At 46.4% G+C, this 230,686-nt stretch carries 212 protein-coding genes, 2 pseudogenes, 1 CRISPR repeat array, 1 riboswitch and 2 other annotated features (1 of these 218 only partly in view); of the genes and pseudogenes, 174 read left to right on the plus strand and 40 right to left on the minus strand.

Annotated features, from left to right (window positions below):
• Positions 1 to 250: 250 nt before the first annotated feature.
• Together PH235_RS05125 and PH235_RS05130 are read left to right on the plus strand one after the other, a co-directional pair.
• Positions 251 to 1,174 carry an ABC transporter ATP-binding protein gene (locus PH235_RS05125; RefSeq protein ID WP_272161332.1) on the plus strand — a complete coding sequence of 308 codons (924 nt, stop codon included), beginning with the start codon at positions 251 to 253 and terminating at the stop codon, positions 1,172 to 1,174.
• Complete coding sequence (locus PH235_RS05130) at positions 1,171 to 2,025, plus strand: ABC transporter permease (RefSeq protein ID WP_272161333.1); 855 nt, start codon at positions 1,171 to 1,173, stop codon at positions 2,023 to 2,025. Before PH235_RS05125 ends, PH235_RS05130 begins: the two co-directional genes overlap by 4 nt.
• Positions 2,026 to 2,070: 45 nt before the next feature.
• Here PH235_RS05130 and PH235_RS05135 read toward each other — a convergent pair whose 3' ends face one another.
• Positions 2,071 to 3,072 carry a nucleoid-associated protein gene (locus PH235_RS05135; protein WP_272161334.1) on the minus strand — a complete coding sequence of 334 codons (1,002 nt, stop codon included), beginning with the start codon at positions 3,070 to 3,072 and terminating at the stop codon, positions 2,071 to 2,073.
• A 144-nt stretch (positions 3,073 to 3,216) separates the two neighbouring features.
• Here PH235_RS05135 and PH235_RS05140 point away from each other — a divergent pair, with 144 nt between their 5' ends.
• Together PH235_RS05140 and pyk are read left to right on the plus strand one after the other, a co-directional pair.
• On the plus strand, positions 3,217 to 4,146 hold the full coding sequence (locus PH235_RS05140) for an EamA family transporter (protein ID WP_272161335.1): 930 nt from the start codon (positions 3,217 to 3,219) through the stop codon (positions 4,144 to 4,146).
• Between the two features lie 144 nt (positions 4,147 to 4,290).
• A pseudogene (gene pyk, locus PH235_RS05145) lies at positions 4,291 to 5,712 on the plus strand (pyruvate kinase); the annotation flags it as partial.
• A gap of 100 nt (positions 5,713 to 5,812) precedes the next feature.
• Here pyk and argH read toward each other — a convergent pair.
• Positions 5,813 to 7,204 (minus strand): argininosuccinate lyase, encoded by a 1,392-nt coding sequence (argH, locus tag PH235_RS05150; RefSeq protein WP_272161336.1) that lies wholly within the window; start codon positions 7,202 to 7,204, stop codon positions 5,813 to 5,815.
• 760 nt (positions 7,205 to 7,964) lie between these two features.
• On the opposite strand from argH, the gene PH235_RS05155 reads away from it, so the two are divergent.
• Positions 7,965 to 8,714: a gamma-glutamyl-gamma-aminobutyrate hydrolase family protein gene (locus PH235_RS05155; RefSeq protein WP_272161337.1), complete on the plus strand. Its 750-nt coding sequence runs from the start codon at positions 7,965 to 7,967 to the stop codon at positions 8,712 to 8,714.
• A 146-nt stretch (positions 8,715 to 8,860) separates the two neighbouring features.
• A complete protein-coding gene (locus tag PH235_RS05160) occupies positions 8,861 to 9,406 on the plus strand; it encodes a CDP-alcohol phosphatidyltransferase family protein (protein ID WP_272161338.1) in 546 nt (181 codons plus the stop codon).
• A 281-nt stretch (positions 9,407 to 9,687) separates the two neighbouring features.
• Here PH235_RS05160 and PH235_RS05165 read toward each other — a convergent pair whose 3' ends face one another.
• Positions 9,688 to 10,857, minus strand: coding sequence for a pyridoxal phosphate-dependent aminotransferase (locus tag PH235_RS05165; protein ID WP_272161339.1), 1,170 nt, complete (start codon positions 10,855 to 10,857; stop codon positions 9,688 to 9,690).
• Positions 10,858 to 11,145: 288 nt separating this feature from the next.
• Here PH235_RS05165 and PH235_RS05170 point away from each other — a divergent pair, with 288 nt between their 5' ends.
• Positions 11,146 to 11,790 (plus strand): hypothetical protein, encoded by a 645-nt coding sequence (locus tag PH235_RS05170; RefSeq protein ID WP_272161340.1) that lies wholly within the window; start codon positions 11,146 to 11,148, stop codon positions 11,788 to 11,790.
• Between the two features lie 312 nt (positions 11,791 to 12,102).
• Complete coding sequence (gene ilvD / locus PH235_RS05175; RefSeq protein ID WP_272161341.1) at positions 12,103 to 13,800, plus strand: dihydroxy-acid dehydratase; 1,698 nt, start codon at positions 12,103 to 12,105, stop codon at positions 13,798 to 13,800.
• An 82-nt stretch (positions 13,801 to 13,882) separates the two neighbouring features.
• On the opposite strand, the gene PH235_RS05180 is transcribed toward ilvD, so the two are convergent.
• Complete coding sequence (locus tag PH235_RS05180) at positions 13,883 to 15,304, minus strand: MFS transporter (protein ID WP_272161342.1); 1,422 nt, start codon at positions 15,302 to 15,304, stop codon at positions 13,883 to 13,885.
• A 529-nt stretch (positions 15,305 to 15,833) separates the two neighbouring features.
• Between PH235_RS05180 and PH235_RS05185 the strand changes: the two genes are divergently transcribed.
• The 14 genes from PH235_RS05185 (at position 15,834) to PH235_RS05250 (ending at position 30,246) form a co-directional block, all read left to right on the plus strand.
• The gene (locus PH235_RS05185) at positions 15,834 to 16,607 is read left to right on the plus strand and encodes an IclR family transcriptional regulator (RefSeq protein ID WP_272161343.1); all 774 of its coding nucleotides are present in this window, start codon (positions 15,834 to 15,836) and stop codon (positions 16,605 to 16,607) included.
• A 253-nt stretch (positions 16,608 to 16,860) separates the two neighbouring features.
• On the plus strand, positions 16,861 to 17,508 hold the full coding sequence (locus tag PH235_RS05190; RefSeq protein ID WP_272161344.1) for a bifunctional 2-keto-4-hydroxyglutarate aldolase/2-keto-3-deoxy-6-phosphogluconate aldolase: 648 nt from the start codon (positions 16,861 to 16,863) through the stop codon (positions 17,506 to 17,508).
• Between the two features lie 42 nt (positions 17,509 to 17,550).
• Complete coding sequence (gene uxaC / locus PH235_RS05195) at positions 17,551 to 18,966, plus strand: glucuronate isomerase (protein WP_272161345.1); 1,416 nt, start codon at positions 17,551 to 17,553, stop codon at positions 18,964 to 18,966.
• 34 nt (positions 18,967 to 19,000) lie between these two features.
• Entirely contained in the window at positions 19,001 to 20,056 is a 1,056-nt protein-coding gene (gene uxuA / locus PH235_RS05200; protein WP_272161346.1) for a mannonate dehydratase, read from the plus strand.
• Positions 20,057 to 20,074: 18 nt separating this feature from the next.
• Positions 20,075 to 20,920 (plus strand): SDR family oxidoreductase, encoded by an 846-nt coding sequence (locus PH235_RS05205; protein ID WP_086987278.1) that lies wholly within the window; start codon positions 20,075 to 20,077, stop codon positions 20,918 to 20,920.
• A gap of 99 nt (positions 20,921 to 21,019) precedes the next feature.
• Positions 21,020 to 21,868, plus strand: a complete 849-nt coding sequence (locus tag PH235_RS05210) for an HAD family hydrolase (protein ID WP_272161347.1) — start codon at positions 21,020 to 21,022, stop codon at positions 21,866 to 21,868.
• Positions 21,869 to 21,922: 54 nt separating this feature from the next.
• Entirely contained in the window at positions 21,923 to 23,665 is a 1,743-nt protein-coding gene (locus PH235_RS05215) for a glycoside hydrolase family 3 protein (protein WP_272161348.1), read from the plus strand.
• Between the two features lie 433 nt (positions 23,666 to 24,098).
• A complete protein-coding gene (locus tag PH235_RS05220; RefSeq protein ID WP_272161349.1) occupies positions 24,099 to 24,962 on the plus strand; it encodes an AraC family transcriptional regulator in 864 nt (287 codons plus the stop codon).
• Positions 24,963 to 24,967: 5 nt separating this feature from the next.
• Positions 24,968 to 26,143, plus strand: coding sequence for a Gfo/Idh/MocA family protein (locus PH235_RS05225; RefSeq protein WP_272161350.1), 1,176 nt, complete (start codon positions 24,968 to 24,970; stop codon positions 26,141 to 26,143).
• Between the two features lie 19 nt (positions 26,144 to 26,162).
• Complete coding sequence (locus PH235_RS05230; RefSeq protein WP_272161351.1) at positions 26,163 to 27,176, plus strand: Gfo/Idh/MocA family protein; 1,014 nt, start codon at positions 26,163 to 26,165, stop codon at positions 27,174 to 27,176.
• On the plus strand, positions 27,169 to 28,032 hold the full coding sequence (locus tag PH235_RS05235) for a sugar phosphate isomerase/epimerase family protein (protein WP_272161352.1): 864 nt from the start codon (positions 27,169 to 27,171) through the stop codon (positions 28,030 to 28,032). Before PH235_RS05230 ends, PH235_RS05235 begins: the two co-directional genes overlap by 8 nt.
• A 69-nt stretch (positions 28,033 to 28,101) precedes the next feature.
• Positions 28,102 to 29,184 (plus strand): Gfo/Idh/MocA family protein, encoded by a 1,083-nt coding sequence (locus PH235_RS05240; RefSeq protein WP_272161354.1) that lies wholly within the window; start codon positions 28,102 to 28,104, stop codon positions 29,182 to 29,184.
• 154 nt (positions 29,185 to 29,338) lie between these two features.
• Complete coding sequence (locus tag PH235_RS05245; RefSeq protein ID WP_272161355.1) at positions 29,339 to 30,043, plus strand: NAD(P)H-dependent oxidoreductase; 705 nt, start codon at positions 29,339 to 29,341, stop codon at positions 30,041 to 30,043.
• Between the two features lie 20 nt (positions 30,044 to 30,063).
• Positions 30,064 to 30,246 carry a hypothetical protein gene (locus PH235_RS05250; protein ID WP_106448970.1) on the plus strand — a complete coding sequence of 61 codons (183 nt, stop codon included), beginning with the start codon at positions 30,064 to 30,066 and terminating at the stop codon, positions 30,244 to 30,246.
• Between the two features lie 60 nt (positions 30,247 to 30,306).
• On the opposite strand, the gene PH235_RS05255 is transcribed toward PH235_RS05250, so the two are convergent.
• Positions 30,307 to 30,846, minus strand: coding sequence for a GNAT family N-acetyltransferase (locus PH235_RS05255; RefSeq protein ID WP_272161356.1), 540 nt, complete (start codon positions 30,844 to 30,846; stop codon positions 30,307 to 30,309).
• Between the two features lies 1 nt (position 30,847).
• Entirely contained in the window at positions 30,848 to 32,110 is a 1,263-nt protein-coding gene (gene tyrS / locus PH235_RS05260; RefSeq protein ID WP_272161357.1) for a tyrosine--tRNA ligase, read from the minus strand.
• Positions 32,111 to 32,179: 69 nt separating this feature from the next.
• Positions 32,180 to 32,394: a binding site (T-box leader), on the minus strand.
• Between the two features lie 319 nt (positions 32,395 to 32,713).
• Between tyrS and PH235_RS05265 the strand changes: the two genes are divergently transcribed.
• From PH235_RS05265 to purR, 12 genes are all read left to right on the plus strand, one after another.
• Positions 32,714 to 34,036, plus strand: a complete 1,323-nt coding sequence (locus PH235_RS05265) for a C40 family peptidase (RefSeq protein WP_272161358.1) — start codon at positions 32,714 to 32,716, stop codon at positions 34,034 to 34,036.
• Between the two features lie 113 nt (positions 34,037 to 34,149).
• Complete coding sequence (locus PH235_RS05270) at positions 34,150 to 34,917, plus strand: MerR family transcriptional regulator (protein ID WP_272161359.1); 768 nt, start codon at positions 34,150 to 34,152, stop codon at positions 34,915 to 34,917.
• A 189-nt stretch (positions 34,918 to 35,106) separates the two neighbouring features.
• Complete coding sequence (gene metG / locus PH235_RS05275) at positions 35,107 to 37,125, plus strand: methionine--tRNA ligase (RefSeq protein WP_272161360.1); 2,019 nt, start codon at positions 35,107 to 35,109, stop codon at positions 37,123 to 37,125.
• A gap of 114 nt (positions 37,126 to 37,239) precedes the next feature.
• Positions 37,240 to 38,022, plus strand: a complete 783-nt coding sequence (locus PH235_RS05280; protein ID WP_272161361.1) for a TatD family hydrolase — start codon at positions 37,240 to 37,242, stop codon at positions 38,020 to 38,022.
• Positions 38,019 to 38,618 carry a ribonuclease M5 gene (rnmV, locus tag PH235_RS05285; protein WP_272161362.1) on the plus strand — a complete coding sequence of 200 codons (600 nt, stop codon included), beginning with the start codon at positions 38,019 to 38,021 and terminating at the stop codon, positions 38,616 to 38,618. The genes PH235_RS05280 and rnmV overlap by 4 nt, the downstream gene beginning before the upstream one ends.
• On the plus strand, positions 38,615 to 39,514 hold the full coding sequence (gene rsmA, locus PH235_RS05290) for a 16S rRNA (adenine(1518)-N(6)/adenine(1519)-N(6))-dimethyltransferase RsmA (protein WP_272161363.1): 900 nt from the start codon (positions 38,615 to 38,617) through the stop codon (positions 39,512 to 39,514). The genes rnmV and rsmA overlap by 4 nt, the downstream gene beginning before the upstream one ends.
• Positions 39,515 to 39,778: 264 nt before the next feature.
• Complete coding sequence (locus tag PH235_RS05295) at positions 39,779 to 40,036, plus strand: Veg family protein (RefSeq protein WP_086987295.1); 258 nt, start codon at positions 39,779 to 39,781, stop codon at positions 40,034 to 40,036.
• Between the two features lie 238 nt (positions 40,037 to 40,274).
• On the plus strand, positions 40,275 to 41,135 hold the full coding sequence (ispE, locus tag PH235_RS05300) for a 4-(cytidine 5'-diphospho)-2-C-methyl-D-erythritol kinase (RefSeq protein WP_272161364.1): 861 nt from the start codon (positions 40,275 to 40,277) through the stop codon (positions 41,133 to 41,135).
• 149 nt (positions 41,136 to 41,284) lie between these two features.
• The gene (locus PH235_RS05305) at positions 41,285 to 42,232 is read left to right on the plus strand and encodes a metal ABC transporter solute-binding protein, Zn/Mn family (RefSeq protein ID WP_272161365.1); all 948 of its coding nucleotides are present in this window, start codon (positions 41,285 to 41,287) and stop codon (positions 42,230 to 42,232) included.
• 18 nt (positions 42,233 to 42,250) lie between these two features.
• Complete coding sequence (locus PH235_RS05310) at positions 42,251 to 42,958, plus strand: metal ABC transporter ATP-binding protein (RefSeq protein WP_272161366.1); 708 nt, start codon at positions 42,251 to 42,253, stop codon at positions 42,956 to 42,958.
• Complete coding sequence (locus PH235_RS05315) at positions 42,904 to 43,713, plus strand: metal ABC transporter permease (RefSeq protein ID WP_272161367.1); 810 nt, start codon at positions 42,904 to 42,906, stop codon at positions 43,711 to 43,713. Before PH235_RS05310 ends, PH235_RS05315 begins: the two co-directional genes overlap by 55 nt.
• Before the next feature lie 158 nt (positions 43,714 to 43,871).
• Entirely contained in the window at positions 43,872 to 44,699 is an 828-nt protein-coding gene (purR, locus tag PH235_RS05320) for a pur operon repressor (RefSeq protein WP_140185369.1), read from the plus strand.
• Positions 44,700 to 44,804: 105 nt separating this feature from the next.
• Here the strand turns inward: purR and PH235_RS05325 are convergent, their stop codons facing one another.
• Positions 44,805 to 45,338 carry a cupin domain-containing protein gene (locus tag PH235_RS05325; protein WP_272161368.1) on the minus strand — a complete coding sequence of 178 codons (534 nt, stop codon included), beginning with the start codon at positions 45,336 to 45,338 and terminating at the stop codon, positions 44,805 to 44,807.
• Positions 45,339 to 45,544: 206 nt separating this feature from the next.
• On the opposite strand from PH235_RS05325, the gene glmU reads away from it, so the two are divergent.
• Positions 45,545 to 46,921: a bifunctional UDP-N-acetylglucosamine diphosphorylase/glucosamine-1-phosphate N-acetyltransferase GlmU gene (gene glmU / locus PH235_RS05330; protein WP_272161369.1), complete on the plus strand. Its 1,377-nt coding sequence runs from the start codon at positions 45,545 to 45,547 to the stop codon at positions 46,919 to 46,921.
• A 97-nt stretch (positions 46,922 to 47,018) separates the two neighbouring features.
• Positions 47,019 to 47,999, plus strand: a complete 981-nt coding sequence (locus tag PH235_RS05335) for a ribose-phosphate diphosphokinase (RefSeq protein ID WP_086626890.1) — start codon at positions 47,019 to 47,021, stop codon at positions 47,997 to 47,999.
• A gap of 251 nt (positions 48,000 to 48,250) precedes the next feature.
• Here the strand turns inward: PH235_RS05335 and PH235_RS05340 are convergent, their stop codons facing one another.
• Positions 48,251 to 49,228, minus strand: coding sequence for an L-lactate dehydrogenase (locus PH235_RS05340; RefSeq protein ID WP_272161370.1), 978 nt, complete (start codon positions 49,226 to 49,228; stop codon positions 48,251 to 48,253).
• Between the two features lie 388 nt (positions 49,229 to 49,616).
• Here PH235_RS05340 and pth point away from each other — a divergent pair, with 388 nt between their 5' ends.
• The 20 genes from pth to PH235_RS05440 all read left to right on the plus strand — a co-directional run bounded on the left by pth (position 49,617) and on the right by PH235_RS05440 (position 73,945).
• A complete protein-coding gene (gene pth / locus PH235_RS05345; RefSeq protein WP_119092389.1) occupies positions 49,617 to 50,186 on the plus strand; it encodes an aminoacyl-tRNA hydrolase in 570 nt (189 codons plus the stop codon).
• Between the two features lie 113 nt (positions 50,187 to 50,299).
• Complete coding sequence (gene mfd, locus PH235_RS05350; RefSeq protein WP_272161371.1) at positions 50,300 to 53,836, plus strand: transcription-repair coupling factor; 3,537 nt, start codon at positions 50,300 to 50,302, stop codon at positions 53,834 to 53,836.
• Entirely contained in the window at positions 53,826 to 55,448 is a 1,623-nt protein-coding gene (locus PH235_RS05355) for a putative polysaccharide biosynthesis protein (protein WP_272161372.1), read from the plus strand. Before mfd ends, PH235_RS05355 begins: the two co-directional genes overlap by 11 nt.
• A gap of 25 nt (positions 55,449 to 55,473) precedes the next feature.
• On the plus strand, positions 55,474 to 56,532 hold the full coding sequence (locus tag PH235_RS05360) for a MazG nucleotide pyrophosphohydrolase domain-containing protein (RefSeq protein ID WP_272161373.1): 1,059 nt from the start codon (positions 55,474 to 55,476) through the stop codon (positions 56,530 to 56,532).
• The gene (locus tag PH235_RS05365; RefSeq protein ID WP_272161374.1) at positions 56,519 to 56,797 is read left to right on the plus strand and encodes an RNA-binding S4 domain-containing protein; all 279 of its coding nucleotides are present in this window, start codon (positions 56,519 to 56,521) and stop codon (positions 56,795 to 56,797) included. Before PH235_RS05360 ends, PH235_RS05365 begins: the two co-directional genes overlap by 14 nt.
• Before the next feature lie 106 nt (positions 56,798 to 56,903).
• Complete coding sequence (locus PH235_RS05370) at positions 56,904 to 57,338, plus strand: FtsB family cell division protein (protein ID WP_272161375.1); 435 nt, start codon at positions 56,904 to 56,906, stop codon at positions 57,336 to 57,338.
• Between the two features lie 87 nt (positions 57,339 to 57,425).
• A complete protein-coding gene (locus tag PH235_RS05375; RefSeq protein WP_068559014.1) occupies positions 57,426 to 57,905 on the plus strand; it encodes a S1 domain-containing RNA-binding protein in 480 nt (159 codons plus the stop codon).
• Positions 57,906 to 57,993: 88 nt separating this feature from the next.
• On the plus strand, positions 57,994 to 59,391 hold the full coding sequence (gene tilS / locus PH235_RS05380) for a tRNA lysidine(34) synthetase TilS (protein ID WP_272161376.1): 1,398 nt from the start codon (positions 57,994 to 57,996) through the stop codon (positions 59,389 to 59,391).
• Between the two features lie 18 nt (positions 59,392 to 59,409).
• Positions 59,410 to 59,949 (plus strand): hypoxanthine phosphoribosyltransferase, encoded by a 540-nt coding sequence (hpt, locus tag PH235_RS05385; protein ID WP_086626898.1) that lies wholly within the window; start codon positions 59,410 to 59,412, stop codon positions 59,947 to 59,949.
• 122 nt (positions 59,950 to 60,071) lie between these two features.
• On the plus strand, positions 60,072 to 62,183 hold the full coding sequence (gene ftsH / locus PH235_RS05390; protein ID WP_272161377.1) for an ATP-dependent zinc metalloprotease FtsH: 2,112 nt from the start codon (positions 60,072 to 60,074) through the stop codon (positions 62,181 to 62,183).
• Positions 62,184 to 62,343: 160 nt separating this feature from the next.
• Positions 62,344 to 63,246, plus strand: a complete 903-nt coding sequence (hslO, locus tag PH235_RS05395) for an Hsp33 family molecular chaperone HslO (RefSeq protein WP_272161378.1) — start codon at positions 62,344 to 62,346, stop codon at positions 63,244 to 63,246.
• A 109-nt stretch (positions 63,247 to 63,355) separates the two neighbouring features.
• Complete coding sequence (gene cysK, locus PH235_RS05400) at positions 63,356 to 64,282, plus strand: cysteine synthase A (RefSeq protein WP_272161379.1); 927 nt, start codon at positions 63,356 to 63,358, stop codon at positions 64,280 to 64,282.
• A 187-nt stretch (positions 64,283 to 64,469) separates the two neighbouring features.
• Positions 64,470 to 65,498, plus strand: a complete 1,029-nt coding sequence (gene dusB, locus PH235_RS05405; protein ID WP_086626902.1) for a tRNA dihydrouridine synthase DusB — start codon at positions 64,470 to 64,472, stop codon at positions 65,496 to 65,498.
• 107 nt (positions 65,499 to 65,605) lie between these two features.
• On the plus strand, positions 65,606 to 67,084 hold the full coding sequence (gene lysS / locus PH235_RS05410) for a lysine--tRNA ligase (RefSeq protein WP_272161547.1): 1,479 nt from the start codon (positions 65,606 to 65,608) through the stop codon (positions 67,082 to 67,084).
• A 292-nt stretch (positions 67,085 to 67,376) separates the two neighbouring features.
• Positions 67,377 to 67,793, plus strand: a complete 417-nt coding sequence (gene rpsL, locus PH235_RS05415) for a 30S ribosomal protein S12 (RefSeq protein WP_086987317.1) — start codon at positions 67,377 to 67,379, stop codon at positions 67,791 to 67,793.
• A gap of 45 nt (positions 67,794 to 67,838) precedes the next feature.
• Positions 67,839 to 68,309, plus strand: a complete 471-nt coding sequence (gene rpsG, locus PH235_RS05420) for a 30S ribosomal protein S7 (RefSeq protein ID WP_068559002.1) — start codon at positions 67,839 to 67,841, stop codon at positions 68,307 to 68,309.
• Between the two features lie 117 nt (positions 68,310 to 68,426).
• The gene (gene fusA, locus PH235_RS05425) at positions 68,427 to 70,517 is read left to right on the plus strand and encodes an elongation factor G (protein WP_272161380.1); all 2,091 of its coding nucleotides are present in this window, start codon (positions 68,427 to 68,429) and stop codon (positions 70,515 to 70,517) included.
• A 120-nt stretch (positions 70,518 to 70,637) separates the two neighbouring features.
• Entirely contained in the window at positions 70,638 to 71,825 is a 1,188-nt protein-coding gene (tuf, locus tag PH235_RS05430; RefSeq protein ID WP_272161381.1) for an elongation factor Tu, read from the plus strand.
• Between the two features lie 378 nt (positions 71,826 to 72,203).
• On the plus strand, positions 72,204 to 72,974 hold the full coding sequence (locus tag PH235_RS05435; RefSeq protein WP_272161382.1) for an enoyl-CoA hydratase/isomerase family protein: 771 nt from the start codon (positions 72,204 to 72,206) through the stop codon (positions 72,972 to 72,974).
• A gap of 38 nt (positions 72,975 to 73,012) precedes the next feature.
• Positions 73,013 to 73,945, plus strand: coding sequence for a nitronate monooxygenase (locus PH235_RS05440; protein ID WP_272161383.1), 933 nt, complete (start codon positions 73,013 to 73,015; stop codon positions 73,943 to 73,945).
• 88 nt (positions 73,946 to 74,033) lie between these two features.
• Here the strand turns inward: PH235_RS05440 and PH235_RS05445 are convergent, their stop codons facing one another.
• Entirely contained in the window at positions 74,034 to 74,951 is a 918-nt protein-coding gene (locus tag PH235_RS05445; protein WP_272161384.1) for a LysR family transcriptional regulator, read from the minus strand.
• A gap of 319 nt (positions 74,952 to 75,270) precedes the next feature.
• Here PH235_RS05445 and fabG point away from each other — a divergent pair, with 319 nt between their 5' ends.
• The 5 genes from fabG (at position 75,271) to PH235_RS05470 (ending at position 81,725) form a co-directional block, all read left to right on the plus strand.
• Positions 75,271 to 76,008, plus strand: coding sequence for a 3-oxoacyl-ACP reductase FabG (fabG, locus tag PH235_RS05450; protein ID WP_272161385.1), 738 nt, complete (start codon positions 75,271 to 75,273; stop codon positions 76,006 to 76,008).
• 29 nt (positions 76,009 to 76,037) lie between these two features.
• Positions 76,038 to 77,372 (plus strand): GntP family permease, encoded by a 1,335-nt coding sequence (locus PH235_RS05455; RefSeq protein ID WP_272161386.1) that lies wholly within the window; start codon positions 76,038 to 76,040, stop codon positions 77,370 to 77,372.
• A gap of 25 nt (positions 77,373 to 77,397) precedes the next feature.
• A complete protein-coding gene (locus PH235_RS05460; RefSeq protein WP_272161387.1) occupies positions 77,398 to 78,960 on the plus strand; it encodes an acyl CoA:acetate/3-ketoacid CoA transferase in 1,563 nt (520 codons plus the stop codon).
• Positions 78,961 to 78,992: 32 nt separating this feature from the next.
• Positions 78,993 to 80,237: a thiolase family protein gene (locus tag PH235_RS05465; protein ID WP_272161388.1), complete on the plus strand. Its 1,245-nt coding sequence runs from the start codon at positions 78,993 to 78,995 to the stop codon at positions 80,235 to 80,237.
• Positions 80,238 to 80,387: 150 nt separating this feature from the next.
• Positions 80,388 to 81,725, plus strand: coding sequence for a GntP family permease (locus PH235_RS05470; protein ID WP_272161389.1), 1,338 nt, complete (start codon positions 80,388 to 80,390; stop codon positions 81,723 to 81,725).
• A 108-nt stretch (positions 81,726 to 81,833) separates the two neighbouring features.
• Here the strand turns inward: PH235_RS05470 and PH235_RS05475 are convergent, their stop codons facing one another.
• A complete protein-coding gene (locus PH235_RS05475; RefSeq protein ID WP_272161548.1) occupies positions 81,834 to 82,358 on the minus strand; it encodes a P-II family nitrogen regulator in 525 nt (174 codons plus the stop codon).
• A gap of 57 nt (positions 82,359 to 82,415) precedes the next feature.
• Positions 82,416 to 83,618: pseudogene (locus PH235_RS05480) on the minus strand (ammonium transporter); the annotation flags it as partial.
• 777 nt (positions 83,619 to 84,395) lie between these two features.
• Here PH235_RS05480 and rpsJ point away from each other — a divergent pair.
• From rpsJ to PH235_RS05650, 34 genes are all read left to right on the plus strand, one after another.
• Positions 84,396 to 84,704 carry a 30S ribosomal protein S10 gene (gene rpsJ / locus PH235_RS05485; RefSeq protein ID WP_068558995.1) on the plus strand — a complete coding sequence of 103 codons (309 nt, stop codon included), beginning with the start codon at positions 84,396 to 84,398 and terminating at the stop codon, positions 84,702 to 84,704.
• Between the two features lie 38 nt (positions 84,705 to 84,742).
• Positions 84,743 to 85,381, plus strand: coding sequence for a 50S ribosomal protein L3 (gene rplC, locus PH235_RS05490; RefSeq protein WP_068558993.1), 639 nt, complete (start codon positions 84,743 to 84,745; stop codon positions 85,379 to 85,381).
• A 26-nt stretch (positions 85,382 to 85,407) separates the two neighbouring features.
• Positions 85,408 to 86,031: a 50S ribosomal protein L4 gene (gene rplD / locus PH235_RS05495; protein ID WP_068558991.1), complete on the plus strand. Its 624-nt coding sequence runs from the start codon at positions 85,408 to 85,410 to the stop codon at positions 86,029 to 86,031.
• Positions 86,031 to 86,315, plus strand: a complete 285-nt coding sequence (gene rplW, locus PH235_RS05500) for a 50S ribosomal protein L23 (RefSeq protein WP_068558989.1) — start codon at positions 86,031 to 86,033, stop codon at positions 86,313 to 86,315. The genes rplD and rplW overlap by 1 nt, the downstream gene beginning before the upstream one ends.
• A gap of 34 nt (positions 86,316 to 86,349) precedes the next feature.
• Positions 86,350 to 87,180: a 50S ribosomal protein L2 gene (rplB, locus tag PH235_RS05505; RefSeq protein ID WP_106448940.1), complete on the plus strand. Its 831-nt coding sequence runs from the start codon at positions 86,350 to 86,352 to the stop codon at positions 87,178 to 87,180.
• A gap of 53 nt (positions 87,181 to 87,233) precedes the next feature.
• On the plus strand, positions 87,234 to 87,515 hold the full coding sequence (gene rpsS, locus PH235_RS05510; RefSeq protein WP_068558985.1) for a 30S ribosomal protein S19: 282 nt from the start codon (positions 87,234 to 87,236) through the stop codon (positions 87,513 to 87,515).
• Positions 87,516 to 87,535: 20 nt separating this feature from the next.
• Positions 87,536 to 87,892 (plus strand): 50S ribosomal protein L22, encoded by a 357-nt coding sequence (gene rplV / locus PH235_RS05515; protein WP_106448939.1) that lies wholly within the window; start codon positions 87,536 to 87,538, stop codon positions 87,890 to 87,892.
• A gap of 3 nt (positions 87,893 to 87,895) precedes the next feature.
• Positions 87,896 to 88,552, plus strand: a complete 657-nt coding sequence (rpsC, locus tag PH235_RS05520) for a 30S ribosomal protein S3 (RefSeq protein ID WP_086987320.1) — start codon at positions 87,896 to 87,898, stop codon at positions 88,550 to 88,552.
• Between the two features lie 3 nt (positions 88,553 to 88,555).
• Entirely contained in the window at positions 88,556 to 88,990 is a 435-nt protein-coding gene (rplP, locus tag PH235_RS05525) for a 50S ribosomal protein L16 (protein ID WP_068558979.1), read from the plus strand.
• Positions 88,980 to 89,174, plus strand: a complete 195-nt coding sequence (gene rpmC / locus PH235_RS05530) for a 50S ribosomal protein L29 (RefSeq protein WP_068558977.1) — start codon at positions 88,980 to 88,982, stop codon at positions 89,172 to 89,174. Before rplP ends, rpmC begins: the two co-directional genes overlap by 11 nt.
• Before the next feature lie 27 nt (positions 89,175 to 89,201).
• On the plus strand, positions 89,202 to 89,468 hold the full coding sequence (gene rpsQ, locus PH235_RS05535) for a 30S ribosomal protein S17 (RefSeq protein WP_086987321.1): 267 nt from the start codon (positions 89,202 to 89,204) through the stop codon (positions 89,466 to 89,468).
• Between the two features lie 43 nt (positions 89,469 to 89,511).
• On the plus strand, positions 89,512 to 89,880 hold the full coding sequence (rplN, locus tag PH235_RS05540) for a 50S ribosomal protein L14 (protein ID WP_068558973.1): 369 nt from the start codon (positions 89,512 to 89,514) through the stop codon (positions 89,878 to 89,880).
• A 34-nt stretch (positions 89,881 to 89,914) separates the two neighbouring features.
• Positions 89,915 to 90,223 carry a 50S ribosomal protein L24 gene (gene rplX / locus PH235_RS05545; protein WP_068558971.1) on the plus strand — a complete coding sequence of 103 codons (309 nt, stop codon included), beginning with the start codon at positions 89,915 to 89,917 and terminating at the stop codon, positions 90,221 to 90,223.
• Positions 90,224 to 90,249: 26 nt separating this feature from the next.
• Positions 90,250 to 90,789: a 50S ribosomal protein L5 gene (gene rplE / locus PH235_RS05550; RefSeq protein WP_106448938.1), complete on the plus strand. Its 540-nt coding sequence runs from the start codon at positions 90,250 to 90,252 to the stop codon at positions 90,787 to 90,789.
• A 20-nt stretch (positions 90,790 to 90,809) separates the two neighbouring features.
• Positions 90,810 to 90,995, plus strand: coding sequence for a type Z 30S ribosomal protein S14 (locus PH235_RS05555; protein ID WP_087033208.1), 186 nt, complete (start codon positions 90,810 to 90,812; stop codon positions 90,993 to 90,995).
• A gap of 34 nt (positions 90,996 to 91,029) precedes the next feature.
• Positions 91,030 to 91,428: a 30S ribosomal protein S8 gene (gene rpsH, locus PH235_RS05560; RefSeq protein ID WP_086626913.1), complete on the plus strand. Its 399-nt coding sequence runs from the start codon at positions 91,030 to 91,032 to the stop codon at positions 91,426 to 91,428.
• Positions 91,429 to 91,468: 40 nt separating this feature from the next.
• A complete protein-coding gene (gene rplF, locus PH235_RS05565; RefSeq protein ID WP_086987323.1) occupies positions 91,469 to 92,005 on the plus strand; it encodes a 50S ribosomal protein L6 in 537 nt (178 codons plus the stop codon).
• Between the two features lie 64 nt (positions 92,006 to 92,069).
• Positions 92,070 to 92,426 carry a 50S ribosomal protein L18 gene (gene rplR, locus PH235_RS05570; RefSeq protein WP_086626915.1) on the plus strand — a complete coding sequence of 119 codons (357 nt, stop codon included), beginning with the start codon at positions 92,070 to 92,072 and terminating at the stop codon, positions 92,424 to 92,426.
• 20 nt (positions 92,427 to 92,446) lie between these two features.
• A complete protein-coding gene (gene rpsE / locus PH235_RS05575) occupies positions 92,447 to 92,947 on the plus strand; it encodes a 30S ribosomal protein S5 (RefSeq protein WP_106448937.1) in 501 nt (166 codons plus the stop codon).
• Positions 92,948 to 92,960: 13 nt separating this feature from the next.
• Positions 92,961 to 93,143: a 50S ribosomal protein L30 gene (gene rpmD / locus PH235_RS05580; protein ID WP_086626917.1), complete on the plus strand. Its 183-nt coding sequence runs from the start codon at positions 92,961 to 92,963 to the stop codon at positions 93,141 to 93,143.
• A gap of 33 nt (positions 93,144 to 93,176) precedes the next feature.
• On the plus strand, positions 93,177 to 93,617 hold the full coding sequence (gene rplO, locus PH235_RS05585) for a 50S ribosomal protein L15 (protein ID WP_068558958.1): 441 nt from the start codon (positions 93,177 to 93,179) through the stop codon (positions 93,615 to 93,617).
• Positions 93,617 to 94,909: a preprotein translocase subunit SecY gene (secY, locus tag PH235_RS05590; protein WP_272161395.1), complete on the plus strand. Its 1,293-nt coding sequence runs from the start codon at positions 93,617 to 93,619 to the stop codon at positions 94,907 to 94,909. The genes rplO and secY overlap by 1 nt, the downstream gene beginning before the upstream one ends.
• A 67-nt stretch (positions 94,910 to 94,976) precedes the next feature.
• Positions 94,977 to 95,621, plus strand: coding sequence for an adenylate kinase (locus PH235_RS05595; RefSeq protein ID WP_272161549.1), 645 nt, complete (start codon positions 94,977 to 94,979; stop codon positions 95,619 to 95,621).
• Between the two features lie 135 nt (positions 95,622 to 95,756).
• Positions 95,757 to 95,975, plus strand: coding sequence for a translation initiation factor IF-1 (gene infA, locus PH235_RS05600; protein WP_068558953.1), 219 nt, complete (start codon positions 95,757 to 95,759; stop codon positions 95,973 to 95,975).
• 33 nt (positions 95,976 to 96,008) lie between these two features.
• Positions 96,009 to 96,122, plus strand: coding sequence for a 50S ribosomal protein L36 (rpmJ, locus tag PH235_RS05605; RefSeq protein WP_062470716.1), 114 nt, complete (start codon positions 96,009 to 96,011; stop codon positions 96,120 to 96,122).
• Positions 96,123 to 96,142: 20 nt separating this feature from the next.
• Positions 96,143 to 96,508 (plus strand): 30S ribosomal protein S13, encoded by a 366-nt coding sequence (rpsM, locus tag PH235_RS05610; RefSeq protein WP_106448936.1) that lies wholly within the window; start codon positions 96,143 to 96,145, stop codon positions 96,506 to 96,508.
• Positions 96,509 to 96,535: 27 nt separating this feature from the next.
• Positions 96,536 to 96,922 carry a 30S ribosomal protein S11 gene (gene rpsK, locus PH235_RS05615; protein ID WP_272161396.1) on the plus strand — a complete coding sequence of 129 codons (387 nt, stop codon included), beginning with the start codon at positions 96,536 to 96,538 and terminating at the stop codon, positions 96,920 to 96,922.
• 81 nt (positions 96,923 to 97,003) lie between these two features.
• Complete coding sequence (locus PH235_RS05620; protein ID WP_068558946.1) at positions 97,004 to 97,948, plus strand: DNA-directed RNA polymerase subunit alpha; 945 nt, start codon at positions 97,004 to 97,006, stop codon at positions 97,946 to 97,948.
• Positions 97,949 to 97,974: 26 nt separating this feature from the next.
• Entirely contained in the window at positions 97,975 to 98,355 is a 381-nt protein-coding gene (gene rplQ, locus PH235_RS05625) for a 50S ribosomal protein L17 (RefSeq protein ID WP_086626921.1), read from the plus strand.
• Between the two features lie 394 nt (positions 98,356 to 98,749).
• Positions 98,750 to 99,589 (plus strand): energy-coupling factor ABC transporter ATP-binding protein, encoded by an 840-nt coding sequence (locus PH235_RS05630; RefSeq protein ID WP_272161397.1) that lies wholly within the window; start codon positions 98,750 to 98,752, stop codon positions 99,587 to 99,589.
• The gene (locus tag PH235_RS05635) at positions 99,565 to 100,476 is read left to right on the plus strand and encodes an energy-coupling factor ABC transporter ATP-binding protein (protein ID WP_272161398.1); all 912 of its coding nucleotides are present in this window, start codon (positions 99,565 to 99,567) and stop codon (positions 100,474 to 100,476) included. Before PH235_RS05630 ends, PH235_RS05635 begins: the two co-directional genes overlap by 25 nt.
• Positions 100,466 to 101,263 carry an energy-coupling factor transporter transmembrane component T family protein gene (locus PH235_RS05640; protein WP_272161399.1) on the plus strand — a complete coding sequence of 266 codons (798 nt, stop codon included), beginning with the start codon at positions 100,466 to 100,468 and terminating at the stop codon, positions 101,261 to 101,263. Before PH235_RS05635 ends, PH235_RS05640 begins: the two co-directional genes overlap by 11 nt.
• 127 nt (positions 101,264 to 101,390) lie before the next feature.
• On the plus strand, positions 101,391 to 102,164 hold the full coding sequence (gene truA, locus PH235_RS05645) for a tRNA pseudouridine(38-40) synthase TruA (RefSeq protein ID WP_272161400.1): 774 nt from the start codon (positions 101,391 to 101,393) through the stop codon (positions 102,162 to 102,164).
• 11 nt (positions 102,165 to 102,175) lie between these two features.
• On the plus strand, positions 102,176 to 102,442 hold the full coding sequence (locus PH235_RS05650) for a chorismate mutase (RefSeq protein WP_272161401.1): 267 nt from the start codon (positions 102,176 to 102,178) through the stop codon (positions 102,440 to 102,442).
• Between the two features lie 309 nt (positions 102,443 to 102,751).
• Here the strand turns inward: PH235_RS05650 and PH235_RS05655 are convergent, their stop codons facing one another.
• Positions 102,752 to 103,864, minus strand: coding sequence for a PLP-dependent transferase (locus PH235_RS05655; protein WP_443080842.1), 1,113 nt, complete (start codon positions 103,862 to 103,864; stop codon positions 102,752 to 102,754).
• A gap of 245 nt (positions 103,865 to 104,109) precedes the next feature.
• On the opposite strand from PH235_RS05655, the gene PH235_RS05660 reads away from it, so the two are divergent.
• The 9 genes from PH235_RS05660 to PH235_RS05700 all read left to right on the plus strand — a co-directional run bounded on the left by PH235_RS05660 (position 104,110) and on the right by PH235_RS05700 (position 110,486).
• Positions 104,110 to 104,463 carry a hypothetical protein gene (locus PH235_RS05660; RefSeq protein ID WP_272161404.1) on the plus strand — a complete coding sequence of 118 codons (354 nt, stop codon included), beginning with the start codon at positions 104,110 to 104,112 and terminating at the stop codon, positions 104,461 to 104,463.
• A 198-nt stretch (positions 104,464 to 104,661) separates the two neighbouring features.
• A complete protein-coding gene (gene rplM / locus PH235_RS05665; protein ID WP_086627527.1) occupies positions 104,662 to 105,105 on the plus strand; it encodes a 50S ribosomal protein L13 in 444 nt (147 codons plus the stop codon).
• Between the two features lie 13 nt (positions 105,106 to 105,118).
• The gene (gene rpsI, locus PH235_RS05670) at positions 105,119 to 105,511 is read left to right on the plus strand and encodes a 30S ribosomal protein S9 (RefSeq protein WP_086626929.1); all 393 of its coding nucleotides are present in this window, start codon (positions 105,119 to 105,121) and stop codon (positions 105,509 to 105,511) included.
• Positions 105,512 to 105,687: 176 nt separating this feature from the next.
• A complete protein-coding gene (locus PH235_RS05675) occupies positions 105,688 to 105,816 on the plus strand; it encodes a hypothetical protein (protein WP_272161405.1) in 129 nt (42 codons plus the stop codon).
• 254 nt (positions 105,817 to 106,070) lie between these two features.
• The gene (locus PH235_RS05680; RefSeq protein ID WP_272161406.1) at positions 106,071 to 106,484 is read left to right on the plus strand and encodes a MarR family winged helix-turn-helix transcriptional regulator; all 414 of its coding nucleotides are present in this window, start codon (positions 106,071 to 106,073) and stop codon (positions 106,482 to 106,484) included.
• Between the two features lie 19 nt (positions 106,485 to 106,503).
• A complete protein-coding gene (locus PH235_RS05685; RefSeq protein WP_272161407.1) occupies positions 106,504 to 107,142 on the plus strand; it encodes a nitroreductase family protein in 639 nt (212 codons plus the stop codon).
• A 480-nt stretch (positions 107,143 to 107,622) separates the two neighbouring features.
• Positions 107,623 to 108,675: a TRAP transporter substrate-binding protein gene (locus PH235_RS05690; protein WP_272161408.1), complete on the plus strand. Its 1,053-nt coding sequence runs from the start codon at positions 107,623 to 107,625 to the stop codon at positions 108,673 to 108,675.
• Between the two features lie 2 nt (positions 108,676 to 108,677).
• Positions 108,678 to 109,160 carry a TRAP transporter small permease gene (locus PH235_RS05695; RefSeq protein ID WP_272161409.1) on the plus strand — a complete coding sequence of 161 codons (483 nt, stop codon included), beginning with the start codon at positions 108,678 to 108,680 and terminating at the stop codon, positions 109,158 to 109,160.
• Between the two features lie 18 nt (positions 109,161 to 109,178).
• On the plus strand, positions 109,179 to 110,486 hold the full coding sequence (locus tag PH235_RS05700; protein ID WP_272161410.1) for a TRAP transporter large permease: 1,308 nt from the start codon (positions 109,179 to 109,181) through the stop codon (positions 110,484 to 110,486).
• Between the two features lie 233 nt (positions 110,487 to 110,719).
• Here the strand turns inward: PH235_RS05700 and PH235_RS05705 are convergent, their stop codons facing one another.
• From PH235_RS05705 to PH235_RS05720, 4 genes are read right to left on the minus strand one after another with little or no spacing between them, the layout of a single operon-like run.
• A complete protein-coding gene (locus PH235_RS05705; RefSeq protein WP_272161411.1) occupies positions 110,720 to 111,916 on the minus strand; it encodes an NAD(P)H-dependent oxidoreductase in 1,197 nt (398 codons plus the stop codon).
• 18 nt (positions 111,917 to 111,934) lie between these two features.
• Positions 111,935 to 112,543, minus strand: a complete 609-nt coding sequence (locus PH235_RS05710; protein ID WP_272161412.1) for an NADPH-dependent FMN reductase — start codon at positions 112,541 to 112,543, stop codon at positions 111,935 to 111,937.
• Between the two features lie 53 nt (positions 112,544 to 112,596).
• Positions 112,597 to 113,541 carry an FAD:protein FMN transferase gene (locus PH235_RS05715; RefSeq protein ID WP_272161413.1) on the minus strand — a complete coding sequence of 315 codons (945 nt, stop codon included), beginning with the start codon at positions 113,539 to 113,541 and terminating at the stop codon, positions 112,597 to 112,599.
• Between the two features lie 28 nt (positions 113,542 to 113,569).
• A complete protein-coding gene (locus PH235_RS05720; RefSeq protein WP_272161414.1) occupies positions 113,570 to 114,448 on the minus strand; it encodes a helix-turn-helix domain-containing protein in 879 nt (292 codons plus the stop codon).
• A gap of 248 nt (positions 114,449 to 114,696) precedes the next feature.
• On the opposite strand from PH235_RS05720, the gene PH235_RS05725 reads away from it, so the two are divergent.
• From PH235_RS05725 to PH235_RS05760, 8 genes are all read left to right on the plus strand, one after another.
• Positions 114,697 to 115,590 (plus strand): SDR family oxidoreductase, encoded by an 894-nt coding sequence (locus PH235_RS05725; protein WP_272161415.1) that lies wholly within the window; start codon positions 114,697 to 114,699, stop codon positions 115,588 to 115,590.
• 172 nt (positions 115,591 to 115,762) lie between these two features.
• On the plus strand, positions 115,763 to 116,761 hold the full coding sequence (locus PH235_RS05730; RefSeq protein WP_272161416.1) for a LacI family DNA-binding transcriptional regulator: 999 nt from the start codon (positions 115,763 to 115,765) through the stop codon (positions 116,759 to 116,761).
• Between the two features lie 55 nt (positions 116,762 to 116,816).
• The gene (locus tag PH235_RS05735) at positions 116,817 to 118,541 is read left to right on the plus strand and encodes an alpha-glucosidase (RefSeq protein ID WP_272161417.1); all 1,725 of its coding nucleotides are present in this window, start codon (positions 116,817 to 116,819) and stop codon (positions 118,539 to 118,541) included.
• On the plus strand, positions 118,534 to 119,955 hold the full coding sequence (locus PH235_RS05740) for a PTS transporter subunit EIIC (protein WP_272161418.1): 1,422 nt from the start codon (positions 118,534 to 118,536) through the stop codon (positions 119,953 to 119,955). Before PH235_RS05735 ends, PH235_RS05740 begins: the two co-directional genes overlap by 8 nt.
• Positions 119,956 to 120,254: 299 nt before the next feature.
• Entirely contained in the window at positions 120,255 to 121,706 is a 1,452-nt protein-coding gene (locus PH235_RS05745; RefSeq protein ID WP_272161419.1) for an MFS transporter, read from the plus strand.
• A 364-nt stretch (positions 121,707 to 122,070) separates the two neighbouring features.
• On the plus strand, positions 122,071 to 122,739 hold the full coding sequence (locus tag PH235_RS05750; RefSeq protein WP_272161420.1) for a glycerophosphodiester phosphodiesterase: 669 nt from the start codon (positions 122,071 to 122,073) through the stop codon (positions 122,737 to 122,739).
• A 139-nt stretch (positions 122,740 to 122,878) separates the two neighbouring features.
• Positions 122,879 to 123,202: a hypothetical protein gene (locus tag PH235_RS05755; RefSeq protein ID WP_272161421.1), complete on the plus strand. Its 324-nt coding sequence runs from the start codon at positions 122,879 to 122,881 to the stop codon at positions 123,200 to 123,202.
• 1 nt (position 123,203) lies between these two features.
• Complete coding sequence (locus PH235_RS05760; protein ID WP_272161422.1) at positions 123,204 to 124,172, plus strand: CehA/McbA family metallohydrolase; 969 nt, start codon at positions 123,204 to 123,206, stop codon at positions 124,170 to 124,172.
• Positions 124,173 to 124,254: 82 nt separating this feature from the next.
• Here the strand turns inward: PH235_RS05760 and PH235_RS05765 are convergent, their stop codons facing one another.
• On the minus strand, positions 124,255 to 124,749 hold the full coding sequence (locus PH235_RS05765) for a hypothetical protein (RefSeq protein WP_272161423.1): 495 nt from the start codon (positions 124,747 to 124,749) through the stop codon (positions 124,255 to 124,257).
• 295 nt (positions 124,750 to 125,044) lie between these two features.
• On the opposite strand from PH235_RS05765, the gene PH235_RS05770 reads away from it, so the two are divergent.
• The gene (locus PH235_RS05770; protein WP_272161424.1) at positions 125,045 to 125,455 is read left to right on the plus strand and encodes an LSD1-type zinc finger protein; all 411 of its coding nucleotides are present in this window, start codon (positions 125,045 to 125,047) and stop codon (positions 125,453 to 125,455) included.
• A 50-nt stretch (positions 125,456 to 125,505) separates the two neighbouring features.
• Here the strand turns inward: PH235_RS05770 and PH235_RS05775 are convergent, their stop codons facing one another.
• The gene (locus PH235_RS05775; protein WP_272161425.1) at positions 125,506 to 126,723 is read right to left on the minus strand and encodes an HAD family hydrolase; all 1,218 of its coding nucleotides are present in this window, start codon (positions 126,721 to 126,723) and stop codon (positions 125,506 to 125,508) included.
• A gap of 470 nt (positions 126,724 to 127,193) precedes the next feature.
• Between PH235_RS05775 and PH235_RS05780 the strand changes: the two genes are divergently transcribed.
• From PH235_RS05780 to PH235_RS05795, 4 genes are read left to right on the plus strand one after another with little or no spacing between them, the layout of a single operon-like run.
• Positions 127,194 to 127,916 (plus strand): amino acid ABC transporter ATP-binding protein, encoded by a 723-nt coding sequence (locus PH235_RS05780; RefSeq protein ID WP_086627535.1) that lies wholly within the window; start codon positions 127,194 to 127,196, stop codon positions 127,914 to 127,916.
• A gap of 40 nt (positions 127,917 to 127,956) precedes the next feature.
• Positions 127,957 to 128,790, plus strand: a complete 834-nt coding sequence (locus tag PH235_RS05785) for a transporter substrate-binding domain-containing protein (RefSeq protein WP_272161426.1) — start codon at positions 127,957 to 127,959, stop codon at positions 128,788 to 128,790.
• Positions 128,790 to 129,512, plus strand: a complete 723-nt coding sequence (locus PH235_RS05790; protein WP_272161427.1) for an amino acid ABC transporter permease — start codon at positions 128,790 to 128,792, stop codon at positions 129,510 to 129,512. Before PH235_RS05785 ends, PH235_RS05790 begins: the two co-directional genes overlap by 1 nt.
• Positions 129,509 to 130,168 (plus strand): amino acid ABC transporter permease, encoded by a 660-nt coding sequence (locus tag PH235_RS05795; protein WP_272161428.1) that lies wholly within the window; start codon positions 129,509 to 129,511, stop codon positions 130,166 to 130,168. The genes PH235_RS05790 and PH235_RS05795 overlap by 4 nt, the downstream gene beginning before the upstream one ends.
• A 262-nt stretch (positions 130,169 to 130,430) precedes the next feature.
• Here PH235_RS05795 and PH235_RS05800 read toward each other — a convergent pair whose 3' ends face one another.
• Together PH235_RS05800 and PH235_RS05805 are read right to left on the minus strand one after the other, a co-directional pair.
• Positions 130,431 to 131,327, minus strand: coding sequence for a nuclease-related domain-containing protein (locus PH235_RS05800; RefSeq protein WP_272161429.1), 897 nt, complete (start codon positions 131,325 to 131,327; stop codon positions 130,431 to 130,433).
• A gap of 378 nt (positions 131,328 to 131,705) precedes the next feature.
• The gene (locus PH235_RS05805) at positions 131,706 to 132,593 is read right to left on the minus strand and encodes a fructose bisphosphate aldolase (protein WP_272161430.1); all 888 of its coding nucleotides are present in this window, start codon (positions 132,591 to 132,593) and stop codon (positions 131,706 to 131,708) included.
• 184 nt (positions 132,594 to 132,777) lie between these two features.
• Between PH235_RS05805 and PH235_RS05810 the strand changes: the two genes are divergently transcribed.
• From PH235_RS05810 to PH235_RS05840, 7 genes are all read left to right on the plus strand, one after another.
• The gene (locus PH235_RS05810; protein WP_272161431.1) at positions 132,778 to 134,331 is read left to right on the plus strand and encodes a TIGR02677 family protein; all 1,554 of its coding nucleotides are present in this window, start codon (positions 132,778 to 132,780) and stop codon (positions 134,329 to 134,331) included.
• Positions 134,315 to 135,517, plus strand: coding sequence for a TIGR02678 family protein (locus PH235_RS05815; RefSeq protein ID WP_272161432.1), 1,203 nt, complete (start codon positions 134,315 to 134,317; stop codon positions 135,515 to 135,517). Before PH235_RS05810 ends, PH235_RS05815 begins: the two co-directional genes overlap by 17 nt.
• Positions 135,501 to 139,658, plus strand: coding sequence for a TIGR02680 family protein (locus PH235_RS05820; RefSeq protein WP_272161433.1), 4,158 nt, complete (start codon positions 135,501 to 135,503; stop codon positions 139,656 to 139,658). The genes PH235_RS05815 and PH235_RS05820 overlap by 17 nt, the downstream gene beginning before the upstream one ends.
• Positions 139,597 to 140,940: a DUF2399 domain-containing protein gene (locus PH235_RS05825; protein WP_272161434.1), complete on the plus strand. Its 1,344-nt coding sequence runs from the start codon at positions 139,597 to 139,599 to the stop codon at positions 140,938 to 140,940. Before PH235_RS05820 ends, PH235_RS05825 begins: the two co-directional genes overlap by 62 nt.
• A gap of 162 nt (positions 140,941 to 141,102) precedes the next feature.
• Positions 141,103 to 141,555, plus strand: a complete 453-nt coding sequence (tnpA, locus tag PH235_RS05830) for an IS200/IS605 family transposase (protein WP_272161435.1) — start codon at positions 141,103 to 141,105, stop codon at positions 141,553 to 141,555.
• Positions 141,536 to 142,687: a transposase gene (locus PH235_RS05835; RefSeq protein WP_272161436.1), complete on the plus strand. Its 1,152-nt coding sequence runs from the start codon at positions 141,536 to 141,538 to the stop codon at positions 142,685 to 142,687. The genes tnpA and PH235_RS05835 overlap by 20 nt, the downstream gene beginning before the upstream one ends.
• Positions 142,688 to 142,911: 224 nt before the next feature.
• On the plus strand, positions 142,912 to 143,124 hold the full coding sequence (locus tag PH235_RS05840) for a hypothetical protein (RefSeq protein WP_272161437.1): 213 nt from the start codon (positions 142,912 to 142,914) through the stop codon (positions 143,122 to 143,124).
• A gap of 300 nt (positions 143,125 to 143,424) precedes the next feature.
• Here PH235_RS05840 and PH235_RS05845 read toward each other — a convergent pair whose 3' ends face one another.
• A complete protein-coding gene (locus PH235_RS05845) occupies positions 143,425 to 144,444 on the minus strand; it encodes an NAD(P)/FAD-dependent oxidoreductase (RefSeq protein ID WP_272161438.1) in 1,020 nt (339 codons plus the stop codon).
• 167 nt (positions 144,445 to 144,611) lie between these two features.
• Here PH235_RS05845 and PH235_RS05850 point away from each other — a divergent pair, with 167 nt between their 5' ends.
• The 4 genes from PH235_RS05850 to PH235_RS05865 are packed head-to-tail and all read left to right on the plus strand — an operon-like array spanning position 144,612 to position 148,355.
• On the plus strand, positions 144,612 to 145,406 hold the full coding sequence (locus PH235_RS05850; protein ID WP_272161439.1) for an ABC transporter ATP-binding protein: 795 nt from the start codon (positions 144,612 to 144,614) through the stop codon (positions 145,404 to 145,406).
• Positions 145,407 to 145,408: 2 nt separating this feature from the next.
• Positions 145,409 to 146,338, plus strand: a complete 930-nt coding sequence (locus PH235_RS05855) for an ABC transporter substrate-binding protein (protein ID WP_272161440.1) — start codon at positions 145,409 to 145,411, stop codon at positions 146,336 to 146,338.
• Positions 146,339 to 146,353: 15 nt separating this feature from the next.
• Positions 146,354 to 147,355 (plus strand): FecCD family ABC transporter permease, encoded by a 1,002-nt coding sequence (locus tag PH235_RS05860; RefSeq protein WP_272161441.1) that lies wholly within the window; start codon positions 146,354 to 146,356, stop codon positions 147,353 to 147,355.
• Between the two features lie 52 nt (positions 147,356 to 147,407).
• Complete coding sequence (locus PH235_RS05865) at positions 147,408 to 148,355, plus strand: FecCD family ABC transporter permease (RefSeq protein WP_272161550.1); 948 nt, start codon at positions 147,408 to 147,410, stop codon at positions 148,353 to 148,355.
• A gap of 275 nt (positions 148,356 to 148,630) precedes the next feature.
• On the opposite strand, the gene PH235_RS05870 is transcribed toward PH235_RS05865, so the two are convergent.
• From PH235_RS05870 to PH235_RS05880, 3 genes are read right to left on the minus strand one after another with little or no spacing between them, the layout of a single operon-like run.
• A complete protein-coding gene (locus PH235_RS05870) occupies positions 148,631 to 149,395 on the minus strand; it encodes an ABC transporter permease (RefSeq protein WP_272161442.1) in 765 nt (254 codons plus the stop codon).
• On the minus strand, positions 149,392 to 150,309 hold the full coding sequence (locus PH235_RS05875) for an ABC transporter ATP-binding protein (protein ID WP_272161551.1): 918 nt from the start codon (positions 150,307 to 150,309) through the stop codon (positions 149,392 to 149,394). Before PH235_RS05875 ends, PH235_RS05870 begins: the two co-directional genes overlap by 4 nt.
• Positions 150,309 to 150,512: a PLDc N-terminal domain-containing protein gene (locus tag PH235_RS05880; protein ID WP_272161443.1), complete on the minus strand. Its 204-nt coding sequence runs from the start codon at positions 150,510 to 150,512 to the stop codon at positions 150,309 to 150,311. Before PH235_RS05880 ends, PH235_RS05875 begins: the two co-directional genes overlap by 1 nt.
• Positions 150,513 to 150,777: 265 nt before the next feature.
• Between PH235_RS05880 and PH235_RS05885 the strand changes: the two genes are divergently transcribed.
• Genes PH235_RS05885 through PH235_RS05895 form a run of 3 tightly spaced genes read left to right on the plus strand, consistent with a single transcriptional unit; the run spans position 150,778 to position 153,791 of the window.
• Positions 150,778 to 151,698: an alpha/beta hydrolase gene (locus PH235_RS05885; RefSeq protein ID WP_272161444.1), complete on the plus strand. Its 921-nt coding sequence runs from the start codon at positions 150,778 to 150,780 to the stop codon at positions 151,696 to 151,698.
• Positions 151,699 to 151,743: 45 nt separating this feature from the next.
• Positions 151,744 to 153,129 (plus strand): alcohol acetyltransferase, encoded by a 1,386-nt coding sequence (locus PH235_RS05890; protein WP_272161445.1) that lies wholly within the window; start codon positions 151,744 to 151,746, stop codon positions 153,127 to 153,129.
• Positions 153,126 to 153,791: a DUF6320 domain-containing protein gene (locus PH235_RS05895; RefSeq protein ID WP_272161446.1), complete on the plus strand. Its 666-nt coding sequence runs from the start codon at positions 153,126 to 153,128 to the stop codon at positions 153,789 to 153,791. The genes PH235_RS05890 and PH235_RS05895 overlap by 4 nt, the downstream gene beginning before the upstream one ends.
• A 124-nt stretch (positions 153,792 to 153,915) precedes the next feature.
• Here the strand turns inward: PH235_RS05895 and PH235_RS05900 are convergent, their stop codons facing one another.
• Positions 153,916 to 154,557, minus strand: coding sequence for a fasciclin domain-containing protein (locus PH235_RS05900; RefSeq protein ID WP_272161447.1), 642 nt, complete (start codon positions 154,555 to 154,557; stop codon positions 153,916 to 153,918).
• A gap of 128 nt (positions 154,558 to 154,685) precedes the next feature.
• Between PH235_RS05900 and srtB the strand changes: the two genes are divergently transcribed.
• Positions 154,686 to 155,456 (plus strand): class B sortase, encoded by a 771-nt coding sequence (gene srtB / locus PH235_RS05905; protein ID WP_272161448.1) that lies wholly within the window; start codon positions 154,686 to 154,688, stop codon positions 155,454 to 155,456.
• A gap of 112 nt (positions 155,457 to 155,568) precedes the next feature.
• On the opposite strand, the gene PH235_RS05910 is transcribed toward srtB, so the two are convergent.
• The gene (locus PH235_RS05910; RefSeq protein ID WP_272161449.1) at positions 155,569 to 155,910 is read right to left on the minus strand and encodes a hypothetical protein; all 342 of its coding nucleotides are present in this window, start codon (positions 155,908 to 155,910) and stop codon (positions 155,569 to 155,571) included.
• A gap of 166 nt (positions 155,911 to 156,076) precedes the next feature.
• On the opposite strand from PH235_RS05910, the gene PH235_RS05915 reads away from it, so the two are divergent.
• Together PH235_RS05915 and PH235_RS05920 are read left to right on the plus strand one after the other, a co-directional pair.
• On the plus strand, positions 156,077 to 156,841 hold the full coding sequence (locus PH235_RS05915) for an SDR family NAD(P)-dependent oxidoreductase (RefSeq protein ID WP_272161450.1): 765 nt from the start codon (positions 156,077 to 156,079) through the stop codon (positions 156,839 to 156,841).
• Positions 156,842 to 157,306: 465 nt separating this feature from the next.
• The gene (locus PH235_RS05920) at positions 157,307 to 158,416 is read left to right on the plus strand and encodes a dipeptide epimerase (RefSeq protein WP_272161451.1); all 1,110 of its coding nucleotides are present in this window, start codon (positions 157,307 to 157,309) and stop codon (positions 158,414 to 158,416) included.
• Between the two features lie 204 nt (positions 158,417 to 158,620).
• Here PH235_RS05920 and dapA read toward each other — a convergent pair whose 3' ends face one another.
• On the minus strand, positions 158,621 to 159,508 hold the full coding sequence (dapA, locus tag PH235_RS05925) for a 4-hydroxy-tetrahydrodipicolinate synthase (protein ID WP_140185339.1): 888 nt from the start codon (positions 159,506 to 159,508) through the stop codon (positions 158,621 to 158,623).
• A 139-nt stretch (positions 159,509 to 159,647) separates the two neighbouring features.
• A riboswitch (Lysine riboswitch) is annotated at positions 159,648 to 159,794 on the minus strand.
• 292 nt (positions 159,795 to 160,086) lie between these two features.
• Here dapA and PH235_RS05930 point away from each other — a divergent pair.
• The 7 genes from PH235_RS05930 to PH235_RS05960 all read left to right on the plus strand — a co-directional run bounded on the left by PH235_RS05930 (position 160,087) and on the right by PH235_RS05960 (position 167,210).
• The gene (locus PH235_RS05930; protein ID WP_272161452.1) at positions 160,087 to 160,470 is read left to right on the plus strand and encodes a VOC family protein; all 384 of its coding nucleotides are present in this window, start codon (positions 160,087 to 160,089) and stop codon (positions 160,468 to 160,470) included.
• Between the two features lie 38 nt (positions 160,471 to 160,508).
• Entirely contained in the window at positions 160,509 to 161,171 is a 663-nt protein-coding gene (locus PH235_RS05935) for a DUF1345 domain-containing protein (protein WP_272161453.1), read from the plus strand.
• A gap of 41 nt (positions 161,172 to 161,212) precedes the next feature.
• Positions 161,213 to 162,577: an MBL fold metallo-hydrolase gene (locus tag PH235_RS05940; protein ID WP_272161454.1), complete on the plus strand. Its 1,365-nt coding sequence runs from the start codon at positions 161,213 to 161,215 to the stop codon at positions 162,575 to 162,577.
• 225 nt (positions 162,578 to 162,802) lie between these two features.
• The gene (gene helD, locus PH235_RS05945) at positions 162,803 to 165,046 is read left to right on the plus strand and encodes an RNA polymerase recycling motor HelD (RefSeq protein WP_272161455.1); all 2,244 of its coding nucleotides are present in this window, start codon (positions 162,803 to 162,805) and stop codon (positions 165,044 to 165,046) included.
• 143 nt (positions 165,047 to 165,189) lie between these two features.
• Positions 165,190 to 165,912, plus strand: coding sequence for a hypothetical protein (locus PH235_RS05950; protein WP_272161456.1), 723 nt, complete (start codon positions 165,190 to 165,192; stop codon positions 165,910 to 165,912).
• Positions 165,909 to 166,634 carry a cytochrome c biogenesis CcdA family protein gene (locus PH235_RS05955; RefSeq protein WP_272161457.1) on the plus strand — a complete coding sequence of 242 codons (726 nt, stop codon included), beginning with the start codon at positions 165,909 to 165,911 and terminating at the stop codon, positions 166,632 to 166,634. Before PH235_RS05950 ends, PH235_RS05955 begins: the two co-directional genes overlap by 4 nt.
• A gap of 12 nt (positions 166,635 to 166,646) precedes the next feature.
• Complete coding sequence (locus PH235_RS05960; RefSeq protein ID WP_272161458.1) at positions 166,647 to 167,210, plus strand: TlpA family protein disulfide reductase; 564 nt, start codon at positions 166,647 to 166,649, stop codon at positions 167,208 to 167,210.
• A gap of 69 nt (positions 167,211 to 167,279) precedes the next feature.
• Here PH235_RS05960 and PH235_RS05965 read toward each other — a convergent pair whose 3' ends face one another.
• Positions 167,280 to 168,713, minus strand: coding sequence for a bifunctional metallophosphatase/5'-nucleotidase (locus tag PH235_RS05965; protein WP_272161459.1), 1,434 nt, complete (start codon positions 168,711 to 168,713; stop codon positions 167,280 to 167,282).
• A gap of 206 nt (positions 168,714 to 168,919) precedes the next feature.
• Here PH235_RS05965 and PH235_RS05970 point away from each other — a divergent pair, with 206 nt between their 5' ends.
• Positions 168,920 to 169,843 carry an AEC family transporter gene (locus tag PH235_RS05970; protein ID WP_272161460.1) on the plus strand — a complete coding sequence of 308 codons (924 nt, stop codon included), beginning with the start codon at positions 168,920 to 168,922 and terminating at the stop codon, positions 169,841 to 169,843.
• A 92-nt stretch (positions 169,844 to 169,935) separates the two neighbouring features.
• On the opposite strand, the gene PH235_RS05975 is transcribed toward PH235_RS05970, so the two are convergent.
• On the minus strand, positions 169,936 to 170,433 hold the full coding sequence (locus PH235_RS05975; protein ID WP_272161461.1) for an ECF transporter S component: 498 nt from the start codon (positions 170,431 to 170,433) through the stop codon (positions 169,936 to 169,938).
• Positions 170,434 to 170,603: 170 nt separating this feature from the next.
• On the opposite strand from PH235_RS05975, the gene PH235_RS05980 reads away from it, so the two are divergent.
• From PH235_RS05980 to PH235_RS06015, 8 genes are all read left to right on the plus strand, one after another.
• Complete coding sequence (locus PH235_RS05980) at positions 170,604 to 171,467, plus strand: pyridoxamine kinase (RefSeq protein ID WP_272161462.1); 864 nt, start codon at positions 170,604 to 170,606, stop codon at positions 171,465 to 171,467.
• Positions 171,468 to 171,509: 42 nt separating this feature from the next.
• Complete coding sequence (locus tag PH235_RS05985; RefSeq protein WP_272161463.1) at positions 171,510 to 172,427, plus strand: ketopantoate reductase family protein; 918 nt, start codon at positions 171,510 to 171,512, stop codon at positions 172,425 to 172,427.
• Positions 172,428 to 172,810: 383 nt separating this feature from the next.
• A complete protein-coding gene (gene pepF / locus PH235_RS05990; protein WP_272161464.1) occupies positions 172,811 to 174,619 on the plus strand; it encodes an oligoendopeptidase F in 1,809 nt (602 codons plus the stop codon).
• Positions 174,620 to 174,632: 13 nt separating this feature from the next.
• Positions 174,633 to 174,836, plus strand: coding sequence for a YwbE family protein (locus PH235_RS05995; protein WP_086626980.1), 204 nt, complete (start codon positions 174,633 to 174,635; stop codon positions 174,834 to 174,836).
• A gap of 141 nt (positions 174,837 to 174,977) precedes the next feature.
• Positions 174,978 to 175,208 (plus strand) — a binding site (T-box leader).
• 73 nt (positions 175,209 to 175,281) lie between these two features.
• The gene (locus tag PH235_RS06000) at positions 175,282 to 175,932 is read left to right on the plus strand and encodes an amino acid ABC transporter permease (protein WP_086987378.1); all 651 of its coding nucleotides are present in this window, start codon (positions 175,282 to 175,284) and stop codon (positions 175,930 to 175,932) included.
• Positions 175,925 to 176,647, plus strand: coding sequence for an amino acid ABC transporter ATP-binding protein (locus PH235_RS06005; RefSeq protein WP_272161465.1), 723 nt, complete (start codon positions 175,925 to 175,927; stop codon positions 176,645 to 176,647). Before PH235_RS06000 ends, PH235_RS06005 begins: the two co-directional genes overlap by 8 nt.
• A gap of 28 nt (positions 176,648 to 176,675) precedes the next feature.
• Entirely contained in the window at positions 176,676 to 177,524 is an 849-nt protein-coding gene (locus tag PH235_RS06010; protein ID WP_272161466.1) for a transporter substrate-binding domain-containing protein, read from the plus strand.
• An 87-nt stretch (positions 177,525 to 177,611) separates the two neighbouring features.
• On the plus strand, positions 177,612 to 178,448 hold the full coding sequence (locus PH235_RS06015) for a transporter substrate-binding domain-containing protein (protein WP_272161467.1): 837 nt from the start codon (positions 177,612 to 177,614) through the stop codon (positions 178,446 to 178,448).
• A 64-nt stretch (positions 178,449 to 178,512) separates the two neighbouring features.
• Here PH235_RS06015 and PH235_RS06020 read toward each other — a convergent pair whose 3' ends face one another.
• Positions 178,513 to 179,493 (minus strand): hypothetical protein, encoded by a 981-nt coding sequence (locus PH235_RS06020; protein ID WP_272161468.1) that lies wholly within the window; start codon positions 179,491 to 179,493, stop codon positions 178,513 to 178,515.
• Positions 179,494 to 179,770: 277 nt separating this feature from the next.
• Between PH235_RS06020 and PH235_RS06025 the strand changes: the two genes are divergently transcribed.
• The 9 genes from PH235_RS06025 to cas2 all read left to right on the plus strand — a co-directional run bounded on the left by PH235_RS06025 (position 179,771) and on the right by cas2 (position 196,862).
• Positions 179,771 to 180,370, plus strand: a complete 600-nt coding sequence (locus PH235_RS06025; protein ID WP_272161469.1) for a DUF1819 family protein — start codon at positions 179,771 to 179,773, stop codon at positions 180,368 to 180,370.
• Positions 180,367 to 180,948, plus strand: coding sequence for a DUF1788 domain-containing protein (locus PH235_RS06030; protein ID WP_272161470.1), 582 nt, complete (start codon positions 180,367 to 180,369; stop codon positions 180,946 to 180,948). Before PH235_RS06025 ends, PH235_RS06030 begins: the two co-directional genes overlap by 4 nt.
• Positions 180,949 to 180,960: 12 nt before the next feature.
• Positions 180,961 to 184,554, plus strand: a complete 3,594-nt coding sequence (gene brxC / locus PH235_RS06035; protein WP_272161471.1) for a BREX system P-loop protein BrxC — start codon at positions 180,961 to 180,963, stop codon at positions 184,552 to 184,554.
• A 33-nt stretch (positions 184,555 to 184,587) separates the two neighbouring features.
• Positions 184,588 to 188,082 (plus strand): BREX-1 system adenine-specific DNA-methyltransferase PglX, encoded by a 3,495-nt coding sequence (pglX, locus tag PH235_RS06040; RefSeq protein WP_272161472.1) that lies wholly within the window; start codon positions 184,588 to 184,590, stop codon positions 188,080 to 188,082.
• 156 nt (positions 188,083 to 188,238) lie between these two features.
• Positions 188,239 to 190,782: a BREX-1 system phosphatase PglZ type A gene (gene pglZ / locus PH235_RS06045; RefSeq protein WP_272161473.1), complete on the plus strand. Its 2,544-nt coding sequence runs from the start codon at positions 188,239 to 188,241 to the stop codon at positions 190,780 to 190,782.
• 281 nt (positions 190,783 to 191,063) lie between these two features.
• Positions 191,064 to 192,185, plus strand: a complete 1,122-nt coding sequence (locus PH235_RS06050; protein WP_272161474.1) for a Fic family protein — start codon at positions 191,064 to 191,066, stop codon at positions 192,183 to 192,185.
• Positions 192,186 to 192,308: 123 nt separating this feature from the next.
• On the plus strand, positions 192,309 to 195,638 hold the full coding sequence (gene cas9, locus PH235_RS06055) for a type II CRISPR RNA-guided endonuclease Cas9 (protein WP_272161475.1): 3,330 nt from the start codon (positions 192,309 to 192,311) through the stop codon (positions 195,636 to 195,638).
• 5 nt (positions 195,639 to 195,643) lie between these two features.
• Positions 195,644 to 196,546, plus strand: a complete 903-nt coding sequence (gene cas1, locus PH235_RS06060; protein WP_272161476.1) for a type II CRISPR-associated endonuclease Cas1 — start codon at positions 195,644 to 195,646, stop codon at positions 196,544 to 196,546.
• Positions 196,547 to 196,553: 7 nt separating this feature from the next.
• Entirely contained in the window at positions 196,554 to 196,862 is a 309-nt protein-coding gene (gene cas2, locus PH235_RS06065) for a CRISPR-associated endonuclease Cas2 (protein ID WP_272161477.1), read from the plus strand.
• Positions 196,863 to 196,914: 52 nt separating this feature from the next.
• Positions 196,915 to 201,109: a CRISPR direct-repeat array (repeat unit 36 nt; unit sequence GTTTTATTTTAGCCGATTTTGTAAGGAAACTATAGC).
• A 97-nt stretch (positions 201,110 to 201,206) separates the two neighbouring features.
• Here cas2 and PH235_RS06070 read toward each other — a convergent pair.
• The 3 genes from PH235_RS06070 to PH235_RS06080 all read right to left on the minus strand — a co-directional run bounded on the left by PH235_RS06070 (position 201,207) and on the right by PH235_RS06080 (position 202,401).
• The gene (locus tag PH235_RS06070; RefSeq protein WP_272161478.1) at positions 201,207 to 201,515 is read right to left on the minus strand and encodes a hypothetical protein; all 309 of its coding nucleotides are present in this window, start codon (positions 201,513 to 201,515) and stop codon (positions 201,207 to 201,209) included.
• 265 nt (positions 201,516 to 201,780) lie between these two features.
• Positions 201,781 to 202,209, minus strand: coding sequence for a type II toxin-antitoxin system HicB family antitoxin (locus PH235_RS06075; RefSeq protein WP_272161479.1), 429 nt, complete (start codon positions 202,207 to 202,209; stop codon positions 201,781 to 201,783).
• Complete coding sequence (locus PH235_RS06080; RefSeq protein WP_119093775.1) at positions 202,210 to 202,401, minus strand: type II toxin-antitoxin system HicA family toxin; 192 nt, start codon at positions 202,399 to 202,401, stop codon at positions 202,210 to 202,212.
• A gap of 318 nt (positions 202,402 to 202,719) precedes the next feature.
• Between PH235_RS06080 and PH235_RS06085 the strand changes: the two genes are divergently transcribed.
• The 3 genes from PH235_RS06085 to PH235_RS06095 are packed head-to-tail and all read left to right on the plus strand — an operon-like array spanning position 202,720 to position 207,987.
• Complete coding sequence (locus PH235_RS06085; RefSeq protein ID WP_272161480.1) at positions 202,720 to 204,591, plus strand: tellurite resistance TerB C-terminal domain-containing protein; 1,872 nt, start codon at positions 202,720 to 202,722, stop codon at positions 204,589 to 204,591.
• Positions 204,584 to 205,912, plus strand: a complete 1,329-nt coding sequence (locus PH235_RS06090; protein WP_272161482.1) for a BREX system ATP-binding domain-containing protein — start codon at positions 204,584 to 204,586, stop codon at positions 205,910 to 205,912. The genes PH235_RS06085 and PH235_RS06090 overlap by 8 nt, the downstream gene beginning before the upstream one ends.
• Positions 205,912 to 207,987: a DEAD/DEAH box helicase gene (locus PH235_RS06095; protein WP_272161483.1), complete on the plus strand. Its 2,076-nt coding sequence runs from the start codon at positions 205,912 to 205,914 to the stop codon at positions 207,985 to 207,987. The genes PH235_RS06090 and PH235_RS06095 overlap by 1 nt, the downstream gene beginning before the upstream one ends.
• Before the next feature lie 374 nt (positions 207,988 to 208,361).
• Here PH235_RS06095 and PH235_RS06100 read toward each other — a convergent pair whose 3' ends face one another.
• Positions 208,362 to 209,612, minus strand: coding sequence for an IS110 family transposase (locus tag PH235_RS06100; protein ID WP_334223631.1), 1,251 nt, complete (start codon positions 209,610 to 209,612; stop codon positions 208,362 to 208,364).
• A gap of 300 nt (positions 209,613 to 209,912) precedes the next feature.
• Between PH235_RS06100 and PH235_RS06105 the strand changes: the two genes are divergently transcribed.
• Positions 209,913 to 210,626 (plus strand): GntR family transcriptional regulator, encoded by a 714-nt coding sequence (locus PH235_RS06105; RefSeq protein WP_272161484.1) that lies wholly within the window; start codon positions 209,913 to 209,915, stop codon positions 210,624 to 210,626.
• Between the two features lie 255 nt (positions 210,627 to 210,881).
• On the opposite strand, the gene PH235_RS06110 is transcribed toward PH235_RS06105, so the two are convergent.
• Entirely contained in the window at positions 210,882 to 211,298 is a 417-nt protein-coding gene (locus PH235_RS06110) for a bis(5'-nucleosyl)-tetraphosphatase (RefSeq protein ID WP_272161485.1), read from the minus strand.
• A 28-nt stretch (positions 211,299 to 211,326) separates the two neighbouring features.
• Positions 211,327 to 212,217 (minus strand): DegV family protein, encoded by an 891-nt coding sequence (locus PH235_RS06115; protein WP_272161486.1) that lies wholly within the window; start codon positions 212,215 to 212,217, stop codon positions 211,327 to 211,329.
• Positions 212,218 to 212,704: 487 nt separating this feature from the next.
• Here PH235_RS06115 and PH235_RS06120 point away from each other — a divergent pair, with 487 nt between their 5' ends.
• Positions 212,705 to 214,018, plus strand: a complete 1,314-nt coding sequence (locus PH235_RS06120) for a uracil-xanthine permease family protein (protein WP_272161487.1) — start codon at positions 212,705 to 212,707, stop codon at positions 214,016 to 214,018.
• A 133-nt stretch (positions 214,019 to 214,151) separates the two neighbouring features.
• On the opposite strand, the gene gloA is transcribed toward PH235_RS06120, so the two are convergent.
• On the minus strand, positions 214,152 to 214,532 hold the full coding sequence (gloA, locus tag PH235_RS06125; RefSeq protein ID WP_272161488.1) for a lactoylglutathione lyase: 381 nt from the start codon (positions 214,530 to 214,532) through the stop codon (positions 214,152 to 214,154).
• Positions 214,533 to 214,689: 157 nt separating this feature from the next.
• Positions 214,690 to 216,051, minus strand: coding sequence for a guanine deaminase (guaD, locus tag PH235_RS06130; protein WP_272161552.1), 1,362 nt, complete (start codon positions 216,049 to 216,051; stop codon positions 214,690 to 214,692).
• 140 nt (positions 216,052 to 216,191) lie between these two features.
• Here guaD and PH235_RS06135 point away from each other — a divergent pair, with 140 nt between their 5' ends.
• From PH235_RS06135 to PH235_RS06165, 7 genes are all read left to right on the plus strand, one after another.
• Positions 216,192 to 216,842: a pentapeptide repeat-containing protein gene (locus PH235_RS06135; RefSeq protein WP_272161553.1), complete on the plus strand. Its 651-nt coding sequence runs from the start codon at positions 216,192 to 216,194 to the stop codon at positions 216,840 to 216,842.
• A gap of 31 nt (positions 216,843 to 216,873) precedes the next feature.
• Positions 216,874 to 217,530 (plus strand): YczE/YyaS/YitT family protein, encoded by a 657-nt coding sequence (locus PH235_RS06140; RefSeq protein WP_272161489.1) that lies wholly within the window; start codon positions 216,874 to 216,876, stop codon positions 217,528 to 217,530.
• Between the two features lie 358 nt (positions 217,531 to 217,888).
• Positions 217,889 to 218,728 (plus strand): BglG family transcription antiterminator LicT, encoded by an 840-nt coding sequence (gene licT / locus PH235_RS06145; RefSeq protein ID WP_272161490.1) that lies wholly within the window; start codon positions 217,889 to 217,891, stop codon positions 218,726 to 218,728.
• Between the two features lie 133 nt (positions 218,729 to 218,861).
• Positions 218,862 to 220,802, plus strand: a complete 1,941-nt coding sequence (locus PH235_RS06150) for a beta-glucoside-specific PTS transporter subunit IIABC (protein ID WP_272161491.1) — start codon at positions 218,862 to 218,864, stop codon at positions 220,800 to 220,802.
• Positions 220,803 to 221,096: 294 nt separating this feature from the next.
• Entirely contained in the window at positions 221,097 to 222,518 is a 1,422-nt protein-coding gene (locus PH235_RS06155) for a glycoside hydrolase family 1 protein (protein WP_272161492.1), read from the plus strand.
• An 11-nt stretch (positions 222,519 to 222,529) separates the two neighbouring features.
• Complete coding sequence (locus PH235_RS06160) at positions 222,530 to 223,939, plus strand: 6-phospho-beta-glucosidase (protein WP_272161493.1); 1,410 nt, start codon at positions 222,530 to 222,532, stop codon at positions 223,937 to 223,939.
• Positions 223,940 to 224,127: 188 nt separating this feature from the next.
• The gene (locus PH235_RS06165) at positions 224,128 to 225,735 is read left to right on the plus strand and encodes a DUF1593 domain-containing protein (RefSeq protein ID WP_272161494.1); all 1,608 of its coding nucleotides are present in this window, start codon (positions 224,128 to 224,130) and stop codon (positions 225,733 to 225,735) included.
• A 105-nt stretch (positions 225,736 to 225,840) separates the two neighbouring features.
• Here PH235_RS06165 and pdxT read toward each other — a convergent pair whose 3' ends face one another.
• Positions 225,841 to 226,413: a pyridoxal 5'-phosphate synthase glutaminase subunit PdxT gene (gene pdxT / locus PH235_RS06170; RefSeq protein WP_272161495.1), complete on the minus strand. Its 573-nt coding sequence runs from the start codon at positions 226,411 to 226,413 to the stop codon at positions 225,841 to 225,843.
• Between the two features lie 2 nt (positions 226,414 to 226,415).
• Complete coding sequence (pdxS, locus tag PH235_RS06175; protein ID WP_272161496.1) at positions 226,416 to 227,306, minus strand: pyridoxal 5'-phosphate synthase lyase subunit PdxS; 891 nt, start codon at positions 227,304 to 227,306, stop codon at positions 226,416 to 226,418.
• A 147-nt stretch (positions 227,307 to 227,453) separates the two neighbouring features.
• Between pdxS and PH235_RS06180 the strand changes: the two genes are divergently transcribed.
• The 3 genes from PH235_RS06180 to PH235_RS06190 all read left to right on the plus strand — a co-directional run.
• Positions 227,454 to 228,869, plus strand: a complete 1,416-nt coding sequence (locus PH235_RS06180) for an aminotransferase-like domain-containing protein (RefSeq protein ID WP_272161497.1) — start codon at positions 227,454 to 227,456, stop codon at positions 228,867 to 228,869.
• Positions 228,870 to 229,208: 339 nt separating this feature from the next.
• Positions 229,209 to 230,603: an aspartate aminotransferase family protein gene (locus tag PH235_RS06185; RefSeq protein WP_272161498.1), complete on the plus strand. Its 1,395-nt coding sequence runs from the start codon at positions 229,209 to 229,211 to the stop codon at positions 230,601 to 230,603.
• Positions 230,604 to 230,629: 26 nt separating this feature from the next.
• On the plus strand, positions 230,630 to 230,686 hold the start of the coding sequence (locus PH235_RS06190; protein WP_272161499.1) for an iron-containing alcohol dehydrogenase. Its footprint extends 1,131 nt past the window's final position; 57 of the gene's 1,188 nt are visible here — the first part of the coding sequence; it begins with the start codon at positions 230,630 to 230,632; its stop codon lies beyond the right edge, outside the window.

Raw genomic sequence — 230,686 nt, forward strand, 5'->3', positions numbered from 1 at the left:
TAACTTTCAGCTTCACCTCCTGCCAAGCTTCTCTCATCGGAGGACGGAAGCAGAATGTTGGCTGACCTCCGGCGAAGCCTCCGCTCGCCGGAGCAGAGAGGAGAACTGCAGTTAACCGGAGCACACATGCAAAAAAAATGAATACCGTACTCCAGCACACAATTATTTTGTGTCCCTTCCCCATTCTGATACACTGAACATGAAGAAGTTTTTTATATTCTGGATGGGCAATGCTTCGCTATCAGAGAGGGTGTTTCAGTTGGAAAAAATCATAGAAGTAAAAGGCTTATCAAAGCGTTTCGGAGATGTGCAGGCGGTCAAGGACATCGATTTCCATGTGAATGCCGGCCAGCTTTTTGCATTTTTGGGGCCGAACGGAGCAGGCAAGTCCACAACGATCGATATCATCTGCACACTGCTGCAAGCGGACAGTGGCGAAGTCACGATAAATGGATTCACTATAGGGAAGGATGACTTTGCGATCCGTTCCAATATAGGAGTCGTCTTCCAAACAAACTTGTTGGACAAACTGCTGACCGTCAAGGAAAATCTTGAGGTGAGAGGGAGTTTTTACGGATTGTCCAAAGCTGATTGGGAACCGGCTTTCCTTCGAGCAACTCAGGCTGCCGGGGTAACGGAGTTTTTGGACAGGCCGTACGGAAAGTTGTCCGGGGGGCAGAAGCGGCGAGCAGATATCGCGAGGGCGTTGATCAACACGCCAAAGATACTCTTTTTGGATGAGCCGACGACTGGATTGGATCCCCAAACCCGCAAGAATGTTTGGGACACAATCCGGAAACTGCAGGCGGAGCACGGGATGACGATTTTTCTGACGACGCATTACATGGAAGAGGCGGCCAGCACAGATTATGTCGTCATCATTGATGAAGGCGAAATCATCTCCGAAGGAACGCCCGACGCACTGCGGGAAAGGTACAGTTCTGACGTATTGAAGATGCGGACCGAAACAGTTTCCGAAGTAATCCGTATTTTGGATTCTCATCAAATGCAATATGAGTTGCAGCAAGACCTCTTCCGTGTGAAATTAGCCAAAACAATGGATGCACTGCCCATTCTGGAGCAATGCAAACCATATCTGACATACTTTGAGGTGGTGGCGGGTTCCATGGACGATGCCTTTATTGCGATCACAGGAAAGCAGGTGCAGGAATGATACCGATCATTGGCCGCAACATAAAAATATTTTTCAGGGATAAGGCGAATGTTTTCTTCTCCTTGTTGGCAGTGCTGATAATCATCGGACTCTACGTCTTTTTCTTGGGTAAAAATTTGACGAGCTCTCTGGGGGACTCGATCGGCGCGCAGTATGTCATGGACAGCTGGATCATGTCCGGTGTCATCTCTGTTTCCGGAGTGACGACGACGATGGGGGCATTCGCTGTCATGATCGATGACCGGGCCAATAAAATATTGAAGGACTTTACAGTCTCGCCGATCCGCTCGAGTAGATTGGCGGCAGCCTACATCCTGAGTTCGGTGGTTGTGGGTTTCATCATGAGCATCGTAACGTTTGTGTTGGCCGAAGCGTACATCTTCCTAAATGGAGGAGAGCTATTGGCTCCGCTTGCCATGCTGAAGATGCTCGGCCTGATCCTGCTCACCGTGTTGACGAGCAGTGCGATGGTCTATTTCCTGACTTCCTTCTTCAATAGCCAAAACGCTTTCGCAACAGCCAGCACGATCCTCGGAACCATCATCGGATTCCTTGCCGGGGTCTATGTGCCGATCGGACAGTTTTCGGACAGTGTGCAGACAGTCATCAAACTGTTCCCGATGACCTATTCGGCTTCCCTGATGCGGCAAGTGATGATGGAAGAACCTTTGAAAATCTCGTTCGAAGGAGTTCCGGTTGAAGGGTTGAATGCTTTTAAACTCATGATGGGCCATACCATCCGCTTCGGGGAAACCACAGTGACTCCCTTCATCAGCATCCTGATCCTGATCGGCACCGCGCTGTTGCTCTACGGCATGTCCATCCTGAACATCTCCAGAAAAGCGAAATAAGCAAAGAACCGATGGCACTCAATGCGAGGCCATCGGTTCTTTAAATTAGAATAGATTTTTGATCTTCTCGATGTTTTTGATAATGACGGATGTTGTGCCGTCGGGGTTATTGATGAATTCCACAACGTCAGGGTCTTTGTAAAGCTCCAGCGGAATGCTGATTTCGATGCCGTTATCGAGCCTGAATTTTTGTTTGGAATATTTCGGTCCGGCGATTGCCGCTTCCGCAGGGGCGCGATCCACATAGCCCAATTCCTCGACCTGCTCAAAATATTTCTGCTTCTTGGCGAAGTTATCGCCGAACAGGGCTTCAGCGATTTTTTCGTTATCGATGAGGTTGTCTTCCTGCATGCTCGTGACGATGGCTTCCTTCGTTTCGGCCAATACCTGGAATTCTTCATCGTTGAAGGCTTTGCTTGTCTTTTGGACAGCCTTTTTGATGATCGAGATGTTCTCCTTCAGGCTCGGTTTCGGCGTGTCTTCAAGGAACATTTCCGTGAAGTAATTCACCTTTTCGCCCAGCTCAGCGATCATGTGTTTTTTCTCGATGACATGGTAGACCATCTGTTCCAGATTCACAACAAGGCCTTCCTGGATGGCTTGTCTTTGCGAAGGCAGGATGGCACGGTTCAGGATGATCTGGTTGGTCAGAACGTCCCCTTCGTAGGAGACAAAGTGCGTATAGCTGTCTGAGTAATTCAGCTTGAACACCCCAAGGCATGGCACCTCATCCAATTCAAAATGAGCGATCAGCAGATCCGCGGGCGGGATTTCGGGATTCAATTTGGTCACATTGAAGAATTTTTCCGACAAGGCTTTTGTGCCTTCGACAAAATCGTTTTGGCAATTCTTGAACAGGGCAGTCATCTGATTGTCCTCTTCCAAAATACCGTCCTTCATGCTGTCGGAATCTTCGACCTTTGCGACCATCGCTTCGATATATTCGATCATCATGCGTTCAGACGTATCCAGTCCGGCATAGGAAAAAATCGGTTCATTCGTGTTGATGTCCAAAATGTGTAAAATGGCTTCTTTAATGCGTATCAATTTGTCCAACCTCCGTTTTTGTTCACGCTTATCAGTATCCCACAAAATCGCTCTTCGGACAAAGCAAAAATATCAGCTTTCTATTTGTCCGGCCATCGCATATAATGATGTTATTTGAAAAATGTAAAGGAATGGAGGGGTGGAATGTCTCAATATAAATCCGGCGTGCTGTTTACCGTTGTAGGGGCTCTGCTGTGGGGGATTTCAGGAACCAGCGGGCAGTTTCTGCTGCAGCAGCGCGGGTTGACCTCCGGCTGGCTGGTCGCCGTCAGGATGCTGATGGCTGGCTTGATTTTGTTGGCTTTATGCTACAAAAAAGAAAAGGGCGCCATCTTTCGGGTCTGGAAAGAGAAGCGGGACCGCAGGGATTTGTTCCTGTTCGCGGCTTTAGGCCTGTCCTTTTGCCAATACACGTATTTTGCGACCATCAGTCATTCAAACGCAGGAACAGCTACAGTTCTGCAATTTTTGGCCCCGGTCCTGATTATGGTTTACCTTTCCGTCAAGAACAGAAAATTACCGCGGCCAGCTGAAATGGCAGCCATTGTCTTTGCGGTCGCCGGCATTTTCCTGCTGGCCACACATGGCCGATTTGATAGTCTGGCTATATCGCAAGCAGCTTTGATGTACGGTCTCTTGTCGGCTGTTTCTGTCGTCATCTACAATCTGCAGCCAGCCCGTCTGATCAAAACTTATGGGACGCTGCTCTCGTTGGGGTGGGGGATGCTGATAGGCGGCGTTCTGCTTTCAATCGTGTACCAGCCTTGGCGGATCATCGGAACTTGGGACCTTGCAGCATTTGCTTCCTTGTTGGTCATCATCCTGTTGGGGACGGTCATTTCCTTCAGCCTCTATCTGGAAGGCGTGCATCGCATCGGCGCAACGGTCGGAAGCCTGCTTTCATCGGCCGAACCGCTTTCTGCAACGTTCCTTTCCGTGTTTTGGCTTGGGACCAGTCTTCACTGGACGGATCTGCTCGGTATCGCCTTGATCCTTTCGACGGTGTTCCTGTTGACGCTGAAATCAAAACCAATGAAATCAAGCGAGGTTATCCAAACCGAACCGAATATCTGAACAGCGCAAAAACGTGATGCCGAAAAGCATCACGTTTTTGTTTTCCACAGCGTCATAATTTCTAAATAGGGGCATTTGTTCTATAATGAAGATAGGTAAATGTCAGGTTATGAGGATGGTCAATTCAGAAATGAGGGGCTAATAGTGAAAAAAACGAAGATAGTCTGCACAATCGGACCAGCCAGCGATTCCGTCGATGTGCTGGTAAGGATGATGAACAGCGGCATGAATGTGGCGCGGCTGAATTTTTCGCACGGCGCACATGAAACGCATATGGTCAGTCTGAACAATGTCAGGGAAGCTGCACGGTTGGCGAACAAAAACATAGGTATCATGATGGATATCCAAGGCCAAAAAATCCGGACAAACAAAATGACCGATGACGCAGTTACGTTGGTTTCCGGGGAGTCGGTAATCATCAGCATGGAACCCGTACTAGGAACAAAAGAAAAATTCTCTGTCACCTATCCAGAGCTGATTAATGATGTGACGATCGGCATGCATATTTTGATTGATGACGGATTATTGGTTCTGGAAGTTACGGATATCAATTATGAAGCCAAGGAAATCATAGCCATAGTCCAAGTGGATGGTATCCTGAAGAATTCAAAAGGCATCAATGTGCCTGAAGCCAAGTTCAGTATGCCCGGTCTGACGGAAAAAGATGCTGCGGATATCCGCTTCGGTGTCCAGCAGGGAGTGGATTTCATCGCCGCCAGCTTTGTCCGCAGGGCCAGTGATATCCTGGAAATTATCGAAATCCTTGAGGAAATGGATGCGACGGATACGCAGATCATCGCCAAAATCGAAAACCAGGAAGGCGTTCAGAATGCCGAAGAGATACTCAAGGTGTGCAGCGGATTGATGGTGGCGCGCGGCGATTTGGGTGTGGAAATCAACGGTGGCGATGTGCCGATCGTCCAGAAAGATCTGATCCGAAAATGCAATCTGGTCGGAAAACAAGTCATCACAGCCACTCAGATGTTGGACTCCATGCAATGGAATCCGCGGCCGACAAGGGCAGAAGCGAGCGACGTCGCGAATGCTATATTTGACGGAACAGACGCAGTCATGCTTTCCGGCGAGTCCGCTGTCGGCCAGTACCCTGTCGAAACCGTCGCAATGATGGCTCGGATCGCGGAACGGACGGAAGAAGCTTTGGAGGCAAATGGCGGTAACCTGTCGACACTGGCCTTGTTCGATAAGGCATCCGTTACCGAAGCAATCAGCCAAGCCGCTGCACGCACGGTCATGAACTTGGGCATCAAAACGATTGTAGCGGCAACCAGTTCTGGGCATACGGCCCGCATGATATCCAAATACCGGCCGAAAGCGAATATTTTGGCGGCAACCTACAGCGAGAGGGTCCAGAGGGGGTTGACGCTTGTCTGGGGTGTCCAGTCTTTCGTCATTGAAGAGCCTGAAAATGTTGATGATATGCTGCTTAAGGTAACCGCATTGGCGAAAGAAAAGGGCTTTGCGCAACCTGGAGATGCCATCGTCATCACAGCTGGTACGCCGATAAAAGAAAGCGGCACAACCAATCTGATGAAAATCGAACGGATACCCGATTGATTGCAACGCATTGAGTGTAACGGTTTTTCTGAGGGCACTAAAAAATGCGGGACCGCCAATTTTGGCGGCCCCGCATTTTTATTTTTTTTGATCAGGAAATAATCTGGTAGTCTTCTAATTTTGTTTTGACTGCTTCGATGTGCTCTTTCACGCGTTCCGGTGCCGGTCCGCCGGCTACATTTCTGCGGATGACGCATTCCTTCAGGTCGACCTTCTTGTAGATGGTTTCATCAAAAGCGTCCGAGTGTTTTTTGTACATCTCCAACGGGAAGTTTTCCAGTGTCAGGTTCTGTTCCTCGCACTCTTTCAGGATATTTCCGGTGATTTGGTAAGCGTCACGGAAAGGGATGCCTTTTTCGACAAGGTAATCAGCGCAGTCGGTGGCATTCAGATAGCCTTTTTGCGAAGCCGTCAGCATGGCTTCTTCCATCACGTCCATATCGTTCAGCATTGCAGGCAGGATTTCCAGACAGAATGTCACTGTGTCGATCGCTTCGAACAGCAATTCTTTTTCTTCCTGCATGTCTTTGTTGTATGCGAGCGGCAAACCTTTCATCAACGTCAATACGCCCATCAAATCGCCGAAGACACGGCCGGATTTGCCGCGCAGCAATTCCGCGATGTCCGGATTTTTCTTCTGCGGCATGATGCTTGAGCCGGAAGAGAACGTATCCCGGATTTTCACAAAGCCGAATTCCTGCGATGACCAGATGATGACTTCTTCAGCCAGACGGGAAATGTGGACCATGATGATCGACATATCCGCCAGCATTTCCAAGGAATGGTCGCGATCGGATACGCCATCGAGACTGTTCCGGGAAAAATCCTTGAAGCCGAGTGCTTCAGCAGTGAAGGCGCGGTCCAATGGCAAGGTAGTTGTCGCAAGCGCGGCACTGCCCAGCGGCATATAATGCAGAACCCGTTCTTTGGCATCATCCAAACGGGACTTGTCCCGCAGGAACATCTCCGTATAAGCCATCAGGTGATGGGCAAAAGTGATGGGCTGTGCACGCTGCAGATGGGTATAACCTGGCATGATCGTTTCCAGATGTTGTTCGGCTTTTTCGCTCAATGCGAGGGCAACGTTGGCAGTAAGACTGGACAGATGCTCCAACGCAGAAACAGAATACAACTTCAAAGCAGTCGCTACTTGGTCGTTGCGGCTTCTGCCTGTGTGGACCTTTTTGCCGATAGCGCCAAGACGTCGCGTCAGTTCCGCTTCCAAGAAGCTGTGGATATCTTCTTCCGAGAAATCGATGGTGAGATCGCCATCCTGCAGTTCATCATTCATTTTGCCCAGTTCATTGACGAGAGCATCCGCTTCTTCGCGGGGAATGATTTCGGTTTTGCCCAACATTTTTGCGTGAGCGATACTTCCGGCGATATCAGCATAGACCAGACGGGCATCCGCATCGATGGATGAATTGAATTCAAATGCCTTTTCATTCATGGAACCGTGATAATTATTTGACCAAATTGCCATAATTTCCTCCTCGGCAGGGTGTTTGTCTTGATGTGGATGACCACACCGCAATCCCTGGCTCTTTTCGATAGTATTTTATTTCGTTTAAGTGCTGCTGCTTTTTTCCTTTGCTTCCGTCAATTGTACAATTGTTTCGAATGCGAGTTCAATCCCTTTTTTCAATTGCGCATAATCTGTCCATTTTTAATGCTACTCATTCCTAAAACTTTATGCCAGAGCAAGTATTCTCATTCTTTTTTAATTTTATTTTCTATATTGAATCCTAGAGCAAAAGCATCCAAAAAGCAAGGGAAATCAAGGATATTCATGAAAAATGGAGAATTAAAATGAGATACTGCAATGAAAAGCGCCACAACTGGTCATTGACAGAGGGATGACAGCACGTTACAATAGCATTAATTTATTTTTAAATGTGAATTTGGTGAAAAAATTTATCGAATAGCAATAATAGGGGCGGAGGAATGAGAATGATGGACGGCAATATGGACATGCATATATGTTGCGTAAAAGTTAAGCATGTACGTCGTGCGCTCATTTGAACAGCCTTTTTGGGAAGTGTCTGCAGGTTCGTCTGATCGGCTGTAAGGGAACGATCACTGATTGCTGTGTAGCCTTCTGAAACAACAATAAGGGTTACAATGCGCATGAGTGTATCGTCATACATATGTGCTTTTTTTGTACGCTAACGAGAAATTGAGGGAAGTGCGTGCAGCTGTTGTGCACACTTTATTAGAAAACAATGTGACGGGAGGAATAATGGATGAAACCGATTATAGGAATTGGAGGCAACCATCTGAGTGCTGAACTCGGCAATCAGATGGAAAAAACATACACACCGCAAGGGTTTATCGATGGTGTACAAGTAGCAGGAGGGATTCCGCTCGTGATTCCCATCAGCGATCCAATGGATGCAGAGCATTACATCAACGCTGTGGACGGATTGATTTTGGCAGGCGGGCAAGACGTATCCCCGATTCTTTATGATGAGGAGCCGACGCACCGGTTGGGTGTCACCCATCCGGCGAGGGACGCTTTCGAGATTGCTTTGGCCAGAGAAGCGTACAATCAATGCAAACCGATTTTTGCGGTATGCCGCGGGATGCAACTGATCAACGTCGCTTTTGGTGGCAGCTTGCATCAGGATATCAGCCAGCTGGAAGAGTATGATGTCCAACATGACCAAAAAACGAACATCCAGTATGCTTCCCATTCGATTTCGATTGCCCCGAATAATTTCTTGCGTTCCTTTTTAGGGGAGAAGCATCTTGTCAACTCTTTCCATCATCAGGGCGTCAAGGAATTGGCGGATCCTTTTGAGGCCATCGCTTGGAGTTCCGACGGGTTGATTGAAGCCTTCCAAGCAAAAGAAAGAAGCCAAAACATCTTCGCGGTGCAGTGGCATCCGGAATTTATGCTGGCCTCCTCCCAGAAAATGCAATATTTCTTTGATGAGATTGTCTTCCTGGCGGGGACGGGCATCCATTACCAAGACAACGTGATGCATTATTGAAAATCGTTCAGAAACCTGCTGCCATCCGGTTGTGGGGTTTCTGAACTTTTTTTGTGCGTTCGGCTCTGCTTAAAATAGCTAAAGAACGCGCTATAGATTAAAATATAGGTAAGAGGAACGCCAATGGTAGCTGGGAGGCCAAATTTATGAAACGTGTACCGAACATCCTGACGCTGATACGCCTTTTTTTGATCCCTTTTTATTGGATGGTCTTCTATTCCGATGCGGCGCATCCGGTCCGTTGGGCGATGATCATATTTCTGTTCGCCAGCCTTACCGACATCATCGATGGCTACATCGCCAGAAAATATGATGCCATCACGAAATTCGGGCAGGTGGCTGATCCGTTTGCGGATAAAGTGATGCAGATTTCGGTTCTGTACACCTTGATGGATATCGGGTATATCGAAAACTGGTTTTTCCTGATCGTATTGATAAAAGATGGCCTGCAGATATTCCTGGGCGTGGCTTTACTGAATGTCGAGCCGAAAATCATCGTGCCGGCGAATATATTCGGGAAGGCCACGACCGTCCTGATTTTTGTCACGATCCTCCTTTCCATGTTCCGTCTGCCGGGACTGGTCTATCTGCAGCTGTTCGTTGGGGGATTGGCTGTCATAACCTTCTCGCAGTATGCCTACCATGTCTGGCAAGCATGGAAAAAAAACAAGTCAGCCAAAATCGATATTTAGTGATATAAAGAGGCTGTATCAGAACCAGAAAAGGATTTTCTGGCTTTGATGCAGCCTGTTTTATATGGGAATTGAATTTATGCTCAGAGATACCCCGCCAAAACGTATTTGGCGGGGTAAAATGTCCAAGGGGAACACGAGATACCCCGCCAAAACCCATTTGGCGGGGTAAAATGTTCAAGTGAAACGCGAGATACCCCGCCAAAGCCACTTTGGCGGGGTATTCCACCACCAATTCGCAAATAAGAGGATGCCTCATTTTTTTGAGACACCCCCTTTTTCTATAGATTCGGATAAGCCTTGATGATATAGGCTTTGATGCGGTCAACGGCTTCCTGCAGGACTTCTTCCGATTCGGCGAACGGGATCCTCAAGTAGCCTTCGCCCATTTTCCCGAAAGCGGAGCCCGGCGTGAGCGCTACGTGGGTTTCGGTCAAGATTTCCATCGCAAAATCATAGGAGGATTTGCCGAATGCCTTGATGTTCGGGAAGGCATAGAAGGCGCCTTCCGTATTCAGACAATGGAAGCCCGGGATCTGGTTCAAGCCATCGACGATGATGTGGCGGCGACGGTCATATTGTTCCAGGAAATAACGGACATCATCCTGCGGTCCGGTGATCGCAGCGATTGCGGCTTCCTGGATGAAGGGGGGAACGCAGAATCCGATGCCTTCCCGGAACTCGGCCATGCGATCGATGGCATCCTTATTGCCGACGACATAGCCGATCCGCCAACCTGTCATCGCATAGGTTTTGGATAGGCTATTCACCACGAAATGATTTTCTTTTGCTCCTGGTATCTGGAACAGGCTGAAATGTTTCTTTCCATCATAAATGAGGCTTTCATAGACTTCATCAGACAGAATCGCGATCTGATGGCGATCGGCCAATGCCACGATGGCTTCCATATCGCTTTGGTCAAGGATCGACCCCAACGGATTGTTCGGCGTATTCAGAATGATCAAACGCGTTTTTTCGGTCAGTACTTGCTCAATGTCGGATGCCTGCATCTTGAATGAATTTTCTTCGTAGACGGGCACAGGAACGACTGTGGCTCCCAAAAGCATAATCTGGCCGAGGTAATTCGGATAGCTTGGGTCGGCGATGATCACCTCATCGCCTGGATTCAGGATCGCCATCATCACGTGCAGAATGGCTTCCGTTCCGCCGAAAGTCGCCATGACTTCACTCGGATCGAAGGGGATACCGGTCTGGTCCGTATATTTTTTCGCCACGGCTTGCTGAAAAGCGAGCTCGCCGACATTGGGGCCGTAGTGCGTATGATTGGCGGCGATGGCATCCTGCCCGGCTTTTTTGATGTATTCGGCCGTCTCAAAATTTGGTTCGCCCATCGTCAGCATCAGCGTGTCATCAAATTGGGCGGCCAACTTCGCCATCTTTCGGATGCTGGATGCCGGATAGTTTTTGGATAGTTCAGACCAATGGTACATGTATGTGTGCTCCTTATAATCAACTTTTCTTCTATTGTTCTTCCATTTTATCAGATATTCTTCGACTATCCTAGTATCGGGAGCGGGGAGACGAATGAAACAAAAAAGGAAGATATAGATAATTTTCTGAAAAGTTGCATTCAGCCGGACTGTTTTTGGTATAATGAAAGGATGGATACAAAAACAGAACGACTTTTTCTTTTCTGCAACGGGATGGCCTATCTTATCGTTAATTTTATTGAAATGGGTGGAAGTCAGGTTTTGTAATAACAATTTAGGAGCACAAGGATGTCAGACCAGAAGATTTATTTATTATTGACGGATACAGGGTCGATGTTGACTCGGACCATCAAACTGTTTACGAGAAACAAATACAACCATGTATCCTTGGCATTTGATGCAGAACTGGCGAATACCTTCAGTTTCGGCCGAAAGAAAGCCAATAACCCTTTTATAGGAGGGTTCATACACGAAGATGTGACATCTGATTTCTACAGCCAGGCAAAATGCGCGGTGTATTCGTTGACTGTGTCAGAGGAACAGGCAGCAGTGATGAGGGGCTATGTATCGTCATTCGAAAAGGACAAAGAAAAGTACCATTACAATCTGCTGGGGCTATTGCCCGCCCTGTTTAATAAGGTATGGGACAGGGAAAATTATTTTTTTTGTTCACATTTTGTTTCGACTGTATTAGTGGAGGGGGACGTGCTGCAAGCCAATAAGCCAGTGGCCCTGATGAGGCCGGCAGACGTTTTGGAAGCACTGCCGTTTGTGCCTTTGTATGAAGGGGTTCTTTGTCATTTCAATGAGCTGTCGATGAATGCGGTCGAGCAAGGTTTGGTATTTGAAGCTGAAATGATGATCGAATCCATTGATTCGGATGGTGCTGACCTCCGCTTTCCGGACAACTTCTCGCCTGTCCCTGTCCTTTAGGAGGCACGATGGATTGAGTCAGTTGAATGGATTATGAAAGAAAAATAAAAGCATTGACTTATTTCTAATTTAGATTTAATATTTAAAGAAAGATAATGAAAGGAGTTGCAGTATGATGAGAAGAATGAACGCACACCGTACAACAGATTGCCATGCTGTAAACACTTTATTAGTCATTATTATGCCCTAGGATTCAAACTATTCAATTAGTTGAGTCCTATTCTTAGTGAATCAGGGCTCGACGCAAGCTGGAGCCCTATATTACATGAGGGCTTCTTTTTTATAAATATACGGAAAAAAGGGGAGACAGCAATGCGTAGTGATAAAATCAAAAAGGGAATAGATAAAGCGCCACATCGTTCCTTGTTGCGAGCGACCGGACAAATCAGGGAAGAAGGGGACATGGACAAACCGTTCATAGCTGTCTGCAATTCCTATACAGATATCGTGCCTGGTCACGTGCATTTGAGAGAATTAGGCGATATCGCCAAAGAAGCGATCCGTGAAGCTGGCGGGATTCCTTTTGAATTCAACACGATTGGTGTCGACGACGGGATCGCGATGGGACACATCGGGATGCGCTACTCATTGCCATCACGCGAAATCATTGCTGATGCCGCTGAAACGGTCATCAACGCACATTGGTTCGACGGTGTTTTCTACATCCCGAACTGCGATAAGATTACTCCAGGTATGCTTTTGGCGGCTGTCCGCACCAATGTTCCGGCGATTTTCTGCTCAGGCGGCCCGATGAAGGCTGGACTTTCCGCTACCGGACAGGCTTTGACATTGTCATCCATGTTTGAAGCGGTCGGCACTTTCAAAGAAGGCAACATGACCGAGGAAGAATTCTTCGATATGGAAGCCAACGCTTGCCCAACATGCGGTTCTTGTGCGGGGATGTTCACCGCCAACTCGATGAACTGTTTGATGGAAGTATTGGGATTGGCATTGCCATACAACGGGACTGCTTTGGCAGTCAGTGATGAGAGAAGAGAACTGATCCGCGAGGCGGCCTTCAAGTTGATGGACTTGGTCGAAAAAGACATCAAGCCGCGCGACATCATCACTGCTGATGCAATCGACGATGCTTTCGCCTTGGATATGGCGATGGGCGGCTCCACAAATACGGTGCTGCATACATTGGCTTTGGCGAAAGAAGCCGGAATCGACTATGACATGAACCGCATCAACGAGATCGCGGAAACAACTCCGTATCTATCAAAAATAGCACCATCATCTGTCTACTCCATGCATGATGTGCATGAAGCCGGCGGTGTGCCGGCGATCATGAATGAATTGATCAAACACGGCAACCTGCATCCGGACCGTATCACTGTCACCAGCAAAACGATCCGCGAAAATGTTGCGGGCCATGAAATCAAGAACGAAGAAGTCATCCATAAATACGAGAATGCCTATTCTCCGGTCGGTGGCTTGTCCATCCTGAACGGAAATATCGCTCCTTTCGGCGGCGTCATCAAAGTAGGCGGGGTGGATGCCGACATCAAAAAATTCGTCGGAAAAGCAATCTGCTTCAGCAGCCATGATGAAGCGGTGGAGGCGATCGATAACCGCACCGTCAAAAAAGGGCATGTTGTCGTCATCCGTTATGAGGGCCCTAAAGGCGGACCTGGAATGCCGGAAATGCTGGCGCCAACGTCTTCCATCGTGGGCCGCGGCTTAGGCCGCGAAGTCGCACTGATCACTGATGGCCGTTTCTCCGGTGCCACACGCGGTATCGCAATCGGACACATCTCTCCGGAAGCAGCTTCGGGAGGCCCAATCGGCTTGATCGAAGACGGCGATGAAATCGTCATCGATCTGGAGCACCGCACAATCAACGTATCTGTTGCAGATGAAGTGCTGGAAGAAAGAAAGAAAAAACAAACACGCTTCATGCCTAAAGTGAAGACAGGTTGGTTGGCACGTTACGCTGCTTTGGTTACCTCAGCCAATACCGGCGGCGTTTTGAAGACACCAGAAGAACTTTTTGCAGAATTCGAATAATACAAAAAAATCCACGCCGGTAACTCCGACGTGGATTTTTTTGTTGTTCTGGAATTCAGTCCATTCGTTTGCTGCGGAGGGATTATTCTTCGTCGCGGCCTAGGGCAACTTGCATCTCTCGAACGGTCTTTCTGTCCAAGTTGAAGATGAACTTGAAGCAGATGAACATGATGATATAACCGATCAATGGGAACAGCGCAGCCATATCGCGGATGGCCAGTGAATTTCCGGTGGTCCAGGTCATAGCGTCCTTAACATCCAGCGTTGGAATCAAGATGGCGATGGCTGCAGGGATGAATGATTGGCCGAAACCTTGTGCGATTTTACGCAACATGGAATAGGTTGCGTAAACGGAACCTTCATTGCGGATGCCGGTCTGCCATTCTTGATAGTCGATCGCATCAGCAACCATACCCCAAGTGTAGATTGTTGATCCGAAGGCGAAGCTGTTTGCGATGATCTGCATCGCGATCCAAAGAATCGGATTTGTGATTTCGACCAAGTAAAGGAAAGCATAGACTGCGATAGAGCCGATCAATGGCCAAGTCGACAATTCTTTTTTACCCAGTTTGCCGACCAAGGCACCACCGAGGGCAGTACCAACAAATAGTGGGATGATTTGAGTCAGGATGGAGTAAGAACTTAAGGTTCCGTCTCCGAAGTACATCTGGTAAGTCAATTGATGCAATTGGTTCCCGCCCATGATGAACAGGATTTGTGCGATGGAGGCAAGAGCGATACCCAAAATCGCACGGTTGTGGAAGAAGTCTCTTAATGTCTTGAAGTAATTGAATTTTACTTCTTCACCCTCAGGCTCAACATGCTGGATGCGTTCTTCCGTATTCAGATACAGAAGCGCAAAAGCAATGATGGAAACGATACCCAAAATGACTGCAATCGGGAACATTCTTTCGCCGCGGAAAATACTTGCTGTTTGGCCGTTTTTTGTGACTTGTTCATAAGCGAACAACGGAATCAGGATTCCCAGAGGAACACCGGCGATGATGTATCCCCAAGAACGTGCGTTGGATAAAGCAGCGCGTTGTGAGGGTTTGGAAGTCATAACGGAGCTTAGGGCGCCGTAAGGAACATTCACGACTGTATAGGTGACATCCCATAAGATGTACCCACCGATACACAAAGCAAGTTTAGCAGGATAGGACCAGTCAGCTGCATCGATGAACATGACGGTTGCTGCCAATGCCAAGAAAGGAGCGCCGCGCAGAATCCATTGTTTGAATTTTTCGCCTTTTTTGTTTGCGCCCATGCGGTCGACGATCGCGCCGATGATCGGATCGTTAATGCCATCAAGGATTTTAGTGATGAGGATGACGATGGAATAGTGGGCCAAAGAAATCCCGATGTACTGGGTGTAGAAAATGAACATGTAGCTGGAAATCAACGTGAAACTCATATTGCAGCCGAAGTCGCCCATGAAATATCCAAGTAGGTCACGGAATCCAAATGGACGCTTTGTTGCGCCGGTTACTTGATTTTGAGCCATTTTTAAAACTTCCTCCCATAAAAGATTATTTTTGATAAGAAGGGCGAAAATAATTACGGAAATCGTGTATCATAATATGAAACTGCCGTTCTTAATCTGATATGAGTATAGTAAGAAAACGCATTCAAGTCAAAGGTGAGCGGTGCAAATAATCCGAAATACAGCCGGGCCTGTCAAATTTCTGACATAATCCTACAGCACCGATACCCGCTTTGGGCCAGTCCTTCGGAAGAAATGTTTCGAAAAAATGACGCTCGAACTTCCTATTCAACGCATTTGCTTCCTTAAGAGGACATAGAGGCTGTGCGTGCGGATTTGTGGATCTTTGTATGCGTTTAAATTTTTTTTGAAATTACACGCGGGGGGCTTATCATGCTTCATTTTATTTGCTATAATATCACAATATGAAACGGTTTCCCGTTTAATGAATCCAAACGCTGATTTTTTGATTAGATAAGCATGGAAAATGGAATGATATACAAATATTTTATAAGGTTTGAGACTATATTAAGAAAAGGATGATCAGAAAATGATACAAAAAGCAGAATCTAACACAAGCACAAAAGTTCAATCGATAGATCGGGCCTTATCGATCCTGGAAACATTGGCGGACTATCCTAGTCTCAGCCTGATGGAGTTGAGCGAAAAAGTCCATCTGCATAAAGCGACGACCCATCGTTTGGTGAACTCCTTGATGGAAAACGGCTATATCGACCGCAATCCTGACACCAAGCAATATCGCATTTCCTTGAAGATGTTCCATCTCGGGAACAAACGCGTCCACAACATCGACTTCTTGAATGTGGCCAAAAGCATGATCCGTCAGTTGTCGGATGATACGAAACAGACCGTGCACTTGGTTGTGGAAGACAATGATGAAGTGCTCTACATCGATAAGTATGGTGAATCCCGCGGCGTGCGGATGCAATCGAAGATTGGTACGAAAGCGCCGCTTTACTGCACTGCGGTCGGGAAAGCGCTTCTGAGCACCCGCCAAAACGCCGCCGTCCGTGAATACTGGGACAGTATCGTTCCGGAACAGAAGACCGGACGCACAATCACCACTTATGAAGAACTCGTCAACGAACTGGATGAAATCAGAAGAAATGGATACGCCCTCGACGATGAGGAGTTTGAAGAAGGCATCGTCTGCATCGCTGCAGCGTTTTCGAGCGCAAGGGAAGTTGCCGCAGGTGCGATCAGCATCTCCTTGCCATTGTCTGACATGGTCGATAAAGACTTCTATACAGGAAAAATTTTGGAGTATTCCACAAAAATATCTCATTTTCTCGGTCACTTTTGATCCTTTCCGATCTTAGGCCGATATAGCTGCAACTCCCCACAAACGCATGATAGATGCGTTTGTGGGGAATTTTTTTTGCAGGTTTCCTTTTTTTGGGGGCCATTCAGGGGTATGCCACAAAATTTTCACAATTGACCATTCATTTTTATATTTCTGATGGAATTTCGTTGACATAAAAGATGGTAAATTCTATAATGAACTCGAGTTATGATACTGAGTTCCACAATGCGAAACCATGAATGGAGGATGACAAATGAGCGTCAAGAGAGATACCCTGGCTCAATTACAAGAGAATTACCTGTTTGCAGTAGTGCGCGGAGCTTCCGAAGAGGCAGGTTATGAGATTTCCAAAGCAGCTTATCAAGGAGGCATCAAGAACATCGAGGTGACATTTTCGACACCGGGTGCTGAAAATGTTATGCGTAAACTGTCTGATGAATTCGCAGGTACGGATATGGTCGTAGGTGCAGGTACGGTATTGGATGAAGTCGCTGCGAGAATTTCGATCATGAACGGAGCGAAATTTATCGTAAGCCCTTCCTTTAATGAAAAGATTTCAAGAATGTGCAACCTATACACTGTTCCATACTTGCCTGGATGCGGTTCTGTTACAGAAATTCAAATGGCTTTGGAAACTGGCTGCGAAGTAGTCAAGCTTTTCCCGGGTGGTTTGTTGGGTCCTGGATTCATCAAAGACGTTCATGGTCCTATTCCTTGGGTAGACGTAATGCCATCAGGTGGCGTAAGCATTGAGAACATGGATAAATGGATCGCAAACGGAGCTTGGTCGGTCGGTGTCGGCAGTGCCTTGACACGTAACCTTAAAGAAGGCGGCTACGCCAGTGTAGCGGCTGCAGCTAAAGAATTTGCCGATCGATTGGCAGAAATCAAAGTGCAATAATCAATAATATTCAAAATAAAGCTCGGAAGGGGATTTCTTCACATGTCATTTATTCATGACGACTTTATGTTACAGTCCGAAACGGCCAAAAAACTTTACCACGAATATGCGGAAAATATGCCCATCTTCGATTACCACTGCCATTTGGTACCACAACAGATTGCTGAAGACTATGAGTTCGAAAACATCACGGAATTATGGTTGGGCGGAGATCATTACAAATGGCGCGCGATGCGTGCGATGGGAGTTCCGGAAGAAAAAATCACCGGCAATGCTTCTCCTGAAGAAAAATTTGAAGCTTGGGCCTACACTGCTGAAAATGCAGTAGGGAATCCGTTGTTCCACTGGACAGCCTTGGAATTGAAAAAGTATTTCCATATAGAAGAAACACTTACCAGTGCCAACTGGAAGGAAATCTATGCGGAATGCAACCGCGTGTTGAAAGAAGAAAAACTGACAGCGCGTACGTTGATCAAAAATTCCAACGTCACCTTCATTTGCACGACAGACAACCCAACGGATACGTTGGAATGGCACAAAGCAATCGCTGAAGACGAGACATTTGATGTGGCAGTCGTTCCTGGTTTCCGTCCGGATGAAGCTTTCGCTATCCAAGACGCAGCCAAGTTTGCTGGGTTCATCGGAAAAATGCAAGAGGCGACCGGCAAAGAAATGGCGACATTCGCTGAGTTGTTGGACGGCATGGAAGAGCGGATCCAATATTTTGCGGATCATGGTTCGAACGTTTCCGACCACGGTTTATCCCAAATCTACTATGCTGAAGCTACGGATGAAGAGATTGAAGCCATCTATGCCAAAGCGATTGCAGGGGACAGCATTTCGGAAGCGGAATACGCAAAATACCAAACACGATTGTTGGTGGAACTGGGCAAAATCTATGCTGCCAAAGACTTTGTGATGCAATTGCACTTCGGCGCCATCCGCAACAACAATAAGCGCATGTTTGCTGCATTAGGAGCGGATGCCGGTTTCGATTCCATCCAGGATCAACCGAACGTATCCTATGCTTTGAACAATCTCCTTGGTGCAATGGACCTGACGAATGAACTGCCTAAATTCATCGCCTATAACCTTGATCCTACTTATTTCGATCTGGTGGGAACGGCAATCACGAACTTCCAAGTGAACGATAAAGGCATCAAGAGCAAAGTCCAGATGGGATCCGGTTGGTGGTTCAACGATACGAAGTACGGCATGCTGAAACAATTGAAATCATTATCCGAAGCAGGCTTACTGATGAATTTTGTAGGTATGCTGACAGATTCAAGAAGTTTCATCTCCTATACGCGTCATGAGTATTTCCGCCGCATCCTTTGCGATTTCATCGGCGATCTTGTGGAACGTGGAGAAATCCCGAATGATGCCAAGTTATTGGAAAAGCTGATCACGAACATCAGCTACAACAACGCTGTAGAATACTTTGATTTTAAAAAATAAAAAATATAAAAAAAGAAGAGGAAGTGTTTTTGAAATGGAAATGTCATTCAGATGGTACGGTCACGAGGACCCTGTTACTTTGAAAAATATCCGTCAAATTCCTGGTATGAAAGGAATCGTTACTGCAGTTTACGATATCCCGGTTGGTCAATCTTGGCCATTGGAAAGAATCGAAAAATTAAAAGCAGACGTAGAAGCAGAAGGTATGTACATCTCAGTTATTGAATCTGTTCCGGTTCACGAATCCATCAAATTGGGTCGTCCAGACCGTGATCAATACATCAGTGCATACAAAGAAACCTTACGTAACCTAGGCAAAGCAGGAATTCCTGTTGTATGTTACAACTTTATGCCAATCTTTGACTGGACTCGTTCCAACTTGGCATACGAATTACCGGATGGTTCAAATGCGTTGATCTTCGATGAAGAAGAAGTAAATAAAATGGACCCACGTACGCTTTCTCTTCCAGGTTGGGACGAAAGCTACACTTCTGAAGAATTGAACGCTTTAATGGATGAATACAAAGAAGTTGATGAAGAAAAATTATGGGAAAACCTTGAATACTTCATCAAAGCGATCATGCCTACAGCTGAGGCAGCCGGCGTGAAAATGGCTATTCACCCTGATGATCCTCCATACAGCATCTTCGGATTGCCGCGTATCATCACTGGCGGAGAAGCATTGAACCGTTTCATCAAATTGTACGACAGCGAATATAACGGCGTTACCCTATGCGTAGGTTCATTCGCTTCAGATCCTAAAAACGATGCAGTGGCTATCTTGAAAGATATGCTTGCTAAAAAACGTGTGAACTTCGTACATGCACGTAACGTGAAATTGGTCGGCGGACGTTCATTCCAAGAATCTGCTCACTTGTCAGAAATGGGATCCATTGATATGTATGAAGTAGTAAAAGCATGTGTTGAAGGCGGCTTTGAAGGTGCAATCCGTCCAGACCATGGCCGTATGATCTGGGGAGAAACTGGTAAACCAGGTTATGGTTTGTATGACCGTGCGCTAGGTGCAACTTACCTGAATGGTCTGGAAGAAGCAGTGAAGAAAAACTTGAAAGCTCAAAAACAACAATAAGAAAGAAGGAAAATCACCATGACAAGCCCATTCGTACATGATTTTACCGATAAAGTAGTAGTAGTAACAGGTGCAGGCGGCGTTTTATGCTCTTATTTCGCGAAAGAATTCGCTAGAGCAGGCGCAAAAGTAGCCCTTTTGGACTTAAACTTGGACAACGCACAAGCATACGCTGACGAAATCGTAGCTGAAGGCGGCATCGCGAAAGCATTCAAAGCCAACGTATTGGAATTGCCAAGTCTGCAAGCAGCTAAAGAAGCTGTCGTAGCCGAATTAGGCGAAGTGGATATCTTAGTCAACGGAGCAGGCGGCAACAACCCGCGCGCAACGACTGACAACGAGTACCATGAAACTGATCTGCCTGAAGGAACAAAAACGTTCTTCGACTTGGAACAAAGCGGCATCGAATTCGTCTTCAACTTGAACTTCTTGGGTACAGTATTGCCTACACAAGTTTTTGCTAAAGATATGGTTGGCCGTCCAGGCGCTAACATCATCAACATCTCAAGCATGAACGGTTTCACACCATTGACTAAAATCGTTGCTTACTCAGGCGCAAAAGCTGCTATCTCCAACTTGACTGAATGGTTGGCTGTACACTTCTCGCACGTAGGTATCCGTGTCAATGCAATCGCTCCTGGTTTCTTGGTTTCAAAACAAAACCAAGCGCTATTGTTCAATGAAGATGGCACACCGACTCCTCGTACAGGCAAAATCCTGAACGGCACACCAATGGGCCGTTTCGGCGAACCGCATGAATTGATCGGCGGCTTGCTGTTCTTGGCAGACGAAAAAGCTGCAAGCTTTGTGAACGGCGTCGTATTGCCGATCGATGGCGGCTTCAACGCGTATTCAGGCGTATAATTTTAGGTAATTGAATAGGGCAGATAGAACGAAATGTGTTGCACAGTTCTTCTCTATCTGTCTTTTTTTCACGTTGATATCAAGTTAGGAGAGAAAAATATGTTTACACACCCAACACAATTTACGAAACAAAAAAAATTCTTAGTATGCGTCGACTCCGACGGTTGCGCGATGGATACGATGAACGTGAAGCATGAACGTTTCTTCGGTCCTTTGGCAGCTGACGAGTATGGCATCAAAGATCGCGAAACTTTCTTGGCTGACTGGAACCGCATCAACCTGTTCTCAAGCACCCGCGGCATCAATCGCTTTAAAGCATTGGTCTTGACATTGATCGAAGCGCAGGAAAAAGGCGAAGACATCGGTGATATTTCGGCACTGACCGATTGGGCAAACAATGCCCCATCGTTATCGAATGCTTCTCTGGAAGCGGAGATCGCAAAAGCATCTTCCGAAGATCTGGAAAAAGCTTTGGTATGGAGCAAGAAAGTCAATGAAGGAATCGAAACGGAATTGGCTGGCGAAGACAAACCATTCCCAGGCGTTCTGGAAGGACTGACAAAAATCCATGGCCTGACGGATGTCGCAATCGTGAGCTCAGCCAACAGCGAGGCTTTGAACAGCGAATGGAACAGACACAATCTGATGCCGCAAGTTGACGTAGTCTATGGACAAGAAGTCGGCAGCAAAGCGGATGCGATCGCTGATCTGTTGACGAAAGGTTATGCAGCGGACGAAATTTTAATGGTCGGCGACGCACCTGGCGATGAACAAGCGGCAACGGTAAATGGCGTATTCTATTATCCGATTCTTTTCGGAAAAGAAGAATTCTCATGGGAACGCCTAAGCAACGAAGCGATCGAGAAATTCCTGAACAAAGAGTATGCAGGAGCTTATCAAGAAAAAGTGCTTGGGGAATTCCATGCTTTATTGGCTCAATTCGATTAATCTACATTCCAAGATTTGCAAGTTAGAAACATTACATTATCAGGAGGAAAAAAAGTGCCAAAATTAGTTGATTTGAAAGCAAAACCATATAATCTGAACGACAAACAGGTCGAATGGGTAAATGACATGATCGCTGGTATGACAGATGAGGAAAAAGTAGGACAATTGTTCACCAACCTTTTCTTCTTCGGAGATGATGCCTTCTCAGGGAACGATTTCACCAACAAAGAAATCATCGAAAAATTCCACATCGGTGGCGCACGTTACCACGGCAATTCGAAAGAAGATATCCAAGATCTATTGAACGACCTGCAATCAATGTCCAAAATTCCTTTGTTGGTTGCAGCGAACTGCGACTCCGGCGGAAATGGTGCATGCAGCGAGGGTACTTACATCGCTTCCGGTGCCCAGGCTGAGGCTGCAGGCGACCCGCTGGTTTCTTACCATGCCGGATTGGTTTCCGCGCGTGAAGAAAAAGCTTTAGGCGTCAACGTCAACTTCGATCCATGTGTGGACATCCTTTACAATTGGAGAAACACAATCGTCAACACGCGTGCTTACGGTACCGATGCAGAAACAGTCATCAAATACACAAATGCTTATTTGGATGGGTTGACTGCTGAAAACGGCGAAAACATGGAAGATGGCGTAATCCAATGCATCAAGCACTTCCCTGGAGATGGAACCGAAGAACGCGACCAACACTTGGTTTTGGGAGTGAATGAATTAAGTCCCGAAGAGTGGCGCGCTTCCTTTGGTAAAGTTTACCAAAATCATATCGACCGTGGTGTTGAAATGATCATGGCCGGCCATATTGCAGTTCCTGCTTTGCAAAAAGAATTGAATCCTGCTTTGGAAGACAAAGATATCATGCCTGCAACATTGGCTGAAGAATTGATCCAAGATGAATTGAAGACTGAATTAGGCTTCAACGGCTTGGTCATCACGGATGCAACGCACATGTTGGGTATGACGTCCGCTATGCGTCGCGAAGATTACGTTCCAAAATCGATTGCTGCTGGCTGCGATATGTTTTTATTCTTCAATAACATCGCAGAAGACTTTGGTTTCATGCTGAAAGGCTACCAAAACGGCGTCATCACGGAAGAGCGTTTGACTGATGCTTTGCGTCGTATCTTGGGCTTGAAAGCTAAATTGCACTTGCCTGAAAAACAAGCAAACGGGACATTGTTGCGCACGCGCGAAGACTTGAACATCATCGGCTGTGAAGAACATCTGCAATGGAGAGCGGAAGCGGCTGATAAAGGGATTTCTTTGATCAAAGATACCCAAAACAACTTACCGATCAATCCAGTAGACCACAAACGTATTCGTTTATACATGTTGGAAGGCGAAAAAGGTGGCATCACGGACAACGGTTCAAAAGCACAACAATTTTTCGTGGATGAATTGACGAATCGCGGCTACGAAGTGACTGTAAATGAACGCGGCTCCCGCGTTAAGGGCGCAACTTTGAAATACCGTGATGAAGTAGACTTCGCTTTGGAAGTTGCTGATGTCGCTGGATATGGCGCTCAAAACAACTACCGTATCCAATGGAGCACTGCCATGGCAAATGAAGTTCCTTGGTTTGTATGGGAAGTTCCGCATGCGTTCGTATCATTGAATTTCACGACACATCTGCATGATGCGACAATGGTGAAAACATTCATCAATGCTTACCACAACAACAAAGAAACAATCAAACAAGTCATCGACAAACTGGAAGGCAAATCCGAATTCAAAGGCGGTCACAACGACCTAGTTTGGACCGACAAATGGCAAGCCAAATTATAAAAGGATACGATGAATCCCGGGTAGAAACCGAGCACTAAGAGGACAAACACAAAGCGGACGCTTTTTGTCTGTGTGTGGTTGTCAGCTTAGGCACAGGTTTCTGGGATTCAGAGTTCAACTAAAAAGTGTGTGATGAATCCTGAGCTCAGCGTTAGGCGGAGAACTCTAGGATTCAGAACCGTTCTACAGGATACGATTAGTTGCATTCAGCGCTTGAGTTCCTGGAGGGTGTACATCCAACTAATGTACCATTTTGTTCACAAATCACCCAAAACACTGTTGTACCAAGTAAAGTCGAGAAGTATTTTTCTCGACTTTGTTTTTTTGAACAACAAAAAGCACTCTTGGTCAATTATTTGAAAAATGTAAGCATTTCAGGACATTGAATTGTAACCGCTGTTATTCTATACTTTGAAGTGTCAAAGAGAGGGAGGTGACACGTATCATTGAAAAATTGTTGATCGGATATCACGTCAAAGGGCAAGCATATGCCCTAGATTTCCATACACATCCGCAATATGAAATATTCCTGTTCCACGGCGGAAATTGTCGGTTCCTGGTCGGTAATAAAATCTATTATCTTCAGCCTGGCGACTTGCTGATGATGGATGGGATGACGGTTCACCGTGCCTACGTAATTGGAGACAAGGATGCCTATGAACGCAGCATCGTCCATTTCGATGCCGACTGGATTGCCCCTTTACTGAATGATCTGAACATTGACTATATCCTGCGATTCTTTACTGAAAATCGTGATGGCCTCATTCGGACTTTCCGAAAGAAGGATGAACTCCTATTGGAAAATGCTATCCGGGAAATGAATCATTTGCAGCAGTTGGACAAATCCTATGCAAATGAAGCGAAACGCAAACTGGCTTTAGTCCAGTTGCTTCTGATGATTGATTCTTCAACGGATAAAATCGTAGAAAAAGGACAGGCTTATGTCGATGAAAAGACACAGATAGCGGAAAAGGTTTCGGAATACATTTTCAGGCATTACCGTGACTCGTTCAATATTGATGATATCGCCCAAGCCCTTAATTTGAGCAAATCCTATTTATCCCATGCTTTTAAAGAAATCACAGGAAAGACCATCATGGCTTATGCGATGGGATATCGGTTGTCACAAGCATGCACGGCATTATTGATGGAACCATCCAAATCCATCAAAATGATTTCCGGCGAATGCGGTTTTGAAAGCGATGCCCATTTCAGCAGATATTTCAAACGGAACATCGGCAGTACACCCAGTAATTACAGAAAAAACAATAGAATCAACATACAAAAAGGAGAATGATGAGAATGACAGAAAAAGTGAAATTAGGAATTATTGGTTATGGTGCAGAAGGCGGCATGTACGCAGGGTTCTTCAAGAACAACGATGAGCGTTTGAACGACAACATCGAGTTGGTTGCAATCTGCGACAATGATCCTGCTAAAAAAGAAAAAGTGGCTGCTGATTTCCCAGAACTACCATTCTTCGATAACTATATGGATATGTTGGAATCAGGTGTAGTCAACGCAATCGTTACAACTGTTCCCCACTATGACCACTGTGTGATCGGTATTGACGCATTGAAACGCGGCATCCATTTGTTGGGTGAAAAACCAGCCGGTGTTTATACAAAAGAAGTTGAACGTTTGATCGCTGCGGCCGATGAAAATCCGGAATCTACTTTCGCTATTTTCTTCAACCAACGTACGAATCCACTTTACCAAAAAGTTAAACAATTGATGGACGATAAAGCAATCGGTGATCTGCAACGCGCTACTTGGATCATCACTACTTGGTGGAGACCACAAGGTTACTACAACCAAAGCGCATGGCGCGCAACGTGGGGTGGCGAAGGCGGCGGCGTCTTAGTAAACCAAGCTCCTCACCAATTGGACTTATTGCAATGGATCTGCGGCAAACCTGAAAAAGTTTTCGCGAAATTGCAATACGGCGTTGGCCGTGAGATCGTAGTTGAAAATGAAGTGAACGCATTGTTGGACTTCGGCAACGGAGCAACAGGTTCATTCATCACGTGCACGAATGATTTGGTCGGTACAGACCGTTTTGAAATCTTTGGCACAAAAGGGAAAATCGTCGTTGAGGATTCCAAAAAATTGATCGTGAAACAATTAACTGCACCGGAAGCGGAACTTTCTGAGAAGATGGATATGTCAGATGTTATGAAAATTTTCATGGGACAAGTGGATATGGCTCAATACGTTACCGAAACAGAAGAAGAATTCACGACTGTTTTTGGACAACAACATATCGATGTCTTGAATAACTTCGCTGACCATGTCGTAAATGGCGCGCCATTATTGGCCAACGGCAGAGAAGGCATCAACGGCGTTACGTTAGCGAACGCAATGCATTTATCTTCATGGTTGGACAAAGAGGTAGATTACAACGTGGATGGCGATCAATATTTGGCTGAATTGAACAAACGCATCGCTGAAGAAGGAAAATTCGAAACAAGAAAATAAGAAAGAGACGTGATCAGAGATGTTAAGAGCGGCAATAATCGGATTAGGCGATGTATCGCCTGTCCACAAATATGCTATCGACGCCAGCGACAACGGTGAATTGGTTGCAGTCTGCGACGTAAATGAAGCCTTGAAGACCAAATATCCTGATGTGCCTTTTTACACAGACGTAGAGACGATGTTGGAAAAAGAGGATTTGGATGTTGTACATATCTGCTTGCCGCACTATTTGCATTATCCGATCACGAAACGCTGCATCGAAAAAGGCGTGCATGTTTTCCAGGAAAAGCCCTTAGCCTTGGATTATGAAGAAGGCTTGAAGACGCTCGCCTTGGCAGAGGGAAGCAACAAGAAAATCGGCGTGTGTTTCCAAAATCGCTACAACGAAACGTTTTTGGAACTCAAAAAATTGCTCGCGAACGAAAATGTCGGGGCAGTGACGGCGGTCAAAGGCTTGGTGGCTTGGCATCGTCCTGAAACCTATTACACAACCAAACCATGGCGCGGCCAGATGGAATTTGCTGGCGGAGGATCGATCATCAACCAAGCCATCCATACGCTGGATCTGATGCAGGTTTTGGGCGGGGAAATAGACCGCTGCAAAGCCAGCCTGTCGAACATCACAGATTATGACATCGAGGTCGAGGACACTGCCGTCGCGAACTTCACGTTCAAGAACGGCGCGCGCGGATTTTACATGTCTACCAATGCCTATGCCGAGAATTCCAGCGTAGAATTGCAGGTCATCACTGAAAGGGCAAAATTCACAATCAAGGATAACTGTTTGTATCGTTCGAACAGTTCCGGTGAAAAAGAACTGCACCTGCAGGACACACCGATGCAAGGGACGAAATTTTACTACGGTCCGAGTCATTCTGCCCTGATCCAGCGTTTTTACAACGCGATCGAAGCAGACACGGATGATTATGTGACGGTCCGGGAGGCCTTGCCAGCGATGCTGATGATCGATGCGATGAAAACATCGTCGAAAGAAAAACGTACAATCGAAATGGAGGAAATCATACATGGCTAAAGTTAAGATAGGTGTACAAGCATCAACTGTAAAAAAAAGTTTTGAAGAAGTCGGGCCTTATGAAACATTGAAAAAATTACATGACATCGGCTATAACTCCATTGAGGTCTCTCAAGTAGCGACAACGCCTGAGAACATCGCTGAAATCCAAAAAGCGACAGCTGATTTCGGCATGGAATTAGCTTCCATGAGCGCTTCCTTGAAACCGCAAGTTAAGGACGGCGAATCTTTGACAACGCACTATGACAAAATCGTAGCGGATTGCAAAGCCGTGGGAACGGATCTGTTGCGCATCGGCATGTTGCCGATCGATGCGATGGCCAGCTTGGATAAAGTTTTGGAATTCTGTCATGATGTCAATGAAGTGACGCAAAAACTGAAAGAAGACGGCATCACTTTGTATTATCATAACCACCACATCGAATTCCGCAAATATGACGGTAAATTCCTGCTGGACATCATACGCGAAAAAGCTCCATTACTAGGGTTTGAATTGGATGTTCACTGGGTGCAGCGCGGAGGCGCAAATCCACTTGAAGTCATCAAAGACTACAAAGGTAAAGTGGAATTGATCCATTTGAAAGACTACCGAATCTCTGAAATCCCACAGGACGGCTTCGATGCTTTGTACACGGGGGATGTTGCCAAATTCATGGACTACTTCACAAATACAATTCAATTTGCTGAATTGGGGACAGGTAGCCTGCCGTTGAAAGCAATCATCGAAGAAAGCATCGCATCGGGCGCGCGCTACCTATTGGTGGAGCAAGACGACACTTATGGCGTGGATCCGTTCGAAAGCTTGAAAATTTCTCGTGAATATCTATTGGAATTGGGCTACGGAGAATTGTTCTAAACATAACAACACGAGGTTCGGAGATTATTCTCTTCGAACCTTTTCTTATCAGACAAGGAGGATTTACAAATGGGCAGTAAAGATGGAATGAATTATGCGCCGAAAGGGAAAATCAATAAGGTCGTGGAACCGGGAGCGTTCAATGTCGGCATAACGGCACTGGATCACGGGCACATCAACGGCATGACGAACGGCTTGATCGAAGCCGGTGCCACAATCAAATATGTGTACGATCCCGATGCGGAAAAGCTAGCGAATTACTTGGAATCTTTTCCGGATGTGGCGGTCGCTGACTCGCTGGAGCAGATCCTGGAAGATCCGGAGATCCAATTGGTCGCAGCGGCGGCAGTGCCTAATTTGCGCAGCGCTCTGGGAAACCGTGTCATGCAGGCCGGGAAAGACTACTTCACCGACAAGACCGGCTTCACAACACTTGAACAACTGGAAGAGACTAAAAAAGTCGTTGCTGAAACCGGCAAGAAATATTGGGTCTACTTCAGCGAACGGCTGCATGTGGAAGGCGCCGTATTTGCCGGCCAATTAATAGAAGAGGGCAGGATCGGCCGCGTCATCCAAGTGACAGGCTTTGGGCCGCACCGCCTCGACAAGGAAAAACGTCCGGATTGGTTCTTCAAAAAAGAACAATACGGCGGCATTTTAGCCGACATCGGCAGCCACCAAATTGAGCAATTCCTCCATTATACAGGGAATGTGGATGCAAAAGTTCTCCACAGCAAGGTCGGAAACTACAACAACCCGGATACGCCTGAATTGGAGGACTACGGCGATGCCACGCTGGTCGGCGATAATGGCGCAACCTTCATCTTCAAAGTCGATTGGTTCACGCCGGATGGACTCGGAACATGGGGTGACGGCCGTACATTCATCACCGGAACGGAAGGAACCATCGAAATCCGCAAATACATCAACGTGGCGACTGAGCAGACCGGCGATCACCTCTTCCTGGTGACGAAGGACGGCGAGGAGCACTACTCCTTGACTGGTGAAGTCGGCTTCCCATTCTTCGGAGAAATGATTTTGGACTGCATCAACCGCACCGAAAATGCGATGACGCAAGAACACATCTTCAAGGCGCAGGAATTATGCCTGAAGGCGCAGGAACAAGCGCTGAGCATTACAGCAAACCTATAAGAAAAAGTTATCCCTTTCTTTGCATCCGGTTTACCTGGATGGCGATGGAAGGGATTTTTTGTTGGTTTCGCGATGAGTGAGCATGCAACTTGAACTCTGGCCGGCAGCTTGTTATGATTCGGATGAAGAACTATTGAGTGAATGAGGTGAAAGGATGCAAACATTAATCATAGTCAGCCACCCGACGCTGGCTGATTCGAATGCGCAAAGGTTTCTGTGGGAAAGTCTTCCGGCTGAAGGGGTGACGTGGCACCATCTCGAATCGGTTTATCCGGATGGGCAGATTGATCGGGAGGCCGAGCAACAGCAATTGCTCCAGTATGACCGCATCATTTTCCAATTCCCGTTCTATTGGTACAGTTCGCCTGCTTTATTGAAGCAATGGCAGGATGTCGTGCTGACTGAAGGTTTCGCTTATGGAGCTGAAGGCAGCAGGCTGTCGGGGAAAGAATTCGGTCTCGTTCTGGCCCTGGGTGTGAATGAACGCGAATACCAAGCGGGGGGCAGGGAAGGATTCACGATTTCGGAACTGACCCGGCCGTTTCAGGCGATGGCAAGGAAATGCGGCATGGTGTACTTGCCGACGAACGTCATTTCGAAATTCGATTATCTGAGCGACAGCAAGAAGAAAGAATTGCTGATCAGCTATCAGCAATATTTGTCCAAAGAAAACGATGCCAGTCTGACGGCAACGGAAAATTGGTTCAAACTCCAGCTACAGTCGCTCGGGAAAGCGGGACTTTCCGAAGCGGATCAGCAACTGGTGGAGCATCTGCTTGCCGTTTTGAAGGACAACCGCGAGCACTTGGATGATCTGGCGTGGACGTTGGCACAGATGGAAGGCAATCAGCTTGGGTAAAGGTAAAGCGGGGGACGACAATGGAAACTGAAAATTGGGTGCAGGAACAGCTGGATCATTTAGTGGAAGCGAGCAAGGATTACCGGCAAAAAGCACTCTTCCAGGAAACGAAAAAACTCTTCCAAGAACAGCATCAACGGATGGAACAGATGGAAGGCGAACTGGATGGGCGGATGTGGAGCCCGAAAGAGTGGTCGAATTAGGAAGCGCAAAAAAATAGAGGGCAGCTGAGCGGAAGTTCAGCTGTCCTCTATTTGCGTTGTTTATTGTGTTGGTGTGAGCGGATATTGGTAGACGTAGTCGTCCATCACGAAGCCGCCTCCGATGGGGGAGACGATGGATTCTGTGCGCACAAAACCGTATTTTTCATAGAATGCGATCGAACCTTCATTGTATTTGTTGACGGTAAGCTCCAGGGCTTTTTTCTGTTCCCTGATGGCCAGGTCGACCATTTTTTGCATGATCTGATAGGCATAGCCTTGTCCGCGCGCTTCCTGAAGCAGGTAGAGCTTACTGATGAACAGTTTGTCGTCCTGTAATTGGATAGCCAAGTAACCGGCGGATTGCCCCTCGCTTTTGATGAGGAAATAATCCAATTTACCTGTTTCGATATCCTCTTCCAGATTCGCTCTGGATTGGATATTTTCCAACATATAGGTTACCTGTGCGGGTCCCAGGATCGGCAGATAGTACTCATGCCAGATGATGTCAGCCAAGCGGGATAGTTCGTTGATCTGCTCCAAACTTTCGACCGGTTCTAACCGGAGTGCGGCTTCGCGCGAAAAGAGTTGTGGGGTTGTCATGTCAAGACACCAACTTTACCAGGAAATATTTCTTTTTGCCGCGGCGTACTAAGATGAAGCGGCCTTCGAAAGAATTTTCGGCAGTGATGACGAATTCCAGATCCGTGACTTTGTCGCCATTGATGGAGATGGCGCCGTTTTGGATGTCTTCGCGTGATTGACGGCGTGACGGTTCGATGCCGATATCGACCAGCCAAGTGACCAATTCCTGTTCCTTCAGGTCGGATTCGAAAGTCGGCATATTTTTGAAACCTTCAGCGATTTCGTTGGCAGTCAATTCCTTCACTTCGCCGGTAAATAGTGCTTCGGTGATCTTGAGAGCGTCCGTCAAGGCTTGTTCGCTGTGGACGAAGCGCGTCATTTCAGATGCCAATACTTTTTGGGCTTCGCGTTTGTGAGGTTCTGTTTCAACTTTTTCAGTCAGCGCATCAATTTCTTCCTTCGAAAGGAAAGTGAAGTATTTTAAGTATTTGATGACGTCACGGTCGTCTTGGTTCACCCAGAATTGGTAGAACTCGTAAGGGGTTGTTTTCTTAGGGTCCAACCAGACGGCACCTCCGGCAGTCTTACCGAATTTCGTGCCGTCCGCCTTCAACATCAAAGGAATTGTCAAACCGAAAGCTTTTGCTTCCGCGCCTTCTTTTTTGCGGATCAGATCCAAACCGGCAGTGATGTTGCCCCATTGATCTTGGCCGCCAATCTGAAGGTTGACGCCCTCATTCTGGAATAGGTGCAGGAAGTCCATGGACTGGAGAATTTGGTAAGTGAATTCCGTGAAGGAAATGCCGGTGTCCAGACGGCTGGCTACGATATCTTTCGCCAACATCGTATTGATGTTGAAGTTCTTGCCGAAGTCGCGCAGGAAATCCAACAGTGTCAAATCTTTGGTCCAGTCGTAATTGTTGACGAGGCGGATGTCAGCCGAACTGTCCGACAAGAACAATTTCTTCATTTGAGAGGTCAAAGCATTTGCATTCTCGACGACTTGATCCATCGATTGCAGAACTCTTTCTTCGCTCTTTCCGCTTGGATCGCCTATCGATCCGGTCGCGCCGCCGATCAGGATAACGGGCTTGTGTCCTGCCAATTGGAATCTCTTCAATACTATGAAGGGAATCAGATGTCCGATATGCAGGCTGTCGCCGGTAGGGTCAACGCCGCAATACAGGCCAATCTGCTCATCCTCCGTTAATTTGCGCAAACCTGCCGCGTCCGTTTGTTGATTGATGGCGCCGCGCCATTCTAATTCGTCGATGATATTCATGTGCTTCATTCCTTTTCTAATAAATTTATATGCAAAAAATCCCTGTCCAGACAAGAAAATTCTTGTTTGAACAGGGACGATAGTTACCGTGTTACCACCCAGCTTGCAGAATCATCCTGAATCGGAAAGACTTTGCCACTCTGACATGTATCGTATGCCGGCCGCTTAATCGCATAAGAAAGCTCCAAAGTGTAATTCGAATCCAGGCTTGCATCAGCTTCCACCAAACGCTGACTCTCTATAGGACAAAATCCCGATTCTACTGTCTTTTTCATCGCTTTTTATTGTATTGGTTAATTGCCGTAAGTATAGCGCAGTAAAACTTTAAATGTCAACCATGACAACAAAAAAAGTAATGCTACAGAAATATTACAAAAGCGGCAAGTGCATGAAATATTACTGATGGCGCGGATTTGGACACATTAAGCAAATCGTTTTACAGAAATGTTACAGTTAGGCTACAACTTGTCGAAACCGGGTTAAACGAAAAAAAACTATGTTATGATTCATTATGTTGATGAATCTTAAGAAAAACTATAAAAAGTTAAAAGATATATAAGAATTATAACTAACGAAAATCGAATGTAAGTGGAGGAATTAGACTTGAAGAAGAAATTAGTGGCTATCGCATTAGCAGGTACGATCCTTGCAACAAGTATAGTAACGCCTTTTACAGCACAAGCAGATGAAATCTTAACAAAAATCCAACAGCAGGAAACAAAAATCACTGAATTGGACAGCAAACAAAGCTCTGCAGAAGAAAACTTGTCTGCAATCACTGCGGAAGTTGATGCAGCCGAAAAAAGAGCAGAAACTTTATTGGCAAACCGCGTAAAGACACAAGATGAGATTGTTGCTTTACAAGAAGATATTGCCGAACTGCAAGTTGTCATCGCACAACGCGAAGAGCAATTGGATGAGCAAGCAAGATCTGTTCAAGTGAACGGTTCAAACGAAAACTATTTGAACTTTATCGTGGCATCCGAATCTTTCACAGATTTAGTATCCCGCATTGATGTTGTATCAAAAATGGTTTCAGCCAATAAAGAATTGGTAGAACAGCAAGTTGCGGATCAAAAAGCTGTTGAGGACAAGAAAAATAAAACTGAAGATAACTTAAACGAAATCAATGCAATGGCCATGGAGTTGGAACAACTTAAAGGCGATCTGCAAGTGAAGAGAATCGAACAAGAGAGCGCAGTTGCCGCTTTGGCTGCTGAAAAAGCAACAGCTGAATCCGACCGCGAAATGTTCTTGGCTCAAAAAGAAGAAGCTGACCAACGCGCTGCCGCAGAGGCTGCTTCCATTGCTGCCGCTGAAGCTGCTGCAGCAACTGTAGCTGCGACAGTCGCACAAGCAAGTTCAGAAGAATCTTCTACTGCTGCATCATCAGTTGACATTGCATCAAGCACTGTAGCAAGCTCCGAGTCAGCAGCGCCTGCTCAAACAGTTGCCGCTGCACCAGTTGTTGAGAGTGCACCCGTTGTGTCCGCTCCTGCAGCCGCTGCACCAGTCGTCAGCGCACCCGTTGTGGCAGCGCCAGTCGTAACTGCACCAACATTATCAGCACCAACAGGCGATGTTGTTTCCATTGCTGCGAAATACATCGGCGTTCCTTATGTATGGGGCGGAAAAACACCATCAGGCTTTGACTGCTCAGGCTTCACGTCTTATGTCTTCAGAGAAGCATACGGCATCGAAATCGGTGGCTACACAGTTCCTCAAGAAAACTCAGGTACACAGATTGCCGTATCAGCCGCACAAGCGGGAGATTTGATTTTCTGGGGTTCAAGCGGTGCGACTTATCACGTAGCTATCTACGTAGGCGGCGGACAATACATCCACGCTCCAGCGCCAGGCCAAACAGTCACTTATTCTTCTTACAACCTTTCCGGCGCATCATTTGCCGTACGTGTTGCAAGATAATCCAAAATTCACGACAGTCCTCCGGGGCTGTTTTTTTTTTTGTATTTACGGAGGGAATTTGTTGACCTTGACGCAGCGTCAAGGTGTAAGATGAAATCATCGGAGGTGACACAATGGAGTACACGATTCAAAAATTAAGCAGACTGGCTGGCGTCAGCACGAGGACGCTGCGCTTCTATGACGAAATCGGTCTGCTGAAGCCCAAACGCACCAGTTCCTCCGGCTACCGCATCTATGGTGAGGCAGAGGTGGACAGGCTGCAGCAGATTCTGTTCTTCAAACAGCTGTCCTTTTCGCTTGATGAAATCAAATCAGCGATGGATGATCCGGCCTATGACGCGGAACGTTCGTTGGTCGCGCATAAACAGGCGCTGTTGGAGAAAAAGAAAGAAATCGAATTGCTGATCAAAACGGTGGATGCTACGCTTAATGAGAAAAGAGGAGGGGAAAAAATGAGCGACAAAGAAAAGTTTGAAGGCTTGAAGAAGGAGCTGCTCGACGAGAACGAATCCCGCTACGGGCAGGAAATCCGCGAAAAATACGGAGAAAAGACCGTTGCGGCATCAAACAAGCACTTCGCAGGAATGAGTGAAGCGGATTTTGAAGCAATGCAGGAGATGGCCGCACGCTTGCAGGAGCTGCTGACGGAAGCGATGGCTACGGGGGATGCCGGCGGAGAGGCTGCCTTGGCTGTTGCTGCGTTGCATAAACAGTGGCTGAGCTATACTTGGCCGAGCTACTCTCCGGAAGCGCATCGCGGGCTGGCCCAGATGTATGTCGACGACGAAAGGTTCACCGATTATTATGACAAAGCATCAGGCAAAGGAGCCGCCGCCTTTTTGCGTGATGCCATCCACAACTATACTGAAAAAGCTGAATGACGCTGGAACGGCCGGGAGCTGAACGTTGCTTTCGGTTTTTTTGTGCGTGGATCCGGAGGTGCAGGCGTTGGCGTTAGGTTACCGCTTGTTTCGAATTTCGCCCCCAAATCCTTGACTTTTGTGGTAGAATGGTACGGTAAGTTGCGTACATTCGCAAACAACTTAGAATTCAGGGAGGCGCACTCATTCGTGGCTAAAGAAAAAAATACATTTTATATCACTACTCCAATCTATTATCCGAGCGGTAAGCTCCACATCGGAAATGCGTATTCGACAATCGCATGCGATGTAATGGCGCGCTATAAAAAACTGATGGGATTCGATGTGTTCTACCTGACCGGTTCAGATGAGCACGGACAAAAAATCGAGAACAAAGCAGCAGAATTGGGCATCACACCGAAAGAATATGTTGATGGCATGGCCCAGGATATGCAGGATCTGTGGAAACGTCTCGACATTTCCAACAATAAGTTCATCCGCACCACTGATGATGACCACGTCCAGGCCGTTCAGCAGATCTTCGAACAATTATTGGCACAAGGCGACATCTATCTTGGCGAATACGAAGGCTGGTATTCCGTTTCCGACGAAGAGTTCTTCACGGAAACCCAATTGGCTGAAGTATACCGCGATGCCGACGGAAAAATCATCGGCGGGGTTGCGCCAAGTGGCCATGAAGTCGAGTTGGTGAAAGAGGAGTCCTACTTCTTCCGTATGAGCAAATACGCAGACCGCTTGTTGGCTTATTACGATGAGCATCCCGATTTCATCCAACCGGAGTCGCGCAAAAACGAGATGGTCAACAACTTCATCAAACCAGGCCTTGAGGATCTGGCTGTTTCACGGACGACCTTTACCTGGGGGATTCCCGTGAAGAGCAACCCGAAGCACGTGGTCTACGTCTGGATCGATGCATTGGCGAACTACATCACTGCCTTGGGCTACGGTTCGGCTGATGATTCGCTTTACCAAAAATATTGGCCGGCTGATGTGCACATGGTCGGAAAAGAAATCGTGCGTTTCCACACCATCTATTGGCCGATCATGCTGATGGCATTGGATCTGCCGCTTCCGAAGAAAATTTTCGGGCACGGTTGGTTGTTGATGAAGGAAGGCAAAATGTCCAAATCCAAAGGCAACGTTGTCTATCCGGATATGCTGGTGGACCGCTTCGGGTTGGATGCTTTGCGCTACTACCTGATGCGCGAAGTGACGTTCGGCAGCGACGGCATCTTCACGCCTGAGGACTACGTGAACCGGATCAACTATGATTTGGCGAACGATCTGGGCAACTTGCTGAACAGAACAATCGCCATGATCAATAAATATTTCGGAGGGAACATCCCAGCGGCGCTTGCGGCGGAAACGGCTTTCGATGCGGAACTCAAAGCGATGGCAGCGGAAGTGACCGATAATTACCAGAAGGAAATGGACAACATGCAGTTCAGTTCGGCCTTGTCCGAAACATGGCGCCTTATTTCCCGCGCAAACAAATACATCGACGAGACAGCTCCATGGGTCTTGGCGAAGGACGAGTCCAAGCAAGCGGAGTTGGGAAGCGTCATGGCGCATTTGGCGGAAACTTTGCGCGTCGTCGGCATTCTCTTGTCTCCGTTCATGACGCAGGCACCGTTCAAAATGTATGAACAACTTGGTTTGGACTTCGAAAAACAAGGCGCTTGGGAAAATGTAGCCTTCGGAACGTTCCCGGCGGACGTGAAGGTAGTCGAAAAAGGCACACCAATCTTCCCTCGTTTGGTTACGGAAGATGAAGTCGCCTACATCAAGGAGCAAATGGGCGGAACGGCCCCAGTGGAAGAGGAAACAGTCGCGGCCGAGTGGGATCCGACGACTACTGTACTGACTTCCGAAAAAGAAAAACAGATCAAATATGAAGACTTCGATAAAGTCGAGCTGAAGGTAGCTGAAGTCATCGATTGCCAGAAAGTCGAAGGCGCGGACAAATTGCTGAAATTCCGTCTGGATGCTGGTGATGAAGGTCATCGCCAAATCCTGTCAGGCATTGCGCAATGGTATCCGGATCCTGCGTATTTCATCGGCAAGAAAGTCATCATCGTCGCTAACCTGAAAGCGCGCAAAATGAAGGGTGAAATCAGCCAAGGGATGATCCTTTCTGCTGAAAAGGATGGCGTGCTGCAAGTGATACTTGCACCTGAATCGGCAGCGAATGGTTCGACAGTGGCATAAGGGTTTTTGTGATTCAAGGAGCCTGGGACAGTTGTCCCGGACTCCTTTGTCCATTTTAGATGCAGAAGAATCAGGGCAGGCAACGGTCTTCCCACAGGAACCGGAAAGGAATCTATGGATAAACTATTATTTGATACACACACGCATCTGAACGTGGACGCTTTTGCGGATGATGCGGATGCGGCCATCGCAAGGGCACACGATGCCGGTGTCGGAAGATTTGCGGTCGTGGGCTTTGATGCGGACACCATAAAAAAATCGCTCGAATTGAGCGCGAAATATCCTGATATCTACAGTATCATCGGCTGGCACCCTACAGAAGCAGCGACCTATACTGCTGCAGTGGAGGACAGCCTGATGGCATTGCTTGAAGAAAAAAAGGTTGTTGCCATGGGTGAGATGGGGCTGGATTACCACTGGGACACAGCGCCGCATGACGTCCAAGCGAAAGTGTTCAGGAGGCAAATCGCGATCGCAAAAGAAATGGAATTGCCGATCAGCATCCATATGCGTGATGCCATCGAAGACACGTACCGCATTCTGAAGGAAGAGGATGTGCGCGACATAGGTGGCATCATGCACAGCTTCAGCGGTGATGTGAACTACATGAAAAAGTTTTTGGATTTGGGCATGCACATTTCGATCAGCGGCGTCGTCACCTTCAAAAAGGCGACAGAAGTCCATGAAGTGGCCAAAGCTGTTCCGATCGAGAGACTCTTGGTCGAAACCGATGCACCTTATCTGGCTCCCGTTCCTTTCCGCGGAAAGCGAAACGAGCCGGCATATGTACGCTATGTAGCCGAAAAGATTGCTGAATTACGCGGCCAGACCTTCGAACAGATCGCGCTGCAGACAACCAAAAACGCAAATACATTATTTGGGTTGGATGATCGATGAAAATAGAAGAGATTATAGTGGTTGAGGGAAAAGATGATACAAGACGGATTAAGCTGGCGGTGGAGGCTGATACGATCGAAACGAACGGATCGGCAATCAACGAAGAAACGCTGCAGCTGATTGCCCATGCGCAAGCGACACGTGGCGTCATCGTCTTCACAGATCCTGATTATCCAGGCGGGAAGATCCGGGCAACAATCGTGGAACGGATCCCCGGCGTCAAGCATGCGTTCTTGCGCAAGGATGACGCGCAATCCCCAAAAGGTGGAAGCCTCGGAATTGAGCATGCTTCTCCGGAAATCATAAGGGAAGCTCTGAAGAATATCTACACGCAAAGGCAAGCAGAAACGAGCGACATCGACAGGAAATTCCTGGATGAATGGCACTTGGTCGGACATGCTGATTCAAGCCGTTACCGGGAGTTGCTGGGGGATGCGCTTGGGATTGGCCATACGAATGGGAAACAGTTGTTGAAACGTCTGCGAATGTTCCAATTGGAAAAAGAAGCTGTTACTGCAGCGATGACGGCAATTTTGAAAGAACTGGATGAAAAGGATAGCCTGACCGCTCTGCGGCAGGAGGAGGAAAATAAATGAGTGGATTAGAATACCATAAGGATATAGCAACACCGAGCAGAACGAACGCCATCTTAAAAAAATATCATTTGACCATGAAGAAGAGCCTAGGCCAAAACTTTTTGGTTGACCCGAATATATTGACGAAGATGGTTGCTGCAGCCGGAATAGACGAAAACACCAATGTGATCGAGATTGGCCCCGGTATCGGAGCCTTGACGGAACGCCTTGCCAGAGAAGCTAAAAAAGTAGTGGCGTTTGAAGTGGACAGACGTCTGGCGCCGATTCTGAAGACGGAACTTGCGGAATACGATAATATCGAAATCATTTTTCAGGATATTCTGGAGGCAAATGTTCCGCAAGTCATCGAAGAGCATTTTGAACCAGCCGAACGATTAGTGGTGGCAGCGAATCTGCCTTACTATATCACGACGCCGATCATCATGAATTTCATAGAGACTGATTTGCCGATCGACACGTTTGTGATGATGATGCAAAAGGAAGTCGCGCAGCGCATGACAGCCAAACCTGGAACGAAAGCATTCGGTTCATTGACGATTGCGATCGACTACTATACGGAAGCCGAGATTGCCTTCATCGTTCCGAAAACCGTTTTTGTGCCGCAACCGAATGTTGATTCGGCAATCCTGAAGCTGCAGCGGAGAGCGGAACCTAAAGTCAAAGTTACCGATGAGAAGTTCTTCTTTGATTTGGTGCGCGCCGGGTTCAATCAGCGCAGAAAAACGCTCTGGAACAATCTGCAATCCCGCTACGGCAAAACGGAAGAGATCAAGGCAGCTTTGACAACCGGACTTGAAGAAGCCGGCATTGACCCTTCAAAACGGGGAGAAGCCCTGAGCATCGAACAATTTGCGGACCTGGCGAATGCCTTAGTCAAATATTTGGACGTTCAATAAATTATCAAAAAACAACCTGATATTTTTGCGTCCAGAAGCACTAGCGGTATGAACGCATCACCTTCCGGAGCTCATTGCTAAGGGAAGGTGATGCATCCGCGGTGCAATTTTACGATCAGCAGTTTTACTAAAAAAAAGTAAAAAAAGTTGATAAGATTTCTTTAAAAATTTCTTCGTTTCATAGTTGCGTGCATTCGTCCTCTGTGATATACTTGTTAATTTAATTTATCTGTGTTATAATGTGACTCAGTGAGGTGAAACAGAATGCCGGATAATTTGAGTCAGATTAAGGAACAACTGGAATGTCACTTAGGGCAGAAAGTTATGCTGACTGCGCAAGCAGGACGCAAACGCAAGACGGAACGAAAAGGTATTTTACGGGAAACGTATCATGCTGTATTTGTAGTTGATCTAGACCAAAACGAAAATGCATTTGAACGTGTATCATACAGTTATGCAGATGTTTTAACCGAAGCTGTAGAGATCTTATTTTACGATGAAGAAAAATGCCTGTACGCTTAAATTATGTAAGAACTTATTCCAAATAAATCAAACAGACATCGAAATGTCTGTTTTTTTTTATGGAAAAATCGCATGCTGCAGGCGGAATCGTTTGCGGAACAAACCGGTTCCGGGCACTGAGCCATGAGATATTGATCATTCAGAAAGTAATTCTTGGTTATTGGCATATAATTCTTTTAAAAACGGCACGCTTACGCTAGTATTGTAGTATAAGGACAGTGGAGAGGAGCGTGGAGCGATGGAATGGATTGAACGTGCACCGGCAAAAATAAATTTGGCGTTAGATGTATTGTATAAGCGGGATGACCTTTACCATGAACTCGAAATGGTGATGGCTTCAGTCGACCTCGCGGACCATCTTACGTTTACTCCTCTCGAAAAAGATGAAATCAGAATCTACACGAACAAAGTATTTTTGCCCGTGGATACGCGTAATCATGTCTATCAAGCAGTGAAGCTTCTCAAAGACCGTTGCGGAATAAAAAAGGGGATCAAAATCGAAATCGACAAGAAAATCCCTGTAGCTGCCGGATTGGGCGGAGGCAGCACGGATGCGGCTGCGGCTTTGCGCGCGCTGAACAAGATTTGGGATCTGCAGCTTTCTGTTGAGGAGCTGATTGTGATAGGCAACCAAGTAGGCTCGGATGTTCCCTACAGCATAGTGGGCGGCACAGCCTTCGTATCAGGCCGAGGGGAAATCGTCCGCAAACTGCGGCCGATGCCATCCTGTTGGGTGATCTTGGCGAAACCGCGCCTAAGCGTCTCGACGAAGACGATTTTCCGGCTGTTGGCTGTCGAGCAACTGCAGCACAAACCGACTTCCCGCATCGTAGCGCAAGCCATCGAGGAGGGCGATTACGAGCGGATGTGTCAGAACGTAGGGAATGCTTTGGAACAAGTGACCTTCAATAAGCATCCGGAACTGCGCCAATTGAAGGACCGGATGGAGAAGTACGGACTTGATGGCGTGACGATGAGCGGCAGCGGCCCGACCATCATCGGATTCAGCAGAAATACGTCGCGCATCAAAAGAGTCTACAACAGTCTGCGAGGATTCTGCGAAGAAGTATACATGGTCCGACTGTTGAATGAAGAATGATTAATCAAAACCGCGAATCCCCCTGAAGGGTGTTTGCGGTTTTTGCTTGTGAAACGGAAGCGGAATGGTTGACGCGTTGCATCCAATTGTGATAAAGTGTCTATCGGGACTTAAACAGTAATCATTACGTTTTGGAGGAATAATAAATTATGCTAAATAGATTGAAACTGACAGGCATTCTGTCTGCAGCAGCCCTTGTTCTGGTTGGTTGCGGAACGAGCGGAAGCGATGAGTCAGCCGTTTCTGAAGATGGGATAAAGGTTGTCACAACCTTCTATCCGATGTATGACTTTGCGAAAAACGTGGTAGGCGATAATGGCGAAGTTTCCGTTTTGTTGGATGCCGGACAAGAATCGCATGGCTATGAGCCGACGCCACAGGATATCGCGGCCATTGCTGACGCTGATGTGTTCGTCTACAACAGCGATGAAATGGAAACGTGGGTACCCAGTGTTCTGGAATCGATTGAATCGAGCGATGTGATCGTCGTTGAGGCTGCTAAGGATATCGCGCTTTTTGAGTTGGAAGAGGCTGCCGAAGAAGAGCACAGTGATGAAGAAGGCGAAGATGCCCACAACGTCGATCCGCATGTCTGGTTGGATCCGGTGTATGCACAAGAGGAAGTCACCGCCATATTGGCCGGAGTCCTTGAGGCGGATGAAGCCAACAAAGAGAGTTACGAAGCGAATGCAGCTGCCTTTAACGAAAAATTGGCGGAACTGGACTTGGCATATCAGACTGCCTTTGAAGATGCCGAGAACCGCACATTCGTCGTCCAGCATGCAGCTTTCGGCTATATCGCCCGCCGCTACGAACTGACTGAAGTGGCGGTATCCGATGTATCATCCGATGCGGAACCGAATCCTGCCAAGCTGGCTGAACTGCAGCAATTTATGATCGATAATCAGATCACTACCGTTTATTACTCGGACAGCGCCTCTTCGAAAACCGCAGAAACGCTTGCCGAAGAAGCAGGGGCCACACTTGAAGTGCTGAGTCCGCTTGAAGGGATAACCGATGAAGACCAAGAAGCGGGCAAAGATTACCTGAGTGTGATGGAAGAAAATTTGACAGCTTTGAAAAAAGTGATCCAGTAAGAGAAAAGGGGAATTCAAGTGGAATATATCGATGTACAGCATCTGTCGTTCTATTACGATGATGAACCTGTCCTGCAGGATATCACATTCCAAGTGCACGAAGGGGAATTCGTCATCCTTACAGGCGAAAACGGCGCGGCGAAATCCACTTTATTGAAGAGCATCCTGGGCCTGTTGAATCCCCGGGAGGGCAGCGCGACTATTTCGAAGGTGAACCATCGTGGGGAAAAGCTTACGATCGGTTATGCACCGCAGCAAATTTCGTCGTTCAATATCGGGTTTCCGAGCAGGGTACTTGAGTTTGTGGAGTCGGGCAGATACCAAAAAGGCAAATGGTTCAAAAAATTGGATGAAGAAGATAATACCCATGTAAAAAAAGCTTTGGAATCAGTGGGAATGTGGGAGATGCGCAACAAAAAAATCGGTGAACTATCCGGTGGGCAAAAACAACGCATCGCTTTGGCCCGCATTTTCGCAACCGATCCGGACTTGTTTGTGCTCGATGAGCCGACAACCGGAATGGACAAGGAATCGCGCGAGCGTTTCTATCGCTTGCTGAAACACAATTCACAAGTCCACAACAAAGCAATCATCATGGTTACGCATGAGCACGAAGATATCAAAGAATTTATGGATACCCATATTCAGTTGGTCAGAAAGGAGGATTCGCCGTGGAGATGTTTCTCTATGGATTTATGCAAAGAGCCTTCCAAGCATCAACATTGATCGCAATCATGGCACCCATTTTGGGCCTGCTGCTGATTTTGCGCCGGCAATCCTTGATGGCGGATACGCTGTCACATGTTTCCTTGGCCGGAGTTGCTTTAGGGATGCTCCTTAATATCAATCCTACGCTTACAACATTAGCCATCGTCATTTTGGCGGCGATCGGGATCGAATATTTACGCGTCATCTTCAAAGGCTATTCGGAAATATCCATCGCAATCCTGATGGCTACGGGAATGGCGGTAGCATTGGTTTTGATGAGCTTCGTATCCGGGAAACAGAACGCAAGTGTCGAGCAGTTTTTATTCGGCTCGATCATCACCATCAATGATGAGCAGATCCTCATCTTATTGGCATTGGCAATCATAGTCGTTTTATTGTATCTGATTTTTCGCAAACCGTTGTATGTGTTGACGTTTGATGAAGACACGGCCCATACAGCGGGCTTGCCGGTCCGCATGATGTCGCTGTTGGTTTCGGTGATTACAGGGGTCGCAATCAGCGTGGTGATGCCGATTACCGGGTCATTGCTGGTTTCTTCAATCATGATTCTGCCGGCAGCCATCTCGATGAGATTGGTGCATACCTTCAACGGCGTCATCCTGCTTGGGATAGGCATCGGTTTGACGGGAATGTACGGGGGATTGTTCGCATCCTATCAGTACGGGACGCCTCCCGGTGCCACAATTACCTTGGTTTTCGTGGCCATGTTCATTTTGACCAGCATCTATAAGTTCATCGCCGAAAAGAAGTAGAATCTTAACAATAAGATATATGGACAAGAGCAGAACATTGCTCTTGTTTTTTTTGCTAAAATTCGATTAAAAACGAACAATCAACAATTAAATGCTTCCATTTTTCAGGAATCAACTATATAATAGGGAAAACAACGCAATATGAGGAGAGATTTGGATTGAAAATAAAGCGCAGTGAACGGTTAGTCGATATGACCCGTTACTTATTAGAGAGACCGCATCGGTTGATTTCATTGACCTATTTCGCTAAACGTTATGAATCAGCGAAATCATCCATAAGTGAAGACTTATCCATTATCAAGAAAACATTTGAAGATCGGGGAACAGGGATTGTCGAAACGCTTCCGGGTGCAGCAGGCGGCGTTAAATATATTCCGACAATCACCAAAGAAAATGCCCGCGAAATTATAGAAGAAATGTGCGAAATCATGAACAGCAAAGATCGTCTGTTGCCAGGGGGATACGTTTACCTTTCTGACATGTTGGGTAATCCGGAAATCCTGCAGAAAATCGGGCGTGTCATTGCAGCACAATACGTCGACAAAAAAGTGGATGCAGTCATGACCGTCGCCACTAAAGGGGTTCCGATCGCGCAAGCAGTCGCCACTTATCTGAATGTGCCGTTCGTCATCGTGCGCCGTGATTCGAAAATTACCGAAGGCTCCACAGTGAGCATCAATTACGTTTCAGGTTCATCCGATCGTGTTGAAAAAATGGAACTATCCAAGCGCAGTTTGCCGCGCGGTTCAAAAGTTCTCATCGTCGATGATTTCCTGAAAGGCGGCGGCACCATCAACGGTATGCGCAGCATGATTTCCGAATTCGAATCGGAGACAGTCGGCGTAACCGTCTTCGCTGAAGCCGGCTACAATTCCAAGCGTGAAGTATTCGATTATACTTCGCTTATCCGCGTAAACAACATTGATTTGAAAGATCATTCCATCAGCGTGGGCTTGGGCAATTATTTCGATTCAAGCACCGATTGATGATAACCATGAAAAAGAGCTGGCCCCTAAACGCAAGTTTAAGGTCCGGCTCTTTGGTGTGTGTTGGGGAAAAGTGGGCTTCACCAAGTGGGATTTCTGAGGGATTCACACGTGATCTTTCCTGAAAGAAGCCTCTGGCAATTTTTTGTAGGCCAATTTTTCCAAAATGCTCCCGCAGTCAGGATAGACTTTGATTAGCGCATCATAAGGCAACAATTCAAAATCACGGTAATCGAATCCCGGGGAAACCATGCAACTCACGAGAGCATAGTCTCCGGATGTTCCTTCGATGCTGCTCCCGAAGATGACCCCTTTCGGAACCGTAAATTGGAAAAGCTCTCCTTTTTCGGGCTGGCGACCCATCTTGATCGCCTCATAACGGCCGTCAGGATGCAATAAATGGATCGTCAAGGTGCTGCCTTCATGGAAATACCAGACCTCATCGGATTTCAAACGGTGAAAATGGGAAGGGTTGTCTGCAGTCAACAAGAAGAGGATGTTGCTGTAGAGATAGCGTTCCCTCCGATCTTCGGTAACGATCAGTTCGGGGGAATGGCCGGTTTCGCGAAAATAGCCGCCTTCCGCATGCGGCTGAAGCAACAGTTCGTGTATCCAAAATGATGCAGTCGGTTTTGTCATTGGGATCAATCCTTTCGATGTGTCTTACTGTCTACAAGTATATCCAAAAAACCGGTCAATAAGAAACAATGTATCCGCATTCTTCGTATTTCCATTAGAAAATGAAAAGAAGTCGGTATTTATGTACGACATCATATTGAAAAAAGCAAGTTTTTACGCTAAGATAATTTAGTTGAAGGAATAAAATGAAAAGATAGGAGTTGCTTATGGCTAATCGTTTTGCAATCATACTTGCTGCTGGTCAAGGAACGCGCATGAAAAGCAAGCTTTATAAAGTGCTTCATGCAGTTTGCGGAAAACCAATGGTAGAGCACGTCGTGGATCAAGTTGAGGCTGCTGGCATTGAGAAGGTAGTTACAATTGTAGGGCATGGTGCGGATACTGTTAAAGGATGCTTGGGGGATCGTTCGGAATATGTATTGCAGGCGCAACAATTGGGAACAGGGCATGCTGTCCTGCAAGCGCAAGCTGTGCTGGAGAACGAAGAAGGCACTACGTTGGTCATCTGCGGAGATACGCCGCTCCTGACTGCAGAGACGTTGGAATCCTTGTTGCAATACCATGAAGAGAAAAAAGCGAAAGCAACTATCCTGACTGCGCATGCTGCTGATCCGAACGGCTATGGCCGCATCATCAGAAATGCTTCAGATAACGTAGAAAAAATTGTGGAACAAAAAGACGCTTCTCCGGAAGAAGTGCTTGTGCAGGAAATCAATACCGGTACGTATGCGTTCGATAACAAGTTTTTGTTTGCTGCGCTGCAATCAGTGGGCAACAACAATGCGCAAGGCGAGTACTACTTGCCGGATGTCATCGAAATCCTGAAAAACCAAGGCGAAATCGTGACGGCTTACCAGATGAGCGACATGGGAGAAGCTTTGGGTGTGAACGATCGTGTCGCTTTGGCTGAGGCTTCCGTCTACATGAATAGACGCATCAATGAAAAACACATGCGCAACGGCGTTACCTTGATCGATCCGGATAATACCTACATCGAGTCGGATGTGATCATCGGAAGCGACACAGTCATCGAGCCGAACGTATTCCTGAAAGGGAAAACGATCATCGGTGAAGATTGTTTCATCGGATCAGGCTCAGAACTGAGCAATACAACGATCGGTGACCGCGTCCAGATCAGAAGTTCAAATCTGGAGGACTCCGTGATGGAATCGGACAGCAACATCGGCCCGTTCAGCCACTTGAGACCGAACAGCCACATCGGAAAACGCGTCCATATCGGAAATTTTGTGGAAGTGAAGAACGCGGTCTTGAACGAAGACACAAAAGTCGGACATTTGACTTATGTGGGAGACGCGGATCTCGGTAAAAACATCAACGTCGGTTGCGGCACTGTTTTCGTGAATTATGACGGCAAGCACAAACACCGTTCCAGCATCGGTGACAATACGTTCATCGGCTGCAACGTGAACATTGTGGCGCCTGTCAACGTCGAGGCCAACACATTCCTAGCTGCAGGTTCGACCATCACAAAAGATGTGCCTGAAGGCGCGATGGGCATCGCCCGCAGCCGCCAAGAGAACAAACCCGGCTATTGGGAAAAATTGCCGCCAGCCAAAAAATAAAAGCAAAACCTTATACATGTATGGTAGAATGATTTTGAAAATACAATATCAGTATGTGTTTAATTTGGTAAAAACAAAAGATTAACGGAGGATTATCATGACAGAACATTACAAAGATCCAAAACTTAAGATTTTTTCCTTAAGTTCAAATCGCCCTTTGGCTGAGAAAATTGCGGCTGACGTTGGTGTCGAGTTAGGGACCCTTTCTTCATCCCAATTCAGCGACGGTGAAATCAAGATCAACATCGACGAAAGTATCCGCGGTTGCCACGTTTACGTCATCCAATCGACAAGTTCTCCGGTAAACGACCACTTGATGGAACTTTTGATCATGATCGATGCTTTGAAGCGCGCGAGTGCCAAAACGATCAACATCGTGTTACCTTATTATGGCTATGCACGCCAAGACCGCAAAGCGCAATCACGTGAGCCGATCACAGCGAAATTGGTGGCGAACATGATCACCAATGCTGGTGCTGACAGATTGTTGACACTTGATATGCATGCTCCTCAAATCCAAGGTTTCTTCGATATCCCGGTTGATCATTTGTTGGGAGCTCCGTTATTGGCAAGCTACTTCTTGGATCATGAAGTCTTGCATGATGACGTAGTCGTTGTTTCGCCTGATCACGGTGGCGTGACAAGAGCCCGCAAACTGGCTGAATTCATCAAAGCTCCGATTGCCATCATCGACAAGAGAAGACCGAAAGCGAACGTTGCTGAAGTAATGAACATCATCGGTAATGTCGAAGGCAAAAAATGTATCCTGATCGACGACATGATCGATACTGCCGGCACAATCACATTGGCTGCCCAAGCACTGCAGGATGCAGGCGCGTTGGATGTCTATGCTTGCTGCACACATGCTGTATTGTCAGGTCCAGCCATGGACCGCATCAACAACTCCGTAATCAAAGAGTTGATCGTTACTGATTCGATCAATATCCCTGCTGACAAAGTCAGCGATAAAATCGTAATGGTTTCCGTGTCACAATTGATTGCTGAAGCAATCAAACGTATCCACGAAAACCGCTCAGTAAGCCCGTTGTTCCAAGAAAAATTCGTAATCATCGACTAAAAATCCGTTAGGCAAAAAAAGTCCTCCCTTGGAGGGCTTTTTTGTTTGGAGGTGCGGTTGTAGCTTCGTAATGCGGCTGGAAAACATGAATAACTCGAAAGAATCCATGTTTTCGAGCCCCCAACAACCCCCAACCCAAAAAAACAAAAAACCAAACCCCAGATCACCGAAACCCGCAACAAAACAAACCAAAACCAAAAAAACACCCGCCGTCCCAAAAGGGACTGGCGGGTGTTTGAAATCGGATACGATTATTTTGCGTCTGCTTCCAGGCTGGCGAATCCTTCTTCCAACACTTTTTTCAATGTGTTAGCGGATAGATCCATTTTTTCCTGTTCTGCATCAGATAAAGGAATTTCGATGATGTTGCGGATACCAGAACGGTTGATGACCGCCGGCACGCCGATGAAGATGTCTTTGTGTTCATATTCCCCACCCAAGTAGACGGATAAAGGCATGATCGCATTTTCGTCGTTCAGGATTGCTTTTGTGATACGGGCTAAGGCTACAGCGATACCGTAGAAGGTCGCTCCTTTTTTCTCGATGATTTCGTATGCGGCATCGCGCACTTTGAAGAAGACATCGACTAAAGCTTTTTCATCGACAGCAGAAGTTTGTTTCACCCATTCGTAAATCTGCAGGCCGCCAACGTTAGCGTGGGACCATACAGGGAATTCAGTGTCGCCGTGTTCCCCTAAGATATAGGCGTGAACATTACGGGTATCTACGCCTACTAGCGCAGCGATGCTTTGGCGGAATCGAGCGCTGTCCAGGGAAGTTCCGGAACCGATGACGCGGTTAGCAGGGAGTCCTGAGAATTTCCAAGTCGCATAAGTGAGCACATCCACTGGGTTGGATGCTACCAAGAAAATGCCGTCGAAACCGCTAGCCATGATTTCTCCGATGATTGACTTGAAGATGCGCAAATTCTTGCTGACTAGATCGAGACGTGTTTCACCAGGTTTTTGAGCAGCTCCTGCAGTCAACACAACGATATCAGCGTCGTGGCAATCTGCGTATGATGCTGCATAGATTTTCTTAGGTGAGGTATAAGCTAGAGCATGGGAAAGATCGATGGCGTCTCCCTCTGTTTTCGCTTTGTTGATATCAATGATACCCAACTCATGACCAATATTTTGTGTAACCAATGCAAACGCATAACTTGACCCTACAGCGCCGTCACCGACTAAAATAATTTTTTGTCCTGTATTTCCACTCAATTCTGCCATTATAATGCTCCTCTCGCTATTTGCTGATTCTATTATAACACTAAACAAAGGTGATTACTCTTTGGGCCTATCCCACTCGGCAAAGATTTTCAGAACCAGCGATGATTGCGCGAAAGCGATAGACAGTGAACAACCTGTGAAATATTATATAAAGATATTATAAAATAAAACACTGCCGTTTTCAATGGGGAATTGCGATTTTTTTCACAATATTTTTTTCCGGGTCCCAATCCGATTTCTTACGATTGTCCGAGGATTGTGGTATACTGTTCGAAAGCAAACTGTGCGGATGATATCCGTGCGGCCTTTTTTGGCGTAAAAGGGCAGGAACGCACACGCTTGCGCTCTTGCTAACATAACTATGACTGGAAACAATAGGGGAATTTAAATGAAAATGATTGTTGGATTGGGGAACCCAGGTCCTAAGTATACCGACACGAAGCACAATGTCGGCTTTATTGCTTTGGATGAATGGGCTTTTCAGAATAAAGAGAAATACAATAAAAATAAATTTGAAGCGGTATACATAGAAACGACCGTAAACGGCGAAAAAGTTTTATTCGTCAAACCGCTGACTTTCATGAATGATTCGGGAAGAGCTGTAAGGCCGCTGATGGATTACTACAGCATTCCGATCGAAGATCTGGTTGTCGTGTACGATGACATGGATATGCCGGTAGGCAAAATAAGGCTTCGCCAAAAAGGTGGAGCTGGCGGACATAATGGCATCAAAAGTTTGATCCAGCACTTAGGGACACAGGATTTCAATCGGATCCGTATCGGAGTCGGAAGGCCCCAACATAATATGACGGTCATTCAGCATGTGCTGAGTCCTTTTTCGAAGGATGACCACGCCGAAATGTTGCATTCCGTAAAAGAAAGCGTGGATGCGATCGATCATTTCATCAAAGGGAACAATTTTTTGGAGACAATGAATCAATTCAATAAAAAAGGTTAGGTTCAGCTTCAGCTGGACCTCTTTTGTGTCTGCCGCACAGTCTGCATAGGTGAATCAAGATGAAAGCGATAACCTTTTTTCTGCAGAACATACCATGAACGAGGAGAATATTCATGAAAGAAATAGAGAAATATTTGAGAAATACAAAAAATATACAGACAGTGTTGTCTGAAATCAATTCAGAACTGCCGCAATTGGTAGCTGGGCTTTCCGGATCAGGCCGCAATCTGTTGACGAATATCCTGTTCGAAGAATTGCAGAAGCCGATCATCGTCTTGACCCCCAATCTGCTCCAAGCGACCCAAGTGTATGAGGACATCAGTCAAATGGCACCCGATGTTCCTATCTATATCTTCCCTGTGGAGGAGTCCGTCGCGGCGGAACTGGCTTTTTCATCACCGGAATACCGCAGCCAGCGGGTCGAAACGTTGGATTTCCTCAAGAGCGGCAAAAAAGGGATCGTCGTGATCCCGGCTGCCGGATTCAAAAAAATCCTCTCTCCAGCTTCGATCTGGGAAACACATTGCCTTGATTTTTCCATCGGCATGGAGTTGGATCTGGACAGCCTGCCTGAAAAATTGGTCGCAATGGGCTATACCCGTGAACGGATGGTTGCCAGCCCGGGCGAGTTCAGCATACGCGGGGGCATCATCGACATCTATGCCCTGAATGAAGAGAACCCCTTGCGAATGGAACTGTTCGATACCGAAATCGACACATTGCGCTATTTTGATGCCTACACCCAAAAGTCCAGCGAATCTATCGACACCGTGCGGATTTTGCCGGCGCATGACACGATCTTCACGAAAGCGGAGATAGCGAAACAGGCCAGTGCGGTAGAGAAAAAGGCTGAGAAGGCCATCAAAGGCATAAAGAATCAAGAAGTCAAAGAAAGTATGACACGTGTATTCTCCGAACTGACGGACAATATGAAGCGCGGCGAATTATCGAGGGATCCGCAACTTTACACAAGCTTGGTCTATCCGGAACAGCCTACGGTTTTGGACTACATCTCCGAAGATGCACTGCTGATCGTGGACGATTACAGCCGCATCCTTGAGGTTGAAAGGACAATCGAAAGCGAATCAGCGGAATGGAAAATGGCCAAAGTGTCGGAAGGCGTGTGCCTGCCTTCGCAGGATTTCAGCGCCGATATCCGCGAAGTAATCAAAAAATCCAAACAGCATCGCATCTATTACGCGCTGTTCCACAGAGGCTTCGGAAATATGCGGTTCCACGGAGTCTATCCTTTCCAATATCGCACGCTGAACAACTTCTTCAGTCAGATGCCGCAAGTCAAGTTGGAAATGGAACGTTGGCTCAAGCAGCATATGACGGTTTTCATGATGGTCCCTTCTGCCGAACGTGCCGAAAAGGTGCAGCGGATATTCGCGGATTTCGGCATCCATAGCTACATCAAAGGCAACAATCCGTTTATCGAGAATAAAGTGAATATCCTGGTCGGCGGAATGGCGAACGGATTTGAATTGCCGCAGGAAAAAGTCGTGTTCGTCACCGAAAAGGAACTTTTCAACAAAGTTACGAAAAAGCAACCGCGCCGCCAAAAAATGACGAATGCGGAGAGATTGAAGAGCTACACGGAACTGAATCCTGGTGATTACGTCGTTCATGTGAATCACGGGATAGGTCTCTATACAGGCATGGAAACAATCGAAGTCGGCGGCGTCCACCAGGATTACATGTCGATCGCTTACCAGGAAGGCGCCAAATTATTCATTCCTGTGACGCAAATCCATTTGATTCAAAAGTATGTGTCATCCGATGCCAAAACGCCTAAAATGCACAAGTTGGGCGGAACCGAATGGGCGAAAACGAAAAAGAAAGTCGCCTCCAAAATCGAAGATATCGCTGATGAATTGATCGAACTGTACGCCAACCGGGAATCCGAAAAAGGCTACGCCTATCAACCCGATACACCGGAGCAGCTCGACTTCGAAAATGCCTTCCCTTATACCGAAACCGATGATCAACTGCGCAGTGCCGCTGAAATCAAGGCGGACATGGAGAACGTCAAACCGATGGATCGCTTGCTGGTCGGTGATGTCGGATACGGCAAAACGGAAGTGGCGATGCGCGCCATCTTCAAGGCGGTGCAGGAAGGAAAGCAAGCCGCGTTCCTTGTCCCTACGACCATCTTGGCGCAACAGCACTATGAATCGTTGACGCAAAGGTTTGAAGAATATCCATTCGAAATCGGTTTGCTGAGCCGCTTCCGCACGAAAAAACAGCAGGAGGAAACGTTGGCTGGCATCCGCAAAGGCACGGTCGACATCGTCATCGGAACGCATCGGATCTTATCGAAGGACGTCGTGTTCGCTGATTTGGGATTGTTGGTGGTCGACGAGGAGCAACGTTTCGGTGTGAAGCACAAAGAGCGCTTGAAACAGATGAAAGCCTCTGTGGATGTCTTGACGTTGACGGCAACGCCGATCCCGCGTACCCTGCACATGTCGATGCTGGGGGTCAGGGATCTCTCTGTCATCGAAACACCGCCGGCCAACCGTTATCCGGTCCAGACATATGTCATGGAACAGAATAACGGAGCCGTTAGGGATGCGATCGAAAGGGAAATGGCCCGCGGAGGTCAAGCCTTCTATCTCTACAATCGGGTGGAAACGATCGAGAAGAAAGCCGAAGAGATCCGCGAGCTCGTCCCTGATGTCCGTGTTGCAGTGGCGCATGGCCAGATGACCGAAGTCCAGCTAGAGAATGTCATCATGGACTTTATCGAAGGCCGCTACGATGTGCTTGTCACCACAACCATCATCGAAACGGGTGTGGATATCCCGAATGTCAACACACTCTTCATAGAAAATGCCGACCGGATGGGATTGTCGCAGCTCTACCAGCTGCGCGGACGTGTCGGCAGAACGAATCGGATTGCCTACGCTTATTTGATGTATCAGCCGAATAAAATGTTGACTGAAGTCAGCGAGAAAAGACTGCAGTCCATCAAGGAATTCACGGAACTGGGTGCAGGATTCAAAATTGCCATGCGTGATTTGTCGATCCGTGGAGCAGGAAACCTTTTGGGTGCGCAACAACACGGTTTCATCGACTCGGTCGGATTCGATCTGTACTCCGAGATGTTGGGAGAGGCAGTTGCGGCCAAACGAGGCCTGAAAGCGAAAACGAAGCGTTCCGTCGTTGAAATCGACTTGAGCATCGACGCTTACATACCTGCCGATTATATAGAGGATGAGCGCCAAAAAATCGACTTCTACAAACGGATCCAACGCATCGACGGCGTTGAAGATCATGATGAAATCGATGTGGATCTGATCGACCGTTTCGGCGATTATCCGCAAGAAGTTTCCGATCTGTTGGAGGTCGGGTTGATCAAAAATTATGCCGAGAAGAGCCAAATCGAAACAATCAAACGCCAAGGCGAGACGGTTGTCATCACCTTCTCGCAGGTAGCGACAGTCCGCTTGCAGGGGCCGGCAGTGTTTGAAGCCCTTAGCAAAATACCGTTGAAGGCGCAGGTCAATTTGAATAATGCCAAATTGGTCGTCAGCCTGGTCATCGGGAAATTACCGAACCGCCAATGGCTGAACCATCTCAATGCATTCGTCAAAGCGTGCGTCGCCGAACCGGACGAAACAGCGGGAGCAACAGATGGAAAATAATCGCTTGAAGCAGATGATGAAGGGTGCGTTGTTGCTGTCTTTGGCAGCTTTCATCAGCAAGGTGCTCAGCGCGGTGTACCGAGTGCCGTTCCAGAATATGGTTGGAAATACAGGTTTCTATGTCTATCAGCAAGTTTATCCTATCTATGGCATCGGTATGACGTTCGCGTTGTCAGGCTTTCCGGTATTTCTTTCCAAGATGATTGCGGAAACGCCGGAAAGCGGGACCCGCAGGATGATGGTGAGGCGCAGCCTGGTCATACTGGGCGTCTTCGGCTTCCTCCTGTTCATGGGTATCTATGGCTTTTCCGGTCAACTGGCGCTGCTGATGGGGGACCCTGACTTGAAACCCATTTTACAGTCGGTATCCTGGATGTTTTTGTGGATGCCGATACTGGCAACGTTGCGGGGGTACTTCCAAGGCAACTACCGCATGGAACCGACAGCGATTTCGCAGGTGTCGGAACAACTGGTGCGCGTCGGTGCGATCCTTTTTGCGGCTTATCTGTACACGAAAACAAAAGGCGACCTATATGCGATGGGCGCAAATGCCATGAGCGGCGCTACTGTCGGTGCGGTCCTGGGCAGCCTGATCCTGTTGGTTGCCTATTACAAAGAAAGGCGGAATCATGATTCACCAGCGCTTGATGGGCGACACCTGAAACAGGAGGAGCCCGCCGCACAATGGGGACGCCTGATCCGCCGCTATGCGACTGAAGGGGCGACGATTTGCCTGCTCAGCGCGATTCTGGTCCTGTTCCAGCTCATCGATTCGTTTACGCTCTACAACGGCTTGTTGGATGGCGATACAGCCAGCGAATTGGCAAAAAATGTCAAGGGCATCTATGACCGGGGCCAACCGCTTGTGCAGCTTGGCATGGTTGTGGGGACCGGGTTTTCGGCCAGCTTCATTCCGATGATGAGCCAAGCGCATGCACAAGATCGCCTAGGCGAATTCACCCGATCCGCCGTGTCTTTGCTGCGGATGACAAGTGTCTTTTCGGCAGCCGCGGTGACGGGACTGTTGGCTATTTTGCCGAACGTCAACAACATGCTCTTCGGGGACCGGGAAGGCATCGCGGTTTTGTCTGTATATATTTTGGCCATTTTTGCGGCTTCGGTGATGACCGCCTATCATTCCATCCTGCAAAGTTTGGGTCAGTACAAGATTTCCTTGGTTGCCCTGGCAGCGGGTCTTGCGGTCAAGTTCTTCGGCAATCTGCTGTTGGTGGAACCGTTGGGGACGATGGGGGCAAGCATCGCTTTGATAGCCGGTTTGGCTGCCATGTTGCTGGTGCTTTGGCTGAACAGTGAGCGCGCCTTGCGGGAAGTCTGGTTCAGGGATCGCTTTTTCCTCAAACTGATGGCTGGCTGCGTTGTCCTTTTTGTTACGGTTGGGGCGATGCGGGTCGGTCTGGAAAGATATCTCTTCACGGATGGAAGCCGGCTGACGGATTCCGTGATAGCTGCAGTGACGGTTTGTGCTGGTGTGGGCGTATTCTTATGGTATATTCTAAAAGTGAAGCTGTTTACTTTGCGGGAGTGGATAAGCATTCCGTTCGGGAAAAAACTGCTGCGCAAATTGCCGGTTAAAACGAACGACTTAAAATAGGAAAGATTTCCAGAAGGAGAAATATATGGGTAAAATTGAAATAATGGGGCTTGGAGCCGGTGATTTGGAACAACTACCGTACGGCGTATACCGTCGATTGCTGGCAGCTGAATTTGTCCATCTGCGGACCAAGGAGCACCCGGTCGTTGAGAACCTGAAGGCTGCAGGCGTGCAGTTTGAAAGTTTTGATGACATATATGAATCGAAGGATAATTTTGATGACGTATATCGTCAGATTGCAGATTATTTATTGCAAAAAGCAAAAACGCAGGATCTGATTTATGCAGTGCCGGGACACCCGTTGGTTGCGGAGGATTCCGTCAAGCATCTGCTGGAGAACGAGTCGGGGATCGAAGTGGAAATCGTCGGAGGGAAGAGTTTCATCGACGATTTCTTTCAGGCAGTAGCCATAGATCCAATCGAGGGCTTCCAATTGTTGGATGGGTTGACCTTCCACCAGGACCAGCTGAGCTTAGGCAATCACCTGATCATCATGCAAGTCTTTAATGAATTTGTGGCCAGTGATGTTAAATTGAAGCTGATGGAGAAATATCCGGATGAGCACCAAGTAGCTTTGGTCGATGCGGCAGGGACAAAGATGCAGAAAGTGACTTGGTGCCCGTTGTACGAGATGGACAGGCTTGAGGGAGTGCATAACCTGCTTTCCTTGTATGTTCCGCCGCTTGAGAAAGATGAGCGCACCAAAAGCTTTGAGTTGACCCAAGCCTACATGGATGCCATCGTGGAAAAAGATGTTTGGGTGCAATCGCAGACGCATGAAAGCCTGTTGCCCTATCTGAAGGAAGAATGCGAAGAAGTGGCTGAAGCGATCCAGAACGATGATATCGATAACCTGATCGAAGAGTTGGGCGATATTCTGCTCCAAGTGTTCTATCATGCCTCGTTCGGTGAGCGGGAAGGCTTTTTCACGATGGAGGATATCCTGGAAACATTGAACAAAAAATTGCGCAGACGCCATCCGCATGTTTTTGACGGGGTGAAGGCTGATACAATTGAGGAAATCGATAAGATGTGGCAAGCGATAAAAGCAAAAGAAAAGGGGAATTCCGATGAGACTAGATAAATTTTTGAAAGTATCCCGCTTGATCAAACGCAGATCAGTAGCCAAAGAAGTGGCGGACAAAGGGCGTATCCTGATCAACGGCAAGCAAGCAAAATCGAGTTCGACTGTCAAAGCCGGAGATGAAATGACGCTGCAATTCGGGAACAAAACCGTCGTCGTGCGCATCGACAAAATTGTGGAAACGACCAAAAAGGATGAGGCGCAGGAAATGTATACCCTCATCAGCGAAACGGTCGTACCCAGAACGGAAGAAAATCGCTTCTGATGATGCGAAAGGCCATGGACAATCCGCGCCGTTTCTTCTATACTTTTACATGAGTAAAACTATTCGGAGATAATGCGGGTGTGGAAGTTTCAAGGAGGCGATCAGGGTGAAGGAAAAGACGAAGAAAAGGACAGCTGACAACGTAACCGTGATGCAAAATGATTTTACGAAGGCGCAGCACAGTCAGAAACGTATATTTCAGAGGGAAAAGAAAGCCCATATGAGAAGATTGTCCCTGATTTTTTTCTTCGGCGCTGCCTTGATTGTGCCTTGTCTGTGGAAAACAGTCGGAAACTGGCTGGAAATCCGCAATCTGGATGCTGCCATCGCTTTGGCCAAAACAGAGAAAAAGCAGGCTGAGGACGAAAATACGCAATTGACCTATGAAGTCAAATTGTTGCAGGATGATGAATACATCGCCAAATTGGCGCGCGGTAAATATTATTTGAGCAAAGATGGCGAGATCATCTTCAGTTTGCCTGAGGATAATCAGACAAAAATGGCCGAGAAACAAGAGAATGCGGCAGATTTGGATTCATGAATACAGCGATGAATAAAGATTCTATTTTTTTCTGCATAATCCGTGTTATAATTAGCTGAGCAAAAATGAAGGAGGAACTTTTTTTTTATGTCAATAGAAGTTGGGAATAAAGTATCGGGAAAAGTTACAGGGATTACAAATTTTGGTGCATTCATTGATTTAGGTGGCGGTAAGACAGGATTAGTTCATATTAGTGAAATTTCTGATACTTTTGTAAAGGAAATAAAGGATGTTTTGAAGGTTGGCGATGAAGTGACCGTTAAGGTTATGTCCATTGCGGATGATGGGAAGATCGGTTTATCCATCCGTAAAGCTGTGGATAAGCCAGCAGGGGAAGTTTCCAGACCTCAACGAGAAAGCAGACCTTATCAAAAAAGTACAACTCCTCGTCCAGAAGGTTCTTTTTCCAAAGGCAGAAAAGATTTCTCAGCCCATCAGGACAAAGGTCTTAAAAACGACTTTGACTCATTGATGAGCAGCTTCTTGAAGGACAGCGAAGATCGTCTGACTTCCATCAAGCGCAATACGGAAGGCAAACGCGGCGGCCGTGGCGGCAGACGTGGATAGAAAACAGTAATTTCTAGAGGATGGGCAAAAGGGAAACCGATTGTCGCACCCTCTTTTTTGCTTTACGAGTAAAGAGAGCAGGGATGTTATGCAGGAATATATTCTGCGTCTATGCAAAGAGCTGGAGCGCCAGCAACTTTGGGATAAAGAGAGCCGCTTGCTTTTGGCGGTATCCGGCGGTGCGGATTCCATGGCGTTGCTGGGGCTTGTCCAACAATTGCCGCTGGAATGGCGACCGCAGTTCGCGGTGGTGCATGTCCACCATCATCTCAGAGAAGAATCAGATGAGGAATTTCGGATGGTCCAAGACTACTGTCAGAGCCAAGGGCTACCATTTTTTGCCGAACACTGGGAAGAAGAAAACCACCCGAAGTCGAACCTGGAAATGGCAGCAAGGGAATTCCGCTATGCCTTCTTTGCCGATATCATGGAAAAATGGTCAGCAACCCACTTGGCGACAGCGCATCATGCGGACGATCAGCTGGAGACGATTCTGATGCGTCTGGTCAGGGGCAGCACGCTGAAGGGCATCTCCGGAATCGCTGCGACGCGAACTTTTGGACGTGGACACCTCGTTCGTCCGTTGCTGTCGTTCCAAAAAGACGAGCTCTATCGGATTTGCGAAATGGCCGGGATCCCTTATCGGGAAGACAGCACCAATTTGGAGCTGAATTTCACGCGGAACAGATACCGGAACAGCATCATTCCGCTGCTGAAGGCTGAAAACAACCAAGCGTCCAGGCATTTCGGTGATTTCTCGGAAGATCTGCAGGATGTATTGACTGTCGTTCAACCTATTGTAGCCCAGTCATTTCGCTCGTTGTTCAACAAGGTTGAAGCGGACTGGGTATTGGATCTGACCGGATGGCAAGCGTGTGACATTTCCTTGCAACGGCTCGTGCTCAGTCATTTTGTGACGGAGCAGATGATACCTGCAGGGCAAGACTTTCGCAGGAGCCAACTGACTGCCATCATGGAGCTTATCGAAAACCAATCTCCCCAAAAGCAAATATCTTTGGCGGGAGGGTGGCAGGCCAGAAAAAGGTATGATAAACTTACTTTCTTATCCCCCGATTCAGTCAGGATCGATTTTTCCGATTTTTCTGAAATATTGGAGCTAAATAAATGGGTAACCTTGCCTTCTCATGGTAGAATAGGATTATTTCATGGCGATAATGCGTTTTCAAAAGAACTGCCGATGGGTGCTCAGGTCGTTGGAATCAACGATGAATTGGCACTGATGCCTTTTACGGTGCGTTCCCGGCGTACGGGCGACAAGATAGTTTTGAACAAAGATCAGCCATTCACAAAAAAAGTGAGCCGGCTTTTTGTGGATAAGAAAATTCCGGATGAAGAAAGACGAAAAGCCTGTATCGTCACTGATGGCGAGGGACGTATTTTATGGGTGCCGGGTTATGCCCAGTCCGTCTGGTTGTCCGAGAATGACAAAGAACAAACGCGTTACAGATTGATTTACATTAAATAAATTTTTGAGGTGAAAGAAATGTTGCATCCTGATATCAAGGAAGTATTATACAGTGAAGAAGAAATCAGCGCAGTAGTCAAAGACTTGGGCGCGCAATTGACGAAAGAATATGAAGGGAAAAATCCATTGGTGATTGGCGTGCTGAAAGGTGCCGTCATGTTCATGACCGACTTATCGCGCGCGATGGCATGCGATCTGGAATTGGATTTCATGGACGTATCCAGCTACGGAGCGGGAATGGAATCAAGCGGAGACGTGAAGATCCTGAAAGATTTGGATACGACAGTGGACGGACGCGACCTGTTGATCGTGGAGGACATCATCGACACTGGACGGACGTTGAGCTACCTGATCGAAATCTTCAAATACCGGAAAGCAAAATCCATAAAAGTGGTCACTTTGATGGACAAAAAAGAACGCCGCGTTGTGGATTTGGAAGCGGATTACATTGGCATCAACGTTCCGAACGAGTTCGTCGTCGGATACGGATTGGACTTCAACGAAAAGTACCGGAACCTCCCTTATATCGGGGTTTTAAAAACCGAAGTTTATGAGTAAAATCATTCGTTAAAATTGGTCAGATATGATATGATTAGTGAGATACCAGTATATTGTACTAACAAAAAAGATGAGACGTAAGATAAAGTCTGCGAAGAACGATATCTGACGAGGAGGTTCTAATGAAAAAAAATAATTTTCTTAAAAGCAGCGGCTTTTATGTGCTGATCTTCCTTGCGATCATTGCAGTGGTTTCGATGATTACAGGCGGTATGGAGACAGAGACGAGCCAAGAAATTTCCGCAAGCGAATTTATGGATGCCTTGAACTCGGAAGAGGTGGATAGTTTTACGATCCAACCGGGTGCAGGCGTTTATGAAATCAGCGGTGAATACCGCACCGAACAAGAACTGGAAGTGGCTGACTCATCCAGCGATCTGCTGTTGTTTGATGATACGACCAGTACAACAACGAAGAATTTCACAACCAGAGTCTTACCGAATGATGAAACTCTGAAACAGATCACGGAGATCGCCAAAACGACGGATACACAGATGGTGCCGTTGGAAGAAGATCAGTCCGGCGCATGGATCGGCATCCTGTTCAGCGTATTACCGATCGTCATCTTCATCTTCTTCATGTACATGATGATGGGACAAGCTGGAGGCGGGCAAGGCGGTAACCGCAATGTCATGAACTTCGGCAAAACGAAGTCAGAGGATGCCACCAAGAAACCGATGAAAGTACGTTTTTCTGACGTCGCGGGTGCAGAAGAAGAAAAACAAGAGCTTGTTGAAGTAGTGGAATTCCTGAAGGATCCGCGTCGTTTTACGGCACTTGGCGCAAGAATTCCAGCGGGTGTTTTGCTGGAAGGACCTCCAGGAACAGGTAAGACCTTATTGGCAAAAGCTGTCGCTGGTGAGGCCGGTGTACCTTTCTTCTCGATTTCCGGTTCGGAATTCGTGGAAATGTTCGTCGGTGTCGGTGCCAGCCGTGTGCGTGATTTGTTCGAGCAAGCCAAAAAAGCAGCTCCTGCAATCATCTTCATCGATGAAATCGATGCTGTCGGACGTCAACGTGGCGCCGGTATGGGTGGCGGACATGATGAACGCGAACAGACACTGAACCAATTATTGGTTGAGATGGACGGTTTTTCCGGCAATGAAGGCATCATCGTAATTGCCGCTACCAACCGTTCGGACGTACTCGATCCGGCGTTGCTTCGTCCAGGTCGTTTTGACCGCCAGATTTTGGTCGGCAGACCGGATGTAAAAGGCCGTGAAGCGATACTTAAAGTACATTCCCGCAATAAACCGTTGGCAAGCAATGTCGACTTGAAAGTTGTTGCGCAACAGACACCAGGCTTCTCTGGAGCAGATCTGGAAAACCTGTTGAATGAAGCTGCCTTAGTCGCGGCCAGACGGAACAAAACAAAAATCGATGCACTTGATGTTGACGAAGCGCATGACCGTGTCATTGCCGGTCCTGCCAAGAGAGATCGTGTCATCAGCAAGCGCGAACGTGAAATGGTTGCTTACCATGAAGCCGGTCATACAATAGTCGGTATGGTCCTGAGCGATGCACGCATTGTCCACAAGGTTACGATCGTTCCGCGCGGTCGCGCTGGAGGATACGCAATCATGCTTCCGAAAGAGGATCGATTCCTTATGACGAAGGATGAATTGTTGGAACAAGTTGTCGGCTTGCTTGGTGGACGTGTTGCGGAGGAAGTTGTTTTCAACGTCCAAACGACAGGCGCCAGCAACGACTTCGAACAAGCTACTGGCTTGATCAGAAGCATGGTTACCGAGTACGGTATGAGTGAGAAGTTGGGCACTGTACAGTATGAAGGAAATCATCAAGTATTCGTCGGACGTGACTATGGCCAAACCAAAGCTTACTCCGAAGATATTGCTTACCAAATCGACTCGGAAGTCCGTCGCATGATGAGTGAGGCGCATATCAGAGCGCGTCAAATCATCGAAGAGCACCGTGAACAACTGAATCTGATCGCTGAAAAATTGTTGGAATTGGAAACATTGGACGAGAAAACAATCCGCAGCTTGTTCGAAACCGGCCAAATGCCTTCGGACTCGAATTCAGAAGAATACCCAAGCGAAAAAGCACAGTCTTTTGAAGAAGCCAAACGGGCCCTTGAAAAGAAAGAGGCTGAAAAGGTTCGCCAAGAAGAGCAGATGCTTGCCGATGACGAATCCGAAGATTCATCTAACGTTTCATTGCCTGCTGCTGATGAAAAAGCAGAAAATGAAGCCACCGATACGGAAGAAAAATAAAAAAAATAGCGTTTTGCAAAAAGTCTGGGATGACAATCCCGGACTTTTTGTCATCAAAGAGCAACTCTGCAAAAGTAAGTGAGCAAAGTATAGTTGCTTTCGTTCCGACCTATAGTAGAATGATAGAGAAACAATTTAAGAATGCGATGGAGGATTATATATGAGTGACTATTTGATTAAAGCTTTAGCCTATGAAGGACAGTTCCGTGCCTATGCGATCGACGCTACAGCAGCGGTTGCGGAGGCTCAAAGAAGACATGATACATGGAGTGCCTCTTCTGCAGCTTTAGGCCGCACGATGGTAGGGACTTTGTTGTTGGCTGCTGCCGGTTTAAAGAATGAGGAAAAAATGACTGTCATCGTGAATGGAGATGGCCTGGGAGGCCGCATACTCGCAGATGCAAATGGCAAAGGCGACATCAAAGCCTATATTGCAAACCCTAACGTCAACCTTTCCTTGAACGGCGATGGCAAACTGGATGTGCGTGCAGTTGTGGGGACGGAAGGCACCTTGACCGTCATCAAAGATTTAGGGATGAAAGAACCGTTTACGGGGCAAGTTTCTCTAGTCAGCGGCGAATTGGGCGAGGATTTCACCTACTACATGGCAAATTCGGAGCAGATCCCTTCAGCCATCGGTTTGAGTGTATTGGTGGACACCGATGATTCAATCAAAGCTGCTGGCGGTTTCATGATCCAAGTGATGCCTGACGCTAGCGATGAAGCCATCACGAAAGTGGAAAAGAATATTGCGGCCATTCCGTTAGTCTCCAGATTGATGGAAAATGGGGAAACGCCTGAACAGATTTTGACGCGCATATTGGGCGAAGAAAATGTGGAAGTGCTGGAGAAGATGCCTGTGCGTTTTCACTGCGATTGTTCCAGAGAACGTTTCAGTGAAGGGTTGAGTTCGATCGGCAAGACTGAGTTGCATGAAATGATCGAAGAGGATCATGGCGCTGAGGTTGTCTGCCATTTCTGTGGCGAAAAGTACCACTATTCGGAAGCAGATCTGCAGGAACTGGTGACGGCCATTGACGAAAAACGCGCTGCCAACATCTGATGGCGCTGGCTTCTCGCTTGTAATGCGGTTTCACGTAACCTACAATGAAAGTAATCTATCCGTTTGACGGAACTGATCAGTAAAATCTATCTGAGCTGGAGGAATCGACATGGTAAAAATAGTCTCTTCAATTGCGAGTTTGATCGGGGAAACGCCGATGATCAAACTGAATAAAGTGGTACCCGATGGTGTGGCTGATGTTTACGTCAAACTTGAATCGTTCAATGCAGGCGGGAGCGTAAAAGATCGCATCGCTCTGAATATGATCGAAGTGGCGGAGGAAGAAGGCGTTCTGAAACCCGGCTATACAATCGTGGAACCGACCAGCGGCAATACCGGTGTCGGTCTGGCCATGCTTGCTGCGGCAAAAGGCTATAAATCCATTTTTGTGATGCCTGATACGATGAGCATGGAAAGACGCTTATTGTTGGCAGCTTATGGAGCAGAGTTGGTTTTGACACCTGGCGCTGAAGGGATGAACGGTTCGATTGCGAAGGCAAGGGAAATCGCAGCGCAACCGGAACACTTTATGCCGATGCAATTCGATAACCCTGCCAACCCTGCTGTGCATGAAGCCATCACCGGCCCGGAAATCATCGAGGCTTTTGAAGGCAAGACGCCTGATGCCTTCATTGCCGGAGTCGGAACGGGCGGAACCGTGACTGGAGTCGGCAAGGCATTGCGCAAAGTCAATCCGAATGTGGAGATATATGCACTGGAGCCGACCGACTCGGCTGTACTAAGCGGAAAGCCGAAAGGCCCGCACAAAATCCAGGGTATCGGGGCGGGCTTTGTCCCGTCTGTATTGGACACGACACTTTACAACGGTATCGTCCAAGTCTCCAATGAACAAGCCTTCGAAATGGCTCGCCGTGTTGCGCAGGAAGAAGGCATACTGGTGGGTATTTCAGGTGGGGCTGCCATCGCTGGTGCGATCGAAGTGGCCATCCGTTTAGGCAAAGGCAAGTCTGTTGTGACTGTGGCGCCGGATAATGGAGAACGTTACCTGTCCACGCCTCTGTTCAGCGTACAATAATAAATGGATAAGAAGGACAGGCCGATCGGATGGCTTGTCCTTTTCTTATTGTTGAAGCGTCATCTGCAATCAGGCAAGATATTTTTCTTTTCTTACTGATTGTAAGATGATAGAATGGTCCAAGAGTTTTTCGAGCATCCAGAAAACGGATGAGATCACCATAAATAAATAACAAAGGAAGTAAAAAATGTATAAAATTGGCAATATTGAAATCAATAATCCAGTCGCAGTCGCACCGATGGCCGGAATAAGCAACGCCGCCTTCCGTGTCACCGTCAAAGAGATGGGCGCAGGTTTGGTCGTCTGCGAGATGATCAGCGACAAGGGCATCCAATTCCGCAATGAGAAGACTTTGCGGATGCTGCACATCGAACCGAACGAGTATCCGTTGAGCGTACAGATCATGGGCGGCAACAAGGATACGCTGGTTGAAGCCGCAAAATATGTAGCAGAAAACACAGAAGCAGCCATCATCGACATCAACATGGGCTGCCCCGTCAGCAAAGTCATCAAGGCGGAAGCCGGAGCCAAGTGGTTGTTGGATCCGGGCAAAGTCTATGAAATGGTTTCCGCTGTCGTTGATGCCGTTGATAAGCCTGTAACCGTGAAAATGCGGACCGGTTGGGATTCCGATCATCTGTTTGCAGTGGAGAATGCCTTGGCTGCAGAACGCGCTGGTGCAGCCGCCGTTGCCATGCACGGCCGCACACGCGTACAGATGTATGATGGCAAAGCCGACTGGAACATCTTCAAGGAAGTCAAGCAAGCTTTGACGCGTATCCCATTATTGGGGAACGGGGATGTCAAGACGCCTGAAGATGCGAAGCGGATGATGGACGAAACAGGCGTGGATGGTGTCATGATCGGCCGGGCTGCCTTGAGCAACCCTTGGATGATCAAACAGACAGTCCACTATCTGGAAACCGGAGAGATGTTGCCGCAATCGACCCCGCGTGAGAAGTTGGAAATCGCAAAACTGCACTTGGACCGATTGACCGATCTTAAGGGCGAAACAGTCGCTGTCAAAGAATTCCGCAGCATCGCAGGTTATTACCTGAAAGGCATTCCGCGTGCTTCAAAAACAAAAGCTGCAGTCACTTCTGCATCCAGACAACAAGAAGTTGTCGACTTGCTGGATCGGTTCATTTTTGAAATAGAAGAACGCGAAGCCTCAAAAGAAGCGCCTACATCCGAAAAAATCGAAATAAATAGCTAAGACGGCTTGATTTTTCACTCTTTTATTGGCAATATTAAGAAGATTATGAAACAAGTAGATTTAAGAACGGAGTGACCTCATTGAGTCAAGAAAAACATTCAGAAGAAATGAATGACCAATTACTGATTCGCCGTGAAAAAATGCAGACTTTACGCGAAGAAGGAATTGAACCCTTTCAAAATGGTTTTGTAAGAACACATTTATCCGCAACTATCCATCAAGATTTCGATGCTTTTACGAAAGAGGAAATCGAAGCAAAAGATGAGATCATCGTTTCAGTAGCCGGCAGAATCATGACAAAACGCGGCAAAGGCAAGGTTGGCTTTGCGCATTTGCAGGACAGCAAAGGCCAAATCCAGATTTACGTGCGCAAAGATGCTGTCGGGGAAGAGAATTATGCAATCTTTAAACAGGCCGATCTCGGCGACATCATTGGCGTAACCGGACCGATCATGAAAACCGATGCCGGTGAAGTTACCATCAAACCGACGCAGCTTGTGCATTTGACGAAAGCTTTGCGTCCATTGCCTGACAAATATCATGGGTTGACGAATGTTGAACAGAAATACCGTCAACGCTACCTTGACTTGATCAGCAACAAAGAGAGCTTCAATAAGTTCGTGCAACGCAGCCAAATCATCAGTGAAATCAGAACGTACCTGAACGGCCTCGGCTACCTGGAAGTAGAAACGCCGACTTTGCATAACATGGCCGGTGGGGCTACCGCAAGACCGTTCATCACGCACCACAACGCTTTGGACATGGAATTGTACATGCGCATCGCATTGGAGTTGCACCTGAAACGCCTAGTGATCGGCGGCATGGAAAAGGTTTATGAAATCGGTCGCGTATTCCGTAACGAAGGAATCGATACAACCCACAATCCGGAATTCACGATGTTGGAAATGTATACAGCCTATACGGACTTCCACGATGTGATGGAAGTGGTCGAAGGCATCTTCGAGACGGTTACAACAAAAGTCAAAGGCTCTTCAACAGTAGTCTATGACGGTACCGAAATCAACTTGGCCGGCCCATATCCGCGCATCCACATGGTTGACGCAGTCAAAGCCGTTACAGGCGTCGATTTCTGGGCACCGATGACGGACGCAGAGGCGCAAGCTTTGGCGGAAAAACACAATGTGCCGTTCACTAAGAACATGACGGTAGGACACATCATCAATGAATTTTTCGAGGCATTTGTGGAAGACACGTTGGTTCAGCCGACATTCATCTACGGTCATCCGCTTGCGATTTCGCCATTGGCACGCAAAAATGAAGAAGATCCGCGCTTTACGGACCGTTTTGAAATCTTCATCATGGGCAAGGAATACGGAAACGCCTTTACCGAGCTTACGGATCCGATCGATCAAAGAGAACGATTCGAAGCGCAAGCTACGGAAAAAGAGCAAGGCAATGACGAAGCGCATGGCGTTGACGAAGACTTCATCGAAGCTTTGGAATACGGTATGCCTCCGACAGGCGGATTGGGCATCGGCATCGACAGATTCGTTATGATGTTGACCGACAGTCAATCAATCAGGGACGTCCTGCTGTTCCCGACGATGAGAAATCTAGAGATTTAACTTGAATGTGAGGGCTGCCGCAATTTGCGGTAGCCCTTTTAAATGAAAAAAACGAAAAAATTTGCAAATAATACAAGACAAATGGTTGACGGTCAGAAATATACATGTTATGATTCATAAGGTGATTTTATACACAGATTCCTGAACAATATCTTTCAGTCGTGCTGACTGGTGTATGATTGTCACAGAAAGAATAGTAGGTCGAAATATTCGATTTATTTATTTTTTTAACTAAAAAGGAACCACCTGGATGTGTGGACCTAGCTATCCCATCGAGGAAGGAGGAAAATCAATGCCTACAATCAATCAATTAGTGCGTAAACCTCGCAAATCTGCTATTGTAAAATCAACTGCTCCTGCTTTAGGAAAAGGTTACAATAGCTTCAAGAAATCTCAAACAAATACAAACTCACCTCAAAAGCGTGGTGTTTGTACTCGTGTGGGTACAATGACTCCGAAAAAACCTAACTCAGCGTTACGTAAGTACGCTCGTGTACGTTTGTCTAACTTGTTAGAAGTTACAGCTTACATTCCTGGTATCGGACATAACCTACAAGAACATAGCGTGGTGCTAATCCGTGGCGGACGAGTAAAAGACTTGCCAGGGGTACGTTATCATGTCGTTCGTGGCGCTCTTGATACAGCTGGTGTAGCCAACCGTATGCAAAGCCGTTCTAAATACGGAGCTAAGAGACCTAAGAAAAAATAATTAAACAATAAACGAAAAACAAAAGTTAAGGAAGGAGGAATTTGAATGCCTCGTAAAGGTCCAGTTACAAAACGTGAAGTAATGCCAGATCCAATTTACAATTCAAAATTGGTGACTCGTTTAATCAACCGTATCATGGTTGATGGGAAACGTGGTAAAGCTGCTACAATCTTATATAACGCATTTGAAATGATCAAAGAATCTACAGGAAACGACCCGTTGGAAGTTTTCGAACAAGCTATGAAAAACATCATGCCTGTTTTAGAAGTAAAAGCACGTCGTGTAGGGGGTTCTAACTACCAAGTTCCTATCGAAGTACGTCCAGATCGTCGTATGGCTTTAGGATTACGTTGGTTGGTAAACTACTCTCGTCTACGCGGTGAAGATACTATGGAAGAGCGTCTAGCTAAAGAAATTATGGATGCTGCTAACAACTCTGGTGCTTCAGTTAAGAAACGTGAAGATACACATAAAATGGCAGAAGCTAACAAAGCTTTCGCTCATTACCGTTGGTAAAATTTTCTTGCAAGAATTTTTTCTTGCAAGAAATTTGCTTTATGGTTGCGTAAGTCATCATTTTTCCAATAAAATGGACTTGCAATTACTTTTAAAAGAGAGAGGTGTTTGAAGAAGATGGCACAAAGAGAATTTTCTCTACATAATACGAGAAATATCGGTATCATGGCTCATATTGACGCTGGTAAAACAACGGCAACTGAACGTATTTTGTACTATACCGGTAAAATCCATAAGATCGGTGAAACCCACGAGGGTGCTTCACAAATGGACTGGATGGAACAAGAACAAGAACGTGGTATTACCATCACTTCAGCTGCTACTACTGCACAATGGAAAGGGTATCGCGTAAACATCATCGATACTCCTGGACACGTGGACTTCACTATTGAAGTTGAACGTTCCCTACGTGTATTGGATGGCGCTGTCGCATTACTTGATGCACAATCAGGTGTAGAGCCTCAAACTGAAACAGTTTGGCGTCAAGCTACAACTTATGGTGTTCCTCGTATTATATTCGCTAACAAAATGGACAAAATGGGTGCAGATTTCTTATACTCTTTAGACACTCTCCATGACCGTCTGAATGCTAATGCGCATCCGATTCAATTGCCGATTGGTTCTGAAGATACATTCAAAGGTATCATCGATTTAGTCGAAATGAAGGCTGAAATCTATGATAACGACGAAGGTACTGAATACCATGAAGAAGATATCCCTGCGGAATATCTTGAAGCAGCTGAAGAATGGCACACTAAATTAGTTGAAGCTGTTGCTGAAACTGATGAAGCTATGATGGAAAAATATCTTGATGGTGAAGAAATTACGAAAGAAGAATTGAAACAAGGTATCCGTACTGCTACATGTAATGTAGAATTTTTCCCGATGCTTTGCGGTTCTGCTTTCAAAAATAAAGGCGTTCAATTATTGCTTGATGCAGTTATTGACTACCTTCCATCACCATTGGATGTTGCTGCCATTACAGGTACTGACGTAGATACTGAAGAACAAATCGCTGTTCCTGCAAGCGACGAAGCGCCATTTGCAGCCTTAGCATTTAAAGTTATGACTGACCCGTTTGTAGGCCGTCTGACATTCTTCCGCGTATACGCTGGTACTCTACAAAGTGGTTCTTACGTTCAGAATGCCACTAAAGGCAAACGCGAACGTGTAGGCCGTATCCTACAGATGCATGCTAACCACCGTAACGAAATCCCAGAAGTATTTGCTGGAGATATCGCTGCTGCAGTTGGTTTGAAAGATACGACTACAGGAGACACTTTGTGTGATGAAAAGAAACAAGTAATCCTTGAATCCATGAATTTCCCAGAACCAGTTATCGAAGTTGCTATTGAGCCTAAATCAAAAGCTGACCAAGATAAAATGGGTATCGCGTTACAGAAACTTTCTGAAGAAGATCCTACTTTCCGTGCTTCCACTAACCCAGAGACTGGTCAAACGATCATCGCTGGTATGGGTGAGTTGCACTTGGACATCATCGTTGACCGTATGAGACGTGAGTTCAAAGTTGAAGCTACAGTAGGTGCTCCTCAAGTATCTTATCGTGAAACATTCCGTCAATCAGTTCAATCTGAAGGTAAATTCGTTCGTCAATCAGGTGGTAAAGGTCAATTCGGTCACGTATGGGTTGAATTTACTCCTAATGAAGAAGGAAAAGGCTTTGAGTTCGAAAATGCTATCGTCGGTGGGGTTGTTCCTCGTGAATACATCCCTGCAGTTGAAGCTGGTTTGAAAGACGCAATGGAAAACGGTGTGTTGGCTGGTTATCCTTTAGTTGACGTTAAAGCTAAATTGTATGATGGTTCTTACCATGATGTCGATTCATCTGAAACAGCATTTAAAGTTGCTGCTTCACTTGCTTTGCGTAACGCAGCTAAAAAAGCTGACCCTGCAATCCTTGAACCAATGATGGCTGTAGAAATTACAGTTCCTGATGACTATTTGGGAGATGTAATGGGTCATGTAAGTTCTCGTCGTGGACGTATCGAAGGTACTGAAGCACGCGGTAACGCACAAATCGTTAAGAGCAGCATTCCATTATCAGAAATGTTTGGATATGCTACGACTTTACGTTCTTCTACACAAGGCCGTGGAACGTTCTCAATGACATTCGATCATTACGAAGCTGTTCCTAAATCTGTTCAAGAAGAAATCATCAAGAAGAGCGGAAAAAATAGCGAAGAGTAATCTCGCTGTTGCTTAGCTTGTATATTGCTTTTTCGAGCACAAATCGGTATACTTTATACGATAGACGATTAAAGTCTAGACAAATTATAAGCACTCAATATGAGGAGGAAATGATTTAAAATGGCAAAAGTAAAATTCGACCGTTCAAAGCCCCATGTTAACGTTGGTACAATCGGACACGTTGACCATGGTAAAACAACATTAACTGCAGCTATCACAACAGTTTTAGCTAAAAAAGGGTTCGCTGAAGCATCTAACTATGCTGCAATCGACAACGCTCCAGAAGAAAGAGAACGTGGTATCACGATCAACACTTCTCACGTTGAATACTCAACTGAAACTCGTCACTACGCTCACGTAGACTGCCCAGGCCATGCTGACTATGTTAAAAACATGATCACTGGTGCTGCACAAATGGATGGCGCTATCTTAGTAGTTTCTGCTGCTGATGGTCCAATGCCACAAACTCGCGAGCACATCTTGTTGTCTCGTCAAGTTGGTGTTCCTTACATCGTAGTATTCTTGAACAAAGTCGACATGGTTGACGATGAAGAATTATTAGAATTAGTTGAAATGGAAGTTCGTGACCTGTTAACAGACTACGATTTCCCTGGCGACGATGTTCCTGTAATCGCTGGTTCAGCTTTGAAAGCTCTTGAAGGCGACCCAGCTTACGAAGAAAAAATCTTGGAATTGATGGCTGCTGTTGACGAATATATCCCAACTCCAGTTCGTCAAACTGACAAGCCATTCATGATGCCTATCGAGGACGTATTCTCAATCACTGGACGTGGTACTGTTGCTACAGGCCGTGTTGAACGTGGACAAGTCCGCGTTGGTGACGAAGTTGAAATCGTCGGTATTGCTGAAGAAACTAAGAAAACAGTTGTTACCGGTGTTGAAATGTTCCGTAAATTATTGGATTACGCTGAAGCTGGCGATAACGTAGGAGCTTTGTTACGTGGTGTTACACGTGAGCAAATCCAACGTGGTCAAGTATTGGCTAAACCAGGTTCAATCACTCCACATACAACTTTCACTGCTGAAGTTTATGTACTTTCAAAAGAAGAAGGCGGACGTCACACTCCATTCTTCACAAACTACCGTCCACAATTCTATTTCCGTACAACTGACGTTACAGGCGTATGTAACTTACCAGAAGGCGTTGAAATGGTAATGCCTGGCGACAACGTTACTATGACTATCGAATTGATCCACCCAATCGCTATCGAAGACGGAACTAAGTTCTCTATTCGTGAAGGTGGACGTACAGTAGGCGCTGGCGTTGTAGCTTCAATCTCTAAATAATTTTATTTCAAAATAAAATTTAATGCGATTAAAAAAATCCCGAGAGCTTCTGCTCTTGGGATTTTTTTGCGTTCATGCTGATGATATACTTGGATTTGTTCATTTACGCACTAGCGAAATGAACAAATCCAAGTATATCATAACTTTATGGGAATTGTTTTTTTCCACTTGTGGTTATACGATTCCCCTCGCGTACCATGCTGTTGTGAAAATAATCCCATAGAGAACCACTACATAATGGGTTTTATTGAAAAAAAAAGCGAACATCATAACCAAATAATCATCATAGAATGCTTTATAATGAATTTTACTCTTTAGTTTTTTCGGGTGATAATAAGGACATGATAAATGTGAATAAAAACACAAAGGGGTAAACTTATGCATACTGTTACTTATGAAGTAAAGAACCATGTAGGTGTTATCATTTATTCTAACCCGCCGCTCAATATCTTAACGATGGCCGGGTTGGCCGAAATACAAGAAGTTTTCAGACGAGCGGATAGGGATCCGGAGGCACATGTCATCCTATACTCGATGCCTATGCAGAAAAAAGTATTTTGTGCAGGGATGGACTTGGACGAAATGCTTGCCTACGAAAATACCCGGAAATATTGCGATGTATCAAAAGAAATATTCGCTACGCTCCAGGAAGTGAAGAAACCGACAATCTATGTCTATGATGGGATTATTCGTGGCGGCGCATTTGAAATGTCGCTATTTGCTGATTTCCGTTTCTGTGGGGAAGCAACAAATATCGCGCTTCCTGAAATAACTATCGGAATCATCCCTGGTGGTGGCGGAACCCAAACTTTGACCCGTTTGGTAGGCGAGGCCAAAGCAAAAGAAATTATCTTGACCGGTCGAGCATTGAAATCGGATGAATTGAAAGAGTTGAACATCGTCAATGCAGTATACCCTTCAGAGACTTTGTTGGAGGATGCTCTATTTTTTGCCCAAAAAATGGCAATGACTTCTCCGCTTGCTCTGCAGGCTGCAAAACGCGCGATCCAAGAAGGCCGGGATGCCACTATCGAAGCGGCACTTCGGATCGAAACAAGCCATTTTGTTGAAAATTTCCATACCCATGATGCACATGAAGGCATTGCTGCTTTCCGCGAGAAAAGACAACCATGTTATCAAAACAAGTAAACCACAAAAATATATTTGAAAAGAAAGAGGAATGAAAAATGTCACTAAAAGATTTATTAGGAATCGAATATCCAATTTTCCAAGGAGCCATGGCTCGTATCGCAACCGCCGCATTAGCAGGACCTGTGTCAGAAGCGGGCGGATTGGGAATCATCGGATCAGGCGGTTTGACCGGAGACCAACTGCGTGCAGAAATTAAAAAAGTAAAAGAAATGACGGATAAACCATTCGGCGTCAACTTGATGCTGATGATGCACAATATCCCTGAGTTGGTCGACATCATCATCGAAGAAGGCGTCAAGGTAGTCACGACTGGAGCCGGGAATCCAGCACCTTATATCGATAAACTGAAGGCGGCAGGCGTAAAAGTTATTCCGGTTGTCCCATCCGTCAAGCTTGCGAAAAAAATGGAAGCGATCGGCGCCGATGCAATAATCGCTGAAGGCATGGAATCAGGCGGGCACGTCGGTGAAACATCGACAATGTCTTTGGTGCCGCAAGTTGTCAGTGCCGTAAATATCCCTGTTTTGGGAGCCGGCGGAGTCGGTGACGGACGCGGTGTTGTGGCTATGTATGCATTCGGAGCTGTCGGTATCCAAGCAGGGACGATTTTCCTGACAGCGGAAGAATGTCCTGTTCCGCCTAGTTTCAAACAGGCGGTACTGGATGCGGACGATACGGCGACAGTTGTCACTGGCCGTAAGCTTGGCGCACCTGTTCGTTCCATCAAAAACCCAATGCTGGCTAAATACATCGAGATGGAAAACCGTAACGCGACCAGGGATGAATTGGAAGAACTGACATTGGGTTCTTTAAGCAAAGCCGTCTACGAAGGCGATATGGAAAACGGTTCAGTGATGGCTGGGCAGATCGCCGGTATGCTCCATGAAATCAAGCCTGTCAAACAAATCATCACGGACCTGTTCGACGAAGCGGAAGAAGTATTGAAGAATCTGACAATCGTATACTGACGATGGCTTCCCCTGTATTCCGGCGGGAAGAACAAAGAAGCAGGAGCGGCCTCGAAATAATGAGGCCGCTCCTGCTTTTTTTTTATTGTTATTTTTTTGTGCTCCCCAAGTTCCGCTTGATGATATCGAAGAAAGAAAGGACAGCAGGGGTGAGACTGCGATCTTTTTTGTAAAGCAGAACAAATTTGCTCTTCAGTACTGTTCTGTCGAACTCATAGACATTGCAATTGGAGAAATTGGAAAAATCCATCCCTGTGATAGGGACAAAAGTACTGCCCATCCCTGTTTTTGTCAATGCGATGGCTGTATAGATGGTCGAGGTGGTGAGGACAATTTTTTGGGTCAGATGATTGATGGTATAAAATTCATCCAACAGTCTGCGCAGTCCCAACGCTGGTGACAACATAATCATCGGTTCATCATTCAGAATCTGCAAATCATAAGGGAACTTTTGGATTCCCGTGGCAGTCGGGTTATAAAGTCGGCTTTTTTCGGACACCAGCAGATACACCGAATCTTCGTAAAGATATTCATAGGATAGGTTCTGGTTCGTTACGGGTGTCATGCCGATACTCAGGTCGACACGATTGTCTTCCAACATTTTCTCAAGGTCTTGTGCACTCTTTTCTTCCAATTCGATCTGTATGCCGGGGAACTGCATAGAAAATTCAGGAAGTATTTTGGGTAATAGGGTGGTCCCGAGAGCTTGGTTGATTCCGAATACAATTTTTCCCTTCTTGTTGTTGGAGATCATTTCCAATTCTTTTTTCATGTCTGTCTCAAGATTCTCAAATTTTCGTAGGTAGGACAGATAACGTTCGCCGGCGAATGTTAGGCTGAGAAACTTCTGGGTCCTTTCAAAGATTGTGACACCAGTTTCTTTTTCGATTGCCTGAATGATTTTACTTAAGTAAGGTTGTGAAATAAAGAGTTCGTTTGCGGCTTTGGTAATATTTCCGTGTTTCGCTATGGTTTCTATATAGGTAATTTTGGTAGTGTTTTCCATGCCTGTTTATCTCCTTTAATGTATTGGCCTCTTCGTCTATTGTAGGCTTATCGGGACGTTTCCGCAAACTGAAAAATGAGTTTAATTCCTAAAAAGGAATGGTAATTAAATGTAAGGGTTATCTTATTTTGTTTTGGAAAATGGATAAATTGTTATAAAAATCATAATTCCGGTTATTGGTGAGCTATTTTTGAAAATTAAATTTGGAAGTATAACTAAAAAGGAATTGAAAGTGTTTTCAACTAGTATTTTACGGGAATACATATTAGATAGATAATAAACTCATAACAAAAACAGAATATCAAGGAGGAAATAAAACATGTTTGAAGAACAAGTAGTCGTTATCACAGGTGCAGGTCAAGGAATCGGTGCTGAAATCGCAAAAGAATTCGGCCAAGAGGGCGCAACAGTTATTATTGTTGACTTCAATGGCGAGAATGCAGAAAAAGTCAGCCAAGAAATTATCGAAAAAAATGGTAAGGCGGGGTCTTATCAAGGGGATGTTGCAAACTATGATCAAACACAAGAAACAATCGCAAAAATTTACGCTGAGTACGGAAAAATTGATGTATTGGTAAACTGTGCCGGCATCACAAGAGATGCTTCATTGAAGAAGATGACAAAAGAAAACTGGGATGCTGTTATCGCCACTAACTTGACTGGTACTTTCAATTTCATCAAAGCGGTATTCGATAAAATGACAGCTGCCGGTTACGGAAGAATCGTTAACTTCTCCTCACTTGCAGGCATCACAGGTAACTTCGGACAAACAAACTACTCTGCATCTAAAGCTGGGGTAATCGGAATGACTAAAACAGTCGCTATCGAAGGTGCGGCTAAAGGTGTTACAGCGAATGTGGTTGCTCCTGGATTCATCCAAACACCAATGACAGATGCGATTCCTGAAGAAGTGAAAAATAAAATGATCCAAGGAATCCCGGTTAAACGTATTGGCCTTCCGGCAGACGTAGCATATGCGGTTAAGTTCTTGGCTTCAAAAGAATCCGGCTACATCACTGGTCAAGTTATCGAAGTGAACGGCGGCATGCACATCTAATTGCGTCCCAGTAGGAGGAATCTAAAAGCATGGAAATTTTAGGATTAGTAGGTATATTGGTAGCCATTATTGCCATCATCACGATGGCGGTAAAAGGCTTGAACATCGTCATTGCTGCACCTCTCGCAACGATGATCATCATCCTGACCAACCAAATGGATATCTTTGGTTCGTTGGTAGGGAAAGAACAATCCTACATGGTTGGACTATCCAACTTCCTGATCAGCAATTTCGCCATTTTCCTGTTGGGATCCATTTTGGCCCAATACATGGAAAAAAGTAATGCGACCATTTCGATAGCCAACTTCATCTTGTCAAAAGTCGGTGTGGAGAATCCTTACGTGGTGTTAGTTGCAATCGCAGCGATCGGAGCGCTATTGACTTATGGCGGCATCAGCTTGTTCGTAGTTATGTTCGCGCTGATTCCGTTGGCAAAACCAATCTTCAAAAAGTTGAACATCAACTGGGAATTGTTTCCGATTCCTTTATTTCTTGGGATGGCAACATTCACTATGTCGATGTTACCGGGGACACCATCCATTCAGAATGCTGTTCCGACAACTGCATTAGGTACGACACTTACAGCTGCTCCAGTCCTGAGTATCATTGGTACTGTCGTAATTGCTGCCTTTGGTTTGATTTACATGAAAATTCAATTGAATAAATCAATCAAAAATGGGGAAGGATTCGACAGTTATCTGGAAGGCAAAGGGACAGAAGTAGCAGTCAAAGAAGAAACCATCGATGAATCAAGCATTCCAAAAATTGGGACAAGTTTGACACCGATTCTATCACTTGTCGCGGTCATTCTGGTCTTCAGCAAAGTTCCGAACATCATCTTGATAGCGTTGACTGTAGCGATTTTGTTGTGCGCGCTCTTATTCAACAGGTACATTCCAGGACAAAAAAACATCTTAAGTAATGGTGCGATCGGATCAGTCATCCCAGCTTTCTCTACTTCAAGTTCGGTAGCTTTTGGATCCGTTCTGACGAGTGCTTCAGGTTTTGCCATCATCAAGGATATGATTTTGAATATCCCTGGCAGTCCAGTATTCGGCCTTGCGGTCGCTTCCACATTATTAGGTGGAATCACTGGTTCATCGTCAGGGGCGATCGGCATCGTGATGGCGACATTCGCACCAACTTATCTGGAGATGGGAATCAATCCGGAATTGATCCACAGGGTCGCTGTGGTTGCTTCAGCAGTCTTGACGGTAATGCCGCAATCAGGGGTTGTCATCACCTTCAACAATTTATCCGGCTTGTCCATCAAACACGGATTCATACATCAATTTGTGATCGTGAATATCGGCCACTTATTGGCTATTACGGCAATTCTGATTACTTCAGCATTCTTATACTAGGGTAAACGAAAGGAAGAAACTATTCATGTCCAACAAAGTAATTTCTTATAAAGACGCAGCAAAACTTATCAAAGATGGTGCAACCGTTGCAACGACAACATTCGGTCTGGGTGGCCTGTCTGAACAAATGTTGGTCGGTATCGAAGAAAGATATGCAGAAGAGCAGCATCCAAAAGGAATCACCTTCGTGAACTCAAGCGGTATCGGCAATAACCAACCTGGGAACGGCTTGGACCACTTGGTTGCAGAGGGTCTGGTCAAACGACTGATCAGCGGACATATTGGTTCATCTCCATTGATGGGACAGGCTGTCATCAACAATCAAGTGGAATCGTATCTGTTCCCTCAAGGTGTCATCACGCAATTGTACCGTTCGATTGCCGGTAAAAAACCAGGCTTGATCACAAAAGTAGGCTTGAAGACTTATGCGGATCCTCGTGTTGAAGGAGCGAAAGGCAATACCAAAGCAACAGAAGACTTAGTTGAATTGGTGAAACTGAACGGTGAAGAATGGCTGAACTACAAAAATTTTCCGATTGATGTGGCTTTGGTTCGTGGCACTTACGCAGATGGCAAAGGAAACATTTCAATCGAACGTGAGACAGGCAAATTGGAATCCTTGCCTTTAGCGACAGCTGCTCGCAATTCAGGTGGTATCGTCATCGCTCAAGTAACAAAAATCGTCGAGAATGGTTCCATCAAACCGAAGGATGTATCTGTACCGGGCATCTTAGTTGATTATGTGATTGTTTCCGAGCCGGAAAACCACTACCAAACAATGGGCACACAATACAACCCGGCGTTGTCTGGTGAGGTGCGAGTCCCGGTGAATGGTTTCAAATCGATGAAGTTTGACGTTCGGAAAATCGTTGCGCGCCGTGCAGCGATGGAATTGAAACCTGCTTCCGTCGTTAACTTGGGTATCGGAATGCCGGATGGCGTGGCTGCAGTAGCAGCAGAAGAAGGATTAGGCGATGAATTGACATTGACGCTCGAATTAGGAGCCGTTGGTGGAACACCTGCTACTGGTTTAGATTTTGGTGCAGCCTTCAATCCAGAAGCGATCATTGATCACCAAGCGATGTTCGATTTCTATGATGGTGGTGGCTTGGATCTGACTGTTTTAGGCTTAGCTCAGACAGATGAGAAGGGGAACATCAATGTTTCTAAATTTGGGCCAAGAGTGACAGGACCAGGTGGATTCATCAATATCTCTCAGAACACAAGAAATATCGTCTTTGTAGGTACGTTCACAGTGGGTGGCAAAGCGACGATCGAAGATGGGAAATTAGTCATCACGGAGCAAGGGAAAGCTAAGAAGTTCCTGAAACAGGTAGAACAAATCACTTTCTCAGGCGAATATGCATCCGAAAATGAGCAGAATGTACTGTATGTCACGGAACGTGCTGTATTCGACCTGAACGAAGGTAAAATGCGCTTGATCGAAATCGCTCCAGGCGTCGACCTGCAAAAGGATATTCTAGACTGGATGGATTTCGAACCGGTCATTGCTGAAGACCTGAAGGAAATGAACCCTGATATCTTCAAGGAAACTTGGGGGAAATTGAAGGACATCGTTTTAAAATAAGCTAACGCACTCGAAAGGAAGTTATGTAAATAATGAAAGCTTTAGAAGAAGTCGTCATCGTGGGTGGCGCCCGCACGCCAGTAGGCAGCTATTTAGGTGGATTAAAAACAGTAGATGAACCGATGTTAGGTGAAATTGCTCTGAATGAAGCGATCAAGCGTTCCGGCATCAACAAAGAAGATATCGAAGAAGTTATCGTAGGAAACGTTACTGGTTCTCAAACATCCAATAATGTAGGTAACCTGATTGGTATTAACGTAGGTTTACCTGCTACAACAACAGGTATGACGATCAACCGTATCTGCGGATCTGGTTTCCAATCAATCATTTCTGCTTCACAAGAAATCAAATTAGGTGATGCGGAAGTGGTTGCTGCCGGTGGGGTCGAATCCTTATCCCGCGCACCTTTCTACCTGCCGATTGAAGCGCGTTATGATGGCTTGAAAATGGGCAACAAACCTTTGATCGATGCGAATGTAGCCGGTCACTCGAGCGCTTCAGGTCGTGATTCAGGTATTGATCATATGGGTAACACAGCCGAAGCCGTTGCGCGCAAATGGAACATTACGCGTGAACGTCAAGACCAATTTGCCTTTGACAGCCAAATGAAATGTAAAGCTGCGATGGAAAGCGGACGATTGGCGGAAGAAATCGTGCCTGTAGAAATCAAAGGCCGCAAAGGGCAAGTGACGGTTGTCGATACGGACGAATTCCCTAAACCAGGTACAACGGTAGAAAATTTGGCTAAATTAAAACCCGTTTTCGAAAAGGATGGCACCGTTACTGCGGGTAACGCATCCGGCTTGAATGACGGCGGCGCCTTTAGCATAGTGACCTCTGCTTCCTATGCGGAAAAACATGGCTTGACCGTTTGGGCTAAAGTCGTCGACTATAAAGTTGCCGGGGTAGAAGCGGAATATATGGGCATGGGACCCGTTCCTGCCATCAAAGCCTTATTGGAACGCAACGGCTTGGATCTGCAAAAAGATGTCGGCATTCTGGAAATCAATGAGGCATTCGCAGCGCAACAAGTGGCTTGCCTGGACGAACTGGGTGTAGACATGAACAGTGAATGGTACAAAAACAGCTACAATCCGAATGGCGGTGGAATCTCAATGGGTCACCCGCTGGGCGCATCAGGTGCGCGCATCATGGTGTCGATCCTACAGGAATTCAAAAACCATCCAGAATATAAATATGGTATCGGTTCTGCCTGCATCGGCGGAGGTATGGGCGTAGCCATTCTGGTGGAAAATGGTTTCCATTCTGCTGAGTGATTTTAACTAAGTAATCTTATTGACTGAATTGAATGTTTCGCATAAAGACTTCATCGGAGAAATTGTTAATACCTTTCTGCGATGAAGTTTTTTTGTGGAAAACTGAAAAATAAAACAAAAAATATTTTTAAATTTTAGGAGGATTTTCTTGTGATTTTGCCAATTTGGATGGGTCCATTAGGTATATTAATAGCTATTGTACTTATCATATTTCTCGCGATGAGAGGCTACAGCATCTTGTTGATTGGACCATTAGCTGCGGTCTTGGTCATCGTATTGAACAACATGGAAATTTATCCGGCCCTGATTTCCGGTCCGACAGCCTATATGATGGGATTATCGAAGTACATCATCAATTACTTCGCCATATTCTTGCTTGGATCAATAATGGCGAAATACATAGAAGTCAGCGGCGCAGCGAAATCCATTGCAAAGTCGGTAATGAAGGTGACTGGAACGGATAAACCATTCTCGTTACTCATCGCCATTTTTTTCATCAGTGCAATCATGACGTACGGTGGAATCAGTTTGTTCGTAGTTATTTTTGCAGTAATCCCTTTAGCCAGACCCATATTCAAGCAAATGGATATGGCGTGGAACCTTATCGTTATACCTGTCATGCTTGGGGTCGGAACTTTCACAATGACCATGTTCCCGGGGACACCTTCCATACAGAATGTTATTCCTACAACGACTTTGAATACGACTTTGACGGCTGCTCCAGTACTAGGAATCATCGGTTCTGTCGCAGCGATCGCTTTCGGTATTTGGTACATGAAATTTGAATTCGATAAGAGTGTGAAAAACGGAGTGACGTATGCTTCATTTGATGATTCAGCAAATCTGGCCGCTGAGAATGATGAGCATTTACCTAGTGTGTTCACAAGTATCTTTCCGATGCTGCTTCTCGTGGTCATCATCCTTGCCGGAAGCATCATGAAGGTGCCAAATGTTATCTTGATCGGTCTTTTAGCAGCATGTTTAGCATCAGTCGCGGTATTCCACAAGTATGTTTTGAGCCACAAAGATGTGCTAAATCTGGCAGCTCAGGGTTCGATTAATCCGATTTTCCTTACTGCGGCTGCAGTAGGTTTTGGTACGGTCGTCACTGCAGCACCCGGATTCGCGATCATTTCCCAGTACATACTGTCCATCCCGGGAAACCCGCTCATCAGCCTATCTGTTGCGACGGCCTTGATGTCCATCGTTACAGGTTCATCCTCTGGTGCATTGGCTATCATCGTGCCTGCTTTTGGGCAGAATTATATCGATTTGGGAATCCAGCCAGAAGTCATTCACCGTGTAGTGGCTATTGCTTCAGCGGCTTTTACGGCAATGCCCCATAGCGGAATCGTGCTGACGTTCTTTGCGGTATGCAGGCTCAATCATAAGAATGCAATGAAATATATGTTTGTGCTGATGACCGGTTCGAACGTTGCCGCACTGGTGGCGGTATTGTTCAGTGCAATCGTTTTGAATTTGACTTAAGCAACAATAAGCATATCCCGCCGAAAGCTTTAGGATAACCGGGAAGGGTATAGATGACAAAGAAGAGCATCGGGATCACAGACCCCGATGCTCTTCCTTGTATTTTGCTTATTCGTTTGGATATTCCAAAGCTTTTTTGCCTTCATCCCCTGTGCTGACGCGGATGACGTTTTCTACATTGTAAATGAAGATTTTTCCGTCACCGATATTGCCTGAGTACAAAGCTTTTCTGGCAGCGTCCACGACATCTTGGACGGGAACCGTGCTGACGACAACTTCGACACGGATCTTCGGCAGCAGGTCGGCTTCGGTCTCAACGCCACGATAATAAGTAGAGTGGCCTTTTTGCATGCCGTAGCCGAATACATCGAAAACGGTCATGCCGGTAATACCAATGCTGTTCAACGCTTTTTTCAGACCTTCAAATTTACTCTCATTCGTGATGATTTCTATTTTGGTGATTTTATTTTGCGCATCGTTACTGCCTGTCGTGGCACCAGATGCTTGATATTCCACCGCCACTGATTTGTTCAGCTCTTCAAGAGATATATTTGCGAAGGCCAATTCGGGACCGTTGCCTCCGAAAGTGCGCTCCTGGAATTTTTGGAAGGCTGTTTTCAATTCGCCAGGCACAACCGATGCAATCGTATTTGAATAATTGGTTTCGTTCAAAGCTACAGCTAGACTTCCGTATGCTGTTTCGCCATGGACTGCATAATCCAAACCGATTTCTTCTTCTTCGGCTGAGACGCGCAGTGGCATGAATTGACTGATCAGTTTCAACAGTAGGAAGGACATGATGCCCGCGTAAGCAAGTACAGCCAAAATGCTGACCACTTCCGCAATCAAAAGTGAGGCCCTGCCATCTACCAACCCGCCTTCAATTGCAGGGTTGATGCTGCTTGATGCGAAGATACCTGTTGCGATTCCGCCCCAGATCCCTCCGATACCATGGCAACCGAATGCATCAAGTGCATCATCATAGTCAAACTTCTTCTTCAGAACCGATACGCCGTAGAAGCAGACGATTCCGCCAATGAAACCGATGGCTAATGCTGAAATCGGGCTGACGAATCCGGCACCAGGTGTGATTGAAACCAGCCCGGCAACGATACCGCTGACGAAACCAAGTGCAGTCGGTTTCTTATGGATGATCCATTCGCAGATCATCCAGCTTAAGCCAGCAGTGGCAGCGGCAGTGTTTGTGGCGATGAAAGCATCCAGTGCGATATCATTGATTGCCAGAGCACTTCCGGCATTGAAACCGAACCAGCCGAATAACAGAAGGCCGGCGCCGATCATTGTCATCGGAATATTATGCGGCTTGACGGAATCATGGTTTTTTCTTTTGCCTAGATAAATGGCTGCTACCAGAGCGGATATACCTGAGCTGATATGGATGACGCTCCCGCCTGCGAAGTCGAGTGCACCCAGTTCGCGGATCCAACCGCCATTTCCCCAAATCCAATGGGCAATCGGATCATAGACGAAAGTCGTCCATAAAAGGATGAAGGCAAGAAAGGCAGGGAACTTCATGCGTTCCGCGATGCTTCCTGAAATCAAAGCTGGAGTGATAATTGCGAACGCCATCTGGAACATCATGAAGAGCTGATGAGGGATGGTCGGTGCATAATCAATCGGAGTGAATCCAACACCATTGAGCAATGTGAAAGACAAATCCCCGAAAAATTTCGACTCGCCTCCGAATACAAATGAGTAGCCGAATAATAGCCACTGAACAGAAACGACTGCGATGGCAGCGTAACTGTGCATCGTCGTGCTGAGGACATTTTTCTTCCGGACCATCCCTCCGTAGAATAGGGATAAAGCGGGCGTCATCATCATGACTAAGATCGTTGCGAGGAAGACGAAAGTTGTGTCTGCATAATTAATGTTCTCCATGTAGATTCTCCTTCTGCTGATAAATTATTTTTATAGGATTACTTTGTGATGTTTCATACTTTACACCCTAAAAAAAGTAAAAGCACCAAAATGATGACGACCTGCGTCATAATATGTGACATGGACAAGGCGTAATTGCGGCGGAAGGCGTTGTGAGATGCCCTGGAAGCAAAAAAAGGTTAATACGCGCTCAATAAGTGCTGTGGAGACGTCATAAAATCGATTTAATCTTGTCAATCACGTGATGATAGCTCACATGGAAGGAAGGCGCGGTAAAAAATACTAGAAATTGGGCAATATATCAGTAAAAATACAAGCGTTCAATCAATGGTTTAACCCAGCAAGCCCAATCGGAAATCCTGTTTCTTCTATATTATAGGAAAGTCGCTGATAATAAGGCGGACACCCGAAAAGAAACGACGATCATTAAAAAGAAACATTTCCGCTATGCTTGCATTCTTCCTGTGTATCAGTATAATAGTGAAGGGACAAAATGCTTCACAGTGCTCAGGCAATACAAGTCATTTGGATAATAGCAGAAACTGAATATTATTTTCAGAAAAGACTTGCTTTAACTAATGCGATTATGTATAATATATTGGTACGGCATTCATGGTTATGAATAATGTATTGGGGACCGTTCATTCGGGAACTGCAGCTAAGAGACGAGAGGTTGCGACACACCCGGTCGCTTTGTCACGGCGGGTGTGCCGGGGAATTTTCGTGGAGCTAGTCTTATGAATTACATCTGACGAAGGAGGGAACAACATGGCAAAACAAAAAATACGTATTCGTTTAAAAGCATATGAACACCGTGCTCTTGATCAATCAGCGGATAAAATCGTGGAAACAGCAAAAAGAACGGGAGCTACCGTTTCTGGTCCGATTCCATTGCCGACTGAAAGATCACTATACACAGTGATCCGTGCTACTCACAAGTACAAAGATTCTCGTGAGCAGTTCGAAATGCTTACACACAAACGTCTAATCGACATCATCAACCCAACAACAAAAACTGTTGACGCTTTGATGAAGCTTGACTTACCAAGCGGCGTAGACATCGAAATCAAATTATAATCAAACCTATCATATAAAAAACAAACGGAGGTGTTACCATGACCAAAGGAATCTTAGGCAAAAAAGTAGGAATGACTCAATTCTTTACTGCAAACGGTGAGTTAGTACCAGTTACAGTTATCGAAGCTACTCCAAACGTTGTTTTACAAGTTAAAACCAACGAAACAGACGGCTACGAAGCGGTACAACTAGGCTACCAAGAAATGCGTGAAGTATTGTCAAACAAACCTGCTAAGGGTCATGCAGCAAAAGCAAAAACTGCTCCTAAGCGCTTCATTCGTGAATTTAACAATGTTGAGCTAGGAGAATACGAAGTAGGAAAAGAAATCAAAGTTGATATCTTTGCAGCCGGCGACATTGTTGATGTTACTGGTACCACTAAAGGACATGGCTTCCAAGGCGTAATCAAACGTCACGGACAAAGCCGCGGACCAATGGCCCACGGATCTCGTTACCATCGTCGTCCGGGTTCAATGGGTGCTGCTTCATTCCCATCCCGCGTATTCAAAGGTAAAAAATTAGCAGGACGTATGGGTAACGATCGCGTTACTATCCAAAACCTTGAAGTCGTTATGGTTGACGTTGAGAAAAACGTAATCCTGATCAAAGGTAACGTACCTGGTTCTAAAAAATCATTAATCGAAATCAAAGTAGCCCGCAAAGCTGCAAACAAATAATATAAAAGAGAGGAGGAACGAGAAAAATGCCAAACGTAGCCTTATTTAAACAAGATGGAACACAAAACGGTGAAGTAACTTTGAATGAAGAAATCTTTGGGATCGAGCCTAACGAAAACGTTGTATACGATGCAATCATCATGCAACGCGCTTCATTAAGACAAGGAACTCACGCAGTGAAAAACCGCAGCGCTGTCAGCGGTGGTGGTCGTAAACCATGGAAACAAAAAGGAACAGGCCGTGCACGTCAAGGTTCAATCCGTTCACCACAATGGGTTGGCGGCGGAGTTGTCTTTGGACCAACACCTCGTTCTTACAGCTATAAATTAAACAAGAAAGTTCGTCGCTTAGCTATCAAATCAGTTCTTTCAACGAAAGTTGCTGAAGGAGACTTGATCGTAGTTGAAACATTGAACTTCGATGCACCAAAAACAAAAGAATTTGCAAATGTGTTGAAAAACCTTAACGTTGATACGAAAGTATTGGTTGTTGTAGAAAACGACAACGATTTTGCAGCATTATCAGCACGTAACCTTCCTGGTGTAACAGTCGTTAACGAAACAGGAATCAACGTATTGGATGTTGTTTCAAACAACAAATTAGTCTTGACACAAGCTGCTCTTTCTAAGGTAGAGGAGGCTCTTATATAATGGAAGCAACAGACGTTATCAAACGCCCAATCATCACGGAAGCTTCTATGCTTGCAATGGATGAAAAGAAATATACCTTTGAAGTGGATGTACGTGCTAACAAAACATTGGTTAAACAATCTATCGAATCATTGTTCGGTGTAGATGTTAAAAACGTAAACATCATGAATGTACGCGGCAAACTTAAACGTATGGGCAAATACAAAGGCTATACAAAAAAACGCCGTAAAGCAATCATCACTTTGACTGAAAATTCTAAAACAATCGAGTTATTCGAAAATTAATTTACTGAAATAATCAAATAGGAGGGGAAAAAACGTGGCGATTAAGAAATACAAACCTACCACAAACGGCCGTCGTAATATGACTGGTTCTGATTTCGCAGAAATTACAAAAACAACACCTGAGAAATCTTTGGTCGAACCAATCAAAAGAAAAGCCGGTCGCAACAACCAAGGTAAAATTACCGTTCGTCATCAAGCTGGTGGACACAAACGTGCTTACCGTGTGATCGACTTCAAACGTAATAAAGATGGAGTCATTGGTATCGTCAAAGCTGTCGAGTACGATCCAAACCGCACTGCAAACATCGCGTTGATCCAATATGTTGATGGAATCAAAACTTACATTATTGCCCCTAAAGGCATCGAAGTAGGCCAACAAATCGAATCTGGAGTAGGATCTGATATCAAAATCGGAAACGCTATGCCATTGGCAAACATCCCAGTCGGTACTGTTATCCACAACATCGAAACAAAACCAGGCAAAGGCGGTCAATTGATCCGTTCAGCTGGTACAAGTGCTCAAGTACTTGGACAAGAAGGTAAATATACACTAGTTCGTTTGAACTCAAGCGAAGTACGTTTAATCCTTTCAACTTGCCGTGCAACAATCGGTTCAGTAGGTAACGAACAACACGAATTGATCAACATCGGTAAAGCTGGACGTAACCGTTGGTTGGGTAAACGCCCTACTGTCCGCGGTTCTGTAATGAACCCGAACGATCACCCACACGGTGGTGGTGAAGGTAAATCTCCAATCGGACGCAAAGCGCCAGTTACTCCTTGGGGTAAACCTGCTCTTGGTTACAAAACTCGTAGCAAGAAGGCTAAATCTAGCAAGCTGATCGTTCGCGGACGTAAAAAATAATTATCACAACAATAATTGACTGAAGCAACACATAATCGAAAGGAGGCTTCACCATGGGTCGTAGTTTGAAAAAAGGACCTTTTGTCGATGAACATTTAATTAAGAAAGTTGAAGCTGCTCTAGCTAGCGAAAAGAAACAAGTAATTAAAACTTGGTCTCGCCGCTCAACAATTTTCCCACAATTCATCGGACAAACGATTGCAGTTTATGATGGAAGAAAACACGTTCCAGTTTACATTCAAGAAGACATGGTAGGACACAAATTAGGAGAATTCGCTCCAACAAGAACATACCGTGGCCATGCCGCAGACGACAAGAAAACAGGTCGCCGTTAATTACGAGGGGAGGAAATAACATGCCAGAACAAATTACAGCTGCAAAAGCATCTGCACAAACTGTTCGCATTGCCGCTCGTAAGGTTCGTTTAGTAGTGGATCTTATCAGAGGCAAGAGCATCGGAGAAGCAATCTCCATTCTGAAATTCACACCGCGTGGCGCTTCGCCCGTTGTAGAAAAAGTGTTGATGTCAGCAATTGCTAATGCAGAACATAATTATGACTTAGATATCGAAAGCTTGGTAGTAAGCGAGGCTTATGTTAACGAAGGACCAACGATGAAACGTTTCCGTCCACGTGCAAAAGGATCAGCTTCACCAATCTTGAAACGTACTAGCCACATCACAATCGTGGTATCAGAAAAGAAGGAGGGATAATCTGTGGGTCAAAAAATTCATCCATTAGGATTACGTGTCGGCATCATTCGTGACTGGGATGCTAAATGGTACGCTGAAAAAGATTACGCAGCTTTCTTACATGAAGATTTACGTATCCGTAAATACATCGCAAAGAACTTAAGCGAAGCTTCTGTTTCTAAAATTGAAATTGAACGTGCAGCTAACCGCGTGAACGTTTCTATTCATACTGCCAAACCTGGAATGGTAATCGGTAAAGGCGGTTCTGAAGTTGAAAAAACTCGTAAAGAGTTAAATGAACTTACTGGTAAAAAAGTACACATCAACATCGTGGAAATCAAAAGACCAGACTTGGATGCTAAATTAGTTGCTGAAGGTATCGCTAAACAGTTGGAAAACCGTGTAGCTTTCCGTCGTGCGCAAAAACAAGCAATCCAACGTACAATGAGATCTGGCGCTAAAGGGATCAAAACGCAAGTTTCTGGTCGTTTGAATGGTGCAGATATCGCTCGTGCTGAAACTCATGCTGAAGGAACTGTTCCATTGCATACATTGCGTGCGGACATCGACTACGCTTGGGAAGAAGCAGACACAACTTATGGTAAATTAGGCGTTAAAGTTTGGATTTACCGTGGTGAAGTTTTACCAGCAAAAAAAACAACTGAGAAAGGAGGGAAATAACCAATGTTAGTACCTAAACGTGTAAAACACCGTCGTGAGTTCCGTGGAAAAATGCGCGGAGAAGCTAAAGGCGGAAAAGAAGTAGTTTTCGGCGAATATGGTTTGCAAGCTGTTGACTCTCATTGGATCACCAACCGTCAGATCGAAGCTGCTCGTATCGCTATGACTCGTTACATGAAACGTGGCGGGAAAGTTTGGATCAAAATATTCCCTCACAAATCATATACATCCAAAGCTATCGGAGTCCGTATGGGTTCTGGTAAAGGGGCTCCTGAAGGTTGGGTATCTCCAGTTAAACGCGGCAAGATCATGTTCGAAGTAGCAGGCGTCCCTGAAGAAGTGGCACGCGAAGCTCTACGTCTTGCATCTCACAAATTGCCAGTTAAAACAAAAATTGTAAAACGTAAAGAAATTGGTGGTGAATCGAATGAAGGCTAATGAACTTAAAGAGTTATCCACTGCTGAAATGATTGAAAAAGAAAAACAATTCAAAGATGAATTATTCAATCTACGATTCCAACTTGCAACCGGACAGTTAGAAAATACTGCCCGCTTGAAAGAAGTACGCAAATCAATTGCACGTATTAAAACTGTATTGCGACAACAAGAATTGCAAAAATAGTAGATCAGCAAAGGAGGTCACAACGAAATGACTGAAGAACGTAACCAACGTAAAGTCTACCAAGGTGTTGTTGTTTCCGACAAGATGGATAAAACAATCGTTGTAGAAGTATCTACAACAAAAACACATCCTACTTACGGTAAACGCGTTAAGTACTCTAAAAAGTACAAGGCACATGATGAAAACAACCAAGCTAAAATGGGTGATGTAGTTAGAATTATGGAGACTCGTCCTCTATCTGCTACTAAAAACTTCCGCTTGCTTGAAGTTGTTGAAGAATCAGTAATCATCTAATCAGACAAATAAATATTTTTATATCCGGAAGGAGGATACTGACGTGATACAAACAGAATCCCGCTTAAGAGTTGCCGATAATTCAGGCGCTAAAGAAGTGTTAACTATCAAAGTGTTAGGTGGTTCAAACCGCAAATTCGCAGGAATTGGTGATACAATCGTCTGCACAGTAAAACAAGCTACACCCGGTGGTGTTGTCAAAAAGGGTGATGTAGTTAAAGCTGTTATCGTTCGTACGAAACACGGCGCGCACCGTAAAGATGGTTCTTACATCAAATTTGACGAAAATGCTTGTGTAATCATTCGTGACGACAAGAGCCCTCGTGGAACACGTATCTTTGGACCAGTTGCACGTGAATTGCGTGACAACAATTACATGAAGATCGTTTCCCTTGCTCCAGAAGTATTGTAATCAACTGTCATAAATGAAGGAGGTGCAACAAAGCATGCACGTAAAAACTGGTGATAAAGTTAAAGTCATTACTGGAAAAGATAAAGGTAAAGAAGGAGTCATCCTTAAAACTTTCCCTAAAAAAGATCGTGTTATTGTCGAAGGCATTAATATTGTCAAGAAACATCGCAAAGCTTCTCAAACAAACCCAACAGGTGGAATTCTTGAAGAAGCAGCACCTATCCATGTTTCTAACATTATGTTAATTGATGCTAAAACTGGCGAACCTACTCGCGTAGGATCTAAAGTCGTAGATGGCAAAAAAGTCCGCGTTTCCAAAAAAACCGGCGAAATCATTGATTAATTATTAGAGGAAGGAGGATATTCTAAATGAACCGTTTAAAAGAAAGATACACAAAAGAAATCGTTCCATCATTGATGGAAAAATTTGAATACACATCAATTATGCAAACACCTAAAATTGACAAAATTGTCATCAACATGGGTGTGGGTGATGCAGTTTCAAACACAAAAAACCTAGATAAAGCAGTTGAAGAACTAACTTTGATCTCTGGTCAAAAACCAGTCATCACGTTAGCTAAAAAATCAATCGCTGCATTCCGTTTACGTGAAGGTATGCCTATCGGCACTAAAGTTACTTTACGTGGCGAAAGAATGTACGACTTCTTGGATAAACTAGTAACAGTTTCATTACCACGTGTACGTGACTTCCGTGGGATCAGCAAAAAATCTTTTGATGGTCGTGGAAACTATACTTTAGGTATCAAAGAACAATTGATTTTCCCAGAAGTTGACTATGATAGAGTCGACAAAGTACGTGGTATGGATATCGTTATCGTAACTACTGCTAACACTGACGAAGAATCAAGAGAATTATTGACACAACTTGGAATGCCATTCCAAAAATAAGCTAAGGAGGCGAATGATAATTGGCTAAAAAATCCATGATTGCTAAAAACAAGCGTCCCGCTAAACATTCTACACAAGCTTACACTCGTTGTGAACGTTGCGGACGTCCACATTCAGTTTATCGCAAATTCAAACTTTGCCGTATTTGCTTCCGTGAACTTGCCTATAAAGGACAAATTCCCGGCGTGAAAAAGGCTAGCTGGTAATTTAACCATACTCGCAAAAGGAGGTATAATGTAAATGGTCATGACAGATCCAATCGCAGATTTCTTAACTCGTATTCGTAATGCCAACATGGTACGTCACGAATCTTTAGAAGTGCCTGCATCAAAGACAAAATTAGAGATCGCTAACATTCTTAAGGCTGAAGGTTTCATCAAAAACTTTGATTACACTTCAGACGACAAACAAGGTGTTATCCGTGTATTCTTAAAATATGGTCCAAACAACGAACGCGTCATCACTGGTTTGAAACGTATTTCAAAACCAGGTTTGCGTGTATACGCTAAAACTGGCGACATCCCTAAAGTATTGAATGGTTTAGGAATCGCAATCGTGTCAACTTCTGAAGGTGTTATCACCGACAAAGAAGCAAGAGCGAAAAACATCGGCGGCGAAGTATTAGCTTACATTTGGTAATTTTTAAAAAAATAAGAGAAAATAAAGGAGGTGCAGCCCTGTGAGTCGTATTGGAAATAAAGCAATCGAAATCCCAGCTGGCGTAACCGTTACTCAACAAGGTAACACTGTTACAGTTAAAGGCCCGAAAGGCGAATTAACTAGCACATTTAATGAAATGATCGGCATCAAGATCGATGGAAACACTGTTACTTTCACTCGTCCTAACGAAGAGAAATTCACTAAATCCATTCATGGTACTACACGCGCGTTGGTAAACAACATGGTTGTAGGTGTATCTGAAGGATTTATGAAAGAATTGGACTTAGTAGGGGTTGGGTACCGTGCTCAATTGCAAGGCAAAAAACTTGTATTGAACGTCGGTTATTCTCATCCAGTTGAATTCACACCTGAAGACGGTATTGAAGTGGAAGTACCAACTAACACTAAAATCATCGTTAAAGGTTACGATAAAGCTAAAGTTGGGGCTTTGGCAGCCAACATCCGCGGCGTACGCCCACCAGAGCCTTACAAAGGTAAAGGTATCAAATACGTTAACGAAATCATCCGTCGTAAAGAAGGTAAGACAGGTAAATAATAGTTCGCTATTATTACTTGCTTCCTGAACGACGCAACAAAATAAATATAACGAGGTGACAATTGTGATTACTAAACCAGATAAAAACAAAGTGCGCCAAGCAAGACACGCACGCGTAAGAAGAAAAATCTCTGGTACTGCAGAGTGCCCACGCTTGAACGTTTTCCGTTCCAACAAAAACATCTACGCTCAATTAATTGATGACGTAGCGGGTGTGACGCTAGCAAGTGCCTCTACAAAAGAAACAGAAATCGCAACCGGTACTAAAACTGAAGCTGCTGCTGCAGTTGGAAAACTTATTGCTGAACGTTCTGTTGCTAAAGGTATCAAAAAAGTAGTCTTTGACCGTGGTGGCTATCTGTACCATGGCCGTGTACAGGCTTTAGCTGAAGCTGCTCGCGAAAATGGACTAGATTTCTAAGAAAAGGAGGATAACCACACATGGTTTATGTTGACCCAAATCATATTGAATTAGAAGACCGCGTTGTTGCGATCAATCGTGTAACAAAAGTTGTTAAAGGTGGACGTCGTCTGCGTTTTGCTGCTTTAGTTGTTGTAGGAGACAGAAACGGACATGTAGGATTCGGTACTGGTAAAGCAGCTGAGGTTCCTGAAGCTATTCGTAAAGCTATCGAATCTGCTAAAAAGAGCCTTATTGAAGTTCCAATGTCTGAATCAACAATTCCTCACAAAGTTATCGGATCTTTCTGTGGCGGTAACGTAATGTTGAAACCTGCTAAATCCGGTTCCGGAGTTTCTGCAGGCGGACCAGTCCGTGCCGTTGTCGAATTAGCTGGTATCGCTGATATCACAAGCAAATCCCTTGGTTCTAACACACCTATCAACATGGTACGTGCTACAATCGATGGCTTGAAACAGTTGAAAAATGCTGAAGATGTTGCGAAATTACGCGGCAAAACAGTTGAAGAATTACTAGGATAAGGAGGACTACAAAATGGCAGAAGTAAAGATCACTTTAAAACGCAGCTTGATTGGACGTCCTCAAAACCAAAAAGATACTTGCAAAGCTTTGGGATTGTCCAAAATCGGCAAATCTGTTGTTAAACCAGCTAACCCAGCTATCTTGGGCATGGTCAACACAGTAAGCCACTTAGTTACATCAGAAGAAGTTAAATAATAAACATCAGATTAAAGGAGGTGCCAAGTTACTATGAAACTTCATGAATTAAAACCTGCTGAAGGCTCACGTAAAGAACGTAACCGTGTCGGTCGCGGATCTTCATCCGGTAATGGTAAAACATCCGGTCGTGGACATAAAGGCCAAAAAGCCCGTTCAGGCGGCGGTGTGAGACTTGGATTCGAGGGTGGACAAACTCCATTGTTCCGTCGTCTTCCAAAACGTGGATTCACGAACATCAACCGTAAGGAATATGCTGTCATCAACTTAGAAATCTTAAACCGTTTCGAAGATGGTACAGAAGTTACTCCAGCTTTATTAGTTGAAACTGGTATTGTCAAAGATGAAAAATCAGGCATCAAAGTTTTGGGCAACGGAAGCGTTGAGAAAAAACTGACAGTTAAAGCTAATAAATTCTCCGAAGCAGCACAAAAAGCTATCGAAGCTGCAGGTGGGACTGTTGAGGTGATCTAATGTTTGCTCTTCTGAAAAATGCATTTCAGGCGAAGGACATTAGAAATAGAATCTTATTTACTCTAGGTATGCTGATTGTGTTCCGTCTCGGAGCACATATTACTGTACCGGGTGTTGATGCGGGTGCCATCACAAACTTGGCATCGACGGGCTTATTCAGCCTGTTGAACACATTCGGAGGTGGAGCACTGAGTCAGTATTCCATTTTCGCAATGGGTGTTTCGCCATACATCACTTCTTCTATTGTCGTTCAATTGTTACAAATGGACATCGTTCCGAAATTTGTGGAATGGTCCAAACAGGGTGAAGTAGGTAGAAGAAAATTAAATCAAGTCACAAGGTACTTAACTGTCATTTTGGCATTTGTGCAATCCGTCGGTCTTTCGATCGGTTTCAACCAACTCTCAGCTTTGGGATTGGTGAACGATCCGGGCATGACGACCTACATGGTCATCGCGTTAGTGATGACGGCAGGTTCCATGCTTGTTGTTTTTATCGGAGAATCCATTTCAATGCACGGTATCGGAAACGGAACGTCGCTGATCATCTTCTCAGGTATCATCGCAAGAATCCCTACAGATCTTAACACTTACTACAATGATCGTTTCGTTGATGCAGGATCTGATTTGATGAACAACATTTTGTTCTCGGTTGCGCTATTGTCAGCAATATTATTGGTGGTCATACTCGTTGTGTACGTTCAACAAGCTGAACGTAAAATCCCCATTCAGTATTCCAAGCGTGCTTCCGGATCTAATCAATCCGCGCATTTGCCTTTAAAAATCAATTCAGCTGGAGTCATTCCAGTAATCTTTGCCAGTTCTTTCATGATGACACCGCAGACAATCCTTGGGTTTTTCGCGGCAAGTCAAAGTGAGGCTAGCTGGTATCAAATTTTGTCAACCATCTTTAATTACCGTGAACCCATCGGCGCAACAATCTATACGGTATTGATCGTTGTCTTCACTTACTTCTATGCCTTCATTCAGATTAATCCTGAAAAGATGGCAGAGAACTTGCAAAAGCAAGGCGGCTATATTCCAAGTGTACGCCCGGGTAAAGGGACAGAGGATTACATTTCCGGCATGATTATGCGATTAAGTACGGTCGGCGCGCTATTTCTTGGACTGATTGCGCTATTGCCAATCATTGCCTCAGGTTTGTGGGATTTGCCGGACTCGCTCGCCCTTGGCGGTACAAGTCTTCTGATTGTAGTTGGTACTGCATTGGAAACGGCAAGACAAATTGAAGGTCGAATGGTTAAACGTAATTACCAAGGATTTATTCAATAGTAAGTTTGTGGGGGGGGAAGTGATTTCCTCGTCACATATTCTTACATCTTTAGGAGGCAGTAAAATGATGAACCTAATTATTATGGGTCTTCCCGGTGCTGGAAAAGGAACACAGGCTGAAAAGATCATCGCGAAATATAATATTCCGCATATCTCTACAGGGGACATGTTCCGAGCTGCCATGAAAAATGAGACAGCGTTGGGCCTGGAAGCAAAATCATATATGGATAAAGGCGAACTTGTTCCAGATGAAGTTACAAACGGAATCGTTAAAGAGAGATTAGCAGAATCTGATACTGAAAAAGGCTTTTTGTTGGATGGTTTTCCAAGAACCCTCGTACAAGCAAAAGCACTTGAAGCTATCATGAATGAACTCGACAAAAAAATCGATGCTGTTATTAACATTGATGTGAACCCTGAAGTTTTGATGCAACGTCTAACGGGTAGAATCATTTGCCGCTCTTGCGGAGCGACTTACCACAAAGAGAACAATCCTCCCAAAGTGGAAGGAACATGCGATCGCTGTGGTGGACACGAATTCTATCAACGTGAAGATGACAAGCCTGAAACCGTAGAAAATCGCATTCAGATTAATCTAGAACAGTCTAAACCAATCATTGCATTTTACAGCGAAAAAGGATTGGTACATAATGTGGATGGCGAAATCGGCATCGACAACTTGTTTTCCGAAATCCAAAAGATTATAGAATAGTTGCAAATGTCATTTGAAATTAATCGAATATTTCTTTTCAATCGATACTTGCTATGGTATAATCTAGCAGTTAGAGTAAAAATTGCCAAGACATAAGATTAATCAGCTCAACAGAATGTTAGGAGGTTAGCAGGCGTGGCGAAAGACGATGTAATTGAGATCGAAGGAGTTGTCGTTGAAACTTTGCCCAATGCAATGTTTAAAGTCGAACTTGAAAATGGTCACATAGTATTAGCTCACGTATCTGGTAAAATTAGAATGCATTACATCCGCATTTTGCCAGGCGATAAAGTTACGGTAGAATTATCACCGTACGATCTTACTCGTGGACGCATTACTTACCGCTTTAAATAATTGCACTCCATCACTAAATAGGAGGGAATTTAAATGAAAGTTAGAGCATCAGTAAAACCCATTTGCGAAAAATGCAAAGTCATTCGCCGCAATGGTCGTGTTATGGTGATTTGCGAAAATCCCAAACATAAACAACGCCAAGGATAATAACAAGGAGGTGCCTATAAATGGCTCGTATCGCAGGAGTAGATGTTCCGCGTGACAAACGTGTGGTTATTTCATTAACTTATATTTTTGGTATCGGATTGAACACAGCTCAAAAGCTTTTAGCTGCAGCTGAAGTTTCAGAAGATACACGTGTTCGTGATTTGACGAATGATGAATTAGACCGTATCCGTATTGAAGTGGATAAATTAAAGGTTGAAGGTGACCTTCGTCGTGAAGTTAACCTAAATATTAAACGATTGATTGAAATTGGATCTTACAGAGGAATGCGTCACCGTCGTGGTTTGCCTGTTCGCGGACAAAACACTAAGAACAACGCACGCACTCGTAAAGGCCCAGCTAAAGCAGTCACTGGCAAGAAAAAATAATAATTAAGTGAAGGAGGTCAAAACTTCATGGCTAAAAAAGTAGCTCGCAAACGCCGCGTAAAAAAGAATGTTGAAGCTGGTATAGCACATATCCGTTCAACTTTTAATAATACTATTGTTATGATTACAGATGTTCATGGAAATGCTATCTCATGGTCATCAGCAGGTTCATTAGGATTCAGAGGTTCTCGTAAATCTACTCCTTATGCTGCACAAATGGCTGCAGAAGCAGCAGCTAAAGTTTCTATGGAACATGGCATGAAAACAGTTGAAGTAGCTGTTAAAGGTCCTGGTTCTGGACGTGAAGCTGCCATTCGTTCATTACAAGCAGCAGGTTTGGAAGTTACCGCAATCCGCGACGTAACGCCCGTTCCTCATAATGGATGCCGTCCACCAAAACGTCGTCGTGTTTAATTGAGAATTGTACTGATATGTAACGAAACGCAATGGACTCACTAACATGAACTTCACGTTTTGAAAGGGGTAAATTGATAAATGATCGAAATTGAAAAACCAAGAATTGAAACGATTGAGATCAGCGAAGATGCCAAATTCGGTAAATTCGTTGTAGAACCACTAGAACGCGGTTATGGAACAACACTTGGGAACTCATTACGTCGAATTCTATTATCTTCACTTCCTGGTACAGCTGTAACAACTATCCAAATCGATGGTGTTCTACACGAATTTTCAACGATTGATGGTGTTGTCGAGGATGTTACCCAAATCATTCTGAACATCAAAAAATTAGCTTTGAAATTGTATACGGACGAAGACAAAACAATCGAGATTGACGTAAAAGGTCCAGCAGTCGTGACTGCAGCGGATATTACCCATGACAGCGATGTGGAAATCTTAAACCCTGATTTATATATATGTACAGTTTCAGAGGGAGCACATTTTCATGTTCGCTTGGATGTAAAAAATGGCCGTGGTTATGTTCGTTCTGAATATAACAAAACGGAAGATATGCCGATCGGTGTTTTGCCAGTCGACTCCATCTATACTCCAATCAGCAAAGTAAATTATCAAGTTGAAAACACTCGTATCGGACAAAAAAATATTTATGATAAATTAACGTTGGATGTCTGGACAGATGGTTCCATCAGCCCAGAAGAAGCAGTCAGCTTGGCTGCCAAAATTTTAACGGAACATTTGAATATTTTTGTTAATCTGACCGATGAAGCTCGTAAAGCTGAGATAATGGTTGAAAAAGAAGAAACACATAAAGAGAAAATGCTGGAAATGACTATCGAAGAATTGGATTTATCCGTACGTTCTTATAACTGTTTGAAACGCGCAGGCATCAACACAGTCCAAGAATTGACAGACAAGTCTGAAGCAGAGATGATCAAAGTACGTAATCTGGGACGCAAATCACTTGAAGAAGTGAAAAATAAGCTGAATGATCTTAATCTAGGCTTGCGTCAAGACGACTAGTACTGTACAAAGGAGGAAAACCTAGGATGGCTTACCGTAAATTAGGACGCACAAGCGCCCAAAGAAAAGCAATGCTTCGTGATTTGACTACTGACTTACTCATCAACGAACGAATCGTTACAACTGAAGCTCGTGCTAAAGAAATTCGTTCAACTACTGAAAAGATGATTACTTTAGGCAAACGTGGAGATTTATCTGCTCGTCGTTTAGCTGCAGCATACGTTCGTAACGAAGTTGCAGATGTACGTGAAGAAGATGACAAAATCGTTGTTCAATCAGCTTTACAAAAATTGTTCTCTGATATCGCACCTCGCTATGCAGAACGTCAAGGCGGATACACACGTATCTTGAAGACAGAACCTCGTCGTGGCGATGCTGCACCAATGGTTATCATTGAATTAGTATAATTCAATCGTATAAAGATGAAACGTTCACTTTTAGATGAAATAGAGTGTTATGATGATGGGATTGCTTCTGGCTTCCCTAGTCTAGCTCAAGGTTCTTCCGAAGATCGCATGATCTTCGGAAGGGCATTTTTTCATCAAAAAAAGTGCTTTTTTTATCAAAAGAAACTAGAAAATGCCAATATATTTTCTAGTTTCTTTTGATATATAAATAAAAGCGTTTTATTTCCGTGCTGTGTCAAGACAGTGGATGAAAAATAGGGAGGAGTAGTTTATACTTACTAAGTAGACATTCCTTTTCCGTATTTTTCATCTTTTTTTATACTTACTTGTCAGTGGAACGGATGGACGGATGCGGACTTAAAGATTCAACAATAGAGAAAGTAGGACAGCCATCATGAATGAAATTATCGAGTTGCGCAATGTGACTTTTTCCTATTCAGAGGAAGATGCAAGACCGGCATTGAACAACGTTTCGTTAACAATCCAGCAGGGAGAATGGATCGCCATCATCGGGCCTAACGGTTCGGGCAAGTCAACCTTGGCCAAAACGATCAACGGCTTGATAGAAGCGAACTCCGGAGAAGTGATCATTGAAGGGATACCTTTGAATGCAGAGACGGTTTGGGACGTCCGCAAAAAAATCGGGATGGTTTTCCAGAATCCGGACAATCAGTTCGTCGGTTCGACCGTACAGGACGATGTTGCGTTCGGTTTGGAGAATGTCGGTATTCCCCGCGAGGAAATGGTGAAGCGCGTTGCTGATGCTGTAGCGGCTGTGAACATGGCCGACTTTATGGATAAGGAGCCAGCACGTCTTTCGGGTGGACAGAAGCAACGGGTGGCAATCGCCGGGATTGTAGCTTTGTCCCCTGACATCATCATCCTTGATGAAGCGACGACCATGTTGGATCCGGAAGGCCGTCATGAAGTCATTGAGACTATCCAAGAAATCAAGAAAAAAGAAAATTTGACAGTGATTTCGATTACCCATGACATCGACGAGGCCGCGAAAGCGAACCGTATTTTTGTGATGGAAGCCGGGCAGTTGAAACGGATCGGCACCCCGGAAGAGATATTCAGCTTGGGCAAGGAAATCATCGATATCGGATTGGATATCCCATTCCCTGAGAAGCTTAAATACCAATTGAAGAGACAGGGACTGGATGTTCCTGAAGAATATTTGACTGAGGAAGGGATGGTGAGCTGGTTATGGACATTACTTTCGAAAAAGTAGGCTATTCCTACTCCGCCGGAACGCCTTTCGAAAACCGGGCCCTCTATGACGTGAACCTGAATATCCCGGACGGCAGTTATACGGCGTTGATCGGGCATACAGGCAGCGGCAAATCGACGGTCACGCAGCATCTGAATGCTTTATTGAAGCCAACGGAAGGCAGCGTAACGATCGGTGACCGCGTCATTACGAACAAATCGAACAACAAAAATCTGAAGGACCTGCGCAAAAAAGTAGGGATTGTGTTCCAGTTTCCGGAGTCGCAGCTGTTCGAGGAGACGATCGCTAAGGATATCGCTTTCGGTCCGATGAACTTCGGCGTCAGCGAAGCGGACGCAATGGCGATTGTGAGGCGCGTGTTGCCTTTGGTCGGCTTGGATGAGTCCTTCATGGAACGCTCGCCATTCGACCTCTCAGGGGGTCAGATGAGACGCGTAGCGATTGCCGGAGTATTGGCGATGGAACCGGAAGTGCTGGTCCTGGATGAACCGACCGCCGGATTGGATCCCGCGGGCAGACGGGAAATCATGAATATGTTCAATCAACTCCATATCGACAACGGACTGACCATCGTATTGGTCACGCATCAGATGAATGATGTCGCAACCTATGCGGATCATGTGGTCATCCTTGAGAAGGGGACGGTTGTCCGGATGGGCCCGCCTGCAGAAATTTTCCAGGATGCCGCTTGGCTTCAGGAAAAACAATTGGGCTTGCCTTCGGCACTGGCTTTCCTGGATACGTTGAGCCAAAAGACAGGCATCGATTTCGGAAACGAAAGACCGCTGCGCACGGAACAACTGGCGGCTGTGCTGATCGCCAAAATAAATGAGAACAAAGGCAACAAAAATGTCGCTAAGGAAGAGGGTGGCATAGATGTTGGATAAATTACTTTTCGGGCGCTACATCCAAGGCGACTCGCTGGTCCATAGACTGGATCCGCGCGCGAAGCTGATCGGTGCTTTCTATTTCATCATCGTCATCTTCCTGGCCAATAACTGGCAGACTTATCTGATCATGACGTTGTTCACTTTCATGTGCGTCATCCTTTCCGACATAAAACTGTCGGTCTTCTTGAACGGCGTGAAGCCGCTGATTTGGTTGATCATGTTCACGGTATTGTTGCAGATCCTCTTCACACGGGGTGGGGAAACGTACCTGGAACTGGGACCGATCAGCATCACTTCGTTCGGGGTGATCAACGGAGCATTCATCTTCATGCGCTTCGTCCTGATCATCTTCATTTCGACGTTGCTGACGCTCACGACGATGCCGTTGTCGTTGACCGATGCAATCGAGAAACTGTTGGGGCCCCTGAAACGCTTTAAGGTTCCTGTCCACGAAATCGCGCTGATGCTTTCCATTGCGTTGCGTTTCGTACCGACATTGATGGATGAGGCTTCGAAGATCATGAATGCGCAACGGGCTCGCGGTGTCGAATTCGGCGAAGGCAATATCGTGAAGCAGATGAAGGCAGTCACACCGATCTTGGTGCCGCTGTTCGTCAGCTCGTTCAATCGTGCCGATGAATTGGCGAACGCTATGGAAGCACGTGGGTATCAGGGCGGGGAAGGCCGGACGAAATACCGCATCCTCGATTGGCAGAGGCTGGATACGCTGAGTATGCTGGCGTTTGTCGCACTGACCGGGTTGTTGTTGTTCTTCCGATCTTGAGCGCATACAGGCGCAATTTGCAGCCATAGAACGAGTCTGGGGACCGGGTAGTATTTCCGGTCCCTTTTAAAATAGAAAAAACCATAAACCACACATCAGAAAGACAAGAAAGGGGCATACGCCACCCATGAGTGCACAACGATTCAAATGCATCGTGCAATATGACGGAACGGGTTATGTGGGCTATCAGGTCCAACCTAACGGCAACAGTGTCCAGACGGAAATCGAAAAGGCGTTGAAAAAAATGTCGAATGGGCAGATCATTCCGATCCATGCATCCGGCCGGACCGATTCAGGTGTCCATGCGCTCGGACAAGTCATCCATTTTGATTACCCGGCTGCGATCAAGCCGGATCATCTGCTGCGGGCGCTGAACAGCTTGCTGCCCGATGACATTTTGATCACCTCCGTGGAGTTCGCTCCAGAGGAATTCCATTCGCGTTACCATGCGATGGGGAAAAAATACATTTACCGGGTCGATCTCGATCGCTTCCCGAATCCCTTCAAGCGACTGTATACAACGCATCATCCTTACCGGTTCAATATGGCGAATCTGGAACAGGCCGTCAAAAAGCTGGAAGGCGAACATGACTTCACCAGTTTTTGTTCGACAAAAACGGACAAGACTGATCTGGTCCGGACCGTCTACGAAGCGAGTGTCAGGAAGGACGAGGAGAACAATGAGCTGGTCTTCACCTTCAGGGGCAATGGTTTCCTCTACAATATGATCCGCATTTTCGTGGGGACGCTGCTGCAGATTGCTGACGGTCTGAAAAAGGTCGAGGAAATCGACCGCCTTTTGGAAGTGAAGGACAGGCGTCAAGCCGGGCCGACAGCCCCGTCGCAGGGATTGTATCTCGTGGAAGTTTATTACGATGAAGAAAGATTAAGGAATGGGTAGGGGGAAGAGGGATGTTTAAAAAGGAAAGAGCGGAAATCGATGCCATCGATCAGGAGTTGGTGAAGCTGTTCGAACGCCGGATGGATGCAGTCACGGAAATCGCGCGGATCAAGAAAGAGAACGAGCTGCCGATCCTGGACCAATCCAGGGAAGACAAGGTGCTGGATAAAGTGCGCGGGCTGACCGAGAACAAAGCCTACGAAGACAGCGTGGAAGACATCTTCCGCTCCTTGATGACGATCACGAAAGCATTCGAAACCAAACAGAACGAAGAATAAGAAATGCTGAAAAGCGGGTGTGGAAAAGACGAGATCTTTTCCGCACCCGCTTTTTTGCGTGCTAGGGCAATGGTGAGCGGTGCCAGCTCCGGCGAAGCCATCGCTCATCGGAGGACAGCTTCTGCAATCTCCGCCAGCTCCTATGAAGCAGTCCCCACCGGAGCTGACGCTCCCGCAAACAGTCCGAACGCCGGCGAAGCCGTCGCTAACCGGAGGAAATCACTGGACAGCGCCAAAAACAAAAACCCCCGTCAAGCGCTATACGCCCGTCGGAGGTTTTCAACATATTTTCTTTTGCGGTCTACTTTATCAGACTTTGGCTGTGACCGCAGCCTTCGCAAAGGCCTGACGCAGATCGGCGATCAGATCATCCGGATCTTCGATTCCTGTCGAGATGCGCAGCAGGTCGTCGGTCAAACCGTAGGATTCTCGGACTTCAACCGGAATATCGGCATGGGTCTGGGTAGTCGGGTAGGTGATCAGACTCTCCACGCCGCCCAAGCTTTCGGCGAAAGTGAAGATATTCAGAGCATCCAATACGGCAGGGATGTAAGCTTTATCATGGAGCGTGAAGCTCAGCATGCCGCCTTTGCCGGGATAATAGACCGATTTGATCAGATTTTCCGATTCCAGATAAGCAACAACTGCCTGTGCATTCGCCTGATGCTGCTTCATGCGCAACGGCAACGTCTTCATTCCGCGGACCAAGAGCCAACAGTCGAAGGCGTCCAAAGTGCCGCCAGCCGTATTCAGTTGGAAAGCCAGTTGTTCGCCGAGAGCCTTGTCATTCGTCACGACCGCACCCGCCAACAGATCGTTATGGCCGCCTAGGTACTTGGTGGCGCTGTGGACGACGATATCGGCGCCCAAATCTAAAGGGCGCTGCAACAGAGGGGTGTAGAAGGTATTATCCACAATAACCAGTAGACCGTGTTTTTTTGCGATCTGAGCCACCGCTGAGATATCCGTTTCCTTCATCAACGGGTTCGTCGGCGTTTCGATGTAGACGGCGGCCGTATTGTCCTGGATGGCGGACGCGATATCGATCGGATCATCGACATAAGTGAAGGAATAGAAGCCTTTTCTCTCCAAATCCTGGAAATAACGGAAGCTGCCGCCGTAAAGGTCCCTGGATGCGACGAAATGGCTGTTGACCGGGAAAATGCTGAAGGCGAGCTGGATGGCGCTCATACCTGAGCTGGTAGCGAACCCTTGGACGCCGTTTTCAAGCACCGCCAAACCTTCCTGGAGGATATCCCTAGTCGGATTGGCGGTGCGGGTGTAGTCATAGCCGGTCGATTGGCCCAAGCCGGGATGTCCATAAGCTGTGGACAAATAAATCGGTGCACTGACGGCGCCGGTTTTCGGGTCTTTTCTGTTGCCCAATTGCGCAAGATAACTTTGAATGCTGATATTATCCATCATCGATTCTCCTTTATAAGAAATGATATACATAAGTGTATTATCATCTTTTTATCATTTAAAATTAATGTTAGTGCAATGGTAGCACGAGGGTTTGAAGTGGTCAATATTTTTATGTATTTAAAGTCAGTGAAGTTGCGAGAAATAACCGATCACGCTTGAACGGTTATTTCTCTCGAATGATGTTAAAATCCCGAAACTCGCGTATAATGGAAGTATAAGAATGAAAGAAGGAGAGTGGAAGAATGGTAACGTTCATCAAGGAACTCAAGCGTATCCCACGCGGAGATGTGCCGGATTTTGTGGCTGCCGCTATGCCCCAGTTTTATGAAGCGATTGGTCTGCCGAACGATGTGGTCCTTTCCGTGCAAGCCAGCATGGCGCATTACTCGATTCCGAAAAAGAATGTCGCAGCCGAAGAATACGAAGCGTTTGAATTGACGCTCACGAAGAAAGGCGCGTTCGTCTCGGTGGAGGACATCGTGAAGGATAACAGTATCATCGAAGCGTTCAAGCCGCACAAGACCCCCAGCAAAGGTTCCTATCCATTTGTGCCAGCCGAGCTCATCGAGCAATTATATTTATATTTGAAAAAATAATCTGAGAAGCCTTCACTATCGCAGTCCATGCGGTATGTGGAGACTTTTTTGCGAAGTAAATGATAAATTATTTCTTTTGAATCGATTGACAATTCTTTTGGGATGTCGTATCATATAAGACGGTATTGTTTGCCCCACGATGAGCCCCGGAAACTCAATTGGATCAAACAGACAGAGAAGAATATGGAGGAAACAAACGTGCGTACAACATACATGGCTAAAGCAAACGAGATCGACCGCAAATGGTTCGTAATCGACGCGACTGACATCCCATTGGGACGTTTATCAACACAAGTTGCAACTATTTTACGCGGTAAAAACAAACCAACTTTCACACCACACGTAGATACTGGTGATTATGTGATTGTTATCAATGCAGACAAAGTTACATTAACAGGTAAAAAAGCATCTGACAAAATTTATTCCCGTCATTCAGGTTATCCAGGTGGGCTAAAACAAATTTCAGCTGGTGAATTACGTGCTAAGAATTCAAGAAAATTAGTTGAATTGTCTGTTAAAGGCATGCTACCTAAGAACTCTTTAGGTGCTAAACAATTCACTAAGTTACACGTATACGGTGAAGCAGTTCACCCACACGAAGCTCAATTACCAGAAGTTTTAGATATCACTAACCTAATTTAAGGAGGGAATTTCATTGGCACAAGCACAATATATCGCAACTGGTCGTCGTAAGAATTCGACTGCACGCGTACGTTTATTACCTGGCACAGGTAAAATCATCTTCAACAAAAAAGACATGGAAGAATACATCCCATTCGCTTACTTATATGAAGTAATCAAACAACCTTTAAACCTTACAGGTACTTTAGGTAGCTACGATATCTTCGTTAACGTAAACGGCGGCGGATTCACTGGACAAGCTGGAGCAGCTCGTCACGGTATCTCTCGTGCATTATTAGAAGTAGATCCTGACTTCCGCGGACCATTGAAAGCAGCTGGTCTGTTAACACGTGACCCACGTATGGTTGAACGTAAGAAACCAGGTTTGAAAAAAGCTCGTAAAGCATCACAATTCTCAAAACGTTAATATTTATTGTATCAACGTTTTCAAAAAAGTTTTTTGCTTCAATTTGGTTCAAAAGACCAATTTGACAAATCAATTAACAGCCTTAAAGCATCGGCATCTTGCTGATGCTTTTTTTATGGCATCAATTCAATAGAATGAAAGTATGGAGTGTTCCATCAACAAAGGCGGTGTAAACAGTGAGTCCAAAAGAAAAAATGTTAGAAATAATCAAGAACAAACAAGGCGGTGGAAGGTCTAAACAAATCGACACGCCGAAAAATGATATCAAGAACATGCGCAAAGGTCCAAAGATTTATAATAAGTAAGCCGATTTGCAAGTCTTTTAAGATATCAATCAGTGGTTATCCACAATAATTTTTATAGTACAAATTTGGAGGTCCAATTCGAAAGAGTGGGGTCTTTTTTTATTGGCTAATTTAAAGCGGGGAACTTTTATAGCAACTTTATCAAGCAACTTACTTTACAAAAGTTAGCTTCTGTTTTATGATTGATTAATCAACAGTTGACAAGTCAATTGTTTGATTAGTCAGGTAAATCCGCATAATCGAGGTGAATGTTTATGGACTTGAGAGAAATCAGCAAGTTGCTTTATCAGATCAAACTCACAAATCAGGAAATCAATACGCTGTTCGAAAAAGAAACAGGGTTCAGTTTGACGCGGTATGAGATGCTGATGTTCCTGAAAGAAAAAGGGATTTGCTCCCAGAATCAGATCCAGACAGAACTGAAGATTGACAGCGCGGCAATCACGCGCCATCTGAAAATATTGGAACAAAAGGGCTACGTCATCCGGGAACGGAACGCTGACAACAACAGAGAGGTCTTTGTTCAATTATCCACCAAGGCGATCCAAGATTTGGATGCTTGCGGAAAAGAATATGATCAGGGGAAATCTTCCCTATCGCTGTCCTTAAGCGATGAAGAAGCAGAACAATTATCCGATTTGCTGAACAAACTATACTTGAAAAGATAAAAAGAAAGAGGCTATGAACATGACCAATAAACTTATCAACAACGATTTTTCGGATATCGCATTTGGAAGAAAATCGATCCGCCTTTATGATGAAAATTTTAAAATCAGTCAGGAAGAAATGCTGGAAATGATCCAGGAAGCCACAACCACACCTTCATCGGTAAACATGCAACCTTGGCGTTTTGTGGTTGTCGAGAGCGAGGAAGCAAAAGCAAAATTAAAACCACTGATCCGTTTCAACACAAGACAAAATGATACTTCGTCAGCGATGGTGCTGATATTCGGCGATATGCAATGCTATGAACATGGGGAAGAAATCTACAACGCAGCCGTCGAACAAGGGAAAATGTCCGCAGAGGTCCGAGACCAACAATTGGCTGCGATCATTCCTTACTACAAGAACTTTTCCAAAGAGCAGATGAATGATGTTGTCAAAATCGATTCCAGTCTGGCAGCGATGCAGTTCATGCTGGTGGCCCGTGCCCATGGCTATGACACGAACCCTATTGGTGGCTTTGAGGCGGATCAATTGGCAGAAGCAGTTGATTTGGATAAAGAAAGATATGTGCCGGTAATGATCCTGTCAATCGGCAAGGCAATGGAACAAGGCTACGAGTCCGTTCGGTTTGCACCAGAAAAAATCACTAACTTTAAGTAGTGAAAATCGTAAAGCTTCACAAATTCCAAAATGTTACTATTATCGCACATTACACTTTAGAGATCCCATTTGGGGTCTTTTTTTATTCATGCGGAATGGATGATGATTCTCTGGGTAAAGCCCACTACTTGTCAATATAAAGTGTTAATAACTGACAAAGGTGTTCCTCATGAAATTGAGTCTGAAGGATTTCGGATGCTAACACTTTTAACGAAAGGTCTTGACATGAATTTTAATAAAAGAGATAATGTTAACGTATTCGAAACGTAGTTTCATATAATGATACTATATCCTGAGATGAGAAAATAAAAAAGAGAGATGTGAAGGGGCAGATTATAGAATTGGGTTATACAGCAAGCATCGCAACTCGATGGGAAAAGAAGGTCAGACATTATTCAAATTATAAAAATTGAAAACGATTCCTTTCGATAAGTTGTGTTTGGAAAAGACAAAGAAAGAATGACAGGAGATGTAAATTACATGAGGAAAAGAAGATTAGGCATGATTTCATTGGCAACGGTAACACTTACATCCTTATTTTTAGGAGGCTGTTCTTCAAGCAATGAAGGTGAGGCAACTGTGGATGGGGATGTACGCATCGTCCGGGTTGCACATAATCAATCCGCTACGCATCCTACAAATATTGGATTATTGGCATTCGAAGAGTATATCGAAGAAAATTTAGGGGATAAATACGATGTTCAAATCTATCCGAATGAATTATTGGGATCCCAAGTAAACACAGTAGAACTTACCCAAACCGGGGCGGTTGATTTCAGTGTTGCAAGTAATGCTATTTTGGAAAGCTTTGATAATATTTATTCAATCTTTAACTTGCCTTACTTGTTTGAGTCACCGGAGCAATACCATGCGGTAATGGATGATAGCGATATTATCGAACCGATTTTTACATCAACTGCAAAATCCGGATTCGAAGCTGTGACGTGGCTGGATGCTGGGACTAGAAGTTTCTACACAGTAGACAAACCGATTGAAACACCCGATGATTTGAAAGGGCTTAAAATCCGTGTGCAACAGTCAGCGACAAATGTCCGGATGATGCAATTGCTTGGCGGATCGGCGGCCCCAATGGGATTCGGTGAGGTTTATACTGCACTCCAATCGAATGTCATTGATGGCGCAGAGAATAACGAATTGGCTCTTACGAACAACCTTCATGGCGAAGTTGCTAAATATTACTCTTACAACATGCACCAAATGGTCCCCGATATCGTCATCGGCAACCTGAAGTTCTTGGATGGGTTGAGTGAAGAGGACCGCGAAATATTCAACGAAGGCTTTGCAGTTTTGAGCAAAGTTGAGAGAGAAAGCTGGAGCGCAGCAGTAGAAGATGCAAAAGTAAAAGCTACAGAAATGGGCGTGCAGTTCACCTATCCGGATATAGAACCGTTCAAAGAAAAAGTTCTTCCGTTACATGAAGAAGTTTTGACGTCAAATCCGAAATTGAGACCAATTTATGAAGCGATTCAAAAGGTTGAATATGAATCTGCTGACAGCAGTGAGGAGGAATAGTTATGACGAAGTTAAGAAAAATAATGGACAGTATTTTAAAGACAGTCAGCGTGTTTCTTTTTGCCTTTATGACAGCTACCGGAACCTATCAAGTTCTTTCCCGGTATCTTTTTGGCAAACCAAGCACCATATCAGAAGGCTTATTATCTTATTCTTTTGCTTGGATGGCACTATTGGCAGCTGCCTATGTCTTCGGTAAAAAAGAACACATGCGTATGAGTTTTGTGACGGATAAATTTTCTGATGACAATCAACTTAAAATTTCACTGATTGGCGAATTGATAACTTTTGCATTTGCGGTTGGGGCTTTGATATACGGCGGAACAGCCATCGTACAACTGGGGATGGGGCAACAGTCGCCTTCTCTTGGAATTCAAATGGGTTGGATTTATATGATTATTCCGGTAACCGGTATCATTACTGCCATTTACAATGTCATGAATATCGCAGATCTGACTCAAAAGATCAAGACAGTAGAAAAATAGGAAAAAAGGAGGGTCAACATGGCATTTACAGCACTTTTTATAATATTATCAGTTTTGGCGGTACTTCTTTTAGCGGGTGTACCTATCTCTATTGCTTTGGGTGTTTCTTCAGTCATCGCAATTTTACCGACCGTTGATTTTGATGTCACCATGATTACGGCGGCGCAGCGTATTTTCTCCGGTATGTCGAATTTCACTTTGATAGCCATCCCATTCTTCATTTTAGCTGGAAACATCATGAACCAAGGCGGGATAGCCGAGAAGTTGGTTAATCTGGCCTTGAGGATGTTAGGCAAAGTTCCAGGGTCTCTGTTACACACCAATATCATGGGTAATGCGATGTTTGGAGCCATTTCCGGTTCCGCTACGGCAGCTGCTGCCGCTATAGGCGGCGTGATGAATGAACAAGAGCGAAAAGCGGGATATGATATCAATCTGGGTGCTGCAGCAAATATCGCATCTGCACCAACGGGACTACTGATTCCACCCAGCAATACTTTGATCACCTACTCTCTAGTGAGTGGCGGTACATCGGTAGCGGCGCTTTTCTTGGCAGGTTATATTCCAGGTATTCTATGGGCAATCGGGTGTTCCATTGTTGCTCTTTTCATCGCCAAGAAACAAGGGTATAAAGGCAGTGGGGAAAAATTCAGCTTTAAAGCATTGGGAAGAGCCTTCATAGAAGCTTTGCCTGCACTTTCACTGATCATTATCGTCATCGGCGGTATCATTGGTGGTGTATTTACGGCAACGGAAGGTTCGGTAGTAGCCGTAGTATATAGTTTGATCCTTTCAATGTTTTTCTACAAGACAATTAATACGAAGCAACTATACAATATCTTTGTCGAAAGTGCCGAAATGAGCGGTATCATCGTCTTCCTGATTGGGGTTTCCAATGTCATGAGCTGGGTGATGGCCTTCACCGGTATCCCGCAAGCTGTCTCCGATGCTTTATTAGGGTTCACGGACAATCCATATGTTATCTTGCTGATCATGAACATCATTTTGTTGATTGTTGGTACATTTATGGATGTGACGCCGGCCATCTTGATCTTCACACCGATTTTCCTTCCGATTGTACAGACATTCGGTATGCATCCGATTCATTTCGGGATCATCATCGTATTCAACTTATGTATCGGAAATATCACGCCGCCAGTAGGAAATACACTGTTCGTCGGGGTAAGGGTCGCAAAAGTCACGATAGAAAAAGTTATGCCACATTTAATCAAATTCTATGCAGCTATTTTAATCGTACTCTTGCTGGTAATGTACATTCCGGCATTAAGCATGTTCTTACCTGAACTGTTCGGTCTTGTAAATTAAAGACGTTCTGAAAAGTATTTTTCCAAGATGAATCAAAAAAACTCCCACATCACTCATTTAAGGTTGTGGGAGTTTTTTTGTTATTGCGCCTTAAGCCTTCTGTGTATTATTGTTATCTGTCTTTGATTCCTTATACAGAAACTATACAAAAAAGACGAGACCGTCTCTTGGGAAAGAGATAGTCTCGTCTTTTTTTTATGCGGAAAATATTTGTTAAGGCCTCTGTAACGAGTTTATGCTTTGACCGATGCACTTGTACCAGCATCAACATCATCGCTGTAGTTGTCTTTGACGGAGGCACTGGAAACGGCATCGACATCGCCCTCGAGTTTTTGGCCGGTTTGGGCCAGATACCAGTCAATGATCGGTTTGAAGTCCAGGATGTATTCGTTGACGCCGGCATAGTTGCCATCTTTATCATGCAGCGCTTGATAGTTATGCACGACATATTTGTCCGGACCATGAGTCGGAACGTTGACACGGAAAGCGTCCATTGTTCCGGAACGCAATTGTTGAAGCACCCATTCCACGCCTTTGTGGACTTTTTCCGGGTGGCATTTGGAGAGCGGGTTGCCGACTTGGCCGGGCACGCGCGCAGCGAGCATTTCTTCTGCCGGTTTCGTATGGTTATAGTAGAGGAATTGGTTGTTGCTGTCTGCATAAGTCAATTCCATCGGCATCGAAGCCAGGAAGTAATTCAGCTGATCAACGGTCAACAAGCCGCGGTCCAGTTTGACGTAGGTATTGCCCTCAACGGCGCCCACAAGCTCAGCGGCTTGTTCCAACCAATCGTCGGCTTCCTTATCGACGCCTTCAATCGTTGTTGCGATCTTTCCGGTAGCGTACAGGTCTTCCGGTTCGAGCACCGGTTTTTTTGGTCCTTCAACAGCAGAGACCAACGTGATGAACTGGGTGAATTTTTCCAGACAGGTGCCCAGAAAATCGACGGTGCGTTTGTCTTTCAGATTTTCCTGTTCATCGAATGCTTCTTTGACCTTGCCCAGCAAAAATTCATTTCCTGGAAGGACGATGGCATTGACGCCGGGTGCATCGAGAATTTGGCGCAGGTGCAGTTGGGCACGGGAAGAGCCTTGATCATAGTAGGAAGCTCCCACGATCATGACCGGTTTGTTTTCCAATGGATGGATTTTGAAGGACAACCACTCCAGCACACTCTTCAAGCTTGCAGGGATCGTATGGTTATGCTCAGGAGTGGCAATGATTATGCCATCCGCCTGCAGGATTTTTTGGCTCAACTTTTGCACAGCACCGCTGTTCGTTTGGTCATCACTCTGATTGAACAAAGGGATGTCTTTGATTTCCAAAATCTCCAGGTCGAATAAGTGGCTGAATTGCTTTTTGATGTATTTCAACAAGATGCGGTTATATGACACTTCCGCGTTGGAACCTACAATACCGACTAATTTCATAATGTTTGTCTCCGATCTCTAGTTATTTTCCCAAGAAAAGTTTTCAGCTGCTTTTACGTGTGCGGCGTGGGTGTGCGATAGTTGTTTCATGATGTTGATAAACATTAGGAAGTCCTCGAACAAGCCTTCCAGCTCTTGGACCTGATCCGGATTCTTCAGGTTGTTGTCTGCGTCGAAAGCCTGCAAAGAATGGCTGAGCAGGAACTCAGAACTTGGCATGATGCGGGCTTTCAATTCCGGCGCATCCAAGATTTGACGCAAATGCGCTTGCGCCCGTGAGGAACCCAGTACGCCATAGGAAGCCCCTGTGATCATGACTGGCTTGTCGACGAAGGGATAGATGCCGTAGGACAACCAACTCAAGGCGCTCATCAGGGAAGCGGGGACTGCGTGATCGTATTCTGGTGTGCTGATGATGACGCCGTCAGCTGCTTCGATCTTTTCCGCCAAGGCTTTCGCCTCAGCCGGGATCTGCATGTCTGCCGGTTTGTCGAAGATAGGCAGGTCCTTGATTTCGACGATTTCGATGTCTGCCTTATCCGAAAAATGCTTTTGGATGTATTGCAGCAGCATACGGTTAGTGGAGTGGTCCGAGTTTGTACCGACGAGGCCGATTAATTTATTCATGTGAATACTTCCTTCCAAATTTTAGTTTTTTTATGATTCATTTAAACACGTGATTAGGCGGGCTGTTTGCGTTTCAGCCGGTTTTCCAAGCCTTTGGAGCAGATGAGGCTGCCGTCTTTCATGATCAGGATTCCGTCGATTGCTTCCGATCGGTCCAAGGTGGCGAGGATCACGTCGGCAGGTTGGCCGAACAAGCGTGTCGTCCAGATTTCCCCATCGACTGAGTCATCGGCAACGACAGTCAGACTGATGACATCTGTTTCGGCCGGATAGCCGGTCTTTGGGTCGAGAATGTGGTGATAGTGCTTGCCTTGGGCGTCCAGCTGCCTCTCATATACACCGGAAGTAACCGCTGATTGGTTCTGGATCTTCAATACCGCGCTATAATGTGCGCGCGGGAGCAGTGGGTTTTGGATGCCGATGCGCCAATAGGGATCTTCATGATTCTGGGATGGTCCGAACACGATGACATTACCGCCCAAATTGATGAGAGCGGAAGCTACGCCGGCTTCCTTGAAGTATGCCGTCAGCAAATCGGCGATATAGCCTTTTGCCACGGCCCCCAAGTCGATCGCCATGCTTTCTTGCTGAAGGAAAACGGTCTGGTCCTTCTCAGACAAGAGGATTTTTTTGGGATCGGTGATTGCGAGAAGCCTCTGAATCTCTTCGGCCTCCGGGACTTTTGCATCACCGAAACCGATCCGCCAAGTCTGCACCAGCGGTCCGATCGCGATATTCAGATGACTGCCAGGAGCTAAGCTGTGGTATTTCCCCATCTTGATCAATTGGAACAAATCAGGATGGACGGCAAGAGGGGCTTTACCTGCCAAGTGATTGATCTGCATCAGCTCCGACGTTGGATCATTGGCGCTGAAACGCTGTTCGTATGTTTTCAGGCGTTGGATCGCCTCCTCCAAAATAGCATCTGGGTGCGTATGTGTCACAAGCAGATCGATGATCGTTCCCATCAGACGTACCGTTGCCTTCTTTTGTTCCATTTTTTCCACCACCTTCAGGATAAACGCGTCATTCTTTTGCGGGATTCGCTGAAAGGATCTCGCTTTCTAACTGCGCCAATTCTTTCAGCGCAATCGTATTTTTGTTGATTTTTGAATAGGCTCTGGCATCGTAGATCAGTTCCAGCACTTCTTGCTGCGGCTTCTCCTGGATGATGGCATTTTTGGCCAACTGGATGGCTGCACGGGCAAGATAGTAGGTCACGTGATTGTCTGAACAAATGGAAACAGCATAGGAAAGCAGTGCATTGCTCAATTCGACCTCATTGACGAGTGAATAAAAGGTACCGCTTTGGAAAACAATATTCAGTACACGCCAGACATCCTCCATCGTCTTGATCGGATAAGCATAAATTTTTTCCAGGACCTTACTGAAGTAAAATTCTGCCTTTTCCAGTTTTTTTTCACGGCTGTAGACCATGCCGATACCGGTATAAGCCAACAGGCGATAGATTTCCACGTCGTCCCCATCATCAGACAGCAAGATTTGATCGAAGGTGAACAATACATCCGTCACTGGAAACTGCTGCGCAATCATGATGAAGCCGTTCAAATAATGGAAGCGCAGGGCCAGGCTACTTTCTTCGATTTCACTCACGGCGATGCTCTGCAGCAGGTCGGAGGCTTGGTCGTATTCGCTTGTGATCAGAAAGAATTCTGCTTTGTTCATTTTTTCTATCACTTCTGTATACTTGACGCCTACTCTAGGGAACAGTTCTCCCAAGGGTAGGTTCAGTCGGTTGCACAGCTTGATCAGAATTTTAAGGTTCGGGACGTGCCCGTTGTTCTCGAAGCGGCTCAAAGTAGCTTGGGTACAGATACCCTCTGCCAGTTCCATCTGCGAGAGGTTCAACGCTTTGCGGGCTTCAATAAATCGTTCAATGTTCATTTTTTCCTCCATAATAATCGAAGCGGCTCGGATGGCAGCAGCGGAGATTCGAGTTGATATTGTGCTTTGTTTCACATTGATTATATGAGTAATTATACGCTCACTGAATATAATGGTCAACAGAATATATAATAAATTATATAAAAGAATGGTTGGAAGATGCATCACGTCTCCTGAGAAGGCTTATCATTTCCAAATTGTAAGTAAGTGTATTAGACTATTCTTACAAAGGAAAAGGAGTGAATTAGATGACTGAACCTATTTTGAAGGATCCACGCGAGTTGTATCATACTGGAAAATTTGCAGATCAGGATCAAGACACCCCAGCTTTGCAAGCTAAGATGCTGCCGGAACCCGATTGCGGGGAGGAAAGCTATGTGGGCAACCACCTGTTGGAGAATCGCCGTGTATTGATCACTGGTGGGGATTCCGGAATCGGCCGGGCGGCTGCGATAGCTTATGCCAGAGAAGGCGCCGATGTGGCGATCCAATTTTTCCCTGGCGAAGAACGCGATGCAGAAGAAGTCGCCGAATATATAGAGAAGGCCGGCAGGAAGGCTGTATTGCTTCCATACGACCTTCGCAATGAAAGCAAATACCAAGAAATAATCGATAAAACCGTCGAAGCATTGGGCGGCCTGGACACACTTGTATTGAATGCCGCCCAGCAGATTGCGCGGGAAAGCATTTCGGAATTGCCGCTGGAACAGGTCAAAGATACGTTCACAGTCAACATCATCTCGATGTTCGGACTGGTGAAAGCTGCTGAACCGCATCTGCCGGCGGGAAGCGCGATCATCACGACAACATCGATCCAGGCATACGATCCGAGCGCCCATTTGATGGATTATGCCGCCACCAAGTCAGCGATCGCCAGCTTCACGATCAGCTTGGCGAAGCAATTTGCCAAGAAAGGCATCCGCGTGAACGGGGTGGCGCCGGGACCAATCTGGACGCCGTTGCAGTTGGATCACGGGCAACCGGAAGGCGCTTTGCCGGAATTCGGGCAGAAAACCTTGTTGGGGAGGGCGGGGCAGCCGGTCGAACTGGCGCATGTCTATGTCTTCCTGGCATCCAACAACGCCAGCTACGTGACCGCCCAAATCTATGGCGTGACCGGCGGCGATGTAATCGATCTTTAAGAATAATTGCAGAAAGAGGAATGGAGGCATCGGATGATTGCTTTCGTTCCTCTCTTTTGGAGCCTGCAGCATAAAATTAAAAAAATTCCAAAATCGGTGTTGACTTTAGGAATCGGTTCCATTATACTCTGTTTATGAAATCGATACCACAAACATGAGAGGAGTGATTCGCATGGCGACGATCAAGGACGTTGCGAAAAAGGCGGGGCTGTCCGTTTCAACAGTATCCCGGTATCTGAACGACCATCCTTATATTTCGGATGAGAAGAAGAAACGCATCAAAGACGCGATGGATGAATTGAACTATTCGCCCAGCATGGTGGCTACGCAACTGCGTTCCAAAAAAGGCACCATGATCGGGATCTTGGTTTCGCGCATCACGAATCCATTTTTCTCCTATCTGGTGGATTCAATCGAAAAGAACAGCAAGCTGTTGGGCTACAACGTGTTGGTCATGCAGACCTATGACGATCCGGCAGCCGAACTGAAGATGCTGGAGCTGCTGAAGCAAAAAGTGATAACGGGTTTGATCATGTGCTCAGTGGAAGGAAATCCCGATGTGATCGAAACGTACCAAGAGTACGGACCCATCGTTTTCTGCAATGAAAGAATCCCGGGTTCGACGATTCCACAAGTCTATACCGACCAGGAACAGGCGACTTTTGAAGCCACAAACTACCTCATCGGAAAAGGCTACAAAAAAATCGCCTACTGCACGGGCGGCAGCTTGACAAAGGGCGGCCACGGAAATGCCCGGACCGCGGGATTCGAGAAGGCGCTGTTGGAAAGCCGACTTCCGATGAAGAAGGATTGGATCTTTAAGGAAGTCCATACGATTGCGGATGGCAATCGCATTGCAGAGAACCTGTTGAGCCTGCCGGAAAGCAATCACCCCGATGCGATTTTCACAGGTAGTGACGAAGTGGCCAGCGGCATTTTGCAGAAGTTCCTGGAGGCAGGGAAGAAAGTTCCCGAAGATTTGGCGATCATGGGATTCGACAACCAGCCGTTCACGGCGATGCTTGCGGTCAAGTTGACGACCATAGCGCAACCGGTCGATGCATTGGGAAGAGAAGCCACGAAGGTGTTGGTAGCGCAGATCGAAGAGACTGCTTATCAGATAGATACGACAGATTTGAAATTAGAATTGATCAAACGGGAATCCGCTTAGGCGGGTTCTCAAAAATCAGAAATGTGGTATCGATACCACAAGCGGAGGAGTCAGCATGAAAAACGCAATCAGGGAAAGAAAGGACAGCGAATACATGGAACAAAAGCAATGGTGGAAAGAGGATGTCGTCTATCAGATTTACCCGAAGAGTTTTTATGACAGCGATAACGACGGCAGTGGCGACATCAAAGGCATCACGCAGAAATTGCCTTATCTGGAGGAGTTGGGGGTCACGATGCTGTGGATCTGCCCGATCTTCAATTCGCCGATGGTCGACAACGGCTACGACATTTCCGATTACCAGGGGATCCAGCCCGAGTTCGGTTCGATGGCCGATTTTGAGGAATTGCTGGATGAAGCCAAAAAGCGGAACATCAGCATCATCCTGGATTTGGTCGTGAACCATACTTCTGATGAACATGACTGGTTCAAGCAGGCTTTGCGCAATCCGGAAAACAAGTACCGGGATTATTATATCTTCAGAGAAGGCAAGAACGGATACCCGCCGAATAATTGGCGCTCCATTTTCGGAGGCAGCGTCTGGGAGAAAGTTCCGGACGAAGAAAACATGTACTACTTCCATACATTCGACAAAAGACAGCCGGACCTGAACTGGGAAAACCCAACTTTGCGCGAGGAAATATACGCGATGATCAAATGGTGGCTGGAAAAGGGCATTGCCGGCTTCCGCATCGACTCCATCACCTTCATCAAAAAGGATCAGGATTACGGCGATGTGCCGGCCGATGGCGCAGATGGGTTGGCCAGCGTGAAGCACAAGGGCAGGAACCGCCCGGGAATCGCCGACTTCTTGGCTGAACTGAACCAAAAAACATTCAACAAATATCCATGTGTTTCTGTTGGCGAAGCGCCCGGTGTGACTTATGATGAGTTTGACCAATACATCGGTGAAGGCGGCTACTTCAACATGATCTTCGATTTCCGTTATGCGGATATCGATGTGGAGAACGGCAGCGAATGGTTCCGCAAAACCGACTGGAAACCGAAGGAACTGAAGGAACTGATTTTCGAAAGCCAAAAAGCTATCCAAAAAGCCGGCTGGGGAGCGAACTTCCTGGAAAACCACGATCAGCCGCGCTCCCTTTCCAAATACATCAAGGATGAAGCCTACCAGAACGAAATCGGCGTGAAAGCCTTGGGAACCCTCTTCTTCTTTTTGCGGGGGACGCCATACATCTATCAGGGGCAGGAAATCGGCATGAAGAATTTCAAACGGGATACGATCGCTGACTTCAATGATGTATCCAGCCTGGATAATTACCCGCGCGCGATGCTGGAAGGCTTCACCGCGGAAGAAGCGCTCGCCTTTGTGAATCAACGCTCCCGCGACAACGGGCGCACGCCTTTCCAATGGGACGCCACGAAAAACGCCGGCTTCAATGAGGGGACGGAACCTTGGCTCAAACTGGTGGGCGATCACGAAGAAGTGAACGCTGCGGACCAAGTGAACGATCCTGATTCCATCTTCAGCTTCTATAAAAAGATGATCCAGCTCAGAAATCGTTCAACGCACAAGGAAACGCTGATTTATGGAGAATTCAGGCCGTTGGATACGCCGGATGATGTAATCGGCTATGAGCGCGTTGGGGATGCGGTCATCCAGATTTTAGTGAACATGAGCAATCAGGAAACCGTAGTCGAGAAGGTTTCCGGAGAAATTTTGTTGAACAACTACGAAAACATCGAACAATCCGAGACGCAATCGATTTTGAAACCATATCAAGCCATTATGATCAGAAAGGATGAAAAAAATGTCTAAATTGCCGAATTACCAGGAGATTGCCAGAAAAATAGTAGCGATAGTGGGGGACGATAATATCGTCTCCGCTACCCACTGCGCGACGCGTTTGCGCCTGCAGGTGAAAGACCGCAAAGCGATCGATGACGACCAAGTGGAGGAAGTGGCAGAAGTCAAAGGTGTTTTCTATAACGCCGGCCAATACCAGATCATCCTCGGATCCGGCATCGTCAACAAAGTCTACGCCGAATTGCAAGCGCTGTATTCCTTCAATGAAGCTTCCAAAGACGAAATCGCAAAGGATGAATCATCGGCATTGCAGCGGGGAGTGCGCAACATCGCGGATATCTTTGTCCCAATCATCCCGATCCTGGGCGCAACCGGATTGTTTTTGGGATTGAAAGGCGTGCTGTTCAACGAAACCGTACTGGGTGCGATGGGGCTTACGCCTGAGGCCATCCCAACTTGGCTGAGCGCTAGTGTGACCGTTTTGACCGATACAGCTTTCGGATTCCTGACTGCCTTCATCTGTTGGTCGGCGTTCAAAAAAATCGGAGGTTTGCCGATCATCGGCTTCCTGATCGGATTGATGCTCGTTTCGCCGGCCTTGCCGAATGCCTATGCGGTAGCTGGTGGGACTGCTGAACCGATCATGGCTTTTGGTGTCATTCCATTGGTCGGTTACCAAGGATCGATATTGACAGCTTTGATCACCGGTATCATCGGTGCCAATCTGGAGAAGAAGTTGCGCAAGGTGATGCCGAACGCGATGGACCTGATCTTCACGCCCTTTGTGGTCATCCTGGTTTCCGTATTCATCGCGCTGTTTGTGCTCGGCCCCTTGGTGCACGGATTTGAAGCGCAAGCCGTCAAAATGATCGAAATGTTCCTGCATCTGCCTTTTGGTATCGGCGGCTTGATCATCGGGTTCATCTATCCGATAGCGGTCATGACCGGGATGCATCATATGTTCATCATGATCGAAACGTCGCTGATCGCTACAACCGGATTCAATCCGCTGATCACGGTTTGCGCGATGTATGGCTTTGCGAACGCCGCCGTGTGTCTGGCGATTGCTTTGCGGACCAATAGCGCCGCGATCAAGACGGCCGGCATTTCCGCGACCGTCACACAAATGCTTGGCATCAGCGAACCGGCGCTGTTCGGTGTCGTGATGCGCACCGGCATGAAAGCAATCGGCGTGATGTTGGCGAGTTCCGCTTTCGGAGGCATGGCTCTTTCGTTACTGGGCATCCAAGCGAACAGCTACGGATTGGCGGTATTGTTATCACCACTGATGTATATCTACGATCCTTACCAATTGACGATGTATGTGGTGATCGGCATCGCAACCTTCATCCTGGCGTTTGTGTTGACGAACGTGCTGGTGATGGGTAATGAAACAATTGTGACGAAGGTCAAAATTCAGCATTAATTTTCAGACCGACTATCCATGTTAACATGCGGATAGTCGGTCTTTTTGGCATCGTTTTCATCATTGGCAGAACAAGAACCCAACAGATATAGTGAAAAACGTTCACAAATTGTTAATAATAAATCCGTTGTATGCGCAAAAAATGCGTGGTATATTTTGTGTGTAAATGTTACGTCGTTTCATTTGAAAACGTTTATCGTTTTTTAATCGCAACCGAGTATCGCATAGTGATATAGCTTCTGCACATTTTATCAACTGGTTCGGCGTCGTTTTATCAATACAAGAAAAGGGGTCATGAAATGCAACACGCAAGCGCAAATAAAGTACAAAATGTAACCGATGACAAAAAGAATGTAAGGGAATTCGGATTACTGGATAAATTAGCTTATATGTCGGGGGACATCGCAAATGATTTGTTCTTCATTTTCTCAAGTTCTTTCTTGATGTTGTTCTATACAAAAGTATTGGGAATCAGCGGGGCAGTTGTTGGTACGTTGTTCTTGTCGGCACGGGTTGTCGATGCTTTTACGGATATGGGGATGGGACGTCTGGTTGATACCTTGAAACCATCTAAAGATGGCCGCTTCCGTGTTTGGATCAAACGCGTAGCACCATTCGCTGTTGTCGCCGGTTTCCTGATGTTCTTATCAGTCGTTCAAAACTGGTCCATGACTGCAAAAATCGTCTACATCTTTGTGACTTATCTGTTCTGGGGAAGCATCTGCTATACAGCGATCAACATCCCTTATGGATCGATGGCATCCGTAATCAGCGAGAAACCTGAAGATCGTGCTTCACTATCTGTATTCCGCAGCATGGGAGCCAGTATTGCCAGCATCTTCATTTCCTTCTTTGTTCCGTTGTTCGTCTATACGACTGACGCAAATGGCGCACAAGTGGTTATTCCGGAACGTTTCACGATCATTGCCGCTATCTTTGCAGTTCTAGCTTTTGCGCTTTACCAATTCTGCTACCACTTCACAATCGAACGCGTAGATATTCCGCAAAAACCGGAGTCAGAAAAGCAGTCTTTCGGCAAAGAAATGGCAACTATCGCGAAAGGTTTGTCCACAAACCGCGCACTAGGCGGCATCATCGCTGCAGCAATCTTCCTATTATTGTCCATGCTGTTGGTGAACACAATGAACGCCTATCTGTACGCCGATTACTTCAAGAGCTCCAAGACATTGGCTGTAGCCGGTATCCTTGGTACTGTCGGCACACTGATGCTTGCACCTTTCGCAAATAAAATCGCTTCTCGATTCGGTAAAAAAGAATCAGCAACAGTAGGGTTGTTCTTCTCAGCAGTTGTATATGCAATCCTGTACTTCATCCATACAGACAACGTCATGTTATTCTTGCCGATGGCGTTTCTTGCAAGTTTGGGAATGAACTATTTCAACGTTGTCATCTGGGCATTCATCACGGACATCATCGATTACCAAGCTGTTAAGACAGGTAATGCTGATAGTGGAACAGTTTACGCAGTCTATTCATTCTCAAGAAAACTAGGACAAGCATTGGCTGGCGGTTTAGGCGGATTCGCTTTAACTGCAATCGGTTATGCATCAGCTGCAGCAACGCAAGACGCGGCCGTCCTTGATAGCATCTACGATGTGGCTACACTCGTGCCTGCGATCGGGTACACAGGCGTTGCGCTATGTCTATGGTTCATCTATCCGTTGACTAAAGAAAAAGTGGCAGAAAACGTTGCTATCTTGGCTGAACGCCGTAAACAAGCAGCAAAATAATATGAAGTAAGCTCGTTAAAGGGGCACCATCCTGTTGATCAGGGTGGTGCCTCTTTTTTTGCTGATTTTAATGTCTGGCCGTCAGCTCCGGCCAAGAGAACTTTCGCCGGAGCTGACGACCCTATTTCATCCTCAGATTCGGCGAACAGCGGCTGACCGGAGTTGAGGACTCTGATCATATCCGCTTCTCCGGCCAGACAGTCCTCGCCGGAGAAGGCGACCCACTAGAGTCACATCCACAAAAAAACACTTCGTTTACAAATAGGCTACAAACTTCGCATATATTTCATTGTATTTTGACGGCATATTTACAATGCCTTGTTATAGTGAATAAATAAGCAAAATGAAGGAGGCGTCATCAGAATTGTCCTATCTAACAGCGCAATCCGGCAGTGACGGATTGGCGGACAACAGCATGGAGTTTGTTGTGTTCTTCTGCGACAAACAGGAAATTTCCGCCATCAAAGTTGATGTTCGGATGAACAAGGAACACCAACTTGTTCTGCACCACGATAGATTGGAGGAAGGACAGTATTATGTCGCCTTGGAAGATGTGTTTGCGTATATCGCCCGGGAAAACAGCCCGATTCGTATCAATTGCGACCTGAAAGAAACCGGTCTCGAAGAGGCCGTGTACGGATTGGCCAACAAGTACGCACTTTGGCCGCAAGTGGAGCTGAGCGGAACGGTAGCCTGTAGCTATCTGTCAAAGTGGAGCAATCAGATTTTGATGAACATCGAAAACGGTATGGATGATTCATTTCACGGCGAGCATATCGGGCGATGGGGAGAAAATGTATTGCTCGAAGCATTGGCGAAACTGGCCCGAAGCCATGCAAAAGTCATCAACATCAATCATCAGTTGTTCACGGATGCCGTGCAGGAAAAAGGTAAGCAGTTGGCGTTGGAGTTTTCTTTGTGGACCGTGAACGACTTGAATGCGATCGGAAATTACGAAAAGGAAAATATCTACAACATCACGACCAGAAAAGCATGGAGCTACATCCAACAGAAAGGGATGCAGACAGGATGAAATACCTCAATCCAAAACGGATGTACCAAATTTCAGGAAGGCCTTCTTTTTTGATACGCTCATTTTTTCGGTGTTGTTGCGCATCCGTCACGCTCACGCACTAGGTGCCTTCAATCGCTAGTCAGCAGGAGGCACTTTTGTGGTTGTGAATAGAGAATTATCCAAGCAAGGAAACAAGATGATCCAAATGCACACAAGAACAGAGCCCACGGAAACGACAGTCGAGAAGGAACTGGTTTTGACGCCGGCCTGCCATCAGAGGCACAACAAGATTCCGTTCGCGCTGACAAAAGCCTATCAAAGTCTGTATATGCATTTTTCCTTTTCGCCGCAACATGTGGACCGGGAAAAGGCTTTGGTCATCATTTCGCAAGTGCGCCCTGATTATTTTGGTGCTGGACATCCGCATTGCTTGCTTTCGGATCAGGTACAAGTCAGACTGATGATTCAAGGAGGAAATTAATGTGGATTATTATGCAATCGAGTTGCACGCGCACACGAATCACAGCGATGGTGTCTTCACGACCGAAGAACTGCTGGGAAGCGCCAAGGATTTCGGCTATGACATCCTGACGATCACCGATCACAATACGGTCGCGCCTTATGAGGAATGGAAAAAGAATCAGCACTGGTCGGGAGATCTGCTTGTCATCCCGGGGATTGAATGGACGACCTACTTCGGCCATATGCTGGTCATCGGTTCGAAGCAGATGATCGATTCGCGCAAAGCCGAGTTGGATACAATCGATTCCCGCATCAGCGAAATAAAAGACAGCGGCGGCATCGTCGGTATTGCGCATCCTTTTTCAATCGGCAGCCCGATCTGTACCGGTTGCCGTTGGGAATTTCAGGTGAAGGATTACGACAACGTCGACTTCATCGAATTATGGAATCGGGTCAATCCTGACGAAAGCTTCCGGAGCCGATTGGCGTACGAAATGTGGACGGATCTGCTGAAGAAAGGCCACCGGATTTCTTGCAGCGCCGGACGTGATTGGCACCGCATTGAAAGCGAAATGGACAATACTGCGCTGACTTATATCGGATTGAAAGAGCTGACCGAAGACGGAGTCAAGGAAAGTCTGGAGAATGGGAACTTTTACATCACTCTTGGTCCGCGGCTGCAGATGAAGATCGAGCAGAACGGGCGCATCCATCATCTTGGGCAGGAAATCCGAGCTGGAGACGCGCAGCTGCAGGTCCGGTTGGAGTCGATTTTGCAGGAGAAATTGCGGAATTTCGGCTTCAAAGGGGAAAGGCTGGCGGTCATTCTAAATGAAGAAGTCATTGCTGAAATCGACCTGAAAGAAAATCAGTCAAGGGAAGTTCCGCTGACGCTCCACCCGGGGTATGTCAGGTTGGAATTGTACGGCGAAGCGAAGGGCGAAAAGAATCGACTGCTGGTGATCGGCAATCCGTTTTATGTACTCTGAAGCGGGCTGGCGAGCCTGCCATTCAGCACATCAAACAAACAAGGGGTTCCCTCAAGTGTGAGAGCCCCTTGCTTGCTTGTTTTCATTCAAACTGGACAAAAATGTCCAGATCATAAGGCGTATAAGCTGTTTCGACTGTTTTTGAAGCATCTGAATAGATTTTGTAACGTCCTCCGGTGACATAGACGAATGCGGTGAAATCCTTTTTTCCGTAATAAGGGCTTATTTCGTTCCACTGTTCTGCAGGAAGTTTCCCAAGGGACAGGCCCTCAATCATAAGGTTGCCGTCTTTGATGGCCACGTTCAGCGTCGTGACTTGTTCGTATTCATAGATCTGTCGATTTGTCCGAGCAATCGCTTCATCCTCAAGACCTCCGAACGGTTTGCAGAAGGGGTCTTCCAGGATGATGTGCTGCGCAACGTTCTGGATAAGGCTGTTATCCGCGAACAGCGCACTGCTTCTCCAGCGTGTCTGAAACAGTATCCGGCCAACGCCGTCGTTTGCATCTTCTGAAGCGTCGGCAACAGGCCGAGCCTTTTCTTTAAGCCCTTTTTTGAAAAAGTCGCGTATACCCATGATACACCTCCGTTCATTTCGTTAATAGTTCCTTCCATTGTATCACAGCGCTCCCAAGTTCGGAATTGCGGAAAGAAATGTGAAAACAGACCGATCGGACATAGATGATCTTTTTTCTTAGGACTGTCAATCCTACTTGTTGCGATAGAATCCAACGTATATCATCTGTCCATATTCGATTATTCTTAACTTTTTAGAACTAGGTGCTGTGCTATAATAGAACAATAGTGCTTGTTACTGAAGCGTTTTTTCGGCTCTAGGAACAGGCAAACGAAGAACTAAGGGGATAAGAAGATTGGAAAAATTGAAAAGAAAAATAATGAATTTTATGCGCGGAAGATACGGCGCGGATCAGCTTTACAACGCGTTGATCATTTCGGGGATGGTGCTGTACTTTTTGGGTGCAATGACAGACTTGGGTGTGTTGGTTATCGTGGCGCAACTGTTGATTTTTTGGGCCTTATTCCGGGTCTATTCGAAAAAAATCTATAAGCGCGCGGAAGAAAACCGCAAATTCCTGAAGTGGTGGCAGCCGAACCAGAAAAAGTTGAAATTGCTGTTCAGAAGGTTCAAGGAAATCAAAGTGGCCCGTTTCCGCAAGTGCCCTAACTGCAGGACGACATTACGTTTGCCTGTCAAACGCGGCAAGAAGACAGTCAAATGTCCGAGCTGCCATCAGAAATTCGAATCACGCATCATTTTATAGACAGAAAAGAAGCCCCGCACAAGTTAAATTGTGCGGAGGCTTCTTTTTGTCTAGGCTTCGTGGATGAGTACTTCTTCTTGGGTTCCCAGAAGGATCGTCTTTTCGGAAGGGCGTAGGCGGCCTTTGTTTTCGTCACGTCCCTGCAGAACGATGCGCGGGTTTGCATCCTCAATTGTGCGGAAGGCTTCGCGCGCCAATTTTTTGGTGTCGTCGTTCATATAGCGGTTGAAGAGGACGCAGAGTTTGGCATCCTGCAGTTCCACCATCATATCGTAGTCGCCGGTGCTGTCCCCGAAGAGCATCAGCGGCTGTTTTTCGTTGTGCTTCGGCATCAGTTGTTCCGTGATGACGGCTGTTTTGCCTGGGCCTTTGGTGATGTTTTTGCCTGGCTGCATGCACGGTTGGATCAGGCCGTTTTCATCCTTTTTGAAATACATGCCGATGACGTGCTCGTTGTCCAACCCGTAACCGAAGTCCGGATGCGTTGCGGCGACCTGGACGACATCCACAGGTGAAGCCGAAATGACGTAGACGACGATGCCGTTCGCCTTCAGGACGTGATAGAGTTCCTTCAATTCGCTAGGGAACGCCAAGCCTGTATCGTAATGGGATACGATGACGCCGGCTTTGCTAGGCAATTCAGCCGGGCTGGTCAAGGTCACGCGTTCGAATTTGCCGTACTGCAACCAATAAGAGATGGATTGGTAAGCCAATTGGCGCAAATCTTCGCTGGTGCGTTGCGCGAAAAGGTAAGTCATCCAGGGATAGCCGGCTTTTCTTTTGAAGTCACCGTTGATGACCGTGTAGAACAAACGAATTTTTGCGGCGAATTCTTCATAGTAAGAAGTTTTTTTAGCTTCTTCCAACGAGAGGGTCCCGCCTTGCATAAAACCTTCATATTGCTTATACAACCAAGCATAGGCCGTTTTGATATCGTCAGCGATATTGCCGATAGTGGCAAGCGGGTTGGTCTTATCGAGGAGCGTTGCCTCTGTTGCGCCGACATTCTCGAGTCCGTCAGTCAAAACCGCATGGAACTGATCGGGCGTCAAACGGTAATCCAAATGCAGCAACATGTAAAGCATTAAGGTATCTTCTATATCCATGATGGCGGAAGTATTGTCGAAATCAAATACAACGTATGGAGGGTCGGCTGGGTCGAATGAGCTGTTTTGGTTCCCGTAGGCAGCGATGACAGCATTCAGCGCTTGGTGCGTATGCGGTGCCCAGTTTTTGGAAGAAAGAATTTTATTATGTTTTTCTGGCAAAGTAAGTACCCCTTTATCATGGAATTTTCATCTGCAGTCATTTTATCAAAAAACAACTGAAAGATATACTGAAATGTGCCCATTTCGGTTTATCCAACCAAGAACAGTGAAATGAAATGAGAATTGCTGATAAATTGTCCGTCAGGTAATTTATTACAAATACAGCTGTTTTTCCCAAAAGGCTTCATTTATGCAGATTTTTTTTTTATGAAAGGTACTTCTATGGAAGGGTTTCTCATATATTAGGCATAAAATAGTCAGTTTTTAACGAATTACTAAGGATACTTGGATTTTGTGTTAGAAAACCTTACATTTCCGCGGAAGAATTTAATTGATTTTTAATCATGCTTTCATTATAATTTTGCTTAACGTTATAAATATAAGAAGAGGTCCTTTCTTGACAGGGACCCAATCCATGCTCTTGAAAAAATAGAAGTATGATGACGAGCACAAAAGGGGTTGAGGCAAAATTGATTAAGTTAGAGCACGTAAATAAGTATTTCGGCGCCAACCATGTGTTGAAGGATATCAACCTGGAAGTTGCCGAAGGGGAAAAAGTGGTTATTATTGGGCCTTCTGGTTCCGGAAAGAGTACGACGGTCCGTTGTATGAATTTCCTCGAAGAACCTACAGACGGAAAAGTTTTTATAGACGGCACAGAAGTCACAACTAAAAACAAGTTGGATATTGTGCGCCATTCCTCTGCAATGGTTTTTCAACAATTTAATCTTTATCCACATATGACAGTGTTAGGGAACCTGACAATCGGCCCTATGAAGCTGCAAGGCAAATCCAAAAAAGAAGCGGAAGAAATGGCTTACGAATATTTGGATATCGTTGGCTTGCGCGAAAAGGCGAATGTTTATCCTTCAACGCTTTCAGGCGGTCAACAACAAAGGGTTGCAATCGCAAGAGCGCTTTGCTCACAGCGGAAAATCATTCTTTTCGATGAACCTACTTCAGCATTGGATCCTGAAACGGTTCAGGAAGTATTGGATGTCATGATCAAACTGTCCAGCATGAATATCACGATGGTTGTCGTGACGCATGAAATGGGCTTTGCGAGACAGGTTGCCGATCGGGTCATCTTTATGGCTGATGGCATGATTGTAGAGGAAGGCACTCCGGAGCACTTCTTCGATAATCCGACACATGAGCGGACGAAAGCATTCCTAGGTAAAATTTTAAGATAACCGAACTTTTCGGAATACAACATTATAGGAGGAATTTGGTATGAAAAAGAAAAATCTATGGGTTTCATTATGTTTATCAGCTGCATTGTTCTTGGGTGCATGCGGCAGTGACGCAACGGATACAGCAGATTCTGCGGCTGGATCTGCAACAGATGCTTCCGGTCAAGTGACTGTAGAGTCAATCAAAGAAGCTGGCGTATTGAAAGTCGGCGTTAAAGAAGATGTACCGAATTTTGGTTTAAGAAACACTGAAACAAACGAGATTGAAGGTTTTGAAATCGACATCGCTAAGAAACTCGCTGAAGAAATCTTAGGCGATGCTGAAGCAATCGAATTGGTACCAGTAACCGCCAAAACGCGTGGTCCATTATTGGATAACGGTGAAGTGGATATGATTATCGCAACTTTCACTGTAACAGAAGAACGTAAAGAAACTTATAACTTCTCTGATGCTTATTACGTGGATGCAGTCGGCCTTTTGGTTAAGAAAGACAAAGGCTATACAGGATTGGCTGACATGGACGGCGCTACAGTCGGGGTTGCCCAAAGCTCGACAACAGCCGATGCGATTGCTGCTGAAGCTGAACAATACGGCATCACTTTGAGCTATTCAGAATACGCAACCTACCCAGAAATCAAAGCTGCTTTGGATTCTGGCCGTGTGGATGCATTCAGCGTGGACAGATCCATCTTGGCTGGCTACTTGGATGATTCAACTCAAATCCTGAAAGACCGCTTCGCTACACAAGATTACGGTGTTGCGACCAAAAAATCAAACACAGAATTGGCAACGGCTGTTAATGACTTAATCACTGCATGGGGAGAAGACGGCACTCTTGATGCATTGACTACAGAGTGGGGATTGGGCGAATAATGAGAAGTACCAATCCATTCGCTCTCTGGCGTTGGGAAAGCCTTCTTGAAAACAGCAGCGACTTTGGAGCCGGATTTATCCGTACGCTCCTAGTCGCTGTGTTGGCGTTATTGCTGGCTTTGGTCATCGGGGTTGTTGTGGGGACCATGTCCACGGCAAAAGGCCGATTGCCTCGTGCTGTTGCCAGAATATACGTAGAAATGTTTCAGAATATCCCGTTGCTCATCCAAATCTTCTTCATGTATAACGGGCTTGCCATGGCAGGCTTAGTGTTGAGTGAATTTACTATCGGGGTAGTCGGCGTAGGGATATATCACGGTGCCTACATCGCTGAAGTCGTTCGTGCAGGTATACTCGCTGTTCCGAAAGGCCAAGAAGAGGCAGCTTACTCAGAGGGCTTCAACTACATCCAAACAATGCGTTACGTCATCTTGCCGCAGATGGTCAAAATCATTTTGCCGCCTTTGACCAATCAAGCCGTCAACTTGATCAAGAATACTTCCGTATTGGCGATCATTGCCGGAGCGGACCTGATGTATGTAGCCGATTCTTATGCTTCCTCAAGTCTGAACTACGGTCCTGCTTACGCAGTAGCCGGTTTGCTTTACTTCCTGCTTTGCTTCCCGCTTGCAACATTTGCGCGGAAATACGAGCAAAAACTGAAAGACAATGATTCGGCTGTCGTCAACGTTGTCGTAGATATTCCGGAGGTGATGGAATGATGGAATCGATCAGAACAGTCTTCACACCATCTAATGTGTCGTTCATGATGGAAGGATTGAAACTGGCATTGCTGATTTCGGTCGGCGTCGTCATCCTTTCGATCATCTTCGGTACGGTATTAGGTCTGTTGCGTAATTATGAAAAAAAATTCTTTGGAAAATTGGCCGGTGCCTACATCGAGCTCTTCCGGAATACACCGTTATTATTATGGATGCTTTCATGTTCATTCTTGATACCAGGCAGCACGATCACCTTGAAAGGTTCTTTCGCCCTGTTCCTGTACACCTCGGCCGTTGTTGCCGAAATCGTGCGCGGAGGCTTGAATTCCATTCCAAAAGGGCAGTTTGAAGCTGGGCATTCGCAAGGATTCTCATTCATGCAGACTTTGAGGTACATCATTTTGCCGCAAGCCTTCAAGAAAATTGTCCCTTCACTGTTGTCGCAAGTGATAACTACGATTAAGGATACTTCTTTCTTGGCCGGTCTGGGGATCATGGAATTCACAAGAAGTGGGCAAGTTATCCTCGGAAAAGTGACAAAAACTTCAGAAGTATTTTTGGTCTATGGCTTCCTGGCTTTGGTATATTTCATCATCTGCTTCACGCTTTCGACAGTCGTCAGAAGCTGGCACAAGCGCAATGCAGAACATGCTTAACAATATGAATAAGCCCCCGACTTACAGCTTATAACGCTGTAGGCGGGGGCTTTTTTGTTTTGAAGTGAAGGTAAGGAATAGGCAATTGCTCTGGCTGACGGTTGATTGTCCGATAACTATGGAGAATCGGACAACGGGAGAGTGAATGTTCTGGAGGATGTCCGATAATCCGAAAGAATCGGACAACCAGAGAGTTCCTGTAATACGGGATGTCCGATAAACGGTAAGAATCGGACATCAGTAGTCTTTATCTCTATTCACTTCAGCCGTAGTATCGGCCGCGATTTTTTCCTATCATTTGGTAGTCATTCCTGAGAACTCTATAGATGCGCTTTTGGTTTCCGCAACCACACCAGTCCATTATGCGGCTGGATGTCAATTTATCTTCCGGGAACAATGTGCGAAAATCTTCTATGCTGGACTGGATGGCCTTTTTGACGTTTACTTTCTTCTCACGTTTGTTGCAAGAGTGGAAATAACCGCTATAGATCTTCGATAAGGTTCCGCATTCTGGACAAATGATGCCTTTGTTTAAATCAGAATAATTATAGTGAGGGTTTTTTCTTGGGTAAATCGGGTCATGCTGGTTTGCAAGCATTTCGGCCATTTTAATTTGTTCAGCATTAAGTTGAGCTGGAGCCTGTACGTTACGAAAATGCCCGAGAATCTGGCTAGGAAGAATAAAATTTGCGTCACTGGGTGCTCCCAGCAAAGTGAATTCTGGATTTACAAAAATGACATATGCCTCTACCTTCAACGAATACCCTTTTTCCAACAGTAAAAGCTCCAGACGAACCTTCGTTTTCTCCAATTGCATCGTTGGATTTTCCAAAAAAGTGCCAGATGTTCTTGTGAATTTTTCTTTTCCCCATTGATAGAGGCCCTCAAAATTCTTGATTTCATAAAGCACGAGCACTTTGGTAGAAATCATCAAAGCGTCTATTTGAAATGATGAATTTCTGACTTCCAACTGAAGATCATTCAGAAATAGGTGATCTATTTTAAATTGTTTTGTGTACTCATCAAACAAAGATTCTCCATCGAATCCTTTTTTAAGGTTGAGAAAATAGTAATAAGCATCTTTTGAAATCTTGGTTCGTGTGAGCAGTATTTCGTATATGCGCAGAAGTTCAGGCTTGACCCGGTCTTTATATGCCATAAAAATCACCTCAAATTAGTTTGTTGTTGCTATTGGTAATATACGCCAATAAAGACACTCAGATTGATTGAGAGTAAGAAGTAATCCGGTATTTGTTGTCCGATAACTGGGAAGAATCGGACAACTAGCGAACGAAGGTATTGCAGAATGTCCGATAACCCGGAGGAATCGGACAACCAGCGAGCGACGTTATTGCAGAATGTCCGATAACCCGGAAGAATCGGACAACTAGCGAGCGACGGCAGTGCGGAATGTCTGATAACCACAAAAATCCGACAACGGGAGGCTAGATATAGCGCAAGTTGTCGGATTCTTCAATTATTATTCAGTTTTGCAATCTATCTGAAAGAAAAGAGCACCCTGTGTTTTTTACATTTGTCAAACAATCGATGCGTCATAGATAGATTGGATCGATTCGGTCAAGGTGGTCCGGAATTCATCATCCGTCATGCCGGCACTCAGGCCTTCTGACAATGCCCGCGAGAAGCTGGCGATCAAGCCGGGATTGTGGGTCAATTTTTCATTGGCTTCTTCCCGCGAATAGCCGCCGGATAATGCCACGACACGCACGACTTGCGGATGGGCAATCAGTTCCTTGTAGAAATCATCGACGCTCGGAATCGAGAGCTTCAGCATCACGAACTGATCCGGACTCAACGCATCCAGAGCCAATAACAATTCTTCCTTGAGAATCGCTTCTGATTCAGCTTTGTCCGCACTATGGATGTCGACTTCCGGTTCGATGATCGGGATCAGACCGGCCGCAAGGATCTGCTTGCCGACTTCGAACTGCTGGGCGACTACTTTTTTGATGCCTTCACGATTGGCTGACTTGATGACGGAACGCATTTTGGTGCCGAAGATGTGGCGCTCGTTTGCGCGCGCAAGGAGGGCATCCAATTCCGGATTCGGTTTCATCAACTGGACGCCATCCGCTTCCGCATCGAGCCCTTTATCGACTTTCAGGAAAGGCACGACACCTTTTTTCTCCCACAGGTAGTCAGCCGTATAGAGGCATTCGACTTTGCGGTCCATCGTCTGCTCGAACAGGATGGCCCCCAAGATGTGCTCCGAGCTGAAAGCAGGCGAAGTGATGATGCGTGAGCGCATCTCATGGACGAGCGTGAACATCTCTTCTTCGCCGTGGTAGCTGTCTTCTGAAATGCCGTACAATGCCAGTGCCTTGGGCGTGCTGCCGCCACTTTGGTCTAACGCTGCAATGAAACCTTTGCGATTTTTCATGATATCGAATTGCTCTCTGTTCATGATTCAAACCCCTTCGATTTTCAGATTTCCGAAATCCGGATCCGGTCTTGCTTATTCGTGGAATGAGGATCTCTAAAGTCAGTATAGCACTAGTTAATTCTGCAGGAAAAGAATTGGAACTGTTGTGATAAAATGGATGTATCGTTATATTTTGATGTGGGAACAACGAACTACGGATATTAATATGGGAAGCTTTTTACATACAATTCATGATCAAGGAGTGAGTATTCTGGCCGACGCAATTGAGTACAGTAAAATAAATGAAGCAAGCTATCTGTCAGCAGACAATTTCCAGCGCTACCGCACCATCATGCATTATTTCTATGAGCAGCATCGGAAAATGAACGATTTGCTGTACCGGGGTGATGTGCTGGAGTACATGCAGAGCCTGGCGGGTTTTGAGGGCTACTCCGAAAAAGAGTTGGATCAGGATCTGACTAGCCTCGTCGGGTGGGAAAACCTGGAGACGCGTCAGGAAATGAGTGAACCCAAGAGCATAGCGGAATACAAAAATAAACATTTCCGCTACCAGATTTCCGAAACCAGCATCGCCATCGAAGAGATGCTGGAGAAATTGAGCGGCAAGACCGGACACAGCAGAGGGGCCTTGGATAAGAATACTTTTGAAAGGTTTCTTTCAGCCATAAGGGAGATGGACCAACAATCCGACGAGAAGGAACTGTTCAATATTTGGCAGGACACCGTAACGCATTTCACGAGCATCAAAAACAACACATCCGATTATATCGGCTACCTGAACAGCGAACGGACGGAAAACCAGATGCAGACGGAGGCGTTCCTGGTATTCAAAGACCAATTCGTCTTTTATCTGAGGGACTTCATCGTTACGATGCAGAACACTTCCTACCAGATCCAGCACGCTTTGCAAGGCGTATCCAAGGATAAACTGTTGCTCGTCGCCAGATGCGTCATCAACCATGAAAAAGAGATTCCCCGGTTCGATGAAACGGTTCTGGATGAGGCGAAACTGACGGCTGAGCTTTTTGGGATTTGGGATACGATGCTTGCTTGGTTCATCGACGGGCAAGGGAAGTCGAGCGAGTACAGTTCCTTGATGAAACAGACCAATCAGGCCATCAGCAAAATAACCCGGATGATCCAACGTTTCAGTGACCGCATGCAGCAGCATCAGAGCCGGAAGAAGGACTATATCCATTTGGCTGAGTGGTTCCTGCATTGCCGGTCCGTTGAGGAAGCGCATCAGCTTTCCACGCAGGTCTTCGGCGCCTTCCACACGCAGCACTATTATGTGAAACCATCCGAAACCAGCAACAAATTCGCGGATATCTGGGACATCCCGGCGACCGTCCATGAGACGATTCCGCATATCAGGGAGTACCGGGAACGGACAAGTGCGACGGCCTTCACCCGCAATACCCAAGCGAAGAAAGAAGCCGTCGCGGCCCATCTGCAGCAACGGAAAGAACTCGAAAAATCCCTCCAGCACTACATCCAGAACGGAAAAATCGATCTGATCGAACATCCCTTTATGGATACATCGATCCGGAAATTGTTGTTGAAATGGCTGAGCCTGTCTTTCCAGAATGAAGAGCGGACCATCGCAACCGAATTCGGCCAAGTTTTCGCGATTAGGGTGGACAGGAGCATAAAAGTCAGGCTGGAATCCGAAGACGGCTTTTTGGAGATGCCGAATGTCGTCTATATGCTGATTGACAAGGAAAATACAGGAGGTGACAGGAATGCCGGCAAGCAGTGAGGAGATCCGCGAAGGACTCAGCATCCTCTTTGAAAATTTTTGGATCATCCGGGAAACCGATAAGGACGCCTACCATCAGCTTTTGCGCATCGAAAACGACCTGAAGCGCGTCATCCAGAGAATATTCGGGCTGCGCTTGATCGTGCATGGCAAATTCATCAAGCTGGAAAAGATCCCTTTCGAATCCCAGGATTGGATGGGCATCACGGCTTTCAACGAGCCGATGGATTATGCGCTGTTCGCCTGCGCGATGGCCTATACGGAGGATAAAAGCGAAGGTGAAGCATTTCTGATCAATGAACTCGTTGATGAACTGGACCTGTTTTATCCTGAACGGGACCTCCTGGACTGGACCAATTTCAACCACCGAAAAAGCCTAGTGCGCGTCCTGAACGTGATGACTGACATGCAATTGATCGATACGATCGAGGGGAAGACCGATGATTTCGCGACCTCCGAGTCCAATGAAGTCCTCTATAAAGTCAGTCCCTACAGCAAATATTTTATGCGGTCCTATCCGGAAGACATTACCCAATTCCAGGATTGGCGGGAATTGGTGCAGATGGAACGGGAGCGGGCCGACGAGGAGACGAGCACGGTCGCTTTCAGGCGTTTGATGATGGAATCGGCTATTCTCCGCACCGAAGAGAACGACAGGCTGTTTTATTACCTGCGTAACCAGCAACAGTACATCAGTGCGTTTTTTGAAAAAAATACGCACTACACCTTCGAGTTGACGAAGGATGTGGCGATGTTGACGCTGGAGGAGCGCCTGAAGCAACAGACCTATTTCCCGATGCTGAAATCTGCCGACGAGAGCCTGCTGCAGCTGGCGGAAATGATCCGGGAATCGGATTACGCCCCTGATGCTTATGGGTGCATCCATTTATCGAAAAATCAATGGCTGGCTCTGATCGGCCAGAATGCCACTGAGAACAGGAAGGGCTGGTCGAAGGAATACCGCGAGAGCTCCGATAAGAAATTGGCCAAACTGATAATGGAAAATGGCATCAAATGGCGTTTCTTTGCAGAAGATGGAGACGGGAACGTCACAATCCTCCCGACATTTGCGCGCAATATAGGTAGGTACCCGCAGGATTTTCTTCAGAAATTGTTGGAGGAAGATGATATGCCTGAGGAAGAATTTGATGGAGATGAGGGAGACAGCAGTGAACAAAACGAATAAATGGGTAATGAACAGAGCCGGGCTCGTCAACTTCTGGTACTATGACGAACAATATTTTGATTTCGCGGATGGGAAACTGCTGTTGCGCGGTTCCAACGGATCGGGCAAATCGGTGACGATGCAGAGCTTGCTGCCTACTTTGTTGGATGGCAAGACGGACCCGACCCGTCTGGATTCCTTCGGCAGCCGCGCCAGAAAGATGGAAGATTATCTTTTGGGTGAGGAGCAGGTGTCGAAGATCCAGGAACGGACGGGTTATCTCTTCCTGGAATTCAAACGGAAAGAACAGGAATCCTATCTAACTGTCGGCATCGGTCTGCAAGCCAAACGTGGCGGTTCGCTAGGAAAATGGTACTTCGGCATCACCGACGGCAGGCGCATCGGCGTCGACTTCAGCCTGTTCGAGGAGCTGAAAAGAGAGCAACTGCAGCCTTTGTCCAAACGGCAATTGATTAATCGGATTGCAGAGGGCGGAAAAGTGATGAGCTCCCAGAAGGATTACCAGGAATTTGTGAATGAACGCATCTTTGGGTTCGACAGTCTTGGGAAATTTGAGGATTGCATCAAGTTGCTGATGGAATTGCGCAGTCCGAAATTATCCAGGGAATTCACCCCGACAGCGATCTACAACATTTTGACGAATTCGTTGCCGGCCCTGAAGGAAGACGATCTACAGCCTGTTTCGCGGACATTGGAACAGATCGATGCCAGCCGTGAACGACTTGGACAGTTCGAGCGCGAATCCAGGGCTGTAGGCAAAATCCAACAGAGCTACGACAGCCTGTACGAAGAGAAATTGCGGCAGTTGGCGAACCGTTGGCTGGAGAACGACAGGATAACAAAGCAGAAGCAAGCCAAGATAGACGCGGATACGGCACAGCAAAAAGAACTTACCGACCTTTTGGCTGCGCTACAAAAGGAACAGGCGGAGCTGGAACTGAATCTTTCGCTCTGGCGGAAAGAACAGGATGAACTGAAACAGAATGAGGTCTATCAGCTGATCGAGAAGGGGACCCAGCTCAAGCATGACCTGGAGAGCAGCAAGAGTGCTTTACAGAGGCACAGCGATAAGGTCAACAAGAAAGAGACGCAGGTTGCTGAAACCCGCGAAAAGCTGGAAGGGCACATCCGGAATTTGGAAAGGGCCGAAAAGGAATTGGCCGCGTTGGCTGACGAAATGACGGAATATGCGGAAGGATCCGGCTATATTTCCGAACATAAGCAGCACCTGGCTGACTTCGAAAGAAAGACAGGAGAACATTCCTTCGACTATTGGAAATCGACGAACCGCGACTATCTGAAACATCTGCGCGACATGGTCTCGCTGTTCAAGGAACTGAATGCAGCTTTGAGCATTCAGAAACGCATCGACAAGGAATTGGGCGACATAGCCGAAAAATTGGAAGCAGACCGTAAAAATCAGCGCCATTGGCAAGGCATCTTTACGGATGAAAAGGAAAAGCTGATCAGCGATTTCAGCCACTGGCAAAACCAAGCGCATTTCACGGTGCCGCAAAACGAATATAGCGAGGTACTTCGCAGACTAGAAGTGCTGTATGTGAAAACGATCCAGTTTACTCAGGTCACTGAGCCGATCTATGCAGCCGCCAACAATGAAAAACAACGCGTCAGCAATGATTTGCTGCCGATCAGAAGTCGGATGGAATGGATCAGGAATTCCATCACAGAGAACGAGAAAGAAATCCGCGCCTGGAAGAATGAGAAGGATCCGGTTCCGGAACGCACCAAAGCCAGCCAGCGTAATCGTGAACAATTGGCGCAATCGGGTATTGTGGCTGAACCTTTCTACTCCTGTATAGATTTCAGATCCGACTTGGCCGAAGAGAAACGCAATGCCATCGAAAGTGCATTGATGGAGACAGGATTTTTGGATGCTTTGCTTTCTGAAACGGGTTTGGATTTGGAAGGTGACAGACAATTGTTGCCGAATCCGCAGTTCTTCACGCAGACATTGGCTGATTTTCTCGTCCCCGACAGCAGCGGGCGCAGTTTGGATGCCGGCTACGTGCAGGACATCCTCCAATCGATTGCAGTCATCGACGGCGGCGAGTCCGACTCCGCGGCTCCGATCATTGTGGAAGACGGAAGCTACCGCTTGTTTTCGCTGAGAGGGAAAGCGGACACAGACCATCAGGCTAGCTACATCGGCAAAGCTAGCCGGGAACGCTACAGGATGGAAAAGATCCAATCATTGGAGGAGGAAATCGATAGGCTGCAGGAAGAGCTGCAAACATCAGCTGAGATGGAGAGCCGATTGTTGGCAGACTTGGCCGCAATCGATGCCGATCTGACGCGGCTTCCTATCGACAAGGAACTTGCCTTCGCCAACCAGAATATTTTGGAGATGGAAGGAGAAATCAGTCGCGGCGAAAACGAATTGGCGCGAAAACAAAGGGAACTGCAGGAAATCAAAAATCAGGCGGATAACTTAAGGATCACGCTGCATCAAAAGGCTAAAGGCAATACGATCGGCTTTACCTTGGTTGAATACGAAGAGGCCGAAAAGTGCCAAGAAGATTATCAGGCTGCCTTCCAAGACTGGACGGGCACGGTCTCTGACCGGAAGCATATTGACGACAACAGAGCGGGAGCCGAAGAATTGCTGCGCGTGCAGCGTGAGGAACTCCAGGAAATGCTGGCGGAATTCGATGAAGAGGTAGCCAAGCAACATACGCTCGAACGGCAATTGGCTTCGAATCTGGAACTGCAGAAAATCAACAATGTCGCCGAAATCACCGAGCGGATCGAATACTGCATCCGGAACATCCGGAAAGGGGGAACCCGCAAGGAGTCTATCCAAGATGAGCGAATTGAACACAATAACAAGCTCACGGTCATCAGTCTGAACCTGAAACAAATCGAAGAACAGATCCGCTTCGAAAAACCGTACACGCAACTATGGCGGGATACCTTTGCGAAGGAAGTCGCCAGATACGGCAAAGGTGGGGATAAAGTTCTGGCTGCTTTAGCCGAAGACTACTTAAGGAATTGGACCAACCAAGAGAATCGCTTGACGCAGTTGGAAGGAAATCTGGATGCCGTCCATCGGCAAATGGAATCGGACCTGATTGACTACCGTCCGAAAATCATCCAGGACCAGATTATTGCTGCTCCGGCTTGGTTCAACGAGTTCGAGGCTCAGGAATTCCGCGATAAAATGGAACTTTGGCGTCACGCAAACCAAATCAGGATCTACCAAGTGAACTCGGAGGGTGCCTGGAGAAGTCCTGATGACCTGAGAAAGCGCCTGGAGGATCAGATCGAACAAGCCAAATTGGTGCTACGAAGAAGCGATGAAGAGCTTTTCGAACAAATCATTTTCCATTCAATCGGGAATGTGCTGCGGACGCTGATCGGCAACGCCCAAAAATGGGTGTCCAAGATGAACGATATCCTCGAACATCAGGACAATTCTTCCGGGTTGACGCTTTCAATCAGATGGATCCCGAAGGCGTCGGAAAGCGATGATGGCTTGTCGACGGCGCGGTTGGTGGAACTGTTGCGCAAAGACCGGAACATCATGAAGGAAAGCGATACGGAAGCGATCAAGCAGCATTTCCAGGAACGCATCGAGCAGGCCAAGCAGATGCGCGACGAATCGAATGGCGAAGACAGCCTTTATCAGGTGCTGCAGGAAGTGTTGGATTACCGGAAATGGTTCAGTTTCGAGCTGTGGCATCACCGTAAAAACGAAGTCATGAAGGAACTTTCCAACAACAAATTCAATCAGTTCAGCGGTGGCGAAAAAGCGATCGCGATGTATTTGCCGCTATTTACCGCCATGTACTCCCGCTATCAGGATGCCGGGAAGGACGCCCCTTACATCATCACGCTGGATGAGGCGTTTGCCGGCATCGACGATCTGAACATCGCCGAACTGTTCAAGGCCACGGAGCAACTGGAGTTCAATTATATGATGAATTCCCAGGCGCTCTACGGAGAATATCATACGGTCTCCAGCCTGAACACGTACGAACTGATCCGGCCCAAGAATGCGCCGACCGTCTCGACGATCCAGTACCACTGGGACGGGAAAGTGAAAACGCTGATGCTGCCTGATGAAGATGATCTTTTTGAAGATGCCGGTCCGGAAAGTGCTGGGGGTGGACAAGCTGGATGAGAAACTGAAAGAAGAAGCCATCCGCTATTTTGCGGGCAAACCGGTTATGGTCATCTGCATCAAACAAATCCATAAAAAATACGAGAGCTTTGGACGCTTCACCGGCACAATCAGCAAGTCGCTTTTCAAAAAAGTCGATACAGAGCCGTTGCTGACGTTCATGGGCCTTGCGCAATGGGAATGGGAAATAAGCAAAAACATCAAAATCAGCGATTTCAAGCGCAATTACGAGGGGAGCAAATTCGAGCCGATCCCTTTTGAGGTTGTGGTTGAAAGCGTAAGCGGCAAGCAGCTCAAAACGAAGCAGGAGCTCGCGGAAGATGCCGAAACGGAATACGGCTCTTTCCTGGTGGAGATTGGTGAGATTTATCCACTGTTCAGGGTGGTCTTCAGTCGCAACCGCAATACCGCATACTTGGGCTGGTTCCTAAAGGAGCCAACTGCTTGCTTGGCTGCCTTCATGAACGTTGCGGAAGCCCTGAGGAATCTCCCGCAGGAATACACGAAATTACCGGTCTTCGCCCACCGCATCAGCGGCAATCCGCATGCTTTCGATTCGAGTGGTCTGACCGGACAGCTGCTTTTCATGATGTTGTATCATAAATATGCCGAAGCCGAGTCAGCCCAAGCGATGAACGGATTCTTGTCGAAGGCGGAACTGGAAAATGAAATCTACGGACTGTTCAAGATCATCAAGGATGACATCATGAATTTCACCGCCGTGAACGGGCTCATCGCCTATCGCGGGGAAGAGCCAATCGCCATGTGGCAGGATGCCTGTCTGGATCGGATCCCGTGGAATGTTCCTGTGCGCCAGCTTTTGGATATCTCATGGATCCGGCCCGGCAAAGGCAAACAGATTTTCCTGATCGAAAATTCAGGCGTGTATTCCATCTTGCTGGATGCTTTCCCGGACTGTCCGATGGTCTGCACGAATGGCCAGTTCCGCTATGCGGTCTGGCTGCTGTTGGAACGGATTCCGGATGAGGGGATCACCTTGTACTATTCCGGCGATTTCGATCCAGAAGGCTTGCTGATGGCGGATACGCTGAAAAGACGGTACGGTGAAAAACTCCAGTTACTCGGGATGACCACCGACCATTATTCGGCCTCAAAACCGACCGCAGAAATCGACGAGAAACGGATACAGAAGCTGAAGCGCATCCAATCCGGGGAGCTGCGCGGTCTGGCGGATCTGATGGCCGAAAAGAAAGTCGCCGGTTATCAGGAAGGGATTTTGGAGGAGTTGCTGGATGAAATCAGGATTCTTCGCGAAGGTTAATAATGATGTTTTGTGAGCTGCAAGGAAGCTTGTTCACAATGTGTAACGCGTAAGGTTCATTTTTTTGAGTTAGCGGGAAGGAAACACGGGCTTTCAAACCCGTGATGAATTCCCGCGGTCTTTTATTGTACATGGTCATGATTGAAGTTGTATAATTAAGCTATGGATAACAAAAATAGATTTACACATGGTAGGACTTCTGTCTACAATTTGAATTATCATATCATTTGGGGCACGAAGTATCGAAACAAAGTTCTCTCGGACGATATCGAAGATTCGTTGAAACGAATGCTACTGCATATTGCGGAAGAGTACGGATTTTCGATCGCGCACATGGAAATTGGACTGGATAACCATATCCACCTGTTGGTGAGCGCACCGCCAAAACTGTCGGTAACCAATATTGTTCGCTGGCTGAAAGGAATCAGCGCACGGTTACTTCTCCAGGAATACCCTGAACTAAAAAAGGCGTACTGGAAAACGTCAGATAGGCACTTGTGGTCTTCGAGTTACTTTGTTGAAAGCATCGGCACGACCAATCAAGACGCTATCGCAAAATACATTGACGACCAGCGCAGGAAGGAGATTGATTTCGATGAAACTCAAAGGCGTTAAAGTTCGGCTCTATCCTACCCCCGAACAACAATTGGCCATCGAAAACAACTTCCGGCTGAACCGATTCCTTTGGAATCAACTGCTCGGAATGCAGCTTGCGCGCCATGAAAATGGCGGTTCTTTCGTCACCAAATTCGGCATGAATTATCTGATCAAAGTGATGAAGATCGAATTCCCGTTCCTGAAGCAAGCCGAAAGCACCAGTTTGCTTTACACATCCGCGGATCTTGCGGACAGTTATGACCGTTTCTTCAAGAAACAGAACGGTTTCCCGAAATTCAAGTCGCGCCGGCGGCCCAAAAACAGCTACAAGTCGAATTGTGTGAACGGCAACATCCAGGTCGTGGACAATCATTATCTGAAATTGCCGAAATTGGGCTTGGTGAAAGCCAACGGCCTGCATCGCGTCAAAGACAAAATCAAGAGTGTGGTCGTACGCAAAAAAGCGGACGGCACCTTTGAAGCGACACTGCAGGTTGCCTTCGAGGCAACAATCTTTGAATCAACAGGCAAATCCGTTGGGATCGATTTCGGCCTTGCCGATCTTGCCATCCAATCAGATGGTTACAAATTGCCGAATAAACAGTTTGAACGTTCTTTGGCGAAACAAAAACGGCAATGGGAACGGAAATTGGCCCGGCGCCGTCAACAGGCGCTTGTCAAAATCGAACAAGCGAAAGCGGAAGAAATCGAACTGGAGCTTTCTGATTTCAAAAATGTCCAAAAAGCCAAGGAACAAGTGGCGCGTATCAACAAAAAGATTGCCAATCAACGCAACAACTATCTGCAACAATACACAACCAGCCTGGTCAAAAAATGCGACCTGATCGCCCTGGAAGATTTGAAAACCAAGAATCTTCTGCAGAACCGTCAGCTGGCGCGTTCCATCGCCGATGCCGCCTGGGCGAAAATCAAGTCCATGCTGGCGTACAAATGCGAGTGGTACGGCAAGGAACTGGTATTGGTGAACCCCGCTTATACGAGCCAAACGTGTTCGCATTGCGGGGAAAACACCGGCAAGAAACCGCTGCGGATCCGCACATTCGCTTGCCCGCATTGTCATACCACAGGTATTGACCGCGATGTGAATGCGGCCATCAATATCCTCAACAAAGCGCTTGCCCAGCGTTAAAGGCACAGGTCAGGAACTGGCCTCGGTTAATAGGAGAAACCGCTGTTGCGTTGGATTTTCAACGCAGCAAGTCTGCTCTGTTCCCAGAAGCTCGGTCATTCATGGCCGAGTAGTTCACGTTGAAACCTTTTTGATTTAGGAGTAGAGTTGACTTGACTTGTTGAAAATTTTCAAGCAATCATTCATAAGATTAGAGACAAAATCGAACGAAAGAAGGCGTGCAGATGATTTTTTGGCTGAAATCGGACAAAACAAATGCGGAATATACGGAACTCAATGTCTACAAACGGGGCATCCTGATGGGTGGGATTTCCCATCACAAGGACGACGATTTCTGGCAATGGTGGGTAGAAGGCGTCGGCAAGAAGAAAAACCGCAAAATGTACAAAGAAGCAACTGAGGACGAGGCCAGGCGGGCTGTCGAGTACGAAATCTGATGGTGAAATAGTTGCGCAGGGCAGGGATCATTCTTGGGATGAGACTTGGCCTGCGCTTTTATTTTGGGGTTGTCGGCTGTTGCATTTTAAAGTTGTCCGATAACCGGGAAGAATCGGACAACCAGAGAACGAATGTAGTGTGCGTTGTCCGATAACCGGGAAGAATCGGACAACCGTAGAACGAATGTAGTGTGTGTTGTCCGATAACCCGAAAGAATCGGACAACTACAAGTATAAACGCAAAAAGCAGCCGATGAGGCGTCCCATCGGCTGCTTATGCGTTTCTACAAATCTACAGATCTACACACTGTATTGTTTATTTTTCTCCACGAAGGCTTCGTTGTGCGAGGACACCATCGCGTGCTTTTCAGCGGTAGGGTTCAGGTATTGTTTGACGCTGTTCACCGCATTCACGGCGTCCTGGAAGGTGCCGACCAGCAGGTTGACTTTGCCCGTGTAGGCGATTGCGTCGCCTGCCGCAAAGATGCCCGGGTGGCCGATGCTGCTGTCTGGGCTGCCTTCGATGAAATGATTGTCATTGAACTGGAGGCCCATCGCATCTCCGAACGCGATTGCCTGTTTGCTGGCGAAACCGTGGTTGACGATGACCGCATCGGCAGCGACAGTCCGATGCTCACCGCCGATCGAGAGGGAAACGGCTTCGATTTCGCCTTGGCGGTTGGAACGGAACGAGCGGATCTGCGTTTCCAAAAGCAGCGTGCCGCCGTTGTTGCGGAAAGTCTCAACGCTGTGTTCATGCGCGCGCAGTTCATTGCTGCGGCAAGCCAGTGTCACGTTATTTGCGATGGCCAGCAATTCGTTTGCCTGCTCGATCGCTGTGTTTCCGCCTCCCGAAAGGAAAACTTCCTTGTTGCGGAACGCATCCAGGCTGTTCGGGATGTAATGCAGATTCGTCCTTTCGAACTGCTCCGCACCGTCCACCGTCAACTTGTTCGGCGTGATGATGCCGCTGCCGTATGCAAGGATCACAGCTTTCGAGTAATGATGGTCGCCGTTGCTGGCGCGGATATCAAAAATGCCGGCGACTTTGGTGATCTGGCTGACTTCCGTATTCAGACAGACGGTCGGGTGGAACGTCAGCCCTTGCGTGATGCAATTGGAAAGGAACTGTTTGCCGGTGATCGGCGTCAGACCGCCCACATCCCACAAGATTTTGTCCGGGTACAGGTTGACTTTGCCGCCAAGGACGGACTGGGATTCGATCAGCTTCGTCTTGAGATTGCGCAAACCGCTGTAGAAAGCACTGTACAGACCCGAAGGCCCGCCACCGATTATCGTTACGTCAAATACTTCGTTCAAAAGACCACCTCATTTTCTGTTGACTAATTGTAGGTTATGAATGATAATAGAATAAATTATAAATGAGAATGATTCTCATTATCAATTAAATGATTTTTATTCGGAAATGTCAAGAACGATCCGGAAATGGATCGCTTCTGCAAGGATAAAGAAAGGGGAATGAAGGCATGTGCAGCCTGAAAGTTGAGGAGGTGCAAATCAAATACGACAAGCAGATCATTGTGAAAAATATCTCAGTCACCATCGCGCCGCAAAAAATCACGACAATCATCGGGCCGAACGGTTGCGGCAAATCGACCTTGTTGAAGGCGATGTCGCGCATCCTGACTTGCTCGAGCGGCGATATTCTGCTGGACGGCGTTTCGATCTTTACGATGGGTACGAAACAGTTGGCGAAACGGATCGCGATCCTACTGCAGCGCCAGGAAAACCTCTCGGGCATCACGGTCGAGGAGATCGTCTCGTACGGAAGGTTCCCGCACCGGAAAGGTTTGAGGGGACTGGGCAGCGAGGACAAGGAAATCATCGATTGGGCCATCAAGAAGACGCAAATCGACGAGCTGCGCCACCGCTACATCGATGAACTGTCGGGCGGGCAGCGGCAACGGGTCTGGTTGGCGATGGCCTTGGCGCAAAAGACCGACATCATCTTTTTGGATGAACCGACGACCTATCTGGACATCAGTTACCAGTTGGAGATTTTGGAACTGCTGAAGAAACTGAACGAAGAGGAAGGCTATACGATCGTGATGGTGCTGCATGACATCAACCAGGCATCGCTCTATTCCGACCATATCGTTGCGCTCTCGGACGGCAATGTCGTCTGCCAGGGTTCAGCGGAGGAAGTGGTCACCGCAGCAAACATCGCGGCCATCTTCAATATCCGCCCGACCATCCAGCCGGACGTAAAGACAAAAAAACCAGTCATCATCGGGTATGAATTGATAAAAAAAGGAGAATGAATATGAAAAAAATGAATAAACTATCACTGACAATGTTATTGAGTGCCGGATTGATCCTGGGAGCCTGCTCCGCAACGGATACATCCGATGAGGCGAGCGAAAGCGCAGCAGCCGAAACGGTGACGTACACAACGGTCGACGGCGAAGAAATCGCGGTTCCTGCAAGCCCGGAACGGGTAGTGGTGCTGTCGTCCTATGTTGGGGACCTCATCAACTTCGACGTCAACATCGTCGGCGTGGACGCCTGGTCAGCCGGCAATCCGAATTTCACTGAAGCGCTTGGCGGCGTCGCAGTCGTATCGAATGCCGACGTCGAAAAAATCCTCGAATTGGAACCGGATCTGATCATCGGCTTGGACAACATCGAAAATGCCGACCAACTCTCGGAAATCGCGCCTACAGTATTGTTCACATACGGCGAACTTTCCTACCTGGAACAGATCGTGGAAATCGGTAAAGTAGTGAACAAGGAAGAGGAAGCAGTCGCCTGGGTTGAGGAATTCCAAGCTGAAGCACAAACGGTAGGTGAGGAAATCAAAGCAGCCATCGGCGAGGAATCGACGGTCACAGTTGCCGAGAACTTTGAGAAACAGATGTATATTTTCGGCGACAACTGGGCACGCGGCACGGAAATCCTTTATCAGGAAATGGGCCTGAATATGCCTGAAACGGTCAAGGAAAACGCCCTGGATGCAGGTTATTATGCTATATCCGAAGAGGTGCTAGGTGATTACATTGGCGACTACCTGATCCTGAGTTTGGCCGCAACCGATCCGGAATCGAGCTTCTTGGATGCCGAATGGTTCCAGAACATCCCGGCTGTGCAGAACAACCAAGTGTTTGTGGCGGATGCCGAAACATTTTATTTCAATGATTCGCTATCTTTGGATTACCAACTGGACTTCTTCGAGGAATCCTTTTTAGCGGAATAAGAGGGGACGATTGCAGTGACTAAACGGAAACGAAACGCCTTCGGAATCTATCTGGCAGTGACAGTCACCCTGTTGATTGCGGCAGCAGTCCTGGCGCTTTACACAGGAGCGGCGGACACGGATTGGTCGGACCTGATCGAGGCGCTCATCGGGGAAGGTGGCGGCGATTATTATCTTGTCCTGCGGGGCATTCGTTTTCCGCGCATTCTGGGTGCCTTCTTCGTGGGTAGCTCTTTGGCTGTTGCCGGGGCAATCATGCAGGCGCTGACGCGGAATCCATTGGCCGATCCCGGACTTTTGGGGCTGACTTCCGGCGCGAACATCGCGGTGGCCTTGGTCTATGCCTTGGCTCCGCAGAGTTCCTACCTGCTCATTTCCATTGCCTGTTTCGTGGGTGCGGGCTTGGCGATGCTGTTTGTCTACGGTCTCAGCAATGCGACGAGGAGCGGACAGTCGCCCTTGAATTTGATCCTGATTGGGGCAGCCGTCTCGTTCTTTTTCCAGGCCATCGCGGACGGGATCGCGATCTGGTTCCGCATCTCCAAGGACGTTTCGATGTGGACTTCCGGCGGCCTGATGGGTGTCGATTGGAATATTTTGAGCATCACGCCGGTCATCGGACTGGCGCTGCTGTTGAGCTTAGCATTCAGCGGCCAGTTGACGGTGCTGAGCTTGGGCGAGGAAACAGCGATCAGCATGGGACAAAGGACCAATCTGATCCGGACCGTCCTGATTCTGTTGATTACCTTGCTTGCAGGCAGCGCGGTCGCCATCGCCGGCAATCTGGCCCTGATCGGCCTGATGATCCCGCATGTCGTGCGCAAGATGGTCGGGCAGGATTACCGCAAAATCATTCCGTTGTGCATCACTGTCGGGGGGACTTTCATGATCCTGGCTGATTACATCGGACGCACGGTTGCCAGTCCTTTCGAAATCCCTGTAGTGGCGATTGTTTCCGTGATTGGCGTGCCTTTCTACGTGACGATCGCCAGGAAAGGGGGTATCAAAGCTGTTTAATGAATGGAATCCGACTTATCGGAAAAAGTTGTGGCTATTCGTCTTTTTGTTCGTGGCGGCTTTCATCGTGGCCTTATCCATGGGTTATTCCTCGCTTCCATTGGACCGCATCCTGCAGGTGCTGTCCGGGAACGGGGCTTTTAAAGAAAACTACGTCTTTTACCAGATCCGTTTGCCACGGGCTTTGGTGTTGACGATGGCCGGCGCCTGCTTGGCAGGTGCCGGTATCATCCTGCAGACATTGAGCAACAACGATCTGGCCGATTCGGGCCTCATGGGCATCAATTCCGGAGCCGGTCTCGGCGTGACGATCTTCTACCTGTTCGCGGGCGAAAGCATGCTGAAGTTTTCGGCGGCATTGCCGCTTGTCGCATTCATCAGCGCACTGGTGGCCGCCTCCGCGGTTTATCTGCTCAGTTACAGCCGCAGCCACAAGCAGCACGCGATGCAGCTTGTGGTCATCGGAGCCGGGATCTCCTCCGCCTTTTCGGGGTTTATCATCCTGCTGATGTCCTCCTCAGACCGGACCGACGTCAGCTTCATCACCGCTTGGATGTCGGGAAACATCTGGGGTTCGACCTGGCCGTTCGTGTTCACGATCTTGCCCGGTTGGCTGTTGGCGCTGGGGATCTTCTTCCTGAAGGCCCCGACGCTGAATATTTTGGCGTTGGGTGAGGAGACCGCTGTTGCCTTGGGTTTGAAGCTCCGGAACGAAAAACTGATTCTTCTGCTTTGCGCGGTCGCTATCGCTTCAGCGGCGATCTCGTTGACGGGCAACATCGGCTTCATCGGCCTGATGTCCCCGCACATCGCCAAAAAACTGGTCGGCAAACGGCATGAACGCTACAGTTGGATCGCGCTGCTGATCGGCAGCATCATCCTGTTGATCGCCGATGCGATCGGCCGCACTTTGATGGATACCGCTTTTCCGACCGGTATCGTCGTTTCTCTGATTGGGGCGCCTTATTTCCTGTATTTGCTGTTGGGGAGGATGCGCTGAGTCGATTTAAGTGAGCTGGCGGTCTGGAACGGTTGTTCTTCTCCGGCGAAGGCGGTGTGGCCGGAGCTGCCGGCCCAAACAATTGCTCAGCTCCTGCCAAGCGCTCGCCGCCGGAGCAGAGGGTCCGAAAACGACATCCACCTCCAACGAAGGCTCTCTTGACCGGAGCTGAAGACTAAGCACCACAAATCCTTATTACCGAAAACCTTAAAAAACGCGTCATCAGAAAAAACGCGTCATCAGCCGAAAAAGGGCTGGATGGCGCGTTTTTATGTTCACAAAGCAGTCTTATTAAATAGTTTCACCGCTGCAACAAGCGCGGAAGTAATCATCAGTCCCGTCGTCAGCAGCGGATTCCGCAGTTCCTCAAGCAACAGCGTCCCTTGCAGCATGTCGATGTTGCGCGAAACCAATATCAAGGGATTCCACTCGGCCGCTTCCGGGAACAGATTCCACAAGAACAGCACCATCAGGAACCCACCGGTCAACAGCAGCGGTCCGTAGGCATTTTTGAACAAGACAGCCCCGAGCAGCAATACCGCAATCAACAGCACGCCGAACAGGTAGAGGCTGATGACCGACAGGGCCAAGTTTTCGGTCGTGCCATCAGGGAAGTAATACAGCGTGTATCCCAAAGTGATGAAAAAGCAGAGCCAATAGCTGATGGACCAAAGCATTAGGGCGCCTGTGAATTTTGAAAAAAGGATGGTCCGGCGCGGCAAGCCTTTCGTGACCATATTGATGAGTGTACCTTTTTCGTATTCCTTCGCCATCATGCCGCTCAAGAGGATGACGATGATGAACAGGCCGGTCTGGGTGCCGTTCTTGAAGAATTGGATCCAGGAATCGAGGTTCGTCGGTTCCGCAATCAGGATCGTGATCCCTTCCGGCATGAAATTACCCAACAGATCAGGCAAAAATTTGGCCGTCAACGGGTTCATGATGCCCAACAGTGCAAACAAGGCGATCGCCAGGAACAGCTTGAAGTTGCGCGTATATTCGGTCAGTTCCTTTTTTGTGAAGGCAAGATATGCTCTCATCGGACCACCTCCAGGAAAATATCTTCCAGTTTGGGTTCGGCCGTTTCCAATCGGAGCGGAACTAATCCGGTATCACCCAAGATCCGGATGATCAGCGCCATGGCCTGTTCCGGATCCTCGGCTTGGATGGTGACGGAAGGATCATTTGCACGCAAAGAAGTATTCATCATGCTCAATCGCGGATTTGCTTGGAACACAGCGGCATCTGCCGGAGTCCGGAAGGTGACCGTACTGGAATGTTTGGAGTAGGTGTTTTTCAGCTCCGATACCGATCCTGTCAGGACGAGTTTTCCGCCATCGAGGATGCCCACCCGATCACAGATGGCTTCCACATCGGTCAGGACATGCGTCGAAAAGAGCACGGTTGTCCGTTCCTTCACTTTCAGAAGGATATCCAATATTTCCCTGCGGCCGATCGGATCCAATGCGGAAGTGGGTTCGTCGCAGATCAGCAACCGCGGTTCGTTCAGCAGCGCCTGAGCAATCCCCAGCCGCTGCTTCATGCCGCGGGAAAAGGTTCCGATGCGTTTTTTCACATCCGCCAGCCCGACCAGCTCCAGCAGTTCTTCAGACTTGGTTTGGATGATCGCGGATGGCATGCCCGTAATCTCGCCGCACAGCCGCAGATATTCCTTTGCGGTCATGAAACTGTAAAATTCCGGGACATCCGGCAGGTAGCCGATGAAGCGGTTCGTCCGGGTGTCGCCGTAATGCACTTTTTCGCCGCATACAGAAATTTCGCCGGTATCCGACTGCAACAAGCCCAAAACGATCTTCATTGTCGTCGTCTTTCCGGAGCCGTTCTTGCCGATGAAACCGTAGATCGAGCCTTCGGGGACGGAGAAGGACAAATCAGTGAGGACGCGTTGGTTCCCGAAGGATTTCCCCAAGCCGGCGATCGTGAGGATATCCATCACTCATCGCCCCTTCCAATCAGGAAATACAGGACCGGGCCGATGATGTTCAGGAAGATGATAATGAAGATCCAAAGATTTTTGCTGCCTATTTTTACTTTGGGATGCTTGTTCAGGTGGAGCAGGGCCGTGATCAACAAAATGATTTGAATCACGATTAAAGGGATCAGGATGGGTAAGTATGGCTGCAAATCAGCTATCATAAAAGCTCGCCTTCTTTCTTTTTTCGCCTATTTTCTCATATCTTCATTTTACTTGTCCGATTGATTTTCCACAACCGTAAAGCTCCTGTTCGTTATATAACAAGTATAACACTGGGAGTGGAATTTGCAAGTCGGAAGAGTGGCGAAACCTATCATGTAAGAAGGCCACGCTAAGGTTCACGGCTGTATGGGACTGGCGCGGTCCTGTGCTATAATGAAGCAAAGATACCAGAACAGCCAGAGCTGTCAGAGGAAGGACAGAAGGATGAATCCATTTTTTAAATTGATGCTTAAGTTGATGTCGTCACCAAAAATCAACATGCAGGAAGACTACGCCCGTGTCCGCAAAGTGCAGCATATACTGGCTCCCAAGCCGAAAAAGGGCTATATCATCATGGACCACAAAATCTATTCGGAGGACCGTTCCCATGATATTCCCGTGCGCGTCTTCTATCCGAAAGAGCGCCTGTATAAAGAGCCGCTGCTGTTTTTCCATGGCGGCGGATGGGTCATCGGTGACATCGAAACTTACACGAATGCCTGCATCAATATGGCGGATCTGACCGGCAGGACGGTCTATTCCGTCGATTATCGTTTGGCGCCGGAGCATCCGTATCCGGCCGGTCTCTATGATTGTTACCGGGTGGCGGAAGTATTGCTGAAGCATCTGGAAATGAGCGGTCTTTCGGATGAAAAAGATTTGATCCTGATCGGCGATTCCGCGGGTGGAAACTTGGCGGCAGCCGTGTCTTTGCTGCTTAGAGAAAGAGGCCAAGCGACTCCGATGAAACAGATTTTGCTTTATCCTGTCACCTATTGGGATCATTCTGAAGCATCTCCATTCGAATCAATCCGCACGAATGGGCATGATTACGGACTGACTGCGAAAAAAATGGAAGAATACATGGCGTTGTACCAACCAGATCCCGAGTTGCGCAAGAATGGCTATGTCGCGCCTTTGATGGCGGAAGATTTGTCGAATCAACCGGAAACGCTGGTGATCACGGCCGAATTCGATCCGTTGCGGGATGAAGGCGAAGCCTACGCGGAAGCCTTGAGGGATGCCGGCAACAAGGTACAAGTCCATCGCGTGAATAGCATTGTCCATGGCTTCATCACCTATCCGAAGACAGCTGAATCGGTTGTCGAAGCCTACGAAGTCATCAATGCGTTTCTGAATGCATAGGCCGAAAGGGTTGTTCAATAGAACAAGGGGAAAGGGGGAAAAGCAGTGAACCGAAAAAAGTGGGTACGTTTGGACAATGCCTCCAATATATTTTTGGCTGCCATGACGAGCAGCGATACGAAGGTCTTCCGCATGAGTGCGGAACTGACCGATGCGGTGGATCCGTTGTTGCTGCAGCGGGCACTTGATGAAGTCTATGAGAATTATGTGCTGTACCACAGTGTGCTGCGGCGCGGATTTTTTTGGTATTATCTGGAAGAAAGCGACCTGAAGCCGAAAGTGACGGCCGACGTGTTGCCGCCTTGCGCACAGATCTATCATTTTGACCGGAGGGAGCTGTTATTCCGGGTCTTTTACAACCAAAACCGGGTTCACTTGGAGCTCTTCCATGCCTTGTCCGATGGCACCGGTGCGTTGTGGTTTTTCGAGGATCTGCTGAAGGCCTACATCATGCTGCGTCATCCCGAGGCTTTTGAAGGCCTTGATGCCGCAGCGCACGATCGCTTGAACCACCAACTGGAGGACAGTTTTGCGCATTACTTCCGCAAGGACAAGAAACAGAACTTCACGGATGCGGCGCAATCCGCCATCCGTTCTGTCGCGAAAGTCAGTCAATTGACAGGGAAAAGCCATGCGCAAAAGAGCGCCTTGCCTGAGGAAAATGAGCCGAAGCAGAAGCTCCGCGTGCACCAGTTCCGCGGCAAAAAGACCCCGGACAACCGGCCGCATGTCATCGAACTCGAGATGCCGGTTAAGGACGTTCTTGCCCTGGCTCGGGAACAACAGACTTCTTTGACCTTGTATCTGACCGCCGTGTACATGCTCGCCGTGCGCAAGGCAAGTCAAGATTTCCAACCAGGCTCGGCTATGGCTGTTTCTGTTCCGGTCAACTTACGGCAATTCTTCCCGTCCAATTCTGCCAGGAATTTTTTCAGCACGACCCGCCTGATTTATACTACAGATGAAAATGGGGAAGCGGATGACATTGCCGCAATCGGCCGTACGCTGAAAGAGCAGTTCCAGCAACAGATTACGCCGGAAAGTCTGGAGGAAAAGCTGCGGACGTTGATCGCCTTCGAATACAGCCCATTCACGCGGATGGTCTTCCGGCCGATCAAAGACTTCATTCTGAAGCTGGTCAATTATATCAGCAACCGGAATTTGACGATCGCGATTTCGAATTTGGGAAAGGTCACATTTCCTGATCCGATCGACGGCTACATCAAGAAAATGTATTTCCATACCTCGGCGGTCCGCCCGCAATTTTGCGCCATCAGCCATGGGGAGCACTTGACGGTTAGTTTTACCTCCCCCTTTGTCGAATCAACGATCGAGGAGCAGTTTGTCAGGATTTTGACCGACGCGGGCGTTGCCGTCACAGTCGCAGCGAACAAGGTTTCGAGTGAAGATTTGGAAGGTGAGATATCATGAAACACTGCCAACATTGCAACGCGACCATCAAGGGAGAATGGGAACAATGTCCCTTGTGCCAAACGACCTTGGACGACGCCACCGATCCGGTGCTGCCGGATCCCTACCCGAAGATTCCGTTGCGTTTCAACAAGGAAATTGTCACAAAATACTTGACCTTGATTTCCTTTGTGCTGATCATCGCTTTTCTGCTGATCGAATTGATTTGGATCGGACGGATGGAGAATGTTCAGCTCGCCGTCTTTGGGATCTTGAGCATGTGGCTTTCCGTTTTGATCCTGATCCGGAAACGACGGAACATTGCAAAGGGCATCGTTTATCTGATCGTCTCCTTGTCGCTTCTGTGCATCTATTTGGATTACCTGTCCGGGTGGAGCGGTTGGTCGACCACCTATGCGGTGCCGATCATCTGCAGTTTTGCGATCGTATCCTTATACATCGCGGTACGCCTCGTCAAATTGGGCGTCAGGGACTACGTGTTGTACCTTTTGACAGCTGCCTTGCTGGGGCTTTTGCCGGCGCTGTTCCTGACCTTGGACTGGGTCACGACGTCATTGCCTTCAAGCCTGTCGGTCATGATGAGCGCAGTCACCTTGGTCATCATCCTGCTCTATCACGGCGGAGAGATTTGGCGCGAGCTGGAAAAAAGGATGCATGTTTGAAAAGTGATGCTGCTAAAATTTCCGAGATAAAGTTGTATCTGGCCAAACAAAAAAGCTTTGAGAAATTTGAATTCTCAAAGCTTTTTTGTTTGTTTAATCATTCGGAAGCGTAAGAAGCAAAGCCTTAAGCTGCCTTTTTCTTGAAGACAACGAAAAGGAGCAGCGTGCCTGTAACCAGGATGGAAACAAGCAGAAGGCTATTCCCTTCAACACCTGTCTGAGCCACTTGGTCTGCCTCTAAGTCTGTTTCTTGCAACTCGAAGTTGGCAGGAACCAAAATAGTGTCGATGACATGAATGACCCCATTGGTTGCGTCAATGTCGGTAGTTGTAATGTTGGATTTATTGACCATAGGTTCATCTGAAAGATCGAAAGTAAGCTCTTCACCGTTTAAGGTTTCAGCTTTCATCCCATCTGTTAAATCAGCTGCCATGACTTTTCCGGAAACGACATGGTAAGTAAGAACTTTTCCCAAGTCCGGCTGTGCAAGGAGTTCTTCCGCGGTAATATCCAACTCGGCCAGCAACTTTTCAAAAGCGGCATTGGTAGGTGCGAATACTGTAAAAGGACCATCCCCTTGGAGATCATCCACAAGTTCTGCCTTTTGGAGTGCCGAAACAAGGATACTAAAATCTTCATTCCCGAGTGCAATGCCTACAATGTCGTCGGAAGGTTCGCCGGTAGCAGCGGAAGCCAGAGGAGCGATACTGAATGAGAGAAACAGCAATGTAGCGAGTGAAAGTAAGCGGCGTGTTAATTTTTTCATTTTACCCTACTCCTTTCAATAGTGGGAAATCTTTTGTAATCTCTACTACAGGGTTTATAATAGCATTATGATGTAAGCGCTGTCAATTTTAGGGATTTGCGTGGGCAAAAGAGGGGAGGGAAGAAGTCGTGCGAAAAAACATATGGGTGCTGATCCTCTCCAGGTTACTCTTTCTGCAGATTATCCACTATGGAGTTCAAGAAATAGAGCAAAGAAAGGACGTGGTGGTACCCGAAAAGGCGGAACAGGCAGCATTTCCTCCAGTAAAGGCTTCTTCCACAGACCTCCGTTCGGAAACCATCTCTGCAGCGGATGTAGCTGTTCCTTTGGAGGAACTAACTTTTACTATTAATCCAGCCACGGAATATTATCAGATTAATCCGGATTATGTAGGCTGGCTTTCTGTTAATGGCACCGTTATTGATTACCCGGTCGTCCGTGGGCAGGATAATGAAACGTATCTCACTCAGAATTTCTATCGGGAACCGGATATTTTCGGAGCCATCTTCATGGATTATCGGAATATCAGCATGGGAGCAGACAGGCATACTATCATTTATGGCCACTATACCCAGAATGGCCAGATGTTTGGGGAATTGGATAAATTCCTGAACGAAGATTTCCTGCAGGAAAATTTGGAGTTTATATTCGGTGATGCCTATGCGGAAAGACGTTACAGGATTTTTTCCGTCCATGTGGCTCCAGCTGATACACTTTTTCTGGATATTGAGTTTGAGGGGAACGAGTACACCGAATTTCTGACCATGCTCAAGGACCTTTCCGTCTTTCCGTCAGAAGTAGAGGTGACAGAGGAAAATCATATTCTCACACTGATGACGTGTAACGATTCTGCAGAAAACGGCCGGCTCTTTATTCATGCTGTGGAAGTAACAGAATAGCAACAGCAAATGCTCAGCCGCACATCCCAAAATCGTGGATTCCAAAAAACGCTCAAATATCCGGCGACAGATTGCCGAGTTATTTGAGCTTTTTTTGATTTGGACAGATTTTTCATTTCGTCGCGTAATATTCATCCCAATAGTCATACACATAAGTGTTTTTAATGCGCCATTGCTGGAAGCGGATGGGCACGACAAAAGAATACAGTCCCAAAGTCAGGATTGAAAAGACAGTCCATTTCAGCAAGGAAAGCCATAAATCAATAGTCTTCCCGACAAAATACAGCTGGTGTCCTTCTATGTAAGTATGCTTGGCGACCCATTTTTCCCGATAACAGAAAGCCCAAGGTGCAGCCAGCCCAAACGTGAAAAAGCCCGCGAGAAAACTGACAAGAATAATACCAAAATACTCCAATAGCGTTCCGGTGAAATAAGAATCATTATGATGGCGCAAAATATCACTCCTTTATATTTACTTAATGATATAATACGACACTTTTTTTATTTTGATCTATAAATATACTGATATCATTTTACAAATGCGCCTAATGATTGCCCTTGACGCGCAAATGCGATACGCTAAAGGCAACAATCCTATTGACGAAACGCGAGGGACAAAAATGACAAATAAAATAGCGCTCATCACAGGCGCGAGTGCGGGCATAGGCAAAGAGTTCGCCAAAAAGCTGAGCCAACAAGGATACGATCTGATTCTGGTTGCGAGGCGTGAGGATCGGCTTGTTGAGATCAGCAAACAATTGCCAACCAAAAGCCAAATCATCACAGCGGACTTGGCGAAGACAGAGGAATGCTACCGCTTGTACGAAGAAACGAAGGATAAAAATATTTCCATGCTGATCAACTGTGCCGGATTCGGTGATTTCGGCGCGTTCACAACGACCAGTCTCGACAAGGAACTGGAGATGATCGACGTCAACATCAAGGCTGTACATATCCTGACCAAGAAATTTCTGCCGGATATGATCGCAAGGAATGAAGGCTACATCCTGAATGTGGCTTCGGTTGCCGGACTGATGCCGGCGGGGCCTTACATGGCGACTTATTACGCGACAAAGGCCTACGTAACAAGCTTCACTTCCGCAATTGCCGAGGAGTTGGAAGAGAAGAAGAGCAATGTTTATGTCGGTTCGTTATGTCCGGGACCGGTCGACACGGAGTTCAACCAAGTGGCGGATGTGAAGTTCAATCTGAAGGGCATCACTTCTGAATACTGCGTCAAGTACGCCTTGGAAAAAATGTACAAGCGCAAGAAAATCATTGTTCCGACGATGTTGCTGAAGGGCGCGCTCTTCTCGTCGAAGCTGGCGCCGCGCAACTTGGTCGTCCGGCTAACCAGCAGGCAGCAAAAGAAAAAGCAAGGCTAATGAATGCGGGGGCCAGCTGGCGCAAGAGAAGCTGGTCGGAGGAACTGATACAAATCTAGTTGAATCCGAGTTCTTCTCCGGTGAGGGGCTTGCGACCGGAGTAGATGTTTAGAATAATTCCTAATCTCCGGTGACGCGATCATGGCCGGAGGAGGCAATCCGAAACCGACACTCTCCTCCAGAGAAGCCCCTCTTAGCCGGAGAACGCGACCCGAAAATGGAAGTCGAATATCTAACCGACCTCCTGTAACCCCAAAAAACGCACGAACTACCAGTATCATCCTACTGGCAGCTCGTGCGTTTTTTAGCGTGCCGCATCCGGAAGCTGACAGGCTACGCTCTCCCGTTTGGTGCAAACTCGTTTTCTTGGTAAAATAGATACAAATGGGTGGTGGAACCAAAACAACATAAAAAGTCGCTACCTTAGCCCGGATGGATAGCGTGCCGGTGAAGAGAGGGGTTTTGATGATGAAAATCGACAGAATTGAAATTGGGGAAGTGGCCATCCCACTGCGGACGCCATTCCAAACAGCATCGCGCACGGTTGACGCTGTGCATAACATCTTGATCCGCATCGTGACCGATGACGGGACCGCTGGATATGGGGAGGCGCCACCGACCGCCTTGATCACCGGCGAAACAAAGGCTTCCATCCGCGAGGCCATCATGCAATACATCGCTCCGAGCATCATCGGAATGGAAATTTTCGACCTCGATACCATCATGCAAAGGATGCATGCCAGCATCGTCAACAACACATCGGCGAAAGCCGCCGTGGATATGGCGCTATACGACCTTTATGCCAAAAAGCTCGGCCAACCTTTGTATAAAGTGTTGGGCGGGGCGAAACGGAAAATCGAGACTGCCCACACCCTCAGTGACAAACCTGTCGATGAGAGGCTGCGTGACAGTCTGCAGGCCGTCCAGGACGGTTTCAGCATTCTGAATGTGGCTGTCGGGAGGAATGGGGTTAAGGATGTGGAAAGCTTGTTGGCCATCCGCAAGGCAGTCGGACCGGACATCCGCATCCGGGTAGAGGCCAATCAAAGCTGGAAACCCCAGGAGGCGGTCCGCTTCATCAGCATGCTGGAGGATAAGGGCATGCAGGCAGAGCTGGTGGAACAGCCGGTGAAGGCGCACGATCTGGCCGGCCTGAAATTTGTGACGCAACACGTCCAAACACCGATAGTGGCTGACGAGAGTGTCTTCTCGGTGAAGGACGCCCTCCAGATCATCCAGACACAATCAGCCGACCTCATCAACATCAAGCTGATGAAAACGGGTGGCATTCACGAGGCACTAAAAATCTGTACAGTGGCGGAAATCTACGGGGTGGACTGCATGATTGGTTGCATGCTGGAAAGCAAGATTTCGGTCAGCGCAGCGGCCCATCTGGCAGCCGCCAAAAACTGCATCACGATGGTCGACCTCATTGGGCCGTCGTTCTACAAAATCGAAGCTTATGAGGGCGGACCGCTGTTCACAGGAGGCACAATCAAGTTGGGGGATGCGAACGGCATCGGCATCAACGCTTTTCCGAAGGCCCATTTCAAAAAACTCGGAATCGTGAAATAAATGAATGTCCCACTTAAGAAGCCAAGGAAGGAAAAACCATGAAGTTGAGAGATTTTTATGTGAAACGAGCCATCGGTTTTGTCATCGTTATGCTTCTTGTACTGATTATTTTGTTGCTCAATAAATATATCCTGCATCTTTTCTGATAAATATAAAACCGCCATCGGGAATCTAAAATCCCGACGGCGGTTTTTGGTTCTGTTTCTAGATCAGTCCAACTTTTTTCATGGCTGCGGCCAAACGGTCAATGACCGCTTGATCGGCATCTGTCAATGGCAGACGCATTGGTCCGACATTGAAGCCCAGCAGTTGCATTCCGGCTTTTACAGGAATCGGATTCGGCTCCACGAACAGGCAGTCGATCAGTTCTTTGTACTGTGCTTGCATCGCGGCAGCTTTCTTGATGTCGCCATCCAGGAAGGCATGCGTCATTTCCGATGTAGCTTTCGGTGCGATATTGGCAAGGACAGAGATGACGCCTTTTGCGCCCAAACTCATCAATGGGATGATGGTGTCATCATTCCCGGAGTAGATGTCCAGGCGATCGCCCAAAAGACTCAGATTGTCCACAGCTTGACTGAAGTTTCCGGTGGCGTCCTTCAACGAAACGATGTTATCGATTTTCGCCAGTTCCACCAGCGATTCAGGGGTAATGTTCTGGCCGGTGCGGCCCGGCACATTGTAAAGGACGATCGGAATTTTCACGCTGTTGGCGATGGCTTTGTAATGTTCAATCAAGCCTTTTTGCGATGTTTTGTTGTAGTAAGGGGTGACGCTGAGGATCGCATCCACACCTGTTGCCTCTACAGCGCGCGTCAATCCGACTCCGTGGCGCGTGTCATTGCTCCCGGCACCGCCGATGACCGGGATCCGGCCATTCACTTTTTCGACAGTGAAACGAATGAGATGAAGTTGCTCCTCATCAGTCAGCGTCGAAGCTTCCCCGGTTGTGCCTGCGATGATGATCGAATCTGTGCCGTTCGCGATATGGAACTCGATCAGCTCTTCCAATACCTCGTAGTTGATTTCTTGATTCTCCGTGTCTTTAAACGGCGTAACAATCGCAACGCCTGATCCTTCAAAAATAGCCATGCTTATCTTCCTCCTGAATTCTGTTTTTATTTATGAATAGACAAAAAACGACTATGAGCAAATGGTCTCATAGTCGTTCAAAACAGGCTGCTTAAGCTGAAGCGTTGCATCCATATAGTGAATTCCACCAATTTGCCCCAACGTGAGAAGCTCACCGAACAAAGCTGGGCGGCTTTGTCCGACAGTGCCAGATTTATTCAACCTTGGCCCCAATACAGAGTATTTCGGCAGCAACACCTTTCAGGGAATCCCTTACTGATTGTTAACCGCGACCTCTTCATCACATCGAATCGTATTTTGTTACTTCCACACTATCAAATACAAATCAGTCTGTCAATCATATTCTGAGTGGATGCTGAGAAAATACTTTGAAAAAGATGGCAAAAAAGACACATTAGGCGACTGTGCATCCAGATGCTTCCGGGAGCGCATATGCGCCGGCGATGTGATAAAATCAAATTGAGGAAACGCTTTTAAGGCAAGTCCAGAAAGGGATTCCGGGATGTTTTGTTGCAGGCCATCCGCGCAGAGTTTGTCTCCAGCGCACCGGCGAGGATGATGAGAGGACGTGAATAACGATGAAGATTGAACATGTTGCAGTGTGGGTGGGCGATTTGGAGCTGATGCGCGATTTTTATGTTCGTTTTTTTGATGGAAAGGCCAATAAATTATACCGGAATCCTGAAAAAGACTTCCAATCTTACTTTATTACTTTCCGTGAAGGAGGGGCCCGTTTGGAGCTTATGAAAAGGATGGATGTCAACGAACGCCATCCCCTTGATATGCTGGGCTGGGCGCATCTGGCCGTCTCCGTCGGCAGCAAGCAGAACGTCGACTATTTCACCGACAGACTCATCAAAGCGGGGTACACATGCAAAAGCCAGCCGCGGATTACAGGGGATGGCTACTATGAAAGCATGTTCCTCGATCCGGAAAAAAACGTCATCGAAATCACCATCTGAAAGAACAGTCAGGCCGAAAAAGCAGGGGGCGGACAGCCATGAAGAAAAGAAGCCATATATTTGCCGATCAAACGAAAGCTGGAAGGGATATGCGCAAGAAGAGGACGCGCTTCCTGATTGCCGGATTAATCGGTACGGGTGTCGGACTGGCCGGCGGATTCTGGTTGCGTTGGGAATTGGCCCCTTTGATCGGTTGGGACAGTGCCGCAATCATTTTGTTGTATTTGCTGTGGAAGGATTTTCATCCGCATGATGGCACGGAAACGGAGCGGATTGCGCAAGAGGAAGATATCCAGTATTCGACGATTGATTTTTTTGTCCTGATGGCATGTCTGATCAGCATCGGGGCTGTCGCGTTGATGTTGACGACTCATGAGCGCAGTTTCGGGACGATCGGATTTGGTCTGTTCAGCATCGTGCTCTCCTGGACGACGGTGCACAGTCTCTATATGTTGCGGTATGCGGAACTCTATTACCGCGATGTGAACGGCGGCGTCATCTTCGAGGGTACCGAAAAGCCTAATTTTTGGGACTTTGCTTATCTGGCGTTTACGATCGGGATGACTTACCAAGTCTCCGACACGACCTTCACAACGCCGGAATTCCGGAAGGCCGCGCTGGGACATGCGCTGTTGTCCTTCATTTTCGGGACGGCCATCATCGCCACGACCATCAATTTTGTCGCAAGCCTTAGCAGATGAATCATAATGAAGTTTTGACAGGATAAAGGAGGAGTTCATGCATGTTTTTTAAATCATTTTTCGATCCCCAAGTAGCGCAATTTTCCTATTTGGTGGGTTGCCAAAAAACAGGAGAAGCCATCATAATCGATCCCTTGCGCAAGTTGGATGACTATATCTTGGCAGCCGAAGACGAAGGCTTGGTCATCACTGCGGCAACGGAAACGCATATCCATGCCGATTATGCATCCGGTCTACGGGAGACCGAAAGGCGTTTAGGCGCCAAACTGTATGTCTCGGACATGGGCGGGGATGACTGGCGTTACCAGGATCTGCCGGAAGGAAGCGTGTTGCTGCAGGATGGGGACATCATCTCTGTAGGCAAGGTCAAACTGGAGGTGCTGCACACGCCTGGGCATACGCCGGAGAGTGTGTCCTTTCTGTTGACGGACATCGGCGGCGGTTCGGACATTCCGATGGGACTGTTCACCGGCGATTTTCTCTTTGTGGGTGATGTCGGTCGGCCGGACTTGCTGGAAGAAGCAGCGCATATGCAAGGCACCACCGAAATCGGAGCGAAAGAAATGTTCCGCTCTCTTCAGAGAATGGCTGACTATCCGGATCATCTGCAGATTTGGCCCGGGCACGGTGCCGGCAGCGCCTGCGGGAAGTCGTTGGGCGCCGTACCGATGACCACTTTGGGCTACGAAAAAGACAACAACTGGGCTTTCCAACACGACGAGGAAACGAGTTTCATCGAAGCCTTGACGGATGATCAGCCTGAGCCGCCGACCTACTTTGCCCAGATGAAGAAGATCAACAAACTGGACAGCGACGCTTACGTGCCTTATCCGGTCTTCCCGCTTCAGCAGGCCGGTCCAAATGACAGGCTGATCGATCTGCGCGCAAAAGAAATGTATCAAGCCGGACACATCGAAAGGACGCTCAATATTCCGCTGAACAAAAAGTTTTTGACTTACGCCGGTTGGTTCCTGGATTACGAAGGGCAAGTGACGTTCATCGGAACCAAAGAGCAGGCTGAAACGGCTGCCCGTCAGCTGCAGCTGATCGGATTTGACCAAGTCAGAGGCTATCTGGATGCCGGCCAGATCAAGGATGAAAAGATGACCGAAACAATCACCGCAGCCGACTTCATCGCCTTGCGCCAAGAAAAGGATCTGCAGATATTGGATGTGCGTTCGAAGAGCGAATGGGATAAAGGGCATCTGTCCGATGCCAAGCGCGTACTCCTCGGCAAACTTTTGGATGAACCGTTGCCATTCAAATGGGATGAACCTCTGTACGTCCATTGCCAATCCGGCGTCCGTTCCGCTGTCGCCATCGGTGCGTTGGAGGAGAGGGGATTCAAAAAGATTGTCAATATCCTGGGAGGATACACTGCAATCGAAAAGATCCTCAACGAGTAGACACAAATGCGCCAGGACCTGTAAAACGCAATCTGAACAACAAAATAAGCCGGAAGGAAGAGCTGCAACAGGTCTTTCCTACCGGCTGTTTTTTGATTTGGAACGTTTTAATCCAGGTACAAGGAATAGCCAGAATCTCTGTGCGATGGTATACTACTAATTGTCGCATTTAGTGGAGTAGACCGAATAGTCCAAGAGTTTTCTTAAGAGAGAGGTGTCATTTGGTTGCATAAAGATCTAACGAAAGAACAGGAACGTGTCCATCGCGTCATTAAAGTCATCAACAACGAAAAAACGCGATTGGCCGAGCAAGTAGAAGAAAAAAGTGAAAAGCAAAGACAGCAATTAAAGGAATCCAAAGAGATCAAAATCAGCCAAGGTTCTTCAGAGAGCGTCTGGGAATCGTCGGCTGAACTGCGGGCTTTTGAGCAGGAGCTGATGATCCGGAACAATGAATTGCAGAACAGCAACGAGCGTGTCGCTGTCTTGGAAAAAATGCAGGATGAGCCTTACTTCGGCCGTATCGATTATCACGATGATTTCGGCAATGAAACGATCTACATCGGGATCGGATCCTTGTTCGAGAAAGATGAAAACCTGATCGTTGACTGGCGTTCGCCGATTGCCTCGCTTTATTATGAAGGCAGCAAAGGTGAAAAAGTGAAGCTGATGATAGCCGATCAACTGATGTCTTACGGCGTTGACCTGAAGAGGCAATTTCTGATCAGACAGGCGGAAATCATCCGCATGATGGACACGGATAATGTCATGGGCGATCCGTATTTGCTGGAAGTGTTGGAAGGACCTTCATCGTATCAGATGGGCACGGTCGTATCCACCTTGCAGAAGGAACAGAACCAAATCGTCAGGGAAACCAAAGCTGCCGTCACGCTGATAGAAGGGGTTGCCGGATCAGGGAAAACGGTTGTCCTGATGCAGAAAATCGCCTATCTGCTGTATGCTTTCCGGGACCAATTGAAGTCGGAAGAAGTCGTCCTGTTTTCCCCAAACAAAATATTCCAGGAATATGTTTCCCAAGTGTTGCCTGCATTGGGCGAACTGAACGTGGGCAACACGACCTTCAGCGAATTCATGGAACGGAAGGTGACCGGTTTTTCCTTGCGCGCCGATCAAGAGGACAGCTTAGCCAAGGTCACGGTACTGAAGGGCAGCTTGGCCTTTTATGAAGCGTTGCAGAAATACGGCACGCTCCTGAAGAAACGCTATCTGAAATTCTCGGATATCCGTTTCCGCGATGACATCATCCTCTCGGAGAAGGAGATCGAGTCGGCTTTCTACAGCATCGAAAGCCAAGGTTCATTGGCCAGCAAATTGGATATTCTTAAAAGACACTTGCTGCAGCGCGTGGAACGCATCCAACAGTCGCAAAAAGGCAAGCCATGGGTCGAAAAAGAAATGATCGCCATGTCCGATCTGGATCTGTACCGTTACGAGAAAGAGACCCATAACCAAAAAGCGATGGAAGAGGCCATGACGGCTGATATCCTGGAGGACGCTTTCGAACCGATCGTCGCGAGGATCGAAGCGCTGGCCTTTATCCGCTACAAGAACCAATACATCCATTTCCTGCGGGCCGTCCCTAAATTGCTTTCATTGGATGCTTTCGGCTTGGATGAGGATGAATGGCGCACCCACATCGCAGTGGTTGCGGAACACATGGCAGAGAAGAGTGTGCTGCTGGAAGATCTCGATGCCTACTACAGTCTGCGTTTGTTGCTGAAGGGACCATCCAGCGACATGAAATACCAATACATCTGCCTGGATGAGGTGCAGGATTTTTCACCTTTCCAACTGCAGATGCTGCAGCATGCCTACCCGAGCGCACGCTTCATCCTGAGCGGCGACTTGAATCAGAATATCCTGAACAGACGTCTTTCTTTTGATGATCTCCGGACCATCTTTTCCGAAAGCACGTTCCGTTCGTACCGTTTACTGACCAGCTACCGATCGACGAATGAGATCGTCCGTTTCTCGGAAAGCTTCATCGAAGGCGAAAAACCGGAAGGGACCTATATCCGTTCCGGCAAGAAACCGGAAGTACTGCTGACCGAAGATGGCGGGCTCGACATGGACTACATCAAACAGAAGGTGGATGCGAGCGTCGCTGCCGGCATGCGCGTGGCTTTCATCAGCCGCAACGCGGAAGATGCGGAACGCATCAGCCAGGAACTGTCGGTTGCCGGCATCGACTTCAAACTCGTGCAGCAGGATACCGACAATAGCCACCATCCGGTATTGATCATGCCGGCCCGTTTGGCTAAAGGTCTGGAATTCGATGTCGTTTTTGCGATTTGCCACTATCCGGCAAAAGCTGCCCAGAACGAAATGCAGATCCTCTACACAATCTGCACCCGGGCGATGCACGAGCTCTATCTGACCGTTTCCGGGAAGGAAGCCGGACTGATGGAACGCGTTGATCCGGATTATTATGACGTAAGAAAAATGTGAAACGTGAATGTGAACAGCCCCGGCGGAATCTGCATGTAAAACTGCAGATTCCGTCGGGGTTGTTTTTTTGTCGTTGAGACCGCGGAATGCCAACATTTCTGCGGCAACACATGCACACGGAAATACCCCCGGGAGCATATTTGATGCTTGGGGAAAAGATCCATGCTATGCTTGAACTACTTATCGGGCATACGGCTGTCTGCCCAAAAAATGCACAAGAAAGGGGTCATCCTATTTTAAACTTATTATCAAATCCGGCAGTCATACCCGTTCTGTTGCTTTTGGCGGGATCGGGAATCTGGTGGTTTTTGGCCAGCGACGAAAAAAGCCGAAAAATGAAAATACTGTCCCAGTTGGGCGATGAGATATTCCGTCTGCTGGCAATTGCATTCGGCAGCAATGCGCTGCTTCATTTTTCCGAAGTGCTGCGTGCGCCCTATCAGGTCTTGCTGTTGACGAAAGAGGCCGTATTTTTGGCCGTGATCATCACTGGAACGTACAATCTGTGGAAACATTTGCCGAAACTGCTGGCGGATCGATCGCTGGTGGTTGCGCTGTCCCAACTGATTCTGCTGCTGTTTTCGATCAATCATCTTTTCTATTACAGCCTTTATGATAGTCCGACCTCGATTGGGTTGGCCACACTGAGTGTGCTGTTGTTGCTTGCTATCACTTTCGCAGAGATGCGGAACAGCACGCTGGCGGTGTTGCTCCTGGTCGGCGCGATTGTCCATTTCACGCTGATGAACGGGAGTAGCGTCCTTTATTTTGGCTTGGTTGTGACGCCGGAGCTGATAGCAGCGGCTGTGTTTGCTTTTGTTTGCATCATCTTGGTTAGGGGGAAAGTACCATCGAAACAGATTTGACCACATGGGTAGCCTTTGCGGCAGGCGCCTTGTCCTTTTTATCGCCGTGCACGCTGCCGCTGTTGCCTTTGTACATTTCCTACATCACGGGACTGAATGTGCAGCAGATAAAAGAGGATAACTCACTTTCCGTCAGACGCAATATCCTGCTGCATTCGCTCGTCTTTCTGATCGGCGTGTCGACTGTCTACCTCACTTTGGGGCTGGGTGTGAGCTATCTTGGCAATGTTTTCAGTTCCGTCTTGACCGGTCCGGTGAGTGTACTGCTGCAGCGACTGTCCGGACTGCTCATCATTCTGATGGGCCTGACGACAGTCGGCTATCTGAAGATTCCGCTTCTGTTGGGGGACCACCGGAAGTTGAAGATGACGAAAGGCGTCAGCTTCCTTTCGACATTTTTGATCGGACTGGGCTTCGCTGCTGGCTGGACGCCTTGTATCGGTCCGATCTTTTCATCGATCCTGCTGCTGGGGAATGCGATGGGGTCGCCGCCTGTGCTGTATCTGCTGATGTATGTGCTTGGTTTTTCATTGCCGTTCTTGCTGGTAACTTTTTTCATCGGAAGACTCAAGTCCATTTTGAAGTACAGCGAAACCTTCATGAAAATCGGCGGGTGGCTGATGATCCTGTTCGGCTTATTGTTGTTGAGCGGAAGTCTGGAAACTTTGTCGATCGCAATTTTGCATTTATTGGAAGGGACGCCGTTTGAGCGTCTCGGTTAGGAGGAATACGTTGTGCAGAAAAAAATAATCTGGCTTTTATTGGGAACCTCTTTTTTGTGGATCCTGTTCGATTTCGGCAAAAGCTATTTCCCGGGGACCGAAACCAACGAAACGGGGACAGTTTCCCTAGAAACGGCAACACCTGAAGCCCAAGAAGGCATCAGCATCGGGCAGCTGGCGTACGATTTTGAACTGAAGGATATGTCTGGCAATGCGGTTAAGCTTTCCGATTACCGAGGGAAGAAGGTATTCTTGAATTTCTGGGCCAGCTGGTGTCCGCCCTGCAAGGCTGAGATGCCCCATCTGCAGGCATTTTCGGAGGAGCAGGAGGATGTGGTGGTGCTCGGCGTGAACGTCACGTCTTCGGAAAGCAACCCCGACAATGCGGCCCTGTTTTTGGAGGATAATGCTATCAGCTTCCTGAATCTTTACGGCACGGAGCGAGTGTTCGATCAGTACCAAGTCCAGTCGTTGCCGACTTCCTACCTGATCGGATCGGACGGCAAAATTTATGAGCGCATCATCGGGGCCGTCACAAAGGATATCCTCGAAGCTAAATTTTCGATGATCAAATAGTATGCAGGCAAACAAAAAGTGGTCCAACCTCGCTTATGCGGGCCGGGCCACTTTTTTTGCATAATTAGGTCAGACGATCTGATAGGTTCCGCGCAGTTCTTTTTCGTAAGGACCCATCTCGGCCAGATAATCCATCATGGCTTCGACTGCATGCTTTTCCAGATTCTTGTGTTCTTTTCCGAATTTCTTCGGAACGCCCTGGTTGGTCACATAGCTGACGTTGTATTCTTTATCCGGGATGACTTCTTCGCCAGCGATGAAAAGTTTTTGGACACGGGTTCCTTTTGGATTTTCCAGTTTCAGGTAAGCGTGCAAGCCCATCGCCCTCTTCAGGTAGCCGCCCATCTGATTAAATGGGTCCGCTGCGTAGGTGCTCTCGAGGTTTTCTTCCAGCAAAGCGACTATTTCCGAACCAGTCAGGATAGCAGTTGAAATCGGCGGATCCATCGGAATGATTTGGTACAATTCCCTCAGCGTCACCGGGCCTTTCAGGATCGGAACCCCGTAGCGCCAGCCGTTGGAGAAGGCCAAATCCGTTTTCGTGTGGAAAAGGATCGCATCCAAGAGGAAGTTGTCCATCGTCGTTTCCACGCTCCAGCCGCGGTGCAGCACTTTTTTGGTTTCGCCGACTTGGAGACCGAGTTTTTCGCGGTAAGGGGCTAAAGCTTCATCGATCAAAGCTTTCATTTCCGCATCTTCGGGGATATCCTCCGTAACCGGAATAAGTTGATGTTCGATGGATTGGATCGCGCCGTCCTCAAGGGTCAGTTCGAGTGCGCCGAGGAAAGAACCGTGCGAACCAGACTGGATGACTGCCGTATTGCCTACTGTGACGATGTGTTCCTGACGGTTATGGGTGTGGCCGCTCAGGCAGATCGCCACGCCTTCGACTTCGCTCATCAATTTCAGGTCCTGCGGGAAACCGAGATGGGACAGGACGATGATCAGATTGACCCCTTTTTCCTTCAGTTCCGCCACATAGCCGGGCAGCTCCTCGCGCCCCAAAGTGAAAGAGAGGCCTTCGCTGAAATGGGGCGGCATCGTTTTGTCGATGATGTTGCAGGCGATGCCGATCACACCGATCGAAAGTTCCCCGACGGACAGGATTTTGTAAGGCTCGAACGCCAACTTGCCGCTTTCTTTTTCGTAGGCATTGATTGCCAGAATCGGATAATCCAACTGCTGGCCTATTTTTTTCAGATTGGCCGGCCCGAAGCCAGTGTCCCAGTGGAATGTCATGGCATCAAAACCGACTTCGTTCAGCACCGGCAGCATGTGCCAGCCTTTCGAATCGATCGCTTCGTAGGTGCCATGGATCGTGTCGCCGTTATCGAAAACGAGTGTCGGATTTTTGCTGCGGAAATCCTTGATCAGGCTTTGGAGGCGGGCATAGCCGCCAGCCTTGCGGAACGCCAATTTCTCCTTTTCGTAGAACAGTTCGTTGTGCAGCTCCAAGTAGCTGTGGGTGTCGTTGATCTGAAGGATCGTCAATTTTTCTTGCATAGGAATCCACCTTTCTGGACGAAATGTGACAGTAGCATTCGTTATATTGTTGTTTCCATTCTAACACTCTGTGCGGAGGATACCGATTGATATGCCCTGGGACGTAGAGGCTGAATCGTGAAACTGAATCGAAAACGCAATTTCAGTGCAGAACTGTGTTAGAATTTGGATATATAAATGGATGGGACAGGGGAGGCGTTCGGGTTTTGGATGTTAGGGTTGTATTTGGTAGGATGATTATGCTGGTCTTGATCATGTTTGTGGGCTATCTCGCGACGGTCATGAAGGTTTTCGACAAGCACGCGAACGCCAATTTTGCGGCGTTGATCACCTATGTCACGGTGCCTGCGCTCGTCATCGCATCGGTGGAAGGCGCAGGTGAGGTGGGCACGAAATCGGACACGCTCTTCGTCTTGTTGACCGCGACGCTGATGTATCTTTTCACGGTCGGATTGGCCAAGTTCAGTCCGAAACTGTTCCGCGCGGATAAAGAAACGGAAGGAATCATCGAGTTCCTGACCATCTTCACGAACAACGGATTTATGGGGCTGCCGGTCGTGCAGGCGATTTTCGGCACAGGCGCACTTTTTTATGCATCGCTGTACGGCATCCCGAACAACCTGTTGATCTACTCTTTGGGTGTCTTTCTGATTGCGAAAGGCTCGAAAAAATCGCGGGCGAACTGGAAAGCAATCCTGTTGAATCCCGGCAACCTCGCTTCGCTGTTCGCGGTTTTCGTTTTCTTGTTCGACATCAAATTGCCGACGCTGGTGATGGACACCGCCACCAGCATCGGAAACATCACGGCTCCGTTGGCAATGATCATCATCGGCGCGTCATTGGCCGACATCGATATCCTCGGCGCCTTCAAGGAATGGAAAATCTATCTGTTTGCGTTCTACCGTATGATCGTGATTCCGCTGTTCCTCTGGTGGGCTTTGAAGGGCATCCTGACGAACCCGACCATGCTGGGGATCCTCGTCATCATCGCCGCCATGCCTGGCCCGGCGATGGCTGTCGCGTTGTCGATGCAGTACGGAGGCAACACGGCCTTCTCAACGCGCTACGTTTTCATTTCGACGCTGCTATCGGTATTCACAATCCCATTATTGGCGGCGCTGCTTTTTTGAGCGGCATATATGCTGAAAGAACGCCCACTCCGCACGGTTTGCGGAATGGGCGTTCTTTGTGGTTTTGGGTAATCGTTGCGTGCGCGCAGTCGTTATTTGAATTTCTTCGTGATGTAAGGGTTCAACCAACGGTACAACAACGTGGACAAGAAAGCTCCTACGAGACCTTGCGCGATGTTCAGCGGGAATGAAGCGATCGCGGCACCGAAGCCGAAAAGGATCGTGTCCCCAATGGCGTATCCAATCGCCATCCAAACACCGGCGATCACCGTGGCAACCAATGGCTTCTTGTGATCCATTTTCTGGAACAACCAGCCGGCAAAGAATCCTTCCAAACCTTTTACGACAAAAGTGATCGGTGCATAGAAGGCATAACCGGCGAACAGGTCGGCCAACATGCTGCCGAGTGAGCCGACGAAGAAGCCAGCACTGCCTCCGAAGGACAGACCGGCCAACAGAAGGACCATGTCCCCCAAGTTGACGTAGCCGTAAGGAATCGGAATTCGGAACAATAAGGTCATGACGACAGTAAGCGCCATAAATAAGGCCAAAACAACCAATCTGTAAGTACTGTTTTTTTCAGTTTTCATGCAATTCGCCTCCAAGCATTATTTTTAATTATAGCCCTTATGCAAAAGTTTGCACTCTTTTTCTCATCGTTTTCACAATAATTTCCAAAATGATGGAAAAATGAGGAAATCCAATGAAAAGATGATAGAATGGGAATAATTGAGTTTCAAAAGTAAAGGGGTGCAAGCATTTGAGTCAACCGAGAGTACTGATTATCCAAGATATTTCCGCCAGTTGCCGCATTTCGATGAACGTGGCGGTTCCCGTAGTGAGCTGCCTGGACAATTGGGTGAGCATCCTGCCGACAGCACTGTTGTCCACTCATACGGGTAAAGAATTTGAAGGCTATACCTTTTTGGATCTGACCCAGGAAATGGGCGGCATCCTGCAGCATTGGCAATCATTGGGCATCAAATTCGACGGCATCCTGATCGGCTATCTGGGTTCGCGCCAGCAGATCGACATCGTGCGGGGGATTATCCATACGTTTGCGTCCGAAGATGCCCACATCGTTCTCGATCCGGCGATGGGCGATCAAGGCGTTCTCTATCCGGGTTTCACGCTTGAATATGTGGATGAAATGGCGGCGCTCTGCAATGAAGCGACGGTGATCACGCCGAACGTGACGGAAGCCTGCTTTTTGACCAAACGCCCCGTGTTGAAGAAGCCTTACAAGGAAGCCGAGGTTGCGGAATTATTGGCTGATTTGCGGGTGTTGAATCCGAAGAGCGTCGTGCTGACGGGCGTTTCCTTGGAACCGGAAAAGATCGGTGCTGTCTGCGTCAGCCAAAACGAACCTGAAGCGCAGTATGCCTTCGCGAAACATTTTCCCGGCCATTATGACGGCGCGGGCGATCTCTTCACGAGCGTCGTTGGCGGTCTGCTTTTCCAGGACCTGCCGCTGACCATAGCCACCGAAACTGCCGTCCACTACAACAGCATGGTAATTGAGCGCACCCTGAAAAGCGGACGCGAACTGCACTATGGCGTCCAATTCGAGACGGATCTGCCGTATCTGATCGAACAGCTGCGCAAATACAAACCAACTGAATAGATAATTTTTTTCAAGAATTTTTTCGGAAAGAGACGTGAGAAAATGAAAATAGAAACTGTAGCCATAATCGGATTGGGTGCCCTGGGGATCCTCTACGGTAATCATTTCACGAAAGCCATCGGAAAGGATCACGTGCGCATCGTCGTCAACAAAGCGCGGATGGCGCGCTACCAGGAACAAGGCATTTCCTTCAACGGAGAGCCATGCGATTTCCAATACGTCGACGAAACGGATGCCAGCTTGGCGCCGGCGGATCTGGTCATTTTGGCCGTAAAGGGGACCCAATTGGATGAAGCGATCGAAACCGCCCGCCACCAAGTCGGACCGGAGACGACGATCATTTCGGTGCTTAACGGTATCTCCAGCGAAGAAGTCATAGGTGCGGCTTTCGGTGGCGAGAAGGTCGTACACTGCGTAGCCCAAGGGATGGACGCGTTGCGCATCGGCAATGATGTGAAGTCTGTCCATATCGGCGAACTGCGCATTGGCCTCGATGCTCCGGAAAAACAGGCGCGTTTGGATGCGGTGGCGGCTTTCTTCGAAGAAACGGCTTTGCCGCACGTGGTCGAAGCGGATATCCTGCACCGCATGTGGGCGAAATTCATGCTTAATGTCGGCGTGAATCAAGTGCTTATGGTGAAGGAAGGCACTTTCCGCGACATCCACGAAGCAGGGCCAACTCGCGATCTGATGATCGCTGCCATGCGCGAAGTCCTGCCGATCGCCCAGAAGGAAGGCGTCAACCTGACGGAAACCGACCTGGAAAATGATTTGGCGATCATCGACGGACTGACGCCGCTGGGGATGCCATCGATGCGCCAGGATGGCATCGCGAAACGGCCTTCAGAGGTCGAGTTGTTTGCAGGCACCATTCTGAAAAAAGCCAAAAAATATGGACTGCCTGCCCCGACGAACCAGTACCTGTATGACCAGGTCCAGTCCATCGAAGCAACTTACTGAGAGAACGGATTACTGGCCTTCGCAGGCGAAGGCATCAAGCCCTCGCCTGCGGGGGCTTTTGCGTTGTTGCTGAAGCTTCAGGCAGCACCGGATGATTTTTGGCGAGTCCAACTCCGGCGGGGCCCTCCTCGCCGGAGCTGAGGCGAGCGCAAATCCTGCACCTCCGACGAACCCATGCTCGGCGGAGGACAGCCTGCGATTTTGCGCCCAGCTCCGGCCAACATTCGCTCACAGGAGCAGAGCAAATCACCGGAACCCCAACTCCGTTGAGAAGGGCGCTCACCGGAGGGAAAGCTCGATACCCGACGCTGGCAGCATTTTTTTGTTATAATGGAAGCATTCATTCTACAATCGTCAAAAAGCACGAAAAAGGAGCCAAAATCATGACACAAGAACAACTGAAAAATCGAGCGGACGTCCCTGAGGCGTTGACTTGGGATGTGACCGCACTCTATAAAACAAGAGCAGACTTCGAGGCTGCTTTGAATGGTCTAAAAGTTGCAACAGCAACCTTCGCAACGACATACGAAGGCAAACTCACGGACGCCAAAACGATCCTTGCCGCTATGAAGGAATACGAAAAGCTCATCGAAACCGCAACTTTGGCGGATCACTATGCGATGATGCCGGAAGCGACTGACCTGACCGATCCGGACAACGTCGAGCTGTCCCGCCAAACGGCGAACGCGATGGCGGACATCAGCGCCCAACTGACATTCTTTGAATCGGAACTGATCGGCTGCGACGCCGCTGTCCTCGATCAGGTCGTTTCGGAAAAAGTGCGTTTCGCTTCCTATGTCCGCCACATCAAGAAAAACAAAAGCATCCAGCTGGCGCCTGAAGTCGAAAAGGCATTGGCCCAGTTGGCCCCGACATTGGATGCGCCTAGCGCCATCTATGAACAGGCTCGCCTTGGCGATATGGACTTCGGCACTTTCATGGCCGACGGGAAGGAATATCCGTTGAGCTTCGTGCTTTATGAGGATTACTACATGTATCATGACGACACGGCGATTCGTAGGGCAGCTTTCGATAAATTTTCGGCTGTACTAAGCGATTACGAAAATGTGGTCGCAACGGCCTACTATACCCAGCTGCAAAAGGAAAAGACGTTGGCGACAATGCGCGGTTTCGATTCCGTGATCGACTATCTGCTCTACGGGCAGGAGGTGACGCGCGATCTGTATGACCGCCAAATCGACACGATCATGAACGACCTAGCGCCGGTGATGCAGAAATACATCACCCATCTGAAGGAAATCCGCGGACTGGACAAAATGACTTATGCCGACTTGAAGATCGCGCTGGATCCGGAATATTCGCCGCAAGTTTCGATCGAAGAGTCGCAGGTGATGGTTCAGGATGCCATTGCGGTACTGGGCGAGGATTATACCGACCGGATCATGCGGGCTTATCCGGAGCGTTGGATCGATTTCGCCCAGAACATCGGCAAGTCGACCGGTGGATTTTGTACCAGCCCATACGGCACGCATCCTTACATCCTGATGTCATGGGCGAACCAACTTTCGGACGTCTATACGCTGATCCATGAATTGGGCCATGCCGGCCAGATGATCCTGTCGAACGAAAACAACAGCATCCTTGGTTCGGAGCCATCGTTGTACCTGATCGAAGGCCCATCCACCTTCAATGAACTGCTGTTGACGGAGTCATTGGCGCGCAAGAGCACGGATGCGCGCATGCAGCGCTTCGCTTTGACGAAGATGCTTTCCGACACCTATTTCCACAATTTCGTCACGCACTTGCTGGAAGCCGCCTATCAGAGGGAAGTCTACAACTTGATAGACGCGGGCAAGAGCTTCGATGCCGGCAAATTGAGCGAAATCAAACGGAACGTGCTGGAGCGATTCTGGGGAGATGCTGTGGAAATCAACGCTGGAGCGGAGCTGACATGGATGCGCCAGATCCATTACTACATGGGGCTGTATTCCTACACCTATTCGGCCGGACTGACGATCGCGACGCAAGCCTTCCTGCGCGTCAAAACGGAAGGCGAAGCGGCTGTCGGAAAATGGTTGGAATTCCTGGCGCTCGGGGACCAATTGGAATCCGCAGAAGCCGCAGCATTGGCCGGTGTGGACATCAAAACGGACCAGGCGCTGCAGGATACGATCCATTATTTGGACGAAGCGGTCGATCAAATCATCACACTAAGCAAAGAACTTGCTTAAGAAAGAGGAAACTATGGACGGAAAACTCAGAAAAAACATCAAAATCGGCGCTTTGGTCGATATCGTCTTGAAGAAAGACCAACGCACCGGGAAATTGACAAGAGGGCATGTGAAACGGCTGTTGACGAACAGCCCCAATCATCCGCACGGCATCAAAGTCATGTTGGTTGAAGGTGACCAGGTCGGACGTGTGCAACAAATCGTGGACGAGGCATAAATTGGAATGAAAAATGAGAAAAAAATCGATTGATCGCTACTTTTCTCAGAAAAAGGAATCATATGAAAATCCGATGATAGTTTTTTTGTTGACAGTTCTTTTCAAATCTTATATTATGATTTCATACCACAACTGAATAAAACAAAGTCAGTGATGAAGAGAGTAGATTTGAATATTTTCTCCAGCGAGCCGGGACAGAGTGGAAGCCCAGCAGTAAAATATCAGATTGAAGCGCACTTCGGATGACGAAAAGGTGAACGTTCAGTAGCCTTTTACGCAATTTATGCGTTAATTTAATCGAGGTGGATTTGTTGTTTCACAGCAGATCAACTAGAGTGGTACCGCGGAATCAAACATTGACCCGTCTCTTGTAGCAATACAAGGGGCGGATTTTTTATACCCAAAGGACCACCATCAAAAACAAAAAAAAGGGGATTATATACAAATGGATTCAACTTTCTTTGAGACCTACATGCCGATCTATTTCCAAGGCGCAGGTTATACGATTGGCCTTTCGATCAGCGCGATCGTACTGGGCGTCATATTAGGAACAGGATTGGCATTAATGAAAATGTCACCCAACAAGTTCCTCAGCATATTAGCGAAAGGGTATATCCAAATTGTGCGGGGTACACCATTGTTGGTGCAATTATTCATCATTTATTACGGGTTGTACGTCATCAATATCGAATTGCCTGACTTCCTGTCCGGCGTCATCGCTGTATCATTGAACTCTGCAGCCTACATCGCCGAAATCATCCGTTCCGGTATCCAAGCGGTCGACAAAGGCCAAATGGAAGCCGCCCGCTCGATCGGGATGAGCAAATCAATGGCAATGCAAAAAATCATTTATCCACAAGCCATCAAGAATATACTTCCGGCTTTGGGTAACGAATTCGTTACGCTGATCAAAGAAACATCGATCGTTTCCGTGTTGGGCTTGCGCGACTTGATGTTCGCAGCAAATACGGTCCGCGGTGCGACCTTCTTGCCATTCGGCCCGCTAGTGGTCGCTGCCGTGATGTACTTCATCATGACATCAATCGTCTCTAAATTAGTGGACATTCTAGAAATGAGGTTGAAACAAAGTGATTAAAACAGAAAAACTTACGAAGTCCTTCGGCGACAAACAAGTTCTGAAAGGCATCGATGAACAAATCAACTCGGGTGAAGTTGTCGTTATCATCGGACCATCCGGATCGGGCAAAAGTACCTTTCTGCGCTGCATGAATCTGCTTGAAGAACCGACAACCGGGAAGGTTATTTTTGAAGGTAAGGAAATCAACAAAAAAGGTGTGGATATCGATTCCATCCGCACCAAAATGGGCATGGTGTTCCAAAGCTTCAACCTTTTCCCGCATCTGACGGTTTTGGACAACATCATGATCGGACCGCAGCATGTCAAAAAAGTACCGAAAGACAAAGCCGAAGCGATTGCCAGAAAATTGTTGGCGCGCATGGGCATGTCCGAAAAGGCTGATGTCTATCCACAATCCTTATCGGGCGGACAGAAACAACGGATCGCAATCGCGCGCGCTTTGGCGATGGAGCCGGATATGATGCTGTTCGATGAACCAACATCCGCGCTTGACCCGGAAATGGTCGGCGAAGTGTTGCAGGTAATGAAAGACCTTGCGTTGGAAGGCATGACGATGGTAGTCGTGACCCACGAAATGGGCTTCGCGAAAGAAGTCGGCGACCGCATCCTTTTCATGGATGACGGCCAAGTGATGGAACAAGGAACACCGGATGAGATTTTCAATCATCCAAAAAGTGAGCGGACAAAGGATTTCTTATCGAAAGTCCTATAAAATAAAAAACATATTTGGAGGGGTTAGGATGAAAAAAGGATTATTGAAATTAGCTTTGGGTGCAATGAGCATTCTTGCTTTGGCAGCATGTGGTAATACAAGCGAGACAGCGGACAGTTCCGCAACAGATTCAGCAGCTACAACAACTGATAAATTGCAGGAAATCAAGGACAGCGGCAAATTGGTGATGGGTACATCAGCGGATTATCCGCCATACGAATGGCACCTTGTGAAAGACGGCAAAGATACAGTAGTCGGTTTCGACATCGATATCGCGCAAGCAATCGCTGATGAATTAGGCGTTGAGTTGGAAGTCAAAGACATGGACTTCGACGGATTGATCCCGGCATTATCCACAGGCAAGATCGACATGATCATCGCCGGCATGAACCCGACTGAAGAAAGAAAACAAAGCGTTGACTTCACTGACATCTACTACACACAAAAAGACGTATTGGTTATCAGAACAGAAGACGCTGCAACCATCACATCTGAAGATTCATTGAAAACAGCTGCATTATCGACGCAAAAAGCGACAATCCAAGAAGATTACCTGTTGGAAAACTTCCCGGATGCTGAAATCCAATCCGTACCGAAATGGAACACAGCAATCATGTCCTTGACGACAGGAAAAGTGGATGCTATCTTGATGGTTGAAACGGTTGCGAAGCAGTTCGTTTCCCAAAATGATACTTTGATGATCGCTGAATTCGATGTAAACAGTGACCTGAATCAATCAGCAATCGCAGTCGCTAAAGACGGCGGCGCATTCCTGGAAACTGTGAACAGCATCTTGACTGAGCTGAAAGACAGCGGGAAAATCGAAGAATTGATCCAAATCAATACACAATTGATGGAAGACAATACAGCAGAATAAAAAAGTAATATACCAATAAAAGTGCAAGGGTGCTCTGAAAAGGGCATCCTTTTTTTGAAACAATCAATGAATGCGGAGGAATCACGATTGAAAAAAGGGTTTATGAAAATGATTTTGGGAACGATGAGCCTCTTGGCTTTGGCAGCATGCGGAAACACGAGCGGAACAGCGAACAGCGCTGCGACGGATGGAAGCAGCGCATTGCAGGAAATCAAGGACAGCGGCAAATTGGTCGTCGGAACCTGTGCGGATTATCCTCCGTATGAGTGGCATCTTGTGCAGGACGGAGAAGACAAAATCATCGGCTTCGATATCGATATCGCCCAAGCCATCGCGGATGAAATGGGGGTCGAGCTGGAAGTCATTGATATGGACTTCGACGGCCTGATTCCGGCATTGTCCACAGGCAAGGTCGATATGATCATCGCCGGCATGAACCCTACGGCAGAAAGAAAACAAAGCGTTGATTTCACGGACATTTACTATACTCAAAAGGATGCCCTAGTGATCAAGTCGGAGGATGCGAAGGATATCCGATCGGAAAACGACCTGAAGAAGTCCAGCCTAGCGACGCAAAAGGCGACGATCCAAGAGGAGTACTTGCTGGAAAATTTCCCGGATGCTGAAATCAAGTCCGTGCCGAAATGGAACACGGCCATCCTGTATTTGGTGACCGGCAAAGCTGATGCCGTATTGATGGTGGAGACTGTTGCGAGGCGATACGTCGAAGAGAACGAAGGCCTTGAAATCGCCGACTTCGACGTCGCCAGCACGCCGAATGAATCCGCCATCGCCGTCGCGAAAGACAGCGAAGATTTTCTGGATGCGGTGAATGACATCCTTGACGAAATGGAAGACAGCGGCAAGATCGAGGAACTTATCCGTACGAATATTGAGATTATGGATGAGAACACCGGGATTTAGCCAAAAAAAAGAGAAGGAGATTGCCGGTATGTCCGGATTTCCTTCTCTTTTTGCGCTATTAGATTTACTTTTTCTTCTTCAGATCCATGTAGCCGTTGTACACCGTTGCAAAAATCCCAAAGAGGATACCGACGATCGGAAAGATGATCCAGGCGCTCCCCCAAGCGTAATAAACAAAGCCGGCAATCAAATAGATGGCAGCTGCCAGCGGGAAGACGACCCCCGCGACGATACCGACCACTTTATTCTTCTCGGCTTTATCCTTCGCAAACTCTCCGATCGACAGCAGTTTCTCGTACGTTTCGTCCTGGATGCCGTAGAAGATAAACAGGAAGACGCCGATTGCGATGAAGCTGAGCAGGAACACAAGGGACAGACCGTTTTCCTCACCGAGCAGGACTACGGAAAGCAGCATGGAGACGGGCGCCAAGATGCAGAGCGCGACCCCAATCGCGATAGCGACGGCCAATCTTGGCCGGAAGGCTTTGTGTTCAGCTTTCAGGCGGGTATAGGTCGTGGAGTCGATTTGGATTCGTTTATGTTCCAGCTCAAATTGCTGTTCCTTCATTCCGTAAAGAATGAACAAGGCGACACCGGCTGCGATGAAGATGAACAGCGGCACGAGTGTTAGAATATCCATCAGTTCACTCGTACGGCCTCCCTGACCGTTTCGGTATCCAGTAAGGTACTGGCCGAGAAACAGGCTGGCTGGGCCCATAATGCACAGGAAGACGCCAGTCGCCATCGCCCAAGCGAAGTGATGGCGATGATCGATGTATTCATCGACTTGTTCGGGAGTAAGGTAGACTTCGTTTTGGGTATTTTCTGCAGGTGATTGGGCTTGGTAGGATTCGGTGAAGTCATCAACATTACCCTGAGCCGCTATGGCAGTGCTGATCGCCTCATGCTCGCTTTTGCCTTCTGATTTCAGTTGCTGGTATTTGTCTTTCATTTTTGTTAGCATGGCTTGCTTGTGGGCTAGCATCTCCGGTGTTTTTGGCAGATTTACAAAAACGGAATCTACATAATTGCTGATCGTATCCATAGTTCATCCTCTTTTCTGATGATGGCGCGTGATTTGAGTTGCTTTATAGAGTGCTCGTGTGGAACTGTTGGGAGTTTTTTAGTCATCTAAAGTGTAGCACTTTTAGGTGGGGCGTGGAAATGATATGTGTAATTCCAAGAGTAGAATGAACCTAGCATTTTCAATGATTATTTCTACAGGCCGTTCCATTTCCTTAAATATTCGGTATAATTAATTTGGTATAAATAATTAATGAAATACATACATAACGATTAATGATAGGGAAGAAGATGGGCATATGAACAAATACCGGACGGCATTGATGAATCGTCCCTTTATGTATATTGAGAGTAAACGAATTGCAGAAATGATGCTTCAAGGAAAAACTGAAGAAGAGCGACGTTATGAAGCGATTGAATTGAATGCCATTCAGATGCCCTCCCTGGACCGAAGAAAGACATCATACAAGGAAATCAGTCACCGATTATCCTTTTTGGATGATTTCTTTTTGGAAAAATTCATGAACAGCGATGCGGATACCGCGAAAGCGATACTGGCATATGCGATTCTGCAGACAGATCAGCTTTATTATGAATTCATGCGCGAGATCTATCTCGAAAAAATCTTGTTACTTCAAAAAGATTTGGCAAAAAAAGAAGTGATTAATTTTTTATACAAGAAGGCCGAACAGAGTGAAGTAGTCGTCAAGTGGGCAGATAATACGAAAGAACGGTTAGCGAGTGGATTTATCCAAATGATGCGTGAATCCGGGTTTATAGTGAGCAATCATGAGGAGCATCAAGTTAAGCGTCCTCTGATCAATCAGGGCGTGAGGGCATATCTGCGGAAGAACGGCATCAAACCTATCGTTGAGATCATGTTAGGAGAATTATTATGAAACAAATTATCGAAAGACTGAACGATTTACAGGAAATCATATTGGAGCCGGATTTCACAAACAAAAAAGGCTTGGGTGGTGAAATCGGTTTTTACATCTTCGATTATGATGCAACTGACGAACTGATTGTCCGTCAGACGATTCCGGAGCTCATCCAATACAGCCAAAAAAGAAACGAAGCTTTGCGATTCCAAGTCTTCGATTTATATGACATGATGATCCGCTTTTTTGAAAAGCGAGGCTACATCGAAAAAAACATCAAGATGGAACAGCAGAAATCAAGCGAAGAGTTGTTCAGCGTCATGCGTAAAGCCCTCAAAATCGCGACCAACCGGGATGTGTTCGTGCAGACTATCCGGGAAGAGTTGGAACCGGGAGCGATTGTTTTCATTACCGGAATCGGCAAAATCTATCCGATTCTTCGCTCTCATATACTATTGAATAACTTGCAGATTGTAGTTGAGGACCAGCCTTTGATTTTATTTTTCCCGGGTACGTACGAGGATAACAAAATGCAACTTTTTGGAGAGTTCAAGGACGATCATTATTATCGTGCCTTTCAATTAGTAGGTAGATAGAGGAGGAGTAAAATGAAGATAAGACAATTATTCAAAAAAAATATTGCGCGTGAAATTAAAGGCGTCATCAAAGTCGGTCAGGAAGCGGAAAATGATGTCCGCCAAGAGTTGGATGAATATGTAGTCACCGATGAATTGCTGGGGCATTTTGTTTACTTCTTCAAACAATATCTGAAATCACTGGATGTGCCAACGGATCAGATGGGCGTCTGGATTTCCGGCTTCTTTGGTTCCGGGAAATCGCATTTCTTGAAAATCCTGTCTTATTTATTGGACAGCAATCTTGAAGTAGACGGAAAAAAGGCGGTCGAGTTCTTCAAAGAGAAAATTCAGGATCAAACCTTATTGGATCAAATGCAGCAAGTGGCGGATGCACCAAGCGATATTATCTTGTTCAACACGCCTTCGAAATCGGAGGATGATAACGGCGACAGCAAGCTTTCGATCGTCAAAGTCTTCAACAAAGTCTTCAATGAAAAGTTGGGCTATTCCGCCAGCATCCCTTGGGTTGCACAAATGGAAGAAATCCTGGATCAGAATGGCCAATACGTGCCTTTTAAGCAAGTCTTCCAAGCGAAGTCTGATCTTGCCTGGGAAGATGCTCGCGAGGAAATTTATTACAACGAAGATATGATTGTGGAAACCCTTGTTGAAGTCGCCAACATGAGCGAAGAGAGCGCCCGCCGCTGGATCGACAACGGTGAAGAAAGCTATGAAATCAGTGTGGATTCCTTCGCAAAACGCATCAAAAAATATGTGGATAAACAGCCGGCTGACTATCACTTGGTCTTTTTGGCCGATGAAATGGGGCAGTTCGTCTCCGATGATGTTCACCGCATGCTGGACCTGCAAACAATCGTTGAAGATTTGGGCAAGTACACGCTCGGAAAGGTTTGGGTCATCGTAACGAGCCAACAAGACATCGATGAACTTGAAAAAGATATCCATTCTTCTCAGGACTTCTCCAAAATCCAAGGCCGCTTCAATACGCGATTGAGCTTGAGCTCCGCTAATGCGGATGAAGTAATCAAAAAACGTCTGTTGGAAAAGAATGATACAGGCAAAGATGCAGTGCAGTTATTGTATACAGGCGAAGTTCAAGCCTCATTACGCAACAAAATCAACTTTTCCGATGGGACCATTTCATTGAAAAAATATGATTCCCTGAAGGATTTCAGTGAATTTTATCCGATGATCCCGTATCAATTAGATTTGCTACAGCAAGTGTTCACGAAAATCCGTGAGAACAGTTCGGCCGGGAAGCACTTTGCCAGTGGAGAGCGGAATTTGTTGGGTGCGGTCCAATATGCCGCGTTGGAATATGCCGAAAAGGATCTGGGTATCCTGATTCCCTTCCAAACTTTCTATGGTCACCTTGACCAAGGGTTGGATCACTCCGTCCGCGCGACTATCATCAAAGCACAGTCCACTCCGACGCTGCAATCTTTTGATGTTGATGTACTGAAAGTCCTCTATCTGATCCGCTATTTGAAATCCGTTCCGAGCACAGTTGAGAACATCACGACTTTGATGTTGGATGAACTGGATGCCGACCGATTGAAATTGACGGAAGATATCACGGCTGCCTTAGACCGTTTGACAAAAGAGTACTTGGTGCAACGCACGGGTTTGGAATATCTGTTCTTGACGAATGAAGAGCAGGACATCAATCGTGAAATCAACCATATGGATATACCGACTTCAAAGATGCAATCCTATATCGGCGAAATGATCTATGACACCGTGTTGGAACTGAAGAAATATAAATACGTACCTTTTGCGGAGAAGAAGACTGTCGCTTATGACTTTGACTGCGCTAAATGGATCGACGAATCCGCACGCGGCAATGCGACTGCAGAAATCGGCATTCATGTGGTGACGCCATACAGTGATGATTACCGCAACCGTGAAACGCTTCAACAATTGTCTACGCGCGAAAACCGTTTGGTCATTGCATTGGGCGATTCAGGAACGTTCTACGACGACACGATGATGCTATTGAAAATAAATGAGTACTTGCGCAACCAATCGAGCAAACAAAATTCAGGCATGAAACGCGAAATCATCGACCGCAAATCCAACGAACGGAATGACCTGATGAAGTCCGTTGAACGCCAAGTACGCGAAACGGTCCAAAATGCCACCTATTACATCAACGGCAGTGAAGTGTCCCTAGCTGGTAATCCGACCACAAAGGTAGATCAAGGACTTCATGATGTTGTCGAAAATATGTATCTGAAAATCAAGTACATCAATAAGTTCTATGACCGTGATGACTTCAACGGGGTCATTTCACAAGGCCAAATCAACTTCCTGCACGACAATTCGGATGATCCGAATCGTTTGGCAACAGATGCCTTGGAGCAATACGTCAAACAACATACGGAACGCAAGATGATCACGTCCTTATTCGAAATCGTCCAAGTGTTCGGAAAAGCGCCATATGGTTGGCGTGAGGATGATATTTTGGTCAGTTTGATTCGCTTACTGAAAGACGAAAAAATTCAGTTCAAGTCCAGCGGTAATACGATGAACATTCATGATGCCATGTTCCCAAGAACAATCAAACAGAATCCATCACAAGCAAAAATCATGGTCGAAAAACGCAAAGTCATCGGGGAAGAACTGATTCGCAATGCGAAAACCATCGCAAAAGAGATGTACGGGAAAAATCTCGTGTCTGAAAAAGAAGATGACTTGAAAGAAGAAACAATGCGGTTATTTGTCGGTACCCAAAAAACAATGGTAAACTTGCTGGATGAATATCGTCACCGCAGCTACCCTGGTGAAAAGGAAATCGAAGCGTTATTGCAGACACTGAAAGAAATCCTAAAGTATCAGGATGCCGATCAATTCTTCAGATGTCTATTTGACAAGCGTGATGAGTTACTGGATCTGTATGATGATATCCAGCCCGTCCAAGCGTTCTTCGAATCCCAGAAGCCGGTATTCGATACCAGCTTCAAGCTGCGCAAACGCTATGAAATCGATAAAGATTTATTGCAGACTGCCGAAGCGAAAGAAGCTGGCAATCGCATTTCGGAAATATTGGCGATGAACATGCCGTATGACTTCATCAAAGAATTACCTGATCTGAATATGCAATACGAGCAGGCCTTGATAGCTGAATTGGACAAAGAATCCGAACCCTTGCTGGAAGTGATCCAACAAAAAGTTGCTACTTTGGAGGACACAATTACAGCAATGGAAACAGTCAGAGCTAAATTTGAACCGGTGATCAAAGAGCGTTTCACGCTTTTGAAGAATAAGATATTGAGTGCGGAAACACTGACGGATCTTTTCTCCTATCGGTCACAAATCGATCATTTGACGCAACTGTTGAGTACGCAAATCAATGATTTCATCTCGAAATTGCTGCCCCCACCTATAATCGACCCTGTAATAGACCCAATAATAGGTCCTATAGTAATCGTAGATCCGGTAAAGGTAATAGCCAAGAAACCGGAATTTGTGCATAAAAACAAACTGATTCCGCAAAACTACGAGAAAATCGAAACGGAAGCAGAGTTGAATGCCCTATTACTTGCCATCCACGACGAGCTGGAAAAGGTTCTTGAACAAGGCAAGACCATTCGTTTCATCTAATGATTACAAAATTGCAACAAAGTGAGGGTAATGATGGATAATACAGCTTTAAAGAAATTTGCAGTTAGTGCCCGACACAAAATATCAACTGGTGTCCGCAATCGTGCGGCCCAGTTCGGTATCACCGAGCAAGGGATTGCCCCTATACAATCCCTTGCTGACGGTTTTATCGTAAATGGACACATCTTTGATAACAAGACACAAACACAATATGAACATCTACGCAGAAGAGTTGAGATCGATGGTTATGAAGCTGTCATGGAAACGGCAAGCTACACTTGGTTCAATCGTCTGGTTGCTTTACGTTTCATGGAAGTCCATGATTACTTGCCGATCCGAACACGCATCTTATCGTCTTTGAAGGCGAATAAGGTGGAGCCCGATGCCGTTACGGAAGTCCTGCAGTTGGTAGATGAGTTGTCGCTCGATAAGGAATTGATCTATCACCTACAAGATACGCATAACACGAATGAATTATTTAAATACATCATCGAAAAACAAGGGATGCAACTGGAAAAAATGCTGCCGAATGTCTTTTCTCCCGTAGAAGGAGATTTTTATCTGCTCCTACCGAATGACTTGTTGCAAGACATCGGGATCATCAGAGACTTGATTACGCTTATATCTGAAGAATCATGGGATGATATCGAAATCGTCGGCTGGTTGTATCAATTCTACGTTTCTGAAGAAAAAGACCAAATTTTTTCTGACTTGAAGAAGAACAAGAAAATCGGCAAACAATCGATTGGGCCTGCTACACAACTATTCACGCCTAAATGGATTGTAGAATATCTTGTCGATAATTCACTAGGCCGTTTATGGATTGAGAATAATGCATCCAGTAATCTGAAGGATAAATTGCACTACTATTTGGATGCAGCGGAACAAACTCCGGAAGTTATGGAACAACTAGCAGCCCTAAAGTATGAAAAATTTAAACCGGAAGATATCAAAGTGATGGACCCCGCCATGGGTTCGGGTCACATGCTGCTTCATGCTTTCGACGTTCTTCGGGAAATTTATCTGGAACGAGGATACAACCCAAGAGAAATACCGCAGTTGATTGTGGAAAATAATTTGTATGGAATCGATATCGACAAACGTGCGGCGCAATTAGCTTCATTCGCAATTGCCATGAAGGCCCGCTCTTATGACAGACGATTCTTTAGTCGAGAGGTTACGTTTAATCTGATTGGATTCGAAGAAAGCAATGGCTTGGTATTATTCCATAATACATCGTTACCTAACGAAGATGCGGTTAATGCGGAGTTAGAAAACCTATACGCACAATTTTTTGATGCGAAGATCTATGGTTCTATTCTAAGACTTGAATTTATTGAAGTGAAGCTTATCGAGGAAGCTATCCAGTATTTAAGGACCAGCCCTGTTGAAGATATCATAGAACAAGGTTATCTAAATTTTGAGATTCCCATTATTGAGGAACTTCTTGAACAGCACAGATTGCTAACAATGAGATATGGTGTTGTTGTTACGAATCCACCGTATATGGGATCTAATGGAATGGATAGCAAATTGTCAAGCTATGTTAAAAAAAATTATCCGAATACAAAATCAGATTTATTCGCTGTTTTTATGGACGTATCTACGATATTGGCCAATCATAATGGTTATTATGCGATGATTAATCAACAGTCATGGATGTTTCTAAATTCATTTCAGAGACTGAGAGAGTCTATCCTAAAGAATCAAACAATTATTGATATGGCGCATACAGGAACTAGAACTTTTCCGGAAGTAGGGGGAGAGGTTGTTCAGAATACTGCATTTGTTTTATTAAACAGTCTTATTGATTCATATAAAGGACGATATGCTAGGTTAATTGAAATTAATAGAACCGAAGAAAAAGCAGCTGCCATTTTAAATGTTAAATATACTTATCATTCAGATCAGAAAAAATTTAGTATTATACCCGGAGCACCTATTGCATATTGGGTAAGTGATAAAATTTATGATAGTTTTAAATATGACACAATTGAGAAATATGCCATTTCTGATGGACAAACAAAAACTGGTGATAATAATAAATACTTGAGATTGATTTGGGAAGTAGAACGCAAAACTATTGGGAAAGGAAAAAAATGGGTAATCCACGCAAAAGGCGGAGGATATAGACGTTGGTTTGGAAATGTAGACACAATCATTGATTGGTCAGAAAAAGCAAAAAGTCATTACAGAAAAGACCACGTGGCGAGAATTGCTCCTGAGTATATTTGGTTCAGAAGAGGCGTTAGTTGGAATTTGATATCGAGTAGCGAGAGATTTAGCGTTAGATTACTGGAAAATGATTCAACCTTTAATTTAGCAGCCCCATCAATCTTTTTTGATGATGAGAATTTGAATGATTATGTCCTAGCGTTGTTAAATTCCAAATATGCTGAAAAAATTATTAGAATTCTTAATCCTACCCTCAATACTAATATTGGCGATGTGATGTCAATTCCTTTAAAAATTTCAAGAGATAATGAAATAATTGAGCTAGCTAGGGTGAATATTGCTATCTCAAAAAATGATTGGAATTCTTTTGAAACATCGTTGAATTTTGAAAAACATCCTTTAGTAACAGAGTCAAATCGTTATTCAAAAATATCTGAAACTTATGCAAAATGGAATGCTATTACGGAAGAACGATTCAACCAATTGAAAATGAATGAAGAAAAATTAAATCGAATTTTCATTGATATTTATAGCCTTCAAGATGAACTGACTCCAGAAGTTGAAGATAAAGACGTCACGGTTCGTAAAGCAGATGTGAAACGTGATATTAGGAATTTCTTATCTTATTTAATCGGAGTTGTCTTCGGTCGCTATCGATTGGATAAACAAGGGCTTGCCTTTGCGGGTGGAGAATTCAAAATTGATGAATATGGTTCGTACAAACCAGATAAAGATAACATCATTCCGATTACGGCTGAGCACTACTTTGAAGACGATATCGTTTCGAAAATTACTGAATTGGTTACTATCATTTATGGTAAGGATACATTGAATGAAAACCTTCAGTTCATCGCAACTCACTTAGGTATGAAGGAATCAGAAACGGCTGAAGATACGATTCGCCGCTACTTCATGAAGGATTTCTACAAGGATCATCTGAAGATTTATCAAAAACGTCCGATCTATTGGCAGTTCAGCAGCGGGAAGAAGGGCGCTTTTAAGGGTTTGATGTACTTGCACCGCTATGATAAGTACACGCTTGCGCGCATCCGTACCGACTATGTCCTGAAGCTGACGACCACTTTGAACCAACTGATCGAACATGCGCAGGTCATCATCGATGGTAACGTTTCCGCCAAAGAAGTGGCGCGTGCGCGTAAGGAAAGAGAAACCTATGAAGCGCAGCTACAGGAGTTGCGTGAATACGATCTGATCTTGAAGCAATTGGCCGATCAGGAAATCGATTTGGATTTGGATGACGGCGTAAAATTGAACTATGCCAAATTTCAAGAGATCCCATTCAAAAAAGACAATGGCCGATCTGAGAAAATGAACTTGTTCGAAAAAATCTAAAAATTAAAAAAGTTGCCAAAACAGGAGAAAGTTTCCTGGTGGCAACTTTTTTGCGTTTGCCAATAGAGAATGTTCTTTTTGGCAACAAATAAAATTGTGGTTCTTTCGCATTTGCTTTAAGATAAAGAGAGATATTTTTTTGAGGGGATAATGGATATGTATGAAGCAGAAAAAAGGTTGCAGGAAGTTTTTCAGCAACCATTGAAGGACTATCAGAAGCGCCATATCGTCTTCTGGTATGATAAATCCCAATCATTTTCGGATGAACTGAAGGAATATCAGCTAGAGGATGTGTTGGTATTGCGCTGCGATGACCAGCATTATTTTGAAACGAAGTATTTGATGGAACATGTGTATCCCGAACAGAACGTACTCATCTATTTTGAAATCGAACGGCCGGAGAACGAAAAGAATCCTTTGTTGGATATGTATTTTTTTAGCCAAGAATTCAAGATGGACCCGATGGAGAACTTGAAGGATGAGTTGGGCATCAGGTTTGAGACCAGTGATGTGTTCTTCAAATCCTATCAATTATTCTTCAACAATAAAAAGCGCCGCAATCAATTTGCGACTGTATTGGCAGAGAAACAGGACATCACCGAAACTGATTTGGAGCTAGCGGTGCTATGCGTGTTGACGAAGACAAAGGAATTGACTGCTTTTGGCGTCTTCCGCTCACTCTTCACGGAATATGGGACAGGACAGGACAACCTGTGGCAACAAGTGATCAAATTCGGCAGAGTGGATGCGTTTTGGCATTTGGCTAAATTATCCTTCGGTTATGTGCAAGCTGCACCAAGCATCGCCACTTTGGTCCAAGCCATATTCCAAACGAAGTTGGATGCAGAATTCGAAGCGAAAGTCCCTGCGAATTGGGATAAGCAGTTGCTGAGCCAAGCGAATAACTGCGTGGTCTTTTTGAACCGTTGGATGAACCTGCGCGACGAACAGGACAGCTACAATCGACTGTCAGATAACGTCTTCGAAGAGTTGCAGATCGTGAAATGGATGAAAAATAAGCCGGCGAAATGGTTGGCGCAATCGGATACGTTCCAAGCATTTGACAAGCAACTAGTGGAAGTGATCGCGCTGCAATTGGCGGAAGATGCCATTCTGTTTGATGAATTCGAGAACATCGTGATGAATCGCAGGTCATCTTATTGGTTTGAAGTTTTTGCCAATGAATATGAAGCATTGTTGACGGCCAGCCGCTTGTTGAAGCAAGTCCATCTGATCGAAAAAGAAGGTTTCCCGTATCAGAAAGAGGCGTTCTGGAAAAAATATGAGGAACACTACTATCTATTGGACAGCTATTATCGCCAATTCTACGTTGCCTTTGACAAGGGGATCGCATTGTCCGATGCCTTTGCATCCTTGCGCACGACGGTAGAGAACTATTATAAAAATGGCTTCCTTGCCAAGATGGCTGAGACCTGGATGACATTCTTCAATGAAGAAGCTACTTTTTCAGTTGAAAACACATTGAAGCAGGAACGTTTTTACAAGGATTGGGTCAGCACGTACGCCGTAAAAGAGAACCGGATCTTTGTGATCATCTCGGATGCTTTGCGCTACGAAGTGGCTGTTGAGTTGGGACAGCAACTGGAGGCAAGCACGCACTATAATGTGACGACGCACGCTCTCCAGGGAGTCGTTCCATCCTACACCGAACTGGGCATGGCAAGTCTCTTGCCGCATCATCAGTTAAGCCTGTCCGCAGCTGGCGAGGTTGTTGCCGATGATTTGGGCACAAAAGGCCTGCACCAACGGAATGCAGTACTGGAAGCCAAGTTGGGTGTAGATAGAGCGAAGGCTGTCGACGCCAAAGAGGTGTTGAACAGTTCCAGAAGCGAACTGCGGGAAATGTTTAAAGGCAGCAACTCGATCTACTACATCTATCACAATACAATTGATGCAATCGGGGATCATGCCACCAGCGAAAGCCATGTTTTTGAGGCTGTCGAACTTGCGCAGCAGGAACTCATTCGGCTGATCGACAAACTCTTCAACGGTGTCAGTGCTGTTCGCTTCATCGTGACGGCTGATCACGGCTTCCTTTACACGCGGGATGCCCTGCGTACGTTGGATAAAGTGAATGCCGACAGAACTGACGTCATCGCATCGAACCGCCGCTTCTTCACGAATCGGGAAGCAGACAGCCAGAACCCGGCTTTGCTGGACTTCAAAGTGGATGCCTTGGCGGATGAGGATGTTTATGTGCATATCCCAAGAGGGGCCGCTCGATTGGCCATTCAAGGCGGAGGGTCCAACTTTGTTCACGGCGGTATTTTGCCGCAAGAAGTGATGATACCTGTCTTGGAAATCACGACGGAGCGCGGAAAAGAAATGCATAGATCGGTGGATGTGCAGTTGATCAGCAACACCGACCGCATCACGAACATCGTTACCTATCTTGATTTCTTACAGGTACAAGCCGTTTCATCGGAACGAAGGGCAAGGAAAGTAAAATTATACTTTATCGATGACCAAGACACCATCATTTCCAATGAGGTCACACTGTTGGCGGATTCGCCCAATGAACAGGCCAGTGATCGGATGGTCCGCGACAAATTTGTCTTGATGAGCCAATCCTATAATTTGCTTAGCGAGTACCATTTCATCATGCTCGATCTCGAGACGGACGAAGAAATCACCCGCAAGAAATTTGTGATTGATTTGCCGGATGCAGGATTATTTTAATAACACTGTTTAAATTTTTGGATAATAAAGTCTAAGAAAGTGTTTGCATTTCATTAAATAGTAGGTTATAGTTTGTTTATAAAGTTTTAGCCGACTTTATAAGGAAATTATAGTAAGAGCTCCCTTCGGGGACTCTCGCAAAGCTCTAACCCCAGTTTCTTCGGAAGCTGGGGTTATCTTTTTCCATTTTTTTGAAAAATAAGGTTAATAATTTGATTTATTTGACATTAAATGTATTTTTAAGTAAAATTAATTGAAAATATGATTTTAGGAGGAAAGTCATGGCAAAAAGAGGAATAGCAAAATTACCTATCACGGTACCGAATGACAAAGCACTTGAAATTTTTCAATTATTGGCAGAAGTGAACAAAAAAATAGGCCGGATGAAAAGTGAATTTAATCATTCCGTTGTGAATGACTCCGTCGTAAATATGTTCTCTTTGAAAGAATCTGTGCAATCCACCCGGATCGAAGGAACACAAGTCACTTTTACAGATATGGTAGAAGAAAGAGGCAATAAGAATCCTAGTTGGGAAAATATAGAAGTATTGAATTATCAGGAAGCCTTGCAGCAAGGTGCTTCAAGCATCAAAACAGGTTATCCCATCAGTACACGTTTAATCAAAGAATTGCACCGGACCTTGATGGAAAACGCGAGAGGCTCCAATGCATCCGGCGGCGAATTTCGGAAAATACAGAATTTCATCGGTCCGAGCAACAAAATAGAAGATGCTGTGTATATTCCTATCGGTGCGAATGAAATCGATGAATATATGGAGAATTTAGATTTCTTCATGAATAGCGTTCCGCACAGTAGTTTCCGGAAGTTCAATAAAACGGACGGATTTGTATTTGATGAAGAATGCGATCCGATCATTAAAGCCGCTGTCATGCACGCCCAGTTTGAGTCGATCCATCCATTTTTGGATGGCAACGGCAGGTTGGGAAGAATTTTGATCGCGCTCATCGCTATTAAAGAAGATTTGGTGGATGTTCCGGTGTTCTTTGTGAGTGAAGAGCTGGAAAAAGAACGTGCTCGCTATTATGCCATGCTGAACGGGGTAAGAGGAGACAACCCTGATTGGTATTCTTGGATCAAGTTTTTTATCACCGCATGCGGACGGATGGCTGATTCTTTGTTGAGCAAATTGAAAGCAGTCGAAGAACTCGCCTCGAATGGATTAAAAAAATGTTCGTTAGAATCGGAGAAAAATATTTGGCTTTATACTTTTTCCGACCCCTACACAACAGCAGCTCGCGTAGCGGAAAACTTGCATCTTGCTCCTGGCACCGCCAGAAAGGGATTAAAAGCCTTATCTGATGCAGGTCTTTTGTATACAGACGAGACTGCAATCAGAAACAGGAAGTACCGCAACTACGATTTGATGAGAATATTAAACTGATTAAAATATCTGTCAGTCAATCTAGGCCTCTTCGGAGGTCTATTTTTATATTGATAAAAACGTTTTCTTTTGGTACGATAATATTAAAATATTGACATGATCCAAAAATCAGGAGGACTACATATGGGAATCAAGATTGGGTTGGATGTGGGAATCACATCGGTTGGGTATGCTGTGTTACGTACCGACGATGAAGGCGTCCCTTATAAAATAGAAATACTGAATTCCGTTATCTTTCCGGCTGCAGAAAATCCAAAATCGGGCGAGTCATTGGCAGCTCCGCGTAGAGGCAACAGAGGCTCTCGCAGAAGGACACGCCGGACCAAGTTCCGTAAATACCGGACGAAGCGCTTGTTTATTCGTCATGGTTTATTGACGGCCGAGGAAATTGAGGATATTTTCAATCAAAAATTAGGGCACAAAACGATTTATGAACTGCGGACAGAAGCTTTGGATCGGAAGCTTACAAACGAAGAGCTATTCCGGATACTCTACTTCTTTGCAGGACATCGCGGCTTTAAATCGAATCGTAAGGCAGAAACGGTAATCGCAAATGTCGATGCAGAAACAGGAATGGTGTTGGCTGCCATCAATGAAATCAAAGCAGCATTGGAAGCGGGGACTTACCGTACTTTGGGCGAATATATGCATGCCCATCCGAAATATGAGGAGCATAAACGAAATAAAGATGGCAAAGATCGTTATTTAGGTACCGCTCGGCGAGATTTTATCACTGACGAAATTAAACAGATCGTAAATGCTCAACGCGGATTCGGCAATGAGGCTTTGACGGATACGTTCGAACAAGAATTCATTGGTAATGGTGAAGGCGAAGCAGCCGGAATCTTCACTGCCCAGCGTGATTTTGATGAGGGTCCAGGCAAGGGAAGCCCATATGGCGGCGATCAAATCGAGAAGATGATCGGCTGGTGCACCTTTGAGAAAGAAGAACATCGTGCAGCAAAGGGAACCTATACTTTCCAATATTTTGAACTGTTGAGCAAACTTAATAATCTGAAAATACAGGAATTTGCCGGGGACGATTGGAAAGAATTGAACCCTGATCAAAGGCAATTGATCATCGACAAAGCCTTCAGCAAGGATAAGCTGCAATATGCGGAAATCAAAAAAATGTTGAAGTTAGAACCGGAAGCGAAATTCAATTTGTTGTCCTATGGCAGCAAGACTGAACAGGACAAAACTGAGAAGACGAACTTCGTCGCACTACGTAGCTATGACAAAGTACGCAAAGCGCTTGGCAAGGAAGTCTATGAAGCAATGCCGAGCAGTTTAAAGGATGAAATCGGTACAATCCTGACGACTTATTCCAGCGACAAGAGCCGCCGCAGAGTATTTGCTGACAGGCTGAGTTTGACGACTGATCAGATAGAAGTACTCTTGCCGCTTACTATGACGCAATACGGGCATCTATCCTTGAAAGCAATGCGAAACATCATCCCTTATTTAGAGATGGGACTGACTTATGATAAAGCCGCAGAGGCCGCAGGGTACGATTTTAAACACAACGCAATAGACAGAGCCTTCATCCATGAAAATGTGTCTAATCCGGTCGTAAAACGCGCCGTCAGCCAATGTATCAAGGTTGTAAACCAATTGACCCGCGAGTACGGCAAACCGGATGCGATCAATATCGAGTTTTCTCGTGAACTCGGAAAGAACTTTGAAGAGCGCCGTAAAATTGAGAAGGGCCAAAAAGAGAACATGGCACGCAATGAAAGTATTGCCAACGAGTTGCGTGAGAACGGTATAGCTGTTAACGGAGAGAACATTACCCGGTTGAAATTGTGGAGAGAACAGGGCAACATGGATCCATATACCGGTCAATACATTCCTTATGAGGAAGTTTTCTATGGTAATTATGATGTCGACCATATTATTCCTTACAGCATTTCTTTTGATGACAGCTATGGCAATAAAGTGCTGGTAAGCTCTGCTGCGAACCACGAAAAGGGTAACCAAATCCCGATGGAATATCTGGCGAATGATCCGATCCGTATTCAGAGCCTGGAAAATATTGCGGGAACAATCCGCAATTATAATAAACGCGAGAAACTGCTGAAGAAAAAAATGAGTCCTGAAGATGTAGATGGATGGAAATCACGTAATATCAATGACACGCGATACATTGCCAGACTGTTGCGCAATTACTTCAGACAGAATATCGAATTTTCCGAGAAGGAAAACATTAAAGAGAAAGTTGCCGTTAATAATGGTGTCGTAACCGCTCGGATGCGTGCACGCTGGGGACTCGGTCCAAAACATAGGGATAATGATCGACATCATGCGATGGATGCAGTCGTGGTTGCTTGTATGACTCCAGCATTTGTCAGAAGGGTTACAGTCTACAGTAAGCGCCAAGAGGTACGCTTCAACAAATCATTGTGGAATGAGGGAACCTTGGAATCCGACTTAGCTCACATGAGTTTGGAGAAACGTGAAGAATATGAAAAAATGTTCAGCAAAGCTTTCCCACAGCCTTGGGAAGGGTTCCGCGACGAACTGAATGCGCGGCTATCGGATAGCCCTAAAGAACTTATCAAGAACATCAAAAATACTTTGGGTACCTATGCCGACGAAGAAATCGAGAAACTCAAGCCGATGTTTGTTGTGCGAAGACCGAATAAGAAAATTACTGGGCCGGCTCATGATGCAACGTATCGAAGTGGTAGGTTATTGCAAGAAGGGAAATCTATAAGTCGAGTGAGCATTAGCAAGCTCAAACTTAATAAAAATGGTGAGATCGTAACTGGTAATGCCGAATTTTATAAATCGGACGATAATGGATGGTTTTTAATGTATAATGCACTGAAAACGGCTTTAGAACAGAATGGAGGCACTGGTGATAAAGCATTCCCGGGCGGAGTATTTACTTATTCACAAGAAAACGGAAACACACACACTGTTAGAAAAGTAAAAGTCGTTCAAAAATCCACGCTACAAGCTGTGCTAAACGATGGCAAAACAATGGCCGACAATGGATCTATGGTGCGGATTGACGTGTTTAGAACACCTAAGAAGTATGTGTTTGTTCCTGTGTATGTGAAGGATACCGTGGCGAAGGAACTGCCGGGTAAATATTGTGTCCAAGGGAAGAATTATGTTGATTGGCCAGAAATTTCAGATGAGGATCAATTTATTTTCTCTCTTTATCAGAATGACGTTGTTAAAGTTATTCCTAAAGGAGGTTTGTCTGTAAAATATAACGGGGAAAATACAGGAGCAGAAAAACTTGAATATTCATTGGGGTACTATTCTGGTGCTGATATTTCAACGGCAAGTATCCAATTAAAAGCTTCAGATAGTTCTTATGATGCTAGAGGAATCGGAATTGCAACTTTAGTAGATTTCAGTAAATTACAGATTGATTACTTTGGTAATCTAAGCAAAGTTAAAGAAAAAACCAGACAAACATTTTCTAATATGAAGAGGTGACTGTGATGGGGTTTCGAAATATCTACATTGAAAATCCAGCTCGATTAAGTATTAAAAATCGTCAACTGATTATTTCACAGGATCAAGATATTTCGATCCCCGTCGATGATATTGATAGCATTGTGATTGATTCATTACAATGCACATTGACAGCGCCTACTATTTCTTTTTTGGCGGAAAATCAGGTTGTCCTTTATACGTGCAATAAACAGCATATGCCATGTGCTGTTTTGAATCCACTCGGAAACCATTCCAGGAAGCTGATCATTCTACAGAACCAGATGGGTGTGACTAAACGATTCAAAGACAGGGCTTGGCAAAAAATCATTCGGCAAAAGGTTTTGAATCAAGCTAGGTGCTTAGAGCTGACGTCGTCTCCCAATGTGGCTGAATTGAACCAGTTAGCCACGCAAGTTTTAGAAGGAGATAAGTCTTTCAAAGAATCAAGTGCAGCAGCTTTGTACTTCCATTCACTGTTCGATACAAGTTTTAATCGCAGACATGAAACGGTTCATAATGCAGCACTGAACTATGGTTATGCCATAGTGCGCGGAGCAATTTCCAGGGACTTGTGTGCATATGGTTTTGAGCCAGCATTGGGGATCCATCATCACAATGAACTGAATGCATTCAATCTTGCGGACGACCTTATTGAGCCATTCAGGCCTTATGTAGATTTGTGGGTAGCACAAAATGTTGATCCCGAAGAAAAAGTACTTACTGCCACATACAAACGTGACCTTGTTTCCTTGTTATTTACAGAAGTGAAAATCGATAATGAATTACATTCCCTTACCAACGCAATTAGAAAAACCGTAGCTTCCTATACTAATTGTTGCAGAAATAACACAACGACCAATTTGAAATTACCAGAATTGATTCCGTTGCGACCGCACGAGTATGAGTAGCCGCTTTATGAGAATGGTGGTTATGTTCGACTTACCCGTGGAAACAAGAGAACAAAGAAAAATTGCAACAAAATTCAGGAAGTACCTATTGGATGAGGGATATGTAATGATGCAGTTTTCGGTTTATTATCGTATTTGTAACGGAAAAGACATGGTGAATAAATATCTGTTGCGCTTGGAAGACAATGTACCGGAAAAGGGTTCAGTCAGGTTGATTACCTTGACAGAAAAGCAATTCAGTGAAATGAAAGTTTTGGTAGGTGGCGTTTCACCTATAGAAGAGAAGCTAGATTCTAGCAATCTGTCAGTATTTTAGACACGCAAAATGGCCCTTCATAGCTGATATGAAGGGCTTTTTTGCGCGAGATGTTTTATTTTAGCCGATTTTGTAAGGAAACTATAGCCCCTCGTGGCGGCATGAGGAAAATGGATTTGTTTTATTTTAGCCGATTTTGTAAGGAAACTATAGCTGTGGTCGGCACAGGATTACCTGACACCAAGTTTTATTTTAGCCGATTTTGTAAGGAAACTATAGCCATCTATATTTTTCTTGATTCTTGTTTTTAGTTTTATTTTAGCCGATTTTGTAAGGAAACTATAGCGTGAACATGAGCGACTACCGCATCGTATTGGTTTTATTTTAGCCGATTTTGTAAGGAAACTATAGCCGTTGTTATAATAGTCATCTTGTATGATATGTTTTATTTTAGCCGATTTTGTAAGGAAACTATAGCAAATATAACTCACTGTGGTTTCACCGTACGGTTTTATTTTAGCCGATTTTGTAAGGAAACTATAGCTGTTATTAATATTAGTGTTGCTATGATTAGGTTTTATTTTAGCCGATTTTGTAAGGAAACTATAGCCATAGCAGACCACAGGGACAGCATTGAAGTGTTTTATTTTAGCCGATTTTGTAAGGAAACTATAGCTTCAAGGTATTGGTAAATGCTTGTTTTGATGTTTTATTTTAGCCGATTTTGTAAGGAAACTATAGCCCATCCCGATAACGTAGTATCAAGTGAGGTGTTTTATTTTAGCCGATTTTGTAAGGAAACTATAGCTACAAGTCTGCACTGGTCACGATTAACTCTGTTTTATTTTAGCCGATTTTGTAAGGAAACTATAGCGAATGGGTGTGTGTCAGTACAAGATACTTGGTTTTATTTTAGCCGATTTTGTAAGGAAACTATAGCTATGTCGAACTCAGATATCGTCCAACCCAAGTTTTATTTTAGCCGATTTTGTAAGGAAACTATAGCCTTTCTTGACGTTCATATAATTCTTTCCGTGTTTTATTTTAGCCGATTTTGTAAGGAAACTATAGCCCTCGTTGAAGAATATCAGGTAGAAAAAGTGTTTTATTTTAGCCGATTTTGTAAGGAAACTATAGCTAAACAATGTCACCATATACCATTTGTGTTGTTTTATTTTAGCCGATTTTGTAAGGAAACTATAGCCGGTCTGATTGACTTCGTATTGGTTGGTGGGTTTTATTTTAGCCGATTTTGTAAGGAAACTATAGCGGTTGCGGTGCGGTTGGAATGGACTTTCGGGTTTTATTTTAGCCGATTTTGTAAGGAAACTATAGCTTCATGGTCCAGTTCGTATTTTATTGGCATGTTTTATTTTAGCCGATTTTGTAAGGAAACTATAGCTATTGGGGATATCTAGCTTCTGAAATGGTGGTTTTATTTTAGCCGATTTTGTAAGGAAACTATAGCGTTTATACCAAACATCATTTTTAATCATCCGTTTTATTTTAGCCGATTTTGTAAGGAAACTATAGCTTTGGACAGTAGCCCTGCGGTTGCTATCCAGTTTTATTTTAGCCGATTTTGTAAGGAAACTATAGCGGCAGGTGACATGATTGGGCTTGTATTATCGTTTTATTTTAGCCGATTTTGTAAGGAAACTATAGCCCCCGGCTCAATGTCGTCAAGGATGTTTGAGTTTTATTTTAGCCGATTTTGTAAGGAAACTATAGCTTCTTGCAAATCTTTCAAAAACAAAACAATGTTTTATTTTAGCCGATTTTGTAAGGAAACTATAGCCTCACCCATGCGTGGGTTTTGATACCCTTAGTTTTATTTTAGCCGATTTTGTAAGGAAACTATAGCTATCAAAGGAGATGGAATCTAATGGCTAAAGTTTTATTTTAGCCGATTTTGTAAGGAAACTATAGCCTAAATTATATAGCGTACGGTTAACGGACGGTTTTATTTTAGCCGATTTTGTAAGGAAACTATAGCTGTAGCGGAAGAGCTGGAAAAGCTAGAGCAGTTTTATTTTAGCCGATTTTGTAAGGAAACTATAGCCCTGAACGAACAAACCGGAAAGTCGTACAAGTTTTATTTTAGCCGATTTTGTAAGGAAACTATAGCGCCAAACGTTAGAAGAAATTGCTGACACTTAGTTTTATTTTAGCCGATTTTGTAAGGAAACTATAGCTCCGGGGCATACGCTGAGATTAAAGACCGCGTTTTATTTTAGCCGATTTTGTAAGGAAACTATAGCTGCCGTAGATTGCGCTTAGTTTTGCGATTGGTTTTATTTTAGCCGATTTTGTAAGGAAACTATAGCTTACGCCTGCTTCACTGCGATTTAGTGTGAGTTTTATTTTAGCCGATTTTGTAAGGAAACTATAGCTGCCGGCATCGAAATCCTTCAGGACCTCTGGTTTTATTTTAGCCGATTTTGTAAGGAAACTATAGCTGTTGAAGGTTCGCTTCAAATCTTTCATAGGTTTTATTTTAGCCGATTTTGTAAGGAAACTATAGCCTTTGATCCGGGGTATGGCCCAGATGTTAAGTTTTATTTTAGCCGATTTTGTAAGGAAACTATAGCCTTCACCTGTAGTGGTGTTCACATAGGTGTGTTTTATTTTAGCCGATTTTGTAAGGAAACTATAGCCCTTTGTATTTTGGATATAGATATTTTGTAGTTTTATTTTAGCCGATTTTGTAAGGAAACTATAGCTGTCATGTTGTCACCTTTCAATTCTGATTTGTTTTATTTTAGCCGATTTTGTAAGGAAACTATAGCCCGCGACCCTTCACCCATTTTGCGAATTCAGTTTTATTTTAGCCGATTTTGTAAGGAAACTATAGCTGTTCCGCTGCCGTCATCTCGACCTCGATCGTTTTATTTTAGCCGATTTTGTAAGGAAACTATAGCCTGCGAAGCGATGAACTGAAAAACATCGAAGTTTTATTTTAGCCGATTTTGTAAGGAAACTATAGCTTGCTTTCTGTGGTGTGATTGCCGTTTCTGAGTTTTATTTTAGCCGATTTTGTAAGGAAACTATAGCGGATCACCCACACAAATAAACCGATAAATAGTTTTATTTTAGCCGATTTTGTAAGGAAACTATAGCGTATCGTCTGGAGTATTGCCAACCACGCTAGTTTTATTTTAGCCGATTTTGTAAGGAAACTATAGCTTAAACCTTAATTTTACGGTGTCATTAAGGGTTTTATTTTAGCCGATTTTGTAAGGAAACTATAGCCGGGTACCGTGGCGAGCTGTTCGCGGTGGTGTTTTATTTTAGCCGATTTTGTAAGGAAACTATAGCACAATGATGCTTTCTCATATGTGTTTGCATGTTTTATTTTAGCCGATTTTGTAAGGAAACTATAGCTATGGGGACGTTTACTTGGCATTGTCGAGTGTTTTATTTTAGCCGATTTTGTAAGGAAACTATAGCTGCCATAGATGAAATAAACAAATACACCGAGTTTTATTTTAGCCGATTTTGTAAGGAAACTATAGCAATAACTGATGATTTTCTACAATCCATTGCGTTTTATTTTAGCCGATTTTGTAAGGAAACTATAGCGCCCTTATACTTATTCATTTGATTGATTTAGTTTTATTTTAGCCGATTTTGTAAGGAAACTATAGCACATATGAACGCTAATTTTCCGAAACCATTGTTTTATTTTAGCCGATTTTGTAAGGAAACTATAGCCACTGTCCATGTAGTGATTAATTAAGCCATGTTTTATTTTAGCCGATTTTGTAAGGAAACTATAGCTTTTCAGCCTGTTCACGAAGTTTTTAAGCGGTTTTATTTTAGCCGATTTTGTAAGGAAACTATAGCTAACGAACCGTGAGGGATGACCTTATCCATGTTTTATTTTAGCCGATTTTGTAAGGAAACTATAGCTAAGGCGGTACGCTTCATCCCGATTTTTGGTTTTATTTTAGCCGATTTTGTAAGGAAACTATAGCCAATGCGTTCTTTATTAAAAATCTTGACCAGTTTTATTTTAGCCGATTTTGTAAGGAAACTATAGCGCTAGAGACGTAGATGATGATGTTTTGCACGTTTTATTTTAGCCGATTTTGTAAGGAAACTATAGCCATACACCCCGTGTTACAGCACGGGGATTCGTTTTATTTTAGCCGATTTTGTAAGGAAACTATAGCCGTAATATTCACCTTGGGCCATCGCGAAGTGTTTTATTTTAGCCGATTTTGTAAGGAAACTATAGCTTACCATCACTTCACTTCCAATTCATAGCCGTTTTATTTTAGCCGATTTTGTAAGGAAACTATAGCTGACCGACCTGGTAGGGCGTCGCGAACTTTTTTTTAGTCGATACTGTAAGTAAACTACAGCTTACAATGTTTAACGCTGGTTTTGTTAAGGTTTTAGTTAATAGATAATATTCGGATCAGAATCGTCGAATGGAATCGTTTCGGGTTCACCCTCGATTTCAAGGCTGATTAATTTTGTAAAAAAAGATCCATTTTGTAAAACATTCACCACATTTAACATCGAATTTGTCGGAGGGTAGTAGGTGCCACCCATGGCGGGTGCATAATTTAAGTAATGCCGGATTAATGGTTCCAATAAGGGGTCTTCTTCTCCATTGAAATCGAATATCAATTCCTCATCCTCTTTCGTGACTTCCACTAATATTTTCACTGTACCGAATAAACCTTTTGCAGTTATTTTATCCATATTCTCTTTCCTCCCTTAATGAATTGCCAATATGCCAAATAGCCATTTTGAATCTTTTACATCTTTCATTAACTTTTGCGGTTTCGTGAACGCATATTGGAGTTCAATAGTTTGATTTTTACTTTTGCTGTATTCAATCCATTTTACCCGATGTAATCCTGATAACCATATTAGAAGAGCTCAAAATTCATTTTTTTTATGGTTATTCTCATGCACTTGTGCTTTATGTGATGGGAACATGTATATGAAAAAAGAGTCCAGCGAACTAGACTCTTAATTTTTCTTTCAATGCTTCTGTTAATGTTGCGGAAAAGTTGATGCCGGCTTCTTCAGCTTTTTCAGCCAAATCGACAGGAATCGTTGTATTTTTTCTGACAACAGGCATTTTTACTTTTTTAGCGGCTGCAATAAGATCAACCATAATATAGCTCACAATCGCTTTGGGATTATCGGCTTGGACATCTGATAAGTGAGATGCTGTTGGTAGGTTTTTTTCATCATAAAGCATCAATTCCAATGCTTCAGCGCCGTTGGCCAGTGCATCGGGAATTCCGACTCCTTCGGAAATTGCGCCCGGTACATCCGGAAAGGTTACTGTGTATGTTCCTGTATCATTTTCGCTATCGTCGAGAACAGCTGGATAAGCAACATAGTGCGTGTGCGCCATAATAATTTCCCCCTCTATATAAATCATTTATTTTAGTCCGGCTTGCTTCAGAATATTGTTGTAAGTGCCAGGAGCTATTTCATCTTTGAGACCACTGTAAGGCACTGTTACTTTATGACCTTTGCCATCTTCGTAACGATGATGGTCACCAATGATGCGAACTTCAATGAACCCATGCTCCTTCAATAACTTCAAAACTTGTCTGGCTGTCTGTGGCATCTCTGCAACTCCTGTCCATATTTACATTATATACGCACTATGCGCATTTATCAATTCTGTGATTCATTGAAACAATCTAATTCTACAGATTTTACCTATTCCATCAATCTTCTAGAATATACGGAAATATACTCTGGAAACTTTAAAATTTCGTCTATGTGCAACTTATTTCGGACCGTGTTTCGCCAATCTAACTCTAAGGCAATTGAACAGGGCTTTAATCCAAAATTCATAGAACAAGCGTTCTTGAATATGCGCTCCAATAGACGTATACTTAGGACGTATCTTTACTGTGACTGGGGAAGGGGGACCTCCAAAATGTTCGATTTCATAAATAAAATATTCAAAAATAAGAAGCTTACTGAAGAAGAAAAGATATCGATCATTGAATTGGTGAATAATGAGGAGTCTTTCATCAAACCAAGAGATCTCATCGTGGAGCAGGAACGTCAGAAAATAGCTCAAAAGAAAGCCGAGAAAAAGGCTGCGGGAAAAGCTTGGATCAGCTACGTTTCGCCACCAGTAAGATTGAATGACAATTTTACAAAGCAAATCGAGGAAGTGGTTAGTGCATTATTTGAAAGATTATGCACTGTCGTCGATGTTGAGCTCAAAAAAAAGCATAAGAACATCAAACACGTGAAATATGAGCGATACTATTACCATGTGACTGCTTTTGACGAAATCTATCGGCTATCCAGAGAGGTGGTCTGTTCTACTTACAGGCTGGATAATGTCCACGTGTCTGTGTTTTTTTCGTATGACCTGAGAACCATGCTGTCCAGAGACATCCAAAAAATCCTTACGCATGAGTTAGAAGCGTACCGGGAAAATTTACCCTTTCCGGATGAGGAGACCAGGGATAAATTTGGATTGACACAATTCGGCACCAAAATCGTTTGGTGGGATCCATCAGGAATGTTGCGCGACAAGCAAATTTTTGACGGGATTGAAATGGAGTATTTCAACAACCTGCGGAAAAGGGTGACGAGGTTTACGGAAGTACCGGCTGTCATGAGCCTTTGTTTGCGGAAATACGCAGACCTCATGCAGATTGTGTTGCACAATCTGGAGGATGGATCCATCAAGTGGAAAATCAAGCCCAATAATTATTTTAGGAAATATTTCCGATTGCCGCTGGATGATGAGCGTATCTGGGCAGAAACAGCCGGGCTGCCAATGGACCTTTATCTCCTGGCTGAAAACATGGTCCGCCAGGAAATCGAAGGGATCCGCGTGGTTCCGGTTGAGGAAAACCTGCAGAGCCTGGAAAAATATTTACCTACAGAAACGTTCCAGCGGATCCAAATATATCTGAGCCAAAAAGTTGAGCTGGAGCTGGATTATCAGACCGTAACAGCCTTGCGGAACGTGAACAAGACTGTTTGGCATGAGGCCGCCAATCTGCTCATCAGCCAATCGCTTGAGCAGGTCAGTGGACTGCTTGGGGATGTTGTCAATGATCCGGATTTGAAAAAGATAGCCATGAAGGTGATCAAGCAAAGCGATGATGCGGATAAGCGCATCATTTTCATACTTTTGATGGAAAGGGCAGCTTTGCCGGTATCAAAAGCGCTGCAAAAAGAACGGGATGGCTTCATTCATCCAACCAGACAGACCGATTATCAACAGTTGCTCCTCGATGGAAATCTGCCTATCGAAAGTTTGCCGGATCTTCTAAATGAATGCACTCAACCGGTACGCAGGGAAATCAAGCTGGACACAGCCTTAATCACCGCATCACATTCTGCTTTGGATACCATTATTGATATGGTCGATACCTACCTGAGTGAGGAGAAAACCGATGAAGGGCTGGATTCGGCTGTGAGTCTGAATATTTTTTCCGAGATTGAGATGTCGCTGGCTGAAGAGCAGAATGAAGCAGAACGTGCGGTCTCCACATCGGTATCTATTTCAGCCGCTACTATAGAAGAGACCGAAAATACGGACAGTGAGCAGGAGTCTGAGCATATGCTGTTCCTGAAACAGTTGGTGGCAGACAACGGGATATCTTTGGTGGATTTTAAGGAACAGGCAAAAATTAAAGGGAAACTTCATCAGGCATACCTGACTGAATTGAATGAAGTGTTGTATGAAATATTTGATGATCAAGTACTGGTGATCAGCCACCAGCAGGTCATCATCGAAGAGGATTTTATGGAAGAAATGAGGGAATGGATCTATGGCTGAAATCAAGTTGAGAAAAAAGGATGCCCAAACGATTATTGCCTCACTTGAGGCAGGCGTTGTGCCTGTAAAAGGGGTACAGCATGTGCTGGTGGGCAGGAGCAATGAAGTCAAGGAAATCATCGACACCTTACAAAAATTGGAAGAAGGCAACAGTGATCTGCGGTTTTGGGTAGGCGATTTCGGTTCGGGCAAAAGTTTTGTTTTGCGGACGATCGAATCGTTGGCGCTGCAAAAGAATTTTGTTGTCTCCACAATCGACTTGACCCCGACGCGTCGTTTCTATGATTCATCCGGGAAAGCGTTGGCGTTGTACAACGAAGTCGTCAATAAGATCGTCATCAAAAATAACCGCGACGGGAATGCCATCGAGACGATCGTCCAGCAATGGATTCAGGTTCTGCTCGAGCAGATTGCCGCGGAAAACAGCCTCATCGTTCCCGTTTTGTTGGAAAAGCCGCATTGGAAATTGGTGGAGAATGCCATTCTGAAGACGACGAACTCTTTCTATTCATCGGGTCTTTCCTATGAATTTGGGCAAGCGCTGATGAAGTATTTCGAGGGGATTGCCGGCGACAATATGTCCCTTCAGATCGAAGCGATTCGTTGGATCCGCGGGGATATCACGACGAAAACGGAAGCCTCCAAAGAATTGGGCATCAAGAACGTCATCAATGACTCAAACTATCTCATCGCCTTGAAAAATCTGGCGGAATTATTCCTGAAGATCGGCTACAAGGGTTTTGTCATAAACTTTGATGAATCAGTCAATCTGTACAAATTACCCCGTTCTTTGACCCGGGAAAAAAATTATGAAATGATCCTCAATCTGTACAACGAAACGAAAACCAATGAAGCAAAAGGCCTATTCATCAATTTTGGCGCAACGAAGCACACGGTATATGACGAACGAAGAGGGTTGGCCAGCTATGGCGCTTTGAAAACACGCTTCGGGAACGAATTGATGAAAAATAAGGACTATGTCAATGTGAACAGTACTGTCATCGATCTGAAGCCGCTGACACCGGAAGAGATTTTTATCCTTTTGACCAAGCTGTTGGAAATTTACAATACGGCCTATCAAACGACGCTGACGGTGAAGGACAGCGAAATCAAGCAATACATGGAAGACCAGTTGAACCGGCCGGGAGCGGCGGCATTTTTGACGCCGCGGTCTGTCATCAAGGACTATATCGAAATTCTGTCCTTGCAGCGCCAGAACCCGGCCCATTCTTTCGCTCAAATTCTTGCCGATCGCTTCGGCAGAAAGTCTTCAGTTGTGGCGAAGGACGTAGATGACCACGATGAAATAGAGGTTTACTGATGCAGGCATTTGATAGTCTCAGCCGGGACATCCAGCAATACATCTATGATAAAGGTTGGCCAAGCTTAACGAGCATTCAAAATGCTGCCATCAAACAGGTTGCCAATACCGATCATAACCTTATTCTGTCCGCTCCGACGGCATCCGGGAAAACGGAAGCTGCATTCATCCCGGCGCTGAACAGCGTGGAAGATTGGGAAACGGGGCTGAAGGTGCTGTACATCTCTCCTCTGAAAGCCCTGATCAATGATCAATTCCAGCGCATCAGCGAACTCAGTGCGTATTTGGATATACCGATCACGCGCTGGCATGGCGAAGTTTCCCAAGCGCAGAAAAGAAAAGTTGTCAATCAGCCAAAAGGCATTCTGTTGATTACGCCGGAATCGATTGAAGGCATGCTGGTGAATCGTCCTGGCGAAGCGCAGCACCTCTTTAAAGGCGTGGAATGGATCATCATCGATGAGTTGCACAGTTTTCTGGGGACGGAACGGGGTATTCACCTGCAATCGCTGCTGCAACGGATCAGCCAATTCATGCAAGCGCCACGTTTCATCGCGATGAGCGCAACCTTGAACAAGAAGGATTTCGGTTATGCGAAAGCCTTCTTCGGCAGTCATCGTGATGCGGATATTCTCGTGGACCGTGATAAAAATGATCTGCTCATCACGATAGACTACACAAGTGGTGAGGCGGGCCCATTCGTCGCAAGGGAATCCTTAGAAGCGATCTATCAGTATTCCAAAACGGAAACGATGCTGATTTTTCCGAATTCCCGCAACCGAGTGGAAGAAATCACCCATAAATTGGATAAGATGGCAAAAAAAGAGAACGCGCCCATCCGCTATTTTGCCCATCATTCATCGGTGGACAAACTTTTGCGTGAAGAGGTTGAATTTTTTGCCAAGAACAACGAGGAACAGCTGTTCACGATCACCTGCACCTCCACTTTGGAATTGGGAATAGACATCGGATCGGTGGACAGCGTAGTGCAGTACGGCTCCCCTCCGTCCACTTCTTCGCTCAGCCAAAGACTGGGGCGCAGCGGCCGGAGAACCCACCAAAGCATCCTGCACATTGTGGAAGATGACTCTTGGGAAATGCTGCAGACCTACGCCGCACTGGATTTGTTGGAACGTGGTGAATTGGATGCCACAGAAATGATCGAGACTCCCTACAATGCTTTGGCGCATCAGGTGATGGCAATCCTCTTTCAAAAGGTCAGCATGCCGCTGACGCAATTGTTGCAGCTGAATAAAACCTTTCCGGTCTGGAGAGCGATTTCGGATGCGGATTTGACGCTGTTGATTGATTACATGGTGGAAAAAGATTTCATCGAAATAATGGATGAAGAGGCGATTGTCGGCTTGGAGGGGGAACGTCTGCTGCGTTCCAGGGATTTCTACGCATTGTTTTTCACGACCAGTGATTTTTCTGTCCATTACCAGCACGAGCGCATCGGCAGTCTGCCGTTCACACCTGATATCCAAATCGAAAGCAAAATTCTGTTGGCGGGCAGGGTGTGGATCGTGAAAGATATCGATGTCAAGGCAAAACGCATCATGGTGGAAATGACGAAAGAAGGAAGGCCCCCGAAATTCATCAGCGACGAAGGATTCGTTTCCAATGAAGTGCGTGAAAATATGGAAAAACTCTTGCGGACGGGAGAGTATCAGACCCTGAACAATGACAAGATCACACGCGATTTTGATTTTCTCAAGAGTGCACTCTACTACGATGACGGGAACTATTGGTATGAGGATAACCAGACGAATATAGGTGTCGTGACATTCAGGGGGACTAAGTTCAATATCGCGTTGTTGCTGCTCATCAAGAGCATTGCCGCTGAGGGAGAAAAATATCAACTGCATGACAAACACTCCTTGATCACGGGTCCCGACATAAAAAGAATGGTGGAACGACTTGCTGGAGGGGATGTTTCCCTGGATACTGTCGTTGTGTATCTGGAGAAAAATGAGAAGGCCATCGAAGAGTTGACGGCCCATCAAAAATTCATGCAATTGGTTCCCACAAGCTTGAAAATCAAGTGGATCCTGAATAACTTTTTTTCGGTTTGAATGTGACAGACGACGAAAGAGGGCATAACCATCGTTTTTGGTGTTGCGCTTTTTTTTCGTGTCTATGGAGACGGACTTGAAAATAGCCGAATTGAGATCCTGCCAGCCAACGTAAAAAGGTGGAAGGAGCCTATTGATTTTAGACAGTATGAAGAAGAAATTATTGTCTTCAAGTCACATTTTGTGTATGCTAAAAATATAGACTTTTTAGAGATGATCTACTTAATTTGATCTTGCCCCTGGGAAGCTAGACATCTAAAGAGAGGTGCAGTGTTAAAGTTTGAAAATAATAATTAACAAAATCGGTCTTATATCGTATAAAAAGGTATGCCAAATAAACCTATTGACACTTACTTAAGGTAAGTAATAGGGTTTCATATCCCGGCTGTAATTTTATAGCCCTGTCTCTTAATTAATTTCAGAGCTTGTTCTGTGGTTATTTCTCGTGAAGTAGGGATATCGATCATATCGGAAAACAGTTGAGCCTGATAAACTTCCTGGTTTTTCAACATATGATAGATAGCCGTTAAGAGTTTGCGGGCTATACCGATGATTGCTTTTTTATGGCCCCTTCTCTTTTTGATGTTGAGATATTTATTTCTAATTTCAGGATATTTTGTACTTTTGACAACGGCATTGGCTATTTGAACCAGCAACGGTTTGAGGTAGCAGCCGGCTTTGGAAATTCTTACGGATTTTTTCTTTCCTGCACTTTCATTATTTGTGGGTGCTAACCCTGCCCAAGAGCAGAGATGTTTAGAGGAATGAAATTCAGACATATCAACGCCAATTTCCGAAATTAATGCGACTGCAGAGAGTTCATTTTTAAAACCGGGAGTAGTTTGAATGACTTGAATTTCATTTTGATAAGGTTGAGCGAGTTCGAGGATGGTTTCTTCTAAGTGTTTTTTGCAGAGTGTTAATGCGTCAAAGTGTTCTTTAATGATCCTCAGCTTTATTTGTTGTTCCGGTGTAATAAACCCGTCCACTGCCAGTTCAAGTTCGGGTAATTTCTTTATTAAACTTCCATGAATCAATGTCTCTAATTCTTTTGCCGTAGGCATGGACTGCTCAGGATCTTCTAGGATGCGTTCGATGATTTTCAACGCACTTTTTCCGAAGGTGTCGGAAACAACACTAGCGATCTGAATGTTGGATACGGTTAAAGAATTTTGAAATCTGTTCTTTTCACTGGACGCAAAGTTGGTTAATTTGAACCGGTAGCGCATTAAATCACGCAACTCACGAATCGTTTGTGGAGGCATGAAGCTACCTGCAACCAAATCGTGTTTAAATAACTCGGCTATCCATTGGGCATCCTTCATATCCGTTTTTTTTCCGCGGATTGCTTTCACATATTTCGGATGCGCAAGGGTAATATTAACCGAAGGTTCCAGAATGTTGTATACAGGGATCCAGTATTTTCCCGTAGATTCCATACAGACATCAAAACAAGAGAACAACTCTAGCCACTGTGACAGCTCTCTCAATCCTTGTGTGAATGTGGAAAAGCGATGGCGTTTGTAAGTTGTGATCCCCTTGTTGTCTGTAATGGCAATACAGGCTACCACAAACGTTTTGTGGACATCTATTCCACAACAGATAGGATAAACAATCTTCAACATTGGTTTTTCCTCCTTTCTTTAAGGATAGTAGAGTGTTGCAGTGACTATTATTCCTATGTATATGGATCGCTTATGCAAAGATAAGTTTACGTGCTCACTGTCACACTTATTTGTACTTGAAGGAATAATGACACATATAAATATGCAGTCCTACCGAATGACAGATAGGACTACTCAACCCTCCGTGATTTGTAGTGTACAACTACTCTACAGAGGCAGAATATAATAAAATACGCCGAAGGCGCAACGATTTTCATTTCGTTTTGTGCCTTGAGCGAAGCGAAAGGAATGCTTATAAATATGCAAAAATATGTCGTCATATCCAATGATATTCGGAATAAAATCGTAAAAGGGGAGTACGTTGCCAATCAACAGATTCCCTTCGAAAAAGATATGTGCATTCATTACAATGCAAGCAAAATGACGGTCAAAAAAGCATTGGATATTCTGGTTGCAGAAGGCCTGGTTATCAAGAGGAGAGGCTCAGGTACTTTTGTGAAGGACCTGAACCTGGAGGAAATAGAGCGTGTGACGATGGCGAATCAATTCCGCGGCACGACTGCGCTCAATGCCGGAAAGAAGGTCCACAGCAAAATACTGAATTTTTCAATCGCGAAGGTACCGGAAGAAGCAGCGAAAAAGTTGAATATTCCCCTTGGCAGCTTTGTGTATGACATCTATCGGGTACGTTATGTGGAAGATGAACCGAGTGTTATGGAAAAAATCTACATGCCGATTGATCTGATACCAAACATCAAGGAAAAAAATATTAACGGATCCATTTATGATTTCATCGAGAAGGATCTTCATTTGAAAATACAAAGTGCACACAGGACGGTTTCCGTTCGCAAAGCCACTGATTTCGAAGCGGAAGAGCTTGGACTGAAAAATGGTGACCCAGTGGCGGTAGCCGAGCAGGTTGGCTATCTCGATACCGGTCATGCGTTTGAGTTCTCCACCTCTGTCCATCGCTACGATAAGTTTGCTGTCGAAATTATTTTGACGCGCAATTGAACTGAAATATTGTAGGATCTGTTGCGATTCTGCGGTTCGGTGGCTTGAACTCCGGTGAAGCTGTCGTTGGACGGAGCAGGGGATTTTGAATCGGCCCCGTCCTCCGGTGGCGCTGCGCTCCCCGGAGAAGGACACTCTGGAAGCATCATGACCTCCGGCGAGGCCGTCTTTCGCCGGAGAAGAAGACGTTATTTTTTCCATTTTAAGCAAAGAAGGGCCGCCTCAAAAAAATAAGGCGGCCCTTCTTTGCTTTTATCAGTTTTTCATGCCTTCAATGAAATCGATGGCGGACTGCAGGATGCTTTTGTCATTATCGTAGGTGATGGCTTGCAAAGCTTCGTTGAACGGCATCCAGGCGAAGTCGGTGACTTCGGCATCCTGTTTTTCAATTGTTTCTGTGTGAGCGAAGGCGATGAAGTAGACGACTTCTTTGATTACGTGGGGAGCCGGCGAGTAGCTGACGGATTTCCGGAAGGTGGTGCTTAGATCGGTGCTCAAGCCGGTTTCTTCCTTGATTTCCCTCAATGCTGTTTCGATTTCCGTTTCGCCTTCCTCAACATGGCCTTTCGGAAATGCCCAATGGCCGCCGTTTTCATGTTTGATCAACAATACTTTTCGGTTTGTGTTATCTGGGGAGAGCACGATGGCTCCGCATGATTTTTCTGATTTCATAGTTTCTACTCCATTCATTTGTTTCATTTTACTTTTCCAAAAACGCAGGGCGTCTATCATATCTTTCCGGCAATTGAGATAAGGCGAAGACACCGACACCACCGATACCGAGATGAACGCCCAGAACCGCGCTTACCCTTAATATGACAAAGGAAGCTTCCGGCAAGGCCTCGCTCAGCATTGCTTTGAGCGTTTGTGCGATTTCTGGATCGCCCACATGGCTGATGACAACGAGTTGATCTTGATAGGGACCGATATGGTCGACCGTTTTTTTGATGATACGTTTGTAGACACGGTTATGTCCGCGCAGGAGTTGGTCCATCACGATTTTGCCGGCCTTAACGGTCAACAAAGGCTTGATGTTCAGATTGTCACCGATGACGCTTGTTACTTTATTGATGCGGCCACCTTTCTGGAGCCAGTCCAGATTGGCGATTGTGAAGGAATAGGAAGTATACGCAACGATTTCTTGGATGGTTTGTGCAACTTCATCATGGGGATAGCCATTATCCAACAAGTTCAGGGCTTGGATGGCAGCCAAGCTAGCACCGCCGCAACCGCCTTGCGAGTCGATCAAGGTTAGCTTCATCTCCGGGAATTTTTCCCGGTACATCTCAAATACTTGGTGGGCTACCGCATGTGTTCCAGACATTGCGCTTGAGAAAGACAAATAAATCAGATCTTCGTTGGCTTTACGGTTGCGGTCCAATATTTCCAACAGGCTGGCGATGTCAATCTGTGAAGTCTGTGGCATCTCTCCTTTGCGCATCACTTCGTAGACACGTTCCAAATCGATTTCGATGCCGTCCTTGTAGCTTTCGCCATCGATGATGATGTTTAACGGCAGGTACTCCAGTTTTGGATGCTTGCGCATCGCTTCGTTTAGGTCACATGTTGAATCAATTATTAATCTCGTCAAAATCTCACTCCTTATTTTTCAGCAATAACTACCTGATCTGATTTGAGGCGCAACCGATACGCGTTGCGCTTAGATGAACAGTGGGGCCGCCGTTTTCGTGCTTGATCAGGAGAACGTTTCGGTTGCCGTTATTGCTGGAAAGAACAATAGCTCCGCATGATTTTTCTGATTTCATTGCTTATGCTCCATTCATCTGTTTCATTTACTACAGTATAACAAAAAATCAGACTACATCGCACCCGTATCTGACAATGATTTACAAACCATAATTCGTCATTTTCAATACAAATACCCAGAAAATATCCGTAACGTTCGCTTTTAACCCCGATTAAGCCCGAAGATGTGAAGATTCTCATAATGAAAGCCCTTATAATTCGGTATTTACACTTTACAATTGTATGTGATATCGATATAATTTTATTTGTCGTTAATAAACGAATTATATTTTGTTTTGCAATCATTAATGTTCGTTATCAGGAGGAGAAGCATGGAAGAGAAAGTACATACAGGCCTGACTTACGGTGTGGAAGATAAACCGGATTTAGGCACGACAATCGTTTTAGGATTTCAGAACGTCATCACCGCTTTCGGTGGTTTAGTGGCAGTACCGCTTATCATTGCCGGGATCGCAGGTTTCGGGGTTGAGGATACTGCTTATATGGTCAGCGCGGCGCTTTTGGCTTCGGGCATCGTTTCAATCATTCAATCAAAAGGTTTTGGTCCGAAATGGTTCCGCGTCGGTGCAGGCTTGCCGACAATCATGGGAACTGACTTTGCTTTTGTGGCGCCAGCTGCTGCCGTCATCGGTGCGGGCGGCATCACTGCCTATCTTGGCGGAACGATGCTGGGTGCTTTGTTGGAAATTATTTTGAGTTATTTCGTAAAACCGTTGTTGAAATTTTTCCCGCCGGTAGTGACTGGATCAGTTATCTCTTTGATGGGGATGACGCTGATGTCCGTTGCGATGGGCTGGGCAGGCGGCGGTTTCGGATCTGAGGATTTCGGTAATCCGGTGAATATCGGTATCGCAGTTCTCGTATTCCTTATCATCGCTTTGATCAACCATTACGGACCAAGCAAAATCGCGCCAGCTGCTGTATTGATCGGTGCCGCAATTGGTTATGTCGTCTGCATTCCGTTGGGGATGGTCGACTTCGGCCAAGTCGTTGCCGCTGAATGGTTTGCCTTACCACAGTTCTTCAAATTCGGAGTTCCTGATTTTAAACTTGAATACGCGATTCCTTTTGTATCCGGCTATCTGGTAACAGTCATTGAAACAGTTGGTGTTATGCAGACTTTAGGCGCCGTTACCGAAACGAAACTGACGGATGAAAGAATCGCTGCCGGTGTCCGTGCGGATGGTTTCGGCTCGTTCATCGCGCCTTTCATCGGTTCCGGTCCTGCCGCAACATTCAGCCAAAATGCTGGATTGATTCCGTTGACCCGCAATGCTTCCCGTAAAGTAGCCATCATGGGCGGTATCATCATGATCGTGATGAGCCTGTTCCCTAAATTTGCTACTTTGATCTCCATCATGCCGCAACCTGTTTTGGGTGGTGCCGGCATCTTGATGTTCGGTACGGTTGCCGCTGCCGGTGTGCAATCACTGTCACGCGTTGAATTCAACAACCGCAACATGATCATCGTCGCTTCTGCATTGGGTGTCGGTCTGGGTGTTTCCTTTGTTCCGGATACAGTAGCGCAATTGCCGGGTATCTTGAGCGGATTGTTCTCATCCGGTATCTCCGCAGGAACAATCGTCGCGTTGGTACTGAACATCATTTTGAAAGAAAAAGCCTGAACATACGCTGCTTGAGCAGCTTGAATGAAAAGAAACACGCAAGCATCCGCTGGGCTGCTTGCGTGTTTCTTTTTGAGTAAATGAAAGCATATTGTCAAAAACCGATATGCTTTCATTTAAAATATTCGAAAAATTATTTTGCGCGCTTTACTTCAATTCGATAGCCATCAGGGTCCGTCACAAAGAAATAAGTCGGTGTGCCGCCTGAAAGTCCTTTTAACTCACCTGTTTCGTAAGCAGAAGCTTTACAAACTTCATGCATTTTTTCTAAGTCACTGACAGTTACACCTAAATGACTGAAGCCATTTCCTAAATTGTATGGCTCGGCATCGTAATTGTAAGTGAGTTCGATTTGTACAGAAGAACCGGGAGAATTAAGATAAATTAAATCAAACTTATCTTCAGGGAATTTTCTGTGGCTGGCAACTTCAAAATCAAATAGCTTCGTATAGAAGTTTAAAGTGGCATCAATATCTCTGACACGCAGGCAAATCTCAACGAGTTTTTGGTCCATAATATCATCCTCCAATAGTTTCTTAATATAATTCTAACATGAATAGATCATATAGGCATTTTATTCACCTCCATGTTATCTTCTATATTGCTTTCTAATATATCAATAGGCAAAAGCACAGAGTTTAATCTGTTAATGCGAGCATTCATTGACAAAATTACAACCTTTTATGCACGCATTCGCCTTGGACCCAAACCTCGCGGATGTTTTCCGGACGGCTCAAGAAAAGGATTTTGTGAAGCAGGTTTTCAATGGAAATCCCTTCCTCAAAAATCTGCAGCTTGGCGTGAGGCGCGTTGACGTCGATCACTTGGACATCCCAGACGTAATTTTCCTCCAAGCGTCCGATCGGCAGGCTCAGGCTCTGTCCTCCGCCGGCAGTCGCATAGTAAAATGCCTCGTTGGCGGAAATCCGCGAATGCGGCAGGCCGCGTTCCGCAGCGGGTAACGACGGATCGACGCCTTCCTCCAGCATTCTCGATGAGATGACAGCCTGACGGATGTTGTCGAAAAGGCTGGGGGAGAAGCCTCCGGAGATGTCCGTGCCCAAGCCGATGTCTATCCCTTTCCGAGTGAAACGGGCAGCGGGAAGAACACCGTTTGAGAAGCAGACATTTGAAATCGGACAATGGGCGATTGCTGTGCCGGTTTCGGCAAACAAATCGGCATCTGCATCCGAAAGGAAGACGGCATGAGCCATGACCGCTTTTTCCTGCAGAAGGCCCATCTCATGGAGTGCAAACGTATCGCTCTTGTGCATCCGATCGAGGACATAGTTGTGCTCCCAATCGCTTTCGCTGCAATGCGATTGGATGTGCGTGCCGTATTTTTTCGCTAACTCGCCCAGGCCCGCCAGTGCTTCGTCCGTACAGCTCGGGATGAAGCGGGGAGTCACGACCGGGTACACGCCTTGTTTGGTCGTCTTGTCCAATTTCTGGACCAACTGGATGAAACTTTCCGTGTCCGCCAAAGCGGCTTCCGTGCTTTCATCCCGGTAATACGCTGGATTCTCTTCCTTGTCGTCCATGACCACTTTCCCGACCAGTCCGCGTTGGCCTTTTTCGGCGCAGATTTGGGCCAACAGATAGCTGGCTTCCTTGTGTACGGTCGCGAAATAGAGCGCAGTCGTCGTTCCATTAGCCAACAATGTAGCGACAAGATCCTGGTAGACTTTGCGGGCAAAATCCAGATCGGAGAATTTCGATTCCAGCGGGAAGGTATAGGTTTCCAGCCAATCATGCAAAGGGATGTCCATGGCGGTGCCGGCCTGAGCCCATTGCGGTGCATGGATGTGCAGATCGATGAACCCCGGCAGGAAATACTGTCCGTCAGCAAGCTCGCGGAATTTTTCGGTCCCGCCGTAGGCAGCCAAAATCGTTCCGTAATCAGAATCCTGTGGCTTCAGGATGCGCCGGATCACGCCTTCCTCATCCAGACAAAACAGACAATCCTCCAATGCACTCACTTCCTGCGGCGACCTGCTGGTGAAGGCCGTTCCCCGAAACACCTTGTCAAATATGCGATCCATCCTAATTCCCCCTTAGCTTGCTTCTTTACCTTCATTATAGCACTGTAGATGAAAGAGCAGATCGCGAAAGCAATGATATCTAAGCGACGATTATTCAGGTATACTTAGAGTAAGAGAACTTTTTGGAAGGAATGAAGCAAGTGCCCGTAAAGATCATGGAACCCGCAATACCAAAGGATTTGCCTGATATAAATTTTGCCGACTGTTTCGATCCGGATGAACCATACATTGAGCATGCCCACTTCAAAGACACTGCCATCGACCTTGGCGACAGACGGGGAGTGGAGTTCACCGAAGTCAGATTCCAGAACGTGACTTTCAGCGAAGCGACAGTGCCGCAATTGTACTTGCGGGATGTCATCTTCGAGAGCTGCGATTTCGCCAATGTGCAGCTGGATGAAGTGACGATGAAGCGGGTCCGCTTCGTTAATTGCCGCCTCATCGGTACCTCGATGACCGAAGGGGTCTTCGAGGACGTGCTCTTCCGGGAATGCAATCTGCAGATGGCGGCTTTGGGATTCAGCAAGCAGAAGAATGTCCGTTACGAAAACTGTCGCCTGAATGAAGCCGATTTTTATACCTGCAAACTAAAGAAAATCGATTTTTCGGAGTGCGAACTGTCCGGAATCAATTTCACGGGAACGCCTTTGAAGGCGATCGATATCAGCAGTTGCCGATTCGAGCGCATCAGCGTTACACTTGAGGATCTCAAAGGCGCAATCGTCAGCGAAGAACAGGCGCTAGCCTTTGTTGTGATGCTCGGGTTGGTCATCAAAAAGTAAAAAATGTGAAGGATAGAATAAGGAGGACGAAATGGAGAAAAAAGTTTTGGCAAGTGAACTTGCTTTGGCGATGGGCGTGATGTGCAACGCCATTGCCGTGTCGTTGATGATTAAGAGTGAATTAGGGGTGTCGACGATTTCATCCGTGCCGGTGGTGTTGAACGAAATGTTTGCGCACGTGACAATCGGCAGCTGGAACTTTCTCTTCCAAGTGGTCCTTGTGGTGGTGATGGCTCTGATCACGCGGAAATTTTTGGGTTATGTTTTTTCAATTGCATTGGCTTTGCTTTTCGGCTACCTGCTGGATTTCTTTGAATTGCTTTTTTCGGGCATCGTCGCAAACATGCCGCTGCGAATCGTGTTCTTTTTCACCGGATTTTTCATGTTGTCGCTCGGGATCAGTCTGATGCTGAATTGCCACTTGCCGGCTCTTCCATTCGATTTGTTCGTACGTGAGATGTCCGAGCATTTTGGGCTCACCGTGAAACAGATGAAGACGGGATTCGATGCCGTCTGCGTCGGGTTGAGCGTTGTCTTCTCGTTGTTGTTTCTGGAAGGAATCGCTGGAGTCGGGCTCGGGACCATATTCGCCATGCTGTTCACCGGTACGGTGACGCAGGATTTCGCGAACCGATTGAACAGCCGCTTCGTTTTCCAGAAAATGATGACAACCAAAGAACGGGCTTAATGCAGTGGCTGCCTCCTAGCGAGGCAGCCACTTTTGTCATCAGAAGTCAGAATGTCGGGCAAAAACATGAATAAACGCAAAGAATCCATCTTTGTACCGCAGAATGCTGCTCCGCAACACACTAGTCATAAAGCGAATAACATCTGTTTTCAAAAAAATGCTGTTCCACCAACATGCTAAATGAAAATGAGATTTTTTTAAGGAAAGGGCTTGCATCTTTTTGTTGGAAGTGCTAACATGTTGTTCATAGGATTGTTACTGGTTGTGCAGGCAAAACCTAAATTGATACGAGATGATGTGCACATCATTTGGTGTTAGTTTAGGTTTTTTTTAATGGAAGGGGGAATGGGGATAATCGATGAAGATTGAAAAAGTCTACAATAACAACGTGGTCTTGGCGAAATCTGAAGACTCATCCGAAGTCATTGTGATGGGAAAAGGGCTCGGTTTCCAGAAAAAGCCAGGTGACTCTTTCGACAAGTCTTTGATCGAGAAGACCTTCGTCATTCAGGAAAATGATTCAGCTGATCAATTAAAGGCCATTTATCAAGATTTACCGCAAGAAGAATCAGATGCCATTTTTAAGATCATCCAAGAGGCCGAGACAAGGCTGAATCATATCTTCCAAGCAAACGTCTACCTGACGCTTGCTGACCATATCCATTACGCCATCCAGCGGACAAAGGAAGGGATTGTTTTGACCAATCCTTTGGCCTTCGAAGTGAAGAAGTTTTATCGAAGGGAATACGAGCTCGGCAAAATTGGGCTTGAACTCATCGCGGAACATACAGGTGTCATGATGGCACCTGACGAAGCGACATCCATCGCTCTTCATTTCGTGAATGCGCAGAAGGAAGGGCAATTGATCGAAGAGACAATGAAAGTGACCCGGATCGTTCAGGACATCCTGAACATCGTCCGCTTGCATTTCGGAGTCGCCTTCGATGAAGAATCGATTTCCTATAATCGTTTCTACACCCATCTGCAGTATTTTGCGCAGCGGGTCGTCATGGGAGAAGTTTTCCAGACGGCTCCGGACACCTTCTTGGTGGAGCAAGTGAAGGCAAACTATCCGGCTGCCTATACGTGTGCCAACAAAATATCGACATATGTCGGAGCTGCCCACCATTTCCAAGTTGGGACCGACGAACTTGTTTACCTCACGATCCATATCCATCGGGTCGTGCAGCAAAAGTGAATACCTAAAATGCTCTCAAGAGGATTGTTACTGGTAAAGCAGGCAAAACCTAAGTAGACAGCAGCGGAAGAAATTCCCATGCTCTCTATTTAGGTTTTTTTTATAAAAAATAATAGAAAAAGAGGGATATAACATGAAGTATGAAGAATTAGCAAAAGATATTGTAGATCATATCGGCGGTAAAGAAAATGTCCGTAGCTTAGCACATTGCGTGACCCGTCTGCGTTTCAAATTGGTTGACGAAAGCAAAGCGGATACGGAATACCTGAAAAAACGCGAAGGCATTGTTACCGTCATCCAAAGTGGCGGCCAATATCAAGTCGTAATCGGCAACCACGTACCGGATGTTTATGAAGCTGTTAATGCAGTCGGCGGATTGAATGGCGGCGGTGAGGTAGCTGCTGAAGATGATGGTCCAAAGGGTAGTCTGTTCAATCAGTTCATCGATATGATTTCAAAAATTTTTCAACCGATCTTAGGACCGTTAGCAGCAACAGGGATGCTGAAAGGATTTGCGGCATTGCTTTTGGCCGTAGGAATTCCAGCGACTGATGGTACTTATATTCTACTTCAAGCAGCCGGTGATGGTTTCTTCAACTTCTTGCCTATTTTCCTGGCATATACTGCAAGCAAACGTTTCAATATGAACAGTTTCACAGCAATGGGTGTCGCTGCGGCAATGGTTTATCCAGGTTTGGCTAACCCTGCAGGAATGGATCCATTGTATACGCTATTCGCAGGCTCTATCTTCGAATCGCCTATCTACATGACATTCTTGGGTCTGCCTGTCATCATGATGAGCTATGCTTCATCCGTCGTTCCAATTCTCTTTGCGGTATTCATGGGTTCGAAAGTTGAGAAATTGCTTAAAAAATTAATCCCGGATGTCGTGAAGCTTTTCTTGGTACCGTTCTTCACTTTGATGATTATCGTCCCGTTAACTGTTTTGCTGATCGGACCGCTTTCCACGTGGGCAGCAACACTGGTCGGAAGTGCGGTAGCTTGGATCTATAACTTGAGTCCGATTGTTGCAGGCGGGCTTTTGGGTGGCGGCTGGCAAGTATTTGTCATGTTCGGTTTACACTGGGGTTTCATACCAATATTCATCAACAACCTGGCAACCCAAGGATATGACCAACTTTTATCTACCGTATTAGGTGTATCATTCGCACAGATGGGTGCCATCCTTGCGATATATCTAAAGACAAAAGAACCAAAGGTAAAACAATTGAGTATCCCGGCAATCATTTCTGCCTTGTTCGGAGTTACTGAACCTGCCATTTATGGTATCAGCTTACCGATGAAGCGTCCATTCCAATTGAGCTGTATAGCCGGTGGGATCGCCGGTATGATCGCAGGCGCATTCAAACTTACTGGTTATCGCATGGGTGGTCTTGGTATTTTCGCTATCCCAAGCTATTTGGATCCAAGTGGAGCCGTTAATTTGAATTTATGGATTTCCGTTATTGTATGTATCGTCGGTCTTGTTCTAGGATTCCTGTTTGTTTACTTCTCGAAAATCCCAGTCCTTTACGGAGAAACTGCAACAGCTGCAACAACAATTGATGCAAACTCTGCAGTCGTTGAAGCAATGAAAAGAGATTTGAGCGCGGCAGCTGAAAAAGATTTGATCGCAAGTCCTATGACTGGAGAAATGGTTGTTTTATCAGACGTTTCGGACGAAGCGTTTTCGTCTGGTGCTCTTGGAAAAGGAATTGCAATCCGCCCTACAGTTGGCGAAGTTTATGCTCCTGCAAATGCGACCGTAACACTTTTATTCCCGACACAGCATGCTATCGGTTTGACGACTGAAAATGGAACGGAAATTTTGATTCATGTCGGTATGGATACAGTCCAACTGGGAGGAAAAGGTTTTACTAGCCATGTTCAACAAGGTGATAAAGTCGTTGCTGGTCAATTGCTGTTGGAATTTGACATCGATCTGATTCAGAAAGCTGGTTACGAAATCATCACACCAATCATCATCACGAACAGTAATGATTATCTAGATATCATCACTACGAAAGAAGCTGAACTGTCCGAAGGCGACTATCTGCTGACGGCCATCGCATAAACATAAGATATCCGTGAAATCGGAATCAATCACAAATATTTGTAATGAATGAAGCCCATGTATTCGGGAAATCGTTCTCAAGCGTAAGCAATATTCCCGGATAAAAACCAGATATCCGGGAAAAAAACCTAGACCGCAAGTCCGATTCCCGAATAATAACCAGATATTCGGGAATTTGGTTTGTGGTCTCAGGCGCCCGAACCCATTTGGGATGAGTTTTCATAATTCGGGGCTGTCCCGCAATGAGTCAGACCCGTGCATAAAATAGAACCAGAAAAGAATAGGAGCGATCACATGCAAACAGTATTTCCAAAAGGATTTTTATGGGGTGGCGCAACGGCCGCAAACCAATACGAAGGTGCTTATAATGTTGATGGAAAGGGGCTTTCCGTTCAGGAGGTAACACCGAAAGGCGGTTTTGGGGGAATCATCACTGACGGACCGACGCCGGACAACATGAAACTGGAAGGGATCGACTTCTACCACCGCTACAAGGAAGATATCGCATTGTTTGCGGAAATGGGCTTTAAAACCTACCGCACATCGATCGCTTGGACACGCATCTTCCCGAACGGCGACGAAACCGAGCCGAACGAAGCTGGCCTGCAGTTCTACGATGACGTGTTCGATGAATTGGCGAAATACGGCATCGAGCCGCTGATCACGCTGTCGCATTACGAAACGCCACTGCACCTTTCAAGGGAATACGATGGCTGGATCAACCGCAAAATGATCGGCTTCTATGAGAACTATGTGCGCACGGTCTTCACGCGCTACAAAGACAAGGTGAAGTACTGGCTGACGTTCAATGAAATCAACTCGATCGTCCATGCTCCATTTATGAGCGGCGGCATCTCAACGCCACCAGATCAACTGTCGAAGCAGGACTTGTACCAAGCCTGCCACCATGAGTTGGTAGCCAGTGCTTTGGCGACTAAAATCGGCCACGAAATCAATCCGGACTTTCAGATCGGTTGCATGGTCATCGCTATGCCTACCTATCCGTTGACTTCCCATCCGGATGATGTCATCGCCGTGATGGAAGCGGACCGTCAAAACTTCTTCTTCTCGGATGTGCATGTACGCGGCACGTATCCTGGTTACATGAAGCGCTATTTCCGTGAGCATGGCATCGAACTGAACATCACACCGGAAGATGAAGAAATACTGAAAAATACGGTTGATTTCGTTTCCTTCAGCTACTACATGAGCTCGACTGAAACAGCAGATCAGTCCAAGAAAGTGAAGGGTACAGGAAATATTCTTGGTGGCGTAATGAATCCTTATCTGGAAGCGTCTGCATGGGGATGGCAGATCGATCCGAAAGGACTGCGCATCATTCTGAATGCCTTCTGGGATCGCTATCAAAAACCATTGTTCATCGTCGAAAACGGCTTGGGCGCGGTCGATGAACTGGTCAAGGGTGAAGACGGCCAACTGACGGTCAACGATGACTACCGCATCCAGTACCTGAACGATCACTTGGTGCAGGTTGCTGAAGCAATCGCGGACGGTATCGATTTGATGGGCTACACAACATGGGGCTGTATCGATCTGGTCAGCGCTTCGACTGCGGAATTGAAGAAACGTTACGGCTTCATCTATGTCGATCGTCACGACGACGGATCCGGCACATTGAACCGTTACAAGAAAAAATCATTCAACTGGTACAAAGAAGTCATCGCAACAAACGGCGCATCTTTGGTACAGAAATAGGAGGAATTGTCATGTCAGCAGGTAAAGGATTTCCGGAAGGTTTCTTCTGGGGCGGCGCTACTGCCGCCAATCAATTTGAAGGAGGTTGGGACGCTGATGGGAAAGGCCCGTCGGTCATCGACCAACTGACCTGCTCGCGCGACTTTGCCGAACGTTTCGCTGGTGTCGGTGACTATTACCCTTCGCATATCGGCATCGATTTCTATCACCGCTACAAGGAAGATATCGCTTTGTTCGCCGAAATGGGCTTCCGGATGTTCCGGATGTCCATCGCTTGGACGCGGATTTTCCCGAATGGCGATGAACTGGAACCGAACGAAGCCGGCTTGGCATTTTACGATGATGTCTTCGATGAATTGGCGAAATACGGCATCGAACCATTGGTGACGATCTCGCATTTCGAAATGCCGCAATATCTGGTCGACCACTACGGCGGCTGGAAAAACCGCAAACTGATCGGTTTTTTTGAAAGATATGCTACAACGGTGTTTGAACGCTATCAAGGGAAAGTCAACTATTGGCTGACCTTCAACGAAATCAACATGGCGACATTCCTGCCGCAGATCTCGATCGGTTCGAAAGCCGAAGCGGGCGAAAGCCAGGAAGAAATCATGTACCAAGCTTTGCATCACCAGTTCGTCGCCAGCGCTTTGGCGACGAAGGCTGCGCGGGCAATCGATCCGGAGAACCGCATCGGCTGCATGATCGCCTATGCGCCGGTCTATCCGTTATCGGCAAAACCGGAAGACGTTTGGTCTGCGCAACGAAAAGAAGAAGAAAAACTGTTCTTCTCAGATGTCCATGCCCGCGGGTATTACCCGCCGAGCAAACTGGCTTATTTCGCCACTAAGGGCATCAACGTTGCGTTCGAACAAGGCGACGAGGAAATCTTGGCCGCACATACTGTCGATTTCATTTCCTTCAGCTACTATGCTTCCAGCGCAGCCAGCTTTGCGCAATCCGGCGTGCCGGGTGAAGGCAATGCCTTGATGGGCGAGAAGAACCCATACTTGGCGGAATCGGAGTGGGGCTGGCAAGTCGATCCATTGGGTCTGCGCGTCGCTTTGAACACTTTCCACTCCCGTTACCAACTGCCGCTGATGGTGGTGGAAAACGGTTTGGGAGCTGTGGATGAAATCATCGATGGCCAAATCCATGATGATTACCGCATCTCCTACCTCCGCGACCACGTCAAAGCGATGCGTGATGCGATCGTGCTGGACGGCGTCGATCTTGTCGCCTACACATCTTGGGGCTGCATCGACCTGGTTTCAGCCGGGACGGGCGAGATGGCGAAACGCTACGGCTACATCTATGTGGACCGCAATAACGACGGTTCAGGCAGCTTGGATCGCCTGAAGAAGGATTCCTTCTACTGGTACCAAAAAGCCATCGCCAGCAATGGCGAAGATTTGGATTAGTTAGAATAACACTACAACAAAATACAGTAAAACGCTCGAATGTCACGCTATGGCATCAGAGCGTTTTGCTGCATTTGTAGTATATATTCATGACAAATTTATTATCGCATAATAATGTAAACGCATTCCGAAAGATGGTGGGCGTTGGCCTAAGAAAATATCAGTCAACTACTAGGAGGAGTAATTAGATGAAAAAGAAGACAGCAGTAACGATCACCGCATCATTGATTGGTGCACTCTTATTGACAGGATGCGACAGCGGTTCACAGTCAGCTGTTTCCGAAGAGAGTGAAAGCGGAGTGGCACAAGAGCAAACGCAAGAGAAAGTAAAGGCCCGTACCGTGATTACGACAGATGGCGAAGTAGATGACATGAATTCCATGTTGAGGTATTTCCTGTATGCGAATGAAATAGAACTGGAAGGGATTGTCCTGACAAGCTCCATGTACCATTATGCCGGTGATGAGGAAGCTGGAATAGAGCCATTCCGATGGACCGGAACAGAATGGCTCAGCAACATGACGGACGCTTATGAAGAGGCTTATCCAAATTTGATTACGCACGCGGAAGGCTATCCAGAACCGGATTATATTCGCGATGTGACCAAAATCGGCAATATTACGAATGCGGGAGAAATGGAACAAGTAACAGAAGGCTCCGAATTTTTAAAAGAACTGTTCTTGGAGGATGATGAGAGCGACCTGTACGTACAGACATGGGGTGGAACCAATACCACAGCACGCGCATTGAAATCCATTCAGGAAGAGTACGAGAATACGGATGAATGGGAAACGATAAAACAAGCTGTTAGTGATAAACTCGTTCTCTATATCATTCTGGATCAGGATGAAAGTTACAGTTCGTATATCGCTACAAACTGGCCTGATATCCGCATCATCAACGATCAATCCAATTTCTGGCACTTCGCTTATGCTTGGAAATTCCATACGGATGAAGTGAACAGCAAGCTGCAGGGAGACTGGAACTACGAAAACATCAAAAATGGTCATGGCTCTTTACTTGAAATGTATGCACTGATGGGGGACGGAAACATCCTGGAAGGCGAACTGCCAGAGGAACAACGCGGATCTGAAGAATATCTCCAAAACAATCCGCAATACAGTCAGTATGATTTTATTTCAGAGGGCGATTCCCCTTCCTTCTTCTATCTGATTGACAACGGGCTTAGAAGTATGGAAGATCCATCATTTGGCGGATGGGGAGGAAGATTCGGCGCTGAAACTGAACAATTATACCGCAATACAGTTCTGGACTTTGACCCATACACAGAAAGATACGAGGCTGAATATTCATTGATGCGTTGGTTTGATGATATTCAAAGCGACTTTGCGGCTCGTGCGGATTGGACCATTACTGCTGATTATGAAGACGCTAACCACAATCCAGCTCTGACAGTGGATGAAGGGATAGATTTGGAAGTCGAAAAAGGTGAAGAGGTGACCTTGCACGCTAATGCGACTGATCCGGATGGGGATAACTTGACTTACAGCTGGTGGAGATACTTTGAAGCGGATACCTATGAAGATTCCACAGTTGAACCTCTTGAGGCAGTAGCTGATGTAACCAGTGGATTGCAATTGGGTCTTCATCGTGACTTAGCAGAAGGGGAAGCCACGGATACGATTGCATTATCCGGAAGTGACACTGACACTGTAACCTTTACTGTTCCGGAAGATGCTAAATCAGGAGACACTATTCATATTATTGCAGAAGTACAAGACGACGGTACCCACGGATTGAAACATTACCAGAGAGTAATCTTAACCGTTAAATAGAAAGACAAACGGAAAGACAAGCAAGTTGCTGAAACTTGCTTGTCTTTCCGTTTTTATTAGTTTGTTCGAAGGCGCTAGAGCGATAAATGCCTATATGAATCTCTCTCAGCTGATTTTTTCCAAAAAGTACTCGAACACAGACAGATCATCCGTCAATTCCGGATGGAAGGCGGTGACCAGAATCTGGTCGTTTTCGGCCGCTACGATTTTGCCCTCGATGCTTGCAAGCACGCGGACTCCATTTCCGACTGTGCGGATGTAAGGGGCGCGGATGAAGACGGATTCCACCGGTTCGGGGATGCCTTCAAAAGGCAGCAGGGCTTCGAAACTGTCGACTTGGCGTCCGAAGCCGTTCCGTTCGACTGCGATGTCGATGAAGCCGAGCCGCAATTCTTCAGGTGCGTGACTGCTGTCCGTGCTGCAAAGAATCAATCCAGCGCAAGTGCCGAAAATCGCTTTGCCGGCTGCGTAAAACGCCCGCAACGGGTCCTCGAGATGCTGTTCGCGGATTAAACGGCCGATGGCGGTCGATTCGCCGCCTGGGATGATCAGTCCGTCCAGATCTTCCAGATCGGCGGGCAGCTTGACGGCAGTCGCGGTGACTCCCAATTTAGTCAGTGCCTGCAGGTGCTCCGTGACGGCACCCTGCAAGGCCAATACGCCGATTTTTTTCGTCATGCTTACCAGCCTCTTTCCTGCATGCGTTCGGAGGCATGGAGGGTGCTGATGTCGATCCCTTTCATCGGTTCGCCCAAGCCTTTGGAAAGCTCGGCCAATAAGGCATAGTCTTCGTAATTGGTTGTCGCACGGACGATGGCACGGGCGAATTTTTCGGGATTTTCAGCTTTGAAGATGCCGGATCCGACGAAGACGCCGTCCGCACCCAAGCTCATCATCAGGGCTGCATCAGCAGGTGTTGCGACACCACCAGCTGCAAAGTTCACGACCGGAAGTTTTCCGAGTAGTTTGATTTCCTTGACCAATTCGTAAGGAGCTCCGATTTCCTTGGCGAATGTCATCAGTTCATCGTCCGATTTCGTGATCAATTGGCGGATTTGGCCGTTGACTTTGCGCATATGGCGGACGGCTTCCACGATATTGCCGGTCCCCGGCTCGCCTTTCGTACGCAGCATCGAAGCCCCTTCACCAATCCGGCGCAAGGCTTCACCCAGATTGCGGCAGCCGCAGACGAAAGGAACGGTATAGTCCGATTTCAAAAGGTGGAATTCCTCATCGGCAGGGGTCAGCACTTCGCTCTCGTCGATGTAGTCGACGCCCATCGCTTCCAGGATGCGGGCTTCGGTGATGTGGCCGATGCGGGCTTTCGCCATGACGGGAATGCTCACGGCGTTCATCACTGCCTCGACGATGGTGGGATCCGCCATCCGGGCAACACCTCCAGCGGCGCGGATATCCGAAGGCACGCGCTCCAAAGCCATGACCGCAACGGCACCAGCCGCTTCAGCGATCCGTGCCTGCTCTGCGTTCACGACATCCATGATGACGCCGCCTTTTTGCATTTGGGCCATCCCGCGTTTTACTTTTTCTGAACCGATGATTTTTGTTGTCATAAATATTCCTCCTGGTTTTAAATGATAAAATGATTAAAGAATGGTTAAATCATAATCCCTTTTTTCAGAAACACCTACATCCAATTGGACTGTTTCCGAACCAACCAATTTGGTGTATAATGATTTAAAAACAAGGAGAGTGAAGGAATGGTGGAGTGGAGACTGGATCAGGATAGGGGCATGCCGCTCTATCAACAGCTGATGCAGCTGATCGAAGAGAAGATAAAAGCCGGCGATTTGGTCCCCGGTCGAGCCTTGCCGGCTGAACGCAAGCTGGCGGAGGAACTGCAGGTCAATCGGTCGACCGTCATCCGAGCACTGGAAGAGCTGACGACGCAGGGGATCCTCATCCGCAAACGAGGCAGCGGGACGTTCGTGAATCCGAATAAATGGGGGATGCAGACAAGGCCCACCATCAATTGGCGGACTTCCTTGACGCCGGATAATCTTTCGGTGGACACCCCTTACCAAAGGAACGTTAAGCAGCTGTTGGCGCAGCACCGATCGCGCGAAATCCTGGATTTGGGGAATGGGGATTTGCCGAAGGACCTCTTGCCGGAACTGAAGATCCCGGATATTTCGTTGGGGGAAATGCTGCATGGGGAAGCCACCTTTATCAGGGAGAACCGCGGGATCAAAGCGACAAGGGAAAGTGTCCAAAAACACCTGCAGACCGCTTACGGGATGGCTGTCCCCCTGGAGGAAATCTTCATCACTTCAGGAACCCAGCAATCACTGTTTTTGATCACGCAAGGTCTGTTGAAACCGGGGGATGCGATTGGCATCGAAGCACCCTCTTATTTCTATTCTTTGCGGCTTTTTCAGGCTGCCGGTCTGCGGATTATTCCGATTCCGATGGATGGCGAGGGAATGACCGTCAAGGGGCTCCAGGAAGCTTCTCTGCAGTACCCTCTGAAGATGATTTTTCTGAATCCGATTTTCCAGAATCCGACAGGTACAGTCATGAGTCCGGAGCGGAAACAGGCCATCCTTGATTATTGTTTGCTGAAGCGCATCCCGATTGTGGAGGATGATGCATACGGCAGCTTTGTTTTTGATGAAACGGTCGATAACCGTCCGTTGAAAAGCTTGGATAAACGGCAACAGGTGCTTTATCTGGGTTCCTTGTCCAAATTTGCCGGTCAGCATATCCGGATCGGATGGATGGTTGGGCCAGCCGCCATTATCCGGGAATTGGCCGACATTCGCGATCAGATCGACTCCGGATTGAGTTTCTTGCCGCAACTGCTGGCTGACCATTATTTGGCGAGCGAAATCACTGAGCATCTCCCGATCATCGTTACGGCTTTGAAAGAGCGCGCCGACAAATTGCAGACCTGGCTCAGAAACAAATACGGGCAAGAGATAAGTTTTGAACCGACAAAAGGCGGCTACCATCTTTATTGTCGCTTCCCCAATAAAACCGATGCCGAGATGGATGAATTGCTTCAGGAATTGTTGGAGGAAAAAGTGGTGGTGAAGGAAGGCATCCAATTCGGCGACCAAAAAAATGCAGTCCGTTTCAGTTTCGGTCATTTTGTTGAGCGGAATGCAAATTCATGAGTCCGTTTTGGAACGGAAATCCTTACATTTCCGCATCCGTTTGCTGGGCAATATTCTTTAAATGAAATGAAAACGAAAAATAAATGGAGTTCCATGTCAGGAAACCTTCCGTAAAGATAACGGGAGGTTTTTTTGCTTGGAATGCTTTATGTATCAAAGATATTGGTTGTTATTGCAACCTTGTTCCCAAGTCGATGTGAACGAAGCTGACATCGCATAACAGAAAATGTCCTATCCGGTGTCAAGAAATGTTTTTTGTTTGCCTGATTAATCTATATAATCAAACCATCGAAGTTACAAAAGATATGACAAGTATGCATGAAAAGGGGAGCGAGCGTCATGACAGGAACAACATCACTTACAGAAACAGAATTGAGATATCAATTGCCGGAAATCATCACTGCGGTATTGCCGGGGGAAAAGGCAACAGCCATACTGGCACGGAGATCTGAAGCAATCCCTCCTTCTTTGACATGCGTCTACCCGGTTGCGATCGCGAAAGCAGAGGGCGCCATCATCGAGGACGTTGACGGCAACCGCTTTTTGGATTGGGTCGGAGGCGTAGGCGTTCTGAATATCGGCCACCGCCACCCGAAAGTTGTGGAAGCGGTCAAGCAGCAGGAAAATGATTATTTTCATGCGATGATCAATATCCTTACGAGCGAAAAGTATATCGCATTGGCTGAAAAAATGAACGAGATCGTTCCGGTGAAGGGCTTCAAGAAGCGGACGTTCTTTGCGAACAGCGGTGCGGAAGCAATCGAGAATGGCGTGAAAGTGGCGAGAGCCTACACGAAACGTCCGAATGTCATCGTCTTCTCCGGTGCGTTCCATGGACGTACGCTTTTGACGACGCATATGACTGCGAAAAAAGCCAACTCGATCGGCTTAGGGCCATTCCCGGATGGCATATTCCGAGTTGATTATCCGAACCTTTACCGCAAACCGGCCTATTACACGGATGAAGAGGCAGTGGCCTACTACATCGAACGCATCAAACGCGCCTTTGATGAGTTGACGCCTGCCAGCCAAGTTGCTGCCATTGTATTCGAACCGGTGCAGGGCGAGGGCGGCTTCATCCCGGCTCCGATCGAGTGGGTCAAAGCTGTCCGCCAGATCTGTGATGAAAATGGCATCATGATGATGACTGATGAAGTGCAGACCGGATTCGGGCGCACGGGCAAACTGTTCGCATCTTCCTATTACGAAGAAGTCGGCTGTGCACCGGATATTCTGTGTACGGCAAAATCAATCGCAGGCGGGTTCCCGCTCAGCGCCATCGTTGCCCGTGACGAAATCGTCAAAGGCATTGGCGGCGGATTGATCGGCGGCACCTTCGGAGGCAATTCGGTATCCTGTGCGGCGGCGCTTGCGACGATCCAAGTCATCGAAGACGAAAACCTCTGCGAACGTTCATTGGAATTGGGTGCAGCTTACACTGCCCGCGTTGAGGAATGGCAACAGCAATACAAAGAAATCGGCGATGTGCGCGGTTTGGGCGGCATGATCGGCGTCGAATTCATCAAAGATCGACTGACGAAGGAACCTGCTCCGGAATTGGTGAACGCGCTGATCCAGCATTGTGTACAGAACGGGCTGATCATCGAAAATGCGGGCACCTACGGGAATGTGGTCCGTTTTCTGGCCCCGTTGGTCATGACGGATAAACAGTTGGAAGCCGGCCTTGCCATCTTTGAAAATGCGATCGACGCTTTGTGCACCAAGTTAGCATAACTATCTGAAACCAATGGGGGAATTTTATGTCACCGTCAGCTGAAATCATGGATTTTGAATTTTATAACCCTGTCCGGATCGCA

This window comes from Trichococcus sp. K1Tr (assembly GCF_028309625.1).
In the GTDB taxonomy this organism is placed as follows: Bacteria; Bacillota; Bacilli; order Lactobacillales; family Aerococcaceae; genus Trichococcus.

Coding starts and splice junctions, on each gene's coding strand:
- fabG (WP_272161385.1), top strand. CDS start 75,271: ATGTTTGAAGAACAAGTAGTCGTTATCACAGGTGCAGGTCAAGGAATC.
- rpsG (WP_068559002.1), top strand. CDS start 67,839: ATGCCTCGTAAAGGTCCAGTTACAAAACGTGAAGTAATGCCAGATCCA.
- tuf (WP_272161381.1), top strand. CDS start 70,638: ATGGCAAAAGTAAAATTCGACCGTTCAAAGCCCCATGTTAACGTTGGT.
- PH235_RS06180 (WP_272161497.1), top strand. CDS start 227,454: ATGGTGGAGTGGAGACTGGATCAGGATAGGGGCATGCCGCTCTATCAA.
- pepF (WP_272161464.1), top strand. CDS start 172,811: ATGACACAAGAACAACTGAAAAATCGAGCGGACGTCCCTGAGGCGTTG.
- PH235_RS05835 (WP_272161436.1), top strand. CDS start 141,536: ATGAAACTCAAAGGCGTTAAAGTTCGGCTCTATCCTACCCCCGAACAA.
- PH235_RS05680 (WP_272161406.1), top strand. CDS start 106,071: ATGGACTTGAGAGAAATCAGCAAGTTGCTTTATCAGATCAAACTCACA.
- rpsL (WP_086987317.1), top strand. CDS start 67,377: ATGCCTACAATCAATCAATTAGTGCGTAAACCTCGCAAATCTGCTATT.
- dapA (WP_140185339.1), bottom strand. CDS start 159,508: ATGGCTATTTTTGAAGGATCAGGCGTTGCGATTGTTACGCCGTTTAAA.
- PH235_RS05375 (WP_068559014.1), top strand. CDS start 57,426: ATGTCAATAGAAGTTGGGAATAAAGTATCGGGAAAAGTTACAGGGATT.
- rplX (WP_068558971.1), top strand. CDS start 89,915: ATGCACGTAAAAACTGGTGATAAAGTTAAAGTCATTACTGGAAAAGAT.
- fusA (WP_272161380.1), top strand. CDS start 68,427: ATGGCACAAAGAGAATTTTCTCTACATAATACGAGAAATATCGGTATC.
- uxuA (WP_272161346.1), top strand. CDS start 19,001: ATGGAAATGTCATTCAGATGGTACGGTCACGAGGACCCTGTTACTTTG.
- PH235_RS06105 (WP_272161484.1), top strand. CDS start 209,913: ATGCAAAAATATGTCGTCATATCCAATGATATTCGGAATAAAATCGTA.
- PH235_RS05170 (WP_272161340.1), top strand. CDS start 11,146: ATGTCAGACCAGAAGATTTATTTATTATTGACGGATACAGGGTCGATG.
- argH (WP_272161336.1), bottom strand. CDS start 7,204: ATGGCAATTTGGTCAAATAATTATCACGGTTCCATGAATGAAAAGGCA.
- PH235_RS06075 (WP_272161479.1), bottom strand. CDS start 202,209: ATGATTTATATAGAGGGGGAAATTATTATGGCGCACACGCACTATGTT.
- PH235_RS05365 (WP_272161374.1), top strand. CDS start 56,519: ATGAGACTAGATAAATTTTTGAAAGTATCCCGCTTGATCAAACGCAGA.
- cysK (WP_272161379.1), top strand. CDS start 63,356: ATGGTAAAAATAGTCTCTTCAATTGCGAGTTTGATCGGGGAAACGCCG.
- hslO (WP_272161378.1), top strand. CDS start 62,344: ATGAGTGACTATTTGATTAAAGCTTTAGCCTATGAAGGACAGTTCCGT.
- PH235_RS06110 (WP_272161485.1), bottom strand. CDS start 211,298: ATGAAATCAGAAAAATCATGCGGAGCCATCGTGCTCTCCCCAGATAAC.
- PH235_RS05435 (WP_272161382.1), top strand. CDS start 72,204: ATGCATACTGTTACTTATGAAGTAAAGAACCATGTAGGTGTTATCATT.
- PH235_RS05730 (WP_272161416.1), top strand. CDS start 115,763: ATGGCGACGATCAAGGACGTTGCGAAAAAGGCGGGGCTGTCCGTTTCA.
- PH235_RS05805 (WP_272161430.1), bottom strand. CDS start 132,593: ATGAACAGAGAGCAATTCGATATCATGAAAAATCGCAAAGGTTTCATT.
- PH235_RS05930 (WP_272161452.1), top strand. CDS start 160,087: ATGAAGATTGAACATGTTGCAGTGTGGGTGGGCGATTTGGAGCTGATG.
- PH235_RS06025 (WP_272161469.1), top strand. CDS start 179,771: ATGAACAAATACCGGACGGCATTGATGAATCGTCCCTTTATGTATATT.
- rpsE (WP_106448937.1), top strand. CDS start 92,447: ATGGTTTATGTTGACCCAAATCATATTGAATTAGAAGACCGCGTTGTT.
- PH235_RS05965 (WP_272161459.1), bottom strand. CDS start 168,713: ATGCAAGAAAAATTGACGATCCTTCAGATCAACGACACCCACAGCTAC.
- PH235_RS05935 (WP_272161453.1), top strand. CDS start 160,509: ATGAAGAAAAGAAGCCATATATTTGCCGATCAAACGAAAGCTGGAAGG.
- PH235_RS05815 (WP_272161432.1), top strand. CDS start 134,315: ATGCCGGCAAGCAGTGAGGAGATCCGCGAAGGACTCAGCATCCTCTTT.
- truA (WP_272161400.1), top strand. CDS start 101,391: ATGAGTGCACAACGATTCAAATGCATCGTGCAATATGACGGAACGGGT.
- PH235_RS06165 (WP_272161494.1), top strand. CDS start 224,128: ATGAAAAAGAAGACAGCAGTAACGATCACCGCATCATTGATTGGTGCA.
- ilvD (WP_272161341.1), top strand. CDS start 12,103: ATGCGTAGTGATAAAATCAAAAAGGGAATAGATAAAGCGCCACATCGT.
- PH235_RS05995 (WP_086626980.1), top strand. CDS start 174,633: ATGGACGGAAAACTCAGAAAAAACATCAAAATCGGCGCTTTGGTCGAT.
- rpmD (WP_086626917.1), top strand. CDS start 92,961: ATGGCAGAAGTAAAGATCACTTTAAAACGCAGCTTGATTGGACGTCCT.
- rpsH (WP_086626913.1), top strand. CDS start 91,030: ATGGTCATGACAGATCCAATCGCAGATTTCTTAACTCGTATTCGTAAT.
- rplC (WP_068558993.1), top strand. CDS start 84,743: ATGACCAAAGGAATCTTAGGCAAAAAAGTAGGAATGACTCAATTCTTT.
- PH235_RS05335 (WP_086626890.1), top strand. CDS start 47,019: ATGACAGAACATTACAAAGATCCAAAACTTAAGATTTTTTCCTTAAGT.
- PH235_RS05445 (WP_272161384.1), bottom strand. CDS start 74,951: ATGGAAAACACTACCAAAATTACCTATATAGAAACCATAGCGAAACAC.
- PH235_RS06050 (WP_272161474.1), top strand. CDS start 191,064: ATGGCAAAAAGAGGAATAGCAAAATTACCTATCACGGTACCGAATGAC.
- PH235_RS05280 (WP_272161361.1), top strand. CDS start 37,240: ATGGATAAACTATTATTTGATACACACACGCATCTGAACGTGGACGCT.
- PH235_RS06155 (WP_272161492.1), top strand. CDS start 221,097: ATGCAAACAGTATTTCCAAAAGGATTTTTATGGGGTGGCGCAACGGCC.
- PH235_RS05740 (WP_272161418.1), top strand. CDS start 118,534: ATGTCTAAATTGCCGAATTACCAGGAGATTGCCAGAAAAATAGTAGCG.
- PH235_RS05160 (WP_272161338.1), top strand. CDS start 8,861: ATGAAACGTGTACCGAACATCCTGACGCTGATACGCCTTTTTTTGATC.
- PH235_RS05765 (WP_272161423.1), bottom strand. CDS start 124,749: ATGGGTATACGCGACTTTTTCAAAAAAGGGCTTAAAGAAAAGGCTCGG.
- PH235_RS05885 (WP_272161444.1), top strand. CDS start 150,778: ATGAATCCATTTTTTAAATTGATGCTTAAGTTGATGTCGTCACCAAAA.
- PH235_RS06100 (WP_334223631.1), bottom strand. CDS start 209,612: ATGTTGAAGATTGTTTATCCTATCTGTTGTGGAATAGATGTCCACAAA.
- PH235_RS05950 (WP_272161456.1), top strand. CDS start 165,190: ATGCTTGGGGAAAAGATCCATGCTATGCTTGAACTACTTATCGGGCAT.
- gloA (WP_272161488.1), bottom strand. CDS start 214,532: ATGGACCAAAAACTCGTTGAGATTTGCCTGCGTGTCAGAGATATTGAT.
- PH235_RS05840 (WP_272161437.1), top strand. CDS start 142,912: ATGATTTTTTGGCTGAAATCGGACAAAACAAATGCGGAATATACGGAA.
- PH235_RS05795 (WP_272161428.1), top strand. CDS start 129,509: ATGATGGAATCGATCAGAACAGTCTTCACACCATCTAATGTGTCGTTC.
- pth (WP_119092389.1), top strand. CDS start 49,617: ATGAAAATGATTGTTGGATTGGGGAACCCAGGTCCTAAGTATACCGAC.
- PH235_RS06120 (WP_272161487.1), top strand. CDS start 212,705: ATGGAAGAGAAAGTACATACAGGCCTGACTTACGGTGTGGAAGATAAA.
- PH235_RS06150 (WP_272161491.1), top strand. CDS start 218,862: ATGAAGTATGAAGAATTAGCAAAAGATATTGTAGATCATATCGGCGGT.
- PH235_RS05985 (WP_272161463.1), top strand. CDS start 171,510: ATGAAAATAGAAACTGTAGCCATAATCGGATTGGGTGCCCTGGGGATC.
- PH235_RS05305 (WP_272161365.1), top strand. CDS start 41,285: ATGCTAAATAGATTGAAACTGACAGGCATTCTGTCTGCAGCAGCCCTT.
- PH235_RS05325 (WP_272161368.1), bottom strand. CDS start 45,338: ATGACAAAACCGACTGCATCATTTTGGATACACGAACTGTTGCTTCAG.
- mfd (WP_272161371.1), top strand. CDS start 50,300: ATGAAAGAAATAGAGAAATATTTGAGAAATACAAAAAATATACAGACA.
- PH235_RS05235 (WP_272161352.1), top strand. CDS start 27,169: ATGGCTAAAGTTAAGATAGGTGTACAAGCATCAACTGTAAAAAAAAGT.
- PH235_RS05790 (WP_272161427.1), top strand. CDS start 128,790: ATGAGAAGTACCAATCCATTCGCTCTCTGGCGTTGGGAAAGCCTTCTT.
- tilS (WP_272161376.1), top strand. CDS start 57,994: ATGCAGGAATATATTCTGCGTCTATGCAAAGAGCTGGAGCGCCAGCAA.
- PH235_RS05295 (WP_086987295.1), top strand. CDS start 39,779: ATGCCGGATAATTTGAGTCAGATTAAGGAACAACTGGAATGTCACTTA.
- PH235_RS05705 (WP_272161411.1), bottom strand. CDS start 111,916: ATGAAATTAGTCGGTATTGTAGGTTCCAACGCGGAAGTGTCATATAAC.
- PH235_RS05975 (WP_272161461.1), bottom strand. CDS start 170,433: ATGAAAACTGAAAAAAACAGTACTTACAGATTGGTTGTTTTGGCCTTA.
- PH235_RS05180 (WP_272161342.1), bottom strand. CDS start 15,304: ATGGCTCAAAATCAAGTAACCGGCGCAACAAAGCGTCCATTTGGATTC.
- PH235_RS05785 (WP_272161426.1), top strand. CDS start 127,957: ATGAAAAAGAAAAATCTATGGGTTTCATTATGTTTATCAGCTGCATTG.
- PH235_RS05800 (WP_272161429.1), bottom strand. CDS start 131,327: ATGGCATATAAAGACCGGGTCAAGCCTGAACTTCTGCGCATATACGAA.
- PH235_RS05270 (WP_272161359.1), top strand. CDS start 34,150: ATGGAGTACACGATTCAAAAATTAAGCAGACTGGCTGGCGTCAGCACG.
- cas2 (WP_272161477.1), top strand. CDS start 196,554: ATGAGAATGGTGGTTATGTTCGACTTACCCGTGGAAACAAGAGAACAA.
- PH235_RS05880 (WP_272161443.1), bottom strand. CDS start 150,512: ATGATAGCTGATTTGCAGCCATACTTACCCATCCTGATCCCTTTAATC.
- PH235_RS05630 (WP_272161397.1), top strand. CDS start 98,750: ATGAATGAAATTATCGAGTTGCGCAATGTGACTTTTTCCTATTCAGAG.
- PH235_RS05940 (WP_272161454.1), top strand. CDS start 161,213: ATGTTTTTTAAATCATTTTTCGATCCCCAAGTAGCGCAATTTTCCTAT.
- PH235_RS06085 (WP_272161480.1), top strand. CDS start 202,720: ATGTTCGATTTCATAAATAAAATATTCAAAAATAAGAAGCTTACTGAA.
- rpsS (WP_068558985.1), top strand. CDS start 87,234: ATGGGTCGTAGTTTGAAAAAAGGACCTTTTGTCGATGAACATTTAATT.
- rpmJ (WP_062470716.1), top strand. CDS start 96,009: ATGAAAGTTAGAGCATCAGTAAAACCCATTTGCGAAAAATGCAAAGTC.
- PH235_RS05465 (WP_272161388.1), top strand. CDS start 78,993: ATGAAAGCTTTAGAAGAAGTCGTCATCGTGGGTGGCGCCCGCACGCCA.
- PH235_RS05595 (WP_272161549.1), top strand. CDS start 94,977: ATGAACCTAATTATTATGGGTCTTCCCGGTGCTGGAAAAGGAACACAG.
- PH235_RS05355 (WP_272161372.1), top strand. CDS start 53,826: ATGGAAAATAATCGCTTGAAGCAGATGATGAAGGGTGCGTTGTTGCTG.
- PH235_RS05640 (WP_272161399.1), top strand. CDS start 100,466: ATGTTGGATAAATTACTTTTCGGGCGCTACATCCAAGGCGACTCGCTG.
- PH235_RS05735 (WP_272161417.1), top strand. CDS start 116,817: ATGAAAAACGCAATCAGGGAAAGAAAGGACAGCGAATACATGGAACAA.
- PH235_RS05850 (WP_272161439.1), top strand. CDS start 144,612: ATGTGCAGCCTGAAAGTTGAGGAGGTGCAAATCAAATACGACAAGCAG.
- rplV (WP_106448939.1), top strand. CDS start 87,536: ATGCCAGAACAAATTACAGCTGCAAAAGCATCTGCACAAACTGTTCGC.
- PH235_RS05205 (WP_086987278.1), top strand. CDS start 20,075: ATGACAAGCCCATTCGTACATGATTTTACCGATAAAGTAGTAGTAGTA.
- PH235_RS05230 (WP_272161351.1), top strand. CDS start 26,163: ATGTTAAGAGCGGCAATAATCGGATTAGGCGATGTATCGCCTGTCCAC.
- PH235_RS05870 (WP_272161442.1), bottom strand. CDS start 149,395: ATGAGAGCATATCTTGCCTTCACAAAAAAGGAACTGACCGAATATACG.
- PH235_RS05715 (WP_272161413.1), bottom strand. CDS start 113,541: ATGGAACAAAAGAAGGCAACGGTACGTCTGATGGGAACGATCATCGAT.
- PH235_RS06095 (WP_272161483.1), top strand. CDS start 205,912: ATGCAGGCATTTGATAGTCTCAGCCGGGACATCCAGCAATACATCTAT.
- PH235_RS06030 (WP_272161470.1), top strand. CDS start 180,367: ATGAAACAAATTATCGAAAGACTGAACGATTTACAGGAAATCATATTG.
- PH235_RS05155 (WP_272161337.1), top strand. CDS start 7,965: ATGAAACCGATTATAGGAATTGGAGGCAACCATCTGAGTGCTGAACTC.
- PH235_RS05635 (WP_272161398.1), top strand. CDS start 99,565: ATGGACATTACTTTCGAAAAAGTAGGCTATTCCTACTCCGCCGGAACG.
- PH235_RS06000 (WP_086987378.1), top strand. CDS start 175,282: ATGGATTCAACTTTCTTTGAGACCTACATGCCGATCTATTTCCAAGGC.
- tyrS (WP_272161357.1), bottom strand. CDS start 32,110: ATGAATATCATCGACGAATTAGAATGGCGCGGCGCCATCAATCAACAA.
- PH235_RS05720 (WP_272161414.1), bottom strand. CDS start 114,448: ATGAACATTGAACGATTTATTGAAGCCCGCAAAGCGTTGAACCTCTCG.
- PH235_RS05240 (WP_272161354.1), top strand. CDS start 28,102: ATGGGCAGTAAAGATGGAATGAATTATGCGCCGAAAGGGAAAATCAAT.
- PH235_RS05915 (WP_272161450.1), top strand. CDS start 156,077: ATGACAAATAAAATAGCGCTCATCACAGGCGCGAGTGCGGGCATAGGC.
- PH235_RS05360 (WP_272161373.1), top strand. CDS start 55,474: ATGGGTAAAATTGAAATAATGGGGCTTGGAGCCGGTGATTTGGAACAA.
- PH235_RS05855 (WP_272161440.1), top strand. CDS start 145,409: ATGAAAAAAATGAATAAACTATCACTGACAATGTTATTGAGTGCCGGA.
- PH235_RS06185 (WP_272161498.1), top strand. CDS start 229,209: ATGACAGGAACAACATCACTTACAGAAACAGAATTGAGATATCAATTG.
- dusB (WP_086626902.1), top strand. CDS start 64,470: ATGTATAAAATTGGCAATATTGAAATCAATAATCCAGTCGCAGTCGCA.
- rpmC (WP_068558977.1), top strand. CDS start 88,980: ATGAAGGCTAATGAACTTAAAGAGTTATCCACTGCTGAAATGATTGAA.
- glmU (WP_272161369.1), top strand. CDS start 45,545: ATGGCTAATCGTTTTGCAATCATACTTGCTGCTGGTCAAGGAACGCGC.
- PH235_RS06070 (WP_272161478.1), bottom strand. CDS start 201,515: ATGGATAAAATAACTGCAAAAGGTTTATTCGGTACAGTGAAAATATTA.
- cas1 (WP_272161476.1), top strand. CDS start 195,644: ATGGGGTTTCGAAATATCTACATTGAAAATCCAGCTCGATTAAGTATT.
- PH235_RS06090 (WP_272161482.1), top strand. CDS start 204,584: ATGGCTGAAATCAAGTTGAGAAAAAAGGATGCCCAAACGATTATTGCC.
- PH235_RS05440 (WP_272161383.1), top strand. CDS start 73,013: ATGTCACTAAAAGATTTATTAGGAATCGAATATCCAATTTTCCAAGGA.
- PH235_RS05245 (WP_272161355.1), top strand. CDS start 29,339: ATGCAAACATTAATCATAGTCAGCCACCCGACGCTGGCTGATTCGAAT.
- pdxS (WP_272161496.1), bottom strand. CDS start 227,306: ATGACAACAAAAATCATCGGTTCAGAAAAAGTAAAACGCGGGATGGCC.
- rplQ (WP_086626921.1), top strand. CDS start 97,975: ATGGCTTACCGTAAATTAGGACGCACAAGCGCCCAAAGAAAAGCAATG.
- PH235_RS05140 (WP_272161335.1), top strand. CDS start 3,217: ATGTCTCAATATAAATCCGGCGTGCTGTTTACCGTTGTAGGGGCTCTG.
- PH235_RS05130 (WP_272161333.1), top strand. CDS start 1,171: ATGATACCGATCATTGGCCGCAACATAAAAATATTTTTCAGGGATAAG.
- pglZ (WP_272161473.1), top strand. CDS start 188,239: ATGTATGAAGCAGAAAAAAGGTTGCAGGAAGTTTTTCAGCAACCATTG.
- pglX (WP_272161472.1), top strand. CDS start 184,588: ATGGATAATACAGCTTTAAAGAAATTTGCAGTTAGTGCCCGACACAAA.
- licT (WP_272161490.1), top strand. CDS start 217,889: ATGAAGATTGAAAAAGTCTACAATAACAACGTGGTCTTGGCGAAATCT.
- PH235_RS06080 (WP_119093775.1), bottom strand. CDS start 202,401: ATGCCACAGACAGCCAGACAAGTTTTGAAGTTATTGAAGGAGCATGGG.
- rpsJ (WP_068558995.1), top strand. CDS start 84,396: ATGGCAAAACAAAAAATACGTATTCGTTTAAAAGCATATGAACACCGT.
- PH235_RS05825 (WP_272161434.1), top strand. CDS start 139,597: ATGAAGATGATCTTTTTGAAGATGCCGGTCCGGAAAGTGCTGGGGGTG.
- rplP (WP_068558979.1), top strand. CDS start 88,556: ATGTTAGTACCTAAACGTGTAAAACACCGTCGTGAGTTCCGTGGAAAA.
- rpsQ (WP_086987321.1), top strand. CDS start 89,202: ATGACTGAAGAACGTAACCAACGTAAAGTCTACCAAGGTGTTGTTGTT.
- hpt (WP_086626898.1), top strand. CDS start 59,410: ATGTTGCATCCTGATATCAAGGAAGTATTATACAGTGAAGAAGAAATC.
- uxaC (WP_272161345.1), top strand. CDS start 17,551: ATGTCATTTATTCATGACGACTTTATGTTACAGTCCGAAACGGCCAAA.
- PH235_RS05190 (WP_272161344.1), top strand. CDS start 16,861: ATGAGCGTCAAGAGAGATACCCTGGCTCAATTACAAGAGAATTACCTG.
- PH235_RS05165 (WP_272161339.1), bottom strand. CDS start 10,857: ATGTACCATTGGTCTGAACTATCCAAAAACTATCCGGCATCCAGCATC.
- rnmV (WP_272161362.1), top strand. CDS start 38,019: ATGAAAATAGAAGAGATTATAGTGGTTGAGGGAAAAGATGATACAAGA.
- tnpA (WP_272161435.1), top strand. CDS start 141,103: ATGGATAACAAAAATAGATTTACACATGGTAGGACTTCTGTCTACAAT.
- PH235_RS05210 (WP_272161347.1), top strand. CDS start 21,020: ATGTTTACACACCCAACACAATTTACGAAACAAAAAAAATTCTTAGTA.
- PH235_RS06135 (WP_272161553.1), top strand. CDS start 216,192: ATGAAGCAAGTGCCCGTAAAGATCATGGAACCCGCAATACCAAAGGAT.
- brxC (WP_272161471.1), top strand. CDS start 180,961: ATGAAGATAAGACAATTATTCAAAAAAAATATTGCGCGTGAAATTAAA.
- ftsH (WP_272161377.1), top strand. CDS start 60,072: ATGAAAAAAAATAATTTTCTTAAAAGCAGCGGCTTTTATGTGCTGATC.
- PH235_RS05700 (WP_272161410.1), top strand. CDS start 109,179: ATGGCATTTACAGCACTTTTTATAATATTATCAGTTTTGGCGGTACTT.
- PH235_RS05725 (WP_272161415.1), top strand. CDS start 114,697: ATGACTGAACCTATTTTGAAGGATCCACGCGAGTTGTATCATACTGGA.
- PH235_RS05920 (WP_272161451.1), top strand. CDS start 157,307: ATGATGAAAATCGACAGAATTGAAATTGGGGAAGTGGCCATCCCACTG.
- PH235_RS05875 (WP_272161551.1), bottom strand. CDS start 150,309: ATGGATATCCTCACGATCGCCGGCTTGGGGAAATCCTTCGGGAACCAA.
- PH235_RS06140 (WP_272161489.1), top strand. CDS start 216,874: ATGGAGAAAAAAGTTTTGGCAAGTGAACTTGCTTTGGCGATGGGCGTG.
- PH235_RS05620 (WP_068558946.1), top strand. CDS start 97,004: ATGATCGAAATTGAAAAACCAAGAATTGAAACGATTGAGATCAGCGAA.
- PH235_RS05225 (WP_272161350.1), top strand. CDS start 24,968: ATGACAGAAAAAGTGAAATTAGGAATTATTGGTTATGGTGCAGAAGGC.
- PH235_RS06020 (WP_272161468.1), bottom strand. CDS start 179,493: ATGGATACGATCAGCAATTATGTAGATTCCGTTTTTGTAAATCTGCCA.
- PH235_RS05710 (WP_272161412.1), bottom strand. CDS start 112,543: ATGAATAAATTAATCGGCCTCGTCGGTACAAACTCGGACCACTCCACT.
- cas9 (WP_272161475.1), top strand. CDS start 192,309: ATGGGAATCAAGATTGGGTTGGATGTGGGAATCACATCGGTTGGGTAT.
- PH235_RS05900 (WP_272161447.1), bottom strand. CDS start 154,557: ATGAAAAAATTAACACGCCGCTTACTTTCACTCGCTACATTGCTGTTT.
- rplE (WP_106448938.1), top strand. CDS start 90,250: ATGAACCGTTTAAAAGAAAGATACACAAAAGAAATCGTTCCATCATTG.
- PH235_RS05460 (WP_272161387.1), top strand. CDS start 77,398: ATGTCCAACAAAGTAATTTCTTATAAAGACGCAGCAAAACTTATCAAA.
- PH235_RS05685 (WP_272161407.1), top strand. CDS start 106,504: ATGACCAATAAACTTATCAACAACGATTTTTCGGATATCGCATTTGGA.
- PH235_RS05810 (WP_272161431.1), top strand. CDS start 132,778: ATGGGAAGCTTTTTACATACAATTCATGATCAAGGAGTGAGTATTCTG.
- pdxT (WP_272161495.1), bottom strand. CDS start 226,413: ATGACGAAAAAAATCGGCGTATTGGCCTTGCAGGGTGCCGTCACGGAG.
- rsmA (WP_272161363.1), top strand. CDS start 38,615: ATGAGTGGATTAGAATACCATAAGGATATAGCAACACCGAGCAGAACG.
- rpsK (WP_272161396.1), top strand. CDS start 96,536: ATGGCTAAAAAAGTAGCTCGCAAACGCCGCGTAAAAAAGAATGTTGAA.
- PH235_RS05695 (WP_272161409.1), top strand. CDS start 108,678: ATGACGAAGTTAAGAAAAATAATGGACAGTATTTTAAAGACAGTCAGC.
- PH235_RS05185 (WP_272161343.1), top strand. CDS start 15,834: ATGATACAAAAAGCAGAATCTAACACAAGCACAAAAGTTCAATCGATA.
- rpsM (WP_106448936.1), top strand. CDS start 96,143: ATGGCTCGTATCGCAGGAGTAGATGTTCCGCGTGACAAACGTGTGGTT.
- PH235_RS05255 (WP_272161356.1), bottom strand. CDS start 30,846: ATGACAACCCCACAACTCTTTTCGCGCGAAGCCGCACTCCGGTTAGAA.
- PH235_RS05650 (WP_272161401.1), top strand. CDS start 102,176: ATGTTTAAAAAGGAAAGAGCGGAAATCGATGCCATCGATCAGGAGTTG.
- PH235_RS05660 (WP_272161404.1), top strand. CDS start 104,110: ATGGTAACGTTCATCAAGGAACTCAAGCGTATCCCACGCGGAGATGTG.
- PH235_RS05455 (WP_272161386.1), top strand. CDS start 76,038: ATGGAAATTTTAGGATTAGTAGGTATATTGGTAGCCATTATTGCCATC.
- ispE (WP_272161364.1), top strand. CDS start 40,275: ATGGAATGGATTGAACGTGCACCGGCAAAAATAAATTTGGCGTTAGAT.
- rplD (WP_068558991.1), top strand. CDS start 85,408: ATGCCAAACGTAGCCTTATTTAAACAAGATGGAACACAAAACGGTGAA.
- PH235_RS05895 (WP_272161446.1), top strand. CDS start 153,126: ATGAAACACTGCCAACATTGCAACGCGACCATCAAGGGAGAATGGGAA.
- PH235_RS06010 (WP_272161466.1), top strand. CDS start 176,676: ATGAAAAAAGGATTATTGAAATTAGCTTTGGGTGCAATGAGCATTCTT.
- PH235_RS05745 (WP_272161419.1), top strand. CDS start 120,255: ATGCAACACGCAAGCGCAAATAAAGTACAAAATGTAACCGATGACAAA.
- rplW (WP_068558989.1), top strand. CDS start 86,031: ATGGAAGCAACAGACGTTATCAAACGCCCAATCATCACGGAAGCTTCT.
- PH235_RS05655 (WP_443080842.1), bottom strand. CDS start 103,864: ATGGATAATATCAGCATTCAAAGTTATCTTGCGCAATTGGGCAACAGA.
- PH235_RS05340 (WP_272161370.1), bottom strand. CDS start 49,228: ATGGCAGAATTGAGTGGAAATACAGGACAAAAAATTATTTTAGTCGGT.
- rplO (WP_068558958.1), top strand. CDS start 93,177: ATGAAACTTCATGAATTAAAACCTGCTGAAGGCTCACGTAAAGAACGT.
- secY (WP_272161395.1), top strand. CDS start 93,617: ATGTTTGCTCTTCTGAAAAATGCATTTCAGGCGAAGGACATTAGAAAT.
- PH235_RS05250 (WP_106448970.1), top strand. CDS start 30,064: ATGGAAACTGAAAATTGGGTGCAGGAACAGCTGGATCATTTAGTGGAA.
- lysS (WP_272161547.1), top strand. CDS start 65,606: ATGAATGACCAATTACTGATTCGCCGTGAAAAAATGCAGACTTTACGC.
- PH235_RS06160 (WP_272161493.1), top strand. CDS start 222,530: ATGTCAGCAGGTAAAGGATTTCCGGAAGGTTTCTTCTGGGGCGGCGCT.
- PH235_RS05690 (WP_272161408.1), top strand. CDS start 107,623: ATGAGGAAAAGAAGATTAGGCATGATTTCATTGGCAACGGTAACACTT.